Genomic DNA, 225630 nt, shown 5'->3' with positions numbered 1-225630 from the left:
ACCTCGTGGCCCTGGGCGATCAGCCGCTGGTCCAGGTGGCGCAGCAGCCGGCCGGTACGGGACGAGGAGGACGGGCTGCCGGAGACGGACAGGACGGTGGCCATGGGGTTCCTCTTTTTTCTGGGTCCGGGGGTCCGCTTTTCCGGGTCCACAGGTCCGCGTGGAACGAGCGCCCCGGGCTGAGCGGTCAGGAGTACCGGGTGGGTCCGCGCCGCGAGGCCGCCAGAACCAGGCGGTCCCGCGCCGCCCACGGGCGACCGGGGCGTGCGAGTTGTGTGCGGATGCAGGTGTGCGTGTGCGTGTACGTATGCCTGTGCCTGTGGGCGTCTCGGGGTGGCGGGAAGCTGGGGTTCGGGGAGCGGCCGGGAGGTGTGCTGGAGACGTACGACTCGTGGCATGGCGCGGCGAGTTCAGGGGGCCGTCGGTCCGGATCCGATGCAGGCGTGAATGTCAGGGGTGCGCGGGGCATGCGGATCTCCTGTTGCGGAATTCTTTCGGAGCGCCGAGTCCGACGGGCGCGAGTACGCGGGAATTCAGGCGGTGCCGGACGGAATGGCGCAACACCGTGCCACGGACCGTGGCGGAGCCGGGTGCGGTGCGCGGGAAGTGCGGCGGATCGGGACGGGGATCAGGCCGCGGGGCAACAGGAGGCGCTGGAGACGCGCGCGAGGTCGACGTGGCGTCGCCGCGTGAGGTCCAGTCGCATCGTCATGCCCTCGATCGTGACAGCCACCCGTGAGGGCAGTCAAGAAGCACCCGACCGGTCTCGTATCGCGGACCTCGGAATTTCACGAGGACACGAAGATGTGACAGGGAAACCCTTGAAACGGAAACGGAACCTGAAACGGAAGCAGAACCGCAATGCGCCCGCCTGCCCCGGAATCTCCGGCCGGGCGAACAGAGCAGCCCGAATGCGGCGTTCGGACCACGATGAGCCCCGTGGGCCGAGAACCGACGCCGCGCACGGGGGTGCGTCCCGCACGCGCTGGACCGGACTGGCAGGTGATGCACCCTCATGTGCACCAACGCCGGGCCGGCCGGGACGAGGGCGCCCCTGGGGCGGACGGGTCGGTCATGCACCGTGGCCGGATCGCTCGGCCGACCGGCGCCGCCGCCCGGTCAGTCCTCTTCGCCCGTCGGCACCACGACGAGGAAGGCGTCCGACTTCAGGTCCATCACCACGGTCGCGGGCTCTCCCCGGGCCCGCCGCCGTGCCGCGCACTCCTCCGCCGGCCACGAACCGCGCGGGGATCCGGCCGGAAAGCGCTCCAACACCTTCGCACTCATAGCGGCAGCCACCTCTCGTTCCAGGACGCTCGACGCCCTTGTCCTGCGTCTGCCCCGGTCGGCCGCGACCATGTCCGCTCACCCCCGGACGACGGACCGCCGTATGGGCGAGCGGCATGTTTGCGCGCACACCGGCGTCGCTCGCTCATGAGCGGCGGCCGGGCTGCCGCCCGCGGGCACCGTACGGCATCCCCCCGTACGTCACGTACGGCATCACCCCGTACGGCATGACCCGGAACGGCATGACCGGTACGGCATGAGCCCCTACGGCGCAGGGTCGGTGCAGCGCCCGGCAGGTACGTCTTCGGCCCCCGCATGGCAGGGCGTCGCATGGCACCGGCATGGCGCCGGGGTATCGCTCACGGAAATCGGCGGCAAGACGGCGACCGGACCGACACCCGTGCCCTCGGACAGTCCCGGCAAGTCCCTCCGCGCCGGCTCGCCGCGCCGACCGCAGACCCGATCCTTCGCCACGGAGCGGGCGACGACGCCGAGTTGGCGGCAAGACGCAACCGGACGACGGCGGAAGTTCCGGGCCCGTACGCGGCCGACCGCGGCCGGTCTCCACAAGATCGATTCGTGGCGGACCGGCCGCCCGAGCCACTTCCACTACACATAAGGGTCAAATAAGGGGAGAATGCGTATGAGCGGCTCTTTACCGACCGCACATCAGAACAGACGCAGTCAAGTCTGCAAGTCAAGAAGGAGACGAATCATGGCCGATGTCTCGCACACCAGAGGTGATGTCTCGCACACCAGAGGTGACATGACGAGCCACCCAGATGTCTCCGAAATGCGGGAACGCTACGCCCGCATGCTCGGCGGTCGCGATGTGGCACTGATGGACGGACCACTGTTCCTGCTCGGTCTGTACTGCGCGGCGTCCCCTTGGATAGTCCACTACACGACCGGCCAGCCCGCCCTCGCGGTGCACAACCTGATCATCGGGATCGCGATCGGGCTGCTGGCTCTGGGGTTCACCAGGGCACCTGAGCGCATGTACGGCCTGAGCTGGGCCATGAGCGCCCTGGGAGTCTGGATGATCATCGCGCCGTGGATCGTCGGCAGTCACCCGAACGCGGGCGTCATAGCGAACAATGTCGTCATCGGCGGGCTGGCCGTGGCCCTCGGGCTGCTCTGCGCCGGAGCGTCGGCGAAGGCGGCGAAGACGAGCACGCCCAAGCTCCAGGACAGGCCACGCACGCTGTAGCGGCGCTGTGAAGCGCCTTCGGGAGGCGGGTGCCGTCCGGGAGCAGCCGGACGGCCCCGTCGTATCCGCTCGCGCCCCGAAACCAGCCACGGCCGCGGCGACGGCCTGCCGGTGCGAACAGTTGCAGGTCAACCGGCCGGATCGGCCGGTACGCGCGGCGCCGCCGTTCAGGCCCTGGTGGGTGTCGTGTCGGTGGCAGGCGCCGCGAGGTATTCCTCACTGATCTCCTTGCCCCCGAAGGGCCACACCCGCTCCAGTCGCGCCCACACCAGGAAGGCCACGCAGCCCAGGACAACCCAGGCAAGAGACCACTCGATGGGGTGGCGGCCCGGCGAGTTCCGGTCGGCATATCCGTAGATCACGCACCAGCCGACCAGCGCCACGATGCTGGGCAGCGGGTAGAGCCACATGCGGTACGGGCGGCGCAGGGCCGGCTGACGGCGGCGCAGCACTGTCAGGGCGACGATCTGGGCCAGCGCCTGGACGATGACCATGACGGTCGTCAGGAGTTGGATGAGAGTGGCGAGGTCGGTGTGGCGGCCGATCAGGAAGCCGATTCCGGTGATCACACCCATCGTCGCCAGACCCAGCGTCGGGAAGCGGTGCCGGGGGTGCAGCCGCGCGTACGGGCGGAAGAAGACCCGGTCGCGGGCCGCGTCGTAGGGTACGCGCGAGCCGCCGAGGAGACCGGCGAACACCGAGGCGAACGCAGTGATGAGGATCAGCACGGTCACCGTGTCGGCGGCGCCCTTGCCCCAGGTCTCCTCCAGTACCGCCGAGGCCACCGAGGTGGCGGCGATGTCGTGCGGGTCGGTCATCCGGTGCCAGTCGACGACCCCGAGGGTGCCGATCTGGAGCAGCAGGTAGATCGCCATGATGCCGAGGATGGAGAACAGGACCGAGCGCGGCAGCGTACGGCCGGGCTCCTTGAGTTCGGCGCCCATGTAGGCGGTGGTGTTGTAACCGAGGTAGTCGTAGATGCCGATGGTCAGTCCGGCCGCGAAGCCGGCCCAGAAGTGACTTCCCGTCAGATCGAAGGCGTGCGCGGGGTAGGTGAAGGCGAGGTGCGGGCTGAAGTCCGTGGCCGCCGCGACGATCACCAGCAGCACCGAGGCGATCATCACCGTCCACATCACGGCGGTGATCCGGGCGATGTGCTCGATTCCGCGCCACAGCAGGACGACGACCAGGGCGATGACCCCGAGCCCGATCAGGTCGCCCGACGTCTGCCCCAGATCGGGGGCGAGATAGCCCAGGTACTGGACGAAGCCGACCACACCGGTGGACATGATCAGCGGAATGAAGATCATCGCGGTCCACACGAACAGGAACGGCATCAGTCGGCCGGTGCGGTACTGGAACGCCTGGCGCAGATAGACGTAGCTCCCGCCGGAGCCGGGCAGCGCCGCGCCCAGCTCCGCCCACACGAGTCCGTCGCACAGGGCCAGCACCGCGCCCGCGACGAATCCGATCACCGCCTGGGGGCCGCCGAACGCGCCGACCATCAACGGGATCGTCACGAACGGGCCGATGCCGCACATCTGGCTCATGTTGATGGCGGTGGCCTGGAACAGTCCGACGCGGCGGACGAAACCGCCCTCGGGTGAGGGAGGACTACCGGACATGGGGACTCCTGACGCAGACACGGGGAGGTGCACGCAGACACAGGGAGGTACATGCGGAGACAAGGAGATGCACGCGGAGAGGGGTTGGTTGCGCCCGACGGGCCGGATGGCCGATAAAGTTAAGGAGCCTTACTAGATGCGTCAAGTACGTGTCAGTAATGCATGAGAATGGTCGGATGGCCGGCAGCGACGTGACGGAGCAGCAGGACCAGCCCTGGAACCGGCAGCGGCTGCGCAGCACCAACGAACGGCTGCTGCTGGACCGGCTGCGCGCCCTCGGCGCGGCCTCACGTGCCCAACTGGCCCGTCAGACCGGGCTGTCCAAGCCGACGGTCTCCAGCGCGCTGGCCGCCCTGGCGGCGGCGGGACTCGTCCACGAGGTCGGCACGCACGCGCCCGAACGGGGCCGCACCGCCGTCCTGTACGCCGCCGACCCGGCCGCGGGCCACGTCCTCGGCGTGGACGTCGGACGCGGCTGGCTGCGGGTGGCGGTGGCCGACCTGGACGGCACGGTGGTGGCCCGGACCGACGTTCGCAACCGGGCCCGCGGCTCGGCGGCCATGGCCGACCTCGTCGTCGCCACCGCCCGCCAGGTCGTGGCCGGCTCCGGGGTCGATCCGGCCGAGGTGGTGCACGCGGTGGTGGGTACGCCCGGCGTGTACGACGTGAAACAGCGGCGGGTGCGGTACGCCATGCATCTGCCCGGGTGGGGGCGCGCGGGACTCTTCGACCGGATGCGCGAGGAGTTGGGCGTCCCCCTGGAGGTGCACAACGACGCGAATCTGGCGGCGCTGGGCGAGTACACGTACGGGGTCGGCGCGGGCAGCCGGCTGTTCGCGTACATCCTCGTCGGCACGGGGCTCGGCATGGGAGTGGTGAGCGGCGGGCGGCTGTTCACGGGGGCGCACGGGCTGGCCGGCGAGATCGGCTTCCTGCCCTGGCCGGGGCAGCGGCAGCCGGAGCGGTTGGAGGACGCGGTCTCGGGCGTGGCCGTGGTCGAGGCGGCCCGGCGGTTCGGGATGAGCGGCCGGCTCACCGCGAAGTCCGTCTTCGACGCGGCGCGGCAGCATAACCCCGCCGCGGTCCAGGCGGTCCGCCTCGAAGGCGAGCGGATCGCGCATACCGTGGCGGCGGCTGCCGCGGTACTGGACCCGGATCTGGTGGTGGTGGGCGGCGGGGTGGGGCACAGCGTCGGCCTGCTGCTGCGGCCGGTGCGAGAGCATCTGCGCACGCTCACCCCGCTGCGCCCACGGATCGCGGCGAGCCGACTCGGCGAGGACGCGGTCCTGCTGGGCGCGGTGGCCACCGCGCTGGACACGGCGCGGGAGCTGGTGTTCGACCGCAGGTCGACCGGGTGACCCCAAGTCCTCTGCCCCGTAGGCCCGTTGACCCGGCAGGTCCGGAGATCCGCACGGCCGGTCAAGGTCGATACGCCCACCCCGCCGGTCATCGGCACAGCCCGGCGGGGTCACTGGGCGCGGGCCCGCACCCTGACGGACACGACCGCGTCGACGCGTCAACGGTCACAACCGCACCTTGCGGACACGACCCACGCCCCGCGGACACGACCCCACGATGATTGACACGGCCTTCCCCGCGCTCTAGCTTGGCCCAGGTTAGTAAAGTTTCCTAACTTTACGAGGCTGGAGACGCTGTGGTCCCTCGGTTTCCTCGCCCCGCCGCCAGACGCCGCCCCGTCGCTTCCCTCCTCGCCCTCGGCCTGCTCTGCACGCTGGCCACCGGCGCCTGGGCGGCCGGGCCCCGGGATCCGGCCCAGGCGGTGGGAGGCCCGGTGGCGGTGACCCGGGTCCCGGCGACGGCCGGCGCGGCCACCCCGCTGTCCGGCTACGCGATCCAGTCCACCGCGAAGGTGAGCGATCCTCCCCGGACCGTGTCCTCCCCCGGCTATCCGGTGACCGGCTGGCACCCCGCGGGCCCCCGCTCGACGGTGCTCGCCGCGCTGCTCGCCGGCGGCAGGTACCCCGACCCGTTCTTCTCCACCAACCAGCAGAAAATCCCCGAGGCGGACTTCCGGGTCCCGTGGTGGTACCGCGCCGACTTCACCGTCACCGACCCCTCCCGGCGCACCTACCTCGACTTCAGCGGTGTGATGTCGGCGGCGGACGTCTATGTGAACGGCCGGCGGGTGGCCGGCGCGGCGGACGTCAGCGGCGCCTACACCCACCACGAACTGGACCTCACGCCGCTGGTGCGCACCGGCACCAACACGGTCGCCTTCCGCGTCCTGCCCAACGACCCGAAGAAGCACCTCACCATGGGCTGGCTGGACTGGCTCCAGCCGCCGCCCGACGCGAACATGGGCATCGTGCGCGACGTACTGGTCCGCCGCAGCGGCCCGGCCGCGCTGCGCGGCGCGCACGTGCTGACCCGGCTGGACGTGCCCTCGCTGGCCACCGCCGACCTCACCGTCGAGACGCAGGTCCGCAACGACTCCGACGCGCCCGTCACGGCCGAGGTCACCGGCAGCGTCGCCGGGACCGCCCTGCGCAGGGCGGTGCCACTCGCCGCGCACGAGACGAAGACGGTCGCCTTCACCCCCGTCGACGTCCCCGGTCTGCGCCTGGCCTCGCCCCGGGTGTGGTGGCCCGCCGGAATGGGCGGGCAGCCCCTGTACGACCTCGATCTGACCGCGTCCGTCGCCGGCTCCGCCTCGGACACCGCGCACACGGCCTTCGGCGTCCGCGACGTCCGGGCCCCCCTGAACACCGACGGCGCCCGCCAGTACCAGGTCAACGGGCGCAGGCTGCTGATCAAGGGCGGCGGCTGGTCACCCGACGAATTCCTGCGCTGGGACCGGACGTACGCCGAGGACCGGCTCAAGTACGCCCTCGACCTGGGGCTGAACACGATCCGTCTGGAAGGCCACATCGAACCCGACGAGTTCTTCGACCTGGCCGACCGCCACGGCGTCCTCACGCTGCCGGGCTGGGAGTGCTGCGACAAATGGGAGGGCCAGACCAACAGCGGCGAGTCCGGGGAACGGTGGAACGCCGCCGACCACGCGGTCGCCAAGGCGTCGATGGCCGCCGAGGCCGCCCGGCTGCGCGACCACCCGAGCGTGCTCTCCTTCCTGATCGGCAGCGACGCCGCCCCCGACGCCACGATCGAACGGAACTACCTGGACGCCCTGCGCACCGCCGACTGGCCCGTTCCCGTGGTGCCCGCCGCCTCCGACAAGTCCTCCCCGCAACTCGGCCGTTCGGGCATGAAGATGACCGGGCCCTACGACTGGGTGCCGCCCGGCTACTGGTACGCCAAGCGCGAGGGCGGGGCCACCGGCTTCAACTCCGAGACCAGCGCGGGCCCGGACATCCCGACGCGCGACACCCTGCGCCGGATGCTGACGCCGGCCGAGGCTGACTCCCTCTGGAAGGATCCGGACGCCCGGCAGTACCACCGCTCCCCGTCGGCGACATTCGGCACCCTCCGGATCCACAACGCCGCCCTCGCGGGCCGCTACGGCGCCCCGACCGGCCTCGCCGACTACGTGCGCAAGGCGCAGCTCCTGCAGTACGAGAACGTGCGCGCCCAGTTCGAGGCGTACGCCCGCAATGCCACCGACGCCGCGAAACCCTCGACCGGACTGGTCTACTGGATGTTCAACAGCGGCTGGACCTCTCTGCACTGGCAGCTGACGGACCGTTGTCTCGACCAGGGCGGGGCCTACTTCGGAGCGAAGAAGGCGGGCGAGCCGCTGCACATCCAGTACTCGTACGACGACCGCACGGTCGCCGTCGTCAACAACCGGCACTCCACGAGCGGCCCGCTCACCGCGCGGGCCACGCTGTTCGGCACCGACGGCACGGCGAAGTACGACCGGACCGTGTCGGGGGTGACCTCTCCCGGAGACGGCGCGCACGCCACGGTGCTCACCCTCCCCCGGTCGGTGCGCGGTCTGCCGACGACGTATCTGGTGCGGCTCCTGCTCACGGACGCGGCGGGCCACGAGGTGAGCCGGAACGTCTACTGGCTCTCCACCCGGCCGGACACCCTCGACTGGGCCCGCACCGACTGGTACCACACACCGACCACGGGTTACGCCGATCTGACGGGCCTCGCCGGCATGGCCCCGGTACCGGTGTCCACGCGGGCGTCCACGGTGTCGTCGGGCGGCACCTCGACCACGACGGTGACGCTGCGCAACGAGGGCCGCGGCCGGACACCGTCGCTGCTGACGGACGTCCACCTCGTCGACGCCGCGGGCACGCCCGTGCTGCCGGTGCGCTGGTCCGACAACCAGGTCACCCTGTGGCCGGGCGAGACGGCGACGCTGACCGCCGTCTACCGCACGGCCGACCTGCACGGCGCGGCACCGCGGGTGCGCGTCTCCGGCTGGAACACGCCCGAGCGGACGGTGGCGGCACGCTGACCGGGCCGGCCGAGGAGCGGGCCGTCCGGTCCGCCCCTCGGCAGGGTCAGCTGACGTTCGCCGACGACGAACGACGTCTGGACCTCGGAGCCTCGGTGTTCAGGCCGGAGTGCGTCGCCGGTGGCCGCGCGAGCAGCAAGTCTGCGCGCATTGACCAGAGTTGACAGTCCTACCCGTGTCGATCGCTGGAAAGGTACCTGGCGTGTCCGGGTGGTGAACAGAGAGCCCCGGCACCGACCGAAGCGGACTGCCTCCGGTTTCAGTGGGCACAGTGCACGACAACGGGGGAATTCGACGAAGAGGGGCGGACATGGAGATCTCAGGTGTCATCAGTGCCATCGTCATCGGCGTCGTCATCGGTGTGCTGGGACGGCTGGTCGTGCCCGGCCGGCAGCACATCGGCGTCCTGTTGACGATCCTCGTCGGCATCGTGGCCGCGTTGCTGGGCTCGGCGATCGCCGCCGTATTCGGAGTCGCCGACACCGACGGACCGGACTGGATCGAGTGGTTCATCCAGATCGGCCTGGCGGCGGTGGGCGTGGCGGCCCTGGACCGGGCTCGGCGGCCGCAGCGCTGAACCCGGCCGTGACGGCGTCCGTGCCCGCCGCGGTCCGCCGGGCCGCGGCAGCCACGGCACCCGCGGCCGGTCCTACGCCTCGTAGAGGTACGGCGTCGTCGTGGTCAGGACGTGGAAGCCCAGGCGTTCGAGGACGGGACGGCTCATCGGTGAGGCGTCCACCTGGAGATAGCGGACGCCGTGGGCCGCGGCGGCCCGGGCGCGGTGGGCGATCAGGGTGCCGTAGAGGCCGCGGCCACGCCAGTCGGCGAGGGTCCCGCCGCCCCACAGCCCGGCGAATCGCGTGCCCGGCACCAGTTCCAGCCGGGCCGCGCTCACGGGTTCGTCGCCGGCGAGCGCGACGACCGCGAGGAGTGAGCCGGGATCGGCGGCGAGCTGGGTGAGCAGCCGGTGCCGCAACCGGCTCCCGTCCGTGCCGAACACCTTCTCGTGCACTTCGACCATGCGATCGATCCCCGCCGCGTCGTCCGCATGCTGGACGCGGACGCCCTCCGGCGGCTCGGCGTCCGCGGTCAGTGCGACCACCTCCGTGGTCTCCGCGACCATCAACGCCTCCTCGGGTTCGGGCATGAACCCGGCGGCGGCGAGGCGCGGTCCGAGATCGGCGGGGCGGTCGTGGCCGTGCAGCTTCCACTCGAACGCACGGCCGAGGCGGGTGTAGTACGCGATCTGCGCCGCGATGACCGCGTCCGCGTTCGTCTCGTCCAGAGCGGACCACAGGACGCCGTTCCAGCCGTGGGCTTCGGCGACCTGCCGGACCACGGTGGCGGTGCGTTCGATCCGGGCCCCGGGACCGTCGGACTGTGCCCCGGCGCGGATGTCCTGGTCATAGTGGGCGAGTACGGCTGTGTGATCCATGGGGCCACTCCAGCATCAGGTGTCGGGCACGGCAACGGAATTACGGACCGGTACACCGGACGCCGGCGTCCGGGCGGACTGCAGCGGGACGGATCGATACGGGGCGGAACGGTACGGGGCCCATCACCAAGGGGCGGTGCGGGGCGAGACGCGGCACCACGAGGCGTCGCGCGGCGCAGCCCCGCGCGGCCACCGCACCGTGAGAGGGGCGTGGCGAGGGGCGCATCACGAGGGGACGCGCCACGCCGTGCCGCCCGTCGCATGGCGTGGCCCCGGGCCCGCCCGCGTACGGTGCGCCCGAAACCGTACGACGAGAAAGCCCGAGAAAGGGTGTACGCCATGGTGAAGGACGACGAGCTGCCGTATCTGCGCAGGTGTGTGGAGTTGGCGGCCGAGGCGTTGGAGGCGGGCGACGAGCCGTTCGGGTCGGTCCTCGTCGCCGCGGACGGGACCGTGCTCGCCGAGGACCACAACCGGGTGGCCTCCGGGGACCGCACCCGGCATCCGGAGTTCGAGCTCGCCCGCTGGGCCGCGGCCCGGCTGACCCCGCAGGAACGGGCCGCCGCCACCGTGTACACGTCCGGGGAGCACTGTCCGATGTGCGCGGCGGCGCACGCCTGGGTCGGGCTCGGCCGGATCGTCTATGCGGCGTCCACGGAGCAACTGGTGGGCTGGCTTGAGGAGTTGGGCGTGCCTGCGGCACCGGTACGGCCGCTGCCGATCAGCGCGGTGGCACCCGAGGTGCGCGTCGAGGGTCCGGCGCCGGAGCTGACCGGGGAGGTCCGCGCGCTGCACCGAAGGTTTCACGGGGCCGCGGACTGACCTGCGCGCCGGACACGGGTGCACGGGCCGGGATGCAGGCCGGCCGATTGGCCGGCGCTGCACGTACAGGGCCCGCTCGGCGGGTACGCCGACGAGAGCGGTCCGAACGACCAGCGGGTCCGGTGCCGTGCACGGCACCGGACCCGCTGGTCGTTCGGACCGCCCCGGAGGGCGGTCGGCGTGGATGCGCTCCCGGGGCCGTGGCGGTTGTCCGGCCGGTCGGTGTCCGGCGGGGGGACCGGCCACGGCCCCGGGAGTGTGTCAGCGCTCCGCGCCCGGCCGGAACCGGCGGTACAGGGCAGCGCCGGAGATCAGCAGCGCCGCGCTCGCCGCGACCGCGGGTGCGGTCAGGTCCGTACCCGTGTGGGCGAGGACGGCGTCGGCCTGCGGCGCGGCCGGGTGGCTCACCGCCGGGGCGGGGGGCTCGGCCCGCGGCGGGGTCGGTGGAGCGGCCGGGGGCTTGACCGGCGGGGTGGCCGGCGGCGTGGCCGGGGGTGTGACCGGCGGCGGGGTGGGCTTCACCGGGTGGTCACCGGGGGTGTTCTCGGCCTGGTTGCCGAAGACCGGATTGCCGATGCCCACCACGTTCACGCTGTTGCCGCTGACGTTGACCGGGAGGTCGACCGGCACCTGGATGCCGTTGCCGGAGAGCACACCGGGTGAGTCCTTCGCCCCGCCGTGGGCGGTCGCTCCGCCCGAGGGGGCCGCTCCATCGCTCCCGGCGCCGCTGCCGCCCTTGTTGGCGCAGGTGTTGCCCGCGGCCGGGTTGAGGAGCCCTACCACGTTCACCGTGTTCCCGCACACGTTCACCGGGACGTGCACCGGGAGCTGGATCGTGTTGCCGGAGATCAGCCCCGGCGATCCGGCCGCGGAACCGTTCGCGGCGGAGTCGGCGTGCGCCGGCATCGTCACAGCCATCGCCCCAGAGGCGGCGGCGACGGCGATCACACCGTTTCGGGTAACCCGTTTCATAGGCTCCCTGCCTTCCAGACATCGTCACGGGCGCTCGCCCGTATCGAAATAAACGCAGACGAACCATCCAAGTTATGGCTTATCGCCCTTTCACCCCATTGAGCTACACAGTTATCGAACCAGTCGTGAATCCCTCGAATACCGCACCAATACGTCCGGAGGCGTGCCTTCTGCGGTCCGCTTATGGTGAGCGGAAGCGCTGCCCCGGTCCGCAGCGGGGACCCCCTGGAGGCATCGATGCCGGCAAAGCTCCCCACGCGGCCCGCCGTCCGGCGCTGCGCCAGTGCCGGAGTCCTCACGCTGGCCCTGTTCGGCGCCGGACTGCCCGTGGGGGCCGCCACCCCGGCCCAGCCCGATCTGTCGCGCTTCTACCAGCAGAAGATCACCTGGTCGGCCTGCCAGAGTTCCGGGGCCGCCAAGGACATGCAGTGCGGCAAGGTGACGGTCCCGTTGGACTACGCGCGACCCGAGGCCGGCACGCTCGACGTGGCACTGGCCCGGTACCGGGCGACCGGCGCGTCCCGGGGCTCCGTGCTGCTGAACTTCGGCGGTCCGGGCGGCGCGGGCATCAGTTCCCTCGCCACCTCCGGCAAGGCGTACCTCGGGCTGACCAACGGCTACGACGTGGTCACCTTCGATCCGCGCGGGGTCGGCCGGTCCTCGCCCGTCAGTTGCGGGGAGGGCGCCACCGACACGTCGGCCGTGACGGGCGACGGCACCGGCCGCGGCGATCCACGGGCGCTGCTGGAGCTGCTGCGGAAGGCGGCGGCCGAGTGCACCCGCCACTCCGGCCCCGTCCTGCCCCACATAGGCACCCTCAACGCCTCCCGGGACCTGGACGTCATGCGCCAGGCCCTCGGCGACGAGAAGCTCAACTACCTCGGCTTCTCCTACGGCACCCGGCTCGGCGCGGTCTACGCCGCCCAGTTCCCGGGCAAGGTGGGCCGGATGGCGCTGGACGGCGTGGACACCCTCACCGAGCCCCTGTCCGAACAGGGGCTGGCGAGCGCACAGGGCCAGCAGACCGCACTGGAGGACTTCCTGCGCTGGTGCGTACAGGACCGCGGCTGCCCCTTCGGCCAGGACCGGCGCACGGCCGGGGACAAGGTGCTGAACCTGGTCCGCGGACTCGACGCGCATCCGACGCCCACCGGCTTCGGCGGCCGGCTCTCCGGACACGACCTGGTGAGCGCCATCGGCCAGGGCCTCTACAGCAAGGAGCTGTGGCCGTCGCTGGAACGCGCCGTGGTCTCCCTGGTGAACGACGGGGACACCCGTGGTGTGGCGGGTCTCGCGACGGGCGGGCTGACGCCAGCCCGCGGGTCCGGCGGCGGGCTCGTCGACGAGGCGGACATCCCGGTGGACAACCTGTCGGCGGCGCTGATGGCGATCAACTGCGCGGACGACCCGGACCGCCCCGGCGCCGAACAGATCACCAAGGACATCGGGCGGCTGCGCGCCGCGTACGAGAAGGCGTCGCCGGTCTTCGGCCGGTACCGGCTGGCCGACCTGCTGATGTGCTACGGGCGGCCCGAGGGGACGGACTTTGTCCGTGACCGGGTGAAGGACGTCGACACGGCGCAGCTGCTTTTGGTGGGCACCCGCGGCGACCCCGCCACGCCGTACCGCTGGACCCTGGAGACCGCCCGCAGGCTCGGCACCTCGGCGGTGGTGCTCGACAACAAGGGCTCGGGCCACACCGGCTACTCGTCGTCCAAGTGCGTCCACCGCAAGATCGACGACTTCCTGCTGTACGGTTCGCTGCCCGCCGACGGGAGTTCCTGCCCGGTGGACCCGGCGGCCTGGTGACGCAGCACGCGGTGCCGACCGGCGGTGCGGGCGGCGGCAGGAACCGGTGAAGCCCTCGTTCCGGTGCGCGTCCTCGGAGTGCGGTGCCACGGGCGGGTGACGGGTCCGGCCGGCCGCAACCTCCGGGCCGTCCCGGCCGTCACATCAAACAGAGCGGACGCGTCCCGCCGTTGCCGTACCGACCGACCGTCCAGGGGGAATCCATGATGCGTATCCGAACCGCCGCAGCCGTCCCGGCCGTCGCCCTCGCCGCCGCGGCCCTGCTGCTCACCGCGCCGCCGGGCGCGGTCGCCGCGCGGGACGCCGTCTGCCCGGAGCGGGCGCTGAGCGTGCGGGCGGCCGTGGCGCCCGCCGATGCGTCCGTGCTGCGGATCGGGGTGACCAACCGCTCCGGCCGCGCCTGTGTCGTCGACCGCGTGCCCACGGTCACCTTCGGCGACCTGGACGGCGCGGCGCAGCCGGTGCCCGACGGCGCCGCGGGTACCTACCGCATCGGTGCGGGCAGGACCGCGTACGCCGCCGTGCGCACCGTCGCCGGCCCGGCGGACCCGCAGGCCCGCCTGGTGGACACCGTCACCGTGGCCGCGGACCCCGCGCACCGGGGACGCGGGTTCACCGCGGCGGAGCTGGGCGCGGGCGCGGCCGTACGGGTGTGGGAGCCGGTGACGACCTGGTGGCAGCCGTCGGCGGCGGCCGCGGACCGGGCGATCGGGCTCAGCTGAGGATCAGCTCGGGCTCGTACATGTCCATCCAGAGAGCCAGGTCCAGGGTGCGTTCCAGGCTGCGCCGGGCGGCCTGGGAACTCGCGGGCAGCTCCCGGTGGGCGGCCTCGTCGACCCGCTCCCGGTCCATGACGGCGAACACCGGGTGGTCGGGCCGGGCCACCAGGTCCTTGGCCTGCTCCTGGAGGGCGAGGCCGTACTGGGGATCCTGGGTGGACGGGTACGGGCTCTTGACCCGGTCGTACACCGACCGCGGGATGACGTCGGCGGTCGCCTCGCGCAGCAGACTCTTCTCCCTGCCGTCGAAGGACTTCAGGGACCAGGGCGCGTTGTAGACGTACTCGACGAGCCGGTGGTCGCAGAAGGGCACCCGGACCTCCAGGCCGACGGCCATGCTCATCCGGTCCTTCCGGTCGAGCAGGGCGCGGACGAAGCGGGTCAGGTGGAGGTAGCAGATGCGGCGCATCCGGTACTCGAAGTCGCTCTCGCCGTCGAGGCGGACGATGCCGTCGACGGCGGTGCTGTAGGCGTCGCGGATGTACGCGTCCAGTTCCAGGCTCTTGGCCAGGTCCGGACGCAGCACGTCAGTGCCCGTGCCGATGTGCCGGCTGGCCATGTGGAGCCACGGGAAGGTGTCGGCGCGACGCGCCTCCTCGTCGAAGAACTGCTGGTAGCCGCCGAAGACCTCGTCGGCGGACTCGCCGGACAGGGCGACCGTGGACTGCTCGCGCACGGCTTGGAACAGCAGGTAGAGCGAGGAGTCCATGTCGCCGAAGCCGATGGGCAGGTCGCGGGCGCGCAGTACCTTCGCCCGGACGGCGGGGTCGGCGAGGGCCTCGGAGCCGAGCACGATGTCGTGGTGGTCGGTGCCGGCGAGCCGGGCCACGTCGTGCACGAACGGGGTGTCGGGGGTGGCACGCAGCCCGTCGGGCACGAAGTGATCGGTCTGGCCGACGAAGTCGACGGCGAAGCTGCGCACCTTCTCGCCCTGTACGGCGAGTTGCCGGGCGGCGAGCGCGGTCATGGCGGAGGAGTCGAGCCCGCCCGACAGCAGGGTGCAGCGCGGCACGTCGGCGACCAGTTGGCGGCGCACGATGTCGTCGAGGAGGGTGCGGACGCTGGCCACGGTGACGGCCTGGTCGTCGGGGTGCGGCCGGGTCTCCAGCTGCCAGTAGACGCGGGTGCGCAGACCGGAGCGGTCGACGGTGACGACGGTGCCGGGCGTCACCTCGTGCATGCCCTCCCACACGGCCTGTCCGGGCGTCATGACCAAGGCGAACACTTCACGCAGACCGTCCAGACCGACCCGCGGCCGGGCCATCGGATTGGCGAGGATCGCCTTGGGTTCGGAGCCGAACAGGACGCCGTCGGGCGTCGGGTAGTAGTAGAAGGGCTTGATGCCCAACCGGTCGCGGATCATCACCAGCTTGTTGTCGCGGCCGTCCCAGACGGCGAAGGCGAACATGCCGTTGAGCCGTTCGGCGAGCGCGTCACCCCATTCGAGATAGGCGCGCAGGACGACCTCGGTGTCCGAGTCGGTGGTGAAGCGGTGGCCGCGGGCGGTCAGTTGCTGCCGGAGTTCGGTGTAGTTGTAGGTCTCGCCCGAGTAGACCAGCCCGACCGTTCCCTCCGGGGTGCTGACCGTCATGGGCTGTCGGCCGCCCATCAGGTCGATGATGGCGAGCCTGCGGTGGCCCAGGGCAGCGGGGCCGTCGATCCAGGTGCCGCGGTCGTCCGGACCGCGGCAGGCCATCGTCTCGGTCATCGCATCCAATGCCGCGGCCTCGGAGTGCAGGTCGCGGTTGTAGGAAACCCAGCCGGTGATGCCGCACATACCTTCCTCCTGCTTCCAGTCCGGCCTCGGAACCTCGCTCACCTGCGTTTTCGTGGGTGGGGTCCGACCCAAAGCCGAACAAGTTGTAATTAGCACCTATATATATCGAGGATGCGCCCGCCACGGCGCTCGGGCAACGCGGACACATCGCGCCGGGCCCCCATCCCTCCATGCCTTCGGACGCACTACGTCCACCCAGGCCCTCGATTCCGGGCATCGGCCGACAGAATCCACCAAGAACCGACCATTGGTAAAAATCTCCCCAAATCGACCGACCCGCTCATCACGTGCCGCATCTTTTATGGTTTTGATCAAGCGAACCCGGCACAGGCCGCACACGCGGCTCGACCGCCGCCACCCGGCGGGACCGCTCCCGCGGTCCCGCCGGCACACCCCGATCACCGTCCGGCACGGAAGCCGACCACATCGCCCGCCGAACGGCCCGTACGACACCGTCCGCGTCGGCGACGGAGACCACAATGCGGGCATATCGGACACGACCGGGCCACAGGTCGACCACGACGACCGGTCCGTGCTCACGGACGGCGACCAGGTCCCGGCCTGCGCGATGACGCCACTCCCCCACACAGAACCGGTCGGGCAGCCACCGGCCGAACCGCGGCAGGCCGCGCAGTGCGCGCCACCAGTCGGGCTCGACCACCGCGCCCCGCACCGCCGCCGCCGGGATCCGCACGGCACGCGGGCGCCGGAGCAGCAACCGCTCCGGTCCGCTCGGACGCAGCACCAGATCCCGCCCCTCGACGACCAGCCGGGCCATCCGCACACACCTCCTGCCGCCGTACGCCCCCGCCGCCGTCCACCGATCGTGACGGCACGGCGAGAGTCGTGGCACTTGCACCTATTTACCCCAAATGCCCTACATATGAATCCGCCATATCGTGCTCTTATGGAGCACGCACTCAGTCCCCCGACCCTCGCCGAACTGCGACGCCCTCGCCCCTATCCCGCCGTGTCCGTACTGACGCCGACCCACCGCCGCGAGCCCGGCAACGCCCAGGACCCGGTCCGGCTGCGCAATGTGCTCGCCGAGGCCAGGAAACAACTGGAGTCCGACCCCGCCGTCACCCGGGACCGGCGCGCGGACGTCGTCGGCCAGCTGGACCGGGCCCTCACCGAGGTGGATCTCGCACACGCCGAGAACGGCCTGGTGATCTTCGCCGCGCCGGGCGAGCATCAGGTGTGGTCGCTGGCCCGCACCGTGCCCGAGCGGGTGGTGCTCTCGGACACCTTCCTGACCCGCAACCTCGTCTCCGCGCACGCCGCGGAGCGGCCGTTCTGGATACTCTCGGTCTCCGCCGACCGCGTCACCCTGTGGTCCGGCGCGGTCGACCGCGTCGCCGAGAGCCATGCCGAGGGCTTCCCGCTGTCCCGGAACCGGGAGAATTTCGACGCCGAGCGCCAGGAGCGGATCGGGGACATCCCGAGCATCTTCCGTGACGAGGGCACCCGGCAGTTCCTGCGCGAGGCCGACACGGCGATGACCACGGTCCTGCGCGAGCACCCCAGGCCGCTGTACGTCACCGGTGAGCAGGCCGCGCTCTCCCTGCTGGACGAGGTCGGCGCCGTCGCGAAGGAAGCCGTGCACATCCCGCACGGCGGCCTGGCGAACGGTACCCCCGAAGCGGTGTGGCAGGCCGTCCGGCCGGTGATCGACGCGGAGGCCGCGAGGGCCGCCGACCGCGTGGCCGGGGAACTGGACACGGCCCGGGGCCGCAAGGAGTTCGCCGCGGGTGTCGACGAGGTCTGGCGGAGCGCCCGCGAGGGCCGGGTCCGGCTGCTCGCCGTCGAGGAGAACTACCGGGTGACCGTCCGCGACGACGGTGACCACCTGGTTCCCGCCGACACCGGGGACCTCGACGCCCGCGAGGACATCGTGGACGAGATCGTCGAGCAGTGCCTGGAGACGGGCGCCGATGTGCGCTTCGTGCCGGACGGCACCCTGGAGCACGCGAGCGGCATCGCCGGCGCACTGCGGTACTGACGGCTTCTTCCGCCCCCGGCGTACGCTACGGCGTGATCACCGGCCGGGAGGAAGGGCACAGATGGCTGACGTGCTGGGCGTCGCGGTACTGGGCGCCGGACACATGGGAGCCGATCACATCCGCCGCCTCGCTCACGTGGTGAGCGGCGCCCGGGTGGCCGCCGTCGCCGATCCCGACACCGAGCGGGTCAGGGAGGCGGTGGCGGGCCTCGACGGCGTATCGGTGCACACGGAGGCAGTGGCCGCGCTGGACGCGCCCGGCGTGGACGCCGTCCTGATCGCCTCGCCGGGACCCGCGCACGAGGAGGCCCTCCTCGCCGCCTTCGACCGCGGGCTGCCGGTCCTGTGCGAGAAACCCATGGTGCCCGACTCCACGGGGGCGCTCAGGGTGCTGGAGGCGGAACGGCGGCTGGGCCGCCGACTGGCACAGATCGGGTTCATGCGGCGCTACGACGCCGAGTACCAGCGCCTGAAGTCCCTGCTGGACGGCGGAGGTCTGGGACGCCCGCTGATGCTGCACTGCACCCACCGCAACGTCTCCTCGCCGCCCGGCTTCACCAGCGCCATGCTGATCGACAGCTCCGTCTCACACGAGATCGACGCGGCCCGCTGGCTGCTCGGCCAGGAACTGACCGCCGTGACCGTGCTGCGCCCCACACCCTCGGACGGCGCACCGGCAGGTCTGGCCGACCCGCAGTTCGTGGTGTTCGAGACCGAGCACGGCGTCCTCGTGGACGTGGAGATCTTCGTCAACTGCGGCTTCGGCTACCAGGTGCGCTGCGAGGCCGTGTGCGAGGCGGGCAGCGCCCGGATCGGCGACGAGCACACCATGGTGGTCACCGCACGGGGCAGCACCCGCGAGGAGGTGGCGCAGGACTACGTCGTCCGCTTCGCCGACGCCTACGACCGGGAGCTGCGCGCCTGGGTCGACGCCACCCGCCAGGGACGGGTCACCGGTCCGAGCGTGTGGGACGGCTACGCCTCCTCGGTCGTCGCCGAGGCCGGGGTCCGGGCGCTGGAGACGGGCCGCCGTACGACCGTCGAACTCCCGTCGCGCCCCGGCCTGTACGCCGGCGACTGACACTGCTTGGGTCGACGGCCGCTGTGCCACGCACCCGTCGCCGACGCGGGGACGGGTCGCCGCCCCTGGTCAGACGCTGCCGAACAGCGTGCCGAGCCCGCGTTCGACCACGGTCCCGATGTCCTCCTCTCCGTCCGCCACCACGGCGTAGCTGCGCGCGAGGAAGCGGCGCAGCTCCGCAGTCGCGAATCCGATGAGGGCCACCCCGTACGGCGAGTGGAACTCCAGGACCGTGCGGCCGCGACCGCACGGCCGGACGTGCACGTCACCGTCTCCGGCGGGCGCCGCCAGTCCCTCGTCCAGCAGGGAGCGGGCGAAGGTCCAGGTCACCTCTTCGCCGTCGAGGGCCGCCTCCGGCGGGAAGTCGACGAACACGGCGAGCGGATCCTGCACGGAATAGCGAAGAGTGGCGGGCACGGGGACTTCCGGGTCCTCGGCCGTGATCAGACGGGCTCGGGCGGGCTGCCGGATACAGATGTCCATGTTCTTACGAGCGCGAGAGACCCGGGTGTATGACACCTTGCGCGGCACCCAGTGATGTGATGTATGTCACCACGCAAGTCAGCATGACCGCCGCAAAACCTCAGCGCGCCGAACACGTGAACGGTGCACCTCGACGACAGGCCCGCCGATCGGTCAAACCGCGTACTCCGACTACGACTTGTCCCACCCGGCCGAGTACGCTGATGGCACCGGGCACGCTCGCAGTTGAGACTCTGGCATATGTCAGAAGCACCACCGTATCGTGTATTGCCAAATCCCTTACAGGGCGTCGCGGGCTGTGCAACAGTCGTAACCGGTCCCCCTTCCTCCTTGGCCGTACCGTCGCATCGGAGTGCGTCATGCCGTCCCACCTCTCTGCGGATCGCCCCGCCGCCCAGCCGCCAGGGCGCGGCTCGGTCGAGGCGCTGATATCGCAGACGCGGCGGCTCAAGGGCGAGGTGGACGCCGTACGCAGGGACACGCACGGCGACGCCGCGGACCCGCACGAGCGCTGGCAGCGCGCGCTGTACGACCTGGCGCTGCATCAGCTCAACGACCTCGACGAGCACTTGGCACAGCTGCGGGACGATCCGCCGCCGGTTCCGTCCGCCCCCGTGCAGCCGGTGCTCCGGCAGGCCGGGCGGCCCGCATCCGTCCCCGACGGCCTCGGCCGCGGGCCCGCCGGTTCCCTGCTCAGCCGGGTCGGCAGCGCGGAGTGGAACCTCCTCACGGACGAGGCCAGTTGGTCCGAGGATCTGTACCGGATCCTCGGCCGCTCCCCGTCCGCGCCCGCGCTCACCCTGGACGAACTACCGTCCCTGGTCCTCGACGAGGACCGCGCGAAGCTCACGGCGATGGTCACGGACTGTCTCGTCGACGCCAAGCCGATCGACGGCGAGTTCCGGGTCGTACTGCCCGACGGGTCCGTGCGCACCGTGCACATGATGGGCGAGCCGGTGCCCGACGCCGACGGCAGTACGGCCGCGATGTGGGCCGTACTGCGGGACGTCAGTGAACTACGGCGCAACCAGCAGACGGTGCGCGAGACCCGCGACTCCTTGCGGCGCCAGCGCCGACGGGCACGGTCCGGGAGCCGGCCCCCGGCCGAAGGGCAGGAGGCCGTGCTGCCCCCGTCGCACGGGACGCCCGGACTCCCGCACCGGGGACCGCGGTCCCTGGACGTGGCGGCCCGCCGGCTGACCGCCGCGGCGAGCCCGCAGGCCCGCGGCGACTGGTACGACACGTTCGAACTGCCGGACGGCGACACCCTGCTCGGCGTGGGCGACCTCACCGGGCACGGCATCACCGTCGCCCCGGACAAGACGATGCTGATGGGTGCCCTGCGCGGAATGGCGCTGGCGGGCAGCCCGCCGGCCAGACTGATGGACCTGCTGAACCAGTTACTGGACAGCACCGCACCACCCGCTCCGGCCAGCGCCGTCTGCTGCCGCTACCGGTCCGCCGACCGGACCCTCGCATGGGCCCAGGCAGGACACCCCGCCCCCTTGCTCTACCGCAACGGGACGGGGTGCATGCTGGCCGCTCCCGAGGGCGTCCCGCTCGGCACGACCCCGTCCGCAGCCTACGGACAGGCCGAAGCGACTCTCGAACCCGGCGACTTGCTCCTGCTGCGCACCGACGGCCTGGTACCCGGGCACAGTGGAACGGACGCCGTGGACCGCCTCCTCGGGATGGCCCCGCGCTTCGCCGCGGCGGGTACCGCGGAGGACTGCGTGCGGGTGGTCGTGGAGGAGTTCGGCGCGGACGAGCGCGAGGACGACGCCTGCGTGCTCATCGCCAAGTTGGCTGCCTAGGAAATCCCGGGAGCGCTGCCCCGGGTGATGTCCGGCCAAGGCCCGGGAGGGCACCTTGCCGGAATGCGCACACGGACGCCTCAGGCCGGTGCGCTCCTGCTTCCCCTGCTCCTGGGTTTGGGCAGGGCCAGCTCGATCTCCTCCCGCAGTTCGTTGATCTTCGGATAGCCGGCGAATTCGGCGGTGAGCCGGTACATCTGGCGCAACCGGTCCCAGGTGCGGTGGGAGGAGTTCGATCCCATCGACATCAGGGCCAGCCGGGCGTACCGGTCCGCCTGTTCGGGGTCGTCGGCGATGAAGCACGCGGACGCCATGGACAGGAAGTCGAAGATCTTCGACCGCTGGCGGCCGTCGATCCGCAGGGCCAGGGCCTTCTCCGCGAAGTGCTGGGCGTGCACGGCCGTCCCCGGCTCGAACTCGGCCAGGGTCCGGTAGGCCAGGGCCTGCATGCCGTACAGGTCCTCCTCCTTGAACATCTGCATCCAACTCGGCGGCGGCACGTCGCCCCGGTCCGAGACGAAGAGGTCCTCCGCCTGGCCGAGGGTCCGGCGCATCGCCTGCCCCTTGCCCATCGACGCCTGTGCCCAGGCCTCGATGGTGTGGAGCATGGCCCGGGTGCGCGGCAGCACCTCGGCGCCCGAGCCGGACTGGGCGAGCTTCATCAGATCGAGTGCGTCGTCGGGCCGGCCCAGGTGCACCATCTGGCGAGCCGCTCGGGAGAGCGCCTCCCCGGCGCGGGGCCGGTCGCCGCCCTCCCGGGCCGCGTGGGCGGCGATGACGAAGTACTTCTGGGCCGTGGGTTCCAGGCCGATGTCGTGCGACATCCAGCCCGCGAGGACGGCGAGATTGGCAGCGACGCCCCACAGGCGCCGCTGCAGATGGTCGGGGTGACGGTAGGCGAGCATGCCGCCCACCTCGTTGAGCTGGCCCACGACCGCCTTGCGTTGCAACCCGCCACCGCGGGCCGCGTCCCACACCCGGAACACCTCGACCGAACGTTCCAGTTCCTCGATCTCCTGCGAACCGATGGGGGCGGCCTCGTAACGGTCGAACCCAGCGGGGTCGGCGTGCAGGGGGTCTTGGAGGGCAGGGGCGTCGGCCCTGAGTGTGGGGTCGGTGTGCAGCCAGTCGTGCATGGCGCTGCTGAGTGCGGATCCCGCGGTGAGCGCTGCACCCGCGCCCACCAAGCCGCGTCGGTTGAGCATGAGGTCCATTCCCGTGAATTCGGTGAGGACCGCGGCAGTCCGTTCGGGCGCCCACGGCATACCGTCGGGATGTTCCGCTCTCCCGCCGGCCTGCCGCTTCCCCGTACGCCCGTGCCGCACCAGACCGAGGTCCTCGATGGTCACGACACGACCGAGACGCTCGGTGAACAGGGCCGCCAGCACCCGCGGCACCGGATCGCGCGGGATCTCTCCCATGTCGATCCACCGCCGCACCCGGGAGGTGTCGGTCGCCAGCTGGGGGTGGCCCATGGCCGCCGCCTGCCGGTTGACCAGCCTCGCGAGTTCGCCCTTGGACCAGCCGGCCAGGCCGAACAGATCCGCGAGCCGGGTGTTGGACAGTCCGCTCACGTCAAGCCCCCAGGTTCTCGGCTGAGTTGACAGTAGCCCGGCGCAGGTTGCCGAGCGACTATTCGCCAGGGTTCGCCAGGGTGCGCCAGATGGTGTGCCACTGCACATCGGGTGTCAGGTAGGAAAGCGCCACCCCGACCCGGCTACCGCGACATCAGACGGGCGCATTCCCCAGGATGCATCCGGGCAACCGGGCCGGGTGGGCGCGCGCACCAGGCAGACACCGCAGGAACACGAAGGGATCTGTATCGCCCATGTACGCAGCATCGTCCTCCGTGTCCGCTCCGCCCCGGCCGCTGCGTCCCCGCCCCGCGGGCGGCGGGCCCTATCTCGCTCCCGCACATCCGGGGACCGGCGTGCCGGGCGCGGGGCGGCCACCGCGCACCGCGGGGCCGGGCACTCAACCGCTCAGCGGGAGACTCGACTTGTCCGGTCCCCAAGGTGCGCAACTGCGCACGGCCATCGCGTCGGTGCAGCGGATCTGCCCGGAGTTCACTCCGGTGCAGCTGCTACGGCGCAGCGGGCGGTCCGTGCTCCTGGTCGGCACGACGGGACGCAGCACGGCCGTCGCCAAGTGTCTCCTGGACCAGTCGCCCGCATGGGCGGAGCGCATCCGCCACGAAATAGCGGCATACCGCTCGTTCGTCCGGCACCGGCCGCCCGTCCGGGTGCCGAGGCTGATCGCGGCGGATCCGGACAACTGCACCCTGGTGATCGAGCGCATGCAGGGCCGGGTGGCGGCACTGCAGCGGCATCCGGCCGAGGCCCCGCCCCGCCCGGACATCCGTGCGGCTCTCGGCGCGATCTGCCGGCTCAACGCCTGGCGGCCACCGGCGGGCACGTTCGACGCGCCCCTCGACTACGCGGCCCGCATCGCCCGGTACCACGAGCTGGGGCTGCTCACCGACCGGGACCTGGGCGACCTGCAGAAGCTGCTGCACGGCATCGCGCACGCGACGGGCCGCCAGGCCATGGGCCAGTTCTGCCACGGCGACGCCCTGCTCTCCAACGTCCTGCTCTCTCCGGCGGGCCCGGTGCTGGTGGACTGGGAGCACGCGGGCTGGTACCTGCCGGGGTACGACCTGGCGGTGCTGTGGTCGGTCCTCGGGGACGCGCCGGTGGCGCGTCGGCAGATCAGCCAGCTCGCCCAGTCGGCGGGCCCGGCCTCGCGGGACGCCTTCCTGGTGAACCTGATGCTCGTCCTGACCCGGGAGATCCGTACCTACGAGACGGCCGTGCAGCGTTCGATGAACGACGCGCCCCCGGCGGCCCCGGGCCCGGCTTCGGCGGGTGGCGTACCGTCCGGCGAGGAGCAGCGGCTGCTGCTGCGGCGGCTGCACGACGACTGCCAGCTGGCCCGCCGGGCCGTGCGCGCGGCGGTCGGCACACGCTGACGGGACGTCGGCCCGAGGTGCGCCCCAGGCGGTGCACCTCGGGCCGAGCCGCGCGCCGGACCCGCACCACGCGCCCGTTCCTCACTCCACGCCGCCCGGCGCGGCCGACCCGATGCACGCCCCCGGCGTGCCCCCGCCGATCCCCCGAATTCCCGGTGCACAACGGGGTCATTGGTGTACGCCACTGACGCCCCGCAGGCCCGCGCGGCACTGCCACGAAACTCCCTCGCCCCCGTCTGACGTGGGAAATCGCTTTTTCCTGGGCATGATTGACGGATCGTCGACGAACCGGTACCACTGAGCATCGCTCAGCCCCGCACGCCCCACCGCGCTCGATCGCCCCAGGAGGCCGCATTGCGAGGATCCGCCCCCGACCCCACGTCCGCTCCGCGCGGAAGACGTACCCGCAGGACCGCCGGAGGCATCGCCGCCGCGGCGCTGCTGCTGCCGCTGCTGGGTGCCGCACCGTCCCCGGGCGCCGACCGCTCCGCCACCGGCGGCCTCCAGGACGCCTTCGTCTCCGCGGCCGCCGAGTACCACGTGCCGCAGAGCGTGCTGCTGGCCGTCTCCTACCTCCAGTCCCGCTGGGACACCCACGCAGGCGCGCCGAGCGTGTCCGGCGGCTACGGCCCGATGCACCTCACCGACGCGCACACCGCGCTCGCCGCCGCACCGCACCACAGCGAGGACACCGAGGACGCCCGCGGTGACAGCGCCCGCCCCGCCCTGCACCCGAAGGTGCGCGTGCCGGACGCCGCCGCGCTCCCCGACCGGCTCGAAACGCTGCCGCGGGCCGCCGAACTGACCGGGATCCCGGCGGCCGAGCTGCGCACCGACCCGGCCGCCAACGTGACCGGAGGTGCCGCGCTGCTCGTCGCCGCCCAGAAGGAACTGGGCCGACCCCTCGGCTCCGATCCGGCCGAGTGGTACGGCGCGGTGGCCCGGTTCTCCGGCGCGGAGGACACCGCGACCGCCGCAGCGTACGCGAACGACGTGTACGACGTGCTGCGCACCGGCGCGCGGCGCACCACGGACCGGGGGCAGGCGGTCGCGCTGGCCGCGCAGCCGGGCCTGTCCGCGGACACCGGGCAACTGAAGCGGGCCGGCCTCGATCCGGCCGGCCAAGGCGGCACGGAGTGCCCCGCGTCGGTGTCCTGCACCTGGCTGCCGGCGCCGTACGAGGAGTTCGGGGACAACGACTACGGCAACCACGACCTGGGGGACCGGCCGGCCTCGCAGCGAATCGACTACATCGTCATCCATGACACCGAGGGCACCTGGGACGGCGTCCTCAACCTGATCCAGGATCCGACCTACGTGTCGTGGAACTACACCATCCGCTCCACGGACGGCCTGATCGCCCAGCACGTCAAGGCGAAGGACGTGGCGTGGCACGCGGGCAACTGGTACGTCAACGCCAAGTCGGTCGGCATCGAGCACGAGGGCTTCCTCGCCTCGCCCGACGCCTGGTACACGGAGGCGATGTACCGGTCGTCGGCCCGGCTGGTGAAGTACCTCGCCGCCGAGTACGACATTCCGCTGGACCGGCAGCACATCCTCGGCCACGACAACGTGCCGGGTCCGACCACCTCCTCCGTGCCCGGCATGCACACCGACCCGGGTCCGTACTGGGACTGGCGGCACTATTTCGAGCTGCTGGGCCACCCGTTCAAGCGCACGGCGGGCAGGAGCGGCGGGCTGGTCACGATCCTGCCGGACTACGCGAAGAACCAGCCGGTCTACACGGGCTGCACCACCGCGGGCGAGCCGTGCCCGGCGCACGGGTCCAGCGAGGTGCGGCTGTACTCCGACCATGACGAGAACTCCGCGCTGATCAAGGACATCGGCCTCGGCACCGCCCCCACCACGGATGTGAACGACCTGTCCTCGCGGGTCTCGACCGGGCAGCAGTACGCGGTGGCCGACCGCTGGGGCGACTGGACGGCGATCTGGTATCTGGGGCAGCGGGCCTGGTTCCGCAACCCGGCCGGGCGGCCGACGGCCGTGAACGCCTCCGGACTCGTGATCACGCCCAAGGCGGGGCGTGCGAGCGTTCCGGTGTACGGCCGGGCCTACCCGGAGAAGGAGGCGTACCCGACGGGAGTGCCCGCGCAGGCGGTGTCGCCGCTGTCGTACACGATCCCGGCCGGCCAGGAATACGTCGTCGGTGACGAACTGCCCGGTGAGTACCTCTACGCCGTCACCTTCACCACGGACTCGCACCGGGTCGTGGTGGGCGAGGACCTGTACTACCAGATCCAGTACGGCCACCGGGTGGCGTATGTGCGCGCCGCCGACGTGGACGTGCGGTCGTCGGCCGGCTGACGGCCGCCGTCAGCCCTGCTGGAAAAGCTCCGCCGGGAGCGGCTTCAGCAGGGCGTACAGGTCATCGGTGATGGGCCGGTCCCAAGCCGCGATGGTGACCAGGATGCCGTCGCTGCGGTCGAACTGGACGCATGAGATCCGGGTCTCGCTGAGCTTCAGCCGACGCACGATCAGCAGGTTGTCGCCCTGGAGCACCGGCATGTCCTCGGTGCCGGTGACCGTGACCTCCTCGTCGTTGTCCAGTGCGAGCAGCAACTGGGCCACCTCGAAGGGGATCTCTCCCTCGGCGACGTCACGGGCCGGGGAGCCCTCCGGGAGGTTGCCGATGATCATGGCGGGGCCTCGGCCGCCGAACAGGTCGTAACGCAGGAAGACGCCCTGGCAGCTGCCGTCGGGAGCGGGCAGCAGGCCCGCGCCCAGATTGCCGGGCCAGTCGCCCGGGTCCATGGCCAGGACGTCGAAGTCGGGCCCGGCGGGCGTGGCGCTGCGGCGACGGAGGAACGACATGCGGCCCATGGTACGTGCCCGTACCCGGTCGATGGCGCCCGGGCGGCGTCCCATCAGGGGAGCCGCGCCGCCCCACGGGAGGCCGCGGGCGACCGGCGGCGCCGCCTTGTGCGGGGATCCGGTGGGCGGGGCCGGCGGGCAGCTCCGGTGGGCGGGGTTCCGGTGGGCCGGGCGAGGGAGCCGGGTCAGTTCTGCGGTGGTGCGGACTTCTGCGGCGGTGCGGGTGGTACGACGGCGATCGGGCTCGCCGCGTGCAGCAGGACGGCCTGGGTGACGGAGCCCATCATCGGGGCGGGCGCGAGCAGGCGCCGCCGGTGCCGGCCGACGACGGAAAGAGCGGCCCCGCCCGAGGCCGCGACCAGGTTGCCGGCCGCGTCGCCGGGCAGTGCCCGGGCGACGGCGCGGACATCCGGGTGCCGGCTGCGGTGCGGTGCGAGGAGGTCCTCGGTGAGGGTCCGGGTCTCGTGCTCGACGGCGGCCTGGTCGATGTCGGCCGGTACGAGGCCGCCGGCTGCCGGCAGCGGCAGCGCGGGCCACCGGTAGGCGGCGATCACCTGGAGCAGGGCACCGCGCAGACCGGCCTCGGTGAAGGCGAAAGCGAGCGTGGCGTCGTCGGGGTCGTCCACGTCCACGCCGACGACCACGCGGGGACCCGGCTCGGCCGGTGTCCCGCCCCGCTCCCCCGCCGCCGCGGCGGCCCCCGGGTCCCGGCCGGGCCGGGGCACGACGACGACCGGGCACTTCGCGGCGCGGGCGGCGGCCATGCCGTTGGAGCCGAGCAGCAGGCTGGCGAAGCCGCCCCGCCCCCGGGAGCCGAGCACCAGCAGTTGTGCCTCGGCGCCCAGACCGGGCAGCACCGCGGCGGGCGCACCCGACAACGCGACGTACTCGACGGCCTGCCCGGCCGCCGGTCCGCGCAGCCGGGTGCGCACCGCGTCGAGGATGCCGTCGTCGTCCGGTTCGGGCGGTCCGGCGATCAGCACCTCGGGCTGGCCCCACGGCGCGTACTGCCGCACATGGACCACGCGCAGCGGTGCCGCGCGCCGCCGGGCGGCGTCGAGGGCCCAGTCCAGGGCGCGCAGGCTGTCGTCCGAACCGTCGACCGCGGCGATCACCGGCAGCGTGCTCATCGTCCTGACCTCCGGGATGCGGCTGTGCCTTTCCGGGGTCAGCCTCGCTCAGGCGCCGGTCCCGGCGGGGCCCGGTCGGGCGCGTGTCCGGAAATCGGTGCGGAAGTCCCCCGGATCGGCCCGGCGGCGCACCCGGCGCCGCGCGGGTCAGGTCAGGTCGAACTCGCCTTCCCGCGCGCCGGAGACGAAGGCTCCCCACTCGGCCGGAGTGAAGATCAGGGAAGGGCTCTCCGCGCGGCCGCTGTTGCGCATCGCGATGAACCCCTCGACGAAGGCGATCTGGACATCGCCAAGCCCTCGGCTGCTGGACTGCCACTCGGCGTTGCTGAGGTCCAGTTCCGGCTTGTCCCAGCCCCTGAGCGGGTGCTGCTGGATGGTGCTCTCGGCCACGTCCGTGCTCCTCCCGGTTCGTCGTCCGCGGCCAGCCTAGCGATCGGTTCAGGCGGCCAACAGGCCACGTGTGGGGGACCTTTCAGAAGTCGGGCGGCTGCGCTCCCACCAGCCACATGGAGAAGAACTGCGACCCGCCGCCATAGGCGTGCCCGAGTACCTTCCTGGCCCGTTCCACTTGGTGTTCCCCGGCCTGTCCGCGCACCTGGAGGGCGGCCTCGGCGAAGCGGATCATGCCGGAGGCGCCGATCGGGTTGGTGGACAGCACGCCGCCCGACATGTTGACGGGCAGGTCGCCGTCGAGTGCGGTCACCCCGGACTCGGTGAGCTTCCAGCCCTCGCCCTCCGCGGCGAAGCCGAGGTTCTCCAGCCACATGGGCTCGTACCAGGAGAACGGCACGTACATCTCGACGGCGTCGATGTCCCGGCGCGGGTCGGTGATGCCGGCCTGCCGGTAGACGTCGGCGGCGCAGTCCTTGCCGGCCTGCGGGGAGACGAAGTCCTTCCCGGCGAACAGGGTGGGTTCGCTGCGCATGGCACCGCCGAGCATCCAGGCGGGCGGGCGGGGGGCGCGGGCGGCGCCGGCCCGGTCGGTGAGGACCATCGCGCAGGCCCCGTCGGAGGAGGGACAGGTCTCCGAGTAGCGGATGGGGTCCCACAGCATCGGGGACGCCTGGACCCGCTCCAGGGTGATGTCGTGCTCGTGCAGGTGGGCGTACGGGTTCTTGAGGGCGTTGCGCCGGTCCTTGTAGGCGACCAGGGAGCCGACGGTGTCGGGGGCACCGCTGCGCCGCATGTACGCGCGCACGTGGGGCGCGAAGAAGCCGCCCGCGCCCGCCAGCAGCGGCTGCTGGAAGGGGATCGGCAGGGACAGGCCCCACATGGCGTTGGACTCGGACTGCTTCTCGAAGGCGAGGGTGAGCACGGTGGCGTGCACCCGGGAGGCGACGAGACCGGCCGCGACCAGGGCGGTGGAGCCGCCGACGGAACCGGCGGTGTGCACCCGCAGCAGCGGCTTGCCCACCGCGCCGAGCGCGTCGGCCAGGTACAGCTCCGGCATCATCACGCCCTCGAAGAAGTCGGGCGCCTTGCCGATGACCACGGCGTCGATGTCGGACCAGGTCAGCTCGGCGTCGTCGAGGGCGCGGCGGGCCGCCTCGCGGACCAGGCCCGCGATCGACACGTCCCGGCGGGCCGCCACGTGTTTGGTCTGGCCGATCCCTATGACGGCCACGGGCTCCTTGCTCATCGGGGATCCCCTTCGAGTACGGCGACCAGGTTCTGTTGCAGGCAGGGGCCGGACGTGGCGTGGGCGAGCGCCCGGTCGGACTCGCCGCGTGCGATGCGGGCGGCGGCCTCGCCGATGCGGATGAGTCCGGCCGCCATGACCGGGTTGGCGGCGAGGGCCCCGCCGGACGGGTTGACGCACACCTCGTCGCCGAGCCGCAGCGCCTTGCGCAGGACGACCTCCTGGGCGCTGAACGGCGCGTGCAACTCGGCGGTGTCGACGGGACGTTCGAAGGCACCGGCGCGTTCGGCGGCGAGCCGGGCAGAGGGCGAGTCGGTCAGCTCGCGCAGGCCGAGGGCGTGGGCCTCGACACGGTGGTCGATGCCCCGGATCCAGGCGGGCCGCGGGCACAGCTCACGGGCCCGGTCGCCCGCGGCGAGGATCACGGCGGCGCCGCCGTCGCCGACGGGCGGGCAGTCGCCGGTGCGCAGCGGCCGTACCACGTACTCCCCCTGGGGGACGGAGCCCCGCAGCTGGGCGTGGGGGTTGGCGGCGGCGGACGCCCGGTTGCGGGCGGCGAGCGCGGCCAGCGCGGGCTCGTCCGTCTCCCCCGCGTCGATGAGCGCCTGCGCCTGGAGGGCGGCGAGGGCGACGGCGTCCGGCCACAGCGGGGCGACGTAGTACGGGTCGAGCTGGCGGGTGAGGACGTCCCGGACGGAGCCGGGCGAGGACTTGCCGTAGGAGTAGACGAGGGCGGTGTCGGCGTCACCGGTGAGCAGTTTGGTCCAGGCCTCGTACAGCGCCCAGGCGCCGTCCATCTCGACGTGCGACTCGGAGATCGGCGGCCAGGCGCCGACGCCGTCCAGGGCGAGGGTGAAGGAGAAGGCGCGGCCGGCCAGGTAGTCGCTGGAGCCGGAGCAGGTGAAGCCGATGTCGGAGGTCTTCAGGCCGGTCCTCTCCAGCACCTCGTGCAGGACCGGCAGGAGCATCTCCGCCTCGGAGTGTTCCTCGTCGGCACGCCGGTGGGCGGTCTGCGCGAAGGCGACGACGGCGATCTCCCGGGGGGCCGGCGCGTCTGCACGGGTCACAGCAGCTCCTTGTACGTGTCGTAGTCGGCGTCGGGTTCGCCGGTCGGCCGGTAGTGGTCGGGGTGGCGGGCACCCTCGGTCCACACCGGTTCGACGCGCAGGCCCATCCGCACCTGGTCGTAGGGGATGCCGCCGATGCGGCCGTGCAGCGCGAGGCCGGCGCCGTCGAGGGCGATGTGCGCGTAGACGTAGGGCACCTCGATGTCGAGATTCTTGGCCTTGATGTTGACGATGCAGTAGGTGGTCACCGTGCCGCGGGGGCCCACCTCGACCTGCTCGGCGGTGGCGACTCCGCAGGTGGGGCAGGCGCCACGGGGCGGGACGTACACCTTGCGGCAGGACGGGCAGCGTTCACCGACGGTGCGGCGTTCGGCGAGCGCCTCGATGTAGGCGCTCTGGGCGCGGCCGGGTGTGTAGGTGTAGTCGAGGCGGGCGGGGGCAACGATGCCGGTGACGGGGTCCGCGAACGTGCCGCTGTGGCCGGCGGGTTCGGCGGCGGTGCCGTCGTACGGTTCGAAGCAGGCGATGTCGGTGATGGCACCGGTGGGCTCCTCGGCCCAGCGGATCCGCACGCGCAGGCCGGTGTGCACGGAGTCGGGCCCGGGGGCGTCCAGGGCGTGCAGCAGGGGGGTGTCGGCGCCGTCGAGCCTGACCAGGACCCAGGCGAAGGGGGTGGTGAGGGGCTGGCCGGGCCGGGGCTCGTGGTTCCAGGCCCAGGTGGTGACCGTGCCGGTGGGGGCGACCTCGACGAGGTCGCGGATCTCCTCGGCGGTCACCGGGTCGTACTCGACGGGCGGTACCAGGGTGCGGCCGTCGTCCGTGCGCACACCGAGCACGACGCGTTCGCGCAGGCCGGTGAGGAAGGCGCTCTGGACGGGGCCGAGCGAGCGGGTGAAGGGGAACTCCAGGACGAGGGGGGCCTTGAGGACTTCGGGCATCGACGGCTGTCTCCTTCGCGGTTCGGGCGGCCCGGCACGGGGTCAGGCACGCTTGTAGACGGGGGGCCGCTTCTCCGCGAAGGCGCGGGCGCCCTCCTTGGCGTCGGCGGTGTCGAAGACCGGCCAGCCGCGTTCGAGTTCCGCGGCGAGGCCGTCGGTCTCGGTCATCTCGGCCGTCTCGTACACGGACGCCTTGACGGCCTCGACGGCGAGCGGGCCGCAGGCGTTGATCCGCTCGGCGATCTCCAGGGCGCGGGCGAGCGCGGCGCCGCCGGCGACGACGTGGCCGATCAGTCCGATGCCGGCGGCTTCGCGGGCGCTGTACGGCCGGCCGGTGAGCAGCATTTCCAGGGCGTGGGTGCGGGGGATCTGGCGTTGCAGCCGGACGGTGGAACCGCCGATCGGGAACAGGCCGCGCCTGACCTCGAAGAGGCCGAAGGTCGCGGACTCGCCGGCCACCCGGATGTCGGTGCCCTGCAAGATCTCCGTGCCGCCGGCGACGCAGTGCCCTTCGACGGCGGCGATCACCGGTTTGCGCGGCCGGTGGTGGCGCAGCATGGCTTTCCAGTGCAGGTCGGGGTCGGCCTTGAGCCGGTCCCGGTACTGCTCGCCCACCATGCCGCCACCGGCCAGGGCCTTGAGGTCCATCCCGGCGCAGAAGGCGCTTCCGGCGCCGGTGAGCACGATCGAGCGGACGGTGTCGTCGGCGTCGGCCTGCAGCCAGCCGTCGTACAGGCCGACGAGCATCGGCAGCGAGAGCGCGTTCTTGGCCTCGGGCCTGTTGAGTGTGAGTACCAGTGTGGCGCCTTCGTGCCGCACGGTGAGGTGTTCGGTGCCGGCCATGACCCATCTCCCCTCTGCCGGAACGAGAACAGGTTGCAGTAGGCGCGTGGGCACTTCAAGGGTTTTCTGACAGTCAGTCAGATTTCTTCGCGGGAAGCCTTCACAGTTGCGGCACCCTTTGCTCTGATGACCGGCGAACCGTCGGATACCAGGTACACCCGGGTCAGGAGGAACGGTGGAGTACAACCTTGCCGACCTGTTCGAGTCGGTCGTCGACGTGGTCCCGGACCGCGAAGCCCTCGTGTACATCGACCACCCGGGTACCGGCGCGGAGCGCCGCCTGACGTATGCGGAGCTGGACGCGGCGGCGAACCGCATCGGGCACCATCTCGCCGACAGCGGGATACGCCCGGGCGAGCATCTGGGGCTCCACCTCTACAACGGCGTCGAGTACCTGCAGACGGTGCTCGGCTGCCTGAAGGCACGCGTCGTCCCGGTCAACGTCAACTACCGCTACGTGGAGGACGAGCTGGCCTATCTCTACCAGGACGCGGATCTGGTGGCGCTGGTCTTCGACGCGGAGTTCACGGACCGGGTCGCGGCGGCGCTGCCGCGCTCGGGCGGGCTGCGGCATCTGGTGCGGGTGGGTGCCGCGGCGCCGGGCGCGGCCGAGGTGCCCGCCGTGGCGTTCACCGACGCCGAGGCCGCCGGGTCGCCGGAGCGGGGCTTCGCGGCACGCTCGGCCGACGACCAGTTCATCATCTACACCGGTGGCACCACCGGGATGCCCAAGGGCGTGATGTGGCGGCAGGAGGATCTGTTCTTCTCGGGCATGGGGGGCGGGGCGCCGACCGGTGAGCCGGTGCGCACACCGGAGGAACTGTCCGAGCGGGTCGCGGCCGGCGGCGCCGGGATCACTTTCTTCCCCACTCCCCCGCTGATGCACGGCACGTCCACGCTGACGGCGTTCATCGGGTTCAACTTCGGGCAGCGCGTGGTGCTGCACCGCAAGTTCACGCCCGAGGACGTGCTGCGGACGGTGGAGAAGGAGAAGGTCTCCAGCATGTCCCTGGTCGGCGACGCGATGCTGCGGCCGCTGATCGACGCGTTGCGGGGCCCGATGAAGGGCACGGACTGCTCGTCGGTGTTCAGCGTCTCGTCGTCGGGGGCGATCATGTCGGAGACGGTGCGCCGGGAGTTCGGCGAACTCGTCCCGAACGCCATGCTGCTGAACAACTTCGGGTCCTCCGAGTCCGGGTTCAACGGCACGGCGACGGCCGACTCCGGCCCCGAGCGCGGATTCCGCATCCGGGTCAACTCCCGCACCCTGGTGGTCGATCCGGCCACCCGTGAACCGGTCGCGGCCGGTGAGGTGGGGCGGGTGGCGCAGTGCGGGCACGTACCGCTCGGCTACTACAACGACCCGGCGAAGACCGCCGAGACCTTCTTCGAGAAGCACGGCCGCCGCTGGGTGCTGCTGGGCGACATGGCCACCGTGGACGAGGACGGCGTCGTGACCGTGCTCGGCCGCGGCTCGCAGTGCATCAACACCGGCGGGGAGAAGGTCTACCCGGAAGAGGTCGAACAGGCGCTCAAGTCGCATCCGGACGTGTACGACGCGCTCGTGGCCGGGGTGCCGGACGCCACCTGGGGCAATCATGTGGCGGCGGTGGTGCAGTTGCGCGAGGGCGCCGGCCCGTTGTCCCTGGCGGACGTCCAGCAGCACTGCCGCACCCAGCTGGCCGGCTACAAGATCCCGCGCCAGCTCGTGCTCACGGAGACGATCCAGCGCTCGCCAAGCGGCAAGGCGGACTACCGGTGGGCGCGGGAGGTGGCGGCCGCCGCGGACCGGTAGGACGCCCGCCCGGCGCACACGGGTGGTCCGCCGGACGGCGCCTGCGCCTACCCCGGAGGGGGCAAGGCGTCCGCCGGGCTCAGCTCCAGGAAGGCGGCGATCCGGCGCACGAAGCGCTCCGCGTCGTCCAGCCAGGGATGGTGCCCGGCGCCGCCGACTCTCCGGTCCCGCGCAGGTCGAACAGGGGCAGTCGGCGCCGGGCGGCCAGTCCGCCCAGGTCACCGAGGCAGGCCGAGGCCCGCATGGGGCCTCCGGGCAGCACGACGAGAGGCTCCCCCTCGCCGCGGACGTGGTACGCGAGACGGGTTCCGCCGGGCGCGGTGAACGCGGGCATGCCGCCGGTCATCCGGCTGAGCCGGGCCGGCCCACAACGGGATTCCGGATCGGCCGGACGGGCGAGAATGTGCAGGCTGCCCCCTTGCCCGGGCTGCCCCGGCCTGAATTACTGATCCCGGACACGGCGACCGAATGATCGGTCGTCCAAGTCGAGGCGAGCCGATGTGCCCGGTGAGGGAGAGGTACCCCATGACGGAGGCCAGTGAGCTGTTCGACGCGGGGGAACGTCTCGGCCCCACGGCACTGCGGCGGCTTCAGCTGGAGCGGCTGCGGACCACCCTGCGCCGCGCCTACGACCACGTGCCGTTCTACCGCGAGTCCTTCGACAAGGCAGGCGTCCACCCGCAGGACTGCCGGTCCCTGGAGGACCTGGCCCGCTTCCCCTTCACCGCCAAGGCGGACCTGCGCGAGCACTACCCGTTCGGGATGTTCGCCGTGCCGCGCGACCGGATCCGCCGGATCCACGCGTCGAGCGGCACGACGGGGCGCCCCACCGTGGTCGGCTACACGGAGAACGACCTCTCGCTGTGGGCCGACATGGTGGCCCGTTCCATCCGGGCGGCGGGCGGGCGGCCCGGGGACACCGTCCACGTGGCCTACGGCTACGGCCTGTTCACCGGCGGCCTCGGCGCCCACTACGGCGCCGAGCGCCTGGGGTGCACGGTGATCCCCGCGTCCGGCGGCATGACCGCCCGCCAGGTCCGGCTCATCACGGACCTGGAGCCCCGGATCATCATGGTCACGCCCTCGTACATGCTCACCCTGCTCGACGAGTTCGAGCGGCAGGGCGTGGATCCACGCGGCACGTCGCTGCGGGTGGGCCTGTTCGGTGCGGAGCCGTGGACGGAGGAGATGCGGCGGGAGATCGAGGAGCGGTTCGGGATCGACGCCGTCGACATCTACGGTCTGTCCGAGGTGATCGGTCCGGGCGTCGCGCAGGAGTGCGTGGAGACCAAGGACGGCCTGCACATCTGGGAGGACCACTTCTATCCGGAGGTCGTCGACCCGGTCACCGGTGAGCTGCTGCCCGAGGGCGCGGAGGGCGAACTGGTCTTCACCTCGCTCACCAAGGAGGCCATGCCGGTCGTCCGGTACCGGACCCGCGACCTGACCCGGCTGCTGCCGGGCACGGCCCGGGTGTTCCGGCGGATGCAGAAGATCACCGGCCGCAGCGACGACCTGGTGATCGTGCGGGGCGTCAACCTGTTCCCGACGCAGGTCGAGGAGATCGTGCTGCGCACCCCCGGCCTCGCCCCGCACTTCCAGCTCCGCCTCACCCGCCAGGGCCGCCTGGACGCCCTCACCGTACGGGTCGAGGCACGCCCCGGCGCGACCCCCGGGACCCGCCAGGAGGCGGCCCGGCTCGTCGCCGCGGCCGTCAAGGACGGCATCGGCGTCTCGGCCGACGTGGAGATCGTCGAACCGGAGTCGCTGGAGCGGTCGGTGGGCAAGATCCGCCGGATCGTTGACCTGCGACCGCGCTGAGCGCTCCGCGGACGGTGCGGCACCGTCGGCCGTCCACGGCGCCGTCGCCCGTCCCGCTCAGTCCCCGCCGCCGAAACGGGCCCGGAGTTCCCGCTTGAGGATCTTGCCGCTGGCGTTGCGCGGGAGTTCCGTCACGAACAGCACGCGCTTGGGTGCCTTGAACGGGGTGAGCCGCTCGCGTGCGTGGGCGATCAGTTCGGCCTCGGTGACCTCGCCGCGCGGCACGACGACCGCCGTGACGGCCTCGACCCAGCGTTCGTCGGGCAGCCCGACTACGGCGGCCTCGGCCACCCCCTCGTGCGTGTACAGGGCGTCCTCGACCTGCCGCGAGGCGATCAGCACTCCGCCGGAGTTGATGACGTCCTTCACCCGGTCGACGATCGTGAGGTATCCGTCGGCGTCCCGCACCGCGAGATCGCCGGAGCGGAACCAGCCGTCACGGAACGCCTGCGCGGTCTCCTCGGCCTTGTCCCAGTAGCCCTCGCACAGCTGCGGTGAGCGGTAGACGACCTCGCCCGGTGTGCCGTCGGGCACGTCCGCGCCGTTCTCGTCGACCACGCGCGCGTCCACGAACAGCACACTGCGGCCGCAGGAGTCGAGCCGGCCCGCGTGCTCGTCGGGGCCGAGCACGGTGGCCAGGGGGCCGATCTCGCTCTGTCCGAAGCAGTTGTAGAAGGCCAGTTCGGGCAGGCGCTCCTGAAGCCGTTCCAGGACCGGCACGGGCATGATCGACGCCCCGTAGTACGCCTTGCGCAGCCCGCCGAGGTCGCGGGTGGTGAAGTCGGGCCGGTTCGACAGCGCGATCCACACGGTGGGCGGTGCGAACAGACTGTCCACACGCCCGGCCTCGATCAGGTCGAAGAGGGTGTCGCCGTCGGGCGCGTCGAGGACGGCGTTGGTGGCGCCGACGGCGAGGTAGGGCAGCAGGAACACGTGCAGTTGCGCCGAGTGGTACAGCGGCAGCGCGTGCGCGGGCCGGTCACCGGCCCGCAGGTCGAGGGCGGTGATCGCGCTCAAGTACGCGTGGACCAGCGCCCGGTGGGTCATCATCGCGCCCTTCGGCAGCGCGGTGGTGCCGGAGGTGTACAGCAGTTGCACCAGGTCCTCGGCGCGCGGTTCGGGACCGTCGTACGGCGCTGCCGTCGCGAGCGAGGCGAGGAGCGAGTCGTCGGTGTCGCGCAGCGGCAGCACGGGGACGCCGGCCGGCAGCCGTCCGGCGAGGGCCGGGTCGGCGAGCACCAGCGCGCTGCCCGACTGGGTGACGATGTAGGCGAGGTCGTCGCCGGTCAGGTGGTGGTTGACCGGCACATGGACCAGGCCCGCCCGGGCGCAGGCGAGGAAGGCGATCACATAGGCGTCGGAGTTGTGGCCGTAGGCGCCGACCCGGTCGCCGGGGGCCAGGCCGCGGGCGCGCAGCAGGCCGGCGGCGCGGGAGACGGCGTCGTCGAGTTCCGCGTAGGTCCACCGTCGTTCGCCGTACTCGACCGAGATCCGTGCGGGTGTGCGCCGGGCGCTGCGCCGCAGCACACCGTCGACCGTGCTGCCGTGTCCCTGCCTCATGGCACCCGATCCTGCGGGCGGTGCGCGAGCGGGTCAAGGACGCGGCGGCACGGCGGGAAGCCCGCGTCGCGCGGCGGGGTTGCCGGTGGGGCCGCCGGCCCCCGCCGTCGCGCGGGCCGGCGGCATGGTCATACGGGCCGGTTCCGGCCCTCCCAGTAGGGGTCCCGCAGCCGTCGCTTGTACAGCTTGCCGTTGGGGTCGCGGGGCAGTTCGGCGACGAAGTCGACGGACCTGGGGCACTTGTAGCCGGCGAGGTGCCGCGCGCAGTGGTCGAGCAGGGCGGCGGCGAGGCCGGGTCCCGGCTCGTGCCCCGGGGCCGGTTCCACCACGGCCTTGACCTCCTCGCCCCAGTCGTCGTGCGGGATGCCGAAGGCGGCGGCGTCGGCGACGGCGGGGTGGGCGAGCAGGGCGGACTCGATCTCGGCCGGATAAATGTTCACGCCGCCCGAGATGATCATGTCGATCTTGCGGTCGCGCAGGAAGAGGTAGCCGTCCTCGTCCAGGTAGCCGAGGTCGCCCACGGTGAAGAAGTCACCGATCCGGTTCTTCCGGGTCTTCGCCTCGTCCTTGTGGTAGGAGAATCCACCGGTGTTCATCTTCAGGTAGACGGTGCCGAGTTCGCCGGGCGCGAGCCGGTTGCCCTCGTCGTCGAAGATCGCGAGTTCGCTGATCGGCCAGGCCCTGCCGACCGTGCCGGGCTTCTTCAGCCAGTCCTCGGCGGTCGCGAAGGCACCGCCGCCCTCGCTGGCCGCGTAGTACTCCTCGACGCTGTGGCCCCACCAGTCGATCATGGCCCGTTTCACGTGGTCGGGGCAGGGCGCGGCGCCGTGGATGGCGTGCCGCATGGACGACACGTCGTACGCCTGCCGGACCCGCTCCGGCAGCGCCAGCAGGCGGTGGAACTGGGTCGGGACCATATGGGTGTGGGTGCACCTGTGGGTGTCCATGAGGCGGAGCATCTCCTCGGGCGTCCACTTGTCCATCAGCACCAGCAGATGCCCGATGTGCAGCGACGCGCCCGCGAACTGGAGCACGGCCGTGTGGTAGAGCGGCGAGCAGACCAGGTGGACGTTGTCGTCGAACGGCTTGATGCCGAAGATGCCGAGGAACCCGCCGAGGTACGCCTCCTCGGGGGGTTTTCCGGGCAGTGGGCGCCGGATGCCGCGGGGCCGGCCGGTGGTGCCCGAGGTGTAGTTCATCACCCAGCCGAGGGTGCGGTCGGCGGGCGCCGACGCGTCCTGTCCGGCGAGGAGTTCGGCGTACGGCCTGAAGCCCTCGACGGTGCCGACCGCGTACCGGTGTGTCGCCGGGAGGCCGGCCTCGTCGGCGGCCTGGCGGGCGGACTGCGCGAACCGTTCGTGCGCGACGAGCACCTTGGCGCCGGAGTCGGCGACGATCCAGGCGATCTCGGGTCCGACGAGGTGGTGGTTGACCGGCACGAGGTAGAACCCGGCCTGGCTGGCGGCCAGGTACGCGGTGAAGAACTCGACGCCGTTGGGCAGCACGACGGCGAAGGCGTCGCCGCGCTCCAGGCCCGCCGCGCGCAGGCCGCGGACCAGTTGGTTGACGGCGGCGTGCAGCCGGCCGGCGGTCCACGCCTCGCCGTCGGGGGCGATCAGGACGGTGCGGTCGGGGTCCTGGGTGGCCTGGGCCCAGAAACCGGTGGGAGGTGTGCTCACGACTGGCCGCTCCTTCCGGCGATGCGGTTGATGCGGTCGACGGCCCGCTCGAAGCCTCGGGTGAGGTCGTCGAAGACGGCCCGGACGTCTCGTTGGGCGGTCATCCGGCCGACGATCTGTCCGACGGGGGTGCCGAGCAGCGGCTCGACCTCGTACTTCTGGATCCGGGAGACCGCCTCGGCGACCAGCAGGCCCTGAAGCGGCATGGGCAGGGTGCCGGGTCCGTCCGGGTCGTCCCAGGCGTCGGTCCACTCGGTGCGCAGCTGGCGTGCGGGCTTGCCCGTGAGGGAGCGGGAACGGACGGTGTCGGCGGACCCGGCGGCGAGGAGTTTGCGGGTGAGGGCGGGGGAATGCAGGTCCGCCTCCGTGGTGGTCAGCCAGATGGAACCCAGCCACACGCCCTGGGCGCCCAGGCTCAGCGCGGCTGCCACCTGCTGTCCGCTGCCGATGCCGCCCGCCGCCAGCACGGGCAGCGGGGCGACGGCGTCGACCACCTCGGGTGTCAGCACCATGGAGGCGATCTCCCCGGTGTGGCCGCCCGCCTCGTAGCCCTGCGCCACGACGATGTCGATGCCCGCGTCCCGGTGCTTGCGGGCGTGCCGGGCGCTGCCCGCGAGGGCGGCGACGAGCACGTTTTGGTCGTGGGCGCGGGCCACGACGTCGGCGGGCGGGGAGCCGAGGGCGTTGGCCAGGAGCCGGATCGGGTAGTCGAAGGCGACGTCGAGCTGGGTGCGGGCCACGTGTTCCATCCAGCCGGTGATGCGCCAGCCGGACGCCTCGCCGTCGGCGAGTCCGGGCACGCCGTACTTGGCGAGGGTGTCCGTGACGAACTGGCGGTGTCCCTCGGGGATCATCGCCTCGACGTCGGTCTCGCTGACGCCCTCCACCTTCTTGGCGGGCATGACCACGTCGAGGCCGTAGGGCCGGCCGTCGACATGGGCCTCGATCCAGTCGAGGTCGCGTTTCAGGTCGTCGGGGTCGGTGTAGCGGACCGCGCCGAGCACCCCGAAGCCGCCGGCCCGGCTGATGGCCGCGGCGACGGCGGGAAACGGCGTGAAGCCGAAGACGGCGTGCTCGACTCCCAGTTGCTTGCTCAGCTCCGTCTGCATGGGCGCAGGATGCCGCAGTCCCCGGGACGACGGAAGAGGTTTTCTGATACAGCGTCAGATTCTTCGGAAGGCCGTACCCGGGCCGCGCCCACCGTCGGCGCACCCTGCCTGCGACGGCACCGCCGCGGCCCGGGCGCCGTGCCCCGGCCGGAAGGCGGCGGCACGGCGGACACCACCCGGCACCGCGGAATTTTCAGTCCCGCTCCAGCACCGCCATCGCCGCGTTGTGGCCGGGCACCCCGCTCACCCCGCCCCCGCGCACCGCGCCCGCACCGCACAGCAGGACATTGGCGTGCCGGGTCTCCACGCCCCAGCGTCCGGTGTCCTCCTGGGCGTAGGGCCAGGCCAGCGCGCGGTGGAAGATGTTGCCGCCGGGCAGCCGCAGGTCGCGCTCCAGGTCGAGCGGGGTCTTCGCCTCGATGCACGGGCGGCCGTGCGCGTCGGTCGCCAGGCAGTCGGCGAGGGGCACGGCCAGGTGGGCGTCGAGCTGGGCGAGCGTCGACTTCAGCAGGTCACGGCGTACGGCGTCGTTGTCCTCGGCGAAGATCCGGGCAGGTGTGTGCAGCCCGAACAGGGTGAGGGTCTGGTATCCCCGGGCGACCAGGTCGGGTCCGAGGATCGAGGGATCGGTCAGGGAGTGGCAGTAGATCTCCGAGGGCGGTGCGGCGGGGAGCCGGCCGGCCGCGGCCTCTCCATAAGCGGCGGCCAGTTGCCCGTACCCCTCGGCGATGTGGAACGTGCCGGCGAACGCCTCCCGCGGATCCACAGTGGTGTCGCGCAGCGCGGGCAGCCGCTTGAGCAGCATGTTGACCTTCAGCTGGGCGCCCTCTGCGGGCTCGGGCCGCGGATCGCCGGTGAGGGCGGCGAGTTCCTGCGGCGAGGCGTTGACGAGCACGTGCCGGGCGGCAACGACGCCCTCGCCGTCGGCCGTCCGGTAGACGACTTCGGCGTGCTGTCCGTCGGTGTCGATACGGATGGCCTCGTGTCCGGTCGCGAGGGTGGCGCCGGCCGTGCGCGCGGCGGCGGCCAGCGCGTCGGTGAGGGCGCCCATGCCACCGACGGGCACGTCCCAGGCGCCGGTGCCGCCCCCGATCACGTGGTAGAGGAAACAGCGGTTCTGCGGCAGGGCGGGGTCGTGGGCGTCGGCGAAGGTGCCGATGAGCGCGTCGGTGAGGACGACGCCCCGCACCAGGTCGTCGCTGAACTCCCGCTCGATCGCGACCCCGATGGGCTCCTCGAACAGGGCCCGCCAGGCGTCCTCGTCGTCGATGCGGCGGCGCAGTTCGTCGCGGGTGGGCAGCGGTTCGACAAGGGTGGGGAAGACCCGCTGGGCAACCCGGCCGGTCATGCCGTAGAAGCGCTGCCAGGCCGCGTACTCGCGCTCGCCGCCGGTCAGCCGCGCGAAGGCGTCCCGGGTGCGCCGCTCGCCGCCGCCGACCAGCAGTCCGGTGGGGCGCCCGGCGCGCTGTGCCGGGGTGTAGGAGGAGATGGTGCGGCCACGGACCCGGAAGGTCAGGCCCAGGTCCCGCACAATCTTCCGGGGCAGCAGGCTGACCAGGTAGGAGTAGCGGGAGAGGCGGGCGTCGACCCCCGCGAACGGGCGGGTCGAGACGGCCGCGCCGCCGGTGTGCTCCAGCCGCTCCAGGACCAGCACGGACCGTCCGGCCCGGGCCAGGTAGGCGGCGGCGACCAGTCCGTTGTGGCCGCCCCCGACGATGACGGCGTCGTAGGTCCGGGATCCCTCGTGTGCAGGCATGGTTCTTCGTAACACGCGGTGATCTACGTCGGCCAGAGGCATGCCGGACCACGGCCCGAGCCCCGACCGACCGCCGACCGGCCATCCTCCGACCAGCGGCCGGCCACCAGCTCGGCGTGCGGCCTCGGCGTGCGGCCTCGGCGTCCGTACGCTCGGCCTCCGCGGGCTCAGCGTCCGCCGGACATCTCCTGCCGCCGGCGCAGCACCGCCACCCTCCGGTACAGCTCGTCCGCCTCGGCACTCCGGCCGAGCTGTGCCAGGCAGTGGGCCTCGTCGCTGCGGCCGGCGAGGGTGTCGGGGTGGTCCGGGCCGAGCACCCGGGCGCGGTCGGCGGCGACGGCGCGGTGCACCTCGCCGGCCTCGGCCCAGCGGCCGAGCCGTCCGAGGCCGAGGCCGACGTTGTGCCGTCCGACGAGCGCGCCGGCGGCCTCCGGCGGCGGGCAGACCATGCCGGGCCGGGCCGGGCCGGTGACCGGCCGCGGGATCCACACACGGGAGAGCCCCGCCGCGGGGTCCGCGGGCGTGATGCGCAGAGCGCCGCCGCCCGCCTTGGGCCCGGCGGTCATGCCCCGGGCCCAGGACGGCAGCCCGGGCACGCGGGACGCCGGTCCGGGCGGCCACGGCCAGCGCGTCACCACCGTCGCGGCACCGGCGGGCGCCGTACGGCCGGTCGTCAGTCGCAGGCCCACCTCGCGTGCGTCGTACGGCCGTTGCTCGGGCCGCTTGGCCAGCAGGTCGAGCACGATCCGTTCGAAGTACTCGGGCAGTTCGGCGCGGTGGCTGCGCAGCGGGACCGGCGGGGTGTCGCGGTGGCCGACGAGGATCGCCCAGGCGTCGCCGAGGTCGAACGGCGGCACGCCGGTGGCGATCTCGTACAGCACGCAGCCCAGCGAGTACAGATCGCTGCGCAGGTCGACCTCCGTGCCGCTGATCTGCTCCGGGGACATGTAGTGCGGGGTGCCCATCGCGATACCCGTGCCGGTCAGCCGGGCGGTGAAGCCGATGTCGTGGCCGAGGCGGGCTAGGCCGAAGTCGCAGATCTTCACGGTCGTGTCGGTGAGCCGCATGATGTTCGCGGGCTTCAGGTCCCGGTGCACGATGCCCTGCCGGTGGGTGTAGGCGAGGGCGGCGGCGATCTGGTCGGCGATGTCGACGATGTCGTCGACCGGCAGCGGGTGCTGCTTGTTGTCCTCCAGCAACTGGCTGAGGTTGCGACCCTCCAGCAGTTCCATCACCAGGTAGAGGATGCCGTCGGACTCGCCGAAGTCGTGGACGACGGTCACCCCGCGGTGGGAGAGCGCGGCGGCCACCCGTGCCTCACGGCGGAACCGTTCCCGCACGACGCGGGTGAATGCGTGGTCGTACTGCGGGCCGAGGGGCTTGAGGCACTTCACGGCGACCTGCCGCCCGAGCGACTCGTCACGGGCCCGCCACACCTCGCCCATCCCGCCCCGCCCGATCAGGTCGAGCAGCCGGTACCGGCCCTGGACCAGTCTGGTGTCCGCCATCGCGCGCCGTCGCCCCCGTCCGTCGCCGCTCGCCCTCCTCGGGGACCGCGCCACGGTACGGCCGAGCCGCCCCGATGCATGACACTCCCCCCGCAAGTCCAGTATGGCGGCCTATCGTCTGACTTTGTATGGCTGCGGACGAACACCCGGCCACCTGCTGCCGGGGCGGCCAGGATGTGCTCGCGCGCATCGCCTCTGCTCCGGCAGGCCGGGACGGGCGGCGCGCACCGTGACATACGATCAGCTCCCTCCAGGCTGGAAGGCGGTCCGCCGATGCCCGTCCCGAACCTGCTCGCGGTGTTCGCCCACCCCGACGACGAATCCCTGTCGGCGGGCGGTGTGCTCGCCCGTCACGCGGCCGCGGGCGCGCGGACCGCAGTCGTCACCGCGACCTGGGCCGAAGGCACCCAGCGGGCCACGGAGTTGGCCGAGGCGCTGCGGATCCTCCGCGCCGGCGGACCGCGGCTGCTCGGCTACGCCGACGCGCGCGTACCCCACTCGGCCCCGGACCGCCCGCGGTTGTGCGACGCACCGCTCGACGAGGCGGTGGGGCGCCTGGTGGCGCACATCCGGGAATTCCGCCCGGACGTCCTGGTCACCCACGACGGCTACGGCGGGCTGACGGGTCACCCGGATCACCTGCACACCCACCGGGTGACCGTGCTCGCTGCCCAGGCCGCCGGGCTGGAGCCGCTCTACCCGGACGCCGGCGCCCCGTGGCAGCCGCGCGCCCTGTATCTGGCCACGCACCCGCATTCGGCCGTGCCCGCGCTGAAGGACGTGATCGGTGCGCGCAAGGCGGCGTACAGCGTTCCCGACGAGCAGGTCACCGCTACCGTCGATGTCCGCCCGTGGCTGGAGCAGAAGATCGCCGCGGTGCTGGCGCATCGCTCGGAGGTGACGCGGGGAGCCCTGCCGGGGATCGTCTCCGGCCTTCCGCGGACCGCGTGGGAGCGGCTGTTCGCCACCGAGTGGTTCATCCGTCACCCTCTTGTGGCGGAGGCCGCGCCCCGGACGGAACTGACCGCCTGACGACACCGGCCCGCTGTCCTGCTGCCCCGTGGTCCCTGTCCACGTGCTGCGGTCAGGGCCTCGTGACGTTCTCCTGGGCCAGGCGGCGGCGCACCGCCGCGTGGATCTCCGAGGGGCCGCGTGCCCATTCGAGCGTACGGCCGACCGCCGTGGCCGCCGGGCGGTCCCAGCAGGCGCGCACGGCTGCCGGACGGCCGATGCCCAGTTCGGACCGCGCCCAGTCCGGCAGGAGGCCGACCGCGGCGTTCATCAACTGGTGCACGACCAGCCGCTCCCGTGCGGTGCGGCCGAACCCGCGGAGGAATCGCACGGAGTCCCACGCGGCCTCGGTCGCCCGGAGCCGGGGGCGTATGCGGGCCAGGTAGCGCTCGGCCTGCCGGGTGTCACGGGGCACCTGCTCCGCGCCGAGCAGCTCGGCGACCGGGGCGACCTGACGGTAGTACGCGTCGCACTCGGCGGGGGTGAGCCGGTACCGGCGCGGCGCGTACGTCTGATAGCCCGCCAGGAAGCTGCGTACCTCCGCGGTGTGCACCCAGGTCAGCAGTTCGGGGTCGTCGGCGCGGTAGGGCCGGCCGTCCGGTGCGGTGCCCCGGACCCGGGTGTGGATGCGCCGCACCCGGGCGATCGCCTCGTGCGCGGCCCGCGTGGAGCCGAAGGTCGTCGTGGTGACGAACCCCGCGGTGCCGGCGAGCCGGCCGACCGGGTCGGACCGGAAGTCCGAGTGCTGGTCGACCCCGGCCATGGCCAGCGGGTGCAGTGACTGGAGCATCAGCGCCGCGAAGCCGCCGGTGAGCATGCCGGTCAGATGCCCGTGCACCCGCCAGGCGGGATCGCCGGGGGTGACGCCCAGCAGCCCGGGATCACCGGCCGGACCCTCGTACAGGTCCAGTTCGAGGTGCCCGCCGTGCACGGTCGCCTTGAGTTCGTCCGCGACCCGGGTCCGCAGCCCCACGTGTGCCTCCGCGATCCGATGCAGCCGATGTTCCGGCTCCATTGTCTCCGGCCTGCGGGAAACGGACCCCGGGGTGTCCCGGGGCACCCCGGGGTCCGTGACGGTGCGGTCATCGCGTCGGTACCGGCGCACCCCGCCCGGTCACCGGCATCCGCCGGGTCGGCCCCGCGGCGTCCTCGGCGGCCCTTTGCGTCCGCGCGGATCAGCCCTCCTTCCAGACGACCACGGTCAGCACGGCGCTGCTGACGGTGACCGGGGCCTTGGCCTGGTTGAGCAGCCGCACGCGCATCCCGTGCCCCTTGCCGAGCCGTTTCGTCAACGGGATCACGGCGAAGGTCCCGTCGGCGGTGCCGATGATCTCGTGGATGGGGTGGTCGGCCTGGTGCGTGTCGCCGTTGTACTCGGACATCCGGGCCTGGACGACCGCGCCGGCCGGCAGCCCGGCGAGGTGCAGGCTGATGCTGCCGGTGAAGCGGGCCGGACCGCGCGCCCAGACGCTGCCGCCGGTGACGTGGTCACCGGTCTCGTCGGTCCACTCGTCGGTGAACTCGATCGAGTCCCACCCGCCGGGGCGGAGCGTGTAGGGCTTGGCGAGCCCGAGGTTCACGTACTGGGGCATGTCGTCCTCCTCGGAGGTGTCGCCCGCGGCCCAGGCGCGCAGACCCGCCTCGGACAGATAGGCGATGGATCGGTCAAGGGGCTGGCTGGTGAACTGCCAAACGAGCGGGGGCCGTCCGTGTGGCTCGGGCCGGGCCGCGGCCTCCGCCTTGCTGTAGGGGGCGGCGCCCCAGGGGTAGGCCGGGTACCACAGGGGAATGCCGGTGGGCACGTGGCCGGCGGCGAGGTCGTCGCCGCTGGTGTAGATCCCGACGCGCTGCCCGGGGAACGCCTTCCGTACGGCGGCGATCCAGCTGGCGACCCAGGTCCTGATCTGGGCCGCGCTGCGGCCGCTGTAGTTGCGGCCGTCCGAGTAGCGTTCGAGGTCCAGCCAGTGCGTGAACCCCTTCTTCGCGTGGGGCCTGACCGCGCCGATGTAGTTCGCGGCCTCCTGTGCGACGTCCTGGTTGGGCCAGGCGAAGTGGTAGGCGCCGGGCACCAACCCGGCCTTGACGATCCCAGTGATGTGGTTCTCGAATTTCGGGTCCCGGGTGTGCTGGCCTTCGCTGGCTTTGGCGAAAGCGAACACGACGCCGTCGTTCTTGTGGGCGGCCCAGTCCTGGGTGCCCTGATGGGCGGACACGTCCATGCCACGGCAGGTGGCCATCCGCACCTCCTTCTGTGTCTGGCGCAGCGCGGATACTACGCGGGCCCGGACAACGCCCAGGCCACAACTGACGTGCCCGCGGCGCTGCTTGAGGTGCACGTGCAGTTGATCGAAGTTGTCGTCACGGTGGTTGCGGCGGCCTGTCGAGGGGCGGACGGCCAGGTGCACCACCGGGCCGCGGGTCGGAACACGACGGCGGAGGCGTTCGCAGTTCCGCCGGTGTTCGCCACGGCGACCGGGCCGGCCGCCGGGAGAGTGATACCCATAAGGGCGGTGGCGCGCTCCCGTGTTGATTCGGCCGACGGTGAAGTCGGCGGCGACGTCGGACCGGACGGTGCGTCGTCGCCGTCCGCGCTGTGGTGCCCCGAGGGCGGGCGGCGCGGTCGAGGGCCGTCGAGAGCGGTGGCATGGTCAGGCCACAGTCGACGGCTGCCCCGGCGACGGCTCCGTCCCGGCCGCCGGGTGTCCGGACGGGGTCGACGACTCCTTCGTGGCCGCCGGGTGTCCGGGCGGCGTCGCGTCACCGGCGCACAGGGCACGGGCGAGTGCGGCGGCGCGGCGTACGGCGTCGGACAGTGCCTGGTCGGTGCTGGCGGCGGGCTCCGGGGCGGGCCCCAGACGGCGCAGGAAGGCGGTGGGGTCGTCGGGGTGGCGGAAGCCGGCGTGCGCGGTGAGGGCGTCGGGGGCGGCGGTGTAGAACCGGTCGGCGGGCAGCGCGTCCAGCGGCAGGTCGGACGGCCGGGGCTCCGGTTCCACGGCGGCCGGGCGGCCGGTCCGGGCCGCCCGCAGGTCCGCGAGCAGAGCGGTCCGGTCGCGGCCGCGCAGGGCGAGCAGGACGAAGGGGTCGCGGTCGAGGCGGGCGGCCAGCAGGTAGTGGACGGCGATGGCGTGGACGCACGGGCTCGGGTCGCCGCCGCAACTGCACTCCGAGGCGATCTCCGCGGGTCGGGGGGCGAGGGAGGAGCCGGTGGCGCGCAGGCAGTCGTCGAGGTCAGCGGGCAGCCGCCCGTCGAGCAGGGCGGCGGCGTGGCGCACCTGTCCGGCCAGCGTGCCGAGGACCGTGTGCCACTCGTCCTCGGTGAAGGTCCGCAGCCGCAGCGCGACTTGGTGGCGCCGCCGGCCCTGGTCGACGTGGGCCGTCGCCGCCCCCGGGCCGGTCACCAGCTCCGTGACGGCACCCTTGCGGGCGAGGGAACGGCCGCGGACCAGCCGCGGGTTGGGGTAGGTGGCGCCCAGCGACTCCAGCGCGCGCACCCAGCTCCGGCCCCAGGCGGTGGTGCCGAATTTCAGGTCCGTCATTCGCACTCCCCCTGGTCGGTGAGATCGACGAGGGAGCGCAGCGCCTCGTCGCTCAGCTCGGTCAGCCAGGTCTCCCCGGTGCCGACGACGGACTCGGCGAGGGAACGCTTGCGCTCCAGCAGATCCGCCACGCGTTCCTCCAGGGTGCCTGCGGTCACCAGCTTGTATACGTTGACGGGTCTGGTCTGGCCGATCCGGTGGGCCCGGTCGGTGGCCTGGTCCTCCACCGCCGGGTTCCACCACCGGTCGTAGTGGAACACCTGGGTGGCGCGGGTGAGGTTGAGGCCGAAGCCGCCCGCGCGGAGACTGACGAGCAGCAGCGGAGGGGCGTCCTCGTCCGTCTGGAAGGCCGCGACCATCCGGTCCCGGGCGTCGGTGGACGTGCCGCCGTGCAGGAACGGCACGTCGGGCAGGCCGAGTTCGGCGCCGAGGTGCGCGGCGAGCAGGTCCCCGGTCACCCGGTACTGGGTGAACACCAGGGCCCGTTCCCCGGAGGGCAGCACCTCGGCCAGCATCTCGGTCAGCCGGTCCAGCTTGCCGGAACGGCCGGCCGGCGCACCGCCGCGGCCTGTGTACTGGGCGGGGTGGTTGCAGATCTGTTTGAGCGCGGTGAGCAGCGCGAGAATCCGTCCGCGCCGGGCGACACCTTCCCCGAATCCGTGCCGCAGTGCGGCGGCGACGGCCTGCCGGTACAGCGTGGCCTGTTCGGCGGTGAGCGCGCACGCCACCACGGACTCCACCTTGGGCGGCAGGTCGGCGGCCACCTCGGCCTTGACCCGGCGCAGCAGGAAGGGTGCCACGGTACGGCGCAGCCGCTGGGCCGCGTCCGGGTCCCGGGACCGCTCCACGGGCACCACGAAGCGTTCCTTGAAACGCGTGTAGGGGCCGAGCAGACCGGGGTTGGCGAACCGCATGATGGACCAGAGGTCGGTGAGGCGGTTCTCCACGGGCGTTCCGGTGAGCGCCACGCGGGCCGCGGCCGGCAGTCTGCGGGCCGCCCGCGCCGCCTGGGCGTCGGGGTTCTTGATCTGCTGGGCCTCGTCCAGGACGACGACGTCCCAGTCGACCGCGGCCAGCAGGCCGGCGTCGCGGCGCAGCACGGTGTACGTGGTGACCACGACCGCGCCGGGTGCGAACTGGTCAGCCCGGGTGGCCCGGTGCTGTCCGTGGTGGCGCAGGACGGGCAGCGCGGGGGCGAACCGGGCGAGTTCGCGTTCCCAGTTGCCGGCCACAGAGGTGGGGCAGACGACGAGGTGGGGGCGGTCGCCGAAGCGGCCCGCGAGCAGGCAGATGGTCTGCAGGGTCTTGCCCAGTCCCATGTCGTCGGCGAGCAGGGCGCCGAGCCCGGCCTCGGCGCGGGACTGCAGCCACGCCACGCCCCGGCGCTGGTAGTCGCGCAGCAGCGCGTCGACGCCGACGATCCGGGGTTCGCGCGTGGACTCGGCCGATCGCAGCCTGCGCAGCCGTTCCTCGGCCACGCCTTCCGCGACGACGTGCACCTCGCCCAGTTCCGCGGTGTCCAGACGGCCGGCCAGGGCGGCGGCCAGCGCCTCGGACCCGGTGGGGCCGCCGTCCCGGTCGAGAAGCGCGCGCAGCCTGGCCGCCCGTTCGGGGTCGACGTGGACCCAGCGGTCCCGGAAGCGCACCAGGGGCTGCCGGGCGGCGGCGAGGCCGTCGAACTCCGCACGGGTCAGCGGCTCGTCGCCGAGGGCGGCCTGCCAGTGGAATCCGGCGCTCGCCGCTCCGCCGGCGGAACCGCTCGTCTCCCCCTCCTCGAACCGGGCCCGCAGCCGCAGGGCGTGCCGTTGCGTCAGGCCGTCCGGAAGCAGCACCTCCATGCCCGCGCCGGTCAGCACGTCCACCCCGTGGGCCAGGAAGTCCGCGGCGGTCCGCGGATCCAGGCGGGCCGCGGTGGGGTGCCGCTCGGAGAGGCAGGCGTCGAGCGGCGGGAACAGCCGTGCGGCCTCGGCGAGACCGCGGACCAGCAGGTCCTGGGGCCCGGTGACGGTGTGCCCGCCGAGGACGAACGGCCCGCCGTCGTGCTCCCACACCTGCCGGGCGTCGACGGCCGCGCGATGACCGGCGGACCCGTCCTGGCCGGCGGCTCCGTCGAGTCCGCCTGGTCCAGCGGGCCCCGCGTGTCCCCCGGATCCCGTGGCGCACAGGCCGAAGTGCAGCGTCCATGTTCCGTCCGAGCCGTTCGAGTTGTCCGAGCCGTCCGGACCGTCTGTGCCGGCTGCGCCGACCGGGGTGTCGAGCCGGAAGCTGAGCCGGGCGTGCGGGGTGGGCAGCAGGGCGGGTGCCGACCAGTCCGCAAGGGCGGCGAAGGAGCTCGGCCCGGGCCCGTCCAGCCTGGGGTCGTCGCAGGTGAGCGCGGAGAGCCAGCGGGACGGCCAGCCGTTCCCCGCCGTCGGCTCTGGTCCGGGGAACGGCTCCGGCGGCCGCGCCTGTCGTACGACCGTGTCCGCCACCGCATCGCAGAAGGCGTCGAGCAGGTCGGCCGGGGACCACACCGTGGGCCCGTCGGCAGGACGCAGGGCATGCGCGGCGGGCGGCAGAGCGCGGGCGAGGGCTGCCAGCCGCTCGTCGTCCCCGGCGGCCAGGCGCCAGTGGGCGATCACGTCCGGCACATCGGCCGGACCGCCCGACCCACCACCCCGCCCCCGCGGACCGTCCACCGCAGCACCCCGACCGTTCGGGCCGCCCGACGCCCCCGTCGCGACCCCTGGGCCACCCGTCGCGCCGGATCCACCTGGCGATTCCGGTCCACCCGGGGGTTCAGATCCACCCCCCGTTCCCGATCCGCCCGGCTCCCCCGCATGGCCGTCCGTCCTGCGCAGCACCGGTACCAAGCGGCCCGCGGCGACGTGTTCGAGCGCCAGCTTCGCGGCCAGGCTCCACACCAGCAGGGAGGCGCCGGGACGGCGCCAGCCGGGCCAGTCGTCGGCCTCCGGCAGGGCGGCCAGCGCGGCGAGCGCCTCGCCGAGCGGCAGCAGCCGAGCCGGCACGCGCGCGGGGACGAGCCGGTCGCCGTCCGGGAGCGCGGTCGGCAGTGTGTACGGCTCGCCCGGCCCGGTGCCGAGGAGCCGGACGGCGGCGGCCCCCGGATCCTGCGTGCCCCACAGCACCAGGGCGCCCCGGAAGGGCGCGGTCCGGCAGGGGCGGAACGTGGCCTGCAGCCGGTCGGGCAGGAGCCGGGCGGCCGACGGGGCGGATTCGGTGGCGGTACGGGTCACTCGGGTCCGGTGCCTTCCCGGTCGGTCATCGTGATCAGGTTGCGCGCGGCCTCGCTGTCGTGCGGCGCCTCGCGCTCGTGCCCCAGCGCCTTGATCACCTTGTCCATGGCGGTGGTGACCGTCTGGACCTCCTCGGCGGTGAGGTGCTGGGAGAAGTGGCGGCGCACGCCGTCCAGGAAGACCGGGGCGTGCTCGGGGAAGATGCGCCGTCCGGAGTCGGTCAGGACGGCATACGTGGCACGGAGGTTGCCGGGGTCGCCCTGCCGCTCCACCAGGCCCTGCCGGGCCAACTGGGTGACCAGTTGGCTGATGCCGCTCTTGGAGACCAGCACCTGGCGGGCCAGGTCCTGCATCCGCAGCCGTCCGCCGGGCGCCGCTCCGAGCCTGGACAGCACCTCCCAGGCCGTCAGCGGGAGCCCCAGGCTCTGCTTCAGATCACGTTCCAGCGCCCGCACGACCAGGATCTGCGCCTTCCAGACCGACATCCAGGCGTCGAAGGCCTCGTCGACCAGCTCCGCCGCGCCCTCCGGCGCGCTCCCGGCCTCGGGCTCGCGCGCGCTTTTCGCTTTCTCTTTCACGCAGACCACCCTAACAGGCGAGTTCAGTACTGAACCATACACCGATGAACTCTGCTAGCGTGCAGACCATGAGTTCAGCACTGAACTGTTCCGTGGGGAATCAACCGGATCGGGCGGAGCGGGGGGAGCCGCGATGAGCGTGACCGCACAGGGCGAGGCCGGTGTGGAGGAGCGCGACGCCGCCGCCCGGCGCCGCTGGCTGGGACTCGCGGTCATGGTGGCCGGAGCCGCCATGGACCTGATCGACGTGAGCATCGTGACCGTGGCCATCCCCTCCGTACAGGCGGACATCGGGGCGGGCGGCACGGCGGCCGAGTGGATCGTGGCCGGCTACTCACTGGCCTTCGGCGTGCTGCTGGTCACCGGGGGCCGGCTGGGTGACGTCCACGGCTACCGCCGGATGTATCTGGCGGGCATCGCCGGTTTCGTCCTGGCCTCGCTCCTGTGCGGCCTCGCCCACGCGCCCTGGCTGCTGGTGGCGGCGCGGTTCGCGCAGGGCGGCTGCGCGGCCGTCATGACCCCGCAGATCCTCTCCATGATCCGGGTGCACTTCCCGCCCGCGGAACGGGCCAAGGCCAACGGCGTCTTCGCCGCCGCCGTGGGCCTGTCCATGGCCGCCGGTCCGCTGCTCGGCGGGCTGCTGCTGGAGGCCGACCTCGGCGGTCTCGGCTGGCGGGCCGTGTTCCTGATCAACCTGCCGATCGGTCTCGCCGTCCTGGCGGCCGCCTCCACGCTGCTGCCCCGCTACCGGGCGAAGCGGGCGGCCCGGCTCGACCCGGCCGGGGTGGCCCTGCTCACCGCCGCGCTGCTGGCGCTGCTCTACCCACTGGTCGAGGGGCGCGAACTGGGCTGGCCCTGGTGGTCCTTCGCGCTGATGGCCGCGGCACTGCCGCTGCTGGCGGCCTTCGCCCGGCACGAGGCGCGGCGCGCGGCCGGCGGCGCCGCCACCCGTTGATGAACTTGACGGCGACCTTGTAGCTGGCGTTGCACTCCCGCATCCACACGTCCTCGGCGATGCCGAGGAAGTCGAAGAAGGCGGTCTGCAGATTGGGGATGGTCGCCTCACCCACCCCCAGGGTCGGAATGTCGGGAGCGGCGAGAACGGTGATGTCCACCGTGCCGTTGAGCGCCTTTCCGAGGTAGGACGCGGCCATCCAGCCGGCGGTGCCACCGCCGAGGATCACGATTTTCCTGATCGCATCGTCCATCGCACGTCCTCGCGTTCGGGGCGGTCGTGTCCCGAAGGAGGCTAGGACCCGGCCGGATCACCGTGCACGCGTTCCGGCGCCCCGCCGTCCGCAGTCCGCCCGGATGCGCGGTGTGCTGTCCTGCCCGGCGCACGACACCGGCCGCCCGGCGCCGCGCATCCCCCGCGGTCCGGTGCCCCATGAGGGATGTGCGCCGCATCCGCCGCAGCCCGGCGGTTCACCGTGGCGCCGGGGGACGTGGGCCTTGCGGCAGTACCCGTTCGGGGTGGTGCAGCTACGGAGAGAGCGGGTGACAACGCCCGGGGTCGCTGCCCGCGACCGCGCCCCCGACATCGTTGTCGAAGGCGCGGCCTGCCCGGGACGCGGGCCTACGGGACGTAGCCGGCCCCGAGGAGGTACCGGACGCCGGGGAGTGCGGTCGGCCTACGGTGCGTAGACGGCGTCACTGCCGTACAGCTCCCTCGTGAACGCGGAGACGTCGGCGCTGCGATCGGCGCCGTCGAGGTTGTACGTCAGATAGACGCCATACCCCTCACCGACCGTGCGGCGGGCGAGGTCGGCGGCAGTGCTCTGCGAGGTCCTGCCGATCTCGACGGCCGCCGGCGACAGCTTCGACTTGGGCAGTGCGATGCCGGGGACCTGCCAGCTGCCGTAGTACGGGTTCCAGGCGTAGTCGAACTTGGACGAGACGTCGACGCCGCCGTAGGACAGGCGCGACGCGGCCGGGCCGATGTTGTAGAGGCTGATGATCTTGTCCGGCATGTTGGCGCGCAGCGCCGACACCAGGTACACGAACGAGCTGGCGTTGGGCTGACCGGTGCCGTTGTTGCCGTACTCGGCGTACTCGTCGTCGAAGTCGATGCCGTCGAGGCCGTACCTGGCCACGGAGTCCGACAGTTGTTTCGCGAACGTCGAAGCCGCCTGCTGGGAGGGGAAGTTGGCGAAGCCCGCGCCCTGGTGGTTGCCGAGCACCGAGAGGACGACCTTGATGCCCTGCTGCTGCAACGGACGTATCTGGGTGGCGGCGTTGTCGAGGACGTGTTGCACGTTCTCGTTGAAGTACAGGGTCGCCGCCTTCGCGCCCGTGTCGTAGTTGATGTTCGCCGCGAAGATCACGGCGACGTCGAAGACGTTGCCGCCGCCGTTGGCGAGGGTGTACTTGCCGACGTTCAGCATGCTGTTGTTGTTCACCTCGACGTACGCCACCGAGGTCGGTCCCTGTTTCGTGGGAGCGGGGGCCGCTGCCGCGCCGGTCGTGGCGGTCGCGCCGAAGGCGAGGGCCATAGCGGCCGAGAGCGCGAGCACGGCCGTCCGTACTCTGCTCCGCACCGGAGTGAACATCGTTGATCAGCCTCCCATCGCATGGAGCGGCGCCCGCCCTGTGCGCAAGCGCCGAGTGAACCCCCCGATCTTTCCGCTCCCGTGACCGAATCCCCAGAACCATGCGAGAACTCTTCACCACTCCCACGCACGTCGCGCCGTAACCCGGAGTCCGGGCAAGGGAGTTAATGCAACGCTCAGCCGCCGGACCGTCCCGGGCCTGCGACCGGCGGACACCGTTGGAGAGCAGCTTCGACGCGGCCACCGCCGGCGCGGACGAACCAGGCATGCACTCTGGTCACACAGGTTCAGCGCCGCACGCGCGGCATCCCCAGTCCGATCCACGAGATGATCTCGCGCTGGATCTCGTTGTTGCCGCCGCCGAAGGTGAAGATCACCGCCGAGCGGTAGCCGCGTTCCAGTTCGCCGTGCAGGACCGCGCCCGCCGAGCCTTCCCTGAGCGGGCCCGCCGCGCCGACGATCTCCATGAGCCAGGCGTAGGCGTCCCGGCGGGCCTCGGAACCGTACACCTTCACCGCGGAGGCGTCCTGCGGGGTGAGGCTGCCGTCCTGGACGGCGTTCACCATCCGCCAGTTCAGGAGCTTCATCGCGTCCAGCCTGGTGTGGGTCCGGGCCAGCCGGTTACGCACCCAGGGCAGGTCGACGACCCGGCGGCCGTCGGTGAGCCTGGTCTCCGCCGCCCAGCGCTGGACGTCGTGCAGCGCGCGGATCGCCATCGTGCCGTGGGCGGCGAGGGTGACGCGTTCGTGGTTGAGCTGGTTGGTGATCAGCCGCCAGCCCTGGTTCTCGGCGCCGACCCGGCGGGAGACGGGGACGCGGACGTCCTCGTAGTAACTGGCCGTGGTGTCGTGCGAGGCGAGGGTGTTGATCACGGTGCAGGTGTAGCCGGGGTCGGCGGTCGGCACCAGGAGCATGGTGATGCCCTTGTGCGGCGGGGCCTCGGGATCCGTACGCACGGCCAGCCACACCCAGTCCGCCGTGTCGCCGTTGGTGGTCCAGATCTTCTGCCCGTTGACCACGTACTCGTCCCCGTCACGCACGGCGCGGGTCTTCAGGGACGCAAGGTCCGTCCCGGCGTCCGGCTCGCTGTACCCGATGGCGAAGTCGATCTCGCCGGACAGGATCCGGGGCAGGAAGTAGCCCTTCTGCTCGTCGGTGCCGAACCGCATCAGGGTCGGGCCGACCGTGTTCAGCGCCATGAGCGGCAGCGGTACGCCGACCTGCGCGGCCTCGTCGAAGAAGATGAACTGCTCCATCGCCGTAAGCCCGCGCCCGCCGTACTCCTCGGGCCAGCCCACACCGAGCCAGCCGTCCGTGCCGAGCCGCCGGATCGTCTCACGGTAGAACCGCTTCTGCGCCGTGGGGTCCGCGTAGCGCGCGTACGCGTTGTCCGGCACCAGCTCGGCGAAGTAGGCGCGCAGTTCGGTGCGCAGCCGCTGCTGCTCGGGCGTGTGGTCGAGATGCACGGCGCCTCCAGGCTCCCGATGGCCGGTCCTGACGGCGCACACCGTAGAACGTGTTACAGAAATTGTGAATGGCACGCCTCGAAGGAAGTCTCAGTCCAGCAGCGCGACGAAGTCGGCGCAGGCCCGGGCGCACACCCGGCACGCCTCCGCCGTCGACTGCGCGCCCGGCCGCCCGCCGAACGCCAACGCACTGTCGGCGCAGACGGCGCGGCACCACTCCAGCTGGACCCGGACTCCGGACTCGTCCTGGCAGTCCTGCTCGGACAGCATGCGACAGGTGGTGTCGCACACCTCCGCGCACAGAATGCCCTGCCGCCGAGCCCGCTCCGGCCCGTCACTCCCGTCCGGATCCAGCAGGCTCACCCGCAGCGCACACGCCCGCGCGCACTCGGTGCACGCCTGTGCACAGGCGAAGCGGTCCTCAAGGAAGCGATACAGCTCCTGCTCGGAAGTCCTCTGTGTCACACGCCCCGGGTTGCCCCGGCGAGGCGGGTGAAACCCGGGCGGCGGGATCGCTTCCCGCCGGCTGTTCATTTCACCCACCGCCGACTGTTCACGAGGAGCACTGAGCGTCCAGAATGAGATGTGTCCGATTCACCCCGTTTATGGAGGGGTAGGTCAGCGCTATGAGCACACATTCGATACAGATGGCCGCGCCGAGCGGCCTGTGGAGTCTCGCGCTGTTCGCGGTGGCCGTCGCCGTCCTGGCGGTGCTCGCCGGCAGCTTCTGGCTGGGCTCCCGGGTCAAGTTCCGCGAACCGCCCCGGCCGCGCCCCGACGAACAGCCGCAGCTGCCCCCGGGCGGTGCGGTGCGCGAGATCCGGGAGAACCGCGAGTCCGAAGAGGTGCCGAAAACGCTCGACGGCCGCCGTCCGCTCACCCCGTACGAGCTGAGCAACCAGCAGACCCGGTCGAGCACGACCCAGGAACGGCCACGCTGGAGCAAGGGCTCCAGCGGCTCGTTCGGCGGGGGCGGCCTGGGCGCCCACTGACCGGCACCCGCCCATCCCCCGGCGGCAGCCACAAGGCATCCGTACGGTCCTCGCTCCGCCCCTGCCCTGGGAGGTCGCCACGCCCAGCAGACCCCGGGGCCGGGGAGGCGAACACGGCTACGAACCCGCCCGCCCGGCGTCGAGGCGCCCGACATGGGCCACATTGCCCCGGTCCTCGGCGTCGTCACTGGGCCCGGTCGCGAACCAGGCGTCCAGGATCTCCTTGAGGACTGGCTCGGAGGTCAGGCGCAGACCGAGGGCCAGGACGTTGGCGTCGTTCCAGCGTCGGGCGCCTGCGGCGGTGTAGGCGTCCGTGCACAGCGCCGCACGGACGCCGGGAACCTTGTTCGCCGCGATCGAAGCGCCGGTACCGGTCCAGCAGCACACGACGGCCTGGTCCGCCGCCCCGGCGGCCACGTCCCGGGCCGCCGCCTCCGCACAGACCGCCCACTGAGGGTCCGCTCCGGGCTCCAGCGCCCCGTGCGCGCGCACCTCGTGCCCGCGTTCGCGCAGTTCCGCGACGAGGAGACGGGCGACGGGTGCGTCCGTGTCCGAGGAGACAGAGATCAGCATGCCGCGGAGCCTAATCGACCGTCGGGCCCGCGCCCACTGCTCGGGGTCGACCGGGGCCGGTCCGGAGCAAGGCCCGGACCGGCCGCGCCGTCAGGTAGCGGCGGGGGCGGGGGTGGCGAAGTAGTGGCCCTTGTCGAGGTCGTCGAGGAGGCCGGGGTGGACGGGCCGCCAGTCGATCAGTTCGCGGGTCAGGGCGTTCGAGGCCGGTATGTCGGACCCGAGGAAACCGGCCAGCCAGCCGAAGTGCCCGGCCGCCTCCTCGGGGGCCACGGACGTCACCGGCAGATCGAGGTGACGGCCGATGACCTCGGCGATGTCGCGGATCGCGACGCCTTCGTCGGCGACGCCGTGCAGCACCGAACCCGCGGGGGCCCGCTCGACCGCGAGCTGGAACATCCGTGCCGCGTCGAGGCGGTGGACGGCCGGCCAGCGGTTCGCGCCGTCGCCGATGTAGCCGGAGACACCCTTGGCGCGGGCGACGGCGACCAGGGACGCCATGAACCCGGCGTCCCCGTCGCCATGGCAGGTCGGAGAGAGCCGGACCACGCAGGAGCGCACGCCGCGCGCGGCGAGTGCGAGCACCGCCATGGAGGTGGCCATGCGGGCGGAAGCCGGTGAGCCGTCGGCGGCCGGCATGTCCTGCTCGGTCGCCACGCGCCCCGGACCGAGGCCGGCCACGCCGGAGGCGAGGACGAAAGGACGGCCGGTACCGGCGAGTGCTTCGCCGAGGGCGTCGACGGCACGGCGGTCGGCTTCGGCGGCACCCTGGAAGTTCCCGCTGAAGGCGATGTCGTGCTTGAAGGCGAGGTGGACCACGCCGTCCGACGCGGCCGCGGCACCGGCCAGCACGTCGTGGTCGTCGACGGTGCCCCGGACCGTCTCCGCTCCGGCGGCGGTGAGGGCGGCGGCGGAGGCGTCGGAGCGGGCGAGCCCGACGACCTGGTGCCCCGCGGCGATGAGTTCGGGAACGAGTGCGGAGCCGATCCAGCCGGACGCTCCGGTCACGAAGATGCGCATGAACAAACACCCCAGACCTTGAAGTCAGTGACTGTCATCGACCGTAGCATGCGATGTCAGGCACTGCCATCACGTAGGATCTGCGCATGGGCAGATGGGAGCCGGATGCGCGCGGACGCCTGGCCGAGGCGGCGTTGGAGCTCTACAGCGAGCGGGGCTACGAGCAGACCACGGTGGCGGAGATCGCCGGCCGGGCCGGTCTGACCGAGCGGACCTTCTTCCGGCACTACGCCGACAAGCGCGAGGTGCTGTTCGGCGGCTCGGACCTGCTCCAGGACCTGTTCGTGAACGGGGTCGCCGGGACTCCCCTGTCCGCCGCGCCGGTCGACGCGCTGACGGCGGGGCTCACGGCGGCCTGCGCGGTCTTCACCGACCGGCGCGATCTCGCGCGGCGGCGACAGGCCGTCATCGCGGCCAACCGGGAACTGCGGGAACGCGAGCTGACCAAGCTCGCCACCCTGTCGGCCGCGGCCGCCGACGCCCTGCGCGGGCGCGGTGTCGGGGAGCCCGCCGCGAGCCTGACCGCCGAAATGGGGGTCGCCGTCTTCAAGGTCGGCTTCGCACGCTGGATCGCGGCGGACGACGAACGCGAGCTGGGCGACTGGCTGAGGGAGTCGCTGGACGGGATGCGGGACCTGACGGCCGGCGGCCGGGCCGAGCCGTAATCGTGACCGATCGGTGAGACCGTCCGCCCGTACGAGCCGACGAGCGGATGGGCAGGCGAGCGGGTGGCCGGACAGGCCGAGGGGGCGAGAACCGGTTTCGGCGGCCCGGACGGCCGGTGCGGGCCGGCCGGCAGCGCACACGCAGCACCGCGGGTCCGCGCCCGGACAGGGCACGGACCCGGGGCCCGTCCGTGATCAGGTTCAGGTGAATGCGTGATCAGGTGTGGTCCGTGATCAGGTGTAGCTGAGTTCCGCTCAAGGACCGATTCGAGCACCGTTGATACCGGGTGAGTATGAATTGGGCCAAGGCCCGACGGCGCCCGGTCCTTCCGGCGGTGACGGGCGGTTCAGGAGTGCGGGGCACGGAGCGCCAGTACGGCGATGTCGTCGTGGCCGTCGCTGGGGTGCTGGTCGGCCAGGGCTTCGACGAATTCCTGCAAGGGCAGAGCGGCGTGCCTGGTGGCGAGGGCGGCGAGGCGCTCCAGCCCCGTCTCGATCGGGTGCCGAAGGTGCTCGACGAGGCCGTCGGTGAAGAGGATCACCGTGGATCCCCCGGGCAGGAGGCAGGTGTGGTCGGTGCGCGGCACGGAGGTGTCGATGCCGAGCGGCAGGTCGGGGTCGGCGATCAGGTACCGGGTGCGGCCGTCGGGGGTGAGCAGCAGGGGCGGGAGGTGACCCGCGGTGCTCCAGCTCAGCCGCCAGTTGCCCGGCGGGGCGGGGTCGATGCGGGCGAGGCACGCCGTGGTGAACGGCTGCTCGGTGAGCACCTGGAGCGCCCCGTCGAGGTGGGCGAGGACGGCGGCGGGCAGGGTGCGCTGGCCGTAGAGGAGAACGCGCAGCATGTTGCGGATCTGGGCCATGGCGGCCGCGGCTTGCAGGTCGTGTCCGGCGACGTCGCCGATGACGGCCGCGCAGGCATCGTCGGGAACCAGGAGGGCGTCGTACCAGTCGCCGCCGATGTGGCCCGGTGTGACGGCGGCACGATAGGCCGCGGCGGCTTCGAAGGGGCGCAGTTCCGGCAGGCTCGGCAGCAGGAGCCGCTGGAACAGCTCGGCGTCGAGCCGGGTCTGCCGGTAGAGGCGGGCGTCGTCGATGGCCAGGCCCGCGGCGCCGGCGAGCGAGGCGATGAGCGCCTCGTCATGGGTGTTGAAGGGCTTCCCGTCGCGTCGGTCGGCGACGTAGAGGTCTCCGTAGATCTTGCCGCGTGTGCTGATCGCGGCTCCGAGCAGGGACCGCATCGGCGGGTGGCCGGGCGGGAATCCGACCGCGTCCGGATGGGCGGCGATGTCATTGACGCGCAGCGGTTCGGGGACGGCGATGAGGCGTCCGAGCAGGCCACGGCCGCGCGGGAATTCGACGCCGGCCAGGTCGGCCCGCTCCTGATCCGACAGACCCGCCGAGATGAACCGTACGAGGGTCTCGCCCTTCGCGTCGAGGACGCCGAGGGCGGCGTAGCGGGCACCGACCAGTTCCATCGCGGTGTCGACGATCAGCTTCAACAGCACCGACAGGTCCACGTTCCGGCCGAGGACAGCCTCGTACAGCTCGTGCAACCGGTCCTGTGCCCGGGCCAGCGACCGGAGCTGTTCGGCGATCACCTCCAGCTCCACGCCCAGCCGCTGCCGTGGCGAGTCGTCCGGCGTCCCTGAGGTGTCCGGTTCTTCTGCCATCACCGGCGGCCGTCCGTCCGCTGCCCGCTCCCGGTGACGCTCATGTGAAAACCGCTCACACGATCTGTTCCCGTACGCCTGTTGCACCCCATGGACTCCCTGCCCCGACCGTGCCCGACAGTCCGCACAGCGTGACCCGCCGAACGGCACGACACCGGGCATTGCACCGATAGCGGTATGTCACACATGATCGGAGCGCCTGTGCCGCCGCCCGGCCGGTGGCACGATCCGGTGGTCATCCTTCTCCGGCGAGGCGCCGCTGTTCGAGATAGATGCCGGTGAAGACCGCGACCTTGGCGCGCAAAACCCAGGGGTCGAAGGGTTTGCCGATGTAGTCGACCGCGCCGGCGGCATAGCCCCGGGCGGAGTGTTCGGGATCGGTTCCCATCGCGGTGAGGAAGATGATGGGGACGTCATGGGTGCGGGGGCGCCGTTTGATGTGGGCGGCGGTCTCGTAGCCGTCCATGTCGGGCATCTGGACGTCCATGATGATCACGGCGAAGTCGTCGTGGTCGAGCAGGGCCTTGAGGGCTTCGCGACCGGAGGAGACGGAGACCAGTTCCTGGTCGAGCGTGGCCAGGACGGCGGTCATGGCCAGCAGGTTGTCCGCCTGGTCGTCGACGATGAGGACCTTGGGCATGACCTGGGAGACGGCCGGTGACACGGCCGCGGCGGGCTGCGGGATCTGCTCGACCGCGTCGAGTTGGCGTTCCAGCAGCGTGCAGCGTTGTTCGGCCTCGTCGCGCTGGTTCTGCGCCTCCCGCAGCAGGGCCGCCAGGCGGGTGACCTCGTCCTGCAGCTGATCGCGTTCGTGGAGCAGGTCGGTGACGTCGGGGCCGGCGGCGGCCAGCCGGTCGGCGCGTTCGCGTTCCGCGGCCCAGTCCGCTTCCAACTGGTTCAGGCGCACCTCCAGGTCGGCGATGCGGTGTTTGCGGTCCAGCAGCGCGTCGCTCAGCGCGTCGCCGCGTGCGGTCGAACGGCGTGAGACGCGGTCCGCTTCGGCGAGTTGCTGCTCCAGCACCTCGACCGCGTGGCGGGGCGAGACACTGGTCGCGACGGCCGCCCGGTGCAGGCGGCGCACCAGCTCGATGGCGTCCGGGGTGGCGGCCATGCCCCGGTGTTCGGCGGCGTCCGTGAACAGGTCCATCACCACTTCCCAGGGCGGGACGCGGCTGCCGCCGAGGTAGCGCGAGAACGTACCGGGGTCGCGCAGCCGACGGGCCGCGTAGCGGCGGACCGAGACGTCCAGGCTCTCGAACAACTCGCGCAGTGCCATGGCCAGGGCACGCGACTCCGGTGTCAGGTCCGAGGGCAGCGGACGCAGGTCACCCACGGCCCTTCCCGCCCTTCGCGCGCACCTCGCGCGGGGCAGGACCGGGCCGGCCTGGGTCCGGTGCGATCACCTGGTTGAACACCGGCAGGGACCCGCCCGCCGCGGCGAGCCCGGCGAGCAGGCCGCCCGCCACCCCGTCGCCGGCCAGCGCCGACAGCAGTCCCGCGGCCACACCGGCCAGCGCCGCCAGTAAGAGCACCAACGCGGCCCGCACCGACACGAGCGAACGATCCATCGAACCTGCCTCTCCTCACCCCGGCCGCACACCGGCCGGGACGGCACGGCCCCCGGACGGGCCCACCGCGCGATGAGCAACACAATGACGGCAGGTGAATCCGTTGCGCCGGGCAACCGGCAAACCGGCAACATCCGCGGTCCGTTGCCGCCGCCGCGTGCCGTCCGCAACGCACCCGGTCCGAGGTCAGGGCCGACGCACGGCAGGTGTTGCGGCAACACCCGGACACTCACGTCCACCCGCATCACCCGCATCACTCGCATCACTCGCACACCCGCATCGCCCGCATCGCCGCATCGCCGCATCGCCGCATCGCCCGCATGCAGGGTGTCGGAGTCCGGCCGGACCGGCGGAGGCGGGTTCGCCCGCGCCGTCGGACCGGTCGTCGCCCACGCTGTGCGCGCCCGGATCCGGCCGCCGCTGGTGGATGAGGGCATCCGATGGGTGAGGGCGTCGCTTCGGGGCACTCGGGAATGAGCAGCCAACGGCAGGAGGCACATCATGATTGCCCTCGGCGTCATCCTGCTCATCATCGGTTTCCTCACAGGCATCGCGATCCTGTGGACCATCGGCATCATCCTGGCCGTGATCGGCGTCGTCCTGTGGCTCCTGGGAACCATGGGCCACGCGGTCGCCGGGCGACGTCACTACTGGTGAGCGGCACGACCATACGTGCGCGCCACATCAGTGCGTGCACATCACCGCCCTGCGTGCACGTCACAACCGTGCGTGCACATCACCGCCCTGCATGAGCGTCACCGCCCTGCATGAGCGTCGCGCATCTGCGTGAAGGTCACCGCGTTCTCGTCCGTCTGCGACCCCGGCATCCGGGACCGGCCCGGCCCCGGGGCGAGGACGGCACCCGCACCCCAGCCGGCTCGTCCGCTCACCCGTTCCCCACGGGGGTGCCGGACGGCTTGGCCGGACGCCCGGGGACCGCCGTACGCAGGCGGGAGATCAGCGGTGGGAGGAACAGCGAGCTCACCGTCGCCCCGGCCGCCCCGGTCAGTGCGATGGTCCAGGCCACGGGGCCGAGTGGCGTGCAGCCGAAGAAGCGGCTGAGCACCGGGGTCTGGACGACCACCGCGAGTGCGGCCAGGGAGCCCAGCGAGGAGATGACGATCGACCTGCTGCGCCCGCCGACCAGGAGGGTCTGGCCGAGCTGTGCGCCGACCAGGGCGACCAGGGCGACGGTGCGGGCGCGGGTGGCCCGGCCGCTGAGGCGGGCGGCGAGCCAGCCGGCCGTGGCACCCAGGGCCGTGGCCGCGGCGCGGCACATCATCTCCTCGGTCAGGGCCGTGCCGAGCGAGACCTCCGGCCCCTCCTGGATCAGGCGTTCCGCGGCGTCGGGGTGCGGCGGGCGCAGGGCCACGGCCATCGCGGGCGCAAGGTCCGTGAAGAGGTTGACCAGGAGAAGCTGGCGGGCCGTCAGCGGCGAGGTCCCGGTGGCCGCGGCGCCGAGGAGGGTGAAGGCGATCTCGCCGAGGTTGCCGCCGACGAGGATCGCCAGGGCCTGTCGCACGGAGGCCCACATCGCACGGCCCTCCACCAGCGCGGCGAGCACCGTCTCCAGCCGGTCGTCGGTGACGACGAGGTCGGCGGCCGCGCGGGCGGCCGGTGTGGCCCGCGCACCGAACGCGATCCCGATGTCGGCGAGCCTGATGGCGGGTGCGTCGTTGGCGCCGTCGCCGGTCATCGCGACCGTACGGCCGAGGCGTTGGAACGCCTGCACCACGCGGACCTTGTGCACGGGGGTGCCACGGGCGACGACGGCCACGTCGGGCAGCACCTTGTCGAGGACCTGGTCGTCCATGTCGTCGAGTTCGGCCCCCGTCACCACCCGCCGGCCGTCCAGGACGCCCAGTTCGCCGGCCATCGACTCGGCCGTGCCCGGGTGGTCTCCGGTGATCATCACGATGTGCACCCCGGCTTCCGCGAGCCGGTGCACCGCGTCCCGGGCAGTGCCCCGCACCCGGTCGGCGAACGCGAGGAAGCCGAGGAAGTCGAGGCCGTCGACCGCGTCGTCGGTGAGCTTGCCGCCAGGTGCGTCCGTCAGTTCGGCCACCGCGAGGATCCGGTGGCCCTCGGCGGCCAGCTTCTCGCCCGCCGCCAGGGCGGCGTTGCGGTCCTTCGGCTTCAGGGGCCGGCCGTGGCGGGTGGCGCAGCGCGCCACGATCTCCTCCGGCGCCCCCTTCACCGACAGGACCCGGCGCCCGCCTTGGCGGCCGCGGGTCGCGTGGAAACCACGGCTGGGCTCGAACGGCAGGGTCGAGGTGTGCCGCCAGCCCGGCGCGGCCGTGGTCCGGCCGACCCCGGCTTCCGCCGCGCCCTCGGTGACCGCGCCGTCCGTGGCGTGTTCCAACTGCCCGCCGTTGTGCGGACGCGGGGTCGCCCGCAGCGCCGCGGCGAGGACGGCACGTTGTTCGCCGCGGAGCGATTCGAGGGCCCGGCTGTCGCCGTCGGCGGCCACGGCGACGAGGGAGATCCGCCCGTGGGTCAGGGTCCCCGTCTTGTCGAAGCACAGGACGTCGGTGCGGCCGGCCGCCTCGATGACGCGGGGGCGCCGGACCAGGGCGCCGCGAGCGGAAAGCCTTCTGGCGGAGGCGAGTTGGGCGGCCGAGACCAGGAACGGCAGCCCTTCGGGCACGCTGGCGACGGCGAGGCCCACCCCTGCCCCGACGGTGTCCCGGAAGGGGCGTCCGCGCAGCATGCCCGCCGCCACCACGGCGGCGGCCGAACCGAGGGCCACCGGCAGCGTGGTCCGCGTGATCCGGGCCAGCCGGCGCTCGACCCCCGGGACGGGCGCCGCGTCCCGGCCGTCGAGGGCGGCGCGGCCCGCCTCGGTGGCCGTGCCGGTCGCGACGACGACCGCGCGCCCGCGGCCGGCCGCCACGGTGGTGCCCTCGTAGACCATGGACGTACGGTCCCCAAGGTCCGAGGCCAGAACCGGTGCCACTGCCTTGGCCACCGGCAGCGACTCGCCGGTCAGCGCGGATTCGTCGACCTCCAGTTGATCGGCCTCCAGCAGGCGGCCGTCGGCCGGGACCACGTCGCCGGGGTTCAGCTCCACCACGTCGCCGACGACCATCTCCTGGGCGGGGATCTCGGCCTCCGCCCCGTCCCGCACCACACTGGCCATGACGGCCGACTCCCGGCGCAGCCGGGCGACCGCCCGGTCGGTGCGGTAGCGCTGGAAGCCGCCGAAGAGGCCGGACAGAGCGGAGACCACCACGATGACGGCGGCGTCGAGGACGGCGCCCACCGACGCCGACATGGCCGCACCGGCACCGAGAACGGGCGTGAGCGGGTTCGCCAGCTCGGACAGGCAGGCCCGGCCGAGCGACATGCCCGGCGCCCGCTCACCGGTGGTGGCGCGGGCCCGTGCCTCTTCGGCGGTCAGGCCCCTGTCGCCGCTGCCGGTCCGGGCGAGCACGGTGGACGGGTCCATCGCATGCCAGGGGTGCCGCGACACGGTCAGCGGCGGCGGGCGCCGCAGCAGTCGGACCGCCGACCAGACTCCGGCCGCGATGCCCAGCCCGGCCGCCGTGTTGAACGCCGTCACGCCGCCGCTCTCCGGGCGCCGTGACCGTCCCGCCAGCACGGCCGTCGCGCCGACGGTGGCCGCCGCCTCGGCGAGCCGCACGCCCCGGCGCGCGGTCTCCCGTGCGGTGCGGCAGGCCTCCACGATCACCACGGCCGAGGCGGGGTCGCCGTCCAGGTACAGGTCCGCGCCCCAGGGCGGTGTCCCCCGGCGGTCGGTCAGGCCCACGCCGACATCGGCGGCCAGGAGCGCGCGCCGGTCGTGCGAGAGCAGCAGCACTCCGTCGCCGTCGCGTTGCAGGGCCCGTACGGCGTCGAGCAGCCCGTCGCCTCCGTCACTGACGGCGTCCGCCTCCCGTACGGACGCGTCGGCCGTGTACGCCCCCGCGGTCACGACCCTGAGTCCGGCGGCGTGGGCGGCCGGGACGAAGGAGGCCGCGGCGTCGTGCATCTCGGGCAGCACGCTGACCACCGCGGCCAGGCGTTGTCCCTGCGCCAGCCCCAGCACGAGCCGTGCGCCCTCCTGTCGCAGGCGCTCCCGGGCGTGTTTCCCGGTGCGACCGCGCAGGGCCAGGTCCTCGACCGGACCCAGCGTCCATGCGCCGTCCCGCCGGACGCGGTCCGGGGCCAGGCCGTCGAACATCCGGTGGGCCTGTGCGGCGAGTTCGCCCGCGGGCGCGTCGTCGTCGAGGGCGATCAGGTCGGCCGGCAGCTGTGCGCCGGTGGCCAGCGCTTCCGTGTCGAGCAGCAGGGTGCCGATCCGGTCCAGCCTGCGCAGCGCGGCGGGGTCGGCCACGACGATTCCCCGGCGGGCCAGGCCCCGGCCGAGGGTGCAGGCGAAACCCTCGCGCGCCAGGGGCGGTGCCTTCGGGATCGCCGCCAGCGCCGCGCCGACGGCCCGTCTGGGACGCCGGGTGACGAGCAGCGAACCGGTGAACGACGCCGCCGCGACGGCGAGTGCCCGGTCGGCGTAGCGCTCGATCGGACCGGGTTTCAGCGGCACCGCACGGGCCGGCACCGTCACCCGCCGGGCGCCGGCTGCGGCGCTGTCCGCGAGGCGTGGCTCGGCGGTGGCCCAGGCGGCGGCCTCCGCGTCGGCCTCCATCGCGCGCAGGGCGTGCCGGACGATGTCCACGACGGCACCGACCGCGCCGCCGGAGCCCGCCTGGCCAAGCGCCGTGAGCGATGCCAGGAGCATCCCGGCGTTCTCGGCGCCGACCGTCTGCTCCACGAGTCGCCGCAGCCGGGGGTGGGCGTCCACCAGCGGAGCGAGCGCCGCGACGACCACGGGGACGGGGGTGCGGCGGGTCAGACCGGCCAGCGTCGCCAGCGGCGCGGCGGCCGCGTGCAGCGCCATGGCCGCGGTGGCACGGCGTGCGGGTGCGTCCGACACCGGATGCCCGGGCAGCGGACCCTCGGCGCCGTGGGCGTCCTCGGCCGCTTCGACCGCCTCGACGAGGGCGTCGGTGATCGTTTCGGTGTCGGCCGATTCCCCGGTCCCCACGACGGCGTGGCCGAGCACGGTGTTCACCACGGCCCAGTCCACCGAGGGCAGGGCGCGCAGCTCCCGCTCGACGTCCTCGGCCAGCTTCTCGGCCACGGGCTCGGGCAGGTCCCCGGGGCGCAGGCCGCGGACGGCGATGTGCGCGCGCCGGCCGAAGAACCGTACGCGGTCTGCGGCCTCGTTCCCCAGCGCACCGGTCGCGGACGACAGCACAGCCCGCAGCAGTCCACGTCCCGGCAGTGTCACGGCGCCTCACCAGTTCCCTGTGGCCAGTTCATTGCGGCCAGTTCGCTGCGGCCGGTCCCCTTCGGACCGGCTCCCGCAGCCCGGGCACCCTCCTGCGCGTGCCCGGGCGAGCGGGTGTCCCGTCTTTCCATCGCACCGCTGTGAACGCGCACACGCCACTGGAAACGCGCGAGAATCGAAGTGGCACATCATGCCGACTCCGAGGAAAGGAGCAGGACGATGGCCAGGACAACAGGAGGTTCCCGGCGTCCGGAAACCCGATCGCACAACGGCGCGGGTTTGCATGTGCACATGCATACGCTGCATCCCGCGGTGCCGATTCCGTACCTCACGAAGGAGGACATGACGAGCACCGCCCGCGTGGCGACGGCGCATCTGCCCAGCAGGCCCCCGGCCAGGGAACTCGCGTTCTACGGAGGTCTCGGCGCGCTGACGGTGGCAGGGGCCCTGGAATGGCCCGTCGCACTGGCCGTCGGCGGAGCCACCTGGCTGCTGCGCAGCGTACGGAAGGAGAAGAAGGAGGCAGACACCACGGCACAGACGTGACGAGACGTGCACCTACGGTCGGGGCGGGTTCTTCACGCGCCGGCCGTCCGGGCTGCGCTCCGCAGGGAACGTGAGCAGGCGGCCCACAGCTCCCACACGATGCGCAGGATGATCGCCTCGGCGAGCGCGACGGCGACCTTCGTTGCCACGGCTATGAGGATCTGGCCCATGTCGGTCGGTTTCCTTTCCCATGGATACGGGTCTCTGAAACCAGACAATGCATTCATTTCCTCCGCCATGGATGCCCCTGAGGTGCATTTTCTGTGACGCTCGGGCGAACACCGGCCGACCTGCGAACGATGCCGCCGGGGGAACGTGACCGGCTTCACGGCACAGACACCCCGACTACCCCGGATGGGAGCACATATCGCGCGAAAGGGGCATCGCTGGAATCGGGCGATATGGACATGACGGAGCCGGAGATCGACAGCGGCGCCCGCCGGCCCTGCTGCACGGCGACGGCACCGTCGAGTTCCTGGACCGGGCCGCCGACCCGCCGCCGGCGTGGACACCGCCGGCGTCGAGCACGCGCGCGCCGAGCAGTGTGCTCACCGTCCGGGCGTCCCAGGAGTCGCCGGCCGTCGCCGGCCACGCCGATGCGGAAGCTCCGGAGCAGACAATCCGCCCCCGTGCGGCGATCCCCCGCGTGCCCGCGCCGAGACGGTCGCGATAATCGAACACCCGGTCGAGCGCCGCGGCGGCACCGGAGCGTTGGCCGCTCCGCACGCCGAGGCGCAGGGCGCGCGGAGCACAGTCGCGGCCCGTCCGTACGCCGGGACCCGCCCCCCCTCGTTCACCCGAGCGGTCGCCGCACGTGACCTTCGCTGCCACAAGGCCGATACTGCCGATAGCGCACTTCAGCGTCGCCGCACCCCGCCCACCCGATGAAGCTGAACCTCCGTCAGAACGTCGGCATCCAGTCGGCGCCGTACCGCCCAAGACCGTTTTCCACCGCCCCGTACCGCCACCGTCGACGACTGCTCACATATATTCTGACCAGCTAAGACGCAGGTATGGAAGCATGCCTGCCGAGCTACGTAGGAGACGCCCATGAGGATGCTCATCAACGTCCCGGAGACCGTGGTGGCGGACGCGCTGCGCGGGATGGCGGCGGCCCATCCCGAGCTGACCGTGGATGTGGAGAACCGGGTGATCGTACGGCGGGACGCCCCGGTGGCGGGACAGGTCGCCCTCGTCTCCGGCGGCGGCTCCGGGCACGAGCCGCTGCACGGCGGCTTCGTGGGGCCCGGAATGCTGGCGGCCGCCTGCCCGGGCGAGGTGTTCACCTCACCGGTGCCCGACCAGATGGCACGCGCCGCGGCGGCCGTGGACAGCGGCGCCGGCGTGCTGTTCATCGTGAAGAACTACACGGGCGACGTACTCAACTTCGACATGGCGGCCGAACTCGCCGAGGACGAGGGCATCCAGATCGCGAAGGTACTGGTCAACGACGACGTGGCGGTCAGCGACAGCCTCTACACGGCGGGGCGGCGCGGCACCGGCGCGACCCTGTTCGTGGAGAAGATCGCGGGCGCCGCGGCCGCCGAGGGGCAGCCGCTGGAGCGGGTCGAGTCCATCGCCCGGCAGGTCAATGAGAACTCCCGCAGCTTCGGCGTCGCGCTCAGCGCGGTCACCACGCCCGCCAAGGGCAGCCCCACCTTCGATCTGCCGCCCGGCGAGCTGGAGTTGGGCATCGGCATCCACGGCGAGCCGGGACGTGAGCGGCGGCCGATGATGACGTCCGGTGAGATCGCCGACGTCGCGGTGAACGCGATCCTGGACGACATGACCCCGCGCGGTCCGGTGCTGGTCCTGGTCAACGGCATGGGCGCGACCCCGCTGCTGGAGCTGTACGGCTTCAATGCGGAGGTGCAGCGGGTGCTCGGCGAACGGGGCGTGGTCGTGGCCCGCACCCTGGTCGGCGACTACGTCACCTCCCTGGACATGGCGGGCGCCTCGGTCACCCTGTGCCAGGTCGACGAGGACCTGCTGCGCCTGTGGGACGCGCCGGTGCGGACGCCGGCCCTGCGCTGGGGGATGTGACCCGGCAAAGGCAGCGACCAACGTACCTACCACGCAAGGAGATCTTGTGCTCGACGCCGATTTCTTCCGCCGCTGGATGACTGTGACCGCCGCGTCCATCGACCGCGAGACGGAACGGCTCACCGCTCTCGACTCGGCCATCGGGGACGCCGACCACGGCGCCAATATGCAGCGCGGTTTCCATGCGGTGACGGCCGCGCTGGAGAAGGAGGCGCCCGACACGCCCGGGGCCGTACTGGCGCTGGCGGGACGCCGGCTCGTCTCGACGGTGGGCGGCGCGTCCGGTCCGCTGTACGGGACCCTGCTGCGCCGTACGGGCAAGGCGCTCGGTGACGCCGCCGAGGTCGAGCCGGCGCAGTTCGCCGAGGCGCTGCGGGCCGGCGTCGAGGGGGTGATGGCGCTCGGCGGAGCAGCGCCGGGTGACAAGACCATGATCGACGCCCTGCTGCCGGCCGTGGACGCGCTCGGCGGCGGTTTCGCCGCGGCGCGGGCCGCCGCCGAGGAGGGCGCCGTGGCGACCACGCCGCTGCAGGCACGCAAGGGCCGGGCGAGCTATCTGGGCGAACGCAGCATCGGCCACCAGGACCCGGGGGCCACCTCGTCGGCCCTGCTCGTCGCCGCGCTGGAGGAGGCCGCAGATGACTGAGGGGCAGCGGGTCGGCATCGTGCTGGTGTCGCACAGCGCCGAGGTGGCCGCCTCGGTCGCCGAGCTGGCGAAGGGCCTGGCGGGCGGCGCGGAGGGAGTGTCCGTCGCGCCGGCGGGCGGCACGGAGGGCGGCGGTCTGGGCACCAGCGCCGAACTGATCGCCGCCGCCGCTGCCGCCGTGGACCGGGGCGCCGGGGTCGCGGTCCTCACCGATCTGGGCAGCGCGGTGCTGACCGTGAAGGCGCTGCTCGCGGAGGGCGACGAACTGCCGGACAACACGCGTCTGGTGGACGCGCCGTTCGTGGAGGGCGCGGTGGCGGCGGTCGTCACCGCGGCGGCGGGCGCCGACCTGGCGGCGGTGGAGGCGGCCGCGGTCGAGGCGTATTCGTACCGGAAGGTCTGAGGATCCCCGGAACCGGGGACCTCGGGTCCGGGGCCGTCGCGGTCGTCGTGGACAGGGCGCCCGCATCCGGCCTCCGACAGGGGCCGGGGGCCTGGGCCGCGTCGGCCCAGGCCACCCCGACCACCCGCGCACGGCGCGGGATCAGCGACGACAGCGTTCCGCGCCACAGGCGCGAACTCCCCTGCATTGCAGGAGAGTTCGGCCGTGAGGAACGTCAGCATACGTAACTTCCGCGGGCGGTCACCAACGCGGCCCTCTTGCTGTGATCGCACCGGTCGGGCCATATTGGTCCGGACCATTGCCGTTGCCGTCCCCGGGGAGGCACAGCCGTGCGACGCGTTCCCGTACCCCACGTGCTGACCCTGGCGGCCCTGGCGCTGGTCTCGGCCTGCGGCTGGGGCTCCTCCTCCGACAGCGGGGGTGAGCGGCCGCCCGGTGCGCCGACGGGCGTCACCGCGGAGGCCGGAAGCGCCACGAGCGTGCACGTCATGTGGAACGCGGTGCCGAACGAACCGGGCATCGGCTCCTACGAGATCTACCGCGGCTCCACGAAGGTCGCCGAAGTACGGGGTTCCGAACGCATGGTGGACGTCACCAGGCTCAGGCCGTCCACCATGTACGCCTTCACCGTCCGGGCCCGGGACGCCGAGGGGCGGCTCAGCGCGGACAGCCGGCAGGTGCGGGCGAAGACACCGGCCGCGGTCGCGGCGGACGGCTCGGCGCCCTCCCGTCCGGCCGGGCCGGCGGGCCGGGCCGTCGGCAGCCGGGCGGTCCAGCTGTCCTGGAAGGCGGCGAAGGACGACCGGGCCGTGGTGTCGTACGACATCTACCAGGGAACGGCGAAGATCCACAGCGTCGGCGGCAACCAGACCGCGACGGTGGTCGGCGGCCTGCGTCCGGGCACCCGGTACTCGTTCACCGTCCGGGCCCGGGACGCGGCGGACAATCTCTCGCCCGCCAGCAGCGCCGTCCGCCTCACCACGCCGGGCACCGACGACGGCAGCGCCACCGCCCCCACCGGCTTCCGCGTGGCGAGCCGTCTCGCCGACGGCGCGTACTACCTCGACCTGTCCTGGGACCCGCCGGCCGACGACGGCGTGGTCACGGAGTACCAGATCCAGCTCGACCGGGGGCAGCCGACCTCGCTGGTGTGGGGCGGCACTCCGCCGAAGGGCCGGGCGACGTACAGCTTCTACATCGGCCGGGCGGCCGGGGCCGATCACCGGGTGCGGATCCGGGCCAGGCTGTCGGACGGCATCTGGGGCGGGTATTCGGCGGAGCGGGCCGTGACGACGGGCGCGGGGTCCGGCGCCACTCCGTAGGCCGCGGGGAAGCCACCACGCACGGCATTGCCCGGAACGGAGGACACCGCCACTCGTACGGGGGCGGTCCGGATGCGGCAGGGCCCGGCTGAGCATGGGATGCGGGTGAGGCAGCACGGACGTTTCCCGACCCCAGGCGGCGCATGGGACGTTCCGCCACCCGTGCCGCCGGAGGGCAGCCCAATGCGCACTACTCGACTTCTCATCCGCTCCGGGCCGATCCTGGCGGTCGCCGCGGCACTGCCGATATCGTCCGCCGGGCCGTCCCTGGCGGCCTCGGGCATCTCGGCCAGCGCCAACGGATCCACCGTCTCGGTCACCACCAGCGCGTGCACCCAGATCAACGGCAACTGGGGCAGCGCCTCCCTTCTCACCGGCGACCAGCGGAACTTCGCCGAGGGACGCCAGACGCCGCTCTCGGGCACGACCGCCGGTCAGTCCGCCGCCTGGTCGAACGTCGCCGCGGGGACGTACACAGCCGTCGTGGTGTGCTCGAACGGCACGTCCGCCGGCTCCCAGTCGGTCGTGGTCTCCGCCCCGAAGGTTCCGCAGACCGCGAAGGACCCCGCGGCTCCGGCGGTGCCTGCGGTCCCGGCGGTCCCGCCCCCGGCCGTCCCGCAGCGGGGGGTCCTGGGCGGTCTGGGCGGCACCGTGCGCGACTACGGGCCGCTCACCCTCGGCGCCGGCGCGGCCCTGGTGGGTGGCGGGGTCATCGCCACGGCCTGGTACCTCCGCCGCCGCGCCCGTCCCCACGGGTTCTGAGCCGGGCGCCGCAGGCACCCGCGCTGCGTACGGAACGTCAGCGGTTCTCCAGCCGCAGGTGCAGGTCCCGCTCCTGGTCACCGGAGGCCGTGCAGGTCTCCTGCACGCGGAACAGGGAGTCCAGGGTGGTGCGGAACCGGTCCACGGCCCAGTAGCCGCCCTGGACGTCCGCGACGACGCACGACCCGCGCAGGGCGGGCGGGGCGGGCACCGTGTGGGCGTCCGCGACGTCGTAGGTGCCCAGCCAGACCATGGGACGCGTCTCATGGAGTTGCTGCGGCACCTCGTCCGCGCCCCGGTCGGACGTGAAGCAGGCCCGCAGGGCGTCGAAGACGATCCGGGCGTCCTCCTTGGAGCACCCGCTGATCTCCACCGAGACGGATTCCGGGTGCGACCGCTCCATGTTCTTCATGATCGCTCCTCTCGTGGCCGGCTGCGGTGGCACGGGGTGCCCCGTGGCAACCCCGTCCCACCTCAGCAAAGCACCGCCCGCCGCCGAGCACTACCGGGCACGGACGTCGCCGGTGACCGACGGGTCAGCCACGCGTGAACCGGTACGTCTTGCTGTCGGTGAGCACGCAGAATCCGGGCGAGACGACGATCACGCGCAGGGTGCCGCTGCGCCGGTCGTAGTCGATGCCTTCGGCCTCGAAGGTGCCGGAGCAACTGCTGCGCAACGGGAGTTGGCGCAGCGCCGTGACGTGGCCGGACACGTCCGTGGTGCCGTTCGGCTGGGCGGACAGGTCGATCTGCAGCAGCGGCTTGGTGATGCCGAAGAGGCTGCCTTCCGGGTCGTCGGAGGAGCACAGCAGGGTCGTGGGGCCGGAGAAGTCGCAGCCCTGGACGTCGCGCACGGCGTGGTCCAGGTTGACGGTGGCGGCCTGCGGGAGGTTCGCGGAGGGCGATGTGCTCGGGTTGACGCCCGGGGTCGGGAAGACCAGGAGCCGGTTCATCGTGCCGTACTCGCCCGACAGCATCCACTGCCCGTCCGGCGAGATGGCGGCCCAGGAGTTGTTCAGCGCCTCCCCGGCGCTGAGGGTGTGCACGTACTCGGACCAGGCACCGCCCGGCGCCTGGACCCGGAACATCTTGGCGTTGCCGGAGTCCGCCTGGTAGGGCTCGATGTAGTGGCCGTCGTAGGAGGCGTCGGGGTCGCCCACGTGGTTCCAGCCGCGGGCGGAGAGGTCGACGGGGATGGTGCCGACGCCGGTGTAGCGGTTGGGGCTGCCGGCGGGGACCTCGACCGAGGCCAGGCCCTGGCTCTCGGTGAGCGGGTCGGCGCGGTCGGAGCCGACCTCGGTCCAGGTGTCGGCGGCGGAGGCGGGCGGGGCGGCGGACACGGACACGACGACGGCGGTGGCGAGGGTGACGAGTCCGGTCAGGACTGCGTGACAACGTTGCCGGGCGGACGCGGGCATGGAGGCCGACTCCTCGGTGGTGGGGGGCGGGTTGCGAGTTCCGGCGGTCAGTCTGTCCCGCATCCGCTGAGCATGTACAGACCAATAGGCGAACTTCGGGGTGAACTCACGGCTCCTGGGCGCGCAGCGGGCCACCGTCGAGCCACGGCCCGAGGACCGCGGCCCGAGGCCGGCGAGCGGGACGGGACCGGCGACCCGGCAGCCATCGAGATGTTGCAGATGCGAACACACGCCCGACCGGACCGGCCCACGACGAACAGATGCCCGGGGAACTGCCGGCTGCCGCGCGTTCCCCGGCCGGAGTGCACCGGTGGATGTCCGGTGGATGGCTGTTTCGCCGGACGTCCGGCCCGATGTTGAGGGATGGTGGAGGTAACGGACGGCGGCGTCGGAGAGTCAGGTGTGGGCGCCGCGCCAGACATGGGGAGCCGGCACGACGAGGGGGTGACGTGCCGCAGGGACGGTCGGAGGCGGTGCGTGCGATGAGTACAGCCGAGGCCCCCGTGGCCGAGGGCGACGGCCCGGTGCGGCCGAGCGGCCTGCTCGACGTGCTCAGGGTGGCCTCGGTCGTACTGGACACCAAGGGCCGCATCGTGCTGTGGAGCCCCCAGGCGGAGGAGCTGTTCGGCTACTCGGCGCAGGAGGCCCTGGGTGAGTACGCGGCCCGCCTGATGGTGCACGACGAGCACATCGACATGGTCGGGAAACTGTTCGCCGATGTGATGGCGACCGGCCGGAGCTGGGCCGGGGCGTTCCCCATCCGGGTCAAGGACGGCAGCACGCGGCTGGTGGAGTTCCGCAACATGCGGCTGTTGGACGACCGGGGCGACGTGTTCGCGCTGGGACTCGCGGCCGACCTGTCGACGGTGCGCCGTCTGGAACAGGACGTCGCCCTGTCGGAGCGGATGGTCACCCAGTCGCCGATCGGGCTGGCCGTGCTGGACACCGCAGGACGGTTCGTCTCGGTGAATCCGACGCTGGAGCGGATGAACGGCCGCTCCGCCGAGGAGCATGCCGGGCGCACCCTCCGCGAGGTACTGCCGCTGCTGGACGCCGACAGCCTGGAAGCGGCGACCCGCCGGGTGCTGGAAACCGGCGTGCCCGTGGTCGACCGCGCCACCGTCGGCCGGACACCGGCGGACCCGGACGAGGACCATGCCTGGTCGGTGTCGCTGTACCGGCTGGAGGACGCCATGGGCCGGGTGCTCGGCGTAGCGACGTCGGTCGTGGACATCACCGAGCAGTACCGGGCCGCGGTCGAGGCCGAGGCCGCGCGACGACGGCTGGCCATCGTCGCGGACGCGTCCGCCCGTATCGGCACCACCCTGGACCTGGATCGCACCGCCCACGAACTGGCCGACGTCGCCGTGCCGGAGCTGGCCGACGTGGCCGTCGTGGATCTGCTCGACGCGGTGGTGGACGGCCGTCGCAGCACGTTCGAGCCGGCCGAGCCCGTCATGATGCGTCCGCTCGCGGTCCGGGCGGAGCAGCCGGCGGACGCGGACGCGGTCCGGGCCGCCGACCTGCCCGGCCACCGGGTCAGCTACGACCCCGACCGCCTGATCACCACGTGCGTACGCACCGCGAGCCCGGTCGTCGTGCCGCGGGTCGCGGACGCGGACCTGGACCGCATCGCCCGTTCCCCCGAGGCGGCCGAATTCCTGCGGCAGGCGGGCGTGCACTCCTATCTGGCGGTGCCGCTGATCGCGCGCGGCGAGGTGCTCGGCGCCCTCGACCTCAAACGCACCAGCAATCCGCTGCCCTTCGACGAGGACGACGTACTGCTGGCCAGGGAGCTGGCCGGCCGCGCAGCCGTGCAGATCGACAACGCCCGCTGGTACCAGAACGCCCGTGACACCGCCCTCACCCTGCAGCGCAGTCTGCTGCCCGGCCGGCCACCCGTGACGACCGGTCTTGAGGTCGCCTCCCGCTATCAGCCGGCGGGCGCCACCACCGAGGTCGGCGGTGACTGGTTCGACGTCATCCCGCTGGAGGGCGGCAAGACGGCGCTCGTCGTGGGCGACGTCATGGGCAGCGGCATCGACGCGGCGGCCACCATGGGCCGGCTGCGCACCGCCACCACCACCCTCGCCTCGCTCGACCTCGATCCGGCGGTGCTCCTCCAGCACCTCGACAAGATCGCCTCCGGTCTCGACCACTCCATCGCGACCTGCGTCTACGCCGTCCACGATCCCCGGCTGGGCCAGTGCCGGATCGCCAATGCCGGGCATCTGCCCCCGGCCCGGGTCCGCGCCGGACTTGCTCCGGAGCTGCTGACGCTGCCCACGGGGGTGCCGCTGGGTGTGGGCGGCGTCGCCTTCTCCACCACCACCGTCGACTTCGCCCCCGGCGACCGGCTGGTCTTCTATACGGACGGGCTGGTGGAGACCCGCAGACACTCGCTGGACGAGCGCCTGGACGACCTGCTCGTCCTCCTCGACGGCCCGGACCGCCCGTTGGAGGACGTCTGCGACCTGCTGCTGCGGACACTCCACCACCCCGACAACCACGACGACGTGGCGCTGCTCATCGCACGGGCCCGGGACGCCGGGGCCGAGTGATCCTTGGTCGAGGACCGGGCGTCGCGTAGCTGACGCCGCATGCCGGGGCGCCGCTCAGCAGGCGTCGCGCAAACACATTGCCCCCGGCGCCGCTCGGCGGTCACGTGACGGCGTGCGGCTGGGGAAGGTGTCCGGCTCGGCAGGGCGTGCGGCCCGGGGCGGCGTGCGGCCGGCGGTGCCGGTGAGACCCCGCCGGCCGTACGGTCCCCGTTCCGCGGCGCCTACTCCCTGACCCCGATCACCACATGTGCGTACAACTCGTCACAGACCGCCAGGACCGCGGTCAGCCCGGCCCGGGCCAGGGCCTCGACGGCCGGGCGTGCCTGCTGCTCGCTCGTCTCCATCAGCAGGCAGCCGCCCGGAGCGAGCCAGTCGGGTGCGGCGGCGACGACACGGCGCAGCACGTCCAGGCCGTCCGCGCCGCCGTCGAGGGCGAGCAGCGGCTCGTGGTCACGGGCCTCCGCGGGGAGCAGACCGACCTCACCGCTGGGGACGTACGGCACGTTCGCCGCGAGGATGTCGACGCGGCCCCGGAGTGTCGGGGGCAGCGCCTCGAACAGGTCGCCCACGTGGGCGTGCCCACCGTGGGCGGCTATGTTGCGGCGGGCGGAGCGCACGGCGGCCGGGTCCACGTCGGCCGCGTGCAGTTCGACCCGGCCCAGCGCCGCGGCCAGGGCGGCGCCGACGGCGCCGGAGCCGCAGCACAGGTCCACGACGACCCGGGCGCCCGGACGGCGGGCGAGGGCCTGGTCGACCAGGAACTCGGTGCGGCGGCGGGGTACGAAGACGCCGGGTTCGACGGTGATCCGCAGTCCGTGGAACCCGGCCCAGCCGAGGACCTGTTCGAGGGGCAGTCCGGCGGTACGCCGGGCCACCATCGCGGTGGCTTCGTCCGGTGTGCGGGCGGTGGCGAGGATCAGTTCCGCCTCGTCCTCGGCGAAGACGCAACCGGCGGCGCGCAGCGCGGTGACCACGGCGGAAGGGGTGAGCAGGGGCATGGCAGCCGAGAGCCTTTCGGAGACCTGGGGCCGAAGGGCGCTCCCCGCGGCACCGGCTACCGGCGATACACGCCGCGGTGTGGGGTGAGCACCCGACCTGACAGAGCGGTAATGGGTCTCACCTCCTCGACGCGCACGGCTGGGACGTTCCACGGCCGGACGGCCACCCTACCCCAACGTCCCGGCACCGACGGCGGCTTCGGGTCTCCCGCACGACTTAGGCCAGGACTTCGGCCGTCCTGGAGCCCCGGGCTCCGCCCGGACCCGGCCTCCTCGCGGCCTCGGCCGTGTCACCCATCACCTTCTCCCCTCTCTCCTCCCGCTCCCCTCGCTCCTCCCCCGTCGAAGGGCCCGGTCGCCCGGTCGCCCGGTCCACACCCCGCTCCGGGCTCTCACGGGTCGGCGCCCGAACCGCGGGAGCACCGGGTTGTATCGTGCGGCCAGGGAGGGCCGCAGGCGCGAAGGAGGCAGTGCCGTGACGGCAGCGGAGACGGCGATCGAGACCATCCAGTACGAGATGACGGTCTTCGCCCGCCGGGCCCGGACCCTGGCCGGCCGCATGCACCCCGAACTGTCCCTGGTGGCGTTCACCCTGCTCGGCCGCCTGGAGGAGAGCGGCGGCTGCCGGGCCACGGACCTGGCGGCGCACTACGCCCTGGACAAGTCCACGGTCAGCCGCCAGGTGGCCGCCCTGGAGCGGGCCGGGCTCATCGCGCGGCGCGCGGACCCGGCAGACCACCGGGTCCAGGTGCTGCACCTGACCGGGAACGGCCAGGAGATGCTCGCCCAGGTGACCCGCAGCCGCCGTGGCGCCGTCCGGGAGCGGCTCGCGGACTGGCCCGAGGAGGACCTGACCCGATTCGCCGAATTCCTGAAGCGCTACAACTCGGCGGGGCCGGGTCCCGTCGCGGCCGACTGACCGGGTCCCGTCAGACCGGTACGGCGGCCCGCCCGTCCGCGAGGCGCTGCGGTGCCCGGACCGCGAGGAACTGTGTCTTGCGCCGGAGCCGGAAGCCGAGCGACTGGTAGAGCCGGATGGCGTCGGCGTTGTCCTCGCTCGTGTGCAGGAACGGTGTCTCGCCCCGGGCCCGGATGCCGTGCGCCACGGCGAGGATCAGCCGGGTCGCCAGCCCCTGGCCGCGGACGGCCGGGTCGGTGCAGACCGCGCTGATCTCGGTCCAGCCCGGCGGGTGCAGCCGCTCCCCCGCCATGGCGACCAGGGCTCCGTCGCGCCGGATGCCCAGGTACGTGCCGAGTTCGACGGTGCGCGGCAGGAACGGGCCCGGCCTGGTGCGTCCGACCAGGTCGAGCATCTCGGGGACGTCGGCGGGACCGAGACGGACCGCCTCCGGGTCCGGGGCTGCGGCGAGGCCGTCGTCGACGAACTGCACGCCCCCGACCCGGAAGACGACCTCCCACCCCGGCGGCACCTCTCGCTGGAAGCCGGCCAGTGGGACATCGGTGCCCGGACCGGCGAGCGCCGCGAGGTCGGCCCAGTCGCCGGGGTCCGGCTCGGTGGGCATTCCGATCCACGGGGTCACGTCGACGGGATAGCGCAGCACCCGGCCGCGGCGTTCGGCGAAGTGGGCGTGCGGGCCGGTCAGCGCGGTCAGGGCGGGGTTGTCGAGGACGTGCTCGGTCCGGGCCGGGATGCCGGTCCCGTGGTTCGATCCGCTCACCGGGCGACCTCGATCACGATCTTGCCCCGGGTGTGGCCGTCCTCGACGGCCCGCAGTGCCGCTCCGGCCTGCTCCAGCGGGAAGGTCCGGGTGACGTGGGGGTCGAGCGCACCGGTCACCACGAGCTGTGCCAGCGCGTCGAGCACGGCCGCGGTGCGGGCCCGGACCACCCGGGCGGCGCCCAGCCGGGCGACGGCCTCGGGCAACGCGCCCGCGGCGGTGATCACCTTGGCGGGGTCGGCGGGCAGCGTGGCCGCCTCGGTCAGCACGTCGCCGCCGACCAGGTCGTAGACGGCGTCGATCCCGTCGGGTGCGGCGGCCCCGACCCGGTCGGCCAGGCCCGGCCCGGAGGGCACGTGCACCGCGCCCAACAACTCGACGAAGTCCTTCTTGCCCGCGCTCGCCACGCCCACCACGCGCAGCCCGCGGGACCGGGCGATCTGCAGGACCGCCGCGCCGACACCGCCGCCAGCGCCGGTGACCAGCAGGGTCGCGCCGACGGGCAGGCCGAGTTGGTGGAGGCCGTCGTAGGCGGTGGCCGCCGCGACCGGCAGGGTCGCCGCGTCGGCGAAGGACAGCGCGGCGGGCTTGTGCGCGGTCGCCGCTTCGGACAGCAAGGCGTACTGGGCGTACCCGCCGCCGACGGTGTTGCCGAAGACCTCGTCCCCGACGGAGATTCCGGTCACGCCGTCCCCGATCTCCACGACGACACCGGAGACCTCGCTGCCGAAGACGGACGGGAACGCCGGCTCGCCGGAGCCGGGGCGCCGCAGACCGTCCCGCAGCTTCCAGTCGACGGGATTCACCCCCGCGACCCGGACCGCGACCAGGACCTGGCCGGCTCCGGGACCGGGCCGGTCGACGTCGGCCAGCGCCTCCGTCTCCGGCCCCCCGTACCGGGTGAACACGTATGCCTTGGGCATCTGCTTCCTCGCTCTCCTTGCGCTGTCGCCGGCGCCCCGGGGCCAACACCCAGCGGCAAGGCGGAGGACCCGGCGGCTATTCCCGGTCCGGCGTCGCGTTCACACGGTCGCAATGCTCGGGGCCGCCGGGCCGGCCCGGGACGCCGCGGACCACGACGTGCGGGTGAACGTGAACCACGACGTCCGGGGGAACGATGAAGTGTCATCCCGGGCGCCACCGCGCCGCCGCGGGCCCTCGGGCCGGGCCCACTGCTCGGACCATTCCCCGGTCGGGTCACAGGAGGCGGCACGGGGGCGCGTCCCCGGTTGCGGAGCGCCGTCGCGAGCTCCCGTGCCACGGTCGCGTCCGTCACCGGTGCGCTCGTGCTGACGGTGCCGCATCGGGCTGGGTATGACAGCGGTACGGACGCTCGGCCGCGGCGCGCGGTGGGCGACGGCAGGACGCCGTCCGGCTCTCCGGCTCCGGCGGTGGCGGGGAGGTCGACATGCGGATCCTGGTGCGTGGCCGCCTGCGGCGCGGCAATCCGCTGCGGCGCCGCTCGGACGTCGTGGCGGCCTGGACGGCGCTGGGCGTCGCCGTCCTGCTGTTCGCGGGCACGCCGCTGGCCGGGGTGGGGGCGGGTCTGTGGGCCCACCGCCAGGCCGCCGCCCTCGCCGCCGCGCAGCGGGCGGAGCGACATCAGGTGCGCGCGAGGGTGATCGGGACCCCGTCCCGGACGCTGCCCGCGGCGGACGGTACGGAGCATCCGCGCCGGGCCGCGGTGCGCTGGACGGAGGCCGCAACCGGCGAGCACACGGCCGAGGCGCGCGTCCCGGCGGGCACCCTCGCCGGTGACGTGGTGGACGTCTGGGCCGACGCCCGGGGGCACGGTGTCGGCGCACCTCCCGGCGACGCGGCCGTGTGGCAGCACACCGTGACCGTCGGCGGCTGCGCGGCGGGCGGCGCGGCCCTGCTCGTCGTCCTCGGCCACGGTGCGGCACGCCGGATCGCGATGCGCCGCCGACTGCGGGAGTGGGAGCGGGAGTGGGCCCGCACCGGCCCGGACTGGACCTCCGGGGCGGCCTGAACGGTCCCGTCCGGGGCCGGGCCTGTCCCGTCCCGGACGGGACCAGGCGCCGCACGGCGGGCCACCGCGACCCATGGACGGAGATCTTGTTCGACCCATGGGTACGGAGCGTTTCCAGCCGGATGCAGGCCAGGCCGACCCGCTCGCCCCGCCGTCCGCCGCTCATGCCTTGACCCAGCCACCGGGGCAAGCGCTTCCTGCCTCCTGACCAGCGTCGCCCGCCCCGCAGTCCCGACGCCGCGGAAAGGGCTGCGCCTCTGGCGAACGCTCCGAGCCGCCACGTACGGTGTGATCCGCACTCTCTCTTCACAAAGGCGACTGCTGATGGCTTTGTTCGACCTTCCGCTCGACGAACTCCGCGACTACCGCAGCGCGTCCACGGAGCCCGAGGACTTCGACGCCTTCTGGTCCAAGACGCTCCGGGAAGCACGGGAGTACGACCTCGACGCGCGCTTCGAGCCGGTGGACACGGGCCTGTCCACGGTCCGGGTCCACGACGTGACGTTCGCCGGCTTCGGCGGACACCCGGTCAAGGGCTGGCTGATCCTGCCCGCCGACGCCGAGGAACCGCTGCCGCTGGTGGTGCAGTTCGTCGGTTACGGCGGTGGACGCGGACTGCCCTACGAGCATCTGCTGTGGGCGTCGACGGGCCGTGCGCACTTCGTGATGGACACCCGCGGGCAGGGCAGCGCCGGGGGCGGCGGAGGCGGCACCGCCGACCCCGTGGGCGCCGCACCCGCGTACCCCGGGTACATGACGCGGGGTCTGGACGCGCCCGAGAACTACTACTACCGGCGGGTGTTCACGGACGCGGTGCGCGCGGTCGAGGCGGCCCGGTCGCACCCGCTGACCGACGCGACCCGGACCGTGGCGACGGGCGCCAGCCAGGGCGGCGGCATCACGCTCGCCGTCGGCGCACTGGTCCCGAACCTGGTGGCCATCGCTCCTGACGTGCCGTTCCTGTGTGACTTCCCGCGGGCGACGAACCTGACGGACCGCCACCCGTACCGGGAGATCGGCCTCTATCTGAAGACGCACCGCGGACACACCGCGGACGCGCTGCGCACGCTCTCGTACTTCGACGGCGTCCATTTCGCGGCCCGCGGCCGGGCGCCCGCCCTGTTCTCGACGGCGCTGGAGGACCAGACCTGTCCGCCGTCCACGGTGTTCGCCGCGTACAACGCCTGGACGCACGACGACAAGGCGATCGAGGTGTACGACTTCAACGACCACGAGGGCGGTGGGCCGTACCAGGACGAGACGAAGGTGCGCTGGCTGCGCTCGCGCCTCTGAGGACCCCTCGCGCCGTCCGGTGTGCGGGGCCGGTCCCGGCGGGAGAGCGGCGGGATCCCAAGGACGGCGCACGTCCGCGGGGTGCGGTTGGGTTTCGGTCGTTCCGGCGGACCGGACTTCCCTGAAGGTTTGGGCCGATGCTAGATCTTGTCACGCAATGAGCCCGAGCGGCTACGTCTTGTGACCAACAGGAGGCGCGGCATGGCCCGCACCACCCCCCACGACCACACCCGGGCCGACGGCCCCGCCCCGCCCTTGTACTGGCGGGTCGCGGCCGAGCTGCTCGGCGAGCTGCGCGCCGGGACCGTTCCGCCGGGCGAACGGCTGCCGGGCGAACGGCGGCTGGCCGAGCACTTCGGGGTCAGCCGGGAGACTGTCCGGCAGGCCCTTGAGGTACTGCGGCGGGACGGGCTGGTCAGCACCGACCGGCGGGGCAGCCACGCCGGTCTGCAGGGCCGTCCCGTGCAGGCCGGCGCGTTCCTCGCCTTCCCGCTGGGCGTACGGGCCGCCGATCCGCACGGGGTCGAACGGGCCACCGTGGCCTGGGAGGCTCCCTCGCCGGAGCACGCCGCCGCCCTGGGGCTCGCCCCGCACCGGCCGACCCTGGTGCACCGCTACGAGTCCGCGGCGCCGGACGGCCGCACCCTGCGCAGCGCGGTGACCTCGTTCTCCACGGTGGCCCTGGCCGAGGTGGCGGAGCTGGGCCGCTATCGGGCCCGGGCCGGCGCCGCCGCGACCGCGCAGCTGAGGCGCGCGTACGACTGGATGCGCAAGGCGGGTCTGGCCCTGCACCACCGGGACGCCATCACCCAGGTGGCGGACGATTCCTCGGTGCGGGTGACACGGCGCGTGCACGACCAGTACGCCCGCCCGCTGGAGATCACCGATCTAGTGGTGGACGCCCACCAGGACACCCTCGTCTACGAATTCACGGTGCCCGCGGCGGACACGGCCGACGGCGTACGGGACGACCGTGAGCGGGACGGGCGTGCGCGGGGTGTCGGCATACCCGGGGGCGGCTTGCGCGGGGACACGGCACCGGCTGTGGGCTGAGCCGGCCGGTCAGGGCAGCCGCCGCGCCACGACCAGGCGGGCGCGGGGGCTGCCGTCGGCCCGCTGGCCGAACTCGGGCAGGACGTGCAGCTCCGCACCGAAGCCGGCCCGCCCCAGCCCGTCGAGCACCACGCCGAGCCGGAAGGCCCGGTAGTACATGACGAACGGTGGGCGCCACACGGCGTTGCGCACCCGCATCACCGCGTCGAAGCCGAGCAGCATCCAGAAACCGGGGTCCGCGGGACGGGGCGGGGCGAGCACCGGGAACGCGAACCGGCCACCCGGCCGCAGGACGGCTCGGACCTGGCGGAACAGCCCGGGCAGTTCGCGCGGCAGGAAGTGCCCGAACGCCCCGAAGCTCACCACGAGATCGAAGGCGGGCGCGAACGGCAGGGCGCGCGCGTCGCTGCGCACCAGGTGGACCCGTGGTCCATCGGAGTCGCCGTGCCGGGCGGCCTCGGCGAGCATGCCGGCGCTGAAGTCGACACCCGTGACGCTCCGCCGGCACACCCGCGCCAGCACCGCCATCCCCGCGCCCGTGCCGCAGCACAGGTCCAGCCCGTCGTCGACCGGGCCGAGCCTGCCGAGCGCCCCGGCGACGGATTCCAGGATGTCGTCGGGGGTGCGGAAGGGCGTGTGGTCGAACTTCGGCGCGAGCAGGTCGTAGCCGTGCTCGACGGACGACAGCGCCTGGACGGCGAGTTCGCGCAGGCTGGGTCCCTCGGGGCTGAACATCTGTTCAGCGTAGGCGCAGGCGTCGGCGGTGGTCGGCCGCTCAGGCGCGGATCCGCGGGCCGGCCGTCCGGCCCGTGTCACACCGCTCGCACACCTCTTCGGTGCACGAGGGGAAACGGGGGCCGGGCGGGTGGCCGCGGACACGGGTAGCGGAAGCCAGCCGGGCCGGCTCCCGCCGTGCGGCCGGAATCCGCCCCTCAGGCGGAAACGGCCGATTGCTCCGGGATGGCCGCGGGGCCGAGGGGGTCCTTCGACGGACGCCCGCCCATGTAGCCGTAGACGGCGCCGACCAGCAGAGCGCCGCCGACGAGGTTGCCCAGCCCGACCAGCCCGAGGTCCTGGGCGAAGGCGCTCGCGGTCGCACCCGGCACGTGCTCGAACATGCCGAGCGCGAAGTAGGTCATGTTGGCCACCACGTGCTCGAAGCCGGACGACACGAACGCCAGGATGGCCCAGAAGATCAGCATCAGCTTGGCGCCGTCGGACTTGCTGCGGGCGGCCATCCACACGGCCAGGCAGACGAGGAAGTTGCACAGCACGCCGCGGAAGAAGAGGGCCGCGCCGGACTCCGCCGTCTTCGTCTTGATCAGGCTGGTCAGCAGCGCGAGCGCCGGGGCGGGGTGGCCGGGGGTGGCGCCGGCTTCGATGACGCCGCTGCCGTACACCAGCCAGGCGAACAGGACCGAGCCGACGAAGTTGCCGACGAACGAGCCGACGATCAGGGCTATCGCGTTGCCGACCGTGCAGCGCCGGGCGATCGCGCCCTGGACCGCGGTCATCATGTTGCTGGTCGTCAGTTCGGCGCCGGCGAAGACCACCAGGGTCAGGGCCACGGCGAACACCAGGCCCTCGACGAGCTTGGTGAGCGGCGACGAGGCGACGAGCAGTGGTCCGCCGACGCTGAGCAGTAGGACTGCTCCCACCCCGATGAATGCGCCGCCCAGTGATGAACTCACCAGGTATCGGCCGGGCTTGCGAAGGCTGTCAACCTTGTCGGCAGCCACCTGCCCCTGCTCCATCAGAGCCTCGGTTACGGGGATGGGCATGCTTTCACCTCGTTGTGCTCGACTTGCCGGTCTTTCGTGGTCCCTCGCGGCGCCACCGTCCTCCCTGAGGGAGCTGACGACATGCGTGGTCCACACACACATCAGTGCAGACTCCCGATACTCACTCCCGCCACAGCCCCATTGCGTCAATGGACTTAAAAGCTATGACAAAAAGCCTGAAATCCGATTCACCCCATGCAGCGCATTTCCCGTCGAGAGTGAGAATTGTCACATTTCATCGGGTAGGACTCATCCGGTGGCGGCGGTGGCGAGTTTCGGGACGAAGGCCGAGGCGTCGATGGTGCCGAGTCCGGAGGCCATGTCGTAGCCCTTCACAGCCTGGTAGCCGTGCGGGCCGTTGTCGCCGATGGTGATGTCGACGACGCCCCCCAAGGGGTCGTCCGCCAATCCGTACATCGGGCCGTGGACGGCGCCGAGCCGCCGTCCCGCCTTCTGGTCGGCCAGAGCGATCACCGCGGCGAACATGGGTGCCGCCTCGCTGGTGCCGCCGACCGGTACCCAGCCCGCGCCCGCCGGCAGGAAACCCTGGTAGACCAGGGTGCCGCCGGAGGCCGAGCCGTCCATGCAGATGTCCGGTGTGCCACGCCTGCCTGCGACGCGGTCCTTGACGCCGTCCTGGTAGGCGGGTCGGGCGAAGGTCTGGGAGGGGCCGCCGCCGGTCGCACCGTACCGGTCGTGCCAGACGGTGTCCGGGCCGGTCCGCCGGCCCTGGTCGTCGAGGTGGAGCCGGGAGGCGCCCAGAGACAGGACGCTGGGGTCGGACGCGGGCCAGGACACCGACTTGACCCGCTCACCGTGCGGCCCGATGGGCGGGGCGGCTCCGGAGTCGCCCGCGCTGGCCACCAGGGACACCCCACTGGCCACGACCTGGGCGAGCAGCTCGCTGAACCGCGCCAGATTCCGGGCGGGCCGCCCGCTGTTGCCGGCCGCCGTGTACTCCTCGACGCCGAAGCTGATCGAGATCGCGTCCGGGTGATGCCTGTTCAGACTGTCGGCGATGCCGTCGAGAATGAGCTCCGCGCCCACCGTCGCGCCATCGGCGGCCTGCCTGGCCGTCTCCTCGTCCGGGGTCGCCTCCGCGCCGGAAGGGGCGCGTCCGGCGCGGTGGACCTCCGCGGGCAGTCCGACCTGCGTGACGACGATCTTCGCGTCCGGGGCGACCATGTGGACCATCTGCACGTCCAGGGTGGTCTCCATGGCGGTGACGGCCATCTGGGGGTTCTTCGCGTCGAACGGGGCGATGTGCCCGGCCGGATCGTAGCGGTCGACGGTCACCTCGGGCTTCGGCAGCTTCATCGCCTGGCTGAAGGTCTCCAGGTCCCGCCGCAGCGTGTCCGGAACCACCTGCTCGTAGACCACGACCGTGTGGCCCTCACCGGTCAGCCCGGCGGAGTTGAGCCGGTCGATGCCGTAGGCCCTGCGGACCAGGTCCGGCGTGTAGCACACGGAGCCGAGCACCCTGCCGCACTCCGCGATGCTCGGCACGTGCGGGAAGGGGTGCGCCGTGGCGGACTGGGAGGCCCGTACCGTGGCCGTCCGCCGGGGCTCCTCGGCACGGCCCGCGCCGCCCGAGCAGCCGACGGCGGTCAGCGCGAGCAGGACGGCGCAGGCGGCGGCCCTGGGAACCGGGTGCGTGGTGGTCATCGTGGATCGTGCTCCGTCCTCAGCCGAGTTTGCGACGCAGTTGCAGGCTGTACAGCAGGAAGAGGGAGGGCGCGATCAGGATCGCCGCCACGCAGGAGACCGCGAACAGCGTCCACAAGGATGCCGACGGGGCCGCCGCTTGCTGGATGGTCAGGTGAGTGCCCAGGAGGTAGGGGTACTGGGCGACTCCCCACCCCGCCACGACGGCGGCGATCGCGATGGCCGCGAGGGTGCGCACGACGGGCGCGCCGCCCTTGCGCAGGAGCAGCAGTGCGGCAAGACCGCACAGCCCGGAGACGGCCAGGAGCGCCGCGCCCGCCGTGCTCAACTGGTGGAACAGCCGCGGGGCGTCCAGGTTCAGAATGAACACGCCCGCCAGGGCCAGCAGGCCCGTGACGATGCCCGCGCCGACGGCCCGGCGGCGGAACGCCCTTTCCAGCGTGGTGCTCCCCCGGCGCTGGGCCTGTCCGGTGAGGAACACGGCGGCCAGGTAGGCGCAGACGGCGACGGCGAGCACGCCGCCCAGCACGGAGGTCGGATTGAGCCAGCTGGACATCGGGGCGCCGCGACCCGCCGAGGGGACCCGGCCGGAGGCGATCCCGCCCGCGATGGCACCGAAGAAGAAGGGGGTGACCACCGAGGAGCAGGCGAAGGCGACACCGGTGCCCAGTTCGCCCCGGCTGCGGGACAGCGCGTGCCGGAAGGCGAAGCTCGCCCCGCGCGCGACGATGCCCAGCGCGGCCAGGCCCAGCGGGATGTACAGGGTGGTGGTGATGGCGGTGAACGCCTGCGGGAAGGCCGTCCAGATCGTCACGAGGCAGAAGATGAGCCAGGTGTGGTTGGCCTCCCACACCGGGCTGATGGAGCGGTTGATCAGCTCCCGGGCAGGACGTCCCCGCTCGCGGCCGCCGGCGGTCAGGTCCCAGAAGCCGGCTCCGTAGTCGGCCCCGCCGAACAGGGCGTAGGCGATGACGCCGACGAACAGGATCACGGCGATCAGGGTGCTCATACGTCATCAGCTCCGGGTGTGCGCCCGTTCGTCGCCGGCGCCGGCTGGGGACCGTACGGGACCGCGACGGCTTCGGTGCCCTCGCGCAGCCAGCGTCGGTGCATGGCGCGCAGGACCAGCAGGGCGCCGGCGCCGACGCAGAGGTAGATGACGAGGACCGTGGCGAACAGCGGCCAGAGATTGCCCTGCGTGGCGACCGCGTCCCTCGTCAGCAGGAGCCCGACCACGGTCCACGGCTGGCGGCCGACCTCGGTCACCACCCAGCCGCTCCACAGGGACAGCAGCGCGACCACGCCGGAGACCGCGGCACCGCGCAGGAACCAGCGGTTCGTCGGTACCTCGCGCCGCCGCCACCACAGCCAGCCGAACCACAGCGCCAGCAGGAGCAGCAGCGTGGCGGTCCCCACCATCACGTCGAAGGCGAGGTGGACGATGCTGACGACCGCGTCGTCGGGGCGTACCGCAGGGGGGATCGCGTCGAGACCCTTGATCGGGGTGGACGGGCGGAAACCGGCGAGGATCGACGCCACGTCGGGCAGCGGGATGCCGTAACGGACCTTGCCGTCGATGAAGACGCCGCCCAGGACCTCGGAGACGTGGTCATCGGTTCGGGGGACCATTTCGATCGCCGCGAACTTGGCCGGTTCCCGGTCGAAGACCTGCCGGGCGATCGTGTCCCCGACCAGGAACTGCAGTGGCATCGCGATCGCCCCGACCGTGAACGGCACGAGGAACCCCAACCGGTGGTAACGGTCCCGGCGCCCTTTCAGCAGGCCCCACGCATAGACTCCCGCGACCATGAATCCCGCGACGATGTACGACGCGAGGAGCATGTGCACCATTTCCCACCAGAAGGCGCCGTTGAAGAAAACCTTGCCCGGGAACACGTCCGTGACCCGCCCGTCCTTCACGACGATTCCCGCAGGTTGGTTCATCCAGCTGTTCGCCGCGATGACGGAGGCCGTTCCGCCGACGCTCGCCAGGGTGACCACGACGCCGGTGAAGAAGTGCGGCCATGCGGGCAGTGTCTTCCAACCGTAGATGTAAATGGCCATGAAAATGGCTTCGAGGAAGAAGAAAAGCCCTTCATAGGCGAACGGAAATCCGAACGCCGCCCCGTACGGGCCCATCAACCCGGGCCAGAGCAGCCCCAGTTCGAAGGTCAGCACGGTGCCGGACACCGCCCCGACGGCGAACAGGACGGCGGCCACCTTGGCCCACCTCTGCGCCAGGAGGAACGCCTGGTGATCGTCATGGCGCAGCGCACGGTAGTGACAGATCAGCATCATGAAGGTGAATGCGACCCCGAAGGGCACCAGAATGATGTGGAATCCCAGGGTGAACGCCATCTGCTCACGCGCGGGGAGGAGTTGCGGCGGGTCGGCTGCTCCCAGCAGGGCGGACAACAGCATGAATTCTCTTTCCGGTTCGGGCAGCGGCGGGCCGTCCGCGGAATGATGTCGCGCGCCCCGCCGTGGGAGATCAGGTCCGATGGACGCTGTCAGGCTTCATCGTGGCTGGTCGTCCGAAATTGCGTGAGGACAGATCCCGCGCATGGTAGTCAGCGCAAGGGAAATACCCATGCCGCGACGGGCGGCGGCGCCGCAGTTTCCCCCCTTGGTGCCAACTCCTGAGTGCCAAGTAGCGGAAACGGCGGGTTCCGATCGAGGTCCGAACGGGGTCCCAGCAGGGTGCGGTCGAGGTCCGAGCGGGGTCTGCATGTGCGGACGCAGGAACGCGCCGTCGCCTCCGCCGGGAAACGGTTCAGACGCCCAGCCGCACCGGCAGAGTCCGGACGCTGTTGCCGACGAAACCGGCATGCCGCGGAAGGTCGTCCTGCGCCACGGCGAGGCCGAGCCCGGGAAAGCGGCCGAACAGCCGCTCGTACACGGCGGGATCGCGCCCGGCGGCGGAGCAGCCGGCCAGCACCGGGGTGCCCCGCGGGATGACGGTGCCGTCCGGCGTCAGGTCCCGTACGGGGTAGCGGAACGGAAAACAGCTCACGGGCGCGTCCCGGCGCAGCGTCTCGTCCACCACGTCGTCCCAGCTCGCCCCGCCCGCTCGCCCGCCCGGACGAGGTCGAGCTGGTCCCGGTGCAGCACGAGCGCCCGTACGGCGTTGGTCACGCACCCCGAGGTGGCCAAGGACGCCCGGCACTTCACCGCGCTGAACGAGGGGCGGATCCCCGAGGGGTGGCCGCTGGCGACCTTCGCGACCGTGCAGGGCATGACGACCGCCGACGGCGACGACCACCGTCGGCTGCGCGCCCTGGTGAGCAGCGCCTTCACGCCCCGGCGCGTCGCCGCACTGCGGCCCCGTGTCGAGGAGTTGACCGCGGCCCTGCCGACGACCTGGCGCAGGCCGCCGCGGCGGACGTCGGCGTCGTCGATCTGCGGGCGCATTTTGCGCTGCCGCTCCCGCTGGGCGTCATCAGCGAATTGCTGGGCGTGGACGCGCGCTACCGGGACCGGCTGCACCACCTGTGCAATTCTGCCCACCCGCGAAGGCACGCGCACCGGGGCGAGCGGGAGGGGGAACAGAAGAGGCCACCGACGCGTTTGCATTGCCAGAAGCGGTATTCCATGGCCGACCTTGACCGACATGACCCGCCGGACGCCGTTGTGCGCGGCGCGTGTCGTCCTCCTCCGTTCTCGCGTCACCGTGCCCCCGCCGGTCGACGGTCCTGACGTGGGCCGTCGCCGTGGTTCCGCAAGTCCGCCACGAGTGGTAGAGTGCAGGGAGCACTTGTGTACGCTCCATCGAGGGCGCCGGTGCTTCTTTCTCTCAAGTCACCGTCACCACCACCGTTCTCCGGTCGGTACGCCGGTTTCCTGGAACACCTTGTCGGCAGTGGCCGAGGTCCTGTCCGTACCCAGGTGTCATCCGCCGCCGCGGCGCTTTCGTGCGCCCGTTCCTCGCGGCTCCTCCCCCTTCCTTCATCCGCCTGACACCAGGCCCGGCGTCCGCGAAAGGACCGCACTTCATGACCACCACACTCGAACCCCCGGCGCAAGCACAGGCTCCGGACGACCGGCACGTCGTCGGTGTCCTCGACGTCGACGCCCACGGGAAGGGGCAGCTGCGGGCGGAGAACTGCCTGCCCGCGCCGTCCGACCCCCAGGTCCCGCCCGCGCTCATCCGCCGGTACGGTCTGCGCAAGGGCGACCTCGTCGAAGGCGCCCGCGGACCGCAGCGCACGCTGACCGGAATCGAGCGCGTCAACGGCCGAACACCCTCAGACCTGCGCGCTCGCCCCCACTTCCGCGACCTCACCCCCCTGCACCCGCACCGGCGGCTGAAGCTGGAGCACCCGGCGTCCGGGGCGGCCGGCCGGATCGTCGACCTGTTCACCCCCGTCGGCAAGGGTCAGCGCGGGCTCCTCGTCGCCCCGCCGAAGACCGGCAAGACCGTCCTGCTCCAGCAACTCGCGGCCGCCGTCGCGGGCAACCACCCGCAGTGCCGTCTCATGGTGGTGCTGCTCGACGAGCGCCCCGAGGAAGTCACCGAGATGCGGCGCTCCGTGCGCGGCGAGGTGTACGCCTCGACCTTCGACCGGACGCCCAAGCAGCACATCGCACTGGCCGAACTCGTGATCGAACGGGCCAAGCGGCAGGTCGAGGACGGCGCGGACGTCGTCATCCTGCTCGACTCGCTGACCCGGCTCTGCCGGGCGCACAACAACGCGGCGAGCAGCAGTGGCCGCACCCTCAGCGGCGGCGTCGACGCGGCGGCGCTGCTCGGACCGAAGCGGTTCTTCGGCGCCGCCCGCCAGGCCGAGGAGGGCGGGTCGCTCACGATCCTCGCCACCGCGCTGGTGGAGACCGGCTCCCGGGCCGACGACTTCTTCTTCGAGGAGCTGAAGAGTACGGGCAACATGGAGCTGCGCCTCGACCGGCAGCTCGCCGCGCGCCGCATCTTCCCCGCCGTCGACCTCACCACCTCCGGCACCCGCCGCGAGGAACTGCTTTTGCCCCCGGCCGAGTTGACGACCGTACGGGGCCTGCGCCGGGCCCTGCACCACAAGGACGGCGGGCCGGCGCATGTGGAGACCCTGCTGCAGCGAATGCGGGAGACCCCTGACAACGCGACGTTTCTGCGCCGCGTCCAGCCGACGCTGCCGCCCGGCTGAAGCACCGGCGGCCACACCTCCGGCTGCCCCATTCGCCAGTGGCCGCACCATCGGATGGCACACCGTCACATGCCAAACCGTCGAATGACGCATTCATCAGTAGCCACCTCGTCTGTCGCCACGCCATGCGCGTCACACCGCAGCAGGTTCCGCCATGCGCGGCGCGGCACACCGCGGGCGCGGCACACAGCCGGTACGGTGCACAGCCAGGCAGGACGCAGCCGGTACGGTGCGCACCCGGGCAGGACGCGACCGGACGGCATGCTCCACCAGGTTCGACTCGCTTCCGGGAGCGGTGCCCTGCCAGGGGCACCGCGGCACAGGGGACGCACCCGGTCCGGCGCGAGGACCGTCCGCGGCGGATGGCGTCCCCGGGTGCCGGAGGCGGCAGGCTCGGGGTGACTCGTGTGGGGCATCCGGGTTGCTCCCGAACGCCGTGCGGCCCGGGCAGCACGGAGCACGACATCTCCGTTCCTACGTTGCTCATATGAAAATCGGATCTCCCTCTCGGGTGGCCGTGTCGGCCTGTGCCCTGTGTGTGGCGGGCGTGCTGGCTCTCACGCCCCCCGCGGCCACCGCCCACCCGCGGACCGTCGCACCTTCGCCGGGTCCGGCGCGGGCCGCGGTGCCGCAGCCCGCGGTCCTCTTCGACTCCGGCACCCAGGTCAGGCCACGCTCCGGGGCGCCCGAAGTGCCCGACGTCACGGCGCTGTCCTGGCTGGTCGCCGACGCCGACAGCGGCGAGGTGCTGGCCGCGCACGACGCACATCGCAAGCTGCCGCCCGCCAGCACCCTGAAGACGCTGTTCGCCCTCACCGTGCTCCCGGTCGTGCCCGGCGGCACCCGGCACACGGTGAGCGGGCAGGAACTGGCGGACATCGGACCCGGCAGCAGCCTCGTCGGGGTCAAGGAGGGCCTGACCTACGAGGTGGCCGACCTGTGGCGGGGGGTCTTCCTCAGCTCGGGCAACGACGCCGTGCACGTCCTCGCCTCGCTCGGCGGCGGCTGGGACACCACGGTCGCCCGGATGCAGTCCAAGGCCCGCACCCTGGGCGCCCGCGACACGCAGGTCATCTCACCCGACGGCTACGACGCGCCCGGCCAGGTGTCCTCGGCGTTCGACCTCGCCGTCTTCGGCCGGGCCGGACTGCGCAACCCCGACTTCGCCCACTACTGCTCCACCGCCGACGCCGCCTTCCCCGGCGACGGCGGATCGTACGGGATCGAGAACACCAACCGGTTGCTGACCGGCGAGGACGGCGTGGCGCGCTACCCGGGCCTGATCGGCATCAAGAACGGCTACACCAGCGACGCCGGCAACACGCTCGTGGCCGCCGCCCGCCAGGGCGGCCACACTCTCGTCGTGACGGTGCTCAACCCCCAGGAGGACGACGGGCTGACCGTCTACGAGGAGGCGCGCGCGCTGCTCGACTGGGGTTTCGCCGCCGGCGGGAACGTCGATCCGGTCGGCTCGCTGGACGCGCTGGTGGACAAGCCCCGGCCGACCACGGCCCCGTCCCGGACCCCGTCCGCCGCGCCGGTCGCCGCGTCCGTGCCCGACGGCGATTCCGGCTGGTCGGAGTTCGGCGTCATCGCGGGCGTGGCCGGTCTGAGCGCCGGGGCCGTGGCACTGGCCCTGCGGGCCAAGAAGAACGGGCGGGCGGCCCGGGACTGACCGGCCGGCAGACCGATGAGCAGGCCGAGTGTGATCCACGTGTAGGCGTTGCTGCCGAGGAACCCGTCCACGCCGGACGCGTCGTTGAACCACAGCCACACCATGCTGGTGCACAGCACCGCGTACAGGGCACCCGCGATCCGCGGGTGCCCGGCGCGGAGCAGCACCGCGAAGGACGGCAGCACCCAGACCAGATGGTGCACCCAGGTGATCGGGCTGATCAGACAGGCCAACAGGCCGGTCAGGGCGAAGGCGCCCGTCCAGTCCCGGGCCGCGACCGCCCGGCGCGCACGCCATGCCCACACGCACAGCACCAGCAGCACCGCCGTCGCCCACAGCGGACGGCCGGTCACGCCCAGCCGGGCCAGCACGCCCTGGAGCGACTGGTTCGACACATAGTCGAGGTGCCCCACCCGGTTCGTGTCCCACAGCGCCACGGTCCAGTAGAAACGCGAGGCCCGCGGGTCCACCCAGGCGGCGAGGGCGGTGGCGCCCAGGGCGACGGCCGTCGCGCAGGCCGCGGCCCGCCAGCGGCGGGCGAGCAGCAGCAGGCCGATGAAGACGACGGGCGTCAGCTTGACGGCGGCGGCCAGGCCCGTCCCCACACCCGCCCAGCGGCTCCGGCCCGTCGCCAGCAGTTCGGCGTCGACCAGGACCAGCGCCAGCAGCAGCAGGTTGACCTGGCCGAAGCTGAAGGTGTCGCGCAGCGGCTCGAACAGCGCGATCACGCAGGCGGCGAGCGACCAGCCGTACCAGCCGTGGCGGCGCCACCGCGACCCGGCCAGCAGGCGCAGCACCAGGGCCAGCGCGGCCAGGTTGAGCAGCAGGGACACCACCATGGCCAGGTGCTGCCCGATCAGGGCCATCGGCAGCATGACGACCGCGGCGAACGGCGGATAGGTGAAGCCGTACGGCGTGCCCGGGACCCGGTAGTCGTAGAGCCGGCCGCCGTGGTGCACCCAGGTGTCGACGGCGCCGTAGTACACCCGCAGGTCGAAGAAGCCACGCATCAGCGGGACGGTGGCCGTGAACGCGGTCACGGCGGCGACGAGGACCAGAACGAGGAGCAGCCGGCCCCGTTCCGTGCGCGGTGCCCTCATGCGGCCCGGCCCAGCGCCGGTGCCTGCGCGGCCTGGTGGGCCTGCCACAGCACGACCACGGCGAGCACACCGCCGGAGACGGCGAGCACCAGTTGCCCGGTGTCGGCGGGGTCACCACTGGGCAGCACGGCCAGGGCGAGGGCGGCCGTGACGGCGGCCACCCGGCGCCGTACCGACGTGCTGGGCGCGGCGGCCGCCATCAGGAACAGGCCCCACAGGGCGTACCAGGGGCGGATCGCCGGGCCGAAGGCGGCCACGACCGCGAGGCTCAGGCCGAGCGCGTACACGGGTTTGGGACGCTGCCGCACCCATATGAACAGGACGGCGACGGCGGTGGCGGTGAGACCGAGCACGTGCCATGCGGGGACGGCGAGGGGGGCCAGGCCGCTGCCGAGGTGTGCGAGCAGCGCGCCGGTGACCCGGCCCAGCAGGCTGGTGAGCGCCCAGTTGTGCGAGGAGACCGGGGTGTCCAGGGCGCCTATCCAGCCGTATCCGGTGCCTGCCGCGGCCGTCGCGGCGACCGTGGTGGCGCCGGCCGCGGCCGCCGTCGTCAGCAGGGCGCGCAGCGGGCCGCGGCCCGCGCGCATCTGGAGCACCACCACGGCGAGAAGGCCGAGCGCGGCGGGTGCCTTGACCAGGGCGGCGAGGGTGACCAGTACGGCTCCCAGGGCGGGCCACCGGCCGAGCGCCGCGACCAGGCCGGCGCCGAGCAGTCCGAGCATGATCGCGTCGTTGTGCGCGCCCGCGACCAGGTGCAGCAGGACCAGCGGGTTGAGCGCGCCGAGCCAGAGTGCGGCGGCCGGGTCGGCACCGCTGTGCCGGGCCAGCCGGGGCAGCGCGGCCGCCATCAGGGCGACGCCGAGCAGGGCGACGAGCCGCATCCCGACGAGCCCGGCGGGGAGTTCGCCGCGGGTGAGGCCCGACAGGGCCGCGGCGACACCCAGGAAGGCCGGTCCGTAGGGGGCAGCGGTGTGCTGCCACACCGGGGCGACCTCGTCGGCGAGCGGACCGCCGAGCTGTGCGGGTCCGTGCGTGTACACGTCCATGTGGGCGTCGACCATGGCTCCCTGGGCCAGGTAGCTGTACACGTCCCGGCTGAACAGCGGCGGTGCGAGCAGCAGCGGGCTCGCCCAGACGGCGAGGACCAGCAGCAGGGCGCGCGGGGTGGGGGGCTCGGGGCCGCGCACGACGCGGCCGAGCAGCGCCCAGGCCGCGATCAGCAGTACGACGCCGAAGTACACCCCGACCAGGCCGAGGGCTGCCCGGGCCGACGAGGGCGCCAGGAGTTCTTGGACCGGCAAGGCCCCGGCGCTCTCACCGCCCAGCGCGAGAAAGGCGGTACCGGCCAGACCGAGCATCTGACAGCGGCGGAGATCGACGGGGAAAGCCATGGCCAACACTCGGCAAGCGTGTCAACGCCGGGTGGCCGGGAGGCGACGCGCCACTCACCGGCGAGAGACCTGCTCGTGACCGGCGTGTAACCAGCCCCCGGCGCACGCCGGTCCGCGCCCGAACAACCCGGTGAGCGGGGGTGCCGTGGCCCCGGCCACGGCACCCCGTGTGTCAGGCGCAGGCGGTCGGTGGATCGGGACGAAGTGCGTGGACCGGGCGTATGCAGCCGACCGGCTCTCCCCCGCCGAGCAGTGTCTCGCCCGCGAACTCGGTGAGCAGCGCGGGGTCGACCCCGGCGCGGGCCAGCGCGGCCGCGGCGACCGGGATCCGGGCCCGGGACGCGCCGTCGGCGATCTTGACGGCGATCGCACGTCCGTCGGGCAGCGCGGCGACCTCGACCCCCTCGAACCCGTCCTTGGCGAGCAGCCCGGGCACGGCCCGCATCAGCGCGGCCACGTCCCGGCCGGCCCCGGACACCAACTCGGGGTGCTCGCGCAGCGCGTCGGCGACGCGTGCCTCCGGCGTGCCGGGTGCGGCGGTGACGATCCGGGCGGCGGCGCGGGCCAGGCCGTGCAGGGAGACGGCGAAGAGGGGGGCGCCACAGCCGTCCACCGTGACCCGGGCGACGCGCTGCCCGGTGAGGTCCTCGACGGTCTCGGCGATCGCCCGCTGGAGCGGGTGGGCCGGATCGAGGTAGTCCGCCAGGGACCAGCCGTTGAGCCGGGCGGTGGAGAGCATCGCCGCGTGCTTGCCGGAACAGTTCTGGGCGAGCCGCGAGGGTTCCCGGCCCGCGCGGACCCAGGCGTCCCGTACGGCGGGGTCGAACGGCATGTCGGGCACGTTGCGCAGGTCCTCCTCGCCCAGCCCGGCCAGGTCGAGGATCCGCCGGACCGCGGCGAGATGGCGCTCCTCGCCGGAGTGGCTGGCCGCGGCGAGCGACAGCAGGTCGCCGTCGAGCGGGAGTCCGGCCCGCGCCATGGCCACGGCCTGGACGGGTTTGAGGGCCGAGCGCGGGTAGAACGCGGCCTCGGTGTCGCCGAGCCGGAACACGGCCTCGCCGTCGGCGCCGAGTACGACGACTGAACCGTAGTGGACGCCTTCGATCACCCCGCCGCGTACGAGGTGGGCGACGGGGGCGTGGAGGGGGGCACGGACGACGGGCGCGTCCGCGGGAGAGTTGCTGTCCATCACTGCCTTCTCATGGGTGAGTCGGATGCGACCGGCATGGGGTTCGCGTGCCGGTCCCGGTGGGTGTGCGCCGGGCGGTCGCGGCCGGCGCACCGGCCCGTCCGCCGGCGCTGCGACGGTCGGCGACGGGCACGGCACGGTGGTGCGTGCGGCGCCGCCGTCGGCGTACGTGAGGACCGGGACGGGAGCGCGGAACCCCGGCGTCACCCATCCGGTCCGGGGAGGCGGGGCGTCGGCCGTCCGGGCGGTGCGCCGCACCCTTCGGGGATCCGCTCGCTCATGCCTCGGGGCCGACTTCCGCGGAAGTGTCCGCGCGGCCGGCGCACACGATGTCGGCGAGCGTGGTCTCGACCCGGTCGAGGTGGTGGGACATGGCCGCCGCCGCGTCGCGCTCGGAGCCGGCGATCAGCGCCTCGACGATCGCCCGGTGCTCGCGGTCGGACTGCTCGCGCCGCCCGCCGAGTTCGTTGAGGAAGGCCGACTGGCGGGCCAGCGCGTCCCGGATCTCCTCGATGACCCGGCGGAAGACGGGGTTCTGTGCGGCCTCGGCCACGGCGAGATGAAAGAGGGTGTCCATGGCGACCCAGACGAACGTGTCGGTCTCCTGCTCCATGCGGCCGAGGAGGCGCGTCAGCCGGTCCAGGTTCTCCGGCGTGCGGCGCAGCGCCGCGTACCCGGCGGCCGGCACCTCGACGTGGCGGCGGACCTCCAGCAGGTCGCCGGCCGCGTAGTCGCCGAAGGTGGGGTCCCCGACGGTGTTCGCGACGACGAAGGTGCCCTTGCCGGTCCGGGAGACCGTCAGGCCCATCGTCTGCAGCGCCCGCAGGGCCTCACGGAGCACGGGCCGGGAGACTTCGAGCGTGCGGCACAGCTCGGCCTCGGAGGGGAGCTTGTCGCCCGTCGCGTACGTGCCGCGCTCGATGGCACCGCGGAGGTGGCCGAGGACCGCTTCCATCGCACTGACGCGCCGCGGGCCCTGACCACCTGTCTGGCTGTCTGACAGGTTCACGGAGCGATGTTCCGGGTGAGCGGTCGACGGTGTCAAGACCGGCCGGGAAGCACAGCAACGGGCGTGAAGCCTGGCGTACCGGCTTCACGCCCCTGTCGAGCGCCGCGGGGTGTCAGCTGTTCAGCGCTCCCGCGCCCAGCAGCCCGAACAGCACCACACCGATGACGATCCGGTAGATCACGAAGGCGTTGAAGGAGTGCCGGGCGACGAACTTCAGCAGCCAGGCGATGGAGGCGTAGGCGACGACGAAGGAGACGAGCGTGCCGACCACGAGGGGGGCGGCGCCCACGCCCGCGCCCAGGGCGTCCTTCAGTTCGTAGAGGCCGGCGCCGGTCAGGGCCGGGATGCCGAGGAAGAAGGACAGGCGGGTGGCGGCGACCCGGTCCAGGTCGAGGATGAGCGCGGTGGACATGGTGGCGCCGGAGCGGGAGAAGCCGGGAAAGAGCAGGGCGAGGATCTGCGAGCAGCCGACCAGCATCGCGTCCTTGAAGGAGGTGTCGTCCTCGCCGCGCTTGTGCCGCCCCATCTGGTCGGCGGCCCACATGACGGCGCTGCCGACGATCAGCGAGCCGGCGACCACCCACAGCGAACCGAGCGGGCCGTCGATCAGCGGCTTGGCTGCCAGGCCCACGATGACGATGGGGATCGTCGAGTAGATCACCCACCAGGCGAATTTGTAGTCGTGGTGCACCCGCTCCTCGTGGTTGCGCAGGCCGCGGCCCCAGGCGGAGACGATCCGCACGATGTCCTTGAAGAAGTACACGAGCACGGCGGCGATGGCGCCGACCTGGATGACGGCGGAGAACCCGACGACCGACTGGTCGTCGACCGGAATCTTCATGAGCCCCTCGGCGATCTTGAGGTGGCCGGTGGAGGACACGGGGAGGAACTCGGTCACCCCCTCGATGACTCCGAGGACGGCGGCCTGACCGACAGAGATGGCGCTCATGGGATCCAGTTCTGAGGAGTTGGTCGACAGTGCTGTAGACAGTCTTACTACGGCCGGGCAGCCCGCAACTACCGGCACCCGGACGGCGGCCGCGACCACCGTCGGCCCCGGGCCGGGGAGCCCGGTGCGCACCCGCGAGGACACCCTGGAAAAGAACGGGTCACACCCTGACCACACCGTACGGTCGGTCCGGGCGGACGGGCGCCGCACCGGCCCCGCAGACACGGCACCCGTTCACGGGTTCACAACAACTTCTTACCCTCTGCACCCGTATTGTCCTGTTTCGCACCGCCCTTGGGGGCTGACACGACGGCGTGCCGCTCCGCATCGGCCTCGACCGGCCCGGCGTGTCCGCCCCGGCTACCAGCCCTCCTCGAACAGCCGGGACACCTCGGCGATGCGGGCCTCGTCCCGCCGGTAATAGGTGCGGCACCGGATCCGCTTGGTGCGCAGCAGGCCGGTCCGGGCCAGGAGACGAAGATGGTTCTCGGCGACCCGGCGGGGCATGCCGAACCTGGCGGCGACGGCCCGCGCGGGGACTCCGTCCACGACCGGATCCGCACGGCGCCCACGCGGAGAGGGGGCAGCGGGGTCCTTCAGCCAAGCGAGGATCTCCAGGCGCATCCTGCCCTCGGGAGTCCTCAGCACCTCATCACCTCCACCGGGGCCGCCCTCGTGCCCCGGCCTCCCACTGTCCCGCAGCCGGCCCGGCCACGTCCGGAACTCGTCGGCCCTTGTCCGGGACCCAACGGCCGTGCGGCCGAAGGCCGTTCGGTGGCGTCGTCCCGGGCCGGCCCTGCGTGCGCGTCCGGCCCGGCCGAGAGCCGTTGCGCCCCGCGCACCCGGCGGCCGGCGAGGGGACATGCGCTGCCCGCCCGCGGCGACGAGGGCAGACGCGGGCCGCCGGGGCACGACCGCCTCCGGGAGTACGGCCACCGGGCGCGGCGCCACGAGCGCATTCCGGCCGCCGACGCGCCTACGCCTCGGCGGCCGGAATGCGCTCGCGCAGGAAGGCGTAGAGGACGACGGCGACGGCCATCACCCCGGCGGCCGTGAACACACCCGGCGCCCAGCTGCCCGTGGCGTCGTAGAGCACGCCGCCGACCACCGGGCTGGCCACCGCGCCGACCTCGGCGACCAGGTTGAACACACCGAAGACCTCGCCGCGCCGGGCCGCCCCGGCCAGGTCGCCGAGGATGCTGTGCACGATCGGCTGGAGCGCGTTGAAGAACAACCCGGAGACGAACAGGATCAGTCCGAGCAGCAGCATGGACGGCCGCCCCGCCGCAATGCTGAACCCGAACGCCACGGCCAGCACCGTGTGCACGCTCGCGCAGATGATGGCGAGCGGCTTGCGCCCCTTGCCCTGCCTGGCCCGCCGGTCTGCGATCCAGCCGCCCACCGGGAAGCCGATGATGCCGGCGCCGGCGTTGAACGCGGCGGTCAACGCGGATGCGGTGAGCGTGCTGTGCGCCGACTGGGCGACGATCCGCAGCGACCAGAAGGAGAAGAACCACAGGTTCCACATCACCGCGACGAACGACAGGTAGATCAGCCACACATTGCCGTTGAGCACCTCGCGGGCCAGGCCGCGGCGGGCGATGCCGCGCACCACGTACGCGATCACGGCCGCGGCGAGGACGCCGGAGCCGATGGCCGTGAGCCAGTCGGGCCAGCCGAAGCCGTCGGCGAGCAGGAACAGCCCGGTGATCGCGGCCGCGGCGGGCAGCGCGTAGCCGAGCAGGTGGAGCGTCGGCCGCAGCAGGTGCAGCGGGCGGTCACCGCGGGCGCGGAAGAACAGCCAGGTGGCACCGGCGACCACGAGGGAGGTGAGACCGAAGACGAACAGCGGTACCCGCCAGGCACTCAGGCCCAAGGCCAGCGCCCCGGTGCCCCAGTCGAGCAGGTGCGGGGTGGCCAGCACGGCGGCGGTCAGACCGATCGACAGGCCGGACAGCACGACACCCAGGCCCAGGGTGCGGCGCTTCTCGGGCGTGGCCGCGATCACCAGCACGCGGTCGTTGGAGTAGAAGACACCTTCTCCGAGCCCGGTCAGGACCCGGGCGACGACGAAGGCGATCAGGCCGCCCACCAGCCCGGACACGAGCGTGAGCAGACCCGCCCACAGCAGGGAGAGGACGAGCATCTCGCGTCGGCCGAAACGGTCGCCCAGGCGTCCGCCGGCGTACTGGGTGAGCACATAGCCGGTGAAGAACATCGAGCCGATCAAGCCACCGAGGGTGGCCGGATGCGAGGCACCGCCGATCAGTCCGGCCTTGTTCTCGATCATCCAGGCCACGACCGGGCCGGTGACCGACCGGTCCGCGTAACTCACCAGCCAGCCGAACAGCAGGAAGATCCACAGGTGCTGGTACTTGCCGGTGAACAGCGGCCGTTCAGCCGCCTCCGCGTACGCGGGCCCGGCGGGCATGGTGCTGCGCATGGCGTCCCCCTTGACGCTGCGTGGTGGGCAATGCCTTTAGAAAGCGCTTGCCAATCTGGCTCCGCACGGGGCGAAGATCAAGCCTTGACATCCCATTCACTGAAAGTTACGAGGAGCGGGCGGGGACGTGACGCGGCCCCGCTTCCGCGGATCGACCGCCGCGCGCGGTCCCGAACCGGGTCATCGTCGCGAGGCCGCACGGTCTCGCGGGGCCGCGTACGCCAGGCCGTCACCGCGTACGCGAGCAGGCTCAGCAACGGCAAGGAGGCGGCCGTCGGCGGCGAGAGGCCTGCCGCGGACGGCTGTGCCGTCATCTGCGTACGTCGACTGCGTACGCCGGCCACGCATGTCGACTGCGTACATCGGCGGTGTACGGCGGCTCTGTTCTCGCCTGTTTCCCCAGGTGCACCACGGCGTTAGTTGCATACTCAACAATTGACCCGATCGGTGTTACCGTGCGGTTATGGCAGTCAAGGCGGCTGAGGGCCGGCTGGAGGATCGCTGGCGGGACATCCTGTCGGTGCACGCGCGCACGCTGTGCGAGATCGACCGGGTCCTGCACCCGCACGGCCTGGGTGCGAGCGACTTCGAGGTGCTCGACATCCTGGCCGCGGAGTCCCCGCGGGAGGGCGACCAGTGCCGGGTGCAGAACCTGGCCGGCCGCGTCCATCTCAGCCAGAGCGCGCTGTCCCGGCTGATCGCCCGGCTGGAGAAGGACGGTCTGGTGGAGCGCTCCGTGTGTGCTGAGGACCGGCGCGGCGTATGGGTCACGCTCACCTACAAGGGCCGCACCCTGCACGCCGAGGCACTGCCGCTGCAACGGGCGGTGCTGGAGCGGACGCTGTCCGCCCCGGCGGACTAGAGGTCCCGTCGCCGGTTTCCCGTCGCTCGCGTGCGGGGCGGACACACCGCAACTGCGGCGTCAGGAGCGTGTCTTCCCCGCCCCGGAGGGCGTGCCGGTTCGCGCCTCTCCCGGTTCGACGGGCCGTGCCGTGCCTAGATGAATGAGTCCAAGGGTTCGCCTGCGGACATGGCGCGAGGGCGCCCACTGTCAATGTGTGACGAAAGACCTGGACACCCTCGCAACGGCACTCTATGTCCGGATCGACGACCAGTTGAAGGCTTCGCCGTGGCTGGCCCCCTGGCGCCCGAAGACCGGGATCGCGCCCACTCGCAGTGACGCGGAACTGCTCACGCTCGCGGTGATGTCAGCGCTGCTCGGCTACACCTCCGAGCGGTGCTGGCTGCGCCGAGTCGACCAGGACTTCCGCGGCCTGTTCCCCTACGGGTCTCCCTCTCACTCGCCCGGCCCTTCGCTGGGGTCTTCCCGCGGAAGCGGGTGGAGCACCGCCGCCCGGAGAACAGTTCCGGCCGGCCTCGCCGCGCCACCGGGGCCGGTGCCCACCGCGGAACGCGGACAACGGCCGCGCTTTGCGGAGTGCCGAAGTCGTCGCGTGCGCCTACGGTTTGCTCACGGCGTTCGGAGATCGCCGAGGGGATGGGCGGGGTCGGCGCCGCTCATCCTCGACCGGGCCCGCCCGGGAATCGCGCCTGCGCGGCCCGGTCGCCCCCACCTCGACCACGCCACGCCACGCCACGAGGCGACGGACCGTACGGGATGCCCGGTCGGCGCCGGCCGTACGGTCCCCAGCGCGCCCCGTGTCGGCTGTTTCCGCTGCGGAAACCATCGAGCGGGGGGAGTGCGGGTGCATCGAGGGTGGTGCGGATGCGGTTCGCGGGGGCGTATGCCTCGCCCGCCGTCGGAGTTCATCCCTCGGGGACACCGGTCGCGGGTAGCTGTTGGCACGGAGTGACGGCACGCACGTGGGCCGTCCGGTGCGACAGGAGAGAAGGCATCATGTCGGTCGAGACCGAACCGCCGCCCGAAGCGGCCGCCGGAGCACGGGAGCAGCAGAGCCTCGGCACGTCCGCGGCCCGCAACCTCGCGACGACGAAGAAGTCCGAGCCCCAGATGCAGGGGATCAGCTCGCGCTGGCTGACCCGCATGCTGCCGTGGGTGGACGTCCCGGGTGGCACGTACCGCGTCAACCGCCGGCTGTCGTACGTGCTCGGCGACGGACGGGTGACGTTCATCAAGACCGGTGCGCAGGTCAGGGTGGTCCCGGCCGAGCTGGGCGAACTGCCGCTGCTGCGCGGCTTCGCCGACGGCAGCTCGCTGGAGGCGCTGGCCGCGCGGTTCGAGCAGCGCGAGTACGCGGCCGGGCAGGTGATCGTGACGGCGGGACGCCCCGCCGACCATGTGTACCTGGTCGCGCACGGCAAGGTGGAGCAGGTCGGGCAGGGCCCCTACGGCGAGGAGGCGGTCGTCGCCCTGCTCGCGGACGGCGACACCTTCGGCGGCCAGGTGCTCGCCGGGCCGGACGGCGCCTGGGAGTTCACCGCCCGCGCGGCCACGGCCACCACCGTGCTGGCCCTGCCGCACGCCAGTTACCTGGAGGTGGCCGAGCGGCACGAGGCCCTGCGCGCACACGTCGAGCAGGCCCGGCTGGACGGCCGTCCCCCGGTGAACGCGAGCGGTGAGGCCGAGATCACACTGCGGTCGGGGCACACCGGCGAGCCCGACATCCCGGGCACGTTCGTGGACTACGAGGTGGCGCCCCGCGAGTACGAGCTGAGCGTCGCCCAGACCGTCCTGCGGGTGCACTCCCGGGTGACCGACCTGTACAACGGCCCGATGAACCAGACCGAGGAGCAACTGCGCCTGGTCCTGCACGAGTTGCGGGAGCGGCAGGAACACGAACTGGTCAACAACCGCGACTTCGGGCTGCTCCACAACGCCGACCACGACCAGCGGATCTCCACCCATTCGGGGCCGCCGACCCCGGACGACCTGGACGAACTGCTGAGCATGCGGCGTGACACCCGTTTCCTGTTCGCACATCCCCGGGCCATCTCTGCGTTCGGCCGTGAATGCAGCAAGCGGGGTCTGTACTTCGGCAGCATCGAACTGAACGGCCATCATCTGCCGGCCTGGCGCGGCGTGCCGCTGCTGCCGTGCGGCAAGATCCCGGTCACCGGCAGCCGTACGTCGTCGATCCTCGCGCTGCGCACCGGCGAGGACGACCAGGGCGTGATCGGCCTGTACCAGACGGGGATCCCGGACGAGATCGAACCGGGCCTCAATGCCCGTTTCATGGGCATCAACGAGCAGGCGGTGATCTCCTACCTGGTCAGCACGTACTTCTCGGCGGCGGTGCTGGTGCCCGACGCGCTCGGCATCCTGGAGAACGTGGAGGTCTCCCGCCGCGACTGAGTGCTCCGCCGGGCGGACCGCGTCACGCCGCCGGGTTCCCTTCGGTGCTCCCCCGGGTTCTCGGCCGGCTTCACGGCCGGGTCCGGACGGGGTCACCGACCCGCGGCGGCGCGGCCGGTCGCCGTCCGCGCCGCCGCCGCGCCGAACCGCTGCCAGACCTCGCCACCGGCAACAGCGGCAGCACGAGGAACGCCGGGTCGGGCCGCACCACCGGGACCATCCGAACCGCCGGGACCACCGTGCGCCCCCGCACGGTCGCGCCCCGCGCCGCCGTGCATGACGACGGCGCCCCGGCCGATGACCCGCGCACAAGCCGGGGCGCCCGAACCAGCCGCATGCGCACCCCGGTTGGCCGACCACCGATTTGACACCCGCTCCGCACCCCCACCACTCTACGCTCATGAAATCCATTTCCAATAGGAACGGCTAGTCATGCGCGTCGCATTCGTCGGCAAGGGCGGCAGCGGCAAGACGACCCTGTCGGCTCTCTTCTCCCGGCATCTGGCGCGCGCCGGCGTGCCGGTCGTCGCCATCGACGGCGACATCAACCAGCACCTGGCCCATGCCCTGGGCCTCGACGAGGAGGAACGCCTGGCGGCGCCGCCGCTGAGCTCGCGCACCGGCGAGATCAAGGACTACCTGCGGGGCACGAACCCGCGGATCCCCTCGCGCGACGCCATGGTCAAGACGACCCCGCCGGGCCGCGGCTCACGGCTGCTGCGGCTGCTCGGGGACGACGAGATCCACTCCCGTCATGTCCAGGTGGTGGGCGGGGTACCGCTGATGGCCACCGGCGCGTTCGACGAGAGCGACCTCGGAGTGGCCTGCTACCACTCCAAGTTGGGCGCCGTCGAGCTGTATCTCAACCATCTGGTGGACGAGCCCGGCGAGTACGCCGTGGTCGACATGACGGCGGGCGCGGATGCCTTCGCCTCGGGCCTGTTCACCCGGTTCGACCTGACGTTCGTCGTGGTCGAGCCCACCCGCAAGAGCCTGTCCGTGCTCCGTCAGTACCGGGACCACGCGGCCGAGTTCGGCATTCCGGTCGCCGTGGTCGGCAACAAGGTCACGGGCGCGGACGACCTTGACTTCCTGCGCCAACACGTCGGCGAGGACCTGCACGCCCACTGCGAGCTGTCGTCCTTCGTCCGCGCCCAGGAACAGGGGCGCGGCCCGGGCACGCTGGAGCCGCACAACATCCGTGCCCTGGACCGGATGCGCGCGGCCGTCGACGCCCGGCCCAAGGACTGGACCGTCTTCCAGCAACACGCCGTCGACTTCCATCTGCGCAACGCCAGCGCCTGGGCCGACAACGCCACCGGGCTTCCGCTGGCCGACCAGGTCGACCCGGCGTTCCGGCACGGCCCGGCGGCGCTGGCTGCCTGCGCCTGACAGTGCGGATTGATCGTGGCATCGCCCGGAGGGCTGACTCTTCGCCTGACTGACGCTTCGGCTGTCCTTTGTGGGAATCGTCGTCCTGCCGGCTCGCCGCGCGCGCAGCTCCTCAACCAGTCGCCCGAGCTGCGCGACTGCTGAGCCGGCCGCGGGCCACTCCACGTCCGGCCCGCCCCGCGAGCGGCGGGCGACGTGGGCCGGACCGTGATCCGGCCCACGCCCGCCGCTCGCGCAGCCGCCAGACCTCAGGTCTCAGGTCCCAGGCGTCAGCTGTCACTCATGAAGCAGTTCCGCGAAGCGCTGGGCGCCGACGTTGCCGCCCGAGACGATGACGCCGATCCGGCGCGGCACCGGGTTGATCCGGTGTGCCAGCAGCGCGGCCAGGGCGCTCGCGCCGCTCGGTTCGACAACGGTCTTCATCCGCTCGAAGGCGAACCGCATCGCCTCCCGGATCTGGTCGTCGCTCACCAGGACGATGCCGTCCAGCAGGCGCCGGTTGACGGAGAAGGTGAGTTCCCCGGGGATCTCCGCGGCCTGGCCGTCGGCGATGGTGCGGGGCACCGGGACGGCGACACGCCGGCCGGCCTCCAGGGACCGCTTGGTGTCGTCGCCGGCCTCCGGTTCTACCCCGACGACGCGGGTCCGGGGGAACAGCCCGGTGGCCGCGACCGCGCTGCCCGCGATCAGGCCGCCGCCCCCGACCGGCACCACCAGGGCATCGAGCTCGCCCACCTCCTCGATGAGTTCCAGGGCCGCGGTGCCCTGTCCGGCGATGACGTGCGGATGCTCGTACGGCGGCACGAGTGCCAGCCCTCGGTCGACTGCCAGCGCCTCACCGATGGCCACCCGGTCGCCGGTGTAGCGGTCGTACGTGACGATCTCGGCGCCGTAGTCGGCGGTCGCCTCGATCTTCGAGCGGGGTGTGTCCTCGGGCATCACGATCAGCGCGGTGGTGCCCAGCTCCCGGGCCGCCAGCGCGACGGCCTGCGCGTGGTTGCCGGAGGAGTAGGCGGCGACGCCCTTGGCGAGCTGCTCCGGGGGCAGCCGGGAGACGGCGTTGTAGGCGCCGCGGAACTTGAAGGCGCCGATGCGCTGGTAGTTCTCGCACTTCACATGGACCTCGGCGCCGACCAGCCGGTCCAGGGTGCGCGAGCGCAGTACGGGCGTGCGGTGTGCCACGCCCGTGATCCGCGCGGCGGCGTCCCGGACGTCCTGGAGGGTGACGGGCGGGTGATCGGGCATGTGCTTACTCCGTTCCGGACGGTGCGGCGAAGGGCGGGGAAGGAGGTCGGAGACGGTTCGGTGTCGTCCAGCGTTCCGCGGTGTTCTTCGGTCTTTCTCGGCGTTCCTCGTCATTCCTCGTCGTCGGCTGAAGAAACACCGAGGGACCGTCCCGGAGGCAGACGAGCACGGACGAGCGCAGACGGACGCAGACGCGGGGCGGCGGAGGGCAGACGGGCCCGGCGCCGCGGTCCGGCGGCCGTCCGCCCCACGCACCGACAGGGGCAGGGCCGGGCGGAATGGGCCGTTCGGCTCTGGACCCGCCCTCGCGGACGCGCGCAGCCTGAGGGAAAGGGGGGATCGCCACGGGAGGTGAACACGGTGGAGGCCAAGCAGTGGACCGTGCAGATCTACATCACCGAGGAGGGCGACGACACGCATGCGCGTGCCGTGCTGACCACCCGCGACACGTCCCGGCTCACCGGCCGGGGCATCGCCCGGCGCAATCCAATCGACCGGCCGATCCCGGAGGTCGGCGACGAACTGGCCGCGAGCCGGGCCCTGGAGGATCTGGCCATCCGGCTGCACGACGTGGCCGCCGACGACATCGTCCAGCTGGCGGGTCCCGTCCACCGGTGACGGCGCCTGCCCGGACGGGTCACTGCGGGAGCACGAGCAGGAACGTCTCCCCCGGCCGCACGCCGACCGACCGGCCGGGCAGCCGGAGGTCGACCGGCGGACGGTCGGACGGCGGGACGGCGACCTCCAGCTTCCCGCACTCCAGCCGCAGCTGGATGCCCCAGTGCCCCTGGTAGCGGAGCGAGAACCCGTACGACGACAGCTGCGGCAGCGGCACCGGATCGAGCCACAGGGCTCCCCGCCGGGTTTCGAGGCCGGTCAGTCCGCGCTGGACGAGGTCCAGGGTGCCGGCCATGGCGCCGAGGTGGATGCCCTCGCCCGTGGTGCCGCCCTGGAGGTCGGCGATGTCGCCGCGAAGGGCTTCCTGGCAGAACATCCAGGCCTCCGCGCGCCGGGCGCGGGCCAGGATCCAGCCGTGGACGAGGCCGCTGAGGGTGGAGCCGTGGCTGGTGCGGCGCAGGTAGTACTCGACGGTGCGCCGCCAGGTCCCGTCGTCCAGCCGGTAGCCCAACCGCTCGAAGAGGGACCGCAGTTCGGCCGGTGAGAAGAGGTAGCCGAGCATGAGCGCGTCGGCCTGCTTGGACGCCTTGTAGCGGTTGACGGTGTCGCCCTCGGCCTCCAGGATCCGGTCCAGGCGCCGAATGTCGTCGTAGCGTTTGCGGTAGCCGTCCCAGTCGAGTTCGGCGAGGTCGGCGTAGCCCTCGAACTGGCTGATCACACCGTCGTGGAAGGGCACGTGGAGGGTGCGGGACACCTCCTCCCAGCGTTCGGGCTCGTCGTCGGCCAGGCCGATCCGGTCGGCGAGTTCCTGACGCCGTGGCTCGGGCAGGACGCGCAGCAGGTCGAGGGCGCGGGCCAGCACCCAGGCAGCCGTCACATTGGTGTAGGCGTTGTCGTCCAGGCCCGGTCGCAGTGCGTCGGGGTAGGCGTCGTGGTACTCGTCGGGGCCGACCACGCCGAGGATGCGGTGCCGGCCCCGGTGGGTGTCGTGGACGGCCGAGTCCGCCCAGAAGCGGGCGATCTGCACCAGGATCTCGGCGCCCTCGGTGTGCAGGAACTCCGTGTCACCGGTCGCCTCGCAGTACTGCCACACGTTGTACGCCACAGCCGAGCCGACGTGCCGCTGGAGGCGGGAGTGGTCCGGCAGCCAGTGCCCGGAGCGCGGGTTGAGGTGCAGCTGCTGGGTCTCCTCGCGGCCGTCGCTGCCGCTCTGCCAGGGATACAGGGCGCCCCGTCGGCCGATCGCGCGGGCCGCCGCGCGGGCCTGGCCCAGGCGCCGGTGGCGGTAGCGGAGCAGGGCCCGGGAGACCTCCGGGAAGTGCAGGTTCAGGTAGGGCAGGACGAACAGTTCGTCCCAGAAGACATGGCCGCGGTACGCCTCGCCGTGCAGCCCGCGGGCGGGCACGCCCACGTCCAGGTCGGCGGTGTGCGGGGAGAGGGTCTGGAGCACGTGGAAGAGGTGCAGGCGCAGGATGTGGCCCGCCCGGCCCGGGACGTCCAGGCCGGTGCGCGTCCACAGTTGGTCCCAGGCCGTGCGGTGCGCGGCCAGCCGCTCGTCGAACCCGGCCACGGCCCCGAGCCGGTCGGTGGCTGCGCGCAGCGGGTCGCTGATCGCCGGGTCGTGGGAGGTGTGCAGAGCGACGGTCTTGTCGACGCGTACGGTGCGGCCGGGGGTGAGGCTCAGCCGCAGCCGCTGCACGACCTGCGGCGGTTCGTGGGCCACCGTCACCGGGACGTCGGCGGTCAGGCGGGCGGCCAGACCGATCCGGATGTCCGAGGTGCGGGTGCGGCAGCGCAGCCACACCGTGTCGGGGGCGGCGGCGCCGGTGACCACATGGGTGAGGTGGCGGCCGTCCAGCTCGCGGTAGCGGGCCACGCCGGTGTTGGCGACCCCGCCGTCGAGCGCGGCTTCGACGTCGAGTTCGCCGGCGAAGCCCTCGGCCGTGAACTCGGTGCGCAGCGCGGCCAGATGCGGGTCGGCCATGTCGACGAGGCGCTGCTGCCGGACGAACAGCACCTGTCCCTCGCCGAGCCCGTAGCGGGTGTGCCGCTCCAGCAGGCCCGAGTCGAGGTGCACGACCTGCCGGTGGTCGAGCACCGTCGCGGTGTCGGGGGTGAGCCAGTCCTGTCCGGCGGGGCGGAAGCGCAGTGGCAGCCAGTTCGGCAGGTTGACCATGTCCTCGTTCTCGACCCGCTCTCCCGCCACCTCCGAGGTGAGCCGGTCGTAGCAGCCCGCCGCGTAGGTGCCGGGGTAGTGCACGTCGTCGGCGTCGCATTCGGGGAGCGCCCCGCGGGTGGCGAAGTAGCCGTTGCCCAGGGTGCACAGCGATTCCCTGAGGCGTTCGTCCGCGGGTGCATAACCGTCGTACTCCCAGGTCCAGCCCGTCACTGCGGCACCCCTTCGCCTTCGTCGAGTCCGTCGAGTCCGTCGGGCGCGTCCGGTTTCCCCTCCCTTTCCGCCTGGTCCACCGCCAGGGACTGCCACCCCCTGCCGAGACCTTCTCACCCCACTGTCCACTGTCCGAGAATCGGACCCGGTCCGCCACCGGCGCAGGAAGCGGAGCGGGACCACGGGCGATCGCGGGCCGCGCCGGGGATGCCGCCGTGGCCCGCGCCGACGACCGGGTCACGGCCGCGCGTCACCCGGGTCGCGGTACGACGGCCACCGGGCAGGCCGCGTGGTGCAGCAGCGCGCGGGCCACCCGGCCGGGCCGGGGTCCGAGGAGCCCGGCTCCCTCCCCCGCTCCGACGATCACGAGGTCGGCCGCGGCCGAGCGGTGCACGAGGATCCTGGAGGCCGCGCCCTTCACGGTGGCACGCCGCACCCGGACCCCGGGGTGGTCGGCGGTGGCGTCCCCCAGCAGCGTGTCCAGGGTCGCGGCGGCCTGCCGCTCGTGGGCGCGGGCCGGATCCTCGGCCGGTGCGGGGAACTCGGCGCTCTCGTACACGGCGCAGCGCCAGGCTCGAACGACGTCCAGGGTGCACCTGCGCACCTCCGCCTCACGGAACGCGAACCGCACGGCCTCCGCGCCGGTGTCCGCCTCACCCGCGCCGAGCAGGATCCGCGCATGGGTGCCGGCCAGGCCCGCGGCGTCCCCGCGGACGACGATCACGGGGCTGTGCGCGCGGGCGGCCACGGCCTGGCCGACCCCGCCGGGCAGCAGTGCCGCGGGCCCGCCGCGGGCCCTCGTCCCCGTCACCACCGCGAAGGCGTGGCCGGTCTCGCGCAGCAGCGCGTCCGTCGCCTCCTCGGGGACGATGTCCGTGCGGATCTCCACTCCCGGCGCGCGGCGGGCCGCCCGTTCGGCCGCGACGGCCACGACGTGCTCCGCCGCGCTACGTTCCGCCGCGCGTACCCGGTCGCCCACCGGCGGGGCAGCCTGGTGACGCGCCCACAGGGAGGCATGCACCAGAAGCAGCGGGAGACCGTGGCGGGCGGCCTCGGCCGCCGCCCAGTCGACCGCCAGCAGGCTCGGCTCCGACTCGTCGACGCCCACGACCAGGGGCCGGGTCATCGTCGCCCCCTTCTCCCGGCGGGCCGCCGCGCGCCGGGCCATGGGACAGCCCGGTTCACCGTCGCGACGGCCGGCGGGCCGTCCGCGAGGCGCGCGTCGTCTGCTCCCGGGTACCCCGGCCCGGGCCGCCCGGAACCGCGCCGCAGGCGAGGGCCGTCCGCCCCGCACCGGGGCCGAACGACCCGGTGTCCGGTCCGGGCGGCCCGTGGTGACCGGCCGCGCACGCGCCCACTCTGGAAGAGGGAGCCCGGCGTCGTGCGGCGCCGCCGGGCCGCCCCCGCGGACGGAAGGAGCGGGTGCGATGACCTCCGCCACCACCCTCAACTCGGCCCTGGCTGCCGAGCATCGTGAACGACTGATGCGGATCGCCCGCGAGGTCTCCTTCGAGGCCGGCACCCGGCTGTTCGAGGAGGGGCGGCGTGCCGACCGGCTGTGGATCGTACGCACCGGGACGATCACCCTCGACCTGCACGTGCCCGGCCGGCGCGCGGCCCTGGTGGAGTCGCTGGGCCCGGGCGAACTGATCGGCTGGTCCTGGCACTTCGCGCCGTACGTGTGGCACATGGGTGCCGAGGCGGCCAGTCCGGTGCGGGCCTACGAGTTCGACGCGGAGATCGTGCGGAGGATGTGCGCCGAGGACGCCGAATTCGGGCGGGCCGTCGCCGTCTGGGTGGGCCGGGTGGTCGCCCAGCGGCTGCACGCGGCCCGCATCCGGCTCCTCGACCTCTACGCGCCCTACGGCAGCGGCGTCTGGCTCTGACCGCTCCGTCCCCGTCATGGCCGGGGCTCGGAACTCCAGGGCGAGCCGTGCCCCGGCCCGTTCGCGCCGGGGTCCGGCTCGGGTACGGGCCGCACCTGGATCCCCAGGGGCCTGCCGAAGTCTGTGTCGGCCGCTGCCGTCATCTCTCCTCCTCGTCCGGCCCGGCGGCGGAGGGGTCGACTCGCCCGACCGGCCGGACGGCGAGGTCGCCCGGCCCGGACGACGGGACCTGCCCGCCGAGGGCGGTGGAGGAGATTCTTCCGGTATGCCGGGTCCGTCGGCCACCGCGAGCGGGCCGACCGTCGGCGGTGGGGCACCCGCCCACCGATCGCCCCAGCGGGCGATCCCCGCCGACCGGTCACGCGCACCGGTCGATCACTCGGCAGGTGCAGGCGGCGCGCGCCGGGAAAGACACCCGGCACGGCGTACCACTAGCCGGGAAGCGGAACCTGCCAGACCAGCGTGGCCCCGCCGCCGTCCGTCCCGGTCACCTCCAGCCACCCGCCCAGCTGTTCGGCCCGCTCGGCGAGGTTGCCCAGCCCGCTGCGCCGGCCGTCGGGCGGGATGCCCACGCCGTTGTCGGCCACCTTGAGCCGCACGTCCCGGCCATCCGTGGTCAGCACCACCTCGGTCCGGTCGGCGTGGGCGTGCCGGGCGACGTTGGTGAGGGCCTCGGAGAGCACGGCCACGACGTGCTCGGCGATCTCCCGCGGCACATCGGTGTCGACCAGGCCCTCGATGCGCACGCTGGGCGCGAAGCCCAGCACCGGCGCGGCCTCTCCGGCCACCCGGACGACCTGGGCGCGCAGCCCGCCGCCACGGGGCACGTCCTCGCGGGCCCGCAGGCCGAAGATGGTGGACCTGATGATCTTGATGGTCTCGTCGAGGTCGTCCACGGCCCGCAGCACCCGCTCGGACGCCTCCTTGTGCTCGATGAACCGGCCCGCGCTCTGCAAGGTCATCCCGGTCGCGAACAGCCGCTGGATCGCCAGGTCGTGCAGGTCGCGGGCGATCCGGTCCCGGTCCTTGAGCACCGCGATCTCCTGGGCGTCCTGGCGGCGCTCGGCCAGTTCCATGGCGAGCGCGGCCTGCGCGGCGAAGCCCTGCAGCGTCTCGGTCTCCTGCGCCGAGAACAGCGACTGCCCGCACTCGCGGACCAGCAGGACGACACCGCGCACGCCGCCGCCCGTGCCGATGGGGATGGCCACGGCGGGGCCCAGCCCTTCGTACCGCGGGGGCTCCTGGGAGATGCGTTCGTCGTGCGCGACGTCCGCGCTGGTGACCGGGGCGGCAGCGGAGAAGGCCAGCCCGATCAGGGTCTCGCCCATGGGCAGGACAAGACCGCGGTGCGCCTCCGAGTCCGTTCCGACGGCGATCTCCACGGTGAGCGACCCGGTGTCCGCCATCGGCATGGCGACCACGCCCAGGGCCGATCCCGTGATCTCCCTGGCTCGGTCGGCGATCAGGCCCAGCGTCTGGGTCCGCTCGCTGCCCGCCATCAGGCTGTGGGTGATCTCGGCGTTGGCCTCCAGCCACCGCTCGCGCAGCCGGGACTCCTCGTACAGCCGGGCGTTGTCGATCGCGACGCCCGCCGCCACGGCGAGGGTGGACAGTACCGACTCGTCCTCCTCGTCGAACTCCGCCCCGCCGCGTTTCTCGGTCAGGTACAGGTTGCCGAAGACCTGCCCGCGGACCCGGATCGGGACGCCCAGGAAGGTGTTCATCGGCGGGTGGTTCTGCGGGAAGCCGTACGAGGCGGGGTGCTGGGAGAGCTTCGTGAGCCGCAGGGGTTCGGGATGCCGGATCAGTTCGCCGAGGATGCCGTGCCCCTCCGGGTAGTGGCCGATCTCGGCGATCTGCTCCCCGCTGACCCCGACCGTGTGGAAGGCGGACAACCGCTTGCCGTCCGGTCCGATCACGCCGAGGGCGCCGTACTCGGCGTCGACCAGGGCCACCGCGGCCTCCACGATGGAGTGCAGGGCCTGTTCGAGGTCCAGTTCCCGGCCGACCGAGAGCACCGCCTCCAGCAGGCTGTGCACGCGGTCGCGGGTGCCGCGGGCCGCGTTGAGGCGGACCTGCAGCTCCGCGAGCAGCTCGTCCAGTTTCAGCTGCGGCAACCGGAGGCGGGCCTCCCGGAACTCCTCGGAGCTTCCCACCGGCGTTCCTCCAGCTCCCCTCGGCTCGTGGGCACCGTCCAGCCCGTCATGTGCCACGGTAATGCTCCACCACTCGGGCCGGTACGGCATCCCGCCCGCATCCCGGTCCGGCGAACGCCCAGCCACGGGGCACCGCCCGGGGGCGGTCACCGGCCGCCCAGGGCCGGTCGGCCCTGGATACGCGGCCGGGTATCGGCGACAGTGGAGTCAGGAGCGGCACCGGTCCCCCGCGGTGTCGCTCCGTCGTGCGACCGGGCCCGGCGCCGCAGGGAGGCGGTGCGGGAGTGTGCCGCGAGCGGTCACCGGCCCGCACATGCCGGCCGGCCCCGTCCAGGGCGCCTGACGCGCGAGGACGTCGTCGCCGGCCGCGCGGCGCTCTCGTCCATTCGTGCGAAATTCGCATCCTGGGCCGGAAGACCCTAGCGGGCGAAGCCGCGGCACGGTTCGAATGGCCTGTCCGAACTGTCCGCAGCCGCCGCTTCCGGATCCGCGAGGCGTGCGCACACCGTCCATGGAAAGCCGCGATGACCACCGAAGACCACCGACCGCGCGGGTGCGTCGACCTCGACCGCGCCGAGGCCCTGCGTCTGCTGGGCAGTGTGTCGCTGGGCAGGGTCGTCTTCACCCGGCACGCCCTGCCCACCGTCCGCCCGGTCAACCACGTCCTGGACGGCTGCGACATCGTCATCCGGACCCACAAGGGCGCGGAACTGACCTCGTACGCCCGACGGGCCGACGGCGCGGGCGTGGTCGTCGCCTACGAGGCCGATGCCATCGATCCGGACACCCACCTGGGCTGGAGCGTGGTGGTCACCGGTTACGCCCGGCTGGTCACCGACCCGGACGAGCTGGCCCGCTACCAGCGGCTGCCGCACCCCGGGGTGGGGTACGCCTTGGACCACGCGGTCCGTATCCACCCCGGTCTGGTCACCGGAGTCCGCCTCACGGCGAACGGGAGTCCGCCGCCGTCCGCGGCCCCGGTCGCGGGTGACGGGTCTCAGGGGGCCAGGTCCAGTCCGTAGAGCGTACGGCCGCCGACCAGTTCCCGTCCGGTGACCAGCTCCGGCGCGATGCGTACGAAGACCTCGTGCGGTGTGGGCACCCAGGAGCGCGGGCCGGTACGGACCAGCCGTTCGTGTTCGGCCGAGTCGGTGACCACGGTGGCCGCACCGGTGACCACGACACTCCAGCCGGACTGGGTGTCCGCGTCGACCTGGTCGGCCTCGAAGGCGACCACCGACCCGTGGATCGCCCGCACCAGCTCCGACGACGCCGAGGTGCGCAGCAGCACCGTGCCGTCGCCGTCCAGGGAGAAGTTCACGGGAAGCACCGCCGGCAGCGCGTGGTGCGTGTGGACGATGCGGCCGACGGGCACCTTCGCCAGCAGGTGCAGGCACTCCTGCCGGTTCAGCTCGCGGAATCCGTCATTGGCGTACATCCGACGTCCCGTCCTCTCGCCTCGGTACGGCCGTGTCACCGGGTACGGCCGGTCCGGCTCAGACCCTGATCCGGCGGCCGGTGAGGGTGTACGGGTCGATGCACACCCACATGGTGCGTTTGCCGCCCGCCCAGGGCGTGCTGTACGCCCGGGCCGCGAGCCGGCGTTCCTCGTCCGGGTCCGCGACCGTCCGGGCGTGCCCGCGCACCAGCACGCTCCAGCCCTGGCTGAACGCGTCGTCGATGTGGTCGACCTCGAAGGCGACCTGGCAGCCCGCCGCCAGCGACGGCGTGGCCCCGTGCGCGGTCCGGAAGACGATCGCGTCGTCGATGACGCTGTAGTTCACGGGCACGATCACCGGTCCGGAGGCCGTGGGCACGCCGAGCCGGCCCACGCCGTGCGACGAGAGCAGGGAACGGCAGTCCTCCGGGCTCAGCTCCGTGAACTCGGGAGCGCGCGCCGCGCGTCCGGGGCCCGGCGGCAGGGTGACCGTGCCGCCCGTGAGGTCGTTCACCGTGGTCTTGAGGACCTCGGCCAGCCGGGTCAGCGGGCCGGTGCCCGGCGCGGCGCCGGGATGCTCCTCCAGATAGCGGAGATAGCTGGACGCCATGCCGGCGCGCTCGGCCGTCTCCCGCCGCGACAGGCCGAGCTGGGTACGCCGGGTGGCCAGTCTGCGGCCCAGGTCGCCCAGGGGCGTGCCCTCCACCACGTTCGTCCTGGAGTGTTCCGCCATGGCCGTCACGTCCTCTCGTCAGGTCGGCGGGCCGCCCGAGTCGTCAGGTTCGTCAGGCCGCCCGAACGGCCACTTCGTGCTGTTCCACACCGAGCACGACCTTGAGCGCGCCGGTCTCGGCGGCCCGGGCGAAGACGTCGTACGCCTCCGCCATGTGCGACAGCGGGAAGGTGTGGGTGACCAGTTGCCCGGTCGGCAGCCGGCCCGCGGCCGCCATGCGCAGCAGGGTGGGGGTCGAGTAGGTGTCCACCAGGCCGGTGGTGATCGTCAGGTTCCGGCTCCACAGGTCTTCGAGGTGCAGGGTCGCGGGTCCGCCGTGCACGCCGACGTTGGCCACGTGCCCGCCCGGGCGCACCATCCGGGTGCACAGCTCGAAGCTCTCGGCCACGCCGACCGCCTCGACGGCCACGTCCGCGCCGAGCCCGTCGGTCAGGTCGTCGACGAGTTGCCGGGGGGCCTCACGGGCGTCCGCCACGGCATCGGCGCCGATCCGCCTGGCCGCTTCCAGCCGGTCCGGGGCCAGGTCCACGGCGATGATCCGCTCGGGCGCGAACAGGCGTGCCGAGGCGATGGCCGCGAGGCCGACGGGCCCGGCACCGACGACAACCACGGTGTCGCCGGGACGCACCCGGCCGTTGAGCACGCCCACCTCGTAGGAGGTCGGGAAGATGTCGGCGAGCAGCACGGCTTCGCTGCTCGGCAGCGTGCCGGGCAGCGGATACACGGACAGGTCCGCGTAAGGGACGCGCACGTACTCGGCCTGGGTGCCGTCGATCAGGTGGCCGAGGATCCAGCCTCCGCCGCCCCGGCACTGGCCGTAGACGCTCCGCCGGCAGTAGCGGCAGCGGCCGCAGGCACTGATGCAGGAGAGCAGCACCCGCTCGCCCGGCCGGACGCTCCAGACGTCGCCGCCGGTCTCCACGATCTCGCCGACGGCCTCGTGCCCCAATACCGTGCCGGGCCGCACCTCCGGCACATCGCCCTTGAGGATGTGCAGATCGGTCCCGCAGATGGTGACGGCGTCGACCCGCACGATCGCGTCGGTGGGCTCCTTGAGGGCGGGGTCCGGGACATCCTCCCAGGCGGACTGTCCGATGCCGTGGAAGACGAAGCCTTTCATGTCGCTCCTCACGCTCGTGGGGACAGCGGCGCGTCCGGATCCGGCGGCAGGCCGGCGGCCGGTGACCCCACGCACCGCGCCCGGGGCCCGGATCGCCGTACAGCTCCAGCTTGTCCGGCGGCCGGGGGCCACGCTTGGGCCGGTCGGCCCCGGTGCCCGGCCGACGGGACCCGGCCGTCCGCGGGACCGCACAAGGGCCGAAAGACCCTGCGGGCCGCGCAACGGGTACCGACCGGCCCTTCCATGTGACCGGTTCCACAGGCTTGTCTCAGGGCATGACGGACAACCGGACCGGTTCCGGCCCGCTGCACACGGCCCGCGTCCGCGGCGGGGCGACCGTGGTCACGCTCCATGGCGAGATCGACCTTCTGACCGCCACGCCGCTGTCGTCCCGGCTGGACGTCCTGACCGCCGGTCCCCGGCCCGACCTGGTACTCGATCTGCGTACCGTCGATTTCATCGACTGCGCCGGGCTGGGGGTGCTGTGCCGTGTCCGCAACCGGGTGCAGGCCCGGGACGGCCGGCTGCGGCTGGTCACCGACAGCATCGGGTTCCGGCGGCTGCTGCGGGCCACGGGTCTGACGGACGTCTTCGAGGTGCACTCACGGCTTCCGGAGTGTCTCGGCGGCGGGACGCCCCCGGGCCCGCGCGCCGCGTCGGCGGGCTGAGCACGGCGGACGGCGGGGCCCGGCACCTCACGGTCACCGCGGCTGCGGTGGAGGGACCCGGTCCGGAGGGGCTGCAATGGAGGAAGGCCCCCGCGGAGGCCGGACCACCCGGGCCGAGGAGGAGGGCATCGGCCGAGGGCCGGCCGGTGGCCTCGGCGGCGGGCAGAACGGTGATCCGTGGCACGCGCGAGGAGGTGCCGCATGCCCTTCGAGGACCGCACGGACGCCGGACGCCGCCTGGCCCGGCGGCTGGAGCGGCTGCGCGGCACGGACGTGATCGTGCTCGGGCTGCCGCGCGGCGGGGTCCCGGTGGCCTACGAGGTGGCGCGGGCGCTGGACGCTCCCCTGGACGTCCTGGTGGTGCGCAAGCTCGGAGTGCCATGGCAGCCGGAGTTGGCGTTCGGGGCGATCGGCGAGCGGGACGTGCGGGTGCTCAACGCCGACGTCGTCGCGGACACCGGCCTCGAAACGGACGAGCTGGCGGCCGTCGAGGAGGCGGAGCGGGCCGAACTCGAACGCCGGGTGCGCCGCTACCGGGCCGGCCGTGCCCCCGAGCCACCGGCCGGGCGGACCGCGGTGATCGTGGACGACGGGGTGGCGACCGGCGCCACCGCGGAGGCCGCCTGCCGGGTCGTGCGGCAGGCGGGCGCGGCCCGGATCGTGCTCGCCGTCCCGGTCGGACCGCAGGGGATGCTCAGCCGGCTGCGGAACGTGGCCGACCAGGTCGTGTGTCTGGAGACGCCGCGCCATCTCGGCGCGGTAGGCGCCTGGTACCACGACTTCACGCAGACCACCGACGACGAGGTCGCCGCGCTGCTCGGGCGGGCCGCGGAACACGCTCCCGCGGCCCGCCCGCGCCCGGCCAACCGGGAGGTCGAGGTACCGGCCGGGCCGGTGCGGCTGCTCGCCCGGTTCGTCCTGCCGGACCGGGCCCCGGCCGTGGTGGCGTTCGCGCACGGCAGCGGCAGCGGCCGGCACAGCCCGCGCAACCGGCATGTCGCAGCCGTCCTCAACCGCGCAGGTCTGGGCACACTGCTGCTCGACCTGCTCACCGAGGACGAGGAGCACGACCGGCACAACGTGTTCGACGTCATCCTGCTGGCGGGCCGGCTGCGGGCCGCGTCCGTCTGGCTGCGCCGGGAGACCGCGCTGCCCGTGGGGTACTTCGGCGCGAGCACCGGTGCGGGTGCGGCGCTGGAGGCCGCGGCGTACGACCCGGAGATCGGCGCCGTCGTCTCCCGCGGCGGCCGCCCCGACCTCGCCTCCCCGGCCGCGCTGGCCCGGGTGCGGGCGCCGACGCTGTTGATCGTCGGCGGGCAGGACCATCGGGTGCTGAGCCTCAACCGGCTGGCCGCGGACTGGCTGCGGTGTGAGCACCGGCTGGCCGTCGTGCCCGGCGCGGGCCATCTGTTCGCCGAACCGGGCACCCTGGCCACGGCCGCCGTCCTGGCCCGCGACTGGTTCACCGCGCACCTGAGCGGCCCGGCCGCGGGCGGTCCTGGAGCCGGTGGTCCGGAAGCGGGCGGTCCGGGCCCAGGTGGTCCGCCACCGCCGCCGTCCTGATCCGCCGGGGCCGGCCGAGACGCGACGAAACCCGCCGGGACCGGCCCCTGCAGGAGCCGACCGGCCCTGTCCGCCTGCCGTGCGGCGCCGGACAATGGAGCTACCGCGGAAACGTCCGCGGTGTGCACGAGAGTGCCGGGCCGCTGTCCGCCGGACGGGGTGCCGGCTGCGGGAGCCGGAGGGCGAGGCGAGAGATTCATGAAAGAGACGCTGTCCCTCGGCCGGATCGCCGGCGTACGCGTCGGGCTGAACTGGAGCGTGCTGGTCATCGTCGTACTGGTGACGCTCGCGCTCGCCCGGGGCCGCTTCCCCGCGGCCCATCCCGGCTACTCCCCCGCCGTCTACTGGGCACTCGCCCTGCTGACCGCGGTGATCTTCCTCGCCTCGCTGCTGGTGCACGAACTCGCCCACGCGATGGTCGCGCGACGCAACGGCGTGCAGGTGGAGGGGATCACGCTGTGGATGCTGGGCGGCGCGGCCCGGCTGCACGGCGAGGCACCGAGCCCGGCCGCGGAGGTGCGCATCGCGGGCGTGGGGCCGCTGACCAGTGCGCTGGCCGGTGGTGTGTTCGCCGGGCTGGCGGCGTGGCTGGGGACGCTGCACGCGCCGGGGCTGATCGTCGAGGCGGTGGCGTGGCTGGCCGCGATCAACATCGTGCTGGCCCTCTTCAACGCGCTGCCCGCCGCACCCCTGGACGGCGGCCGGCTGCTGCGTGCGCTCCTGTGGCACCGCACCGGTGACCGGCTGCGGGCCACCCGGGGTGCCTCGGCCGCGGGCCGGGCGCTCGGTTGGTTCCTGGTGGCGGCCGGTTTCGCCGCCGTCCTGTTCGCCGGGAACCTCTCGGGGCTGTGGTCGGCCCTGATCGGCTGGTTCCTGATCGCGGCGGCGACCGCGGAGGTCCGCCAGGCCGAGATGCAGGGCGCGCTGGAGGGCGTGCCGGTCGGGCGGGTCATGACCCGGGACCCGATCACGGTGCCCTCCTGGACGACCATCGCGGGCTTCCTCGCCGAGGGGCCGTTCGGCCCGTACCGGCACTCCGCCTTTCCCGTCGTGGCACCGGACGGCTCGCTGGCCGGGCTGTTCACCATGGGCATGGCCGAGCGGACTCCGGCCCGGGCCCGGACGCGGACGACGGTCGGCGACGTGATGCGCCGGCTGCCGGACGTCGTGACGGCCGGCCCCGACGAGCCGGTGGTGGACCTGCTGCCCCGGTTGCAGGAGGGCGGCCTGCGCCGGGCCCTGGTGCTCGACGGCGACCGGCTCGTCGGCATCGTCACCCTCGCCGACATCACCCGCGCGCTGACGTGGCCGACCGCGGCATCACAGCAGCCGCGGCAACCGCACTGAGCGGCGCCCCGTCACGCGCGTCCGCACCGATCGGCCTGCCCGGCCGGTGTCGCGGTCAGGCGGTCCAGCTCCACTCCGCGACCTCGGGCAGATCGGCGCCGTGCGCGCGGATCCAGGCGTGGTGACGGGCGCGGGCGTCCGCCATCGTCTGACGCACGCCCGCGGCGCGCACGGCGAGCCCGGGAACTCGGTCGATGACGTCCATCACCAGCCGGAAACGGTCGAGGTCGTTGCGGACGACCATGTCGAACGGGGTGGTCGTGGTACCGGACTCCTTGTAGCCCCGCACATGCAGGTGTGCGTGACCGTCCCGGCGGTAGGCGAGCCGGTGGACCAGCCACGGATAGCCGTGGTAGGCGAAGATGACCGGCTTGTCCGTGGTGAACAGGCCATCGTACTCGAAGTCGGTCATGCCGTGCGGGTGTGCGTCATGGGGCAGCAGCCGGGTCATGTCGACGACGTTGACGACCCGCACGGCGAGCTGCGGCAGGTGCCGGCGCAGCAACTGCGCCGCGGCCAGCACCTCCTGGGTGGGCACGTCGCCCGCGCAGGCCAGCACCACGTCGGGATCGCCGCCGTCCTCGGTGCCCGCCCACTCCCAGATGCCGGCGCCGCGCGCGCAGTGCACCCGGGCCTGGTCCATGGACAGCCAGTCGAAGCAGGGCTGCTTGCCGGCCACGATGACGTTGACGTAGTCGCGGCTGCGCAGGACGTGGTCCGCGACGGACAGCAGCGTGTTGGAGTCCGGCGGCAGATAGACGCGCACCACCTCGGGGCTCTTGTTGAGGACGTGGTCGACGAAGCCGGGGTCCTGGTGGGAGAAGCCGTTGTGGTCCTGCCGCCACACGTGTGAGGTCAGCAGGTAGTTGAGGGAGGCGATCGGCGCCCGCCACGCCAGTTCGCGGGAGGTCTTCAGCCACTTGATGTGCTGGTTGACCATCGAGTCGACGATGTGCACGAACGCCTCGTAGCAGGAGAACAGCCCGTGCCGGCCGGTGAGCAGGTAACCCTCCAGCCAGCCCTGGCACAGGTGCTCGGAGAGGACCTCCATCACCCGGCCGTGCCGGTCCAGGTGCTCGTCCACCGGCAGGGTCTTCTCCTGCCAGGCCTTCCCACTGGCCTCGAAGACGGCCTGGAGCCGGTTGGAAGCCGTCTCGTCCGGGCCGACCAGCCGGAAGTCGCGGCGGTCCTGGGTGTCCGCCATGACCTGTTCGAGGAGGGTGCCGAGGATCCGGGTCGGTTCGTGCAGGCTGGTGCCCGGCTTGTCCACCGGGACGGCGAAGTCGTCCAGGGAGCGGATCGGCAACTCCCGGACGAGGAGGCCACCGTTGGCGTACGGGGTGGCGCCGAGCCGCGCCGCTCCGGCCGGGACGCAGGCGAGGACGTCGGCGACCGGCCGGCCGTCCCGGTCGAACAGCTCGTCCGGACGGTACGAGCGCAGCCACTTCTCCAGTTGCCGCAGGTGCTCGGGGTTCTCACGGACGCCGGGCAGCGGGACCTGGTGGGCACGCCAGGTGCCCTCGACCGGCACGCCGTCGACCTCGGCGGGGCCGGTCCAGCCCTTCGGAGTGCGCAGCACGATCACCGGCCAGTGCACGCGCTGCGTACTGCCCTCCTCGCGGGCGGCGCGCTGCGCCTGCGCGATGCCGTCCAGGGCCTGGTCGAAGGCGGCGGCCAGGTCGCGGTGCACCTGCGCCGGGTCGTCGCCGGACACCTGGATCGGCTCGTGTCCGTACCCGCGCAGCAGCGCGTCCAGTTCGGGCTCGGGCAGCCGGGCGAGCACCGTAGGGTTGGCGATCTTGTAGCCGTTGAGGTGGAGGATCGGCAGGACGGCGCCGTCGTGCACCGGGTCGAGGAACTTGTCGGAGTGCCAGGAGGCGGCCAGCGGACCGGTCTCCGCCTCGCCGTCGCCGATCACGCAGGCGACCAGCAGATCGGGGTGGTCGAAGGCGGCTCCGTAGGCGTGGGCCAGTGAGTAGCCCAGTTCGCCGCCCTCATGGATGGAGCCGGGCGTCTCCGGCGCCACATGGCTCGGCACGCCGCCGGGGAAGGAGAACTGCCGGAACAGCCGTGCCATCCCGGCCGCGTCCCGTGACACGTCCGGGTAGGTCTCGCCGTAGCTGCCCTCCAGCCAGGAGTTCGCGAGGACGGCCGGCCCGCCGTGCCCGGGACCCCATACGCACAGCGCGTCCAGTCCGCGCGCCGCGATCACCCGGTTGAGGTGGGTGTACACGAGGTTGAGGCCGGGCGTGGTGCCCCAATGCCCGAGCAGCCGCGGCTTGATGTGTTCCGGGCGCAGCGGCTCGGTCAGCAGCGGGTTCGCCAGCAGGTAGATCTGCCCGGCCGCGAGGTAGTTGGCGGCCCGCCAGTGCGCGTCCAGGGTGCGCAGCTCCTCGTCGGAAAGTACGGTGGCGTCCTGGTGTTCGGCAGGCGGCATGAGTGCTCCGGAAGTCATCGACGCAGGTCATCGGGCGGTACGTAGGTCATCGGGCGGTGGAGGCGGCATGGTCGACAAGCAGGTGGAAACGCTGCCGCGCAAGGTGTACGAGAAGGAACTGCTGCGCCTGCAGACGGAGTTGGTCAAGCTCCAGGAATGGGTGCGGATGGAGGGCGCCCGCCTTGTCGTCATCTTCGAGGGACGGGACGCGGCGGGCAAGGGGAGCACCATCAAGCGGGTCACGGAGCACCTGAATCCGCGGGTGGCACGGATCGCGGCGCTGCCCAAGCCGACCGAGCGCGAACGGACCCAGTGGTACTTCCAGCGGTACGTCGAGCATCTGCCGGCCGCCGGGGAGATCGTGCTGTTCGACCGGTCCTGGTACAACCGGGCCGGGGTCGAGCGGGTGATGGGCTTCTGCACCAAGGAGGAGTACCAGTTGTTCCTGCGGCAGTGCCCGATCTTCGAGCGGATGCTGGTGGAGGACCGGATCCTGCTGCGCAAGTACTGGTTCTCGGTGAGCGACGCGGTGCAGGAGGAGCGGTTCCGGCGCCGGCTGGACGATCCGGTGCGGCGGTGGAAGCTGTCGCCGATGGATCTGGAGTCGGTCGCCCGCTGGGAGGCGTACTCCCGGGCGAAGGACGAGATGCTGGTGCACACGGACATCTCCGAGGCGCCCTGGTACGTCGTCGAGAGCGACGACAAGCGCCGGGCGCGGCTGAACATGATCGCCCATCTGCTGGACTCGGTGCCGTACCACGACGTGCCGCCGCCGGTACTGGAGCTGCCGCACCGGCCGCCGTCGACCGGCTACCAGCGTCCGCCGCGCGATCTGCAGACCTACGTCCCCGACCACGCGGCAAACCTCTGAACCACTCGCGCCGGGCGCGCGCGACCGGCGACCGGCGGCCGGGCCCCTCGGCGAGGTGCCTGAGTGCCGGTCCGTACAGCCGGACGAGTGGGACGGGTGCGTGGACCGGTCGGCCCTGGTGTCCGCGGGACGGGCGGGAAATGATCGTTGTCATGGACGGCCGGCGGACCGATCGCCGCCCTGGAACGAGGGGCGCATGACCGAGACACGCACATTCACGGAGCAGGACCCCATCCGGGTGTTCCTGCTGGACGATCACGAGGTCGTACGGCGCGGGCTGATCGATCTGCTCGACTCCGAACCCGACATCACCGTGGTCGGCGACGCGGACACCGCGGAGCACGCGATCGTCCGGGGTCCGGCGCTGCGTCCGGACGTCGCGGTGCTCGACGTGCGCCTGCCGGACGGCGACGGCATCACGGTCTGCCGGGAACTGCGCGACCGGATGCCGGGCGTGGTCTGTCTGATGCTGACGTCGTTCGACGACGAGGACGCGCTGCTCGACGCCATCATGGCCGGTGCCGCGGGCTATGTCCTCAAGCAGATCAAGGGCTCCGACCTGGTCTCGGCGGTGCGGACGGTCGCCTCCGGGCAGTCGATGCTGGACCCGGCGACGACGGCCCGGCTGATGCGCTCCCTGCGTGCCGATCCCGCGCAGACCCCCGCCGTGCCGTCCGAGCTGGCGAACCTGTCGCCCCGCGAGCGGGACATCCTCGCCCTGATCGGGGACGGGCTGACCAACAGGGAGATCGGCCGGAGGCTCTACCTGTCGGAGAAGACCGTCAAGAACCACATCTCGCGGCTGCTGGCCAAGCTGGGCGTGCAGCGCCGGGTGCAGGCGGCGGTCCTCGCCTCCCAGCTGGAGCAGTCGGAGCAGGGCGAGAGCGGCCGGGGGTGACGGCCGAGCGGGGCCGGGAGTGGTGACGGCCACGGCCTGGAGGGAAAAGGACCGGAGCCCGGACGGGACGGAGCTTTCCTGTACGGGTACGAAGCGGGTCCGGGCAAGGGCCGCCGGGCCGGGCCGCAGCACGGCCAGGTGCCGGGGTGGTCGGGCCGGCCCGGGGCGCAGGCGCCGTGCCGGATCTCGACGTGCCTGGCCTCCGGCTTCTCGCTGCCCAGGCCCGCTGCAGTGCACCGCGTGCCCCGTCGGCCCGCTGAGGCCGAACAGCCTATGCGCAGGGGCCCCATAGTCCCTTTCATCCGGTGACGCCACCGCGACACTGGTGTCAGGGAGAGTCCCTGCCCCGGACGGATCGCGAGGATCCGGGCCCACACGGATCGCGAGGAGACCGGTCATGAGGGTCCGCGACGTGATGAGTGCCCCGGCCGTCACCGTGCCTCCGCACGCCTTGCTCGCCGACGTGATCCGGCGGATGGCAGACCACGCCGTGGGCTCCGTGGTCGTCGTCGAGGACGACGTGCCGTGCGGCATCGTCACCGATCGCGACCTGGCGATGCGCGTGCTCGGCGTCGGCCTGAGCCTGGAGGCTCGGGTGTCGGAGGTGATGTCACCGCGGCCGGTCACGGTCGCCGCGGCCGACGAGTTGCACGTCGCCTACCGGGCGATGCGCCTCGCCGGCGTGCGCCGGCTGCCGGTGCTGGACGGACGGCGGGTGGTGGGCATGGTCACCGCAGACGATCTGCTCCTCGACGTCTTCCAGCGGCTGGCGGACCTCCTGGGCCCGGTCGCCCGCAGCATCCTCGAAGAGACACCGGGTCCGCCCGGGCAGCGGAGGTGACTGCGGGCCGCCTCCTGCCCGGCGCGCACGGTCAGGGCGTGGCCGCGCGCACGATCACGACGGGACAGCTCGCGTGCTGGGCGACGTGCTGGCTGACGGACCCGAGCAGGGCGCGGGCGAAGCCACCCCGCCCATGGCTGCCGACGACCAGGATCTCGGCGCTCTCGGCCGCCCGCAGCAGCACCTCGGCGGGATGGCCGCGCACCAACAGCGCTCGGACCGAACCCGGCTCGGGGCCCAGTGCCTCCCGCAGTTCCTCGGTGAGCCGTTGCCGGGCGTTCTCCTCGTCGAAGTCGGTGTCGACGGCGGGCGCCGACCAGGCCTCGGTTCCCGGCAGTTCCCAGGCGGCCACCGCGTCCACACCACCGCCGACGAGGCCGGCGTACCGTGCGGCCCAGCGCACGGCCGCGCGCGCGGACGGCGAACCGTCGACGCCGACCACGATCCGCGGCCCCGAGACACCCGTCTCCATCCGTCCCACCTCTCCTGCGGTCCGCTCCCCGGCCGCGCCGGTCCGCCGTGCTCCCTTCCACGCTGCGGGACGCGCGGCACCCCATCACGGAGGCGCGCCCCGGGGGACGGCATCCGGGTGGTCCGGGTGCGAGGTGAGCGCCGGCACGGGGTAGTGCAGGACCGAGGTGAGGCGGGCATGGAGTGGTGCAGGCACGAGGCGACGCGGGCACGCCGTGACGGGGTGACATGACGGCCCCAATCACGCGGTACCGCGGTCACACACGGTCGGGTCACGCAGTACTGCGATCACAGGATGGTCAGGTCACGCAGTTGCGAGCACAGGACGGTCCGGTCACGCAGTACTGCGATCACGCGGTGATCCGGTCCCGCGGTGATCCGGTCGACTCGCGCGGGCCACAGGACGCCGCCAGTCGGCACGGAGCCGGCCCCCCTCATCGACGACGTCCGTGCCCAGTTCGGCGCAGGCGCGGATCAGGCGCCCGGCGATCCAGTGGTACTCCGCCCGGTCGGCGAGCCGGGTGTGGCAGTGGTCCAGGGCGAGCGGGACCGCCTCGGTCCGTACCGGGCCGTGTGCGTCGAGCGTGACCAGCCAGAGCAGCCCGAAGTCGTTGCGGAGCGCCGGGTGGACGGCGTAGTCGTCGATGAAGTCGCCCAGGTCGAACAGGACGTGCCGGGTGAAACCGTGGAAGACGTGGGCCGAGTGCCCGATCACGAGATCGGCCCCCGCATCGATGAGGGCGGGCGCGGCCCGCAGGACGTGCGGGACCGGGCGTGCGGTCATGTTCGGTCCCCAGTGCGCGCTGACCAGGACCAGATCCGTTTCCCTGGCCAGTTCGCGGATCGTGTCGGTGAGCCATCGGGGCACGTCCTGGTGCCAGAGGTCGGCGTACGCCACGCCGGGCCGGTCGCGGTCCGCGGCGAACTCGGCGGGGTGGTCGGTGACGGCGACGATGCCGAGGCCGATGCCACCGGCCTCCAGACGGAGCGGAGCACGGGCCTCGGTGACGGTCGGCCCGGCCCCGACGCTGCGGATGCCCGCCCGGGCCAGCCTGGTCCGGGTGTCGAGGAGCGCTTCGGGGCCGTAGTCGAGGGCGTGGTTGTTCGCGAGGACCGCCACGTCGACGCCGAGCCCGGCCAGGACGTCGGTGGCCCGGGGCGGGGCGCGGAAGAAGAAGGTCTTCCCGGGCAGTCCGACCGGGGCGCCCCGGTCGGAGACACAGCATTCGAGGTTCAGCAGGAACAGGTCGGCGTCTCGGACGACATGGCGTACCACGGGAGTGAACAAGGGTCGGGGCATGCTGTGGGCGAGGACTTCGGCGACGTCCCGGCCCAGCATGGTGTCGCCCGCCAGGGCGACGGTGACGGCCATGGACCCGCACCTCCCCTCGTCCGCCCACGCCCGCTCGGCGACAGCCAAGGCGTGAGCGTGCCGGGGCGGCGTCGGTCGGCCCGGGATGGGGCGGGCGCAGGGCCCGCGCGGCCGTCCGGAAAATGCCGGGGCACGGACCATGCCGTCTCCCGTTCCCGCGCGCGGGTGCGCCCGCCCCGCCCGCGAGCCACGCCACACTGCCCCGCGCCGCCACCCCAGCACGGCGGGAGCCGGGTGGCGCGTGGGTCGGGGCCTGAGGAAACGGCCTCGATCCCGCGGAACTCCCGGGCCTCAGTCCACCGTGCCACGGGACCGCCCCCGCCGCAGGGGCCGATCGGCCCCGCGGCGGGGGCCGATCGCCCCACGGCCGCCCCTGAGAACTCCGGCAGGCGGCGTCGCACGGCGTGCGGCAGGGCGCTCGGCCGGGTCGAGGCGGATGCGCAGCGGGCCGGTCAGCGATCGGTGGCACCGGGCGGGGCGGTGCTCGGTCCGTCCCCTGGCCCGGCGCCGTGGCCGGACAGGACCAGTTCCTTGGCACGGCGGAACTCGTCGTCCGAGATGTCACCGCGGGTGCGCAGGTCGGACAGCTTGACGAGTTCGTCGGCGCTGCTCGGCCGAGCCGGGCCCGCGGTCCGGCGGACATAGCTGTCGAACGCCTCCTGCTGGGACCGTACGTGCGCCAGCTCGCGGCGTCCCATGCCGTCGCCGCGAGCGACGAGATACGTGAAGACGCCGAGGAAGGGCAGCACGATGACGAAGAACGTCCAGCCCGTCTTGGCCCAGCCGCTGAGGGAGTCGTCACGGAAGATGTCCATGACGACCCGGAACAGCACGACGAACCACAGGATCCACAGGAAGAACCAGAGCAGCGTCCAGAACGCGCTCAGCAGCGGATAGTCGTACGCGAGGTACGTCTGCGCGGTCATTGCCGTCCTCCGTCCCGGGCAGCCGCCCACCTTGTACTGCGTCAGTCGTTGTCGCCGTCTCGCCGTCTGGCCTGTTCGGCCGTTGCGCGGCCTCGTAGGTCGACGCTCTCAGCGTGCACGCGGCGGGGGTGAGGTGGCCTCACCCGGGACGGGTGAGCGTGTGACCCGGCTCCTCCCGTGGCTGCCACAGGCCCCGTCCGCGACAGCCGCGGCGTCCGCGCCACCGGGGTCACTCCGCCTGCTCCCAGGAAAGAGAACGGCAAGAAACTTCGGCCGCCGACTCGCCGCCCACCTGCGGCCTTACATAGAAATAAACCTTTTTTGGGGCAATTCATACACTTACCAGGATTTCTTACTGCACATAACCGACAAACTTGGGTACATGAGACTGAGACAGTCGACAGGCAGGACCGACCCTTTTTCACCGACCGACCGACCGGACATCAGGTGCACCCGGCCCTTCCGGGTCCCGTCCGGGCGAGCCCGCTCCCCCGCGGTGACCGTGACGGCACGGTGAGGGACACGGGGAGGCGTGCGTAACCCCGCTCGCACAGGGAACGCACGAACGCACACCTCCCGCACCGGCCTCGACCAGCGCCGGGCCCTGACACGGGCTCCGGGGTGACCGAGGTCGTACCGCGGGTGGCGCCGGTGGCGGCCCGGCCGGGCCGTGCACCCGCGGCGTCCGGCCAGGCCAGGCCGGGCCCACACTCACTCCACCGTTCGCGCCCGTGCGCGAACCCTTCCGTTCACGGAGCACCGTGGGAGACATGTTCGCCTCGCAGCAGCTTTTCGCCCGGCCGTGGCAGCCCTGGCGGCCGAGCCGCTTGCTGCTGCTCGTTCCCCTGGTGCTCATCGTCCTGATCACGGTGGCCGACATCGTGTCGCCGGTGGACATCGTGCTCGGCCCCCTGCTGGTCATCGCACCTGCGATCACCGCATGGTTCGAGGGCCCGGTGCTGACGGGGGCCATCGGGGGTATCGCGGTGGCGGCCCAGGCCGTCATCGGCTGGCGTTCCGGCGTCCTGTGGACCCGGAACACCATCGTCCAGGTCGTCGCCCTGATCGCGCTCTCCCTCCTGATCGTGGTGTTCTGCGCCGTCCGCGAGCGACGCACCCGCGAACTGGCCCAGGTGCGATCCGTCGCCGAGGCAGCCCAGCGGGTACTGCTGTGGCCGCTGCCGAAGCGGCTCGGCACCCTGCAACTCGCCTCCGTCTACATGGCCGCAGAGGAGGAGGCCGAGATCGGGGGCGACCTGTACGCCGCGGCCCGCGGCACGGACGGCACCCGCGTGGTCATCGGCGATGTGCGGGGCAAAGGGCTGTCGGCCGTCGGGGAGGCGGCGCTCCTGCTCGGCGCGTTCCGTGAGGCCGCGCACCGCAACTCGGCCCTGCCGGAGCTGGCCGCTTCGCTGGAACAGAGCGTCACACGCTACCTGGCCGACTTCGAGCCCACGGAGGAGAGGGGTGAGCGGTTCGCCACCGCCCTGCTGCTGGACATCCCGGACGACGATCCGGTCGCCCGGTTGACCAGCTGCGGCCACCTGGCGCCGCTGCTGCTACCGGACGGCCATCCGGCGACCGTCCCCGACCTGGTCCCCGCGCCCCCGCTCGGGGTCGCTCTGACCGACCCGGGAGACGCGACGGTGGCGGTGCTGCCGTTCGCCGTCGGGGACACGCTGTTGCTGTACACCGACGGTGTCATCGAGGCCCGCGACGGCAGCGGGGCCTTCTACCCCCTCGCGGAACGCGTCACCCAGTGGTCCGGGCACTCTCCGCAGTCCCTCCTCCACCACATCCAGCGCGATCTGCTCGCATACTCCGGCGGACGGCTCGGCGACGACGCCGCCCTCATCGCCATCCGCCGTGCCCCCGCCGCGGACACCTCGGCGCGGCCGGCCCACTGGATCCCGCACGCCCGCTGAACCACCGCCGTCCGGCCCGGACGCGCGAGCCCCTCGGTGTGCCGTCGGGGCGCCGCCCGGCTCGTCGGGGCGGGCGGCGCCGGTCATGCTGGTTTGTACGGCCCTGCCCGCCTCGCACGTCCGACCGACTTCCCGAGGGAGACCTCCGATGACGACATGGACGAACGACGAACTGACCAGGATCAGCACGGCCGACGAACTCCAGATGGCACCGGCCCGCGGGGACGGCACCCTGCGCGCGCCGGTTCCGATCTGGGTCGTCAGGGACGGCGACGATCTCTACATCCGCTCCTACCGCGGCGACGACGGTGTGTGGTGGCGCACCGCCCACACGAGCCACGAGGGCCACATCCGCTCCGGCGGAGTCGACAAGGACGTGACCCTCGTCGAGGAGGCCGACTCCACCGTCAACGACCGCATCGACACGGCGTACCGCACGAAGTACGGCCGCTACGGCGGCGCCTACGTCGACCCGATGGTGGCCGCCCGGAGCACCACGCTGAAACTCGTCCCGCGGTGACCGCACCGGCAGACTCGTCCTGACGCCGGGGCGCGCGGTCCGTCCGGCCCCGGCGCCCGGGCCCGGGGACCTCCGTCCGGCCGGTACAGGAGCTGTGGGGCCGGGAAGGACCGCAGGCCCCGCAGACCGCCGCGGTTCCGGGCCGCTCCCCCTGCTGCCGCCCCGGAACGGCAGTTGGAGTTCGATCATGCCGTGGTCGTGGACCCGGCACCTGCCGCGGTCCGGTCGGCGCCCGGGCCGGCACGCTCCGGGTCACCGCACCCCGCCGAGGCGCCCGGTCCGTAGCGGGTGACGCTCGCGCGGGCGACCGCGTGGTCGAGGGTCGTCGAAGGCCGGACGTCCCCGCCGCGGAGCACGCCGTCCGCCGCTCCTTCCCGGTCCCTTGGGGTGCTGACGGGCGTCGTCTGTGGCAGCGCACCCGAAGGTAAAAGAAATATCAGTGACCCGGGATCCGCATCAGTCGTCTCACCTGCGGCGACGCGCGCCAGGGGCGTCGCCTGCGACGCCCGTCGCGCCCGGATCGAGATGCCGTGGCGGACCGCCCGGTTCACTCTGATGGAGGCGTGGCATGGCCCCATCGGCCCATGCCCGGCCCAGGGGGGCATCCGTCGACCCACGGGAGTCACCATGACCTTCACCTACCGCAGCCGCACCCTCCGGACGATGGCCGCCGGCGCCCTGACGGTGGCACTGGTCTCCGCCGGCTCGACCGCGGCCCGGGCCGCCGCAACCAGCCCGGGCAACGACCTGGCCGGGGCCACAGCCGTCCAGCGCACCTCGCTCACGGCCGATGCCTATCCGACCAGTGTGAAGCCGGGCGAGGAGGTCCGGATCACGGGCCGTACCACCGGTCTGAAGGTCGGCGCCGAAGTGACGCTGCAGCAGGACAAGAACGGTAAGTGGACCACGGTCCCCGGCGGCGGCACGGTCAAGACGGGCGACACGTACTCCGTCAGCACCCGTCCCACCGCGAAGGGCACCCAGTACTACCGGGTCGCCTCCGGCGACACGCGTTCCCCGAGCATCACGGTGACCGTCAAGTAGCCCCCGCCGACGCGGTTTTCGACCGCGCCGGGTACGCACCCGTACGCCGGCCGCCGTCACCCCCGCGTGACGGCGGCCGGTCCACGGGAAGGACCGCCCGTCCGCAACACCCTGCTGAGCGCCGGCAATCCCACGGTGAACCCATGACCAGTTGTCACAAGAGGAAAATCCGGTTCATCACTCCGCAAATCGCTCACTAGATCGGTGTAATCGGCGCGGATGCCGGGCCGCGAAGAGATCTAACGTCCGGAATGTACGCGGGTCGCACTCGGACCAGAAAGGCCACCACGCACCCATGCCCATTCCGGATACCGGCCTCTTGCCGGAAGCAGACCCAGTCCCCCTCATCGTCTCCCCCTGCGCCGCCCCCCAGTCCGCCGACACCCTGCTGCTGCCGGTCGAGGAACTGCCCGCGGCGGAATCGTCGCCGGACACGGTGTCCCGTCGTGTGCGCGACGAGCTGATGCTCGACGGGAACGCCCGGCTCAACCTCGCCACCTTCGTCACGACGTGGATGGAGCCCGAGGCGCGGCAACTCATGGCCGAGACCGCGGAGAAGAACCTCGCGGACCGTGCTGAGTACCCGCAGATCACCGCCATGGAGGAGCGCTGTGTCCAGATGCTCGCCCGGCTCTGGCACGCGCCGCACCCGGAGCAGGTGCGCGGCTGCTCCACCACCGGCTCCAGCGAGGCGGCCATGCTCGGCGGTCTCGCGCTCAAGCGCCGCTGGCAGACCCGCCGCCGCACCCAGGGCAAGGACACCAGCCGTCCGAACCTCGTGATGGGCGCGAACGTCCAGGTCTGCTGGAAGAAGTTCGCCAACTACTTCGAGGTGGAGCCCCGTTACGTGCCGATGGAGCCGGGCCGCTACCACCTCACGCCCGACACCCTGACCGCGTACTGCGACGACAACACCATCGGCGTGGTGACCGTCCTGGGCTCCACGTTCGACGGGTCCTACGAGCCCGTCGCGGACATCTGCCTGGCCCTCGACGGCTATCAGGCGGCGACCGGCACCGACATCCCCGTACATGTCGACGGGGCGTCCGGGGCGCTGGTGGCGCCGTTCCTCGACCCCGGCCTGATGTGGGACTTCCAGCTCGAACGCGTCGCCTCCGTCAACGCCTCCGGGCACAAGTACGGCCATGTCTTCCCCGGCCTCGGCTGGGCCCTGTGGCGGGACGCCGAAGCCCTCCCCGACGACCTCGTCTTCGAGGTCGACTACCTCGGCGGCAAGTCCCCGACGTTCACCCTCAACTTCTCCCGGCCGGGCGCCCATGTCGTCGCCCAGTACTACAACTTCCTGCGGTACGGCTTCGAGGGGCTGCGCAACCTGGCGCGGCAGAGCCGCGCGACGGCCCGCTCGCTGGCCGCGCAGATCCGCGAACTGCCGCCGTACGAACTGGTCACGGACGGCTCCGACCTTCCTGCCTTCGCCTTCCGGCTCACCCCCGGCACCACGGACTTCACGGTCTTCGACGTGTCCGAGGCGATGCGCGCACGCGGCTGGCACCTGCCCGCCTACACCTTCCCCGCGCCCTGCCAGGACGTCTCCGTCCTGCGCCTGGTGGTGCGCACCGGCTTCACCGCCGAACTGGCCCATCTGTTCGTCTCCGACCTGTCCCAGGTCACCGCACGCCTGAGGGTGCCCGATCCGCGTGGGCGCACGCCGGTGCTCAGCTCGTCAGCCTGAGCCCGTGTTCCGCGGCCCGTCCGGGACCTGACGGACGAAAAGGGCGAGCCGCCGTGGCTCGCCCCGGCGCGGCCGGGGCCCGCGAGGAGGCCGGGCGCCTCCCCATGGTGGGCGCCCGCACTCCCGTACCGAGAACTATGGTGTCCCATCACATACGCCTCTGACCTGCACGTTCCTACGGTGTGGCGACACACAGCCGTCCCCGTCGAACGCCAGGAAGTGGTACCGATGTCCTCCCCCTCGACCGCTCCGCCCGCACCGACCGACCTCAGACGCGTCGTCGCCGCCAGCCTCGTCGGCACCACCATCGAGTGGTACGACTTCTTTCTGTACGGCTCCGCCGCCGCGCTCGTCTTCAACAAACTGTTCTTTCCGGATTCCGATCCCGTCGTCGGCACCCTGCTCTCCTTCCTCACGTACGCGGTCGGGTTCGCGGCGCGGCCCCTGGGCGCCCTGGTGTTCGGGCACTACGGGGACCGGCTGGGCCGCAAGAGGCTGTTGGTGCTCAGCCTGCTGCTGATGGGCGCGGCGACCTTTGCCATCGGTCTGCTGCCCACGCACGCGAGCGTGGGCTCCGCGGCGCCCGTGCTGCTGACCGTGCTGCGGCTGGTCCAGGGGTTCGCCCTCGGCGGCGAATGGGGCGGGGCCGTGCTGCTGGTGTCCGAGCACGGGGACGCCCGCCGCCGCGGGTTCTGGTCCTCCTGGCCGCAGACCGGAGCGCCGGCCGGGCAGTTGCTGGCGACAGGGGTGCTGTCCCTGCTCACCGCCCTGCTGTCGGACGCGGCGTTCGCCGGCTGGGGCTGGCGGATCCCGTTCCTGCTCTCGGGCGTGCTGGTCGTCGTCGGTCTGTGGATTCGGCTGTCCGTCGATGAATCACCCGTGTTCCAGGAGGCGTTGGCCCGGGCCGCGGCCCGCAGGACGACCGAGGCGGCCGATCCCGGGAAACTGCCGCTCGTCGCCGTACTGCGACGCCACTGGCGCGACATCCTGGTGGCGATGGGCGCACGCATGGCGGAGAACATCAGCTACTACGTGATCACCGCGTTCGTCCTCGTCTACCCCACCACCTCGGCCGGCGTCTCCAAGCAGACGGCACTGAACGCCGTGCTCATCGGCTCCGCCGTGCACTTCGCGGTCATTCCGGCCTGGGGCGCGCTGTCGGACCGGATCGGGCGCCGGCCCGTCTATCTGCTGGGCGCGGCCGGGACAGGGCTGTGGGTGTTCCCGTTCTTCTCCCTGGCGGACACGGCCTCGTTCGGCAATCTGGTCCTGGCCGTGACCGTGGGCCTGGTACTGCACGGGGCGATGTACGCGCCGCAGGCCGCGTTCTTCTCCGAGATGTTCGCGACCCGGATGCGCTATTCCGGTGCCTCGATCGGCGCCCAGTTCGCCTCGGTCGCGGCCGGTGCGCCGGCACCGCTGATCGCCACCGCGCTGCTCTCCGCATACGACGACTCCACGCCGATCGCGTTGTACGTGATCGCGGCGGCCGTACTGACCCTGGTCGCGGTCGCGCTGGCCGAGGAGACCCGGCACCGGGACCTCGCCGAGATCGGCTCCGAGACAGCGGCGGACCGGGAGAAGGCCACGGGCCGGGCGGCGGACAGCCGCCCGGTGTGAGCCCGCGGCTCTCACAACGGCCCCGTACCGCCGTCGGTGCACGGCGACGACGTCCGTGCCGAGCAGCGAGCGGCGGAGGGCGACGCCGACCGGGAGTCCGGCGGCGGTTGCGGGGCGCGGGACGCAGTGCGGGTGGTGGCGGTGGCGGGACATGGCCACAGGATCCCGCACCGACCGCCGGTCCCGTTCGGCCTGTGGACAACTTCCCGGCCCACGGCCACCCGGCCGGTCAGTGCGCGGTCCAACCCCCGTCGAGCACCAGCGAGATACCGGTGACGAAGGTGGCGTGCGGGCCGCAGAGATAGGCGACGGCCTCGGCGACCTCGTCGGGTTCGATGAGCCGCTTGACGGCGCTGTCCTGCAGGAGCACCTCGGACAGCACGCGTTCCTCGGAGATGCCGTGGGCCCGTGCCTGGTCGGCGAGTTGTTTCTCGACCAGGGGGGTGCGCACGTACCCGGGGTTCACACAGTTCGAGGTGACCCCGTGGGGTGCGCCCTCCAGGGCGGCCGTCTTGGACAGGCCCTCCAGACCGTGTTTGGCGGCCACGTAGGCCGACTTGTAGGCGGAGGCGCGCAGACCGTGGACGGAGGAGATGTTGACGATACGGCCCCAGCCCTGACCGTACATGTGCGGCAGAGCGCCCCGGATGAGCCGGAACGGCGCCTCCAGCATCACGGTCAGCACGGTGTGGAAGACGTCGGGCGGGAACTCCTCGATCGGACGTACCAGCTGGAGCCCGGCGTTGTTGACCAGGATGTCGGTGCCGGCGGCGATGTGCTCGGCGGCTTCCAGGTCGGTGAGGTCCAGGACCTGCGGCTGGACCGATCCCGCCAGCTCACCGGCCGCTGCCGCGAGTGCGGCCAGCCCGGCCTCGTCCCGGTCGACGGCTGTCACCTCGGCCCCGGCCGCCGCAAGCCGCAGCGCGCAGGCGCCGCCGATGCCGCCCGCCGCACCGGTGACGAGAGCGGTGCGGCCGGCGAGGTCGGCAGCGGCGGAGGGGCCGGGCACGGTGTCGTACGAGGTCATGCCCCGACCCTAGGCAGCCCCCCGACCGGGCCACATATGGCCCCGCCCCATACTTCAGTCAGAACTCGTGGGGACGAACCATGTGGGCTCATCGGACAGGGCCTGCTTGATCCGGAAGAGTTGCCGCTCGTTCATGGTGGGCATCGCGTCCACCTCGAACCAGCCGACCTCAAGGGACTCGTCGTCGTTGACCCGTGCCTCGCCGCCGACGGCCCGGCAGCGGAGGGTGATGTCCATGAACTGGCAGATGTCGCCGTTGCCGAAGGTGACCGGCTCACCGGACTTCACCATGACGACCCGCTCCGGGACGCACCGGACGGCCGTCTCCTCGTAGACCTCCCGCACCGCGCAGGCGGCCGGCTGCTCGCCGGGGTCCGGGATGCCCGAGGGAACGGCCCACTTGTGGTTGTCCGCGCGCCGGCCGAGCAGGATCCTGCCGCGGTCGTCCAGGACGACGGCGCTGACACCGGGCAGCCACAGCAACTGATGGCCTGCCGAAGCCCGGATGGTCCGGATGAAGTCAGGAGTACCCATGCACCCGACCCTAATCGAGCCGGTCGCGTTCCTCCCGCGCGAGCGACCGGCCGCGGCGGCGGGGCGCTACGCCGTACGGGTGCGCCGGCCGCGCACACCTGCTCCGATCGCCCAGCCGAGGCCGCCCGCGGCGACCAGCACCAGGGCCATCTCGGGCAGGATGCCCAGCCGGGTGGCGGGTGTCTCGGAGGAGCGCAGCGGAATCTTCTGGACCAGGTAGCCGGGGACGAACATGCCGGTCTTCTGGGTGATCCTGCCGTCCGGCATGATGATCGCGCTGACGCCGCTGGTCACCGGCACGGTCACGGTCCGGCTGTGCTCGACGGCGCGGATCCGGGACATGGCGAGTTGCTGGTAGGTCATCTCGCTGCGGTCGAAGGTCGCGTTGTTGCTCGGTACGGAGATCATCTGCGCGCCGTGGGTCACGGTGTCCCGCACGGCCCAGTCGAAGGCGGCCTCGTAGCAGGTCGCGAGGCCGACCTCGGTGCCGTCGATGTCGAAGACACCCGGTTCGGCGCCCCGGCTGAAGTCCTGGCGGACCATGGAGGTCCAGTTGTCGTTGATCGCCCCGAGGAGCGAGCGCAGCGGGAGGTACTCGCCGAACGGCTGGATCTGCCGTTTGTCGTACGTTTGCGTGGGGCCCTTGACCGGGTCCCACAGGATCTGCTCGTTGAGCAGCCTGCCGTCCCTTTCGATGACCCCGCCGATGGAGGCGGGCACGCCGATCGCCTTGACGGCCTTGGCGATGACGGTGGCCGCATCGGGGTAGGCGAAGGGATCGACGTCGGCGGAGTTCTCCGGCCACAGCACGAAGTCGGGCCGCGCGGCCTTGCCCGCCTTGACGTCGGCGGCCAGTTTCTCGGTCTCCCGCGCGTGGTAGTCGAGCACGGCACGCCGCTGCGCGTTGAACTCCAGTCCGGAGCGCGGCACGTTGCCCTGGATGACGGCGACGGTCACCGTGCCGTCCTCGGCCTGGTCGCTCACCAGCGTCCGCGCGGCCAGCGCTCCCACCACCGGAACCGCCACGCTCAGCAGGGCCGCCGCGGCCGCTCCCGTGCGGACGGCACGGGTACGCCGTCCGTCGGCGACGAGGTGTGCGGCCTCGTACAGGCCGAACCCGCACAGGACGACGGCGAAGCCGAGCACCGGCGTGCCGCCGACCGCGGCGAGCGGCAGGAAGATGCCGTCCGCCTGACCGAACGCGATCTTGCCCCAGGGAAAGCCGTGGAAGGGTACGCGCGCGCGTACCGCCTCGCCCGCCACCCACACGGCTGCCGCCCACACCGGCCCGCCGGGCAGTTTCGAGACCGCGGCGATCCCGACCGCGACCAGCGCGATGAAGACCGCCTCCACGGCGACCAGGGCGAGCCAGGGCCCGTCGCCGACCTCCACCCCGGTCCATACGAGCAGCGGCAGCAGGAAGCCGAGACCGAAGAGGTAACCGAGGCCGAGGGCCGCCTTCCAGCCGCGTCCGCGCAGCACCCAGGCAAAGCCCGCGAAGGCGGGCAGGGCAAGCCACCACCACAGCGTGCGCGGGGGAAAGCTGGCGTAGAGCAGCACTCCGCAGAGCGCCGAGACGGCGGCCGGGACCAGACGCAGCAACCGGGCGCCGCGCACACGCGCCTGCCCAGGTCGGAGCCGGTCCGGCCGGTCCACGGAAGTTGTGGTGACGGTCACCCCGGGAGTGTACGGCGGGTGACTTTGAAGTCGACAGCGCAGTCCGCGGGACCGTCGCACTCCGGCGGCCCGCGCACGGCCCGGTCGCCGGTCGCCCACGTACGCATGATCTTGTTCGACATCTCGTTCGATACGCCGCACGATGCGACCCCCCGGCCCTGCTGCCGCACCACCGAGGTGCGTACGCACGGCCGCACGGCCTTGTTGTGGCATGTCCCGTGCGTACGGCGGCCGGCAGCCGTTACGGTGTGCCGGAGCCCGTGTGGTACGGCCGGTCGCGGTCCGCCGCTCGGGGTCGGCCACTGGTCGGGGGACCGGGTACGGGGGGCTACGGGGTGGGGACGACAGGGCTGGCATCCGCGCCCGGATCCGGGGCGGACGCGGACAGTGACAGACGAAACGTTTCTGATGTGCTGGGTGTCGCGGTGCTGGGGGCCTGCGCGGCGTGGTCCCTGATCGCCGCCGCGGCGCACGACGGCCGCCCCGAGGGTGTCCTGCTCGCGGTGCTCACTCGCGGCCGGCCGGACTCAGCACCGCGGCCGGGGCATCCTGGGCCTGGGTCTGGTGGCGGCGCTGGTCACCGGGGCGACCTGGGCTGTCGCGGGGAACGTCCTGCCGGCCGGCCCCGCCGCGCTGACGGAGTCCCTGCTGACCCCGGACCGCGTACGGCTGTGGCAGGACGCCCTGTGCCTCGCCCGCCGGAACCCGTTGCTCGGCACCGGACCGGGCCGTTTCGGCGAACACGGTGCCGCCCTGTCGCCGACGGCGCCGCCCGGCGCCAGGCCGCATTCCGCGCCGCTCCAGCAGGCGGCCGAGCAGGGATTCGTCGGCGTCGTCCTGCTGGCGGCGGTGTTCTGCTGGGTGCTGTACGCACTGTGGTGCACGTCCCGGGCCGCGCCTCTCACCCTGACCGCGGGTGCGGCCCTGACCGCGCTGGCAGTGGTCGCGGCGGTCGGCAACCCGCTGAGCTTCACCACGGTGTCGGCGGGCGCGGGGCTGCTGGCCGGACTGGCCACCGCCCATCCGCTGGCCGGGGACGCCGCCACGGAGCCCGGGGACGGCGGCGGATCCGCGGGTTCCCCGGGCGGAGGCGATGTCAGTGAGCGGTGCCCGGTGTGATCGTGCGCAGCCTGGCCTTGATCACCCGGACCGCGGACTCCGCGTTGTCCACGGTGATCGTGAACGTGTGGCCGTCCCACAGCCGGAGCACCACGCCCTCACCACGGCGCACCACGACCGCGGTGCCCTTCTCGGGCCGCCAGCGATATCCCCAGCCGCCCCAGTGGCGCGGAGTGACGTGCGGTGCGAACTCGGCTCCGGCGACATGACTGAGCGGGATGCGGCGGCGCGGCAGCCCGATGTGGCCGCAGCGCACTTCGAGGGAGTTCCCGTCCAGCCGCAGGTCGACGTGGACGAACGCGAGGGTGCCGAAGAGAACCAGCAGCCCGGCCGCGATACAGCCGACTACGGACATGACAAGCGGAACGATGCCGGAGGTCCAGGCGGATTCCAGCGCGAGTTCGATGCCGAGGGCCATGCAGGCCGCGCCGACGAGCGCGAGCAGCCACTGGACCCGGTTCGTTGCCCGGCCGGTCCATACCTCGGTGTGGAAGGCGTCGGCGGAGACCTCGTCGTGCGAGTGGTCCTGCATGACTACGAGGTTACTAAGGTTTCGCTGCGCGGGTAATGTGTTGCGCAGAGTGACTGCGCCGGGTGGCGGGAAGCGGATCCCGGATCGGACCCGTGCCGTCCGCCGGTCGCGGCGGTCAGCGGGCGGCGCTCGCGGCCACCAGGAGACGGCCCTCGGCGTAATGCAGCGCGGCTGCGGGCAGTCCGCCCGTGCGGCCGCTCAGCAGCACCGTCACGGTGCCCTCGGCCGCAGCCTCGGGCGCGGGCGGTTCGGCGATGCGGCGCAGCGTCTGGGCGGCCACCGCGCCGGCGCTGCCGTGCAGGACCAGCGGCGGGGCGGCGGGACGTTGCAGGGCCGTGCGGATGCGCTCCGTGACCAGTTCGTAGTGGGTACAGCCCAGGACGACGGTCGTCACGTCGTGCGGGGTCAGTTCGGCGGCCGCGGCGACGGCGGCGCCGATGGCCGACTCGTCCGCGTGCTCGACGGCCTCGGCGAGTCCCCAGCACGGCACCTCGGCGACCGGTACGCCGTCGGCGAACTCCTCGATGAGTCCGCGCTGGTAGGGGCTGCCGGTGGTGGCGGGCGTGGCCCAGATCGCGACGGGGCCGCCGCCGGCCGCGGCCGGCTTGATCGCCGGGACGGTGCCGATCACCGGGATGCCGGGTTCCAGGCGAGCCCGCAGGGCGGGCAGCGCGTGCACGGTCGCCGTGTTGCAGCCGACGACGAGCGCCTCGGGGCGGTGCGCGGCGGCGGCCTCGGCCACGGCGAGGGCGCGCTCGGTGAGGTCCTCGGGGGTGCGCGGTCCCCAGGGCATGCCGTCGGGGTCGAGGGAGAGGACGAGATCCGCGTCGGGTCGCAGACGCCGCATCGCGGCGGTGGCCGCCAGGAGGCCGATTCCGGAGTCCATGAGCGCGATCTTCACCCGGCCACCATAGAGGATGGCTCCCAGCGGTCCGGCCGGGTGGTGCAGACTGCGCGGGTGAGTGCCCTCGTGTGGATCGCCGTCCTGTCGTTCGTCGCCTGGTTGTGGCTGTTGCTGTGCCAGGGCTTCTTCTGGCGGACGGACGTCCGCCTGCCGTCGCGGCGGGAAGCGGACGTGTGGCCGTCGGTGTGCGTGGTCGTACCGGCCCGCGACGAGGCCGCCGTGCTGCCGTCGAGTCTGCCCTCGCTGCTGGCGCAGGAGTACCCGGGACCGGCGGAGGTCTTCCTGATCGACGACGGCAGTTCGGACGGCACCGGGGAACTGGCCCGCGAGCTGGCCGGGCGCCACGGCGGGCTGCCGCTGACCGTGGCCTCGCCCGGCGAGCCGCCGGCGGGCTGGACGGGGAAGCTGTGGGCGGTGCGCCACGGCATCGGTCTGGCACGCGCGCGTGACCCCGAATACCTGCTCCTGACGGACGCGGACATCGCGCACGCGCCGGACAGCCTGCGGGAGCTGGTGGCGGCCGCGCGCACCGGAGGCTTCGACGTCGTCTCGCAGATGGCCCGGCTGCGGGTGGAGAGCCTGTGGGAGCGCCTGGTGGTGCCCGCCTTCGTGTACTTCTTCGCCCAGCTGTATCCGTTCCGCCGGATCGGGAAGCGCGGCGCGCGGACGGCGGCGGCCGCGGGCGGCTGCGTGCTGCTGCGCACGGAGGCGGCGGAGCGGGCGCGGATCCCCGACGCCATCCGGCACGCGGTCATCGACGACGTGGCGCTCGCGCGGGCCGTGAAGGGCGGCGGCGGGCACATCTGGCTGGGGCTGGCCGAGCGGGTGGACAGCGTGCGCCCGTATCCGCGGCTGGACGACCTGTGGCGGATGGTCTCGCGCAGCGCGTACGCGCAACTGCGGCACAACCCGCTGCTGCTCGTCGGCACGGTCGCCGGGCTGGCGCTCGTGTACCTCGTACCACCGGTCGCGCTCGTGGTGGGCGCAGCGGCCGGGAGCACGGCGGCCGCCTTGGCCGGCGGGGCGGCGTGGCTCGTGATGACGGGGACGTACCTCCCGATGCTCCGCCACTACCGCCAGCCGCCGTGGCTCGCCCCGCTGCTGCCCTTCACCGCCTTCCTGTACCTCCTGATGACCGTCGATTCGGCCATTCAGCATTACCGGGGGCGCGGCGCGGCCTGGAAGGGCCGTACGTACGCCCGTCCGGACGCCGTCGGCGACGAAGGCTGAGGGGCCGTCACTTCCGGCCCGGTGTCCAGTTCATGTCCCACCCGTAGGCCCGGTCGACCGTCCGCTGCGGGCTCACTCCGCGCGGCGGCACCAGGTACTGGGCCTCACGCCGGACGACGAGGTCGCCGCCGGTGTTGGTGATGAGGGCGAGCGCGCACACCGGCGACGGCACGATGCACTCGTCGAGCGAGAACTCGACGGGTGCACCGTGCTGGGGGCGCAGGGTGACCGTGGCGTGCAGGTCGGCGAAGGAATTGGCGCCTTCGTAGATGGTGACGAAGACGAGGATGCGCCGGAAGTCCCGGGTGTGGTCGAGGTTGACGGTGAGGTTCTCGCCGCTCGCCGTGCCGCCGGTGCGGTCGTCGCCGTCCAGGTGGATGTACGGGGGCCGGTCGAGCGATCCGAAGGCGTTGCCGAGGGCCTGGACGACTCCTTTGCGGCCGTCGGTGAGTTCGTACAGGGCGCACAGGTCGAGGTCGAGATCGGTGTGCGCGGCGCCCCACCGGCCGCCCCATCCGCGCGTCTGCTGCTTGCGCATCTGCCAGGTGAGGTTGACCCGCAGCGCGCCGGAGGTGCCGCCCTGCTTGGCCAGCGAGACGGAGGGGGCCGCCTTGGTGAGCGTGACTTTGCTGAGCCGCACGGGGGCGGCGGACGACGGCACGGCCGGCGGGGCGACCGGCGCCGGGGCGGTCGCCGGAGGCTGTGCGGCCACGGCAGGCGGCAGGGTGGGTGCCTGCGGCGGCATCGGGGGTGCGGCCGCCGGGGCGGGGTGCGGTGCCGCGTGCTGCGGCTCGTCCACGGTGATCCCGAAGTCGGTGGCCAGGCCCTCCAGGCCGCTGCTGTAGCCCTGCCCGACGGCGCGGAACTTCCAGCCTCCCTGGCGGCGGTAGAACTCGCCGAGCACGAAGGCCGTCTCGACCGTGGCACCCGTGCTGTCGAAGCGGGCGACCATGTCGCCCCGGGCGGCGTCGGTCACCGCGATGTAGAGGTCCGGGACCCGGCCGAACGTCCCGCCGTCCGCCGAGGCGGCGAGGACCACCCGCTCCACAGCGGCCTCCACGCGCGCGAGGTCCACGAAAAGGGTGTCGGTCACCTTCCCCGCGGTGTTGCGTTTCCCCTCGTGGCGCACCGCACCGGAGGAGTGCGCGGGCTGGTTGTAGAAGACGAAGTCACCGTCGGAGCGCACCTTTCCCGCCACGAGCAGGAGCGCCGAGGCGTCCACGTCCGGAACCCCGGGCTCCGAACGCCAGCCCAATTCGACGCGCAGCGCCGTCGTGGGCACCGGCGCATTCGACCCTTTCGGCATTGTCATGTCCGCCCCCTCACGTCTCACCGGGCCGCACCCCGGCCGTCCATTGCATCCCTACCCGGCCAACCTATTCCTGAGGGCGGGGAACTCCCACCGGCCGGGCGGAAAGATCGCCGTCCAACACCCGGTAACCCGCCAGGAACTCGGCCTTTACACGATCTAAACGTCGGGCACCGCCCCTTTTTGCCAAGTTCGCTCGGATTAGCGATGCCACGTCACCGCCGACACGGAAAACAACCCTCTTATCGGTCTCCCCAACCAGCACATCGTGGGCTTAACTTATGTGCCATGACCTCCCCCCGCTCCACTTATGGCGGCGGCTACTACTCCGCCTCCTTCCCGGACACTCCGATCTACGACTCACTCGTGGCCGAGCGGGGCACCCCGCAGATCGCCCCGATCCGGGTCCCCGCGGCCTACGACGCGCCGCTCAGCAACCTGCCCGCACTGCCGTCGGCCCTGCCCGCGCTCCCGGCGGGCCCCTCCCAGAGCGCCCCGCTCTACGGCTACCCGCAGGCGCAGCAGCCCGCTCCGTTGCAGCAGGCTCCCACGTCCTACATCCCGCAGCAGGCCACCGCGCCGCGCGGCTACCCCGGTCAGCAGCCGCCGCAGCCGCCGCGGCCGATGACCCACGGCAACGGCTACGAGGCGATGCGGCCCGCGGCTCCGCGGCCCGCTCCGGCCCCGTACCAGGACCCGTACAACAACCAGCAGCCCTACCGCGGCTACTGACGGGGCTCCCGGCCTTCCGCGACGCCTGGCACGATGGCGGCATGGGGAACGCCACGCTGCAATCGATCCACGTCCATCCGGTCAAGGCGTTCCGGAGCATCGCGCTCCGGGAGGCCGCCGTGGAGCCCTGGGGGCTGGCCGGGGACCGGCGCTGGGCAGTGGTCGGCGACGGGGGAAAGGTCGTCACGCAGCGTGAGCAGCCGCGCCTGGCACTGGCCGCCGCCGAGCCCATGGCCGACGGCGGCCTTCGGCTGTCCGCGGCCGGGAGGACGCCGCTGATGGTGCCGGTCCCTCGGCCGGCGGGCACGGTGACGATCTCCGTCTTCGGCACCAAGGTGGAGGCCGTCCCTGCCACGGAGGCCGCGCACGCCTGGTGCACCGCGCATCTCGGGACGGACGTCCGTCTGGTCCACCTGGACGACCCGGCCACGCGCCGCCCGGTCGATCCTGATTTCGCGCTGCCCGGCGAGACGGTGAGCCTCGCCGACGGTTTTCCGCTGCTGGTGACCACGCTCGCTTCCCTCGACGCCCTCAACTCCCTGCTGGCCGAGGGCGATCACGCCCATGAGGGTCCGCTGCCCATGAACCGCTTCCGGCCGAACGTCGTCGTGGCGGGCACGGTCCCCTGGGCCGAGGACGGCTGGTCGCGCATCGCCATCGGCGAGGTGGACTTCCGCGTCGCCAAGCCGTGCGGACGGTGCGTCGTGACCACGACCGACCAGAGCACCGCCGCGCGCGGCGCGGAGCCCCTGCGCACGCTGGCCCGTCACCGCCGCATCAGCGGCTCGCTGGTCTTCGGCCAGAACCTGGTCCCCCGGTCCGCCGGCACGATCCGCGTCGGGGATCCGGTGCGGATCCTCGGCTAGTTCGCGATCCTCCACTTCTCGCTCCACTACTTCTCGCTCCACCACTGCGCGATCCTCCGCTGCGTGACCCGCGACTGACGGCGGATCCCTCGACCGTACGCGGACGGGCCGGGCCGCACGGTTGGCTCGATCCCGGCGGCACGGGGAACCAGACCCCGCGGTCCGGTCGTTGGGAAGTCGTGAGAAATTCGAGAAGTTGTTGACCGGACCTGGTCGAAGGTGCAGGGGTGACGTGGCTCTCTCTTCGGCCGGGATCTCAGGCGCACGACTCCACCAGGGGTTGGCACGGAGCGGGAAGGGGGGCAGAGGACCGTGTGGGCATTCAGCGGTCTCTGGCGGTGGCGGCGGAATCCGCTGCGCCGTGCGACCGATCTGGCCGAGGCATGGGTGGCCCTGGGCACGCTGCTGCTGATCGCTGTCGCCGCGCCCGTCGTCGGCTCGCTCGTCGGAACCGGGGCGCAGAACGCCCTCCAGCGATCCGTACGGGCCCAGCAGCACTCCCGCCACTCGATCACGGCCACCGTGCTGCGCAAGCTGGACGACGCCGTGTCCGAACCCGACCCGGAGAGCGGCAGCGGCAACAGTCCGCGCAGCCGGGTGCTGGCCGAGTGGACCGCCCCGGACGGCACCCGGCAGCGGGGCCCGGTCACGGCGGACCTCATGTCCCCTCGGCGGGGCGACCGCTTCGTCCTGTGGACGGACGCCCGCGGCCACCTGGTCCCCCGCCCGCTGGACTCCGCGACGGCGGCCACGCACGCGGTACTGGCCGGGCTCGGTGCGGCACTGCTGACGGCAGGACTGATCGACGCCTGCAGACGGATGATCGTCTGGCGCATGGTCCGCCGCCGGTACGCCCGTTGGGACCAGGCATGGGACCGGGCCGGCCCGGACTGGGGCAAGGCAGGCACCGGCAGCTGACGGCCTGTCGCCTCTGGTCAATCCACCGCCCGCGCGCACGCTACGGTGGACCGGCCGAGACACTCGGCTTTGACCCGCGCGCGACGAGCCGCAGGGGCGCGGCACCGGCTGTGCACCCCGAGGCGAACGAGCCACGTACGACGAGGTGGGGGCACGGCAACGCCATGGCACAGGGCACGGTCCAGGTGACGCACACCGGCACATCGCGGTGGCGGCGCCGCACGGGTGAGTACACATCGCTCGCCGCTGCCCTGGAGGCCGCCGCCGAGGGCGACGTCCTCACCGTCGCTCCCGGCACCTACCGGGAGAACCTCGTCATACAGCGGGCGGTGACGCTGCGCGGCCCCGAGGGCTCGCCCGGCTCGGTGCGCATCGCCCCGATGGACGGGGTACCGCTGACGGTGCGCGCCTCGGCCGTGGTGCAGGACCTGCTCGTCGAGGGCCAGGACGCCGCCGCGCCCGCGCTGCTCGTCGAGGAGGGCTCACCCGAACTGCGGGACGTACGGGTCGTCACCCGCTCCGCCGCGGGCGTGGAGGTGCGCGGCTCGGCCCGCCCGACCGTGCGGCGCTGCACCGTGGACAATCCGGCGGGCATCGGCATCGCCGTACTCGACGGCGGGGCAGGGGTGTTCGAGGACTGCGAGGTGGTGGCGGCCGGGCAGTCGGGCATCACGGTGCGCGGCGGCGCGCACCCCCGGCTGGAGCGCTGCCGGGTGCACCACGCCTCGGGTGTGGGTCTGATGGTGACGGGCGAGAATTCCGCGTTGGAGGCGGTGGGCTGCGAGGTCTACGAGGTGCGGGGCGCCGGCGCCCAGATCACCGCGCGGGCCACGGCGCACCTCACCGACTGCGATGTGCACCGCACGGCCGCGGACGGCGTCACGCTCGACACGGACGCCGTCCTCACCCTCGCCGACTGCCGTATCCACGACATCCCGGAGAACGCGGTCGACCTGCGCTCCCGCTCGGTGCTCACCCTGACCCGGACGACCGTGCGGCAGTTCGGGCGCAACGGCCTGTCGGTGTGGGACCCGGGCACCCGGGTGGACGCCAACCAGTGCGAGATCTTCGACAGCACGGGCGACTACCCCGCGGTGTGGGTGAGCGACGGCGCGACCGCGGTGCTCGACTCCTGCCGGGTGCACGACGTGCCGGACGCCCTGTTCGTCCTGGACCGGGGCTCCCGCGCGGACGTGGTGGACAGCGACCTGTCCCAGGTGCGCAACACCGCCGTGTCGGTCAGTGACGGGGCGACCGCGCAGCTCGACGACTGCCGTATCCGGGAGGCAGCGACCGGCGCCTGGTTCCGTGACCACGGCAGCGGCGGCACGCTCAACAACTGCACCCTGGACGGCACCCAGACCGGTGTGATCGTCACCAAGGGCGCGGACCCCACCATCGAGCGCTGCACGGTGGACTCCCCCGCCGAGGCGGGGTTCTACGTGTCCGCCGGGGGCCGGGGCAGCTTCCTGGGCTGCCGGGTGACGGGCAGCGGCGGCTACGGCTTCCATGTGATAGACGGCTGCCGTGCAACACTGCGGAAGTGCCGCACGGAACGCTGCGCGCGCGGGGGCTACGAGTTCGCGGACGGCGGTCCCGACCAGGGCTCCGGCACGGGACCTGTCGTGGAGGACTGCACCAGCGACGAGAGCGGCGGCGGGCTCAGGCCACCGGCGGCACCGGAGACCGCCGTACAGACGACCAGCCCCTCCGCCGGGCTGCTGGGCGCCATCCCCGGGCAGCGCAGCGGCGAGCAGGAACCGATCGTCGCCGCCGCGGAAGGTCCGCAGCCCGCCCGGAGTTCCCAGGACGTCCTCGGTGAACTCGACGGGCTGGTCGGCCTGGAGAGCGTCAAACGCGAGGTCCGCGCGCTCACGGACATGATCGAGGTGGGCCGGCGCCGCCGCGAGGCGGGCCTGAAGGCGGCCTCGGTCAAGCGCCATCTGGTGTTCACGGGTTCTCCGGGCACCGGCAAGACCACCGTGGCCCGGCTCTACGGCGAGATCCTCGCCTCCCTCGGCGTGCTGGAGAAGGGGCATCTCGTCGAGGTGTCCCGGGTCGATCTGGTCGGCGAGCACATCGGGTCCACCGCGATCCGCACCCAGGAGGCGTTCCAGCGGGCACGCGGCGGGGTGCTGTTCATCGACGAGGCGTACGCGCTCTCACCGGAGGACGCGGGCCGGGACTTCGGCAAGGAGGCCATCGACACCCTCGTCAAGCTGATGGAGGACCACCGGGACGCGGTGGTGGTGATCGTCGCGGGCTACACGACGGAGATGGAGCGGTTCCTCGCCGTCAACCCCGGTGTGGCCTCCCGTTTCTCACGGACCATCACCTTCGGTGACTACGGTCCGGAGGAACTGCTGCGGATCGTGGAGCAGCAGACCGACGAGCACGAGTACCGGCTGGCGCAGGGCACGTCGGAGGCGCTGCTGAAGTACTTCACGGCCATCCCGAAGGGCGCCGCGTTCGGCAACGGCCGCACCGCCCGGCAGACCTTCGAGGCGATGGTGGAACGGCACGCGAGCCGGGTCGCCCAGCTCCCGGATCCGACCACCGACGACCTGACCCTGCTGTACCCGCAGGACCTGCCGGAACTGCCTTGACCCGACCGTTCCGCCGGACGGCCGTGCTGCGACCGATCCGCCGGAACGACCTGACGTGACGCGATGCGTCCGCGACAGCCGTCGTGGCCTGCCGCACGGGTTCCTCGCGCCCTCTGCCCCCTCCCCCGGTTCGCCGCTCCGCTTGCTCCGGCCGGCCGCAGCGGACTTCACCGGTCCGCTCGGGCCGCCGGTCCGGGGCGTTGGCCCGGTACGTCGGGGCGCAGCCGGGCCAGCAGTCGCTCCCGTTCCTCGGCGAACACGGGGTCGGCCTGATAGTCGGAGTGGCCCAGGATGGGCGCGGGGAGCGGATGCTGGGGCGTGCGGCCGTAGGCGAGCGGGTCCTTCAGCGGCTCGCGGTCCACGTCCGGGCCGCAGTCCCCCGGCAGCCGCACCGGGCCGCCGATGGGGTCGGTGAGCCGGTAGAGATTGCGCCAGCAGGCCACCTCACGGTGCAGCGAGCCGAGTTCGGCGGGACCGAAGTAGGCGGGGAACCAGCGGCCGTACAGGCGCTCCAGCGGAGAACCGTAGGTGAGCAGCGCGACCCGTCCGCGCACGGACGGCGTCAACTGCCAGGCCGCGGCGGCCGCGAGGACGCTGCCCTGGGAGTGCCCTGAGATCACCAGGCGCCCACCGGTGCTGCGTGTCCAGGTCGCCATCCGCCAGGTCAGGTCGGGCACCGCGCGCTCGGCATAGCAGGGCGGCGCGAACGGATGGGCGGCGCGCGGCCAGAAGGTGCCGACGTCCCAGAGGATGCCGACGGTGCGCCGCGCGGACGCGTCCTTGTAAGCGCGCCTTCCCAAGGCGACGAACAGGACGAAGCCGAGTCCGACCAGCCAGGAGCCCAGGGCCTGCGCCGCCTCGGCCGCGCCCTGCACGACGGCGTACGCGTGCCGGGCCGCCTCCACCGGGGTCTGTCCGGTGTCCATGGCACCGACCAGGGCACCGGCGCCGAGCAGCAGCGTGGTTGCGCAGACGAGGGCGATGAGGAGAGGGGCCCGGTCGGTGAGCGTGGCCATCGCACGGGTGCGCGCGATACTGCGGGTGCGCGCCGCGTCGGCGGGCTCCTTCGGGTAGTCGGTGTCCACCGCGGCGCACTCGGCACGGCTGAGCCGCCAGGTGCGCCAGGCCAGCCAGCCGACCAACCCGAGCAGGGCCACCAGGAGCGGCGGGATGACGGACGCCTGCCAGGTCAGCAGCACCGGCGGGCCTTCGATGGAGGAGCCGGTGCCGTCCATCCAGTCGGCCACGCGCTGTGCGACGCCCCCCGAGAGCACACCGCCCAGCCCGCAGGCGAGCAGCGCGACCGCGGGTCCGCCGAAGCCACGCATGGCGACCCGCCGTCGGGCCTCGGCGTCCGTCGCCGCGGCCGCAGCGGGAGCCCGGGGCACCGAGCGGTACAGCACCTGGGCGACCACGCCGATGACGATCACCAGCAGGCCCTGGGCGAGGACGACCACGCCGAAGGCGGTGTCGCCCGACAGCCGCCCCGCCGACTGCCAGCCCGGCCGGGACCAGCCCGCGTACAGCAGCGCGAGGACCAGCAGGACCAGGGCGCCCAGCGGCAGCCGCCGTACCAGGTGCTCGTCGAGTTCCTGGTCGAGGCGGCTCTCGCTGCGGCCCCGGCGGCACACCACCCAGAGCACCGTGGCCGTGGTGGCGCACAGCGCGGCGAGCAGCAGCCAGCCGAGGACGTCGAGGAATCCGGAACCGCCCGTCCCGCGGTCGAAGCGCGCGGCCGGGGCGACGACCGCGGCCGTCACCGTCAGCAGGCCCGCGGCGGTGTGCCCGGCGCGCAGCCGGGCCACCAGCCGGCGCCCGTACCAGAAGCCGGGGCGGCCCAGCGCGGTGGGGCCGGTCTGTTCGTCCTGTTCCGGGCGGTGGGTCAGCGGCGGCTGGGACTCGTACGCGCTCCAGGTGCGCCGGGACAGGTACCAGAGCAGCCAGGTGAGGGCGGCCGGTACCGCGGCGGCCAGGGCGAGCCGACGGCCGGGTGAACTCCACCAGCCGTCGCCGGAGACCGAGGGCGAGAGGAAACCCAGCCAGGTGTGGCGCTCGGCGCAGGCGCTGACGCCGGCGCACTGCCAGGCCACCAGGTCCAAAGCGACCTCGCAGGCCGCCGCCACCAGCAGCACCGTGAGGGTGAGTCCCACGAGCCGCACCAGCAGCCCGTACAGCCGCACCGTCCGCCGGTGTCCGGCGGCGCTGGGCCGCATCCAGTGCGCGAGGTTGACGACCATGAAGGGCAGCAGCAGGAGCCACAGGGCGCGGGCACTGTTGCCCGAGGTCAGATTGGACCAGACGTACGCCTCGGCGACCGGTCTGTCGCGGTACTCCTCGGGCCGGGCTTCCGCGTCGGCGTCGACGGCACGCCGGAAGACCGCGGCCCTGTCGTCGCCGGTGATCCGTACCGTGCACGGATCGTCGAGCATCTCCTGAGGTGTGGCGCCCCCTACTCCGTGGACCAGGAGTTCCAGGTCGATCGGGGCACCTTCGGGCCGCGTCGTGGGGCTGTCAGCCCCGTCGGCCGCGGTCTCCTGCTGCGCACGCTCCACTGTCCTCGCACTTCCCCCGCGACGGGCCGGCGGATGGTCTCCGCGCGGCCTTCAGATTCTCCGCTCCAGGTGTTTGTACACCTCTCGTCACGGAATCTCCTCGATCCGTGTGACACCCGGCGATACAGATCGTGCCCGAAGGGCAAGTGCACGTCGATGCGGGGGACGCAACCGCAAGCTTCCCGTGACAAGATGGGACGTCCGCGCACCAGCAGCACGGCGGAACAGCCTGGTCGGAGCGGGTGCGGCGGGCGACTCGGCGACCGAGGCGAAAGGACCGGAGCGTACGTGAGTGAGAATCAGAACCTCCTCGCGGAGCAGCGCCGCGCCCTGATCCTGGACGAGGTCCGCCGGCGTGGCGGCGTCCGGGTGAACGAACTGACGCGCAAGCTCGGCGTGTCGGACATGACCGTGCGACGCGACCTGGACGCGCTGGCCCGCCAGGGAGTCCTGGAGAAGGTGCACGGCGGGGCGGTTCCGGTCATCGAGGCGAGCACGCACGAGCCGGGTTTCGAAGCCAAGTCGGGTCTGGAGCTGAGTGCCAAGGAGGACATCGCGCTGGCCGCCGCCGACCTGGTCAGCCCGGGCACCGCGATCGCCCTGTCCGGTGGCACGACGACCTACGCACTCGCGCACCATCTCCTCGAAGTGCCGGATCTGACGGTGGTGACCAACTCCGTGCGGGTCGCGGACGTCTTCCACGCCGCGCAGCGGACCTCGGGGCAGCGGCAGGGCGCGCCCGTGGTCGTGCTGACCGGCGGGGTGCGCACCCCGTCCGACTCGCTGGTGGGGCCGGTGGCCGACCAGGCGATCGGCACGCTCCATTTCGACCTGCTCTTCCTCGGGGTGCACGGGATATCGGTCGAGGCCGGGCTGTCGACGCCGAACCTCGCGGAGGCCGAGACCAACCGGCGGCTGGTGCAGTCGGCGCGGCGTGTGGTGGTGGTCGCCGACCACACCAAGTGGGGGACGGTGGGCCTGAGTTCCTTCGCCACCCTGGATCAGGTCGACACGCTGATCACCGACGCGGGCCTGCCGGACGCGGCACGCGCGGAGATCTCCGAGCATCTGCGGCGACTGGTGGTGGCGGGGGCGCCGACCGGGGATACTGCCGACTGACGATCCGTCAGCCGGGGTCGGCGGGACGATGCCTCGTCTCCCCCGGGGGATTTCACGAGGGGGTTGGCAGCCATGGCTCACGGTCTGCGTCCGGTGGGAATCGACTTCGTCGAGAACGCCCCCGTACGCCTGGTGTTCACGCACGAGATCAGCGCCGCGCCCGACGCCGTCTTCCGGGCGCTCGCCGAGGACGTACCCGGCTGGCCCCAGTGGTTCTCAGCGGTGGCGTCCGCCCGGCCGACCGACGGCGGACGGGAGGTCCGGCTCAGAGGCGGAACCCGGTTCGAGGAGTCGGTGATCGAGGCCGAGCCGTCCGAGTCGTACGCCTACCGCATCGATGTGACGAACACGCCGGGCGCGCGCGCCTGGATCGAGGAGTGGCGGCTCGCCCCGGCCGGCACCGGCACGCGGGTACGGATGACGTTCGCGCTCGACGGGACGGGACTCTTCCGCGCCGTCGCCCGTCTCGCGCGCCCCGGCGTCGGCCGCGCGTTCCATGACGCGATGACCGCGCTGGACCGCCGCCTCGCCGACCGGGACCCGGCAGGTCCCGCGTCCGGGTGAGAACCGCCTCGGCCGCCTCCGGGTGCAAAGGACCCAGAACTCGCGTACTTCGTGTCGCGGGGCTGCGCGGCGCGGGTCAGACCGGCCACGCTCCCGTGGCGAGCAGTGCGTCGATCGCGGCCGAGTACGGTTCGATGTCCAGGCCCTGCTCCTCAAGCCAGGAGTCCGAGTAGTACTTGTCGAGGTAGCGGTCACCCGGATCGCACAGCAGGGTGACCACGCTGCCGGAGCGCCCCTCGGCGACCAGTTCGGAGACGATCTTGAGGGCGCTCCACAGGCCGGTGCCGGTGGAGCCGCCCGCCTTGCGGCCGATGACCCGCTCCAGGGACCGTACGGCGGCGACGGCGGCCGCGTCCGGCACCTTCATCATCCGGTCGATGGCGCCGGGTACGAAGCTCGGCTCCATGCGCGGCCGGCCGATGCCCTCGATGCGCGAGCCGCAGTCGCAGGTGACTTCCGGATCGCCGGTGGTCCAGCCCTCGAAGAAGCACGAGTTGTCGGGGTCGGCGACACAGATACGGGTGTCGTACTGCATGTAGTGCACATAGCGCGCGATCGTCGCCGAGGTGCCGCCGGTGCCTGCGGTGGCGACGATCCACGTGGGCTCCGGGAAGCGTTCCAACTCCAGCTGACGGAAGATCGATTCGGCGATGTTGTTGTTGCCACGCCAGTCCGTGGCACGCTCGGCGTAGGTGAACTGGTCCATGTAATGGCCGCCGGTCTGCATCGCGAGGCGGGCCGATTCCTCGTACATCTTCCGCGGTTCGTCCACGAAGTGACATCGCCCGCCGTGGAATTCGATGAGGCGGCACTTCTCGGCACTGGTCGTGCGGGGCATGACCGCGATGAAGGGCACGCCGATCAGTTTGGCGAAGTACGCCTCGGACACGGCCGTCGAACCGCTGGACGCCTCGATCACCGGCCGCCCGGGCCGGATCCAGCCGTTGCACAGGCCGTAGAGAAAGAGCGAGCGCGCGAGCCGGTGCTTGAGGCTGCCGGTCGGGTGGGTCGACTCGTCCTTGAGGTAGAGGTCTATGCCCCAGTCCTCAGGCAGCGGGAAGCGCAGCAGATGGGTGTCGGCAGAGCGGTTGGCGTCGGCCTGGACCTTGCGGACGGCGTCCTTCAGCCACGCTCGGTAGGCGACATCGGTGCGGTCGACGTCCTGGGTGGCGCCGGTCCGGGTCTGTGGGGTGGTGCTCACGAGGTGACTCCTTACCCTTCGCGCCGCGGGCGCCAGCAACGGTCGCCACTCCGATCATAGGCAGCTTCCACACTGCCTCTCATCTGCATAAACACACCTTTGAGCGGCCCAAAGACGGCGCTTGGGCGCGGCCGGCGGGGCGCGTGGGGGCGCATTCCGGAAAAGCTCCGGGCGCGTCCCCGTACGGCACCATGGGTACTGGTGTTCAGAGCCAGGGGCGGGCAGACTGCACCGGGTGCGGGGCGGCATCATGTGCGAAGGAGCACACTGGATCACGGAACGAGCCGGACGGCACCGGGCCCCCGCCCCGGCGGGCACCGGTCCGGCGGGCGAGCGCGAGGGGGCGGGGCAGCATGGCGGAGCCGGAGTTCACGGCCACGGGCGTTCGGATAGAGAAGCGGCTGCGTTCACTGACCAGGGCCGGGCAGGTCCGGATCAGCGACGGCAGGGTCGAGTTGCTGACCAGCTACGGCAGCGAGATAGACAGCGCGCCGGTCCAGGCGGTGCGTGCCTCCAAGCCCTGGTTCGCCCCGGACGGCCGGGCCCTGGCGGACCTCAACGGCCAGCGGTACCTGCTGACCTTGGGCGATCACGACCCGGCCCCCGGCCGTACCGGTCCGCCCGCGGCACGTCGGTTCATCGAGGCGGTGCGCCGGGCAGCGGGGCGCGAGGGCTGAGCGACGGCGAGTTGCGCACGCGTGTGTCCTGAGTCACTCTGGTCTCACGTCACTCTGGGTTTACCGGCGATAACGCTGCGAACCAGCCCGCCGGCCACGACAGCAGGCGGCCGCCCATGCAGGCGCCTCGCTGGATCCGTACTCCGTGTTCTTCCGGACCTCACGTCGGGGAGTCGCAGCCGTGATCAGTCACCCAAGCAGGCACTGCACGGTGGAGCTCCAAGCCCTGCCGTCGCGGATCTGTCAGGTCCGCAGAATCGTATCTGCGCATTTGCGCTACTGGCATCTTGACCCGTTGATCGACCGGGCCGCGCTCGGTGTGACGGAGTTGTTGACCAACGTCCACCAACACGCCCGGCCCGACAAGTCGTGCACCGTGGAGATCGAGTTGCTGCTCGACCGGCTGACGGTGTCGGTGCGCGACCGCGATCCGCGCCTCCCCGTGGCCGCGGACATCAAGGACGTCGCCCCCCTGGACACCCGCGGACGCGGGCTCGCCATGGTGGCGGCCCTGAGCGAGAGTTGGGGCGCACGCCCGGACGGCGACGAGGGAAAGGTCGTGTGGTTCACGTTGCCCGCGCTGGTGGAGGCGAAGCCGCAGCGCGGCCGCGCGCCCCAGCGTACGGCCGCGGAGCAGCCCACCCCTCGGTTCACGGAGGTCGAACCCGTCGCCTGCGTGCCCGCCGTGGCACACGCTCCCGCCCGGTCGGCCGTTGTCGGCTGACCGGGCGGTGACCCTCCCTTCCCCGGGGGTATGAGGGCGGTCACCCGGAGGTCCTGGCGGGCCACCCGCCGGTCCAGACGCGGTCCCGTGCGGGGCCCGACGGGCGAACCGCCTGTGCGGCCACCGTGATCCGTACGGACGGAAGCGGGCAGGGCCGTGGGCGGGGCACCGTCTTCATCGCCGGTTTCTTCATCGCCGGTGTCCTCATCCCGGGCGTGCTCGTTCCCGGTGTCCTCGTTCCCGGTGTCTTCATCCTCGGCCGCAGACTCGGGGTGGGGGCGAAGCCCGGGAGGCCGGGCGGCCGTCGGCGCTTCGCACCGCCGACAGCCACGCGCGGCTCCCGACTGGCTCCGCCCCGGAGGAATCGGCCCCGTCGTTCGGGCCGTCCGGTGGCCGGAACGTCCGTGGAGAGACCTCCGTCCGGCGTGCCCAGCGGTCGGTGAACTGGCCTGACTGGCCTTATCGGTCATTGTGTTGGTGACAGACCTCCCGGTGGCGTGGCGGTGCCGTGGGCCCCGTCCGGATGTTGACAGCGTCCGGTTGGGGGTCGGTGGCACGCCGGGGCGGGGCGCGCTCGCGGCCCTGCGGGTCATGAGTCGGGCGCATGCCCGGTCCGGGCGTTGGCAGCCCCGCTGGCGACGGGCCGATGCCGTACGCCCGCCCGGCGCCCATGGCCCGGCGGCGGAGGTCCGTACGCCGGACCTGGCGGTCACGCCGCGCCGATCCTGTCCGCGTGGCCGAACCGCTCGTCCAGCACGGAGAGCCGGCGCCAGTACTCGTCCTCGTCGATCTCGCCGGTGGCGAACCGCCTGCCGAGGATCGCGATCGGTGAGTCGCCCACGGGACGCCCGGCGGGCTCCGGCCACCAGGGCGACCCACGCCCACGCCGGACCGTGCGGCGCAGGACGGTGCCGACGCCGATCACGACGGCCGCCCAGAACAGGGGGAAGAACAAGATCCACGGGCCGGGACCGCCGTCCCAGTTCGCCAGGTTCTGCATCGCAGGTCATCTCCTCCGAAGAAGCACGTGTCGGGTGATGCTCCGAGACTGGCTCCTGGGCGGGGTCCGGGTCGTCGTACGGCCAGCGGCAGTGCGCATACCCCCCGGGGAGTACGCGAACGCCGGGCGGATCCTCACCATTGAGCTGCCCGAAGGAGTGGCTGACGCCCCGACGAGTGACCGGGCCCCCGACGGCAGGACGGCATCCGAACGGGTGGTTGCCGTCCTGCGGTGACGTACGAAGCAGTTCACGGCCGCGGAGTTCAGCGGGAGGTTCGCCACGGCGGTTCCCTGCTCGGGCCGGGACGGGAGGTACCGTTCCTGGCCTGCCGCGAACGGTGGCAGTGGTGGCAGTGGTCGCCCAGCGTCAGGGGTCGTGGCATCCACGGGCGTGTGGCGTCAGGGCATCAGGGGCAACGCCGTCAGCGGGTCGTCGAGGACCGGTTGCCAGGCCAGCTCCGCCGCGCCGACGAGGCTGTTGTGGTCGAGAGTGCAGGGGAGGATCGGGACACCCCCGCTCTGACCCCACAGGCTCCGGCCGGCGACCACCGCGTGCAACCGGTCCGGATCGGCTTCCAGCAGGGTGCGGTGGAGGCCGCCGAGGATGATCCGGTCGGGATTGAGGATGTTCACCAGGCCCGCGAGGCCCAACCCCAGACGGCCGATCAGGATTTCGGTCGCCCTGCGGACGGTCGGGTCGGCGTAGCCGTTGCGGACGAGGTCGTCGGCCTGCTGGAGCAAAGACACCTCGGGGCCGGGGGTGCGGCCCGCCTCGACGAGCAGGGCCAGCGGATCCGCCTCGACGTCGAGGCAGCCACGGCTGCCGCAGTGGCAGGGGCGGCCCTCCGGGTTCACCGTGAGGTGGCCGACCTCCAGCGCCAGACCCGAACTGCCCGTGTGCAGGCGTCCGTCGAGGACCAGCGCACCGCCCACCCCCCGGTGCCCCGTGGCCACGCACAGCAGGTCACGGGCGTCACGGCCGGCGCCGTGCCGGTGCTCGGCGAGCGCGGCCAGATTGACGTCGTTGCCCGCGAACGCCGGGCCGGTGATCCCCGCGGCCCGCACGCACTCCGCGAAGATCCGCCGGACCGGCGCGCCCACCGGCCAGGCGAGGTGGAGGGGATTGAGGGCGAGACCGTCCGGTTCGGCCACCGCCGACGGCACGGCCAGTCCGGCGCCGACACAGCGACGGCCCGTCGCACGGAGCAGTTCGGCGCCGGCCTCGACCACTGAGCCGAGCACCTTCGCCGGGTCGGCGTCGATGGTCTCGCAGCCGGGTGCGGTGGCCACGATACGGCCGCCGAGACCGACCAGGGCCGCCCGGAAGCCGTCCGCGTGCACCTGCGCGGCGAGCGCCACGGGTCCGTCCTCGGCGACCGCCAGCCGGTGCGAGGGGCGGCCCTGGGAACCGGCCGCCGCGGCCGGGCGGGCGTCGACCCGGATCAGGCCCAGCGCCTCCAGTTCGGCGGCCACCGCTCCGGCGGTCGCCCGGGTCACGCCCAGTTCGGCGGTGAGCACGGCCCGGGTCGGGGCCCGTCCCGTGTGCACGAGCTCCAACGCGGGTCCGAGCGCCCCGCGCCCCCGGTCCAACCGCGTCCTTGAGGTGGTCCCATCCCCCGCCGCCCGGGGGTCCGCCTTGCCGGTCATGGGGCCGAGTCTCCCATGATCCCCACCCGTTGCGACCGGCACTGCGATCGGACGGCACGGCGATCGGACGGTCCGCCGGGAGGGCGGTGCCGCGGCGCCGGCGGTCTGCCGCAACGCCGCGCCCGGTCGTTCCCCGGGTTCTCGGTCCGGACCGCTCAGCAACCGCTCACCCGCAGCGTGATGTTCAGCCGCCCGGTGAGCCCCAGCCGGGGCGGTGCCGTACCCGGGTGTATCCGGGGCACCCCGTGGTGGGCGAGCCGGGAGGCGCCGCCGAAGACGAGCAGGTCCCCGCTGCGCAGTTCGACGTCCGTGTACGGCCTGCCGCGGGTCTCGGTGTTGCCGAAGCGAAAGACGCAGGTGTCGCCGAGGCTCAGCGACACCACCGGTGCGTCGGACTTCTCGTCCGCGTCGCGGTGCATGCCCATGTGGGCGTCGCCGCCGTAGAAGTTGATCAGTGCGATGTCGTACGGCTCCGGTGCGACCGCTGCCGGGCCTAGTGCGTCGACCACCGCGCGGCGGCCCAGTTCGCCCAGCCGGGCGGGGAAGGGCTTCACCGGTGCGCCGTCGCCGTCGACGACGGTGCGCGTGTAGGCGTACGGGTACCAGTGCCAGCCCAGGCAGACCTGGCGCGCGCTCATGGTGCCGCCGCCGGGCGTGTGGACGGTACGCAGTCCGGCGGGCGGACGGGCCCACTCGCGGCAGGCCGTCAGCAGTTCGCGCTGGGTGTCGGCGTCCAGCCAGTCCGGCACGTGCACGGCCCCCGGCGCAATCTCGGCCCGTGCTCTGGGAAACAGCTCCGCCGTCATGGATCCCATCCTGCCCGACCGGCCCTGAGCTGCGGCTCCGCTAGCCTGGACCCACGATGGACCACCGTATGACTACCCCGTGGGGCACGTTCGAGCTGTCCCGTTTCCCCGATGATCCGCGTGACCGGCTGCGTGCCTGGGACGCCTCCGACACTTATCTGCTGCGGCATCTGGCCGAGCGAGGGGTCGCGCTGTCCGGCCGGATCGTGGTCGTCGGGGACCGGTGGGGCGCGCTCAGCACGGCACTGGCCGAGCACCGGCCGGTGCAGATCACCGACTCTTTCCTCAGCCAGGAGGCGTCCCGGGCGAATCTCGCGCGGTCCGGTGTGCAGCCCGGTGCCGTGCGCCTGCTCACCACGCAGGATCCGCCGCCCGAGCGGGTCGACGTGCTGCTGGTCCGCGTACCGAAAAGCCTTGCGCTGCTGGAGGACCAGTTGTTCCGGCTGGCGCCCGCCGTGCACTCGGGCACGGTCGTCGTCGGTACCGGCATGGTCAAGGAGATCCACACCTCGACGCTCCAGCTCTTCGAGCGGATCCTCGGCCCGACCCGGACTTCGCTGGCCGAGCAGAAGGCACGGCTGATCCTGTGCACGCCGGACCCGTCCCTGACCCGCCCCGCGAGCCCATGGCCGTACAGCTATGCGCTCCCCGACGGCATCGGTCCGGCCTCCGGACACACCGTCGTCAACCACGCGGGTGTGTTCTGCGCCGATCGGCTGGACATCGGCACCAGGTTCTTCCTGCAGCACCTGCCCGACAGCCTGGGCAGCCGCAGGATCGTCGACCTGGGTTGCGGCAACGGCGTCGTCGGGACGGCGGTGGCCCTGGCCAATCCGGAGACCGAGGTACTGTTCGTGGACGAGTCGTTCCAGGCGGTGGCCTCGGCGGAGGCGACCTACAAGGCCAACGGGGTACCGGGGCACGCCGAATTCCGGGTCGGGGACGGGCTCGCCGGGGTGGCGGCGGGCAGCGTGGACGTCGTCCTCACCAATCCGCCGTTCCACTCCCATCAGGCGCTCACGGACGCGACCGCGTGGCGGATGTTCACCGGGGCGCGGCGCACGCTGCGGCCGGGTGGTGAGCTGTGGGTGATCGGCAACCGGCACCTGGGCTACCACGTGAAGCTGCGCCGCCTGTTCGGCAACAGCCGGCTGATCGCCGGTGATCCGAAGTTCGTGGTGCTCAAGGCCGTCAAGAAGTAGGCGATGAACGGTCCACTCGCCGCGGGGCGCGGTGTGAGGTGCGGTGCGGGGTGCGGTGCGGGCAGTCATCGGGGACTCGGCCGGCCGAGGGCTCGGACGATCCGCGCCACCTCGCAGGCCATGGCTTCCCGGCCGACGCCGAGGTAGGTGCGGGAGTCCACGGCTGCGGGGTGGGCATCGAGGAAGTCACGTATCGCGCCGGTCATCGCCACGTTGAGGGCGGTACCGACGTTGACCTTGGCGATGCCCCCGGCGACGGCCGCGCGCAGCTCGTCGTCCGGCAGCCCGGAGGAACCGTGCAGGACGAGGGGGACGGGCACGGCGGCGGCGAGCCGTCCCAGCAGGCCGTGGTCGAGGGTGGCCGTACGGGTGGTCATGGCGTGGACGCTGCCTATGGCGACGGCCAGGGCGTCGACCCCGGTCTCGGCGACGAAGGCACGCGCCTCGTCGGGATCGGTGCGGACTCCGGGCGCGTGCGCGTCCAGCGGTGCCCTGCTGCCCGGCACCGTCTTGCCGCCGACCTCGCCCAGTTCGGCCTCGATCCACAGCCCCCGGGCGTGTGCCCAGCCGACGGCGTCCCTGGTCGCGGCGACGTTCTCGGCGTACGGCAGGCGTGCCGCGTCGTACATCACGGACCCGAACCCGGCGTCGAGGGTCTGGCGCAGCAGGTCGTCGCTCTGCACATGGTCGAGGTGCAGAGCGACGGGTACGGCGGCCCGCTCGGCGGCGGCGACCGCCGCGACGGCCAGCGGGAGCAGCCGCCCGTGGCGGAACTTGACCGCGTTCTGGCTGACTTGCAGGATCACCGGCTCACCGACGGCCTCGGCTCCGGCGACGACTGCCTCGATGTGCTCCAGGGTGATGACGTTGAAGGCGGCGACGGCTGAGGCTGTTCCGGCGGCGTGGGCGACCAGGTCGCCGGTGGCTGCGAGCGACACGGGTACTCCTTCCGGCGCGCGGGTCAAGGGGCGAGGATCACTGAGCGGGTGAGGTGGCGCGGCCGGTCGGGATCGAGGCCCTTACGGGCGGCGACGGCCACCGCGAGTCTTTGGGCGCGGACCAGTTCGGCCAGCGGGTCGAGCGTGCCTTCGATCCACCGGCCACCCGTCCCCCGTACCTGTTCGGCGAGTCCTTCGGGTGCCTCGCCGAACATCCAGGCCGCCGTGGTGCTGGTGGTGATGCTGATGGGGCCGTGCCGGTACTCCATCGCCGGGTATGCCTCGGTCCAGGACAGTGCGGCCTCGCGCATCTTGAGCCCGGCCTCGCTCGCGAGGCCGACGGTCCAGCCCCGGCCGAGGAAGGTGAACTGCGTGCATTCGACGAGCCCGTCGGGCAACGGGGCGGACACCGCCGTACGCGCGTCGGCGACCACGGCGTCGGTGTGCAGGCCCAGGTGTGCGCGCAGCAGAGTGAGCGCGGTGGTGGCGAACCGGGTCTGCACGACGGAGCGCTCGTCCGCGAAGTGCAGCACCACGACCTCGTCAGCGGCCGTGCGCACCGGTGTGTCCGGGTCCGCGGTGACGGCGGTGGTGCGGGTGCTGCCGCGCAACCGGCCGAGCAGTTCCAGCACTTCGGTGGTGGTGCCGGAGCGGGTGAGGGCGACGACCCGGTCGTACCCGCGCCCGTGCGGGAACTCCGACGCGGGAAAGGCGTCCGTCTCGCCCTGGCCCGCGCCCTCCCGTAGGGCAGCGGCGGCCTGTGCCATGAAGTACGAGGTGCCGCACCCGACGATCGCGACCCGCTCCCCCGCACGCGGCAACGCCCCGCCGTGCCGCGGCGCCTCCTCCGCCGCCCGGGACCAGCACTCGGGCTGGCTGTTCAGCTCGTCCTCGACATGAGTCATGCCGTACCCCTCCCGTCGATTGCTCGTTCCTGCAAGATATCGCGGACTTTCAAGCACAATCAATCATTCGGACGAGTGAAGCGTGCGCTAAGGTCACGGAAGTACAGAGGACTGGGCGGAGGGACGGAGGCTGCGGATGTCGCGCGACGCCCGATGGAAGTCGCTGCTGGAACTGCTCGTCGAGCGCGGCCGGCTGGACGTGGAGGAGGCGGCGGCCGAACTGGAGGTCTCGGCCGCCACCATCCGGCGTGACTTCGACCAGCTCGCCGAGCAGCAGATGCTGGTGCGCACGCGGGGCGGCGCGGTGGTGCACGGCGTCTCGTACGAGCTGCCGCTGCGCTACAAGACCGCCCGCCGCGCATCCGAGAAGCAGCGCATCGCCAAGGCGGTGGCCAGGCTCGTGGCGCCGGGCGAGGCGGTGGGTCTGACCGGCGGCACGACCACGACGGAGGTGGCCCGCGCCCTGGCCGAACGCGCCGACCTCGCCGCCGGCTCACCTGCGCTGACGGTGGTCACCAACGCACTCAACATCGCCAACGAGCTGGCCGTGCGGCCGCAGTTCAAGATCGTGGTGACCGGTGGGGTCGCGCGGCCGCAGTCGTACGAACTGATCGGACCGCTCGCGGACGGGGTGCTCGGCCAGATCACCATGGACGTGGCGGTGCTCGGGGTGGTCGGCTTCGACGTCGAGCACGGCGCCGCGGCGCACGACGAGGCGGAGGCGGCCGTCAACCGGCTGCTGTGCGAACGAGCCGAACGAGTGGTCGTCGCCGCCGACTCCAGCAAACTGGGGCAGCGGGCGTTCGCCCGGATCTGCGCGGCCGAGGACGTGGACACGCTGGTCACGGACGCGGCGGTGGCACCACAGACGGCACTTCGGTTCGAGGAGGCGGGAATCCGGGTCCTGGCGGTGTGAAGTGCGGTGCGCGACCACCGGGTTCCGGGTCGGCGGAGCCGGGAAGGTGATGCCGGAAGGCCGGAACCGAGGCACGGTCCCGGGCATGACGACGCCGCCACCGGCCTCCGAGCAGAGCAGACGACGCCGGGAAAGCGACGCCGGGAAGGCGGAATCGAGCCGACGGTTCCGGCAAGGCGACGCCGGACAGGCGAACGGCGATGCGGGGCCAGGGGGCAGGGGGCTGTGCACGGCGCGGTTCAGCGGTACGGGGACGCAGTTCCGCGGTATGGCGACGCAGTTCGGCGGTGCGGGGCCCGGCGCCGGGTGAGCAGGGACCCGCAGCACGGAGCCGGGCGAGCGGCAAAGGCCCGGTGTGGTCCGGTGGTTGGGCAGTCGGGCCGCGATGCGGGTGCGCTGAAGAATCGGCGCCCTGCCGGGTGGCTGCCGGGCGAGGCGCCAGGGAGTGTCCGCCGCGTCAGATGCCGCCGGGATCGGCCCGCAAGAACCCCGCACTTCGCTGGTCGTTGCAGCCGAGCGAAGGCCGGCCGACGGGGTCCGGCCACGCCGACTGCGCCTGGAGCGCGACGCTCACCAGCGTCAGCAACAGATCGACGTCGCTCGCGGCGTCGAGATGTATGGTCACCCACTTCGAGCCGGGCACGATGCGGATCGCCCCGGTGTTCCTGAGGTCGCCGGCGAACCGCCGGATGGCACGGTCGGTCAGCAGCAGATCGATGTCCCGGTCCGAGTGGAAGTGGACGATCTCACCCTGCGCCGAACGGAGTGCCTGTCCCTGGCCGCAGCTTGGCATGGACCTTTTCAGATCTGGCCAGGTCGCCAGTTGCGCGAGTGCGCGCGAGGCCAACGTCATGAGGACATCATGGACTGCTCACCGCCCCGCAACCACCACGTGCGAAAGCATTAACCATCCTGTAGCCAAGACGCCGAACGCCCGCCCGATCAGCGATCATGTCTACGGCTGGCGGACCCGGGCAAGACCTGGCGCGCACGCCCGGACATGGACCCGCAGGAGACCCGCGTCATGCGCGCATCGATCGTGGCCCGGGCCTGCTTCGTCGAGGAGCTGGTGGCCGAACGCGTCGCCCGAGTCGGGCAGTTCGCCCTCCTCGGCACCGACTCGACTCGTTCGCGCAGCGCAGACCGGATGTCGCGGCGGAGCTGCCCGGAGGACCTGGTCGCCCCGGCCCGCGAGGCGGGCTTCAGCCAGGCCCGGCACATTCCCGCGACGGAGCCGGCCGCACGCTACTTCACCGACCGACCCAACCAATTCGGGCAGGCATGGACGGAAGCCGGCAAACGGGCCACGGACGGGCACCCGCCACATCCCTTGCCCGCGCTCCCCAATCCCTTGCCCCACCTCGGCCCCGCCCCTAGCCTGATTTTGTGCCGCGAATAAACAAAACCCTCACCCGCACTGCCCCCCAAGGCGACACGATGACCCGTCTGCGCATCGCGATCACCACGTTCTTCGCGCTCGACGGCTTCGTCTTCGCGGGCTGGGTCGTCCGTATCCCCGCCATCAAGCACCAGACCAACGCCTCCGCCAGTTCGCTGGGGCTCGCCCTGCTCGGCGTCTCGGCGGGCGCCGTGGTCACCATGACCCTCACCGGACGCCTGTGCCGCCGCTACGGCGCCCATCCGGTGACCATCGTCTGTGCCGTCCTGCTCTCCCTGAGCGTCGCGCTGCCCCCGCTCACCCACTCGGCGCTCGCGCTGGGCGCCGTCCTGCTGGTGTTCGGCGCGGCCTACGGCGGGATCAACGTCGCCTTCAACAGCGCGGCCGTCGACCTGGTCGCCGCGCTGCGGCGGCCCATCATGCCGAGTTTCCACGCGGCCTTCAGCTTGGGCGGCATGATCGGAGCCGGGCTCGGCGGACTGGTCGCCGGCGCCCTCTCCCCCACGCAGCACCTGCTCGGACTGACCGTCGTGGGGCTGCTGGTCACCGCCATCGCCGGGCCTATGCTGCTAAGGCACGAGCCGCCGCGACCGGTCGAGCGCCCAGACGGCACCGCCGATGGCACGACGCGGCGGCGCGACGGCCGCACCCGCGGGCTGGTGGTCGTCTTCGGCCTGATCGCGCTGTGCACGGCGTACGGCGAGGGCGCCATGGCCGACTGGGGTGCCCTCCACCTCGAACAGGATCTGGACACCTCGCCCGGCCTCGCAGCGGTGGGATATTCGTGCTTCGCGCTCGCCATGACGGTCGGGCGGCTGACGGGTACGGCCCTGCTCGAACGTCTCGGACACACCCGTACGGTGGTCACGGGCGGCACCGTCGCGACGGCCGGCATGCTGCTCGGCTCGCTCGCCCCCTCCGTGTGGGCGGCCCTGCTCGGCTTCGCCGTCACCGGGCTCGGCCTCGCCAACCTCTTCCCGGTCGCCGTGGAACGGGCCGGGATGCTCGCCGGCCCCAGCGGGGTCGCGACCGCTTCCACGCTGGGCTACGGCGGCATGCTCCTCGGACCGCCCGCAATCGGCTTCATGGCCGACTGGTTCTCCCTGTCCACCGCACTCACCAGCGTCGCGGCGCTGGCCGCCGTGGCCGTGCTGATCGGCGTGACGACGCGGCGCGCTGCGGCAGGCCGACCGCCCGCCCCGCCCGCACGGCCCGCACGGTGAACGTCATACGTACGCATGCGGGACCCTGCGGGAGCACCTCTCCTGGGCATACGTAGCGGCGCCCGCCATACCCCGGAGGGACTGGGCGGACAGGCGTTCGACCGGTCGTTGGCGGGTGTGATTCGGCCCGTGGCGGCGCCACCCGGCGCACGGGTGACGCGTTGGGCGTGCCGTGGCAGTCACAGCAGAGACGATTCTCTGGCCGTGACCGCCGCCTTCGTCCGTCGGTTTGCGTGAAGTACGGCATGGGGTGTTTCGAACGTGTGGACATGTGTCGGCGACTCCTGTGTACCGCCTGTGTCCCGTGCGGGGGTGGAACATGACCTGGTCGGCAGGGCACGGGAGACGAAGAGACTGCGCGAGTTGCTGACCGCGCACCGGATGGTGAGCGTGACCGGTCACGCCGGGGTGGGAAAGAGCCGTCTGGCCCACGCCGTCGCGGTCGTGACGGCCGACGGGCCGTGGCGGCGGATCGTCCACGTGCGCCGCGCCGGCACAGGCCCGTGCTCGCCGGGGGCGCTGGCCGCCTCCGTGGTACGGGCGCTCAGCGGGCCGGGCGCCGCCTCCGGGCCGAGCGGCCGGGATGCGGTCGGGGCGGTGCGCGCGCTGCGGGACGGGCGGATCCTGCTGTTCCTCGACGACGTCGACCCCGTCCGCACCGAGTGCACGGGCCTGGTGCAGCGGCTGCTGATGGCCGTTCCGGACGTACGGATCCTGGTGACCTCGCGCCGCCCGCTGGGCCTCGGACACGAACGGGTGCTGCGGCTCGGCGGGCTGCGGCTCGGGGAACCGGGCGGTGACCGCTCGGCCCCGGCGGTGAAACTGTTCCTGGCGCGGGCCCGCGCCAGGGTCCCCGGGTTCGCCCCGCAAAGCTCCGAGCTGTGGGCCGTGCGGGAGGTGTGCCGGCTGCTGGAGGGCAATCCCCTCGCCATCGAGCTGGCCGCGGGGCAGCTCGCCGACCGCCCGGTGACCCGTCTTCCGTCGCTGCTCGCTCACCAGCAGGACCGGCTGGCCCGCGCCCACTACCTGCTGTGCACGCCCGAACTGCGCACGGTGTGGGCGCGGGCCGGTGTCTTCGCCGGCTCCTTCACCGAGTCGACCGCGGTGTTCCTGTGCACCGGCGGCGGCGTGGCGGAGCACCGGGTACCGGGTGCGCTCGACCGGTTGGCGGCGCTGGGGATCCTGGAGCGGGTGGGCGATCCGGGCGGGCGGGGCCGGCCGCGCTACCGGATGGCGCGCTCCGCCCGGGAGTTCGGTGCCGAGCGGCTGCGCGAGATGGGCGAGTTCGCAGTGACCGCCGAGCGGCGCGTGGCCCACGGCCGCCGGGTGGCCGCGGTCGCGGAGCACTTGTGGAGCGCAGGTGGCCAGCGGCAGGCCGTGCGCCTGGTGCTCGACGAGCACGAGGAGCTGACGGACACGGTGCGCTACGCCCTCGCCCGGCCCGAACACGCCGACGCGGCCCTGGAGATGGTGACCGGCCTGTGGTTCTGGTGGGTGGTGTACGACCGGGCCGAAGAGGGCCTGGGCTATCTGCTGCGGCTGCTGCCGCACTGCGAGCCGGACAGCCCCGCGGTGGCGCGCGCGCAGTGGCTGGCCGCCTGGCTGGCCGCACCCCACGATCCGCGCACCGCCCGCATCCTGCTGGGCCGGGCCTGGCCCGCCGCTGTGCTGACCGGGGACGACGCCCTCGTCGGCCGCATCGCGCACGTCCAGGGCGTACTGGCGCTGGGACAGGGCGAGGCCCGCGCGGCCGCCGAACACTTCCGGCACGCCGCGGACACGATCCCGGACCATGCTCCGGCGGGCCCGTCCGCGGCCGTGAGCCGGGCTGTTCTCGCGATGGTGCAGGCCGGGTTCGCCCCGGGCGCGGCCCTGCGCAGCGCCCGCCGCGCGCTGGCCCACCCCGGCATCCGTGACGACGCCTGGGCGACCCTGCTGGCCCGCTACGCCCGTGCCGCCGTCGATCACCGGTGCGGGCGGCCCGGCCGGGCCTGGCGGCGGGCCCGGCGGGCGCTGGCGGCGGTGGAGGCCCGGCTGCCCGCGCCGCTCGGTCGTGCCGCACTGGCCCTGCTGATCACCGACGTCGAGGCCGGTCTCCCCGCCGGGCGGCGTCACCCCGCACCGCCCAATCCCCGTACGGAGGTACAACTGCCGGATCCCGCGGCGAGCCCGTCCCGACGCTGACGACCGCAGCTCCGACGGCCGCAGCTCCCCACCGCGACCCCACCGCGACCGCGCCGCGCCCCGGGGCGCACCGGGGCGCACCGACGACCACCGGCACCCACCACAACCCGCCCGCACCCGCACTCGCTCCCGCACGACACCGCAACGCCGAGGACCGGACGCGGGCCGTCCGCGCGCCCGAGGTGCCATGGCGCGGGCGGGTCCGGGAGCGCGCGGGTGGGGTTCGGGAGCGCACCGGTTCCGCCGGTGGGGAGAGCACCGGTCCCACCGGTCAGGCGCGACGGACCGCACGGCCCAGTGCGGAGCCGACCCCGTACCTCCGGGGCTGGCAGCGGAGGCAGCCGCGTACGTGCTCGACATATGCCTGAGAGGTGCTCCGGGTGGCGGTCGCAGCGGATTCCGGCATCTCGGGCATGCACTGTCTCTCCGGGAAACGTTCGGCTGGGCTGCGGTGCGGGGCGGCGGCTGGGCACCGGCCCCGCGGCACGTCCGCAACGCTCCGTGCGGGTGTCGATGCGTGGCTGCCCCACCGACCGGGGCAGCCACGCATCCTCCCGCGCGGCCGCCGGCAGCCGTCGGCGGAACGTCCGCCCGGTCCGGCTGATCAGGCGGCGGTCATCAGACTGCTGGCCGGGCCCGGCCGGTGCGGCTGACTTGGCCGAAGGTCCGTATGCCGACCTTGGTGTTTCCGCATACGTAGGCGTCGCTAGGGCCGCAGGGCCTCGGCGATCCGGGTGCGTGAGGTGACGCCGAGCTTGGCGAGGATGCGCTCGACGTGGGTGTCCGCGGTGCGCTTGGAGATCACCAGCCGCTCGGCGACCTCGCGGTTGGACAGCCCCTGCGCCACCAGTCGGGCGACCTCCCGCTCGCGTGCCGTCAGTTCGCCGGTGGCGGTCCGCGGCGCGGGCCCGGAAGCGGTCCGCTGGTGCGGCACCGGGACGTCCGCGTCGGTGCGGACCGCCTGAAGGATCTCGGTGCCCGACATCCGGGCGCCCAGCGCGCGCCGGTGGTCGAAGTCCTGGTCGCCGAGCGCCTCCCGCACCGCTTGCCACACCCTGTCGCGTTCCTGCAGGAGTTTCGGCAGCATGGCCACCGGGTCCCCGGCCAGCCGGCGCGCGCCGTCGGCGTAACCCAGCAGCCAGGCTGCGCGCACCTGGCGTCCGCTGTGGGCGGCGTGCCAGGCCAGGCCCAGGCAGCACAGGGCCGCGACCAGTACCTCGCCGATCTCGGCGACCGCCTCCAGCGCCTGGTGCAGCGGTGCCGTGCGCAGCGCCTCGCGCACGTCCGCGATCCCGGAGCGGACTTCCCGGTACAGGCCGACCTGAGCGTCGGAGATCAGCTCGTCCCAGAACCGCCCGACGAGGTCCTCGTAGTGCGTGAAGTGCGGTTCGCGGACCGTGAGGGCGTCGCCCGCGGCGTCCAGTTGCTCGGCCCCGTAGGCGCGCAGGGTGTCGAGCAGCCCGTACCTGGTGCCGTCCTGGTGGGTGCGCTGCACCACGGACTTATCGACGAGGGAGAAGAGCGTCGCCACGACCCGCTCGCGGGGGAGCAGGTCATCGGCGCAGATCTGTTCCGCGGCGGTCAGGTCGAAGGGGCCGGCGAACACCGACAGCCGCCGCCACAGCAGCCGTTCGTCGGCGGTGCACAGCTCATGCGACCAGCCGATCGCCGTGCGCAGGGTCTGGTGCCGGTCCAGTGCGCCGCGCCGGTTGCCGGTGAGCACGTCGAAGCGGCCGTCGAGCCGGGCGACGAGTTCTTCGAGCGACGCCACCCGCAGCCGTACCGCGGCCAGTTCGAGGGCGAGCGGAATGCCGTCGAGCCGCTCGACGAGTTCCCGTACGCGGGGGCGGCCGGACTCGTCGCCCGGCCAGCCCGGTGCCGCCAGGGCGGCCCGCTGCGCGAACAGTTCCATGGCGTCGTCCCGGCCGAGGGGCGCGAGGGGGACGACGAACTCGGCGGCGACGTCCAGCGGTTGCCGGCTGGTCGCCAGGAGACTCACCTCCGCCGCGCCGCGCAGCAGTACGTCGCAGAGCCCGGCGCACGCCTCCAGGAGGTGTTCGCAGGTGTCCAGGACGATCAGCAGCCGCCGTCCGCGGACCTGCGCCACGAGTGCGTCCAGCCCTTCCATGCCCGCCTGTTCGGGCACCTCCAGGACGGCTGCCAGGAGGCCCGGCAGCAGCTCCGGATCGGACAGCCCGGACAGTTCGGCCCACCACACCCCGTCGGGGAACCGGTCGGCGACGGTGCGCGCGGCGCGCTGTGCCGTCCGGCTCTTGCCGACGCCGCCCGGCCCCACGAGCGTCACCAGACGCCCCTGGTCGAGTGCGCGCCGCACCCGGCGACCTCCTCGACCCGCCCGACGAAACTGCTCTGTTCGGCGGGCAGTTGCCCGCCCCGTTGCTTACCGAAGCCGAAGCCCATCCCGTCCCCTGCGGCGCTGTTCCGGGCGCCCGCCGGGCCGCCCGCCACAAGGTATCCGGACAACAGCGCAGCGTGAGCACTCTCCAGTGGTCGTTCACCGGCCCCGCACCGAACGGCCTGACGGCGGCGGCCGCCCGAAAACGGGTCCAGCGAGTGAACACTTTCCCACGTAACAGGCTGTCACCCCCGGGCACCGGGCACGGGACGCACGCCGTCATCCCGGATGCCCGGGCACGTGAGCGCGGTACGCGAGGCCCGGTGTCGGTCCGGTACGGCACACTCGCTGCATGGAGACTGCGGAGTTCGTCCGGATCCTGGACCGTGAGGGCCGGCTGCTGGCCGCGGCCGCCGCCGCGGCGGGCACCGACGCCGAGGTGCCGACCTGCCCCAAATGGCGGGTGCGGGATCTGCTGCGGCACACCGGTGCCGTGCACCGGTGGGCGGCCGGGTTCGTCGCGGACGCGCACACCGGTCCGCGCCGCTTCGGGGATCCGCCCGACCTCGACGGCGGGGCGCTGGTGGACTGGTACCGGGACGGCCACCGCCGGCTCGTCGACACGCTGACCGCGGCACCGGCCGACGTCGTGTGCTGGACCTTCCTTCCCGCGCCGGGCCCGTCGCCGCTGGCCTTCTGGGCGCGTCGGCAAGCTCATGAGACGACCGTGCACCGGTACGACGCCGAGTCGGCGCGCGGCGGTCAGGCGTCGCCGATCGCCCCGGAGTTCGCGGTCGACGGCATCGACGAGTTGCTGCGCGGCTTCCACGCCCGCGCCGGCAGCCGGGTCCGTACCGACGAGCCGCGCGTGCTGCGGGTGCGGGCGGTGGGCCCGGACCCGGCTGGGAGCGCGGTGTGGACGGTACGGCTGTCGGACCTTCCGCCGGTGACGTCACAGGACGAGGCGGGGCGGCCGGATGCCGAACTGTCCGGTCCGGCCGACCGGCTGTATCTGGCGCTGTGGAACCGGGCTCCGGTCCCGAGTGTCACCGGGGACGAGGCGCTGGCCGCGCTGTGGCGGGAGAGGTCCGCGGTGTGACGGAGGCCGTCAGACGGTCAGCATCCGGGTGAGCACCGCGCGCTGTACCGGCAGCACCTGGCCGTACAGCGCGCGGCCCTTCGCCGTGAGCGCCACGCGCACGCCCCGCCGGTCCTCCTCGCACAGGCCGCGCTCGACAAGTCCGTCCCGCTCCAGGCGGGCGATCAGCCGGGACAGTGCGCTCTGGCTGAGGTGGATGCGGTCGGAGATCTCCTGGACCCGGAGGGAACATCCGCTGTCCGCTCCGGTGTTCTGGGACAGCAGGTCCAGCACCTCGAAGTCGCTGGCGCACAGGCCGTGCCCGTGCAGCGCCCGGTCGAGTTCGCACTGGGTGCGGGCGTGCAGTGCCAGGATGTCCCGCCATTGGTCCACGAGCGCTTGCTCGGCCCTCTTCGCCGCCATGAACGCACGGTAGCAGAGCGGCGACTTCTTTTCGTTCTCATTAAATGCACTCGCATTCAATGCATATGCATGTACCCTCGCCGCCATGACCTCATCGCTCACCGTCGCGTCCGAGGGACGCTGGACCCCCCGGCTGTGGGGCACGCTGCTCGTGCTCTGCGCCGCCATGTTCCTCGACGCGCTCGACGTGTCGATGGTCGGCGTCGCCCTGCCGTCCATCGGCTCCGATCTCCACCTGTCCACGCCGACGCTGCAGTGGATCGTCAGCGGCTACATCCTGGGATACGGCGGCCTGCTGCTCCTCGGCGGACGCACCGCCGATCTGCTCGGCCGGCGCCAGGTGTTCCTGGTGGCCCTGGGCGTCTTCGCGCTCGCCTCGCTGCTCGGCGGGCTGGTCGACTCCGGACCGCTCCTGATCGCCAGCCGTTTCATCAAGGGCCTCAGCGCGGCGTTCACGGCGCCCGCCGGCCTGTCGATCATCACCACCACGTTCCCGGAGGGCCCGCTGCGCAACCGCGCCCTGGCCATCTACACCACGTGCGCGGCCACCGGGTTCTCCATGGGCCTGGTGCTGTCCGGGCTGCTCACCGAGGCCAGTTGGCGGCTGACGATGCTGCTGCCCGCGCCCATCGCCCTGATCGCGCTCGTCGCCGGCCTCAGGCTGCTGCCGCGCAGCGCCCGCGAGCGGGACCACAACGGCTACGACGTCCCCGGCGCCGTCCTCGGTACCGCGTCGATGCTGCTGCTCGTCTTCACCGTCGTCGAGGCACCGCAGACCGGCTGGACCTCCGCCCGCACGCTGCTGTCCTTCCTCGGGGTCGCCGTGCTGCTCACCGCGTTCGTCCTGGTGGAACGGCGTTCCCCGGGCCCGCTGATCCGGCTCGGCGTGCTGCGCTCGGGCAGCCAGGTCCGCGCCCAGCTCGGCGCGGTGGCCTTCTTCGGCTCGTACGTCGGCTTCCAGTTCCTCACCACGCTGTACATGCAGTCCCTGCTGGGCTGGTCGGCCCTGCACACCGCGCTGGCCTTCCTGCCCGCGGGCGCGCTGGTGGCGGTGTCCTCGGCGAAGGTCGGCGCGATCGTCGACCGGTTCGGCACCCAGCGGCTGATAGCGGCGGGCTTCACGTTCATGGTCGTCGGGTACGCGCTGTTCCTGCGCGTGAACCTCGACCCCGTGTACGCCGCCGTCATCCTGCCGTCGATGCTGCTGATCGGCGCCGCCTGCGCACTGGTCTTCCCGTCGCTGAACATCCAGGCCACCAACGGGGTCGACGACCACGAGCAGGGCATGGTCTCCGGGCTGCTGAACACGTCGGTCCAGGTCGGCGGCGCGATCTTCCTGGCCGTCGTGACCGCGGTGGTCACCGCGGGCGCCCCCGAGCACGCCACTGCGCAGGCCGTCCTCGACAGCTACCGGCCCGGCCTGATCGTGATCACGGGCATCGCCGCCGCCGGGCTGCTCCTCAGTCTGACGGGCCTGCGCACCCGGCGTCCGCAGCAGTCCGTCGTCGTCACCAAGTCCACCCGCCGGGAGGCGGATCGCGTCACCGTGGGCGACTAGCCACGTCTCGAAGTCAGTGGCGCGGCCCCGGCGGGACTTTCGAGGCACGCCCAGGGAGGCTCCTCCCCCGCCTGCGCCCGGCGGTGTTGTCTTGCTCCGCCGGCCGCATGCCTGGGACACTCCTTCGGTGGCGGCTTACGGAGGGCGGCGCGGTCAGGCCGAGCGGGACGCGATGACGGTCGAGATCGGATACGCGCTCTGCAGTGCGGTGTTCGCGGCGGCGGTCGTCTTCGGGGCCGTCGCCGGGCCCGCGTTGGCCTTCACACTGCCGGACACAGTGGAGTACGTCTCGCTCCGCGCGGGCCTCGTCCTCGCCGCCGTGATCTTCGTGGCCCGGGTCGTCAGCGTACTGGTCCGCTTCCAGCAGGCGTCTCAGCCCAGCCACCCCGGCCGCACCAGGCCCGACTCGTAGGCCAGCACGACCAGTTGGGCGCGGTCCCGGGCGCCCAGTTTCACCATCGTGCGGCTGACGTGGGTCTTCGCGGTGAGCGGGCTGACCACCAGACGACGGGCGATCTCCTCGTTCGACAGACCGATGCCGACCAGGGCCATCACCTCCCGTTCCCGCTCGGTGAGCCGGGCCAGTTCATCGGCCGCCGCGGGCTCCTTGGACCGGGCGGCGAACTCGGCGATGAGGCGGCGGGTCACGCTCGGTGACAGCAGTGCGTCGCCCTCGACCACCGCCCGTACGGCGCGTACCAGTTCCTCCGGCTCGGTGTGCTTGACCAGGAAGCCGGAGGCACCCGAACGGATCGCCTCGAAGACGTACTCGTCGAGTTCGAAGGTGGTGAGCATGACCACCTTGACGTCCCTGAGCTCCGGCTCCCCGGTGATCCGCCGGGTGGCGGCCAGCCCGTCGAGCAGCGGCATGCGGATGTCCATCAGGACGACGTCGGGGCGCAGTTCGCGCACCTTGGCCAGCGCCTCGGCCCCGTCGGCGGCCTCCCCGGCCACCTCGACGTCCGGCTGTGCGCCGAGCAGCGCCCGGAAACCGGCCCGCACCAGCGACTGGTCGTCGGCGAGCAGTACACGGATCACCGGTCGTCCTCCTCGGCCTTGGTCCGCAAGGGCAGTACGGCGAGCACCTGAAAGCCGCCGTCGGGGCGCGGGCCCGCCTCGATCGTGCCACCGAGGGCGGCGGCCCGCTCGCGCATCCCGGCCAGCCCGTTGCCGCTGCCGCAGGCGTCGGCACCGGTCGCCGGGCCGTCGTCGTCGACGCGCAGCCGCAGCGTTGCCGCGTCCCCGTCGAGCCGTACCCGCGCCTGCCGCGAACCCGAGTGCCGCACGACGTTGGTGAGCGCCTCCTGGACGATGCGGAAGGCGGCCAGGCCGGCGCCCGGTGCGAGCTTCGGCGCCGTGCCCTCGACCGCGACGGTGAGACCCGCGCCCGCCGCCTGCTCGACGAGTTCGGGCAGCCGGTCGAGACCGGGCGCGGGCGCACGCGGCGCGGCGCCCGGAGCACGGAGCGTGTCCAGCACCTGCCGCACTTCGCCGAGCGCTTCCTTGCTGGCGGCCTTGATGGTGGTGAGGGCCGCGCGGGCCTGCTCAGGGTCGCGGTCCAGGAGCGCGAGGCCCATGGCCGCCTGGACGTTGATGACGGAGATGCTGTGGGCGAGGACGTCGTGCAGTTCACGGGCGATCCGCAGCCGTTCCTCGTCGGCGCGCCGCCGGGCCGCCTGCGCACGGTCGGCTCGTTCCCGCACCCACTGCTCGCGCCGCACCCGGGCCAGCTCGGACAGCGCTCCGATGGCCAGCACCCAGGTGGCGATCACGATCTCCTGGCCGATGGTCCCGCCGGCGTCCCCCGCCGGCGGGAGCCAGCGGTAGAGCCAGAGCGCGATCAGGATGTGCCCGGCCCAGAGCAGTCCGACGGCCGTCCAGGCGGCCCTGCGGTGCCCGTCGGCCACGGCGGTGCAGCAGCTCACGGCGACGGTAAGGAAGACCGGTCCGTACGGGTAGCCGGCACCCAGGTAGACCAGGGTCGCCGCGGCGGTGCCGAACACCACGGACGCGGGGGTGCGGTGCCGCCACAGCAACAGTACGGAGGCGGCCAGGAGCAGCCCGCGCGCGTAGCCGTCCAACGGCACCCGGTGGGGTTGACCGTGGGCGGCGAAGTTCGAGCCGACCAGCACCACGAGGGTGAACAGCACGGTGGAACGCCAGGGCAGCCGGGCGGCCCGCGGCTCGACGTCGTCGGGCCGGTCCCACCACGGCGGCCCGTACCGCCACCACCGCACCGGGCCGTGCCCACGCACGCGCTGCTCCTCCATGACGGCCACGCTAGACGCCGCCGACGCGGGCGGGCATCCGCCGAGTGAGGTGATCAGGCGTACTCCCGGGGAAGTACGGCCGGGTCTTTGAGCCGTCGTATTCGGTGGGCGGCCGCCCGGCGGCGCACCTCGCACGCGTACGGAAGCCGGTACCGGCCCGCCGCAGCAGATCGCCTCCCCGCCAGCCCGCCGAACCGAAACGCGTCCGCAGCCGATCGCCTTCGCGGCGGCCCGCCGAGCGGCACCGTGGCAGCCCGCCGAACCCGAGCGGGCCCCGGCGGGAGTCGCGGACGAGGCCGACGAGGACAAGGTTCTTCCGCTGCCCCGCGCCCGGCTCAAGCGCCGGAAGGCCGGGGTGGGCGCCTTCGTCGGCGGAGCCGGGCCGGCCCCGCCGATGCCCGGCTGCGCCGTGACGCGCCCGATCACCCGGTCTTCCGGATCGCCGTCACGAAGTGACCGCGTCCTCCTCCGCCCCGTCGTCCGCCGTGACGTCCGGCACCGGGTCGGGCCGCCGGTCCAGCGCGGTCAGGGCGCGCTGGGCCATCGGGTGGTTACGGACCAGGCCGCCTAGGGTCGTGGACCCGCGGGTGATGTCCCGGAAGGCGTTCCAGGCGGGACGGAAGCCGGTGAGCGCCGCGTGGAACAGACCGGGACGGCGCTCGTACACGGCGAGCATCCGGCGGCCGACGCTCATCTCCACCCCGAGCCCCGCCTTGATCGCGAACGCGTAGTTCAGGGCCTGGCGGCGGGTGTCCACCGCGTCGTGCGCCTCGGCGATGCGCACCGCCCACTCCCCCGCGAGCCGGCCGGACCGCAGCGCGAACGAGATGCCCTCGCGGGTCCACGGCTCCAGCAGCCCGGCGGCGTCGCCGCAGACCAGGACCCGGCCGCGGGACAGCGGGGAGTCCTCGGCACGGCACCGGGTCAAGTGCCCGGAGGAGACGGCCGGTTCGAAGCCGGCCAGGCCGAGCCGGGCGATGAAGTCCTCCAAGTACCGCTTGGTGGCCGCGCCTTCGCCGCGCGCCGAAATCACACCGACGGTGAGGGTGTCGCCCTTGGGGAACACCCAGCCGTAGCTGCCGGGCATCGGCCCCCAGTCGATGAGGACCCGCCCCTTCCAGTCCTCGGCGACCGGTTCCGGCACCGGGATCTCCGCCTCCAGACCGAGGTCGACCTGCGCCATCTTCACGCCGACGTGCGCCCCTATGCGGCTGGCGCTGCCGTCGGCGCCCACCACCGCGCGGGCCAGCACGGTCTCGCCGCCCTGCAGCACGACGGCGACCGTGCGCCGGTCCGGTACCGCGGAGCCGTGCTGCTCCACCCGAGACACCGTGACGCCCGTGCGCAGCTCGGCACCCGCCTTCTGTGCGTGCTCGACCAGTTGCAGGTCGAACTCCGGGCGGTTGATCAGCCCGAACAGCATCTGCTTGGAGCGGCGGGTACGGGTGAAGCGCCCGTTGTTCGAGAAGGTGACCGCGTGCACCCGGTCCTTGAAGGGCAGTTCGAAGCCGGGCGGGAGCGCGTCGCGCGAGGGCCCGATGATGCCGCCGCCGCAGGTCTTGTAGCGGGGCAGGCCGGCTTTCTCCAGCAACAGCACGCGCCGCCCCGCGACCGCGGCCGCGTAGGCGGCGGAGGCCCCCGCGGGTCCCGCGCCCACCACGACGACGTCCCACACTTGCTGTACGTCCTCCGCCGAAGAGTTCTCGCCGCTCACGATGGTCTACTGCTCCGATCAAGCCGCTGCCGCTACCGCTCCCCAGACTCGCGACCACGCCCGAGCAAGGGGGGGACCCTATGTCCCCCCGCATCCTACGGCGGACGTCGCCGCAGGCCACTGTGGGAGGATCGGTGTTCTCACCACTACAACGTCGCACCCACGAGGAGCGTGCCCATGTCGTCGAATCCGGTCGCCGAGACCGTCGCCTCGCTGCTGCCGAGGGCCAAGGCGGAACTCACCGAACTGGTGGCGTTCAAGTCGGTGGCGGATTTCGATCAGTTCCCGAAGGGCGAGAGCGAGCAGGCGGCGGCCTGGGTGGCCGACGCGCTGCGCGCCGAGGGCTTCCAGGACGTGGCCCTGCTCGACACTCCTGACGGCACCCAGTCGGTGTACGGCTGCCTGCCAGGACCAGAAGGCGCGAAAACGGTTCTGCTGTACGCCCACTACGATGTGCAGCCGCCGCTCGACGAGAGCGCCTGGACCACGCCGCCGTTCGAACTGACCGAGCGCGACGGCCGCTGGTACGGGCGGGGCGCGGCCGACTGCAAGGGCGGCGTGATCATGCACCTGCTGGCCCTGCGCGCGCTGCGGGCGAACGGCGGTGTCCCGGTGACCGTCAAGGTCATCGCCGAGGGCTCCGAGGAGCAGGGCACCGGCGGTCTGGAGCGGTACGCCGAGCAGCACCCCGAGCTGCTGGCGGCCGACGCCATCGTCATCGGCGACACCGGCAACTTCCGCGTCGGCCTGCCGACCGCCACCGCCTCGCTGCGCGGCATGGTGCTGGTCCGGGTACAGGTCGACACGCTGGCGGGCAATCTGCACTCCGGCCAGTTCGGCGGTGCGGCCCCGGACGCCCTGGCCGCGCTGATCCGCGTCCTCGACTCGGTGCGTGCGGCGGACGGCTCCACCACGATCGACGGGCTCGCCTCCGAGGGCCGCTGGGACGGGCTCGACTACCCGGACGAGCAGTTCCGCGCGGACGCCAAGGTGCTGGCGGGCGTCGGGCTGATCGGCGAGGGCACCGTCGCCGACCGGCTGTGGGCCCGCCCGGCCGTCACGGTGCTCGGCATCGACTGCCCGCCGGTGGTGGGGGCCACCCCGTCCGTGCAGGCGAGCGCGCGGGCCCTGGTCAGTCTGCGGGTGCCGCCGGGCGTCGACGCGGGCGAGGCGGGCAAGCTGCTCCAGGCGCATCTGGAGGCGCACACGCCGTGGGGCGCCCGGGTGCACACGGAGCGGATCGGGCAGGGCCAGCCGTTCCGCGCCGACACCGAAAGCCCCGCGTACCGGGCGATGGCCGACGCCATGGCGGTGGCCTACCCGGGCGAGACGATGCAGTACGCCGGTCAGGGCGGCTCCATCCCGCTGTGCAACACCCTCGCGCAGCTCTACCCGGAGGCGGAGATCCTGCTCATCGGGCTGAGCGAGCCGGAGGCGCAGATCCACGCCGTGGACGAGAGTGTCTCGCCCGAGGAACTGGAGCGGCTGGCGGTGGCGGAGGCGCTGTTCCTGGGCAACTACGCCGCGGGCTGAACCGTTCTCGTTCTGCCCACGGCAGCGGGTCCCCGTCCGCGGACGGGGACCCTGCCTACGGTCGGCGCAACGGACGTCGTCGGGCTGCTGCCCCGTCGTCACCTGCCGCGTCCCCCGGTCAGCCAGGTCCGCCCATAGGCCGACGGCGACGCGGTGGCGCTGATCGACGCCGGGGCGGTCGGCTCCGGCCGGGCGACGCGGACGCGCTCACCGCGCTCGGCCGGGCCCCGAGGCCGCGCCGCCGTACCGCGAACTCGCGCTCGGCGTCCGGGACTCCGATGCCCACGACCCGGCTGCCGGCCCTCGGGGCCGGTCACCGGATGCCGGCCATCACCAGGCGCGGCGAGGTCCGGAAACGGACGGATCCCGTTCGGTCAGCCCTGCGGAACGCCTGCCTCCAGGTACAGCGCGGCACCGCGCTCACGCGCCCGCAGCGCCCACCGCAAACGCTCGTACCGTACGGGCGGCAGCAGTTCGGCGGCCTCCTCCTCGGTGACGAAGCGCCAGGCGCGCAGTTCGGGCCCGGGCAGCAGCAGCGAGCCGGCTTCGGCGGGCGCCAGCCGGCCGCCGTCGAACAGCAGGCGCAGTCCGCCGTAGCCGGGCGGTGCGGGCGATTCCCAGTCCACGACGAGCAGCCGCGGCACCTCGGCCAGCCGTAGCCCGGTCTCCTCGGCGACCTCGCGCATTCCGGCGCGGGCGGGTGCCTCGCCGGGCTCGACGACACCGCCGGGGAACTCCCAACCCGGTTTGTACGTCGGGTCGACGAGCAGGACGCGGTCCTGGTCGTCGAACAGCAGCACCCCGGCCGCGAGGGTCTCCGTGGTGGGTTCCGGCGTCTGCACGATGTCGCAGGGGGCGGCCAAGCCACTGGCCACGGCATCGGCTATGCGGACCGCCGCCTCGTAGGGGGTCAGCGCTCCGGTGTCGACGGGATGGGCGTCGGCGGTGAGCCAGGAGGCGAGCGCGGCGCGGTACGGCTCAAGGTGGTCGTACGCCCACTGGCGCACCCGCAACTCGCCGTCGGGCGGGGCCTCCCGCCCGGCTATGCGCGACCGCAGGATCGTTTCGGCCGGGGCGAGCAGCAGATGCCGTACGGCTATCCGGCGGGCGGCGAGGCCGCCGAAGATCTCGTCCCGGTACTCCTGGCGCAGCAGGGTCATCGGGACCACCAGGGTCCCGCCGAGGTCGGCCAGCATGGCGGCCGCCGTGTCGATCACCAGCCGGCGCCAGATCGGCAGGTCCTGGAAGTCGCCGACCTCGGCGAGGCGTTTGGGCGGCAGCAGGTGCGCGAGCGCTCCGCCGATGACCTCGGGGTCGAAAAGCGTGCTGTTCGGGATCAGGTCGATCAGTTCCCGTGCGGTGGCCGTCTTCCCCGCACCGAACGCGCCATTGATCCAGACGATCATTCATACTCCAGAGCTGGAAGGCCGCTGAGCAGCGACGGAGCCGTCTTCAGGAGATCACCTGGGAGCGAACATGGGAAAAGGAGGCGTCCACAAACCCCGCACCCACTTCTTCCTTCTCCCATAGGCCCCGAAGGTACTCCACGAACCGCGCCTCGATGACGACCGTCACGTCGCTGTACATACCCTCCACACCCGGAGGCCCGGACCCCCGCCCGGCCCCGCCGCCGGAAGGACATCGGTGGCCTGGACCTTGGCCGGGCGCCGTCGCACCGCGCCCCCCGCACCCGCACAGGAGAAACACGCAAGAAATTCGTGCGACCGTCGGGGCAGGGGATGTCAAGACGGCGGCGCCTGCTCCGACCAAGAGGTCGAAGGGCCCAGCCAGGGCCCGTGAACCACGAGGAGTACGAGATGCAGTTCCTGATCAGCCTGCACATCAACCCGGCCGTGCTGGATGCCCTGAGCGAAGCCGAGAAGGAGGCGATCGGCGCAGGTCACGGCAAGTTCATCGAGTCGCTGAAGGCATCCGGTGAGCTGATCAGCACGCAGGCGCTGGTCGACCCGTCGCAGGCCGCCGTGGTCTCGGTGCGCGAGGGCCGGCCGGTGGTGACCGACGGACCCTTCCTGGAGGCGAAGGAGCATCTCGGGGGCTTCTACCTGATCGACTGCGAGAACAAGGAGCGGGCGATCGAGCTGGCGGCGCAGATCCCGGACGCCGCGATCGAGGGTCTGGGAGTCGAGGTGCGGCAGGTCATGTTCGCCGACGGACAATTGGAGGCATGACAGCACCGCGTTTCGAGGACCTGCTGCGGGAACTCACGCCGCAGGTCCTCGGCACCCTGGTACGCCGGCACGGCCAGTTCGAAGGGTGTGAGGACGCCGTACAGGAAGCGGTCCTCGCCGCCGCCGTGCAGTGGCCGGCCGAGGGGGTGCCGGACAACCCGCGTGGCTGGCTGCTGACGGTCGCGTCCCGGCGGCTCGTCGACCAGGCGCGCAGCGACCGTGCGCGCCGTGCCCGGGAGTCGGCGGCGGCCACCGAGGTGGTGCCCGAGGACGTACCGGACACCGACGACACGCTCGTCCTGCTGTTCCTGTGCTGCCATCCGGCGCTGACCGCGGCCTCCCAGACCGCTCTGACGCTGCGCGCGGTCGGCGGCCTGACCACGGCCGAGATCGCCCGCGCGTTCCTGGTGCCGGAGGCCACCATGGCGGCCAGGATCAGCCGGGCCAAGCAGCGGATCAGGGCCGCCGGCAGCTCTTTCGCGCTGCCGGACGGCGCGGAGCGCGAGGAGCGGCTGCGGGTCGTCCTGCACGTCCTCTATCTGATCTTCAACGAGGGCTACACCGCCTCGTCGGGCAGTGCGCTGCACCGTGCCGACCTCGCGCGCGAGGCGATCCGGCTGACCAGGAGGGTGCACGCGCAACTGCCCGCGGACGACGAGGTGACCGGGCTGCTCGCGCTGATGCTGCTGACCCATGCCCGCAGCAGGGCACGGACGACGACGGCCGGGGACCTCGTACCGCTGGACGAGCAGGACCGCGGGGCGTGGGACCGCGGGCTGATCGAGGAGGGCACCGAACTGGTCAAGGCGGCGCTGGCCGGTCCGACGCTGGGGCCTTACCAGTTGCAGGCCGCCATCGCCGCCACGCACGCCGACGCGGGCAAGGCCGAGGAGACCGACTGGCGCCAGGTGCACGCCCTCTACCTCATCCTGGAACGGATCGCGCCCAACCCGATGGTCACCCTCAACCGGGCCGTCGCGCTCGCCGAGACCGAAGGTCCGCCCGCCGGGCTGGCCCTGCTGTCCGCGCTCGACGCCGACCAGCGGATGGCCGGGCATCACCGGCTGCTGTCCGTACGGGCGCATCTGCTGGAGAAGACCGGCGACCTGGCCGGGGCGTACGCGCATTACCGGCGTGCCGCGAAGGCCACCGCCAGCATCGCCGAGCAGCGTTTTCTGGAATCCCGGGCCGAACGGGTCGCGCGCTGTGCGCCGGAGGTGCTGCGGTCGGATCACCCGGAGACCGGGCACGGCTGAGAGGGCGACGCGGATGCCGGTGCGCGGCACCGGCACCCGACCGGGGCGGCAGACCGGAGCCGGGGATCTACTCCTCGAAGGGGACGTGGTCGGCGGCGGCGAGGCCCTCCTGGCCGACGGCGTGGTCGACGGTGCCGAGCGTGTCCGTGACGTTCAGATCGTCGCGGACCTCATGGTCCACCCCGTGGGACGGGGTGATCGCGGCCACGACGAAGCCGGTGGCGAGGGAGGCGAGGGCGAGCATGCTGCGCTTCTTCATGCCCCTATCAACTGTGCGAGCCGCCCGGAGTCACGCGGATGACGGCCGTTCCCCCCTCCAGGTCCACCGTGCTGCGGTGCGGGGGGTGCCCCGTCCTCGTCGTCGTCGCGGAGCAGCAGCGCCGACTGCCGTTCCCGCAACTCGTGCTGCTTGCCCGGTGACAGTGCGCCGTGCAGCTGCTCGAATCCGGTGGCCGACACCTGCCCGGTCCTCGCTCCGTTGCGCCAGGGCAGCACTCCCGCGCGTCCGGCCCGCAGCAGCAGTTGGTCGACGAAGGCCATCACCGTGAGCAGGATGACGAGCCCCGGCAAGGTCATGAAGACGACGAACTCCATGTCCCGAGTATCGGGGACGGCGCTCGGCCGGGAAACCGCCTGGTCCGGGGTTGTGGCCAGGACAGCGGCAGGACCCCGGTGATCTGGACCACGTCGGGTGCTCCCGGTCCGGCACCGCGGCGGCGGGCATCCGGTCGGAGTGGGTTCCGGGGGAGATGACCGGCGACCTGGAAGGCCCGTACATCCGATGTCCTGGGCGAGCCGACGGACGACGCGCACCGGTCGGGCGAGGAGTGCACCCGTCGGCCCTCAGGAAGGTGATCCAACACAACCGAACGCGTGGCGCGACATCCCTTGCAAATAATGTGTCCATCAAGAAGTTTGGCGCGATATCAGTCGGCCGTCACCGCTCCTCTTCCACCATAGTCCGACACGTCCTACCGTGAACGGACGGCCATGACGCGAACATGACGTCATCCCATCTTTCGCGAGTCGGAGGAACGTAACGATGCGTCACCCTCGTACCCGCACCACCCGCACGGCCCGCCGAAGAATGGTCGGGGCCCTCGCCGCAGGACTGCTGTGCTCGGCCGGCCTCGTCTCCCCCGCCATCGCGGCGGCGGCCCCGGCAGCGGGGTCCGTCGCCCCCGCCGCGGCCGAGCCGTCCCGGGCCGCCGCGCCCGCCGACGGCCTGGCCCTCACCCCGCCGATGGGTTTCAACAACTGGAACTCCACCCATTGCCGCGCCGACTTCAACGAGGAGATGGTCAAGGGCATCGCCGACATCTTCGTGGCGAAGGGCCTCAAGGACGCCGGGTACCAGTACGTCAACCTCGACGACTGCTGGGCCCTGCCGAGCCGGGACGCGGCCGGCCAGCTGGTCCCCGACCCGGTCCGGTTCCCGGGCGGGATCAAGGCCGTCGCCGACTACGTCCACGGAAAAGGGCTCAAGCTCGGCATCTACACCAGTGCCGGCACCAAGACGTGCAACCCCGCCGGATTCCCGGGCGGCCTCGGCCACGAGTACAGCGACGCCCAGCAGTTCGCCGACTGGGGGGTGGACTACCTCAAGTACGACAACTGCAACAACCAGGGCGTGGACGCCAAGCTGCGTTACACCACCATGCGGGACGCCCTGCGGGCGACCGGGCGGCCCATCGTCTACAGCATCTGCGAATGGGGCCAGAACAAGCCCTGGGAGTGGGCGGGCGACCTCGGCCAGCTGTGGCGGACGACGGGCGACATCAGCGACAGCTGGGGATCGATGCTGTCGATCCTGAAGCAGAACCTGCCCCTCGCGCCGTACGCCGGACCCGGCCGCTGGAACGACCCGGACATGCTGGAGGTCGGCAACGGCGGCATGACCGACACCGAGTACCGCTCGCACTTCTCCATGTGGTCGGTCATGGCGGCGCCGCTGCTCATCGGCACCGACCTGCGCAAGGCGTCCCAGTCGACCTTCGACATCCTGGACAACAAGGAGGTCGTCGCCGTCGACCAGGACCCGCTGGGCAAGCAGGGCACGGTCGTCTCGTCGGAGGGCGGACGCTGGGTCGTCACCAAGGAGATGCAGGACGGCAGCCGCACGGTGGCCCTGTTCAACGAGTCCGGCACCGCCCAGCGCATCACGACGACCGCGCAGGCCGCGGGCCTTCCGGACGCCCCCGGCTACACCCTGCGCGACCTGTGGCAGCACCGGAGCTACAACACCGCGGGCACCGTCTCCGCGACCGTACCGGCGCACGGCACGGTCCTCCTCCGGGTCTTCGCCGACCACGACTGGGCCACGCAGCCGCCGGCCGTCGAACTCGGCCTGGAGGGCAGCCCGTACCTGGAGGCGGGCACCCCGGCCGAGCTGACGACCACGGTCACCGACCTCGGCCGCACCCCGGCCCGGCAGGTGTCCGTGGCCCTGACCGGTCCCGAGGGCTGGACCGTCACTCCCACGTCGTCCACCCGGGCAGCCTCCCTGGCGACGGGCCGGTCGCTGCGCACCGGCTGGCGGGTGACCGCCCCGGCCGGCACACCGACGGGGTCGTACGGCCTGACCCTGAAGTCCGCGTACCGCTCACCCTCGGGAACGCCCGTCGACAGCGCGCTGCCGCTGACCGTGTCCGTCGCGGTGCCGCCCCCGTCCGGCACCTCGTACCTCGGCGACCTGCCGTGGCTGGAGACCACCAACGCCTGGGGCCCGGTGGAACGCGACACCAGCAACGGCGAGAGCGCGGCCGGCGACGGCCACACCCTCACCCTGGGCGGAACGACGTACGCGAAGGGGCTCGGCGTGCACGCCGACAGCTCCGTCGCCTACTACACGGGCGGCGCCTGCGAGACGGTCACCGCGCAGGTCGGGGTCGACGACGAGAAGGGCGCGAACGGCACCGTCACCTTCGAGATCTGGGCCGACGGCACGAAGGCCGCCGCCACCGGAGTACTGACCAACGCGATGCCAGCCCAGCCGCTGACCGCGGACGTGACCGGCGCCCAGGTGGTCCGGCTCGTCGTCACCGACGGCGGCGACGGCATCGACTCGGACCACGCGGACTGGGCGGACGCACAGATCAGCTGCTGAGCCCGGCCGACGGCCGGTGAACGTTGTGACGGCACCGGGCGACCGGTGTCAGACCCCCGCCGCGGTCGCGTCCGGCCTCCGCGCCAGCGCGGCCGCGGCGGCGCCCACCAGACCCGCGTCCGTGCCCATCTGCGCGGGGGTCACCGTCAGCCGCTGGACGAAGGAGAGGGTCGCGTAGTCGCCGAGGGCCTTGCGCAGCGGGGCGAAGAGGATGTCGCCCGCCTTGCCCACACCGCCGCCGATCACCGCGATGTCGATCTCGACCAGGGTCGCGGTGGCCGCGATGGCGGCGGCCAGCGCCTGCGCGGCCCGCTCGAACGAGGCCACCGCGACCGGGTCTCCGGCGCGGGCGGCCGCCGCGACCGCGGCCGCCGAGGCGTCTCCGTCGGGGCCCGGCTGCCAGCCGCAGTCCATCGCGCGCCGGGCGATGTTGGGGCCGCTGGCGATCCGTTCGACGCAGCCGCGCGAGCCGCACGGGCACGGATCGCCGTCGAGGTCGACGCTGATGTGGCCGATGTGGCCCGCGTTGCCCGTGGGTCCGGGGTGCAGTTGGCCGCCCAGGACGAGACCGCCGCCGACGCCGGTGGAGACCACCATGCACAGCGCGTTGTCATGACCGCGAGCGGCCCCCTGCCAGTGTTCGGCGGCCGTGATCGCCACGCCGTCGCCGATCAGCTCCACGGGAAGGCCGCCGGTCGCCGCCCGGACCCGTTCGACCAGCGGGAAGCCGCGCCAGCCGGGCACGTTCACGGGGCTCACCGTGCCCGCCGAGGCGTCCACCGGGCCGGCGCTGCCGATGCCGACGGAGCCCGCGCGCGCCCACAGGGGCGACCCGGCGAGTTCGCCGAGCACCTCCGTCACGGCTCGCATGACGGTCTCACCGTCCTGCTGAGCGGGTGTCGCACGCTGGGCGCGTACCTGAATCCGTCCGTGGCCGTCCACCAGCGCGCCGGCGATTTTGGTGCCGCCGATGTCGAGCGCAGCCACGAGGTCGGTGTGCATCAGAGTCGAATCTCCCCGTCGAACATGAGAAAACGAAGTGCGAGACAGCCTGGTCTCGTCATGGGGCGCAGGCCGGTGATTGCGGTGGACAGTCTCCCCTGGATCTGACAACGTTGTCCAGGCTCTATGCTCGACGCCACATCCTCATACGAACCCATGGACCTTCGCACCGCCCCGTGGATGACAGGACAGGACGCCGCATCGTGCCAGAGACCACCCGCCGCGCCGACCGCCTCGCTGACCGCCACTCCGGGTCCCGCTACGGCAACCGTCCGACCATGAAGGACGTGGCGGCCCGGGCCGGTGTCGGACTCAAGACGGTCTCCCGGGTGGTCAACGGCGAGCCGGGGGTCACCCCCGACACCGAGCGCCGCGTGCAGGAGGCCATCGACGCGCTCGGCTTCCGGCGCAACGACAGCGCGCGGGTGCTGCGCAAGGGCCGGACCGCCAGCATCGGCCTGGTCCTGGAGGACCTGGCCGACCCGTTCTACGGTCCGCTCAGCCGCGCCGTCGAGGAAGTGGCCCGCGCCCACGGCGCCCTGCTGATCAACGGTTCCAGCGCCGAGGACCCGGATCGCGAGCAGGAACTGGCGCTGGCCCTGTGCGCGCGGCGGGTGGACGGACTGGTGATCATCCCCGCGGGAGGCGACCACCGCTATCTGGAGCCGGAGATCAGGGCGGGCGTCGCGACCGTGTTCGTGGACCGTCCGGCCGGGAAGATCGACGCCGATGTCGTCCTGTCCGACAACTTCGGCGGCGCCCGCGACGGCGTGGCCCATCTGATCGCCCACGGACACCGCCGGATCGGGTTCATCGGTGACATGCCCCGCATCCACACCGCGGCCGAGCGGTTGCGCGGCTACCGGGCGGCCATGGAGGACGCCGGGATAGAGGTCGAGGACGGCTGGATGTCCCTGGGCGCCACCGACCCGGAGCGGGTGCGCCGCGCCGCCGCCGAGATGCTGGCCGCGCACTCCCCGGTCACCGCGATCTTCACGGGCAACAACCGGGTGACGGTGACCGTGATCCGGGTCCTGGCCGAGCACACCGGGCCCGTCGCCCTGGTCGGTTTCGACGACATCGAACTCGCCGACCTGCTCCGGCCGGGCGTCACGGTCGTCGCCCAGGATGCGGCGGCCCTCGGCCGCACCGCTGCCGAACGCCTCTTCCGGCAGCTGGACGGCAGCCTCGTCACCCCGGAGCGCATCGAACTGCCGACCCGGCTGGTCACCCGTGGTTCGGGCGAGCTGCCGCCGGCGGGCTGAGCGCCGATGACGGGACGGACCCTGGAGGAACTGGGTCTCGCCGAGGCGCCGCGGGACCATCCACTGGACTATCCGGGTGCCTGGCCCGCGGACTCCGGGTTCCTGTGCGGGGACCGGATCCTGCCGGTCGACCGCCTGGTGTACCCGGACCGGGTACCGGTCCTCGCGGTCGGCTCCAACGCCTGCCCGGGCCAGTTGCGGCACAAGATGGCCGAGTCCGCGGTCACCTCCGGCGTCCCCATGGTGAAGGCCCGGGTGACGGGGCTCGGGATCGGTGTCTCCGCGCACGTGAGCCGCATGGGGTACGTTTCCGCCGCACCGTTCCGCGCGCCCGCCGCGGTGCGGGAGCTGTTCGTGACCTGGCTCGACGCACGGCAGCTCGCGGTGGTCGACGCCAGCGAGGGCGTGCCGCTGCCCACCGGGAACTACCACCGGGCCTGGCTGCCCGCGCCCGACGTGCGGATCGAACTGGCCGACGGCACGGCGCTCGCGGGGGTGTACGCGTACGTCAACCGGCACGGCGTCCTGGGCGACGGGGGCGGCGGGCCCCGGCACCATCCGGGCCAACGGCCGCTGCTCGCACGGCTGCTGCGGGCGTCCGCCGAGTTGCGGGAGCTGTTCGGCGGCACGCCCGAGGAGTTCTGCGCGCGGGCCCGGGCCGACGCCGGGCTGTGCGACCGCGGCACGGAGCTGTTCGCGAAACGGGGCTGGGCGACGGCGTCCGGCCTTGAGCGGTACACCGACGCGCGGCAGGCCGACCGGTGGACCGGCGACCGGCCGGAATAGCCCGGCATCCCCAGCCTGCCCCGGGGTGCACCCGGTCCGGCCGGAGGCGGGCCAGGTCCCCTGCCGGGGAAGCACCGGGCGCCGACGCCGCCGGGTACGGTGCCCGGTCCGGCCACTGCACCCCGTCCGGCGACGGAGCCGTTGAGCCGCGGCCGGCCCGCCGCGCCGGGTCCGCTACCCGGCCGACGACGCGGTGAGGTCGCCGCGCCGTGGCGCCGCGAAGCCCTCCAGCTCCGGGCGGGTCAGACCGGTGAGCCGGGTGACCTCCGCGAGGTCGAGGGCCCCGCAGTCCAGGCCGCGCAGCAGATAGCCGCTGAGGGCCTTGGCAGTGGCGGGCTCGTCCATGATGGCGCCGCCGGCCCGGTTGGCGTACCGGGCCAGACGGTCCGCCGCGGGTTCGAAGCCCTCGCGGTAGAAGGCGAACACGGCGGCGTAGCGGGTGGGCAGGTGGCCGGGGTGCATGTCCCAGCCCTGGTAGTAGGCGCGGGCCAGCGCGCGCCGGGTGAGGCCGTAGTGCAGTCGCCAGGCGGCGTGCACCTGTTCGGCCGGGCCGACCGGGAGCACATTGGTCGAGCCGTCCGAGAGGCGCACGCCCGTGCCCGCGGCCGCGACCTGCATGACCGCCTTGGCGTGGTCGGCGGCCGGGTGGTCGCCGGCCTGGTAGGCGGCGGAGACACCGAGGCAGGCGCTGTAGTCGAAGGTGCCGTAGTGCAGTCCGGTGGCGCGGCCCTCGGCGGCCCGGATCATCCGGGCGACCGTCGCCGTGCCGTCGTCGGCCAGAATGGACTGGCTGGTCTCGATCTGGATCTCGAAGCCGATCCGGCCGGGCTCAAGGCCGCGCGCCTCCTCGAAGGCGTCGAGCAGCCGCACCATGGCGGTGACCTGTTCGGCGTAGGTCACCTTGGGCAGCGTGAGGACCAGTCCCTCCGGCAGGCCCCCCGCCTCCATCAGGCCGGTCAGGAAGACGTCGAGCGTGCGGATGCCCCGCTCGCGCACCGCGGCTTCCAGGCACTTCATGCGCATGCCCATGTACGGTGCCGCGGTGCCCCGCGCGTACGCCTCGGCGATCAGCCGGGCCGCGCGCGCGGCCGCCTCGTCCTCCTCGGCGTCCGGACGCTGCCCGTAGCCGTCCTCGAAGTCGACCCGGAGGTCTTCGACGGGCTCGCGCTCCAGCTTGGCGCGCATCCGGTCGTACACGGGTCCGGCCAGTTCGTCGTCGAGGCCGAGGACGGCGGCGAAGGAGCCCGCGTCCGGGGCGTGTTCGTCGAGCGCCGCAAGGGCCTGCTCGCCCCAGGTGCGGATGGTGTCGGCGGCGAACAGGTCACCGGGGACGTAGACGGTGTGGACGGGCTGGCGGGTGCCGGGGTCTCCCGGGTAGCGGCGCTCCAGTTCGGCGTCGACGGGGGCGAGGGCCGCGCCGATGTCCTCGCTGACGGCGGCCGCGAGGCTCGTCGAAACCTTCTGCTGCTGGCCCATCGCCACACCCTCCGCTTTCCGTCTGACACTCCGCTACTTTTTCCGCCTAGCGGAATCAACAATCCGTAGAATGAAGTTATCCGGGCGCCTTCCGGATGGTCAACACCATGTCCGCGGGCGGCCACTCGGCCATGTCGTCATGTTCACGCCCATCCCGTGGGCAGTGTCACGCGTAGTTCGCCCACCGACTCGTCCGGCCCCAACGACCGAAGGAGCCCCTGTGCCGAACCACAGCCGAGTCACGCGCCGCCTGGGCCTCAAGGCTGCCCTGTCCGCGGCGGCCGCCCTGCCCCTCACCAGTACAGCACCGTCCGCCTCGGCCGCCCCGGAACCGGCGGAGCCGAGCCGCGGACTGGAGGTCATGTCCTTCAACCTGCGCTTCGCGAGCACCACCGAGCCGAACAGCTGGGCGGTCCGCAGGCCGGTGATGCGCGCCCTGCTGCACCGCGCGGCCCTGCATGTCATCGGCACCCAGGAGGGCCTCTTCCCGCAGCTGATGGACATCGCCTCCGACCTCGGGCCACGCTACGACTGGATCGGCACCGGCCGTCTGCACGGCAGCCGTGACGAGTTCATGGCCGTCTTCTACGACACTCATCGCCTCACCCCGACCGAGTACGACCACTTCTGGCTGTCCGATACCCCGGACGTGATCGGCTCGACCGCCTGGGGCGCGTCACTCCCCCGCATGGTCACCTGGGTGCGGTTCCGGGACCGGCACGCGGACGGCCAGGAGTTCTACCTCCTCAACACGCACCTCGACCATGCGAGCCAGTCCGCGCGCGAGCGCTCCGCCGCACTGATCGCCGAGCGCGTCCGCACCCTCGACGGCTCGCTGCCGCTGGTGGTGACCGGTGACTTCAACGTCGCCGCCCACCGAAACCCGGTCTACGGCACGCTGCTGGCCGCCGGTCTCGTCGACGCCTGGGACACCGCGGCCGAGCGCAGCCCGCTGTACGCCACCTTCCACGGCTACCAGCCGCTGACCCCGGACGGCGACCGCATCGACTGGATCCTGACCACACCGGGGGTGACCACGCGGCGGGCGGTGATCGACACCTTCTCCGCCGACGGCCGGTTCCCGAGCGACCATCTGCCGGTGCGGGCCTCCCTCGCCCTGGGCTGACCGCACCGGAACGAACCGGGGCCCCGCGACCGGCACGCGGTCGCGGGGCCCCGTACGGCCGGCCCGGCGGGCATCAGCCCTTGCGGGCCTTGACCTCCTCGGTGAGCTGCGGGACGACGTTGAAGAGGTCGCCGACGACGCCGTAGTCGACCAGGTCGAAGATCGGGGCCTCCGGGTCCTTGTTGATCGCCACGATCGTCTTCGAGGTCTGCATGCCCGCCCGGTGCTGGATCGCACCCGAGATGCCGGAGGCGATGTAGAGCTGCGGGGAGACCGACTTGCCGGTCTGGCCCACCTGGTTGGTGTGCGGGTACCAACCCGCGTCCACCGCGGCGCGCGAGGCACCCACCGCGGCGCCCAGCGAGTCGGCCAGCGCCTCGATGATCGCGAAGTTGTCCGCGCCGTTGACACCGCGCCCGCCGGAGACCACGATCGCGGCCTCCGTCAGTTCGGGGCGGCCCGTCGACTCGCGCGCCGTGCGGCCCGTCACCTTGGTGCCGGTCGCCTGCGCCGAGAAGGTCACGTCCAGGGCCTCGACCGCGCCGGCCGCGGGCGCCGCCTCCACGGCCGCGCTGTTCGGCTTGACCGTGATGACCGGGGTGCCCTTGGCGACGCGGGACCGGGTGGTGAAGGACGCGGCGAACGCCGACTGGGTGGCCACCGGACCCTCGGCGCCGGCCTCCAGATCGACGGCGTCGGTGATGACGCCCGAGCCGATGCGCAGCGCCAGCCGGGCGGCGATCTCCTTGCCCTCCGCGGAGGACGGGACCAGGACGGCGGCCGGGGACACGGCCGCGTGGGCGGCCTGCAACGCGTCGACCTTGGGTACGACGAGGTAGTCGGCGTACTCGGCGGCGTCGTGCGTGAGGACCTTCACCGCGCCGTGCTCGGCGAGCGTGACGGCGATGTCGGCGGCGCCCGCGCCGAGGGCGACGGCGACCGGCTCGCCGAGCCGGCGGGCCAGGGTCAGCAGCTCCAGGGTGGGCTTGCGGACGGCACCGTCCACGTGGTCGACGTAGACGAGGACTTCAGCCATGGGATTGCTCTCCTGCGTACGAAAGTTGAGGGGCGGTCGGCGATTGCGGGCTCAGATGAACTTCTGGCCCGCGAGGAACTCGGCGAGCTGCTTGCCGCCCTCGCCCTCGTCCTTGACGATCGTGCCCGCCGTACGGGCCGGTCGCGCGGCCGCGGAGTCGACCTTCGTCCACGCACCCGACAGGCCGACCTCCTCGGCCTCGATCTCCAGGTCGGACAGGTCCCAGGACTCGACCGGCTTCTTCTTGGCCGCCATGATCCCCTTGAAGGAGGGGTAACGGGCCTCGCCCGACTGGTCGGTGACCGACACGACCGCCGGAAGCTGAGCCTCCAGCTGCTCCGAGGCGGCGTCGCCGTCGCGGCGGCCCTTGACCGTGCCGCCCTCGACCGAGACCTCCGACAGGAGGGTGACCTGCGGAACGCCCAGGCGCTCGGCGAGCAGGGCCGGAACGATTCCGCCGGTGCCGTCGGTGGAGGCCATGCCGGAGACCACCAGGTCGTACCCGGCCTTCTCGATCGCCTTGGCCAGCACCAGGGAGGTACCGATGGCGTCGGTGCCGTGCAGGTCGTCGTCCTCGACGTGAATCGCCTTGTCCACGCCCATGGACAGCGCCTTGCGCAGCGCGTCCTTGGCGTCCTCGGGGCCCACCGTCAGGACGGTGATCTCGACGTCGTCGTCGGAGTTCTCGGAGATCTGCAGCGCCTGCTCGACCGCGTATTCGTCCAGTTCGGAGAGCAGGCCGTCCACGTCGTCCCGGTCGACGGTCAGGTCATCGGCGAAGTGCCGGTCGCCAGTGGCGTCGGGCACGTACTTCACAGTGACAACGATCCTCAAGCTCACGCCGGCTCTCCTACTGCTTCGTCTGTTCCGGTCTGCCTCTTCCAGGCAGCATAGGCGCCTGCGGCGGCCGATCCCGGTCGGGTCGGCCGCGCGCTCCGAACTGCATATTACTCGTCAGTACACTCAGTTGTTGCCCACTGAGCAAGCGCTTTGAACTGTGACCTGCGCAACGCAGCGTAACCGGAACCCGACAGCTTCGCAGGGGGGCGGGAGCGCGCTCAGTCCCTCAGCGCATTGAAGCCGCCCCCGTGGTAAAGGAGGGGGCGGCCCGCTCCGCCCGGGTCGCCGAGCACGACTTCGGCGAGCACGATGTGGTGGTCGCCCGCGGGGACCCGCTCGACGACCCGGCACACCAGCCAGGCGAGCACTCCGCCGAGCACCGGCACACCTTCCGGCCCTTCGCGCCAGGCGGTGGGCGCACCGAACCGGTCGGCGCCACTGCGGGCGAAGGTCGCGGCCAGCTCGTGCTGATGCTCGCCGAGTATGTGGACGCCGACGTGGCGGGCCTCGGACACTGCGGGCCAACTGGAGGCGCCGATGCCGATGCCGAAGGAGAGCAGCGGAGGCTCGGCCGAGACAGAGGTGAGGGAGGTGGCGGTGAAGCCCACCGGCCCCAGCGCGCCGCGGGCGGTGATCACCGCGACCCCCGCGGCGTGCCGCCGGAAGGCGGAGCGCAACAGGTCGGTGGAGGCGGGCCGGGAGGCGCCGAGGCCGGGCGTGGCCGTCATGGAGGTGTCCTTCTCGGGGAGGTGACGAGCGGGGCCGTTGCTGCTCAACGGCCGGGACAGCGCGCGCTCGCGGTACGGGTCAGGTCGACGTGCGCCCGCCCGAAGAGAAGGAGCTCCTTGACCATGAGGTCAGATTGACGATAGGTGGCATGCGCAGTCAAGTACGCCCGGGCATCCGGCAGCTGTTTCGGCGTCACGAGCGGCAGCGTCACACCGCCTCCCCCAGCGCCGCGATGACATCGACCTTGCGCGGCTGCCCAGCGGCTCGCCGCACCACCCGGCCGGCCGCGTCGAGGACCAGCACGGTGGGGGTCCTGAGGATGCCGAGTTCCCGTACGAGGTCCAGCCGGGCCTCGGCGTCGATCTCCACGTGGGCGACCCCGGGGACCAGGCCGGCCACCTCGCCGAGGACTCGCCGCGTCGCCCGGCAGGGCGCGCAGAAGGCGCTGGAGAACTGTACGAGCGTGGCCCGCGCCCCGAGTTCGGTGCCCAGCTCGGCCGCCCCCAGTCGCTCGCTCTCGTCCCGTCCGTGCACCCGTGTCCTCCCGCTCCGCCGCCTGCCCGGCACTCCATAGCCGCTCACCGCCTATCCGCTCCCTCTTCAGCTGGAGCATTCACGAGACCGCAATGATTCCCGGCTCCCGCGCCTGTTTTCGCTGCGGAGCGCTCGGCCCCTGGGCACGGGCACGGGCACGGGCACGGGCACGGGCACGGGCAACGATGCGAGGGGGGCGCGCTTGGGGGCGGCCGTGGCAGCGCGAGCGGCGGCGGCTGTTTCCGGCTGTGGTTCTGGTCGCCGGGCGCGCCTGGCCATCGGCGTCGCGCTCGCCGCCGCCTTCCTGGACCTGGCGTTCGGCCACTGTCCGGGGGCGAGTTGTCCCTGCTGCCGCGGCGGGCCGGTGTCGGCGCCGGGCGGAGGCGGCGGTGACGGGCCGGCGCGACCGCTGGGCCGACGTGACGAGTATCTCGCCGCGTCGGGGTGCCAAGGCTGGCTCCCCGTCCGTTCTTCGGGCACGATCTGCGATGCGCCGTAAACCTACGGCTGCGTAACTTGTCCGCCGGGAGTGCCTTCCCAGGCTGAGCAGGAAGGGTCCGTCCCGCCCATGGAGCTGGTCTACCGTCCCGTCATCGGTTTCGCCAAGACGATGTTCAAGGTCTGGGACCTCAAGATCGACTGCAAGGGTTCGGAGAACATCCCGGGCTCGGGCGGTGCCGTCCTGGTGAGCAATCACATCAGTTACCTGGACTTCATCTTCAACGGCCTGGCGGCACTGCCGCAGAAGCGGCTCGTGCGCTTCATGGCGAAGGAGTCCGTCTTCCGCCACCGGATCTCCGGGCCGCTGATGCGCGGGATGAAGCACATCCCGGTGGACCGCGGACGGGGCGAGGCGGCGTACGAGCACGCGCTGGACTCGCTGCGGTCCGGCGAGGTCGTCGGGGTGTTCCCGGAGGCCACCATCTCGCAGTCCTTCACGCTCAAGAGCTTCAAGTCGGGCGCCGCGCGGCTCGCCCAGGAGGCCGGGGTCCCGCTGGTCCCGATGGCCGTATGGGGGACGCAGCGGCTGTGGACCAAGGGGCACCCGCGCAACTTCAAGCGCAGCCACCTCCCGGTCACCGTCCGGGTGGGTGAGACCATCGAAGCCCCCCGCGACCAGTACGCGGGCGCGATCACCCGCCGGCTGCGCGAGCGCGTACAGGACCTCCTGGACTCCGCCCAGCGCGCCTACCCGGGAGCCCCCAAGGGCGCCCACGACCACTGGTGGCTGCCGGCCCATCTGGGCGGCACGGCCCCGACGCAGGAGGAGTTGCGCGCCGCCGAGGCACGCTGACGCCCCCGATCGCACCGCAGCGGGGCGCCGGATCGGGCCCCACGGCGCGGCCCGGCCGCGCGCCGTATCGGCCGGCGGGCCGCGCCGGTCATCCGCGCGCCGGGGTCTCGGCGGGCTCGGGGGCACCGACGGAGATGTGGGCGCCGGGGCTGAACTTCGCCAGCATTTCGGCGAGTTCGGTCGCGGCCCGATGGACGTCGGCGACCGGCATCGGGGCTAGGCCCTCCAGCAGGAAGACGCCGGAGGCCGTCGCCTCGGCGAGGTGGGTGCGCGGGCCCTGGCGCCAGTTCCAGCGGCGGCCGGTCACGCCCGCGTCGTCGCGCCACACCACCTCGCCGAGGCCCGCCTGCCCAGCGCCTCCGCCGAGTTGCGGGTGCGGGACGGTTTGGCGCCGAACGCGGTGCAGACCTCTCGCCAGGCCGCCATGTGCGGGTCCTCGTGCGGAGCGCGCCCGGCCAGGCGGGCGGCGAGCCGGCGGGCCGCGTCGTCGCGCAGTGCCGGACTCACCTCGGTACTGGGTCCACCCGTGAGGCCCTGCGCCTCGATCACGACATGGATGAAGCCCGGCGCGAGGGCGCGCACCTCGTCGGACACGGTGAGGGTGAGGGGCTCTGTCTCGCCTCAGAGTGCGGTGGGGAGCGTCGTCCACAGACCCGGCCGGTCCGGGGCCGTCTTCAGGGCGCGCAGCACGGTCGGATGAGGTTCAGCATACAAGACCGGATAGTCCACTTCATTGGACTCAGGGTCAGGCATCCAGGCCAGCCGCTCGCCGTCGAGGGAGAACTGCGCGTCGACGCCGGGCTTGTTGCCGCGCGGATCCTGCCGGTGCCATGCCCCGTTGAAGCGGACGGCGACCAGTCCGTGCACCACGTCGAGCTTCTGGTAGCACAGCGCCGTGGGGATGTCCTCGGCCCGCAGCAACGCGGCCAGCGCGTGGGCCTTCGCGTAGCAGATGCCGGTCCGCAGCGCGAGGACGTCGGAGGCACGCCAGGTGACCCGTGGATCCCCGGAGTCCTGCGAGTGCGGAACGGCGTCCCGGACGAACTCGAAGGCGGCTCGCGCATAGGCATACGAGTCCGGAACGTTCTCAGCCAGCCGGGCCGCCGTCTCGCGCACCACCGGGTGGTCATGATCGATGGCCTCGTCGGCGGCTAAATACGCGGACAGGTCGGGCGTGTTCTGGATCAGCTCCATGCCCGCAGAGCTTAGGAATGCGATCACCCAAGAGTCAATGACTTTTCAGATGACCGCATATCTATGCAGGATGTGACGCCGCCTCCGAGTCCCGGAGTCATGGCCCGGACCCGCGGGCCCCTGCCTACCGGTGCGTGTGCGCCATCTCCTCCTTGACCGCCGCCACGAACGCGTCCACGTCCTCCTCGGTGGTGTCGAAGGCGCACATCCAGCGCACCACGCCCGCCGCCTCGTCCCAGAAGTAGAAGCGGAACCGCTTCTGCAGCCGCTCGGCCACATCGAGCGGAAGCCGGGCGAAGACGCCGTTGGCCTGCACCGGGTAGCAGATCTCCACGCCGTGCACCGCGCGCACGCCCTCGGCGAGCCGCTGGGCCATCTCGTTGGCGTGCCGCGCGTTGCGCAGCCACAGGTCCTTGGCGAGCAGCGCCTCCAACTGCACCGAGACGAACCGCATCTTGGAGGCCAGCTGCATGGACATCTTGCGGATGTGCTTCATGCGGCGCACAGCGTCCTGGTTGATGACGACGACCGCCTCACCGAACAGCGCGCCGTTCTTCGTCCCGCCCAGGGAGAGGATGTCGGCGCCGACGGCGTTGGTGAAGGACCGCATGGGCATGTCCAGGGAGGCCGCGGCGTTGCCCAGCCGGGAGCCGTCCACGTGCACCACCATGCCGTGCGCATGGGCGTGCTCGCAGATCGCACGGATCTCGTCGGGCGTGTAGACCGTGCCCAGTTCCGTGCTCTGGCTGATCGAGACCACCTGCGGCATCGCCCGGTGCTCGTCCTCCCAGCCGTACGCCTGCCGGTCGATCAGCTCCGGCGTGAGCTTGCCGTCCGGCGTGGGCACGGTGAGCAGCTTGAGACCGGCCATCCGCTCGGGGGCGCCGCCCTCGTCGGTGTTGATGTGCGCGCTCTCGGCGCAGATCACCGAGCCCCAGCGGTCGGTGACCGACTGGAGCGCGACCACGTTCGCGCCGGTGCCGTTGAAGACCGGGAACGCCTCCGCCGTGGCCCCGAAGTGGCTGCGGACTATCCGCTGGAGGTGCTCGGTGTAGACGTCCTCGCCGTAGGCGACCTGGTGGCCCCCATTGGCCAGGGCCAGGGCGGCGAGCACCTCGGGGTGGGCTCCGGCGTAGTTGTCGCTGGCGAAACCCCGGGCCTGCGGGTCGTGGTGGCGGCGGGCGTCGGTCCTGGGAGGGTTCATGGCTTCTCGGTCAGCCACAGGTGGTGTCCGTTCACTTCTGCGGCGGGCTTGTTCCAGACCTCGGCGATGGCCTCGGCCAGGTCCCCGACGTCCGTGAAGCCCGCGAACTTCGCGTTGGGGCGGTCGGCGCGCATCGCGTCGTGCACCAGTGCCTTCACCACCAGGATCGCAGCCGCCGAGGTCGGCCCCTCGGCGCCCCCGGCCTTGCGGAAGTAGTCGGCCATGGCCAGCGTCCACGCCTCGGCGGCGGCCTTGGCGGCGGCGTAGGCCGCGTTGCCCGCGGTGGGCCTGCTCGCACCGGCGGCACTGATCAGCACGTACCGGCCGCGCTCGCTGCGCTGCAGGGCCTCGTGGAAGGCGAGGGTGGTGTGCTGCACGGTGCGGATGAGCAGCAGTTCGAGGAAGTCCCAGTCGTCGAGGCTGGTCTTGGTGAAGGTCTCGCTGCCGCGCCAGCCGCCGACCAGGTGGACCAGTCCGTCGACCCGGCCGAAGTCCTTCTCGATGTGGGTGGCCCACTCGCGGGTGGACTGCAGGTCGAGCAGGTCCACCGTGTCGCCGGTGACGGTGGCGCCACCGGAGGCGTAGCGGGCCGCATCCACGGCCTCGGACAGCCGTTGCGGGTCGTTGTCGGCGCCGACCACCGTCGCCCCCGCCTCGGCGAGCCTGCGCAGCGTCGCCCGGCCGGCGGGTCCGCCCGCGCCCGCCACCGCGATGACCGCACCGCTCAGTGTCCCGTTCCCGTTCCCCATCGTCGCCTCCTGAGCCTGCCGAGCGTCTACGGTACGGCCGCTCACGCGGCGACCTGCTCGGCGCTGTCCGCCGTGATGCCCCGAGTGGAAGCGATCACCTTCTTGAGTTTCTTGGACAGTGCCTCATAGAACATGCTCAGCGGAAACTCGTCCGGAAGCACGTCGTCCACGAGCTTGCGCGGCGGCTGGCTCAGGTCGAGGGCGTCGGGGCCCTTGGCCCACTTGGAGCCCGGGTGCGGGGCGAGGTAGGCGGCGACGAGTTCGTAGCCGGCGAACCAGTGGACCAGCTTGGGGCGGTCGATGCCGTCGCGGTACAGCTTCTCGATCTCGGCGCACAGCTGGTTGGTGACCTGCGGAGCACGTTCCCAGTCGATGGAGAGGCTGTTGTCGGTCCAGCGGACGACGTCGTGCCGGTGCAGGTAGGCGAAGAGGAGCTGGCCGCCGAGCCCGTCGTAGTTGCGTACGCGCTCGCCGGTGACCGGGAAGCGGAACATGCGGTCGAACAGGACCGCGTACTGCACGTCCCGGGCCTGCGGCACGCCGTCGGCCGCGAGCTTCACGGCCTCCCTGAAGGCGGTGAGGTCGCAGCGCAGTTCTTCGAGGCCGTACATCCAGAACGGCTGCCGCTGCTTGATCATGAACGGGTCGAACGGCAGGTCGCCGTGGCTGTGGGTGCGGTCGTGCACCATGTCCCACAGCACGAAGGCCTCCTCGCAGCGCTTCTGGTCGCCCACCAGCGCGGCGACGTCCTCGGGCAGCTCAAGGCCCAGGACGTCGACGGCCGCAGCGGTCACCCGGCGGAAGCGGGCGGCCTCGCGGTCGCAGAAGATGCCACCCCAGGAGAATCGTTCCGGCGCTTCCCGTACGGCGATGGTCTCGGGGAAGAGCACGGCGGAGTTGGTGTCGTAGCCCGCCGTGAAGTCCTCGAAGGTGATGCCGCAGAACAGCGGGTTGTCGTAGCGGGTGCGCTCCAGTTCGGCCAGCCAGTCGGGCCAGACCATGCGCAGCACGACCGCCTCCAGGTTGCGGTCCGGGTTGCCGTTCTGCGTGTACATCGGGAAGACGACCAGGTGCTGGAGGCCGTCCGCGCGCTGCGCCGCGGGCTGGAAGGCGAGCAGCGAGTCGAGGAAGTCGGGGACGCGGAAGCCGTCGTCGGCCCAGCGGCGCAGGTCCTGGGCAAGCGCCGCATGGTAGGCCGCGTCGTGCGGCAGCAGCGGGGCCAGCTGCCCGACGGCGTCGATCATCCGGTCGACGGCCTGTTCGGCATCGGCCCGGTCCGGGGCGTCCTGCCCGCCGAAGTCGATCGCCCCGTCCTTGGACTGCCATGGCCGGATCTCTTCCACGGCATCCTTGAGCACGGGCCACGCCGGGTGCTCGATCACCCTGACCGCCGGAGGAACCTTCCCCTCCACACCCACTTGCACAAGAATTTCCGTCATCTTCCATCCTTCACGGGACAACCTCGCGTAAGGACACCGTATGCATCCAGCCTTTCCTCTAGCAAGGGGGCCCTCGGGAAATTATCCTGCCGAACCGCACAGTCACCGCTGTTTTTCCTGCCGTAAACCAGGACGACGCCTACTTCCTTTTTACAGAGGGCGGATACTCGGCCCACGGAGCGTGTCGAACAGGGTGCAGATCCAGCCGGTCAACCTCGCGGAGGACTCGCCCACGCCGGAGTGACCACCACCCGGCGGTACGGCGCCAAACCGCCCCGCCCGTCACCCCAATCCCCCGTGTACGCGCGGGTTCATTGGCGCAGGCGGCGGTTAGGCTGCGATTCCGCCGCGTGGACGATGGGGTCCGTCCGGTCCGCGCGTGTGCCGAGCCGCCGTCGACGGAAAGCGAGTCGAACCTTGAACCTCCTTACCATCGGTCACCGCGGAGTCATGGGTGTCGAGCCCGAGAACACCCTCCGTTCCTTCGTCGCCGCCCAGCAGGCCGGCCTCGATGCCATCGAACTCGATCTGCACCTGAGCAAGGACGGTGCCCTCGTCGTCATGCACGACGCGGAGGTGGACCGCACGACCGACGGCACCGGCCCGATCGCCGAGAAGACCCTCGCCGAGCTGCGCGCGCTCGACGCGGGCCGCGGCGAGCGGGTTCCGGTCTTCGAGGAGGTGCTGGACGCCGTGAAGGCGCCGCTGCAGGCCGAGATCAAGGATGTGACGGCGGCCCGCGCGCTGGCCGAGGTGATGGTGCGGCGGGACCTGCTCTCCCGGGTGGAGGTGTCCTCGTTCCACGACGAGGCGATCACCGAGATCGCCCGGCTGGTGCCGGGCGTGCGCACCGCGCTCGTGGCCGGCCGCTACGGCACGGACGTCGTGGAACGCGCCGTCACGGCCGGTGCCACGACCCTCTGCCTGGACATCCGGCGGCTCACCCTGGAGGTCGTCGAGCACGCCCGCAGGGCGGACCTGAGGATCATCGGCTGGGTGGTGAACACCCAGGAGCACCTGCGGCTGGTGCGGGCCCTGGAACTGGACGGCGCGACGACCGACTATCCGCAGATCAAGCGGACCGGCCGGTTCACCGCGTGACGGTCAGCCGAGTTCCTTGACCAGCAGCTCGAACTGAAGGTCGTCGCGCTGCGGGATGCCGAAGCGCTCGTCGCCGTACGGGAACGGCGTCATCCGTCCCGTACGGCGGTAGCCGCGCCGCTCGTACCAGGCGATGAGGTCCGCCCGCACGGAGATCACCGTCATGTGCATCTCGGTGGCGGCCCAGGTCTCGCGGACGCGCCGCTCCGCCTCCGCGATGACCAGCTTGCCGAGGCCCGCGCCCTGGAGCGTGGGGCTGACCGCGAACATGCCGAAGTAGGCGTGGCCGCCGCGGCGCTCCAGCTGGCAGCAGGCGACCACCTCGTCCTGCCGCCACACCGTCAGCATCCTGCTGTCGGGCGACTTGATCACTTCCAGCACGCCCTCCGGATCGACCCGCTGCCCCTGAAGGATGTCCGCCTCGGTGGTCCAGCCGGCCCGGCTGGCGTCCCCGCGGTACGCCGATTCGACCAGTGCGACCAGCGTGGCCACGTCGGCGTGGGTGGCGTCGCGGAAGAGGAGTCCGGTGGTGGCGGTGTCCATGGGCAAGGGTCTCCGATCTGGGGGCGCGGCTCGGCACGGACGAGGGTAACGCTGCCGTTAGGGTGCTGGCGCATGGTGCACGTACTCAGCAGCCGGACACTTCTGCGGCCCACCGACCCCGAGCGCTCCCGGGTCTTCTACGGCGAACAGCTCGGTCTCGCCGTCCACCGCGAGTTCGGTACCGGGCCCGAGCGCGGGACCGTCTACTTCCTCGGCGGTGGCTTCCTGGAGGTCTCCGGCCGGTCCCGGGCCGTCCCGTCCGCGGCCCCGCAGCTGTGGCTCCAGGTCGAGGACGTGGAGGCGGCGCATGCGGAGCTGCGCGCGAAGGGCGTCGAGATCGTGCGTGCGCCGGTGCGGGAGCCGTGGGGGCTGATCGAGATGTGGATCACCGATCCGGACGGCATCAAAATCGTCCTGGTCGAGGTCCCGGCCGATCATCCGCTGCGGTTCCGGCCGGGGATCTAGGCACCGGCCGCTGCTGATCGCCGGTACGGCCCAGCCCTGCGTTCTCTGCCGGCGCCCTCGTCCGTGCCGGTGCACCGCGCTGTCGATGCCGGTGGCACCGTCCGTACCGATGGGCACCAGTCGTATCGGCAGCACCAGCCACCCCGGTGGCACCGGCCGCCCCTGCGACCTGGAGACCGCCCCAGGAAAAGGCGCACCTCACCGGGTGTGCTCCGCCGAGTGCTCCCCGTGTACACCCTTGCGCTTGCGTGCGCGCCTCGTGTCCCGGGCATCGCAACCAGCGACGGCGCCTGGGGCGCCGGACGGGGAAACGGGACGGGGAAACGGGGAGGCGCGCGTGCACGGACCTGCTTCACCCGGCTGGCTGCTGGTCGCGCTGTGCGCGGTCACCGGCGCCTACTGCCTGGTGCGGATGCGCAGCGCCGTGGCGGAGCAGCGGCGCTCCGCGGGCGGCGAGGCCCTCATGGGCTTCGGCATGGCGGCCATGGCCGTGCCCGCCACGGTGTACACCCCTCCGTCCTGGGCGTGGCCGGTGTACGCGGCCGTGTTCGGCGCGGCCGGGCTGCACGCCCTGTGGACGGCGCGCAGCAGACCACACCATCTGCACCACCTGGTGGGCAGCGCGGCGATGGTCTACATGGCGGCCGCGATGGCCCTGTCCCCCGGCGCCCCGCACCACGGGCACGGCGGCGCCGGAATCCCCCTGGTGACCGGGGTGCTGCTCCTCTACTTCACCGGGTACGTGCTGTTGGCGGGCGTCCGTCTGGTCCCGCTCGCCACGGCGGCAGGCGGCGGCTCCGGCTGGGGCGACCGGCCGGAGCTGGCGCGGGTCTGCCGGTTGTCCATGGGCATCGGGATGGTCGCGATGCTCGTCGGCTTCTGACCCGGGTCCTGGTGGCCCGTGGGTGGCGGACGTTGCCTGCGTCACTTTGCGGCGACCGACCGTACCCCCGGGGGACGCACCCCCCATAGGGTGCTCACCATGATGGTCCCCGCGGCACTGATGCTGCTCGGCGCGCTGACCGCCGTCGTCGCCCCGAGGCTGCTCGCGCGGGCCGACTGGCCGGACCGGGAGCCCGTGGTCGCCCTGTGGATGTGGCAGTGCGTCGTCGCGGGGGTGCTGCTCTGCTGTGTGCTGTCGATGACGCTCAGTGCGGCGGCCGCCTGGCAGGCGGTGCACGGGCACGTCTTCGCCTCGGCGCCGCGCGCGGTCGTCGACGCGTACCCGTTCGGCACGGCCGGTCCCTGGGCGGCGGCGACCGCCCTGGCCCTGGCCGGTGCGGGCCTGTGGAGCGCCGCGATGCTGGTCCGCGAGGTGGCACGGGCCCGGACGCGACGGCGCCTGCGGCGGGCCGAACTTTTGGTACGTGCCCCGCTGTTGCCCGGTGAGGAGCCGTTGGCCGGCCGGCTCGTGGTACTGGAGGGTGAGCGGCCCGACGCCTGGTGGCTGCCCGGCCCGGCATCGCAGCTCGTCGTCACCACGGCCGCGTTGCGCCGTCTGAAGGGGCAGCAGCTGGATGCCCTGCTGGCCCACGAACAGGGTCATGCGCAGGCCCGGCACCACTGGCTGCTGCACTGCTCGGCCGCGCTGGCGGGCGGGTTCCCGCAGGTGCCGGTGTTCGCCGCGTTCCGCGACGAGATGCACCGACTGGTCGAACTGGCCGCCGACGACATGGCCTCCCGCCGCTTCGGCCGGCTCACCACCGCGCTGGCCCTCGTCGAACTCAACGAGGACCGCGGCGTGTTCGGGCCCGGTCCCGCCCCGCTGGCCCATGTCCCGCAGCGCGTGCACCGGTTGCTGGCGCCGGCGGACCGGCTGACCGCGATGCGCCGTCTGCGGCTGACGGCCGCGGCGGCGCTGGTGCCCGCGGTTCCGGTGCTGGTGGCCCTGCTGCCGGGGCTGCGGGCGCTCAGCTGACCCCGTGTCGCCCGCCCGCTGCGCGCATCCGCGATGATCGGCCCATGCGCCGTGCATCCGACGACTCCTCGTGCCACCCGCCGGGCGACCGCGGTGCCGCCCGTGCCGCCCTGGCCCTCGCGGTGGCCTCCGCCCTGCTCCTCACCCTGGTCGCCGTCGAGTGGCGCCCCCTGGTCTCGCTGGACGGTGCCGTGGCCCGCACCACGCACCGCTGGGCGGTCGCCGAGCGCGGCCTCACCCGCACCGCGCGGATCCTCACGGACTGGGTCTTCGACCCGCTGACGATGCGCCTGGTGTGCGCGACGGCGGCCGGCCTGCTGGTGTGGCGCCGCCGGGCCTGGTGGACGGCGCTGTGGCTGGCCGTGGCCGGTGCGCTCGGCACGGCGGTGCAGCAGTCTCTGAAGGCCGCCGTCGGCCGTCGGCGCCCGGTCTGGCCTGACCCCGTCGACTCCGCGCACTACGCGGCCTTCCCGTCCGGGCACGCCATGACCGCGACCGTGGTCTGCGGTCTCCTGCTGTGGCTGTGCCACCACCTGGGCGTGGGCCGCACCTGGTGGCGCGCTGCCCTCACGGTGGCCGTGGTCTGTGTGCTCGGCTCCGGGCTCACCCGGGTGTGGCTCGGTGTCCACTGGCCCTCGGACGTGCTGGGCGGCTGGCTGCTCGGGGCGCTGGCGGTGGCGCTCGCGGTGCTCGGATACGGCAGGGGCCTGGGGCGGGGCGGCCTGCGGCGCGTCCCGCACCGGTAAAGTCCGCCGCATGGCTGCCGTGCTGTTCGACTTCTCCGGGACCCTGTTCCGCATCGAGTCCACCGAGTCCTGGCTGCGGGCCGTCCTCGACGAGGCCGCCCTGACGCTGCCCGAGCCGGAGCTGACCGGGACGGCGCGGGCGCTGGAGGCGGCGGGGGCACTGCCGGGCGGCGCGTCCCCGCAGCGGGTGCCCGCGGACCTCACCGGGGTGTGGGCCGTACGGGACGAGAGCGCGGAACTGCACCGGGCTGCGTACACGGGTCTGTCCCGCCGTGTGCCGCTGCCCGACCCGGACCTGTACGACGCGCTGTACGAGCGGCACATGTCCCCCGCCGCCTGGTCCCCGTACCCGGACACCGCCGAGGTGCTGCGCGGCCTGCGCGAGCGCGGTGTCCCGGTCGGCGTGGTCAGCAACATCGGCTGGGATCTGCGCCCGGTGTTCCGCGCGCACGGCCTCGACGCGTACGTGGACGCGTACGTCCTGTCGTACGAGCACGGCGTGCAAAAGCCCGATCCACGGTTGTTCTCCGTGGCCTGCGACGCGCTCGGTGTCGGGCCGCAGCAGGTGCTGATGGTGGGCGACAGCCGGTCCGCGGACGGCGGTGCGGCGGCGCTGGGCTGCCGGGTGCACTTCGTGGACCACCTGCCGGCGGCCGAGCGGCCGGACGGGCTGCGGCCGGTGCTCGACCTGGTGGGGCCGCCGGGCCGGCCGGTTCAGCCTCGGTAGTCCTCGACCTGCGACCTGGGGCGCACCCGCGCGTCGTCGGGGTTCTCGCCGAACTCGGACTTGGCGCGGCGCCGGACTCAGCAGGTCCCAGCACTGGTCGAGTGCGCGCTCCAGTTCACCGAGAGCCGCTGCCGTTCATCGGCGCCGTCGGTGTCGCCCGACGCGAGCGCTTCCCGCAGCTTGTGCTCGTCCTTCACCATCTCGGTGATCCTGGCCAGGATCCGCTGGTCCGGTCCCCTCTCCGCACGCCTCCTCGGCTCGCCTCCCGTGCTCACCGCAGGGACGGGTGGGCCGCTGTGCGACAGGGGTGCGGGTGGGGCGTGCCGGCCGCCCGCCGAGGCGATCCCCCGTGTCGCCCCGGACGGACGGCAGCCTTCAACAGGCCCGCGCAACGGCCGGGCCTGATGTCTTGAGTATAGTTGGCTGGCAGCCAGTCAACAAAGGAGTTTTCAGCATGTCCCCGCGCAGCGCCTCGGTCAACGAAGAGTTGCGACGGCGTTCCCGGGAACGGCTTCTGCAGGCCGCGGTCGAACTGGTCGACGAGCACGGTTTTGAAGGCACGACCCTGGGCGCCATCGCGGACCGGGCGGGCTCGGCCCGCGGACTGGTGTCGTACTACTTCCCCGGCAAGCGCCAGCTCGTGCAGTCGGCCGTGCACCGGCTGATGCACCGCACGCTGGAGGAGGCGCTGGAGTCCGAGCCGCACACCGAGGACGGCCGGGAACGGCTGGCGCGGGCCATCGACGCGATCCTGGGGCTGGCTCGCGACCGGCCCCTGCTGATGCGCCAGCACATGGCGGGCCTGCTGCAGGCCGAGGGCTTCGTGCAGTGCCCCGAGCAGCGGCGCCTGGGCGAACTGTTGAGCGACACCGTCGACCGGTACGGCTCCGAGGACGTCACCGCCGACTACCCCATGCTGCGCGCGTTGCTCATGGGCGCGGTGTACGCGGCGCTGGTGCCGGGAGTGCCGATGCAGGTCCCGGTGCTGCGGGCGGAGTTGTTCGACCGCTACCGGCTCGACTGGGCGATGGGTGTCCCGCCGGACACCGCAGGGGTGTCCGGCGGGAGGTGCACATCGGATCTGTCACGGTTCTTCGCCACCGACACGGAATCGGTGGACCGGTCCGACGACTCCGGCCGGCCCGGTCCGCCGGATCAGGCTCAGCGGTCGAAGTAGTCCGGCTGGGTCTGGACGTTGAGTTCGTCCAGGCGGATCCGTGTCGCCGCGTCCGTGCGCCGGTCGCGGAGCTTCAGCACGTCGAAGCCCTTGGCGATGTCGTTCGAGTAGATGTAGCCGTTGTAGTAGTACGCCGACCACGAGCCGCCGACCGTGAGGGTGTCGGTGGTCAGCGGGCCGCGCTCGAAGTAGGCGATCTCCTTCGGCTTCGCGGAGTCGGTGAAGTCCCAGACGGAGACACCGCCCTGGTACCAGGCCTGGACCATGATGTCCCTGCCCTTCACCGGGACCAGCGAGCCGTTGTGGGCGACGCAGTTCTCGGTGTCCGCCTGGTGGCGCGGGATCTTGTAGTAGCCGCGGAAGACCAGCTTGCGGTTCTCGCCCTTGCCGACGATGTCGTAGATGCCGTCCGCGCCGCGGTTCGGTCCGATCGCGGCATTGCAGGTGGCCGCGCCGCCGCCGCCGAGTTCGTCGGTGAACACCACCTTGTCGGCCGTCTGGTTGAAGGTCGCCGAGTGCCAGAACGCGAAGTTCACGTTGTCCTGGACCCGGTCGATGACCTTCGGGTGCTCCGGGTCCTTGACCGAGAACAGGATGCCGTCGCCCATGCAGGCGCCGGCCGCCAGGTCCAGCGAGGGCAGCACCGTGATGTCGTGGCAGCCGGTGGTCTTGGACACGCCCGGGTTGGTGGGCGCACCCGGGTTGCCGCCGCCGTCGGGGCCGTCACCGGGGAAGAGGACCGGGAAGCCGACGACCGCCGCCTGCTCGGGGTGGCTGCGCGGCACCTTGATCACGGAGATGCCGTCGTGCGGCGGCTGGCAGTCCGGGTAGGCGGCGCTCGGCGAGTACGAGGAGACGTAGATGTAGACGTTCTTGCGTTCGGGCACCAGCGAGTGGGTGTGGGAGCCACAGGCGGTCTCGACGGCGGCGACGTACTTCGGGTTCCTCTTGTCGCTGATGTCGAAGACCTTCATGCCCTCCCACGAGGACTTCTCGGTCGCGGGCTGGGTGGTGCTGTTGCAACTGCTGTCGCTGCGCGAGGAGTCGGTGGACAGGAAGAGCAGGTCGCCGGAGACCGAGACGTCGTTCTGCGAGCCCGGGCACAGCACCTGGGCGACCGTCTTCGGCGACTTCGGGTTGCTGATGTCGAAGACCCGGAAGCCGTCGTAGTTGCCGGCGAAGGCGTACTTGCCCTGGAAGGCGAGGTCCGAGTTCGTCCCCGGAAGCGCGTCCTTGGGGACGTTGGTCAGATGGTCGATGTTGGCGGAGTGGACGACCTCGTCCTGGGCGGGTATCTCCCCGGCGGAGATGGCGTCCCGCACATCGGCCCGGACGCTCGCGGACACCTCGTCACGGGGGGCCGTGCCGTCCCCCGAGTCGGGGGTCGCGACGGCCGGCTGGGCCGTCAGCAGCGCCGCGAGCAGTCCCGCGGCCGTCGCGGCAATGCCCAGACGTCTGCGCCGCGTTCGAGGATCTTTCAACAGGATCACTGCTTCCTCCCTTGTTCCGTTCACGTCGGAACGGGTCACGGACCCTCGAAGTATCGTCTTCCTCATGCACATATCAACAGTGGGCAACGAAGTCGTCATGAAGGTTTTTGATCAGTCACGCGCGGAAGCGTGCTAACACGTTCATCGGCACCCGCCGGGTGCCGGTCGGCCATCGCCCATCCCCGCCTGCCACAGGAGGTCGCCGTGCACCACCGCCGAGCGTTCCGCGCGTCCCTCGTCACGGCCTCACTCGCCGCGGTCGCCGTGCTCGGACTGACCGGCTGCGACTCCGGGCCGGACCCGAAGCCGCCCAAGGCCGGCGGCCCTTCGGTGATCGTGCCCGGCGAGCCGGGCGGGGAGAACCACACGCTGTCCGCCGCGGACGCCGCCGAGCAGCGCGCCGAGGACGACTCGCCCAACTCGGCGGACGTCGGCTACGCGCGGATGATGGTCCAGCACCACTCCCAGGCCCTGGAAATGACCGAACTCGTCCCGGACCGCGCGCAGTCATCGCAGGTCAAGAGGCTTTCCGAGCGGATCGCCGCGGCCCAGGGCCCGGAGATCACCGCCATGCGGGACTGGCTGACGTCGTACGGCAAGGACGCGCAGCCCGCGGAGCACGACCACGCCGCGATGCCCGGGATGGCGACGGAGGCGCAGCTGAAGGAGTTGCGCACGGCTCGGGGCAAGGCGTTCGACGAATTGTTCCTGAAGCTGATGACCACCCATCACGAGGGCGCGATCACCATGGCCACCGATGTGAAGGCGCAGGGCAACAACATCCGGATCGAGGAGATGGCGGACGACGTGGTCGCCCAGCAGACGAGTGAGATCGCACGGATGCAGGACATGCGGTGACACTCCGCCACAGCGGGGCGGGAACACGGCATCAGGGACCGGGCCGGTCACGGCGGGGCGGTGACACGGCATCAGGAACCGAGGCGGGCCGCCGTGGGCTGCACCGCAGATGAGCGGACCGCGCGCCGCACGCGCCCGGCGGCAGCGCCGTACGTGACGGGCCCGGGGCACCCACCGCGGCGGCGGGGCGCCTGAGGCCGGTCAGCGCCGGGCGTGGCGCGGCGTCAGGAGGCCCGTCTCCCGGGCCTGTCCGATCAGCGCGAGCGCCTGACGGCGGCCGTAGCCGGTCGCGGACATCACCGCGAGAACCGGGTCCCTGCCCTCCTCCTGGGCGGACCGGTACACGCCCGCGGCCCGCCGGCACCCCTCGGTGCCGCGTGGCCAGGCCGGACGGGCCCGCCGCGCCCCGGCCGAGGTCCCGCCGCCGGCCCGGGAATCCGCGCCGAGCCCGCACGCCGCCAACAGCGGCTCCTCGATCCAGTCGGCCAGCACCGTCAGGTCGTCCGGGGACAGCGCGGGCCGGGCCCGGACGTCCTCGAAGAAGACGCACGCCTCGCAGACCACGGCGAGCACGTCGATCCGGGCGCCGTCGGCGAACGCCAGCCGGACGGTGAACCACGACGCGGCGCCCTCGTCCTCCCGCACTTCCCAGGCCGGCCCCACGGACACCGTGCCGTCCGCCGCGCAACGACCGGAAAGATTAAGAAAGGATGCTTCTAGCACACACGCAACGTAACCCCATGATCACATCCCGTTGGCAACAGACACGCGCGCCTGTCACCCTGCCGCACCCTGTCAGCCGACCCCCGACAGTGCGATGCTGGAGCCACCAGCGCCCCTGCGCCCCCAGGGTTAGGAGTCCGCCGTGCTGCGTGTCGCCGTCGTCGGTTCCGGACCGAGCGGGTGCTACACCGCCCAGAACCTGGTCCAGCGGGACACCCGGGTGCTCGTGGACGTCCTCGACCGCCTGCCGTGCCCGTACGGCCTGGTCCGCTACGGAGTGGCCCCCGACCACGAGAAGATCAAGTCCTTGCAGGGCAATCTGCGGACGGTCCTGGAGGACGACCGGGTGCGGTTCCTGGGCGGCATCCGGGTCGGCGGGCCGGGCGGGCCGGGCGTGGCACGGCTGCGCGAGCTGTACCACGCGGTCGTCTACTGCGTGGGGGCCGCCACCGACCGGCACCTCGGCATCCCGGGCGAGGACCTGCCCGGCAGTTGGTCGGCGACCGAGTTCGTGTCCTGGTACAGCGCCCATCCGGACGCCGCCGACGCCGGTTTCGTGCGGGACGTCCGGTCCGCCGTGGTCATCGGCGTGGGCAATGTCGCGGTGGACGTCACACGGATGCTCTCCCGCGGCAGGGCGGAGCTGAGCCCGACCGACATGCCGCAGGACGCGCTGGCCGCGCTGGCGGCGAGCCGGGTGTCCGAGGTCGTCATGGTGGGCCGGCGCGGCCCCTCGCAGGCCCGCTTCACCACGAAGGAACTACGCGAACTGGGCGCGCTGCCCGGCACCGGCATCGATCTGGACCCCGCCGAACTGGCCATGGATCCGGCGTACTCCGATCCGTCCGGGCTGCCCGGCCCGCAGCGCCGCAACCTGGAGGTGCTGCGCGGCTGGGCGGCACGGGAGTCCGGGGAGACGGAGCGCCGGATCGCACTGCGCTTCTTCCTGCGGCCGGTGGAACTGCTGGCCGGCGGCGGGCGGGTGGCCGCGGTGCGTTTCGAGCGGACGGCGCCGGACGGCCACGGCGGGGTGACGGGCACCGGCCGGTTCGAGACCGTCGAGGCGCAGTTGGTGCTGCGGTCGGTCGGCTATCGCGGGGTGCCGCTGGCGGGGTTGCCGTTCGACGCGCAGAGCGGAACGGTGCCGAACGAGCGGGGCCGCGTGCTCCGTGCGGGCGTCCCGTCCGAGGGTGAGTACGTGGCCGGATGGATCAAGCGCGGCCCGACGGGGGTCATCGGCACCAACCGCCCGTGCGCCAAGGAGACGGTCGAGTCGCTGCTCGCGGACGCGCCGGCACTGCTGCGCCGGGAGGTGCCGCGGGATCCCGTGGCGGTGCTGCGGGCGGAGGGGTCCGAGCCGGTGGAGTGGCCGGGCTGGCGGGCGATCGAGCGGGCCGAGGCGGAGCTGGGCACGCGGCTGGGGCGGCATGTGGTGAAGCTCGCCGACTGGGACTCGCTGCTCGCGGCGGCACGCACGGCGGCACCGTAGCGGGGCCGGCCGCCGCCGGGCGGACAGGACAGACGGATCCGGACGGTGACGGACAGCGGCACCAGCATGGGCCGCCCGACCACGATCGTGTGGAACCCGCCGTTCGACCGCCTTCCCGGGGTGGGCGGTTCAGCTGTCGTCGGCGAGCCGCGCGGTCTGCTGGGCGGCGGCGACGAGAAGGCAGTCGAGCAGCCCGGGGAAAAGATCGTCCAGGTCGTCCCTGCGCAGGCCGTTCATCTTGGCCGTGCCCCGGTAGACCTGCCGGATCACCCCGGTCTCGCGCAGCACCCGGAAGTGGTGCGTGGAGGTCGACTTGGTGACCGGCACGTCGAAGTGCGAGCAGGGCAGCTCACCTCCGTCGGCGGCGAGCTCCTGCACGATCTGGAGCCGCAGCGGGTCGGAGAACGCGTGCAGCACGCCCGCGAGGCGGATCTCGCCACGCTCCGGGTGCGGCAGGTCACGACTGGTCACGGAGGCAGTTGTCACGGCGGCTCACCTTCGTCCTGGAGCCGCCATTGTACGAAATCCGTCGTAGTTTGACACCTGCCATACTACGACGTTTATCGTACGAGTCGACCACCGGTCCCGTGACGTCGATTGGAGCCCGCCGTGAGCGCCCTCTTCGAACCCTTCACCCTGCGCGAAGCGACCATCCCCAACCGGATCTGGATGGCGCCCATGTGCCAGTACTCGGCGGAGCCGGACGGCGCCGCGGCGGGCACGCCGAACGACTGGCACTTCGCCCACTACGCGGCGCGGGCGACCGGCGGCACGGGCCTGATCATCACCGAGGCCACCTCGATCTCGCCCGAGGGCCGGATCTCCCCGTACGACCTGGGAATCTGGAACGAGACCCAGGTGGCGGCGTTCCGCCGGATCACGGACTTCCTCGCCACCCAGGGCGCGGTGGCCGGGATCCAGCTCGCGCACGCCGGCCGGAAGGCCTCGACGGAGCGGCCCTGGAAGGGCGGTGCGCCCGTCGGGCCCGAGGCCCACGGCTGGCAGCCGCTGGGGCCGAGCCCGGTCCCCTTCGACGCCGGTCATCCGGTGCCGGACGAGCTGACGGTCGATCAGGTGGGTGAGATCGTGGACCAGTTCGTGGCGGCGGCCCGCCGCGCGCTGGCCGCCGGATTCGAGGTCGCCGAGATCCACGGCGCCCACGGCTACCTGATCAACCAGTTCCTCTCCCCGCACTCGAACCACCGCACCGACGCCTACGGCGGCTCGTACGAGAACCGGACCCGTTTCGCCCTCGAAGTCGTCGACGCCGTGCGCGCGGTGTGGCCGGACGGGAAGCCGCTGTTCTTCCGCATCTCCGCGACCGACTGGCTGGAGGACGACGGCTGGACCGCGGACGACACGGTCCGCTTCGCCGCCGAACTCCAGGCCCACGGCGTGGACCTCGTCGACGTGTCCACCGGCGGCAACGCCCCCCGCGTCAGCATCCCCACCGGCCCCGGCTACCAGGTCCCCTTCGCCACACGGGTCCGTCGGGAGGCAGGCGTGCCGGCCGCCGCGGTCGGCCTGATCACCGAGCCGCAGCAGGCCGAGAAGATCCTTTCGGACGGCGAGGCGGACGCGGTCCTGCTCGGCCGCGAGCTGCTGCGCGACCCGTCGTTCGCCCGGCACGCGGCGCGCGAGCTGGGCGGCGACGTGCACGTGCCCGACCAGTACCACCGGTCCGTCTGACGGAGACGGGCAGCGACCCGACGGCCGGGCGCCACGTCACGGCCCGACGGCCCGGCCCGCCACCCGGCCGACCGGCCAGCCGTCCCGTGCGGCACTCAGACCGCGGCCGCGCCGTGTGGCCCTCCCGCCTCGGCCGCCGGCCCGTGGTGCACCGTGCCGGTCAGTTCTCGCTGGTAGTCCGCGTACGCGGCGCGCAGGGCGGGGCCCGGCCAGTCGGCGGGCAGGAGCGCGTCCGGCAGCACCGGGTCGGTGAGCAGGTGGCGCACCACCGCGGCGAAACCGGTGAAGCGGTCGGCGGGACGGTCCGCACCGGCCACCTCGGCGAGCAGGGCCCGGCCGGTGGCGACCCAGGTGCTCAGCGGCCACAGCTGGGCGGCGAGTTCGCGCGGGGGCCGGTCGGGACGGGCGGTGTAGCACTGGGCCAGTTGGTCCAGGTCTTCCGGCAGCGGGCGGCCCAGGTTGGCGGGCCGCAGCCACACGCCCTCACGGAGTTCGGCCAGCCGCAGGGCGGCGAGCCGGGCCCGCAGCTCGGCGCGTTCGGCGGGACCGCGGCCCGTCGCCGTGATCACCACCATCTCCCAGTCGCCGCGCCACGCGCGCGTGCGGGGGCGCAGCGCGTCGTCCTGACGGCGCTGACGGGCCAGCAGCCGGTCGCTGAGCCCGTACACGGCGTCCGTGCGGCGCAGGTCACCGGCGGTCACCATCCGGCTGAGCGCGGCCCGCAGGGTGGAGCCACCGACTCCGAAGGGCTCCACCAGCCGTACGAGGTCCTTGACCGGCAGCCGCGGCGGATGGACGCCGAGCAGCAGGCTCAGCACCACCGACCGGGCGGACAGCGGCCGCAGACGGACCTCGTCGGACGGCTCCGACACGTTCATCCGCATGGACACCTACTGTACGGGCGCTCTGTACGGGCCCTTTCGTATTGCACTATTGCTGCAGCCGCACGAAAAGCGCAACATGAGGTCATGGTATCGACACCCGCCTCCGCCCAGCCGCGGTCCGCCACCCACGACGTCACCAACCAGCCCCCGCCCCTGGCCCCGTACGACGCCGCCGAGGACCCGGCCCTGCTGGAGGGCCTGCGCCGGGAGGGCGCGGGCTGGGCCGAGGAGGACGTCCGACGGCTCGGCCGGCGGGCCGGCAGCGCCGAGGCCCAGGAGTGGGGGGAGCTGGCCAACCGGTACGAGCCGCGGCTGCGCACCCACGACCGGTACGGCAACCGGGTCGACGAGGTCGAGTTCCACCCCGCCTGGCACCACCTGATGCGGGTCGCGGTCGGCGCGGGTCTGGCGGGCGCCCCCTGGGGCGACGAGCGGCCCGGCGCCCATGTCGCCCGCACCGCGGGCGGGCTGGTGTGGGGGCACACCGAGGCCGGGCACGGCTGTCCCACCTCGATGACGTACGCGGCCGTCCCCGCGCTGCGCGCCCAGCCGGACCTCGCCGAGGTCTACGAACCGCTGCTGACCGGCCGGGAGTACGACCCGGTGCTGCGCGTCCCCAGCCAGAAGCCCGCCCTGCTGGCCGGGATGGGCATGACCGAGAAGCAGGGCGGCTCCGACGTCCGGACCAACGCCACCGCGGCCGCCCCCACCGCCGAGCCCGGCGTGTACACGCTGCACGGCCACAAGTGGTTCACGTCCGCCCCGATGTGCGACGTCTTCCTGGTGCTCGCCCAGGCGCCGGGCGGCCTGTCCTGCTTCCTGGTGCCACGCGTGCTGCCGGACGGCAGCCGCAACACGTTCCGGATCCAGCGGTTGAAGGACAAGCTGGGCAACCGCTCCAACGCCTCCTCGGAACCGGAGTTCGAGGAGACCGTCGCCTGGCGGGTCGGTCCGGAGGGGCGCGGTGTCAAGACGATCATCGAGATGGTCAACTGCACCCGCCTGGACTGCGTGATGTCATCGGCCACCCTGATGCGCAAGACCCTCGTCGAGGCGGGGCACCATGTGCGCCACCGCAGCGCGTTCGGCGCACGGCTGCTCGACCAGCCGCTGATGCGCAACGTCCTCGCCGATCTCGCGCTGGAGTCGGAGGCCGCGACGACCCTCACGCTGCGGCTGGCCGGTGCGGCGGACCGCGCGGTGCGCGGGGACGCCGGGGAGCAGGCGTTCCGCCGGATCGCGACCGCCGTCGGCAAGTACTGGGTCACCAAGCGCGGTCCGGCCTTCACGGCAGAGGCCCTGGAGTGCCTGGGCGGCAACGGCTACGTCGAGGAATCGGGCATGCCACGCCACTACCGGGAGGCTCCCCTGCTGTCCATCTGGGAGGGCTCGGGGAACGTCAACGCGCTCGACGTGCTGCGGGCACTCGGCCGGGAGCCCGGCACGGCGGACGCCCTGTTCGCCGAACTCGCCCTGGCCCGCGGGGCGGACGCCCGGCTGGACACGGCCGTGGGCCGGCTCAAGGACCGGCTCACCGGGACCGACCAGGCGGGCGCGCGCCGGCTGGTCGAGTCGATGGCCCTGGCGCTCCAGGCATCCCTGCTGGTCCGGCACGCCCCGGCCGCGGTCGCCGACGCGTTCTGCGCGTCCCGGCTGGGCGGGGACTGGGGCCACTCGTTCGGCACGCTGCCCGACGGAACCGGCCTGGACGCGATCCTGGAGCGCGCGCTGCCGGACGCGGACTGAGCGGCGTGGGGACGCGGGCGCGCGGTGACGCCGTTCCCCGCGCGGCCCAGGGCCATGACCGTCCCCGGCCGACACGCTCGCCGCGGCCGCCGCCCACGCGGGTGGGCGGCCCGGCCCCGTCCCACGGATGGGCACCCCGTCCGATGGCCGCCGCCCGCCCCCTTCTCGTGGGCGCCCGGCCCTCTCTCGTGGTCACTCGGCCGGAACCATTCGCGCCACGCAGCGTCCGACGGGCCGACAACACCGTGCTGACCTGCGGTGTCGGCGGATCGGAGGTGACTGTCAGTGGCGGGGTGCAGACTGGCCGGTGTTCGAGGACCAGCTGTACGACGACGAGATGCGACGGCATCCCGGAGGTGATCGGCATGACCGAGGTACTGCTCGCCGTGGGCACCCGCAAGGGCCTGTTCATCGGGCGGCGACGAGAGGGCGCCTGGGAGTTCGACGAGAGCCCCTGCTTCAACGCACAGGCGATCTACTCGGTCGCCATCGACACCCGGGGCGGCACTCCTCGCCTCCTGGCGGGCGGCGACAGTGCCCACTGGGGCCCCTCCGTGTTCCACTCCGACGACCTGGGCCGCAGCTGGACCGAACCGGCCCGGCCCGCCGTCAAGTTCCCCAAGGACACCGGTGCCTCACTGGAGCGGGTGTGGCAATTGCACCCGGCCGCCGCCGAACCGGACGTGATCTACGCGGGCACGGAACCGGCCGCGCTGTACCGCTCCGAGGACCGCGGCGAGAGCTTCGACCTGGTCCGGCCCCTGTGGGAGCACCCCACCCGCGGCCGGTGGGTGCCGGGCGGTGGCGGAGAAGGACTGCACACCGTCCTCACCGACCAGCGCGACCCGAAGGCGGTCACCGTCGCCGTCTCCACGGCCGGGGTGTTCCGCACCACGGACGGCGGCGCGAGCTGGGCACCGTCCAACTCCGGTGTGTCCGCGGTGTTCCTGCCGGACCCGAACCCCGAGTTCGGCCAGTGCGTGCACAAGATCGCCCAGGACGCGGGCAGCCCGGACCGGCTGTACCTCCAGAACCACTGGGGGGTGTACCGCAGCGACGACGCCGGCGCGCACTGGACGGACATCGGCGAGGGACTGCCGTCCACCTTCGGCTTCGCGACGGCGGCCCATCCGCACCGCTCCGGCACGGCCTACGTCTTCCCGATCAACGCCGACGCCGACCGGGTGCCCGCCGACCGCCGCTGCCGGGTCTTCCGCACGGCGGACGCGGGCCGGAGCTGGGAGCCGCTGACGGCCGGCCTGCCGTCGGAGGACCACTACGGCACGGTGCTGCGGGACGCCCTCTGCACCGATGACGGCGACCCGGCGGGCGTGTACTTCGGCAACCGCAACGGCGAGGTGTTCGCATCGGGCGACGACGGCGACAGCTGGCAGCAGTTGGCCTCGCATCTGCCGGACGTGCTGTGCGTACGGGCCGCGGTCGTCGGCTGAGGCCGGGGCGGAGCCGAGGAAGGAGAAAGGCACCGGCGCGGCCGCTCCTCAGGCCGCCGTCCTGATCAGGAACTCCTGGTCCGTCGCCCCGCTGCACGGTTCCATCGTGAAGTCGGCCCCGGTCTCGGTGGAATCGTCGCGCAGGCCCACACAGCGCCCGGTGCCCTCCTGGCGGAGGCGGTAGCGGGCGTCGGCCGGTCCGACCCGCTCGATACGGAAGTGCTGATAGCTGCGCGTGGCGTCGCAGCTTCTCGCCGGCCAGGGTTCCAGCAGATCCTTGCCCGGCCCCGCACGCCGCGGGGTCAGGCAGCCCGGGCCGTTCACCGGGTGCTGCCACTCGATGAAATACGGCGTCCGCGACGCGGCGGTGCCGACCGGTCTGAGGTAGGTGTGGGGCGGCCTGGCCTCCGCGCAGGGGAGTTGCGCCGCGACGGCGTGCACATATTCACCCTGGCTGTCCCGGCCCTCGCTGAGACACAGCTGGGGTGTGCGGGCCGGGCGGATCTCCACATAGCCCCGCGGGGAGTCCTCGGCCACCGCCTTCACGCCGGGGGGCGCGTCCGGTGAGGACGACGGGGGCACGGCCGCCGAGTTCGTCCAGACGACGACGGCGACCAGGCCCGTCGTCACCGCCGCGGCCAGTACCCACAGCCGGGGCGGCCGACACAGCCCGCCGAGCCGCAGGGCGGTGAGGGCCGGTACCGGCAGCCGGGTCGGCCGCCGCGCCCCCGCGGTGTCCGAGGGGTACGGGACAGGGGCGGGCCCGGAGGGCCGGGCGCCGGTGCCTTCCTCGGCCCGTCGGGCAGCCGCCAGCCAGGAGTGGACATCGGTTTCCGGTGCACCGCAGGCGCGGACGAACGCCACCAGTGTCTCGGGGCTCGGCCGGTGCTTTCCGCGGAGCATGTCGCTGACCGTGCTGCGGGCCAGGAACCCGCCTCGCGCACGGGCCCGTTCCTCCAGCTCACGCAGGCTCAGGCCGGACCACTGCTTCAGCTCCCGCTGCGTTGTGGTCGCGGTCGTGCACGGTGCCACACTCACCACACACCCACTCGCGGACGTGCAGGGGCTTGGGACCGTCCCGGAATCCGCAGGCCGAGCAGACCTGGGAGGAGGGGAAAGCGCGGTCCACCCTGGCGAAGGTGCGCCCGTGCAGAGCCGCCTTGTACTCCAGCATGCCGACGAACGCGGACCATCCCGCGTCATGCACGGACTTGGCCAGCCGGGTACGCCCGAGGCCGGACACCGCAAGGTCTTCCACATACACCGCTTGACTGTCGCGGATGATCTGTGTCGAAGCCTTGTGATGGAAGTCCCGGCGCCGGTCCGCGACCCTGGCGTGCCGGCGCGCGACCTTGATACGGGCCCTGGCCCGGTTCTTCGACCCCTTGGCCTTACGGGACAGCTCCCGCTGAAGACGCCCGAGCTTCTTCTCCGCCCGGCGCAGGAAGCGGGGGCTGTCGATCTTCCGGCCGTCGGACAGGACGGCGAAGGCGGACAGACCGAGGTCGATACCGGACTCCGTCTCCACCACCGGGAGAATGTCCCGCCCGGTGTCCACAACGAAGCTGAGAAAATACCGGCCACAGCTGTCCTTGGCGACGGTCAGGGACGTGGGTGCGGCCGGAAGCCGACGCGACCACTTGACCTTGAGACTGCCGACCTGCCGCCTGCCCGTGAGGCTGTCGAAGAAGTTCTTGTACGCGGCATCCAGGTCCCGCAGGGACTGCTGCAGGACGACCGCCGACACGTCGGCGAGCCAGGCACGTTCCCCGGTGCGCTTGGCCTGGGTGATACCAAGCCGGGACAACTCCGCCGACTTCACATACGGCAGCCCCGCCGCATGCGCTTCCCTCCGATCACGCAGGCAGTCGTTCCACACCACCCATGCGCACCCGAACGCACTCGCCAGCGCACCGCGCTGGGCGGCATCCGGGTAGGCCCGGTAGTTGTAGCGGAGCTGCACAACCACGACCTTAACTGCGACAGGCCTCATAGACGGACAGAACGACTACAGGCGGGGCAGACACATTATTTTCGGCGATGCATGTGCACTTGGCCTTCGTGACGAAGTACCAGCGCGGCGTGTTCAACGACGAGATGCTGACACGCTGCGAAGAAATCATGCGCAAGGCCTGCGAGGACCTCGAAGCGGAGCCGAAGGAGTTCAACGGCGAACCCGATCACATCCACCTGCTGGTGCTTCCCCAAGCTCTCGACTCCGTTCGAACAGGACAGACCCCTATCCCGCCCAAGGCCGCCGTCTCAAAAATGGTCAACAGCCTCAAAGGCGTCTCCGCCCGCCGGATACGGCTGGGCACCTCCCGGCCAAAGGCCGGGGGACAGTTCACCAGCGGCCGGATCAACCCCGCCATCACGCACGGACACCTGTGGTCGCCCCCGTACTTCTCCGCATCATGCGGCGGAACACCGTTGACGATCGTGCACCAGTACATCGAGCAGCAAAAACGTCCGCTCTGACGTGCACGTCAGAGCAGCCTTGAGACGCATTCACCCCCGACGTGAACGCCCGGGCCTTCTGCAAGACTCCCGGTAACCGGACATCCCCCGTCACAGCGCCCCTTGGAATCCGCCGCCCTGACGGGTCGTTCCGATGCGATCCGTGGTCGCAGGCGACGGACTTCGGTGAGCGCGTGACCGTCACAGTGGCGTCGACCGGTGTCCCCGGCAGCTTCTGGTCCACCCCGCGCAATTGCCGTCGGCGATCTGGAACCGCCCGCGGCCCAGACCGGAGAACGCCGGGCACGGTCGGCTCCCGAGGCCCTCACGCCGCCCGGACCGGCGCTCGCGGCGCATCGTTCACCGGACCTCGGCGGCGGTGCCGGCGTGATGGCTTCGGCTCCCGGCCGAGACGCGGGAGGTACCGGCCGAAGCCATCACACGCACCGTGTCCTACGGCAGGCGCCAGTCCACCGGCTGCGCGCCCTGCCCGCTCAGCAGGTCGTTCGCCCGGCTGAAGGGGCGGGAGCCGAAGAAACCGCGGTCCGCCGACATGGGCGACGGATGCGCGGACTCGATCGCCGGAAGGTTCCCGAGCAGTGGGCGCAGATTGCGGGCGTCCCGGCCCCACAGGATGGACACCAGCGGCGTGCCGCGCCCGGCCAGCGCCCGGATCGCCTGCTCGGTGACCTCTTCCCAGCCCTTGCCGCGGTGCGCGCCGGGGCTGCGCGGGGCCGTGGTGAGCGCCCTGTTGAGCAGCAGCACGCCCTGCGCGGCCCACGGCGTCAGATCGCCGTTGGAGGGCCTGGGCAGCCCCAAGTCCGTATGCAGCTCGCGGAAGATGTTCTCCAGGCTGCCCGGCAACGAACGCACCTCGGGCGACACGGCGAAGCTCAGTCCGATGGCCATCCCCGGCGTGGGATAGGGGTCCTGACCGACGATCAGTACACGGACGTCGTCGAAAGGCTGCTGGAAAGCCCTCAGTACGTTCGCCCCGGCCGGAAGATAGGTCCGGCCTGCGGCTATTTCAGCCCGAAGGAAATCCCCCATGGCCGCGATGCGTCCGGCCACGGGTTCCAGAGCCTTCGCCCAGCCCGCTTCGACAAGTTCATGCAAGGGTCGTGGTGCCACCCGCGTCACTCTACTGGCACACTCCGGCACCCCTTGCACGCAGAGACGGCCGCACACGGAGACGACGCCCCGGGCGCGCACGGCCGCTTCGCGCCGCTAGTCTTCCTCCCCGTCGGCGTCATCGGCATCATCGGCGTCGGCGAACCGGCTGGTGCGGATCGCCCGACCGGCCACCGGGAAGGAGCGCAACGTGCCACGTCCAGTGCTCCAGCCGTTCCGCCGCCGTCAGGCCGAGTCGGCCCGTCGCCCCCACTGTCCGGATCTCGGCACCCTCGCAGCCGCGTCCGGCCCGGACTTCCCTCTCACGCCCGGGGCGTGCCCGCCGCCACCTGGCCGCCTCCGGTGAGGCCCACCGAAGCCGGGGCCGGATTCCTGGCCGTCGACTCGGGGGGGTCCGGCCTCCGCGTCACGGTCGGCGTACCCGGGCGGCAGCCGTCACCCCCGAGGGAATCACGGGAGCCGGTCCGGACCGGGGCGCGGGGCATCGATCCCGCGCATCTGCTGGCACAGCTGCTGCCCATGGCCCGCGCGTCGGTCGCCGAGACCGGGGTGAGTGAACTGACGACCGCGGTCGTCGGCGCCGCCGGATTCGCCACCCTCGGCGACGCGCTGCGCACCGAACTGCCGGACGCGCTCGGACGGGAACTCGGTGTGCGGTCCGTCGCGCTCACCGCCGACGCGGTGACCGCCTATGCGGGCGCCCTCGGGTCCCGCCCCGGCGCCGTGGTCGCGGGCGGTACGGGGCTGATCGCGGTCGGCACCGAGCTGAGGAGTTGGCGACGGGCGGACGGCTGGGGCCATCTGCTCGGCGACTGCGGCGGCGGCGCCTGGATCGGCCGGGCCGGACTGGAGGCGGCGCTGCGCGCCCACGACGGACGGGACGGCGGCTCCGCGCACCTGCGCACCTGTGCGGAGGAGCAGTTCGGCCCGCTGCCGCAACTGCCCGGTCTGCTCTACCCGCGCTCCGACCGGCCCGCCGTCCTCGCCTCGTTCGCCCCCCGGGTGGCCGCCTGCGCGCCGCGGGACCCGGTCGCGGCCGGGATCCTGCGCGCGGCGGCCCGGCACATCGCCGAGTCCGCCGCCGCAGTGTGTCCCGCCTCCGGCGGGCCCCGGGTCGCGCTCACCGGCGGCCTGTTCCGGATGGGCGACCCGCTGCTCGTCCCTTTGGCGAAGGAGTTGACGAAGCGGCTGCCGTACGCTCCGCGCGTCCCGGCCGAGGGCGATCCGCTGCACGGCGCGGTACGGATCGCCACGGACCTCGCGGCCGGACGCCTCACCCTGCCGGGTGATGAAAAGATGTTGTACGTGGTGAACCGCTGAACGCGCCGCACCGGATCGCCGTTCGTCCTGCTGGGCATCACCGGAAGCAGGTATCGCCCACTTCTGATGTGTACGTAACTCATCAGACAAAAGCGGACGTATACCGTTCACCTGCACCCTCCCCGAACAGAGGAGCCCAAGAAGCCAGTAACATGCGGCGCCATGAGCTCCCCCACTGGGCCCGAGTCCGGCCTACCCGTACGAATGCCGCGACCCCGCCAGCCCGGACGGCACCGCCGCCCCGAACCACTGGTGGCCCCCGAGGACGCGCCCGCGCTCGTCCTCGCGGTGCCCGGTGCGGTCGGCACTGCCACGCGCGGCCTCGCGGAGGAGGTCGTGAGCATCGCCCGCTCCGAGCTGCCCGGTCTGGACGCCCGGATCGGGTACGTGGACGGGGACGGCGCGGAGTTCCCCACCCTGCAGGCGGTGCTGACGCGGGCCGCCGACGAGCGCACCGCCCGCTACGAGCAGGCTCTCGCCTCCGGTTCCGAGGCCAAGGAGCCGGACGGCCCGGTGGCCGTCGTCGTGCCACTGCTGGCCGGTCCGGACAACGCGCTGCTGCGGCGGGTCCGCCAGGCCGTGATGGAGAGCCGGGTCGCCGCCGACCTGACCGGCGTCCTCGGCCCGCACCCGCTGCTGGCCGAGGCACTGCACGTGCGGCTGTCGGAGGCGGGCCTGGCCCGCGCCGACCGGGCCCGCCTGTTCACCGTGACGACCGCCGCGGACGGCATCGTCCTGGCCTCCGTGGGCGGCGACGAGGCCGTGCAGGCCGCGGGCATCACCGGCATGCTGCTCGCCGCACGCCTGGCCGTGCCGGTGATGGCGGCAGCCCTGGACGCGGACGGCTCGATCGCCTCGGTCGCCGAGCAGTTGCGTTCCTCGGGCTCGCAGCATCTGGCGCTGGCCCCGTATCTGATCGGCCCCGAGATCGACCCGGACCTGCTGGCGGCGGCCGCCGCCGAGGCGGACTGCGCCACCGCGGAGCCGCTCGGCGCCTACCCGGCGATCGGTAAGCTCGCGCTGGCCAAGTACACCACGGCGCTGGGCATCGCCCCGCAGCAGCCGCAGGGCGCCCAGGCCCGCTGACGCACCACGCGCCGGCGCCACGGCAGACGCACGCCCACGGGCCCGATCCGCCAGGAGAGCGGGCCCGCGGCATGTCCGGACCCACGCCCCGGCCGGGGACCACGACTGCTGGTCCCCACAACTGCCAGGGACCGCGATTACCGGGGCGCCCCCATCTCCCCGGACCACGACTGCCGGG

At 72.6% G+C, this 225630-nt stretch carries 196 protein-coding genes and 10 pseudogenes (1 of these 206 running past the window's edge); 92 read left to right on the top strand and 114 right to left on the bottom strand.

The window, feature by feature from the left end; all coding sequences use genetic code 11:
• The 3 genes from ssuE to ACFYPJ_RS15205 all read right to left on the bottom strand — a co-directional run.
• Positions 1-104 carry the start of an NADPH-dependent FMN reductase gene (gene ssuE / locus ACFYPJ_RS15215; protein WP_389016007.1) on the bottom strand. Its footprint begins 451 nt before the window's first position, so the window shows 104 of its 555 coding nt (coding positions 1-104); its start codon is at positions 102-104; its stop codon lies beyond the left edge, outside the window.
• Positions 105-628: 524 nt separating this feature from the next.
• The gene (locus tag ACFYPJ_RS15210) at positions 629-706 is read right to left on the bottom strand and encodes a putative leader peptide (protein ID WP_353962852.1); all 78 of its coding nucleotides are present in this window, start codon (positions 704-706) and stop codon (positions 629-631) included.
• 413 nt (positions 707-1119) lie between these two features.
• Positions 1120-1287 carry a hypothetical protein gene (locus tag ACFYPJ_RS15205; protein ID WP_389016004.1) on the bottom strand — a complete coding sequence of 56 codons (168 nt, stop codon included), beginning with the start codon at positions 1285-1287 and terminating at the stop codon, positions 1120-1122.
• A 715-nt stretch (positions 1288-2002) separates the two neighbouring features.
• Here ACFYPJ_RS15205 and ACFYPJ_RS15200 point away from each other — a divergent pair.
• Entirely contained in the window at positions 2003-2497 is a 495-nt protein-coding gene (locus ACFYPJ_RS15200; RefSeq protein ID WP_389016002.1) for an SPW repeat protein, read from the top strand.
• A 167-nt stretch (positions 2498-2664) separates the two neighbouring features.
• Here the strand turns inward: ACFYPJ_RS15200 and ACFYPJ_RS15195 are convergent, their stop codons facing one another.
• A complete protein-coding gene (locus ACFYPJ_RS15195; protein ID WP_389016000.1) occupies positions 2665-4122 on the bottom strand; it encodes an APC family permease in 1458 nt (485 codons plus the stop codon).
• 176 nt (positions 4123-4298) lie between these two features.
• On the opposite strand from ACFYPJ_RS15195, the gene ACFYPJ_RS15190 reads away from it, so the two are divergent.
• From ACFYPJ_RS15190 to ACFYPJ_RS15180, 3 genes are all read left to right on the top strand, one after another.
• Positions 4299-5480, top strand: a complete 1182-nt coding sequence (locus ACFYPJ_RS15190; protein ID WP_389015998.1) for an ROK family protein — start codon at positions 4299-4301, stop codon at positions 5478-5480.
• Between the two features lie 296 nt (positions 5481-5776).
• The gene (locus ACFYPJ_RS15185) at positions 5777-8512 is read left to right on the top strand and encodes a sugar-binding domain-containing protein (RefSeq protein WP_389015995.1); all 2736 of its coding nucleotides are present in this window, start codon (positions 5777-5779) and stop codon (positions 8510-8512) included.
• A gap of 310 nt (positions 8513-8822) precedes the next feature.
• Positions 8823-9089, top strand: a complete 267-nt coding sequence (locus ACFYPJ_RS15180) for a GlsB/YeaQ/YmgE family stress response membrane protein (RefSeq protein ID WP_389015992.1) — start codon at positions 8823-8825, stop codon at positions 9087-9089.
• Between the two features lie 72 nt (positions 9090-9161).
• Here the strand turns inward: ACFYPJ_RS15180 and ACFYPJ_RS15175 are convergent, their stop codons facing one another.
• Positions 9162-9947 carry a GNAT family N-acetyltransferase gene (locus ACFYPJ_RS15175; protein ID WP_389015990.1) on the bottom strand — a complete coding sequence of 262 codons (786 nt, stop codon included), beginning with the start codon at positions 9945-9947 and terminating at the stop codon, positions 9162-9164.
• 339 nt (positions 9948-10286) lie between these two features.
• On the opposite strand from ACFYPJ_RS15175, the gene ACFYPJ_RS15170 reads away from it, so the two are divergent.
• Positions 10287-10769 carry a nucleoside deaminase gene (locus tag ACFYPJ_RS15170; protein WP_389015988.1) on the top strand — a complete coding sequence of 161 codons (483 nt, stop codon included), beginning with the start codon at positions 10287-10289 and terminating at the stop codon, positions 10767-10769.
• Positions 10770-11030: 261 nt separating this feature from the next.
• On the opposite strand, the gene ACFYPJ_RS15165 is transcribed toward ACFYPJ_RS15170, so the two are convergent.
• Positions 11031-11741: a chaplin gene (locus ACFYPJ_RS15165; RefSeq protein ID WP_389015987.1), complete on the bottom strand. Its 711-nt coding sequence runs from the start codon at positions 11739-11741 to the stop codon at positions 11031-11033.
• A 237-nt stretch (positions 11742-11978) separates the two neighbouring features.
• Between ACFYPJ_RS15165 and ACFYPJ_RS15160 the strand changes: the two genes are divergently transcribed.
• Together ACFYPJ_RS15160 and ACFYPJ_RS15155 are read left to right on the top strand one after the other, a co-directional pair.
• On the top strand, positions 11979-13550 hold the full coding sequence (locus ACFYPJ_RS15160) for an alpha/beta hydrolase (RefSeq protein WP_389015985.1): 1572 nt from the start codon (positions 11979-11981) through the stop codon (positions 13548-13550).
• 206 nt (positions 13551-13756) lie between these two features.
• A complete protein-coding gene (locus ACFYPJ_RS15155) occupies positions 13757-14272 on the top strand; it encodes a DUF4232 domain-containing protein (RefSeq protein ID WP_389016031.1) in 516 nt (171 codons plus the stop codon).
• On the opposite strand, the gene asnB is transcribed toward ACFYPJ_RS15155, so the two are convergent.
• Positions 14265-16106 (bottom strand): asparagine synthase (glutamine-hydrolyzing), encoded by a 1842-nt coding sequence (asnB, locus tag ACFYPJ_RS15150; protein ID WP_389015983.1) that lies wholly within the window; start codon positions 16104-16106, stop codon positions 14265-14267. The genes ACFYPJ_RS15155 and asnB overlap by 8 nt on opposite strands.
• A gap of 283 nt (positions 16107-16389) precedes the next feature.
• Positions 16390-16884, bottom strand: a complete 495-nt coding sequence (locus ACFYPJ_RS15145; RefSeq protein ID WP_389015981.1) for a hypothetical protein — start codon at positions 16882-16884, stop codon at positions 16390-16392.
• 129 nt (positions 16885-17013) lie between these two features.
• On the opposite strand from ACFYPJ_RS15145, the gene ACFYPJ_RS15140 reads away from it, so the two are divergent.
• Together ACFYPJ_RS15140 and ACFYPJ_RS15135 are read left to right on the top strand one after the other, a co-directional pair.
• The gene (locus tag ACFYPJ_RS15140; RefSeq protein WP_389015979.1) at positions 17014-18108 is read left to right on the top strand and encodes a chemotaxis protein; all 1095 of its coding nucleotides are present in this window, start codon (positions 17014-17016) and stop codon (positions 18106-18108) included.
• Between the two features lie 61 nt (positions 18109-18169).
• A complete protein-coding gene (locus tag ACFYPJ_RS15135; RefSeq protein WP_389015977.1) occupies positions 18170-19189 on the top strand; it encodes a Gfo/Idh/MocA family protein in 1020 nt (339 codons plus the stop codon).
• A gap of 69 nt (positions 19190-19258) precedes the next feature.
• On the opposite strand, the gene ACFYPJ_RS15130 is transcribed toward ACFYPJ_RS15135, so the two are convergent.
• The gene (locus ACFYPJ_RS15130) at positions 19259-19672 is read right to left on the bottom strand and encodes an SsgA family sporulation/cell division regulator (protein WP_389015975.1); all 414 of its coding nucleotides are present in this window, start codon (positions 19670-19672) and stop codon (positions 19259-19261) included.
• Positions 19673-20031: 359 nt separating this feature from the next.
• On the opposite strand from ACFYPJ_RS15130, the gene ACFYPJ_RS15125 reads away from it, so the two are divergent.
• A complete protein-coding gene (locus ACFYPJ_RS15125; protein WP_389015973.1) occupies positions 20032-21486 on the top strand; it encodes a PP2C family protein-serine/threonine phosphatase in 1455 nt (484 codons plus the stop codon).
• A gap of 80 nt (positions 21487-21566) precedes the next feature.
• Here the strand turns inward: ACFYPJ_RS15125 and ACFYPJ_RS15120 are convergent, their stop codons facing one another.
• Positions 21567-23060, bottom strand: a complete 1494-nt coding sequence (locus ACFYPJ_RS15120) for a hypothetical protein (protein ID WP_389015971.1) — start codon at positions 23058-23060, stop codon at positions 21567-21569.
• A gap of 254 nt (positions 23061-23314) precedes the next feature.
• On the opposite strand from ACFYPJ_RS15120, the gene ACFYPJ_RS15115 reads away from it, so the two are divergent.
• Both ACFYPJ_RS15115 and ACFYPJ_RS15110 read left to right on the top strand, forming a co-directional pair.
• Positions 23315-24454: an aminoglycoside phosphotransferase family protein gene (locus ACFYPJ_RS15115; protein ID WP_389015969.1), complete on the top strand. Its 1140-nt coding sequence runs from the start codon at positions 23315-23317 to the stop codon at positions 24452-24454.
• Between the two features lie 354 nt (positions 24455-24808).
• Positions 24809-26779 carry an N-acetylmuramoyl-L-alanine amidase gene (locus tag ACFYPJ_RS15110; RefSeq protein WP_389015966.1) on the top strand — a complete coding sequence of 657 codons (1971 nt, stop codon included), beginning with the start codon at positions 24809-24811 and terminating at the stop codon, positions 26777-26779.
• A 9-nt stretch (positions 26780-26788) separates the two neighbouring features.
• Here ACFYPJ_RS15110 and ACFYPJ_RS15105 read toward each other — a convergent pair whose 3' ends face one another.
• The 7 genes from ACFYPJ_RS15105 to ACFYPJ_RS15075 all read right to left on the bottom strand — a co-directional run bounded on the left by ACFYPJ_RS15105 (position 26789) and on the right by ACFYPJ_RS15075 (position 32903).
• Positions 26789-27286: a hypothetical protein gene (locus ACFYPJ_RS15105; RefSeq protein ID WP_389015963.1), complete on the bottom strand. Its 498-nt coding sequence runs from the start codon at positions 27284-27286 to the stop codon at positions 26789-26791.
• A gap of 185 nt (positions 27287-27471) precedes the next feature.
• Complete coding sequence (locus ACFYPJ_RS15100; RefSeq protein ID WP_389015960.1) at positions 27472-28416, bottom strand: universal stress protein; 945 nt, start codon at positions 28414-28416, stop codon at positions 27472-27474.
• Positions 28417-28563: 147 nt separating this feature from the next.
• Positions 28564-28806 (bottom strand): DUF397 domain-containing protein, encoded by a 243-nt coding sequence (locus ACFYPJ_RS15095; RefSeq protein WP_389015957.1) that lies wholly within the window; start codon positions 28804-28806, stop codon positions 28564-28566.
• A gap of 82 nt (positions 28807-28888) precedes the next feature.
• Positions 28889-30055, bottom strand: a complete 1167-nt coding sequence (locus ACFYPJ_RS15090) for a thiolase domain-containing protein (protein WP_389015955.1) — start codon at positions 30053-30055, stop codon at positions 28889-28891.
• Positions 30052-31122 (bottom strand): thiolase domain-containing protein, encoded by a 1071-nt coding sequence (locus ACFYPJ_RS15085; RefSeq protein WP_389015952.1) that lies wholly within the window; start codon positions 31120-31122, stop codon positions 30052-30054. The genes ACFYPJ_RS15090 and ACFYPJ_RS15085 overlap by 4 nt, the downstream gene beginning before the upstream one ends.
• Complete coding sequence (locus tag ACFYPJ_RS15080) at positions 31119-32060, bottom strand: Zn-ribbon domain-containing OB-fold protein (RefSeq protein WP_389015950.1); 942 nt, start codon at positions 32058-32060, stop codon at positions 31119-31121. The genes ACFYPJ_RS15085 and ACFYPJ_RS15080 overlap by 4 nt, the downstream gene beginning before the upstream one ends.
• Positions 32061-32102: 42 nt before the next feature.
• A complete protein-coding gene (locus ACFYPJ_RS15075) occupies positions 32103-32903 on the bottom strand; it encodes a crotonase/enoyl-CoA hydratase family protein (RefSeq protein WP_389015947.1) in 801 nt (266 codons plus the stop codon).
• 175 nt (positions 32904-33078) lie between these two features.
• Between ACFYPJ_RS15075 and ACFYPJ_RS15070 the strand changes: the two genes are divergently transcribed.
• Positions 33079-34698 carry an acyl-CoA synthetase gene (locus ACFYPJ_RS15070; protein WP_389015945.1) on the top strand — a complete coding sequence of 540 codons (1620 nt, stop codon included), beginning with the start codon at positions 33079-33081 and terminating at the stop codon, positions 34696-34698.
• 145 nt (positions 34699-34843) lie between these two features.
• Here ACFYPJ_RS15070 and ACFYPJ_RS15065 read toward each other — a convergent pair.
• Positions 34844-35032 (bottom strand): annotated as a pseudogene (locus ACFYPJ_RS15065) (alpha/beta fold hydrolase); the annotation flags it as partial.
• A 191-nt stretch (positions 35033-35223) separates the two neighbouring features.
• Here ACFYPJ_RS15065 and paaK point away from each other — a divergent pair.
• Complete coding sequence (gene paaK / locus ACFYPJ_RS15060) at positions 35224-36519, top strand: phenylacetate--CoA ligase PaaK (protein ID WP_389015942.1); 1296 nt, start codon at positions 35224-35226, stop codon at positions 36517-36519.
• Positions 36520-36576: 57 nt separating this feature from the next.
• On the opposite strand, the gene ACFYPJ_RS15055 is transcribed toward paaK, so the two are convergent.
• The 5 genes and pseudogenes from ACFYPJ_RS15055 to ACFYPJ_RS15035 all read right to left on the bottom strand — a co-directional run.
• The gene (locus tag ACFYPJ_RS15055; RefSeq protein ID WP_389015938.1) at positions 36577-38079 is read right to left on the bottom strand and encodes an acyl-CoA synthetase; all 1503 of its coding nucleotides are present in this window, start codon (positions 38077-38079) and stop codon (positions 36577-36579) included.
• Positions 38080-38207: 128 nt separating this feature from the next.
• Positions 38208-39758, bottom strand: a complete 1551-nt coding sequence (locus ACFYPJ_RS15050; protein ID WP_389015935.1) for an acyl-CoA synthetase — start codon at positions 39756-39758, stop codon at positions 38208-38210.
• Complete coding sequence (locus ACFYPJ_RS15045) at positions 39755-40867, bottom strand: nitronate monooxygenase (protein WP_389015932.1); 1113 nt, start codon at positions 40865-40867, stop codon at positions 39755-39757. The genes ACFYPJ_RS15050 and ACFYPJ_RS15045 overlap by 4 nt, the downstream gene beginning before the upstream one ends.
• Positions 40868-41060: 193 nt before the next feature.
• A complete protein-coding gene (locus tag ACFYPJ_RS15040; RefSeq protein ID WP_389015930.1) occupies positions 41061-42623 on the bottom strand; it encodes a phytoene desaturase family protein in 1563 nt (520 codons plus the stop codon).
• 191 nt (positions 42624-42814) lie between these two features.
• Positions 42815-44131: pseudogene (locus tag ACFYPJ_RS15035) on the bottom strand (protein kinase); the annotation flags it as partial.
• A gap of 273 nt (positions 44132-44404) precedes the next feature.
• Between ACFYPJ_RS15035 and ACFYPJ_RS15030 the strand changes: the two are divergent.
• Positions 44405-45163, top strand: coding sequence for a PIG-L deacetylase family protein (locus ACFYPJ_RS15030; protein WP_389015927.1), 759 nt, complete (start codon positions 44405-44407; stop codon positions 45161-45163).
• A gap of 52 nt (positions 45164-45215) precedes the next feature.
• Here ACFYPJ_RS15030 and ACFYPJ_RS15025 read toward each other — a convergent pair whose 3' ends face one another.
• The 5 genes from ACFYPJ_RS15025 to ACFYPJ_RS15005 all read right to left on the bottom strand — a co-directional run bounded on the left by ACFYPJ_RS15025 (position 45216) and on the right by ACFYPJ_RS15005 (position 52492).
• Positions 45216-46115 carry an oxygenase MpaB family protein gene (locus tag ACFYPJ_RS15025; RefSeq protein WP_389015925.1) on the bottom strand — a complete coding sequence of 300 codons (900 nt, stop codon included), beginning with the start codon at positions 46113-46115 and terminating at the stop codon, positions 45216-45218.
• Between the two features lie 202 nt (positions 46116-46317).
• Positions 46318-47379 (bottom strand): glycoside hydrolase family 25 protein, encoded by a 1062-nt coding sequence (locus ACFYPJ_RS15020; RefSeq protein ID WP_389015922.1) that lies wholly within the window; start codon positions 47377-47379, stop codon positions 46318-46320.
• Positions 47380-47790: 411 nt separating this feature from the next.
• On the bottom strand, positions 47791-48678 hold the full coding sequence (locus tag ACFYPJ_RS15015) for a hypothetical protein (protein WP_389015919.1): 888 nt from the start codon (positions 48676-48678) through the stop codon (positions 47791-47793).
• Positions 48675-51914 (bottom strand): DEAD/DEAH box helicase, encoded by a 3240-nt coding sequence (locus ACFYPJ_RS15010; RefSeq protein WP_389015917.1) that lies wholly within the window; start codon positions 51912-51914, stop codon positions 48675-48677. The genes ACFYPJ_RS15015 and ACFYPJ_RS15010 overlap by 4 nt, the downstream gene beginning before the upstream one ends.
• Entirely contained in the window at positions 51911-52492 is a 582-nt protein-coding gene (locus ACFYPJ_RS15005; protein WP_389015914.1) for a MarR family winged helix-turn-helix transcriptional regulator, read from the bottom strand. Before ACFYPJ_RS15005 ends, ACFYPJ_RS15010 begins: the two co-directional genes overlap by 4 nt.
• Positions 52493-52625: 133 nt before the next feature.
• Here ACFYPJ_RS15005 and ACFYPJ_RS15000 point away from each other — a divergent pair, with 133 nt between their 5' ends.
• A complete protein-coding gene (locus ACFYPJ_RS15000; RefSeq protein WP_389015911.1) occupies positions 52626-53447 on the top strand; it encodes an MFS transporter in 822 nt (273 codons plus the stop codon).
• A gap of 37 nt (positions 53448-53484) precedes the next feature.
• Here ACFYPJ_RS15000 and ACFYPJ_RS14995 read toward each other — a convergent pair.
• The 4 genes and pseudogenes from ACFYPJ_RS14995 to ACFYPJ_RS14980 form a co-directional block, all read right to left on the bottom strand.
• A pseudogene (locus ACFYPJ_RS14995) lies at positions 53485-53646 on the bottom strand (tryptophan 7-halogenase); the annotation flags it as partial.
• A gap of 477 nt (positions 53647-54123) precedes the next feature.
• Positions 54124-55041: an endo-beta-N-acetylglucosaminidase H gene (locus ACFYPJ_RS14990; RefSeq protein WP_389015908.1), complete on the bottom strand. Its 918-nt coding sequence runs from the start codon at positions 55039-55041 to the stop codon at positions 54124-54126.
• A gap of 287 nt (positions 55042-55328) precedes the next feature.
• Positions 55329-56507: an acyl-CoA dehydrogenase family protein gene (locus ACFYPJ_RS14985; protein WP_389015906.1), complete on the bottom strand. Its 1179-nt coding sequence runs from the start codon at positions 56505-56507 to the stop codon at positions 55329-55331.
• Between the two features lie 90 nt (positions 56508-56597).
• Positions 56598-56972 carry a ferredoxin gene (locus tag ACFYPJ_RS14980; RefSeq protein WP_389015903.1) on the bottom strand — a complete coding sequence of 125 codons (375 nt, stop codon included), beginning with the start codon at positions 56970-56972 and terminating at the stop codon, positions 56598-56600.
• A 161-nt stretch (positions 56973-57133) separates the two neighbouring features.
• Between ACFYPJ_RS14980 and ACFYPJ_RS14975 the strand changes: the two genes are divergently transcribed.
• Positions 57134-57499: a DUF6479 family protein gene (locus ACFYPJ_RS14975; protein WP_389015900.1), complete on the top strand. Its 366-nt coding sequence runs from the start codon at positions 57134-57136 to the stop codon at positions 57497-57499.
• Between the two features lie 117 nt (positions 57500-57616).
• Here ACFYPJ_RS14975 and ACFYPJ_RS14970 read toward each other — a convergent pair whose 3' ends face one another.
• Positions 57617-58072, bottom strand: a complete 456-nt coding sequence (locus ACFYPJ_RS14970) for an RpiB/LacA/LacB family sugar-phosphate isomerase (protein ID WP_389015897.1) — start codon at positions 58070-58072, stop codon at positions 57617-57619.
• Between the two features lie 90 nt (positions 58073-58162).
• Positions 58163-59089 carry an SDR family oxidoreductase gene (locus tag ACFYPJ_RS14965; RefSeq protein WP_389015894.1) on the bottom strand — a complete coding sequence of 309 codons (927 nt, stop codon included), beginning with the start codon at positions 59087-59089 and terminating at the stop codon, positions 58163-58165.
• Between the two features lie 86 nt (positions 59090-59175).
• On the opposite strand from ACFYPJ_RS14965, the gene ACFYPJ_RS14960 reads away from it, so the two are divergent.
• Positions 59176-59754 carry a TetR/AcrR family transcriptional regulator gene (locus ACFYPJ_RS14960; protein ID WP_389015891.1) on the top strand — a complete coding sequence of 193 codons (579 nt, stop codon included), beginning with the start codon at positions 59176-59178 and terminating at the stop codon, positions 59752-59754.
• Between the two features lie 347 nt (positions 59755-60101).
• On the opposite strand, the gene ACFYPJ_RS14955 is transcribed toward ACFYPJ_RS14960, so the two are convergent.
• The 3 genes from ACFYPJ_RS14955 to ACFYPJ_RS14945 all read right to left on the bottom strand — a co-directional run bounded on the left by ACFYPJ_RS14955 (position 60102) and on the right by ACFYPJ_RS14945 (position 62992).
• Entirely contained in the window at positions 60102-61424 is a 1323-nt protein-coding gene (locus ACFYPJ_RS14955; protein ID WP_389015890.1) for a PP2C family protein-serine/threonine phosphatase, read from the bottom strand.
• 235 nt (positions 61425-61659) lie between these two features.
• The gene (locus tag ACFYPJ_RS14950; protein WP_389015888.1) at positions 61660-62757 is read right to left on the bottom strand and encodes a response regulator; all 1098 of its coding nucleotides are present in this window, start codon (positions 62755-62757) and stop codon (positions 61660-61662) included.
• Positions 62750-62992, bottom strand: coding sequence for a hypothetical protein (locus ACFYPJ_RS14945; protein ID WP_389015885.1), 243 nt, complete (start codon positions 62990-62992; stop codon positions 62750-62752). The genes ACFYPJ_RS14950 and ACFYPJ_RS14945 overlap by 8 nt, the downstream gene beginning before the upstream one ends.
• Positions 62993-63493: 501 nt before the next feature.
• Here ACFYPJ_RS14945 and ACFYPJ_RS14940 point away from each other — a divergent pair.
• The gene (locus tag ACFYPJ_RS14940) at positions 63494-63649 is read left to right on the top strand and encodes a DUF6131 family protein (protein ID WP_389015882.1); all 156 of its coding nucleotides are present in this window, start codon (positions 63494-63496) and stop codon (positions 63647-63649) included.
• Positions 63650-63878: 229 nt separating this feature from the next.
• Here ACFYPJ_RS14940 and ACFYPJ_RS14935 read toward each other — a convergent pair whose 3' ends face one another.
• Positions 63879-68282, bottom strand: a complete 4404-nt coding sequence (locus tag ACFYPJ_RS14935; protein WP_389015879.1) for an HAD-IC family P-type ATPase — start codon at positions 68280-68282, stop codon at positions 63879-63881.
• Positions 68283-68624: 342 nt separating this feature from the next.
• On the opposite strand from ACFYPJ_RS14935, the gene ACFYPJ_RS14930 reads away from it, so the two are divergent.
• Positions 68625-68828 carry a hypothetical protein gene (locus tag ACFYPJ_RS14930; protein WP_389015876.1) on the top strand — a complete coding sequence of 68 codons (204 nt, stop codon included), beginning with the start codon at positions 68625-68627 and terminating at the stop codon, positions 68826-68828.
• A gap of 32 nt (positions 68829-68860) precedes the next feature.
• Here the strand turns inward: ACFYPJ_RS14930 and ACFYPJ_RS14925 are convergent, their stop codons facing one another.
• Positions 68861-68998 (bottom strand): hypothetical protein, encoded by a 138-nt coding sequence (locus ACFYPJ_RS14925; RefSeq protein WP_389015873.1) that lies wholly within the window; start codon positions 68996-68998, stop codon positions 68861-68863.
• A gap of 880 nt (positions 68999-69878) precedes the next feature.
• Here ACFYPJ_RS14925 and dhaK point away from each other — a divergent pair.
• The 5 genes from dhaK (at position 69879) to ACFYPJ_RS14900 (ending at position 74004) form a co-directional block, all read left to right on the top strand.
• Positions 69879-70871, top strand: a complete 993-nt coding sequence (gene dhaK / locus ACFYPJ_RS14920) for a dihydroxyacetone kinase subunit DhaK (RefSeq protein ID WP_389015870.1) — start codon at positions 69879-69881, stop codon at positions 70869-70871.
• Positions 70872-70917: 46 nt separating this feature from the next.
• The gene (gene dhaL / locus ACFYPJ_RS14915) at positions 70918-71517 is read left to right on the top strand and encodes a dihydroxyacetone kinase subunit DhaL (protein WP_389015867.1); all 600 of its coding nucleotides are present in this window, start codon (positions 70918-70920) and stop codon (positions 71515-71517) included.
• On the top strand, positions 71510-71920 hold the full coding sequence (locus ACFYPJ_RS14910; RefSeq protein ID WP_389015864.1) for a PTS-dependent dihydroxyacetone kinase phosphotransferase subunit DhaM: 411 nt from the start codon (positions 71510-71512) through the stop codon (positions 71918-71920). The genes dhaL and ACFYPJ_RS14910 overlap by 8 nt, the downstream gene beginning before the upstream one ends.
• Positions 71921-72249: 329 nt before the next feature.
• The gene (locus ACFYPJ_RS14905) at positions 72250-73242 is read left to right on the top strand and encodes a fibronectin type III domain-containing protein (protein WP_389015861.1); all 993 of its coding nucleotides are present in this window, start codon (positions 72250-72252) and stop codon (positions 73240-73242) included.
• Between the two features lie 183 nt (positions 73243-73425).
• Complete coding sequence (locus ACFYPJ_RS14900) at positions 73426-74004, top strand: hypothetical protein (protein WP_389015859.1); 579 nt, start codon at positions 73426-73428, stop codon at positions 74002-74004.
• 37 nt (positions 74005-74041) lie between these two features.
• Here the strand turns inward: ACFYPJ_RS14900 and ACFYPJ_RS14895 are convergent, their stop codons facing one another.
• The gene (locus ACFYPJ_RS14895; protein WP_389015856.1) at positions 74042-74416 is read right to left on the bottom strand and encodes a hypothetical protein; all 375 of its coding nucleotides are present in this window, start codon (positions 74414-74416) and stop codon (positions 74042-74044) included.
• Between the two features lie 124 nt (positions 74417-74540).
• Positions 74541-75422 (bottom strand): hypothetical protein, encoded by an 882-nt coding sequence (locus ACFYPJ_RS14890; protein ID WP_389016029.1) that lies wholly within the window; start codon positions 75420-75422, stop codon positions 74541-74543.
• Positions 75423-75904: 482 nt separating this feature from the next.
• On the opposite strand from ACFYPJ_RS14890, the gene ACFYPJ_RS14885 reads away from it, so the two are divergent.
• On the top strand, positions 75905-77983 hold the full coding sequence (locus ACFYPJ_RS14885; protein WP_389015853.1) for a SpoIIE family protein phosphatase: 2079 nt from the start codon (positions 75905-75907) through the stop codon (positions 77981-77983).
• 221 nt (positions 77984-78204) lie between these two features.
• Here ACFYPJ_RS14885 and ACFYPJ_RS14880 read toward each other — a convergent pair whose 3' ends face one another.
• Entirely contained in the window at positions 78205-78981 is a 777-nt protein-coding gene (locus tag ACFYPJ_RS14880; protein ID WP_389015850.1) for a putative protein N(5)-glutamine methyltransferase, read from the bottom strand.
• 475 nt (positions 78982-79456) lie between these two features.
• On the opposite strand from ACFYPJ_RS14880, the gene ACFYPJ_RS14875 reads away from it, so the two are divergent.
• Positions 79457-79900 carry a MarR family winged helix-turn-helix transcriptional regulator gene (locus tag ACFYPJ_RS14875; protein WP_389015847.1) on the top strand — a complete coding sequence of 148 codons (444 nt, stop codon included), beginning with the start codon at positions 79457-79459 and terminating at the stop codon, positions 79898-79900.
• Positions 79901-79910: 10 nt separating this feature from the next.
• Here the strand turns inward: ACFYPJ_RS14875 and ACFYPJ_RS14870 are convergent, their stop codons facing one another.
• Both ACFYPJ_RS14870 and ACFYPJ_RS14865 read right to left on the bottom strand, forming a co-directional pair.
• Positions 79911-80660: a GNAT family N-acetyltransferase gene (locus ACFYPJ_RS14870; RefSeq protein WP_389015845.1), complete on the bottom strand. Its 750-nt coding sequence runs from the start codon at positions 80658-80660 to the stop codon at positions 79911-79913.
• Entirely contained in the window at positions 80657-81583 is a 927-nt protein-coding gene (locus ACFYPJ_RS14865) for an NADP-dependent oxidoreductase (RefSeq protein WP_389015842.1), read from the bottom strand. The genes ACFYPJ_RS14870 and ACFYPJ_RS14865 overlap by 4 nt, the downstream gene beginning before the upstream one ends.
• Positions 81584-82068: 485 nt before the next feature.
• On the opposite strand from ACFYPJ_RS14865, the gene ACFYPJ_RS14860 reads away from it, so the two are divergent.
• The 3 genes from ACFYPJ_RS14860 to ACFYPJ_RS14850 all read left to right on the top strand — a co-directional run bounded on the left by ACFYPJ_RS14860 (position 82069) and on the right by ACFYPJ_RS14850 (position 84996).
• Positions 82069-82650 (top strand): hypothetical protein, encoded by a 582-nt coding sequence (locus ACFYPJ_RS14860; RefSeq protein WP_389015839.1) that lies wholly within the window; start codon positions 82069-82071, stop codon positions 82648-82650.
• 324 nt (positions 82651-82974) lie between these two features.
• Positions 82975-83943 carry an acetylxylan esterase gene (locus ACFYPJ_RS14855; RefSeq protein ID WP_389015836.1) on the top strand — a complete coding sequence of 323 codons (969 nt, stop codon included), beginning with the start codon at positions 82975-82977 and terminating at the stop codon, positions 83941-83943.
• Positions 83944-84144: 201 nt separating this feature from the next.
• Positions 84145-84996 (top strand): GntR family transcriptional regulator, encoded by an 852-nt coding sequence (locus ACFYPJ_RS14850; protein WP_389015833.1) that lies wholly within the window; start codon positions 84145-84147, stop codon positions 84994-84996.
• Positions 84997-85005: 9 nt separating this feature from the next.
• Here ACFYPJ_RS14850 and ACFYPJ_RS14845 read toward each other — a convergent pair whose 3' ends face one another.
• The 6 genes from ACFYPJ_RS14845 to ACFYPJ_RS14820 all read right to left on the bottom strand — a co-directional run bounded on the left by ACFYPJ_RS14845 (position 85006) and on the right by ACFYPJ_RS14820 (position 91488).
• On the bottom strand, positions 85006-85731 hold the full coding sequence (locus ACFYPJ_RS14845; RefSeq protein ID WP_389015830.1) for a class I SAM-dependent methyltransferase: 726 nt from the start codon (positions 85729-85731) through the stop codon (positions 85006-85008).
• Between the two features lie 197 nt (positions 85732-85928).
• Positions 85929-86777, bottom strand: a complete 849-nt coding sequence (locus ACFYPJ_RS14840; protein WP_389015827.1) for a formate/nitrite transporter family protein — start codon at positions 86775-86777, stop codon at positions 85929-85931.
• Positions 86778-87026: 249 nt separating this feature from the next.
• The gene (locus ACFYPJ_RS14835) at positions 87027-88442 is read right to left on the bottom strand and encodes a S8 family serine peptidase (protein WP_389015824.1); all 1416 of its coding nucleotides are present in this window, start codon (positions 88440-88442) and stop codon (positions 87027-87029) included.
• A gap of 19 nt (positions 88443-88461) precedes the next feature.
• Complete coding sequence (locus tag ACFYPJ_RS14830; protein ID WP_389015821.1) at positions 88462-89451, bottom strand: cytochrome d ubiquinol oxidase subunit II; 990 nt, start codon at positions 89449-89451, stop codon at positions 88462-88464.
• The gene (locus tag ACFYPJ_RS14825; protein WP_389015818.1) at positions 89448-90863 is read right to left on the bottom strand and encodes a cytochrome ubiquinol oxidase subunit I; all 1416 of its coding nucleotides are present in this window, start codon (positions 90861-90863) and stop codon (positions 89448-89450) included. The genes ACFYPJ_RS14830 and ACFYPJ_RS14825 overlap by 4 nt, the downstream gene beginning before the upstream one ends.
• Before the next feature lie 352 nt (positions 90864-91215).
• On the bottom strand, positions 91216-91488 hold the full coding sequence (locus tag ACFYPJ_RS14820) for a hypothetical protein (RefSeq protein ID WP_389015815.1): 273 nt from the start codon (positions 91486-91488) through the stop codon (positions 91216-91218).
• An 84-nt stretch (positions 91489-91572) separates the two neighbouring features.
• On the opposite strand from ACFYPJ_RS14820, the pseudogene ACFYPJ_RS14815 reads away from it, so the two are divergent.
• The 3 genes and pseudogenes from ACFYPJ_RS14815 to ACFYPJ_RS14805 form a co-directional block, all read left to right on the top strand.
• Positions 91573-91934, top strand: a pseudogene (locus tag ACFYPJ_RS14815) (cytochrome P450); the annotation flags it as partial.
• 500 nt (positions 91935-92434) lie between these two features.
• Entirely contained in the window at positions 92435-93580 is a 1146-nt protein-coding gene (rho, locus tag ACFYPJ_RS14810) for a transcription termination factor Rho (RefSeq protein ID WP_389015811.1), read from the top strand.
• 154 nt (positions 93581-93734) lie between these two features.
• Positions 93735-94901 (top strand): annotated as a pseudogene (locus ACFYPJ_RS14805) (D-alanyl-D-alanine carboxypeptidase family protein); the annotation flags it as partial.
• An 83-nt stretch (positions 94902-94984) separates the two neighbouring features.
• On the opposite strand, the gene ACFYPJ_RS14800 reads toward ACFYPJ_RS14805, so the two are convergent.
• From ACFYPJ_RS14800 to ACFYPJ_RS14770, 7 genes are all read right to left on the bottom strand, one after another.
• Positions 94985-96355: a glycosyltransferase 87 family protein gene (locus ACFYPJ_RS14800; RefSeq protein WP_389015809.1), complete on the bottom strand. Its 1371-nt coding sequence runs from the start codon at positions 96353-96355 to the stop codon at positions 94985-94987.
• Positions 96352-97746, bottom strand: coding sequence for a polyprenol phosphomannose-dependent alpha 1,6 mannosyltransferase MptB (mptB, locus tag ACFYPJ_RS14795; RefSeq protein WP_389015806.1), 1395 nt, complete (start codon positions 97744-97746; stop codon positions 96352-96354). The genes ACFYPJ_RS14800 and mptB overlap by 4 nt, the downstream gene beginning before the upstream one ends.
• Before the next feature lie 172 nt (positions 97747-97918).
• Complete coding sequence (locus ACFYPJ_RS14790) at positions 97919-98935, bottom strand: asparaginase (protein ID WP_389015803.1); 1017 nt, start codon at positions 98933-98935, stop codon at positions 97919-97921.
• 277 nt (positions 98936-99212) lie between these two features.
• Positions 99213-99890: a FadR/GntR family transcriptional regulator gene (locus ACFYPJ_RS14785; RefSeq protein ID WP_389016026.1), complete on the bottom strand. Its 678-nt coding sequence runs from the start codon at positions 99888-99890 to the stop codon at positions 99213-99215.
• A 166-nt stretch (positions 99891-100056) separates the two neighbouring features.
• The gene (locus ACFYPJ_RS14780; RefSeq protein ID WP_389015800.1) at positions 100057-100893 is read right to left on the bottom strand and encodes an undecaprenyl-diphosphate phosphatase; all 837 of its coding nucleotides are present in this window, start codon (positions 100891-100893) and stop codon (positions 100057-100059) included.
• A gap of 360 nt (positions 100894-101253) precedes the next feature.
• Positions 101254-101541, bottom strand: a complete 288-nt coding sequence (locus ACFYPJ_RS14775; protein ID WP_389015797.1) for an ArsR family transcriptional regulator — start codon at positions 101539-101541, stop codon at positions 101254-101256.
• Between the two features lie 328 nt (positions 101542-101869).
• Positions 101870-103336, bottom strand: a complete 1467-nt coding sequence (locus ACFYPJ_RS14770; RefSeq protein WP_389015795.1) for an MFS transporter — start codon at positions 103334-103336, stop codon at positions 101870-101872.
• Positions 103337-103799: 463 nt separating this feature from the next.
• Between ACFYPJ_RS14770 and ACFYPJ_RS14765 the strand changes: the two genes are divergently transcribed.
• From ACFYPJ_RS14765 to ACFYPJ_RS14750, 4 genes and pseudogenes are all read left to right on the top strand, one after another.
• Positions 103800-104198 (top strand): MarR family winged helix-turn-helix transcriptional regulator, encoded by a 399-nt coding sequence (locus ACFYPJ_RS14765; RefSeq protein ID WP_389015792.1) that lies wholly within the window; start codon positions 103800-103802, stop codon positions 104196-104198.
• A 196-nt stretch (positions 104199-104394) separates the two neighbouring features.
• Positions 104395-104622, top strand: a pseudogene (locus tag ACFYPJ_RS14760) (IS982 family transposase); the annotation flags it as partial.
• Between the two features lie 572 nt (positions 104623-105194).
• Positions 105195-106610 carry a family 2B encapsulin nanocompartment shell protein gene (locus ACFYPJ_RS14755; RefSeq protein WP_389015789.1) on the top strand — a complete coding sequence of 472 codons (1416 nt, stop codon included), beginning with the start codon at positions 105195-105197 and terminating at the stop codon, positions 106608-106610.
• Between the two features lie 432 nt (positions 106611-107042).
• Positions 107043-108002 carry an adenylyl-sulfate kinase gene (locus ACFYPJ_RS14750; RefSeq protein ID WP_389015786.1) on the top strand — a complete coding sequence of 320 codons (960 nt, stop codon included), beginning with the start codon at positions 107043-107045 and terminating at the stop codon, positions 108000-108002.
• A gap of 276 nt (positions 108003-108278) precedes the next feature.
• On the opposite strand, the gene ACFYPJ_RS14745 is transcribed toward ACFYPJ_RS14750, so the two are convergent.
• Positions 108279-109247, bottom strand: coding sequence for a threo-3-hydroxy-L-aspartate ammonia-lyase (locus ACFYPJ_RS14745; protein WP_389015784.1), 969 nt, complete (start codon positions 109245-109247; stop codon positions 108279-108281).
• A gap of 351 nt (positions 109248-109598) precedes the next feature.
• On the opposite strand from ACFYPJ_RS14745, the gene ACFYPJ_RS14740 reads away from it, so the two are divergent.
• Complete coding sequence (locus ACFYPJ_RS14740) at positions 109599-109865, top strand: DUF1876 domain-containing protein (RefSeq protein ID WP_389015781.1); 267 nt, start codon at positions 109599-109601, stop codon at positions 109863-109865.
• A 19-nt stretch (positions 109866-109884) separates the two neighbouring features.
• Here ACFYPJ_RS14740 and ACFYPJ_RS14735 read toward each other — a convergent pair whose 3' ends face one another.
• Together ACFYPJ_RS14735 and ACFYPJ_RS14730 are read right to left on the bottom strand one after the other, a co-directional pair.
• Positions 109885-112254 (bottom strand): glycoside hydrolase family 65 protein, encoded by a 2370-nt coding sequence (locus ACFYPJ_RS14735; RefSeq protein ID WP_389015779.1) that lies wholly within the window; start codon positions 112252-112254, stop codon positions 109885-109887.
• Between the two features lie 250 nt (positions 112255-112504).
• On the bottom strand, positions 112505-113380 hold the full coding sequence (locus tag ACFYPJ_RS14730; RefSeq protein WP_389015776.1) for a universal stress protein: 876 nt from the start codon (positions 113378-113380) through the stop codon (positions 112505-112507).
• Between the two features lie 301 nt (positions 113381-113681).
• Here ACFYPJ_RS14730 and ACFYPJ_RS14725 point away from each other — a divergent pair, with 301 nt between their 5' ends.
• Positions 113682-114140, top strand: a complete 459-nt coding sequence (locus ACFYPJ_RS14725; RefSeq protein ID WP_389015773.1) for a Crp/Fnr family transcriptional regulator — start codon at positions 113682-113684, stop codon at positions 114138-114140.
• A gap of 431 nt (positions 114141-114571) precedes the next feature.
• On the opposite strand, the gene ACFYPJ_RS14720 is transcribed toward ACFYPJ_RS14725, so the two are convergent.
• The gene (locus ACFYPJ_RS14720; RefSeq protein WP_389015770.1) at positions 114572-116296 is read right to left on the bottom strand and encodes a GAF domain-containing protein; all 1725 of its coding nucleotides are present in this window, start codon (positions 116294-116296) and stop codon (positions 114572-114574) included.
• Positions 116297-116820: 524 nt separating this feature from the next.
• Here ACFYPJ_RS14720 and ACFYPJ_RS14715 point away from each other — a divergent pair.
• Entirely contained in the window at positions 116821-117318 is a 498-nt protein-coding gene (locus tag ACFYPJ_RS14715) for a pyridoxamine 5'-phosphate oxidase family protein (RefSeq protein WP_389015767.1), read from the top strand.
• Here the strand turns inward: ACFYPJ_RS14715 and ACFYPJ_RS14710 are convergent.
• The 3 genes from ACFYPJ_RS14710 to ACFYPJ_RS14700 are packed head-to-tail and all read right to left on the bottom strand — an operon-like array spanning position 117294 to position 119587.
• The gene (locus ACFYPJ_RS14710) at positions 117294-117734 is read right to left on the bottom strand and encodes a pyridoxamine 5'-phosphate oxidase family protein (RefSeq protein ID WP_389015764.1); all 441 of its coding nucleotides are present in this window, start codon (positions 117732-117734) and stop codon (positions 117294-117296) included. The two genes, ACFYPJ_RS14715 and ACFYPJ_RS14710, sit on opposite strands and share 25 nt — an antisense overlap.
• 58 nt (positions 117735-117792) lie before the next feature.
• Entirely contained in the window at positions 117793-118467 is a 675-nt protein-coding gene (locus tag ACFYPJ_RS14705) for a helix-turn-helix domain-containing protein (RefSeq protein WP_389015761.1), read from the bottom strand.
• A gap of 52 nt (positions 118468-118519) precedes the next feature.
• Positions 118520-119587, bottom strand: coding sequence for an alcohol dehydrogenase catalytic domain-containing protein (locus ACFYPJ_RS14700; RefSeq protein WP_389015758.1), 1068 nt, complete (start codon positions 119585-119587; stop codon positions 118520-118522).
• A gap of 275 nt (positions 119588-119862) precedes the next feature.
• Between ACFYPJ_RS14700 and ACFYPJ_RS14695 the strand changes: the two genes are divergently transcribed.
• The 3 genes from ACFYPJ_RS14695 to ACFYPJ_RS14685 all read left to right on the top strand — a co-directional run bounded on the left by ACFYPJ_RS14695 (position 119863) and on the right by ACFYPJ_RS14685 (position 123165).
• A complete protein-coding gene (locus ACFYPJ_RS14695) occupies positions 119863-120255 on the top strand; it encodes an STAS domain-containing protein (protein ID WP_389015755.1) in 393 nt (130 codons plus the stop codon).
• A gap of 201 nt (positions 120256-120456) precedes the next feature.
• Positions 120457-121818 carry a phosphoribosyltransferase family protein gene (locus tag ACFYPJ_RS14690; protein ID WP_389015752.1) on the top strand — a complete coding sequence of 454 codons (1362 nt, stop codon included), beginning with the start codon at positions 120457-120459 and terminating at the stop codon, positions 121816-121818.
• Between the two features lie 198 nt (positions 121819-122016).
• Positions 122017-123165: a site-2 protease family protein gene (locus tag ACFYPJ_RS14685; protein WP_389015749.1), complete on the top strand. Its 1149-nt coding sequence runs from the start codon at positions 122017-122019 to the stop codon at positions 123163-123165.
• 55 nt (positions 123166-123220) lie between these two features.
• Here the strand turns inward: ACFYPJ_RS14685 and ACFYPJ_RS14680 are convergent, their stop codons facing one another.
• Positions 123221-125602, bottom strand: coding sequence for a phosphoketolase (locus ACFYPJ_RS14680; protein ID WP_389016023.1), 2382 nt, complete (start codon positions 125600-125602; stop codon positions 123221-123223).
• Positions 125603-125669: 67 nt separating this feature from the next.
• On the opposite strand from ACFYPJ_RS14680, the gene ppk2 reads away from it, so the two are divergent.
• From ppk2 to ACFYPJ_RS14665, 3 genes are all read left to right on the top strand, one after another.
• A complete protein-coding gene (gene ppk2, locus ACFYPJ_RS14675; RefSeq protein WP_389015746.1) occupies positions 125670-126473 on the top strand; it encodes a polyphosphate kinase 2 in 804 nt (267 codons plus the stop codon).
• A gap of 196 nt (positions 126474-126669) precedes the next feature.
• Positions 126670-127371: a response regulator gene (locus tag ACFYPJ_RS14670; protein WP_389015743.1), complete on the top strand. Its 702-nt coding sequence runs from the start codon at positions 126670-126672 to the stop codon at positions 127369-127371.
• Positions 127372-127768: 397 nt separating this feature from the next.
• Positions 127769-128212 (top strand): cyclic nucleotide-binding/CBS domain-containing protein, encoded by a 444-nt coding sequence (locus ACFYPJ_RS14665; RefSeq protein WP_389015740.1) that lies wholly within the window; start codon positions 127769-127771, stop codon positions 128210-128212.
• 31 nt (positions 128213-128243) lie between these two features.
• On the opposite strand, the gene ACFYPJ_RS14660 is transcribed toward ACFYPJ_RS14665, so the two are convergent.
• The 3 genes from ACFYPJ_RS14660 to ACFYPJ_RS14650 all read right to left on the bottom strand — a co-directional run bounded on the left by ACFYPJ_RS14660 (position 128244) and on the right by ACFYPJ_RS14650 (position 130981).
• Complete coding sequence (locus ACFYPJ_RS14660) at positions 128244-128684, bottom strand: universal stress protein (protein ID WP_389015738.1); 441 nt, start codon at positions 128682-128684, stop codon at positions 128244-128246.
• 333 nt (positions 128685-129017) lie between these two features.
• On the bottom strand, positions 129018-130055 hold the full coding sequence (locus ACFYPJ_RS14655) for a CapA family protein (RefSeq protein ID WP_389015735.1): 1038 nt from the start codon (positions 130053-130055) through the stop codon (positions 129018-129020).
• Positions 130056-130507: 452 nt separating this feature from the next.
• Entirely contained in the window at positions 130508-130981 is a 474-nt protein-coding gene (locus tag ACFYPJ_RS14650) for an SHOCT domain-containing protein (RefSeq protein ID WP_389015732.1), read from the bottom strand.
• 770 nt (positions 130982-131751) lie between these two features.
• On the opposite strand from ACFYPJ_RS14650, the gene ACFYPJ_RS14645 reads away from it, so the two are divergent.
• On the top strand, positions 131752-132906 hold the full coding sequence (locus tag ACFYPJ_RS14645) for a PP2C family protein-serine/threonine phosphatase (RefSeq protein WP_389015729.1): 1155 nt from the start codon (positions 131752-131754) through the stop codon (positions 132904-132906).
• Between the two features lie 148 nt (positions 132907-133054).
• Positions 133055-133426 carry a DUF2255 family protein gene (locus tag ACFYPJ_RS14640; RefSeq protein ID WP_389015727.1) on the top strand — a complete coding sequence of 124 codons (372 nt, stop codon included), beginning with the start codon at positions 133055-133057 and terminating at the stop codon, positions 133424-133426.
• Positions 133427-133611: 185 nt separating this feature from the next.
• Here ACFYPJ_RS14640 and ACFYPJ_RS14635 read toward each other — a convergent pair whose 3' ends face one another.
• The gene (locus ACFYPJ_RS14635) at positions 133612-133782 is read right to left on the bottom strand and encodes a hypothetical protein (protein WP_389015724.1); all 171 of its coding nucleotides are present in this window, start codon (positions 133780-133782) and stop codon (positions 133612-133614) included.
• 271 nt (positions 133783-134053) lie between these two features.
• On the opposite strand from ACFYPJ_RS14635, the gene ACFYPJ_RS14630 reads away from it, so the two are divergent.
• From ACFYPJ_RS14630 to ACFYPJ_RS14620, 3 genes are all read left to right on the top strand, one after another.
• Positions 134054-134470 carry a hypothetical protein gene (locus ACFYPJ_RS14630; RefSeq protein WP_389015721.1) on the top strand — a complete coding sequence of 139 codons (417 nt, stop codon included), beginning with the start codon at positions 134054-134056 and terminating at the stop codon, positions 134468-134470.
• Between the two features lie 295 nt (positions 134471-134765).
• On the top strand, positions 134766-136163 hold the full coding sequence (locus tag ACFYPJ_RS14625) for a glutamate decarboxylase (protein WP_389015719.1): 1398 nt from the start codon (positions 134766-134768) through the stop codon (positions 136161-136163).
• A gap of 228 nt (positions 136164-136391) precedes the next feature.
• On the top strand, positions 136392-137783 hold the full coding sequence (locus tag ACFYPJ_RS14620; RefSeq protein ID WP_389015716.1) for an MFS transporter: 1392 nt from the start codon (positions 136392-136394) through the stop codon (positions 137781-137783).
• Positions 137784-138012: 229 nt separating this feature from the next.
• Here ACFYPJ_RS14620 and ACFYPJ_RS14615 read toward each other — a convergent pair whose 3' ends face one another.
• From ACFYPJ_RS14615 to lnt, 3 genes are all read right to left on the bottom strand, one after another.
• Positions 138013-138810 (bottom strand): 3-hydroxybutyrate dehydrogenase, encoded by a 798-nt coding sequence (locus ACFYPJ_RS14615; RefSeq protein WP_389015713.1) that lies wholly within the window; start codon positions 138808-138810, stop codon positions 138013-138015.
• A gap of 54 nt (positions 138811-138864) precedes the next feature.
• On the bottom strand, positions 138865-139344 hold the full coding sequence (locus ACFYPJ_RS14610; RefSeq protein WP_389015711.1) for an NUDIX domain-containing protein: 480 nt from the start codon (positions 139342-139344) through the stop codon (positions 138865-138867).
• Between the two features lie 66 nt (positions 139345-139410).
• A complete protein-coding gene (lnt, locus tag ACFYPJ_RS14605; protein WP_389015708.1) occupies positions 139411-141021 on the bottom strand; it encodes an apolipoprotein N-acyltransferase in 1611 nt (536 codons plus the stop codon).
• A gap of 564 nt (positions 141022-141585) precedes the next feature.
• Between lnt and ACFYPJ_RS14600 the strand changes: the two genes are divergently transcribed.
• Entirely contained in the window at positions 141586-142140 is a 555-nt protein-coding gene (locus ACFYPJ_RS14600; protein WP_389015705.1) for an O-antigen ligase family protein, read from the top strand.
• Here ACFYPJ_RS14600 and ACFYPJ_RS14595 read toward each other — a convergent pair.
• On the bottom strand, positions 142118-142672 hold the full coding sequence (locus tag ACFYPJ_RS14595; RefSeq protein WP_389015702.1) for a hypothetical protein: 555 nt from the start codon (positions 142670-142672) through the stop codon (positions 142118-142120). The two genes, ACFYPJ_RS14600 and ACFYPJ_RS14595, sit on opposite strands and share 23 nt — an antisense overlap.
• 115 nt (positions 142673-142787) lie before the next feature.
• Complete coding sequence (locus tag ACFYPJ_RS14590) at positions 142788-143573, bottom strand: glutamate racemase (protein ID WP_389015700.1); 786 nt, start codon at positions 143571-143573, stop codon at positions 142788-142790.
• 39 nt (positions 143574-143612) lie between these two features.
• On the opposite strand from ACFYPJ_RS14590, the gene ACFYPJ_RS14585 reads away from it, so the two are divergent.
• Positions 143613-144806 (top strand): glycosyltransferase, encoded by a 1194-nt coding sequence (locus tag ACFYPJ_RS14585; protein WP_389015697.1) that lies wholly within the window; start codon positions 143613-143615, stop codon positions 144804-144806.
• A gap of 7 nt (positions 144807-144813) precedes the next feature.
• On the opposite strand, the gene ACFYPJ_RS14580 is transcribed toward ACFYPJ_RS14585, so the two are convergent.
• Complete coding sequence (locus ACFYPJ_RS14580; RefSeq protein ID WP_389016021.1) at positions 144814-146112, bottom strand: TerD family protein; 1299 nt, start codon at positions 146110-146112, stop codon at positions 144814-144816.
• Positions 146113-146403: 291 nt separating this feature from the next.
• On the opposite strand from ACFYPJ_RS14580, the gene ACFYPJ_RS14575 reads away from it, so the two are divergent.
• The 4 genes from ACFYPJ_RS14575 to ACFYPJ_RS14560 all read left to right on the top strand — a co-directional run bounded on the left by ACFYPJ_RS14575 (position 146404) and on the right by ACFYPJ_RS14560 (position 151237).
• A complete protein-coding gene (locus ACFYPJ_RS14575) occupies positions 146404-146847 on the top strand; it encodes a DUF6643 family protein (RefSeq protein WP_389015694.1) in 444 nt (147 codons plus the stop codon).
• 41 nt (positions 146848-146888) lie between these two features.
• Positions 146889-147713 (top strand): MOSC domain-containing protein, encoded by an 825-nt coding sequence (locus ACFYPJ_RS14570; RefSeq protein ID WP_389015692.1) that lies wholly within the window; start codon positions 146889-146891, stop codon positions 147711-147713.
• Between the two features lie 312 nt (positions 147714-148025).
• Positions 148026-148631: a hypothetical protein gene (locus ACFYPJ_RS14565; RefSeq protein ID WP_389015689.1), complete on the top strand. Its 606-nt coding sequence runs from the start codon at positions 148026-148028 to the stop codon at positions 148629-148631.
• Positions 148632-148795: 164 nt separating this feature from the next.
• Positions 148796-151237 (top strand): right-handed parallel beta-helix repeat-containing protein, encoded by a 2442-nt coding sequence (locus ACFYPJ_RS14560; protein ID WP_389015686.1) that lies wholly within the window; start codon positions 148796-148798, stop codon positions 151235-151237.
• A gap of 167 nt (positions 151238-151404) precedes the next feature.
• Here the strand turns inward: ACFYPJ_RS14560 and ACFYPJ_RS14555 are convergent, their stop codons facing one another.
• Positions 151405-153789, bottom strand: a complete 2385-nt coding sequence (locus tag ACFYPJ_RS14555; protein ID WP_389015683.1) for a hypothetical protein — start codon at positions 153787-153789, stop codon at positions 151405-151407.
• Between the two features lie 288 nt (positions 153790-154077).
• Here ACFYPJ_RS14555 and ACFYPJ_RS14550 point away from each other — a divergent pair, with 288 nt between their 5' ends.
• Complete coding sequence (locus ACFYPJ_RS14550; RefSeq protein ID WP_389015680.1) at positions 154078-154908, top strand: DeoR/GlpR family DNA-binding transcription regulator; 831 nt, start codon at positions 154078-154080, stop codon at positions 154906-154908.
• Between the two features lie 72 nt (positions 154909-154980).
• Positions 154981-155472 (top strand): SRPBCC family protein, encoded by a 492-nt coding sequence (locus ACFYPJ_RS14545; RefSeq protein ID WP_389015677.1) that lies wholly within the window; start codon positions 154981-154983, stop codon positions 155470-155472.
• Positions 155473-155548: 76 nt separating this feature from the next.
• Here the strand turns inward: ACFYPJ_RS14545 and ACFYPJ_RS14540 are convergent, their stop codons facing one another.
• A complete protein-coding gene (locus tag ACFYPJ_RS14540) occupies positions 155549-156673 on the bottom strand; it encodes a PLP-dependent cysteine synthase family protein (RefSeq protein ID WP_389015674.1) in 1125 nt (374 codons plus the stop codon).
• 353 nt (positions 156674-157026) lie between these two features.
• Here ACFYPJ_RS14540 and ACFYPJ_RS14535 point away from each other — a divergent pair, with 353 nt between their 5' ends.
• On the top strand, positions 157027-157350 hold the full coding sequence (locus ACFYPJ_RS14535) for a hypothetical protein (protein ID WP_389015672.1): 324 nt from the start codon (positions 157027-157029) through the stop codon (positions 157348-157350).
• Positions 157351-157561: 211 nt separating this feature from the next.
• On the top strand, positions 157562-158074 hold the full coding sequence (locus tag ACFYPJ_RS14530; protein WP_389015669.1) for an ATP-binding protein: 513 nt from the start codon (positions 157562-157564) through the stop codon (positions 158072-158074).
• Positions 158075-158783: 709 nt separating this feature from the next.
• Here the strand turns inward: ACFYPJ_RS14530 and ACFYPJ_RS14525 are convergent.
• From ACFYPJ_RS14525 to ACFYPJ_RS14515, 3 genes are all read right to left on the bottom strand, one after another.
• Complete coding sequence (locus ACFYPJ_RS14525) at positions 158784-159074, bottom strand: SHOCT domain-containing protein (RefSeq protein ID WP_389015666.1); 291 nt, start codon at positions 159072-159074, stop codon at positions 158784-158786.
• A 399-nt stretch (positions 159075-159473) separates the two neighbouring features.
• Positions 159474-160721: an ROK family protein gene (locus tag ACFYPJ_RS14520; RefSeq protein ID WP_389015663.1), complete on the bottom strand. Its 1248-nt coding sequence runs from the start codon at positions 160719-160721 to the stop codon at positions 159474-159476.
• Positions 160722-160876: 155 nt separating this feature from the next.
• Positions 160877-161527, bottom strand: coding sequence for an alpha-ketoglutarate-dependent dioxygenase AlkB family protein (locus tag ACFYPJ_RS14515; RefSeq protein ID WP_389015660.1), 651 nt, complete (start codon positions 161525-161527; stop codon positions 160877-160879).
• 68 nt (positions 161528-161595) lie between these two features.
• Here ACFYPJ_RS14515 and ACFYPJ_RS14510 point away from each other — a divergent pair, with 68 nt between their 5' ends.
• The gene (locus ACFYPJ_RS14510) at positions 161596-162729 is read left to right on the top strand and encodes a methyltransferase (RefSeq protein WP_389015657.1); all 1134 of its coding nucleotides are present in this window, start codon (positions 161596-161598) and stop codon (positions 162727-162729) included.
• Between the two features lie 65 nt (positions 162730-162794).
• On the opposite strand, the gene ACFYPJ_RS14505 is transcribed toward ACFYPJ_RS14510, so the two are convergent.
• Both ACFYPJ_RS14505 and ACFYPJ_RS14500 read right to left on the bottom strand, forming a co-directional pair.
• Positions 162795-163667 carry a ketose-bisphosphate aldolase gene (locus tag ACFYPJ_RS14505; RefSeq protein WP_389015654.1) on the bottom strand — a complete coding sequence of 291 codons (873 nt, stop codon included), beginning with the start codon at positions 163665-163667 and terminating at the stop codon, positions 162795-162797.
• A 23-nt stretch (positions 163668-163690) separates the two neighbouring features.
• Positions 163691-164572, bottom strand: coding sequence for an SIS domain-containing protein (locus ACFYPJ_RS14500; RefSeq protein WP_389015651.1), 882 nt, complete (start codon positions 164570-164572; stop codon positions 163691-163693).
• A 136-nt stretch (positions 164573-164708) separates the two neighbouring features.
• On the opposite strand from ACFYPJ_RS14500, the gene ACFYPJ_RS14495 reads away from it, so the two are divergent.
• Positions 164709-165488 carry a DeoR/GlpR family DNA-binding transcription regulator gene (locus ACFYPJ_RS14495; protein WP_389015649.1) on the top strand — a complete coding sequence of 260 codons (780 nt, stop codon included), beginning with the start codon at positions 164709-164711 and terminating at the stop codon, positions 165486-165488.
• 457 nt (positions 165489-165945) lie between these two features.
• On the opposite strand, the gene ACFYPJ_RS14490 is transcribed toward ACFYPJ_RS14495, so the two are convergent.
• Positions 165946-166341 carry a luciferase family protein gene (locus ACFYPJ_RS14490; protein WP_389015645.1) on the bottom strand — a complete coding sequence of 132 codons (396 nt, stop codon included), beginning with the start codon at positions 166339-166341 and terminating at the stop codon, positions 165946-165948.
• A 171-nt stretch (positions 166342-166512) separates the two neighbouring features.
• On the opposite strand from ACFYPJ_RS14490, the gene ACFYPJ_RS14485 reads away from it, so the two are divergent.
• The 3 genes from ACFYPJ_RS14485 (at position 166513) to ACFYPJ_RS14475 (ending at position 170294) form a co-directional block, all read left to right on the top strand.
• Positions 166513-166887 carry a hypothetical protein gene (locus tag ACFYPJ_RS14485; protein WP_389015642.1) on the top strand — a complete coding sequence of 125 codons (375 nt, stop codon included), beginning with the start codon at positions 166513-166515 and terminating at the stop codon, positions 166885-166887.
• A gap of 38 nt (positions 166888-166925) precedes the next feature.
• Positions 166926-168110 (top strand): MFS transporter, encoded by a 1185-nt coding sequence (locus tag ACFYPJ_RS14480; RefSeq protein WP_389015639.1) that lies wholly within the window; start codon positions 166926-166928, stop codon positions 168108-168110.
• 312 nt (positions 168111-168422) lie between these two features.
• Positions 168423-170294: an ATP-binding protein gene (locus tag ACFYPJ_RS14475; RefSeq protein WP_389015636.1), complete on the top strand. Its 1872-nt coding sequence runs from the start codon at positions 168423-168425 to the stop codon at positions 170292-170294.
• A 706-nt stretch (positions 170295-171000) separates the two neighbouring features.
• Here ACFYPJ_RS14475 and ACFYPJ_RS14470 read toward each other — a convergent pair.
• Both ACFYPJ_RS14470 and ACFYPJ_RS14465 read right to left on the bottom strand, forming a co-directional pair.
• Complete coding sequence (locus ACFYPJ_RS14470) at positions 171001-172629, bottom strand: LuxR C-terminal-related transcriptional regulator (RefSeq protein WP_389015633.1); 1629 nt, start codon at positions 172627-172629, stop codon at positions 171001-171003.
• The gene (locus tag ACFYPJ_RS14465; protein ID WP_389015631.1) at positions 172596-172778 is read right to left on the bottom strand and encodes a hypothetical protein; all 183 of its coding nucleotides are present in this window, start codon (positions 172776-172778) and stop codon (positions 172596-172598) included. Before ACFYPJ_RS14465 ends, ACFYPJ_RS14470 begins: the two co-directional genes overlap by 34 nt.
• A 224-nt stretch (positions 172779-173002) precedes the next feature.
• Here ACFYPJ_RS14465 and ACFYPJ_RS14460 point away from each other — a divergent pair, with 224 nt between their 5' ends.
• Positions 173003-173749 (top strand): maleylpyruvate isomerase family mycothiol-dependent enzyme, encoded by a 747-nt coding sequence (locus tag ACFYPJ_RS14460; RefSeq protein WP_389015628.1) that lies wholly within the window; start codon positions 173003-173005, stop codon positions 173747-173749.
• A gap of 9 nt (positions 173750-173758) precedes the next feature.
• Here ACFYPJ_RS14460 and ACFYPJ_RS14455 read toward each other — a convergent pair whose 3' ends face one another.
• Complete coding sequence (locus ACFYPJ_RS14455) at positions 173759-174151, bottom strand: MarR family winged helix-turn-helix transcriptional regulator (protein WP_389015625.1); 393 nt, start codon at positions 174149-174151, stop codon at positions 173759-173761.
• An 85-nt stretch (positions 174152-174236) separates the two neighbouring features.
• On the opposite strand from ACFYPJ_RS14455, the gene ACFYPJ_RS14450 reads away from it, so the two are divergent.
• Together ACFYPJ_RS14450 and ACFYPJ_RS14445 are read left to right on the top strand one after the other, a co-directional pair.
• Positions 174237-175709: an MFS transporter gene (locus ACFYPJ_RS14450; protein ID WP_389015622.1), complete on the top strand. Its 1473-nt coding sequence runs from the start codon at positions 174237-174239 to the stop codon at positions 175707-175709.
• A gap of 127 nt (positions 175710-175836) precedes the next feature.
• Positions 175837-176121 (top strand): DUF6332 family protein, encoded by a 285-nt coding sequence (locus ACFYPJ_RS14445; RefSeq protein WP_389015619.1) that lies wholly within the window; start codon positions 175837-175839, stop codon positions 176119-176121.
• Here ACFYPJ_RS14445 and ACFYPJ_RS14440 read toward each other — a convergent pair.
• From ACFYPJ_RS14440 to ACFYPJ_RS14430, 3 genes are all read right to left on the bottom strand, one after another.
• Positions 176082-176747 (bottom strand): response regulator, encoded by a 666-nt coding sequence (locus ACFYPJ_RS14440; protein ID WP_389015616.1) that lies wholly within the window; start codon positions 176745-176747, stop codon positions 176082-176084. The two genes, ACFYPJ_RS14445 and ACFYPJ_RS14440, sit on opposite strands and share 40 nt — an antisense overlap.
• Complete coding sequence (locus ACFYPJ_RS14435; protein WP_389015613.1) at positions 176744-177979, bottom strand: sensor histidine kinase; 1236 nt, start codon at positions 177977-177979, stop codon at positions 176744-176746. Before ACFYPJ_RS14435 ends, ACFYPJ_RS14440 begins: the two co-directional genes overlap by 4 nt.
• 445 nt (positions 177980-178424) lie before the next feature.
• Complete coding sequence (locus ACFYPJ_RS14430) at positions 178425-179693, bottom strand: geranylgeranyl reductase family protein (protein ID WP_389015610.1); 1269 nt, start codon at positions 179691-179693, stop codon at positions 178425-178427.
• 177 nt (positions 179694-179870) lie between these two features.
• Between ACFYPJ_RS14430 and ACFYPJ_RS14425 the strand changes: the two genes are divergently transcribed.
• Complete coding sequence (locus ACFYPJ_RS14425) at positions 179871-181226, top strand: dipeptidase (protein ID WP_389015608.1); 1356 nt, start codon at positions 179871-179873, stop codon at positions 181224-181226.
• A 374-nt stretch (positions 181227-181600) separates the two neighbouring features.
• Here ACFYPJ_RS14425 and ACFYPJ_RS14420 read toward each other — a convergent pair whose 3' ends face one another.
• Both ACFYPJ_RS14420 and ACFYPJ_RS14415 read right to left on the bottom strand, forming a co-directional pair.
• On the bottom strand, positions 181601-182632 hold the full coding sequence (locus ACFYPJ_RS14420) for an NUDIX domain-containing protein (protein ID WP_389015605.1): 1032 nt from the start codon (positions 182630-182632) through the stop codon (positions 181601-181603).
• Positions 182633-182678: 46 nt separating this feature from the next.
• Positions 182679-182813 carry a hypothetical protein gene (locus ACFYPJ_RS14415; RefSeq protein WP_389015602.1) on the bottom strand — a complete coding sequence of 45 codons (135 nt, stop codon included), beginning with the start codon at positions 182811-182813 and terminating at the stop codon, positions 182679-182681.
• Positions 182814-183022: 209 nt separating this feature from the next.
• Between ACFYPJ_RS14415 and ACFYPJ_RS14410 the strand changes: the two genes are divergently transcribed.
• A complete protein-coding gene (locus ACFYPJ_RS14410) occupies positions 183023-183415 on the top strand; it encodes a YciI family protein (protein WP_389015599.1) in 393 nt (130 codons plus the stop codon).
• Complete coding sequence (locus ACFYPJ_RS14405) at positions 183412-184671, top strand: RNA polymerase sigma factor (RefSeq protein WP_389015596.1); 1260 nt, start codon at positions 183412-183414, stop codon at positions 184669-184671. Before ACFYPJ_RS14410 ends, ACFYPJ_RS14405 begins: the two co-directional genes overlap by 4 nt.
• Before the next feature lie 67 nt (positions 184672-184738).
• On the opposite strand, the gene ACFYPJ_RS14400 is transcribed toward ACFYPJ_RS14405, so the two are convergent.
• Together ACFYPJ_RS14400 and ACFYPJ_RS14395 are read right to left on the bottom strand one after the other, a co-directional pair.
• Entirely contained in the window at positions 184739-184930 is a 192-nt protein-coding gene (locus ACFYPJ_RS14400) for a hypothetical protein (protein WP_389015594.1), read from the bottom strand.
• A gap of 7 nt (positions 184931-184937) precedes the next feature.
• Positions 184938-185265: pseudogene (locus tag ACFYPJ_RS14395) on the bottom strand (DUF6191 domain-containing protein).
• 448 nt (positions 185266-185713) lie between these two features.
• On the opposite strand from ACFYPJ_RS14395, the gene ACFYPJ_RS14390 reads away from it, so the two are divergent.
• Complete coding sequence (locus ACFYPJ_RS14390) at positions 185714-187777, top strand: NPCBM/NEW2 domain-containing protein (protein WP_389015591.1); 2064 nt, start codon at positions 185714-185716, stop codon at positions 187775-187777.
• Positions 187778-187825: 48 nt separating this feature from the next.
• On the opposite strand, the gene ACFYPJ_RS14385 is transcribed toward ACFYPJ_RS14390, so the two are convergent.
• A complete protein-coding gene (locus ACFYPJ_RS14385; protein ID WP_389015589.1) occupies positions 187826-188779 on the bottom strand; it encodes an ROK family protein in 954 nt (317 codons plus the stop codon).
• Positions 188780-188982: 203 nt separating this feature from the next.
• Here ACFYPJ_RS14385 and ACFYPJ_RS14380 point away from each other — a divergent pair, with 203 nt between their 5' ends.
• Entirely contained in the window at positions 188983-190044 is a 1062-nt protein-coding gene (locus ACFYPJ_RS14380; RefSeq protein WP_389015586.1) for a LacI family DNA-binding transcriptional regulator, read from the top strand.
• 6 nt (positions 190045-190050) lie between these two features.
• Positions 190051-190830, top strand: a complete 780-nt coding sequence (locus ACFYPJ_RS14375) for a hypothetical protein (protein WP_389015583.1) — start codon at positions 190051-190053, stop codon at positions 190828-190830.
• Between the two features lie 174 nt (positions 190831-191004).
• Here the strand turns inward: ACFYPJ_RS14375 and ACFYPJ_RS14370 are convergent, their stop codons facing one another.
• Positions 191005-192306 (bottom strand): DUF6986 family protein, encoded by a 1302-nt coding sequence (locus ACFYPJ_RS14370; protein WP_389015581.1) that lies wholly within the window; start codon positions 192304-192306, stop codon positions 191005-191007.
• Between the two features lie 220 nt (positions 192307-192526).
• Here ACFYPJ_RS14370 and ACFYPJ_RS14365 point away from each other — a divergent pair, with 220 nt between their 5' ends.
• Positions 192527-193432, top strand: coding sequence for an endonuclease/exonuclease/phosphatase family protein (locus tag ACFYPJ_RS14365; RefSeq protein WP_389015578.1), 906 nt, complete (start codon positions 192527-192529; stop codon positions 193430-193432).
• A 73-nt stretch (positions 193433-193505) separates the two neighbouring features.
• On the opposite strand, the gene ACFYPJ_RS14360 is transcribed toward ACFYPJ_RS14365, so the two are convergent.
• The 5 genes from ACFYPJ_RS14360 to ACFYPJ_RS14340 all read right to left on the bottom strand — a co-directional run bounded on the left by ACFYPJ_RS14360 (position 193506) and on the right by ACFYPJ_RS14340 (position 196571).
• Positions 193506-194468, bottom strand: coding sequence for an electron transfer flavoprotein subunit alpha/FixB family protein (locus ACFYPJ_RS14360; protein WP_389015575.1), 963 nt, complete (start codon positions 194466-194468; stop codon positions 193506-193508).
• A 51-nt stretch (positions 194469-194519) separates the two neighbouring features.
• The gene (locus ACFYPJ_RS14355) at positions 194520-195308 is read right to left on the bottom strand and encodes an electron transfer flavoprotein subunit beta/FixA family protein (protein WP_389015572.1); all 789 of its coding nucleotides are present in this window, start codon (positions 195306-195308) and stop codon (positions 194520-194522) included.
• 218 nt (positions 195309-195526) lie between these two features.
• Positions 195527-196036: a flavin reductase family protein gene (locus ACFYPJ_RS14350; RefSeq protein WP_389015570.1), complete on the bottom strand. Its 510-nt coding sequence runs from the start codon at positions 196034-196036 to the stop codon at positions 195527-195529.
• 44 nt (positions 196037-196080) lie between these two features.
• A complete protein-coding gene (locus ACFYPJ_RS14345; RefSeq protein WP_389015567.1) occupies positions 196081-196248 on the bottom strand; it encodes a hypothetical protein in 168 nt (55 codons plus the stop codon).
• The gene (locus ACFYPJ_RS14340; protein ID WP_389015564.1) at positions 196245-196571 is read right to left on the bottom strand and encodes a TlpA family protein disulfide reductase; all 327 of its coding nucleotides are present in this window, start codon (positions 196569-196571) and stop codon (positions 196245-196247) included. Before ACFYPJ_RS14340 ends, ACFYPJ_RS14345 begins: the two co-directional genes overlap by 4 nt.
• Before the next feature lie 568 nt (positions 196572-197139).
• On the opposite strand from ACFYPJ_RS14340, the gene ACFYPJ_RS14335 reads away from it, so the two are divergent.
• Complete coding sequence (locus ACFYPJ_RS14335) at positions 197140-197865, top strand: lysophospholipid acyltransferase family protein (protein WP_389015561.1); 726 nt, start codon at positions 197140-197142, stop codon at positions 197863-197865.
• 88 nt (positions 197866-197953) lie between these two features.
• Here the strand turns inward: ACFYPJ_RS14335 and ACFYPJ_RS14330 are convergent.
• The 5 genes and pseudogenes from ACFYPJ_RS14330 to ACFYPJ_RS14310 all read right to left on the bottom strand — a co-directional run bounded on the left by ACFYPJ_RS14330 (position 197954) and on the right by ACFYPJ_RS14310 (position 202451).
• Positions 197954-198459: pseudogene (locus ACFYPJ_RS14330) on the bottom strand (hypothetical protein).
• Between the two features lie 27 nt (positions 198460-198486).
• On the bottom strand, positions 198487-199059 hold the full coding sequence (locus ACFYPJ_RS14325; RefSeq protein ID WP_389015559.1) for a transglutaminase domain-containing protein: 573 nt from the start codon (positions 199057-199059) through the stop codon (positions 198487-198489).
• Positions 199060-199183: 124 nt separating this feature from the next.
• Positions 199184-200263, bottom strand: coding sequence for a threonine aldolase family protein (locus ACFYPJ_RS14320; protein ID WP_389015556.1), 1080 nt, complete (start codon positions 200261-200263; stop codon positions 199184-199186).
• Positions 200260-201012: an SDR family NAD(P)-dependent oxidoreductase gene (locus ACFYPJ_RS14315; RefSeq protein WP_389015553.1), complete on the bottom strand. Its 753-nt coding sequence runs from the start codon at positions 201010-201012 to the stop codon at positions 200260-200262. Before ACFYPJ_RS14315 ends, ACFYPJ_RS14320 begins: the two co-directional genes overlap by 4 nt.
• Positions 201013-201053: 41 nt before the next feature.
• Positions 201054-202451: a DUF6421 family protein gene (locus ACFYPJ_RS14310; protein ID WP_389015550.1), complete on the bottom strand. Its 1398-nt coding sequence runs from the start codon at positions 202449-202451 to the stop codon at positions 201054-201056.
• A 417-nt stretch (positions 202452-202868) separates the two neighbouring features.
• Here ACFYPJ_RS14310 and ACFYPJ_RS14305 point away from each other — a divergent pair, with 417 nt between their 5' ends.
• Positions 202869-203552, top strand: coding sequence for a glycerophosphodiester phosphodiesterase (locus tag ACFYPJ_RS14305; protein ID WP_389015547.1), 684 nt, complete (start codon positions 202869-202871; stop codon positions 203550-203552).
• 3 nt (positions 203553-203555) lie between these two features.
• Here the strand turns inward: ACFYPJ_RS14305 and ACFYPJ_RS14300 are convergent, their stop codons facing one another.
• A complete protein-coding gene (locus tag ACFYPJ_RS14300) occupies positions 203556-204095 on the bottom strand; it encodes a GNAT family N-acetyltransferase (RefSeq protein WP_389015544.1) in 540 nt (179 codons plus the stop codon).
• 72 nt (positions 204096-204167) lie between these two features.
• On the opposite strand from ACFYPJ_RS14300, the gene ACFYPJ_RS14295 reads away from it, so the two are divergent.
• The 5 genes from ACFYPJ_RS14295 (at position 204168) to ACFYPJ_RS14275 (ending at position 207951) form a co-directional block, all read left to right on the top strand.
• Complete coding sequence (locus tag ACFYPJ_RS14295) at positions 204168-204560, top strand: VOC family protein (RefSeq protein WP_389015541.1); 393 nt, start codon at positions 204168-204170, stop codon at positions 204558-204560.
• A gap of 337 nt (positions 204561-204897) precedes the next feature.
• Positions 204898-205443 (top strand): DUF5134 domain-containing protein, encoded by a 546-nt coding sequence (locus tag ACFYPJ_RS14290; RefSeq protein ID WP_389015538.1) that lies wholly within the window; start codon positions 204898-204900, stop codon positions 205441-205443.
• Between the two features lie 99 nt (positions 205444-205542).
• Complete coding sequence (locus ACFYPJ_RS14285) at positions 205543-206478, top strand: M56 family metallopeptidase (RefSeq protein ID WP_389015535.1); 936 nt, start codon at positions 205543-205545, stop codon at positions 206476-206478.
• A 44-nt stretch (positions 206479-206522) separates the two neighbouring features.
• Positions 206523-207224 carry a phosphatase PAP2 family protein gene (locus tag ACFYPJ_RS14280; protein WP_389015533.1) on the top strand — a complete coding sequence of 234 codons (702 nt, stop codon included), beginning with the start codon at positions 206523-206525 and terminating at the stop codon, positions 207222-207224.
• 10 nt (positions 207225-207234) lie between these two features.
• Positions 207235-207951, top strand: coding sequence for an HAD family hydrolase (locus ACFYPJ_RS14275; protein ID WP_389015530.1), 717 nt, complete (start codon positions 207235-207237; stop codon positions 207949-207951).
• On the opposite strand, the pseudogene ACFYPJ_RS14270 reads toward ACFYPJ_RS14275, so the two are convergent.
• Positions 207939-208226 (bottom strand): annotated as a pseudogene (locus ACFYPJ_RS14270) (DUF2630 family protein). The gene ACFYPJ_RS14275 and the pseudogene ACFYPJ_RS14270 overlap by 13 nt on opposite strands.
• Positions 208227-208405: 179 nt before the next feature.
• On the opposite strand from ACFYPJ_RS14270, the gene ACFYPJ_RS14265 reads away from it, so the two are divergent.
• Positions 208406-209128, top strand: a complete 723-nt coding sequence (locus ACFYPJ_RS14265; protein ID WP_389015527.1) for a TetR/AcrR family transcriptional regulator — start codon at positions 208406-208408, stop codon at positions 209126-209128.
• On the opposite strand, the gene ACFYPJ_RS14260 is transcribed toward ACFYPJ_RS14265, so the two are convergent.
• A complete protein-coding gene (locus ACFYPJ_RS14260) occupies positions 209113-210618 on the bottom strand; it encodes an LVIVD repeat-containing protein (protein ID WP_389015524.1) in 1506 nt (501 codons plus the stop codon). The two genes, ACFYPJ_RS14265 and ACFYPJ_RS14260, sit on opposite strands and share 16 nt — an antisense overlap.
• A gap of 204 nt (positions 210619-210822) precedes the next feature.
• Here ACFYPJ_RS14260 and ACFYPJ_RS14255 point away from each other — a divergent pair, with 204 nt between their 5' ends.
• Complete coding sequence (locus ACFYPJ_RS14255) at positions 210823-211476, top strand: DUF305 domain-containing protein (RefSeq protein WP_389015521.1); 654 nt, start codon at positions 210823-210825, stop codon at positions 211474-211476.
• Between the two features lie 201 nt (positions 211477-211677).
• Here the strand turns inward: ACFYPJ_RS14255 and ACFYPJ_RS14250 are convergent, their stop codons facing one another.
• On the bottom strand, positions 211678-212145 hold the full coding sequence (locus ACFYPJ_RS14250; protein ID WP_389015518.1) for a DUF6214 family protein: 468 nt from the start codon (positions 212143-212145) through the stop codon (positions 211678-211680).
• A 196-nt stretch (positions 212146-212341) separates the two neighbouring features.
• Between ACFYPJ_RS14250 and ACFYPJ_RS14245 the strand changes: the two genes are divergently transcribed.
• Positions 212342-213688 carry an FAD-dependent oxidoreductase gene (locus ACFYPJ_RS14245; RefSeq protein ID WP_389015515.1) on the top strand — a complete coding sequence of 449 codons (1347 nt, stop codon included), beginning with the start codon at positions 212342-212344 and terminating at the stop codon, positions 213686-213688.
• 129 nt (positions 213689-213817) lie between these two features.
• Here ACFYPJ_RS14245 and ACFYPJ_RS14240 read toward each other — a convergent pair whose 3' ends face one another.
• A complete protein-coding gene (locus tag ACFYPJ_RS14240; protein ID WP_389015512.1) occupies positions 213818-214174 on the bottom strand; it encodes an ArsR/SmtB family transcription factor in 357 nt (118 codons plus the stop codon).
• Between the two features lie 123 nt (positions 214175-214297).
• On the opposite strand from ACFYPJ_RS14240, the gene ACFYPJ_RS14235 reads away from it, so the two are divergent.
• Positions 214298-215377, top strand: coding sequence for an NADH:flavin oxidoreductase/NADH oxidase (locus ACFYPJ_RS14235; RefSeq protein WP_389015510.1), 1080 nt, complete (start codon positions 214298-214300; stop codon positions 215375-215377).
• 95 nt (positions 215378-215472) lie between these two features.
• On the opposite strand, the gene ACFYPJ_RS14230 is transcribed toward ACFYPJ_RS14235, so the two are convergent.
• Positions 215473-216261: a PaaX family transcriptional regulator C-terminal domain-containing protein gene (locus ACFYPJ_RS14230; RefSeq protein ID WP_389015507.1), complete on the bottom strand. Its 789-nt coding sequence runs from the start codon at positions 216259-216261 to the stop codon at positions 215473-215475.
• A gap of 84 nt (positions 216262-216345) precedes the next feature.
• Here ACFYPJ_RS14230 and ACFYPJ_RS14225 point away from each other — a divergent pair, with 84 nt between their 5' ends.
• Both ACFYPJ_RS14225 and ACFYPJ_RS14220 read left to right on the top strand, forming a co-directional pair.
• Positions 216346-218007 carry an acyl-CoA dehydrogenase family protein gene (locus tag ACFYPJ_RS14225; protein ID WP_389015504.1) on the top strand — a complete coding sequence of 554 codons (1662 nt, stop codon included), beginning with the start codon at positions 216346-216348 and terminating at the stop codon, positions 218005-218007.
• 365 nt (positions 218008-218372) lie between these two features.
• Positions 218373-219458: a WD40/YVTN/BNR-like repeat-containing protein gene (locus ACFYPJ_RS14220; protein ID WP_389015501.1), complete on the top strand. Its 1086-nt coding sequence runs from the start codon at positions 218373-218375 to the stop codon at positions 219456-219458.
• Positions 219459-219506: 48 nt separating this feature from the next.
• On the opposite strand, the gene ACFYPJ_RS14215 is transcribed toward ACFYPJ_RS14220, so the two are convergent.
• Positions 219507-220490 (bottom strand): helix-turn-helix domain-containing protein, encoded by a 984-nt coding sequence (locus tag ACFYPJ_RS14215; RefSeq protein ID WP_389016018.1) that lies wholly within the window; start codon positions 220488-220490, stop codon positions 219507-219509.
• Positions 220420-221421 (bottom strand): RNA-guided endonuclease InsQ/TnpB family protein, encoded by a 1002-nt coding sequence (locus tag ACFYPJ_RS14210; RefSeq protein ID WP_389016015.1) that lies wholly within the window; start codon positions 221419-221421, stop codon positions 220420-220422. The genes ACFYPJ_RS14215 and ACFYPJ_RS14210 overlap by 71 nt, the downstream gene beginning before the upstream one ends.
• A gap of 28 nt (positions 221422-221449) precedes the next feature.
• Here ACFYPJ_RS14210 and tnpA point away from each other — a divergent pair.
• Positions 221450-221936 (top strand): annotated as a pseudogene (gene tnpA / locus ACFYPJ_RS14205) (IS200/IS605 family transposase).
• Between the two features lie 432 nt (positions 221937-222368).
• On the opposite strand, the gene ACFYPJ_RS14200 reads toward tnpA, so the two are convergent.
• Complete coding sequence (locus ACFYPJ_RS14200) at positions 222369-223046, bottom strand: uracil-DNA glycosylase (protein WP_389015499.1); 678 nt, start codon at positions 223044-223046, stop codon at positions 222369-222371.
• A 342-nt stretch (positions 223047-223388) separates the two neighbouring features.
• Here ACFYPJ_RS14200 and ACFYPJ_RS14195 point away from each other — a divergent pair, with 342 nt between their 5' ends.
• Both ACFYPJ_RS14195 and ACFYPJ_RS14190 read left to right on the top strand, forming a co-directional pair.
• A complete protein-coding gene (locus ACFYPJ_RS14195) occupies positions 223389-224366 on the top strand; it encodes an N-acetylglucosamine kinase (RefSeq protein ID WP_389015496.1) in 978 nt (325 codons plus the stop codon).
• A 162-nt stretch (positions 224367-224528) separates the two neighbouring features.
• Positions 224529-225452 (top strand): sirohydrochlorin chelatase, encoded by a 924-nt coding sequence (locus ACFYPJ_RS14190; protein WP_389015493.1) that lies wholly within the window; start codon positions 224529-224531, stop codon positions 225450-225452.
• Positions 225453-225630 lie beyond the last annotated feature (178 nt).

It is taken from the genome of Streptomyces sp. NPDC006012 (genome assembly GCF_042871185.1).
Taxonomy (GTDB): Bacteria; Actinomycetota; Actinomycetes; order Streptomycetales; family Streptomycetaceae; genus Streptomyces.
The sequence above is the reverse complement of the archived record's forward strand: the minus strand, read 5'-3'. Positions and strand labels throughout refer to the sequence as shown.

What these genes read in the sequence shown, in the direction of transcription:
- ACFYPJ_RS15210 (WP_353962852.1), bottom strand. Translation starts at nt 706, where the DNA reads ATGCGACTGGACCTCACGCGGCGACGCCACGTCGACCTCGCGCGCGTC.
- ACFYPJ_RS15205 (WP_389016004.1), bottom strand. Translation starts at nt 1,287, where the DNA reads ATGAGTGCGAAGGTGTTGGAGCGCTTTCCGGCCGGATCCCCGCGCGGT.
- ACFYPJ_RS15200 (WP_389016002.1), top strand. Translation starts at nt 2,003, where the DNA reads ATGGCCGATGTCTCGCACACCAGAGGTGATGTCTCGCACACCAGAGGT.
- ACFYPJ_RS15195 (WP_389016000.1), bottom strand. Translation starts at nt 4,122, where the DNA reads ATGTCCGGTAGTCCTCCCTCACCCGAGGGCGGTTTCGTCCGCCGCGTC.
- ACFYPJ_RS15190 (WP_389015998.1), top strand. Translation starts at nt 4,299, where the DNA reads ATGGCCGGCAGCGACGTGACGGAGCAGCAGGACCAGCCCTGGAACCGG.
- ACFYPJ_RS15180 (WP_389015992.1), top strand. Translation starts at nt 8,823, where the DNA reads ATGGAGATCTCAGGTGTCATCAGTGCCATCGTCATCGGCGTCGTCATC.
- ACFYPJ_RS15175 (WP_389015990.1), bottom strand. Translation starts at nt 9,947, where the DNA reads ATGGATCACACAGCCGTACTCGCCCACTATGACCAGGACATCCGCGCC.
- ACFYPJ_RS15170 (WP_389015988.1), top strand. Translation starts at nt 10,287, where the DNA reads ATGGTGAAGGACGACGAGCTGCCGTATCTGCGCAGGTGTGTGGAGTTG.
- ACFYPJ_RS15165 (WP_389015987.1), bottom strand. Translation starts at nt 11,741, where the DNA reads ATGAAACGGGTTACCCGAAACGGTGTGATCGCCGTCGCCGCCGCCTCT.
- ACFYPJ_RS15160 (WP_389015985.1), top strand. Translation starts at nt 11,979, where the DNA reads ATGCCGGCAAAGCTCCCCACGCGGCCCGCCGTCCGGCGCTGCGCCAGT.
- ACFYPJ_RS15155 (WP_389016031.1), top strand. Translation starts at nt 13,757, where the DNA reads ATGCGTATCCGAACCGCCGCAGCCGTCCCGGCCGTCGCCCTCGCCGCC.
- asnB (WP_389015983.1), bottom strand. Translation starts at nt 16,106, where the DNA reads ATGTGCGGCATCACCGGCTGGGTTTCCTACAACCGCGACCTGCACTCC.
- ACFYPJ_RS15145 (WP_389015981.1), bottom strand. Translation starts at nt 16,884, where the DNA reads ATGGCCCGGCTGGTCGTCGAGGGGCGGGATCTGGTGCTGCGTCCGAGC.
- ACFYPJ_RS15140 (WP_389015979.1), top strand. Translation starts at nt 17,014, where the DNA reads ATGGAGCACGCACTCAGTCCCCCGACCCTCGCCGAACTGCGACGCCCT.
- ACFYPJ_RS15135 (WP_389015977.1), top strand. Translation starts at nt 18,170, where the DNA reads ATGGCTGACGTGCTGGGCGTCGCGGTACTGGGCGCCGGACACATGGGA.
- ACFYPJ_RS15130 (WP_389015975.1), bottom strand. Translation starts at nt 19,672, where the DNA reads ATGGACATCTGTATCCGGCAGCCCGCCCGAGCCCGTCTGATCACGGCC.
- ACFYPJ_RS15125 (WP_389015973.1), top strand. Translation starts at nt 20,032, where the DNA reads ATGCCGTCCCACCTCTCTGCGGATCGCCCCGCCGCCCAGCCGCCAGGG.
- ACFYPJ_RS15115 (WP_389015969.1), top strand. Translation starts at nt 23,315, where the DNA reads ATGTACGCAGCATCGTCCTCCGTGTCCGCTCCGCCCCGGCCGCTGCGT.
- ACFYPJ_RS15105 (WP_389015963.1), bottom strand. Translation starts at nt 27,286, where the DNA reads ATGTCGTTCCTCCGTCGCCGCAGCGCCACGCCCGCCGGGCCCGACTTC.
- ACFYPJ_RS15100 (WP_389015960.1), bottom strand. Translation starts at nt 28,416, where the DNA reads ATGAGCACGCTGCCGGTGATCGCCGCGGTCGACGGTTCGGACGACAGC.
- ACFYPJ_RS15090 (WP_389015955.1), bottom strand. Translation starts at nt 30,055, where the DNA reads ATGAGCAAGGAGCCCGTGGCCGTCATAGGGATCGGCCAGACCAAACAC.
- ACFYPJ_RS15080 (WP_389015950.1), bottom strand. Translation starts at nt 32,060, where the DNA reads ATGCCCGAAGTCCTCAAGGCCCCCCTCGTCCTGGAGTTCCCCTTCACC.
- ACFYPJ_RS15075 (WP_389015947.1), bottom strand. Translation starts at nt 32,903, where the DNA reads ATGGCCGGCACCGAACACCTCACCGTGCGGCACGAAGGCGCCACACTG.
- paaK (WP_389015942.1), top strand. Translation starts at nt 35,224, where the DNA reads ATGACGGAGGCCAGTGAGCTGTTCGACGCGGGGGAACGTCTCGGCCCC.
- ACFYPJ_RS15055 (WP_389015938.1), bottom strand. Translation starts at nt 38,079, where the DNA reads ATGAGGCAGGGACACGGCAGCACGGTCGACGGTGTGCTGCGGCGCAGC.
- ACFYPJ_RS15045 (WP_389015932.1), bottom strand. Translation starts at nt 40,867, where the DNA reads ATGCAGACGGAGCTGAGCAAGCAACTGGGAGTCGAGCACGCCGTCTTC.
- ACFYPJ_RS15040 (WP_389015930.1), bottom strand. Translation starts at nt 42,623, where the DNA reads ATGCCTGCACACGAGGGATCCCGGACCTACGACGCCGTCATCGTCGGG.
- ACFYPJ_RS15030 (WP_389015927.1), top strand. Translation starts at nt 44,405, where the DNA reads ATGCCCGTCCCGAACCTGCTCGCGGTGTTCGCCCACCCCGACGACGAA.
- ACFYPJ_RS15020 (WP_389015922.1), bottom strand. Translation starts at nt 47,379, where the DNA reads ATGGCCACCTGCCGTGGCATGGACGTGTCCGCCCATCAGGGCACCCAG.
- ACFYPJ_RS15015 (WP_389015919.1), bottom strand. Translation starts at nt 48,678, where the DNA reads ATGACGGACCTGAAATTCGGCACCACCGCCTGGGGCCGGAGCTGGGTG.
- ACFYPJ_RS15000 (WP_389015911.1), top strand. Translation starts at nt 52,626, where the DNA reads ATGAGCGTGACCGCACAGGGCGAGGCCGGTGTGGAGGAGCGCGACGCC.
- ACFYPJ_RS14990 (WP_389015908.1), bottom strand. Translation starts at nt 55,041, where the DNA reads ATGTTCACTCCGGTGCGGAGCAGAGTACGGACGGCCGTGCTCGCGCTC.
- ACFYPJ_RS14975 (WP_389015900.1), top strand. Translation starts at nt 57,134, where the DNA reads ATGAGCACACATTCGATACAGATGGCCGCGCCGAGCGGCCTGTGGAGT.
- ACFYPJ_RS14970 (WP_389015897.1), bottom strand. Translation starts at nt 58,072, where the DNA reads ATGCTGATCTCTGTCTCCTCGGACACGGACGCACCCGTCGCCCGTCTC.
- ACFYPJ_RS14965 (WP_389015894.1), bottom strand. Translation starts at nt 59,089, where the DNA reads ATGCGCATCTTCGTGACCGGAGCGTCCGGCTGGATCGGCTCCGCACTC.
- ACFYPJ_RS14960 (WP_389015891.1), top strand. Translation starts at nt 59,176, where the DNA reads ATGGGCAGATGGGAGCCGGATGCGCGCGGACGCCTGGCCGAGGCGGCG.
- ACFYPJ_RS14955 (WP_389015890.1), bottom strand. Translation starts at nt 61,424, where the DNA reads ATGGCAGAAGAACCGGACACCTCAGGGACGCCGGACGACTCGCCACGG.
- ACFYPJ_RS14945 (WP_389015885.1), bottom strand. Translation starts at nt 62,992, where the DNA reads ATGGATCGTTCGCTCGTGTCGGTGCGGGCCGCGTTGGTGCTCTTACTG.
- ACFYPJ_RS14940 (WP_389015882.1), top strand. Translation starts at nt 63,494, where the DNA reads ATGATTGCCCTCGGCGTCATCCTGCTCATCATCGGTTTCCTCACAGGC.
- ACFYPJ_RS14930 (WP_389015876.1), top strand. Translation starts at nt 68,625, where the DNA reads ATGACGAGCACCGCCCGCGTGGCGACGGCGCATCTGCCCAGCAGGCCC.
- ACFYPJ_RS14925 (WP_389015873.1), bottom strand. Translation starts at nt 68,998, where the DNA reads ATGGGCCAGATCCTCATAGCCGTGGCAACGAAGGTCGCCGTCGCGCTC.
- dhaK (WP_389015870.1), top strand. Translation starts at nt 69,879, where the DNA reads ATGAGGATGCTCATCAACGTCCCGGAGACCGTGGTGGCGGACGCGCTG.
- ACFYPJ_RS14910 (WP_389015864.1), top strand. Translation starts at nt 71,510, where the DNA reads ATGACTGAGGGGCAGCGGGTCGGCATCGTGCTGGTGTCGCACAGCGCC.
- ACFYPJ_RS14900 (WP_389015859.1), top strand. Translation starts at nt 73,426, where the DNA reads ATGCGCACTACTCGACTTCTCATCCGCTCCGGGCCGATCCTGGCGGTC.
- ACFYPJ_RS14895 (WP_389015856.1), bottom strand. Translation starts at nt 74,416, where the DNA reads ATGAAGAACATGGAGCGGTCGCACCCGGAATCCGTCTCGGTGGAGATC.
- ACFYPJ_RS14890 (WP_389016029.1), bottom strand. Translation starts at nt 75,422, where the DNA reads ATGCCCGCGTCCGCCCGGCAACGTTGTCACGCAGTCCTGACCGGACTC.
- ACFYPJ_RS14885 (WP_389015853.1), top strand. Translation starts at nt 75,905, where the DNA reads ATGAGTACAGCCGAGGCCCCCGTGGCCGAGGGCGACGGCCCGGTGCGG.
- ACFYPJ_RS14880 (WP_389015850.1), bottom strand. Translation starts at nt 78,981, where the DNA reads ATGCCCCTGCTCACCCCTTCCGCCGTGGTCACCGCGCTGCGCGCCGCC.
- ACFYPJ_RS14865 (WP_389015842.1), bottom strand. Translation starts at nt 81,583, where the DNA reads ATGCCCAAGGCATACGTGTTCACCCGGTACGGGGGGCCGGAGACGGAG.
- ACFYPJ_RS14860 (WP_389015839.1), top strand. Translation starts at nt 82,069, where the DNA reads ATGCGGATCCTGGTGCGTGGCCGCCTGCGGCGCGGCAATCCGCTGCGG.
- ACFYPJ_RS14855 (WP_389015836.1), top strand. Translation starts at nt 82,975, where the DNA reads ATGGCTTTGTTCGACCTTCCGCTCGACGAACTCCGCGACTACCGCAGC.
- ACFYPJ_RS14850 (WP_389015833.1), top strand. Translation starts at nt 84,145, where the DNA reads ATGGCCCGCACCACCCCCCACGACCACACCCGGGCCGACGGCCCCGCC.
- ACFYPJ_RS14845 (WP_389015830.1), bottom strand. Translation starts at nt 85,731, where the DNA reads ATGTTCAGCCCCGAGGGACCCAGCCTGCGCGAACTCGCCGTCCAGGCG.
- ACFYPJ_RS14840 (WP_389015827.1), bottom strand. Translation starts at nt 86,777, where the DNA reads ATGCCCATCCCCGTAACCGAGGCTCTGATGGAGCAGGGGCAGGTGGCT.
- ACFYPJ_RS14835 (WP_389015824.1), bottom strand. Translation starts at nt 88,442, where the DNA reads ATGACCACCACGCACCCGGTTCCCAGGGCCGCCGCCTGCGCCGTCCTG.
- ACFYPJ_RS14830 (WP_389015821.1), bottom strand. Translation starts at nt 89,451, where the DNA reads ATGAGCACCCTGATCGCCGTGATCCTGTTCGTCGGCGTCATCGCCTAC.
- ACFYPJ_RS14825 (WP_389015818.1), bottom strand. Translation starts at nt 90,863, where the DNA reads ATGCTGTTGTCCGCCCTGCTGGGAGCAGCCGACCCGCCGCAACTCCTC.
- rho (WP_389015811.1), top strand. Translation starts at nt 92,435, where the DNA reads ATGACCACCACACTCGAACCCCCGGCGCAAGCACAGGCTCCGGACGAC.
- ACFYPJ_RS14800 (WP_389015809.1), bottom strand. Translation starts at nt 96,355, where the DNA reads ATGAGGGCACCGCGCACGGAACGGGGCCGGCTGCTCCTCGTTCTGGTC.
- mptB (WP_389015806.1), bottom strand. Translation starts at nt 97,746, where the DNA reads ATGGCTTTCCCCGTCGATCTCCGCCGCTGTCAGATGCTCGGTCTGGCC.
- ACFYPJ_RS14790 (WP_389015803.1), bottom strand. Translation starts at nt 98,935, where the DNA reads ATGGACAGCAACTCTCCCGCGGACGCGCCCGTCGTCCGTGCCCCCCTC.
- ACFYPJ_RS14785 (WP_389016026.1), bottom strand. Translation starts at nt 99,890, where the DNA reads ATGGAAGCGGTCCTCGGCCACCTCCGCGGTGCCATCGAGCGCGGCACG.
- ACFYPJ_RS14780 (WP_389015800.1), bottom strand. Translation starts at nt 100,893, where the DNA reads ATGAGCGCCATCTCTGTCGGTCAGGCCGCCGTCCTCGGAGTCATCGAG.
- ACFYPJ_RS14770 (WP_389015795.1), bottom strand. Translation starts at nt 103,336, where the DNA reads ATGCGCAGCACCATGCCCGCCGGGCCCGCGTACGCGGAGGCGGCTGAA.
- ACFYPJ_RS14765 (WP_389015792.1), top strand. Translation starts at nt 103,800, where the DNA reads ATGGCAGTCAAGGCGGCTGAGGGCCGGCTGGAGGATCGCTGGCGGGAC.
- ACFYPJ_RS14755 (WP_389015789.1), top strand. Translation starts at nt 105,195, where the DNA reads ATGTCGGTCGAGACCGAACCGCCGCCCGAAGCGGCCGCCGGAGCACGG.
- ACFYPJ_RS14750 (WP_389015786.1), top strand. Translation starts at nt 107,043, where the DNA reads ATGCGCGTCGCATTCGTCGGCAAGGGCGGCAGCGGCAAGACGACCCTG.
- ACFYPJ_RS14745 (WP_389015784.1), bottom strand. Translation starts at nt 109,247, where the DNA reads ATGCCCGATCACCCGCCCGTCACCCTCCAGGACGTCCGGGACGCCGCC.
- ACFYPJ_RS14730 (WP_389015776.1), bottom strand. Translation starts at nt 113,380, where the DNA reads ATGACCCGGCCCCTGGTCGTGGGCGTCGACGAGTCGGAGCCGAGCCTG.
- ACFYPJ_RS14725 (WP_389015773.1), top strand. Translation starts at nt 113,682, where the DNA reads ATGACCTCCGCCACCACCCTCAACTCGGCCCTGGCTGCCGAGCATCGT.
- ACFYPJ_RS14715 (WP_389015767.1), top strand. Translation starts at nt 116,821, where the DNA reads ATGACCACCGAAGACCACCGACCGCGCGGGTGCGTCGACCTCGACCGC.
- ACFYPJ_RS14710 (WP_389015764.1), bottom strand. Translation starts at nt 117,734, where the DNA reads ATGTACGCCAATGACGGATTCCGCGAGCTGAACCGGCAGGAGTGCCTG.
- ACFYPJ_RS14705 (WP_389015761.1), bottom strand. Translation starts at nt 118,467, where the DNA reads ATGGCGGAACACTCCAGGACGAACGTGGTGGAGGGCACGCCCCTGGGC.
- ACFYPJ_RS14700 (WP_389015758.1), bottom strand. Translation starts at nt 119,587, where the DNA reads ATGAAAGGCTTCGTCTTCCACGGCATCGGACAGTCCGCCTGGGAGGAT.
- ACFYPJ_RS14695 (WP_389015755.1), top strand. Translation starts at nt 119,863, where the DNA reads ATGACGGACAACCGGACCGGTTCCGGCCCGCTGCACACGGCCCGCGTC.
- ACFYPJ_RS14690 (WP_389015752.1), top strand. Translation starts at nt 120,457, where the DNA reads ATGCCCTTCGAGGACCGCACGGACGCCGGACGCCGCCTGGCCCGGCGG.
- ACFYPJ_RS14685 (WP_389015749.1), top strand. Translation starts at nt 122,017, where the DNA reads ATGAAAGAGACGCTGTCCCTCGGCCGGATCGCCGGCGTACGCGTCGGG.
- ACFYPJ_RS14680 (WP_389016023.1), bottom strand. Translation starts at nt 125,602, where the DNA reads ATGCCGCCTGCCGAACACCAGGACGCCACCGTACTTTCCGACGAGGAG.
- ppk2 (WP_389015746.1), top strand. Translation starts at nt 125,670, where the DNA reads ATGGTCGACAAGCAGGTGGAAACGCTGCCGCGCAAGGTGTACGAGAAG.
- ACFYPJ_RS14670 (WP_389015743.1), top strand. Translation starts at nt 126,670, where the DNA reads ATGACCGAGACACGCACATTCACGGAGCAGGACCCCATCCGGGTGTTC.
- ACFYPJ_RS14665 (WP_389015740.1), top strand. Translation starts at nt 127,769, where the DNA reads ATGAGGGTCCGCGACGTGATGAGTGCCCCGGCCGTCACCGTGCCTCCG.
- ACFYPJ_RS14660 (WP_389015738.1), bottom strand. Translation starts at nt 128,684, where the DNA reads ATGGAGACGGGTGTCTCGGGGCCGCGGATCGTGGTCGGCGTCGACGGT.
- ACFYPJ_RS14655 (WP_389015735.1), bottom strand. Translation starts at nt 130,055, where the DNA reads ATGGCCGTCACCGTCGCCCTGGCGGGCGACACCATGCTGGGCCGGGAC.
- ACFYPJ_RS14650 (WP_389015732.1), bottom strand. Translation starts at nt 130,981, where the DNA reads ATGACCGCGCAGACGTACCTCGCGTACGACTATCCGCTGCTGAGCGCG.
- ACFYPJ_RS14645 (WP_389015729.1), top strand. Translation starts at nt 131,752, where the DNA reads ATGTTCGCCTCGCAGCAGCTTTTCGCCCGGCCGTGGCAGCCCTGGCGG.
- ACFYPJ_RS14640 (WP_389015727.1), top strand. Translation starts at nt 133,055, where the DNA reads ATGACGACATGGACGAACGACGAACTGACCAGGATCAGCACGGCCGAC.
- ACFYPJ_RS14630 (WP_389015721.1), top strand. Translation starts at nt 134,054, where the DNA reads ATGACCTTCACCTACCGCAGCCGCACCCTCCGGACGATGGCCGCCGGC.
- ACFYPJ_RS14625 (WP_389015719.1), top strand. Translation starts at nt 134,766, where the DNA reads ATGCCCATTCCGGATACCGGCCTCTTGCCGGAAGCAGACCCAGTCCCC.
- ACFYPJ_RS14620 (WP_389015716.1), top strand. Translation starts at nt 136,392, where the DNA reads ATGTCCTCCCCCTCGACCGCTCCGCCCGCACCGACCGACCTCAGACGC.
- ACFYPJ_RS14615 (WP_389015713.1), bottom strand. Translation starts at nt 138,810, where the DNA reads ATGACCTCGTACGACACCGTGCCCGGCCCCTCCGCCGCTGCCGACCTC.
- ACFYPJ_RS14610 (WP_389015711.1), bottom strand. Translation starts at nt 139,344, where the DNA reads ATGGGTACTCCTGACTTCATCCGGACCATCCGGGCTTCGGCAGGCCAT.
- ACFYPJ_RS14595 (WP_389015702.1), bottom strand. Translation starts at nt 142,672, where the DNA reads ATGCAGGACCACTCGCACGACGAGGTCTCCGCCGACGCCTTCCACACC.
- ACFYPJ_RS14580 (WP_389016021.1), bottom strand. Translation starts at nt 146,112, where the DNA reads ATGCCGAAAGGGTCGAATGCGCCGGTGCCCACGACGGCGCTGCGCGTC.
- ACFYPJ_RS14575 (WP_389015694.1), top strand. Translation starts at nt 146,404, where the DNA reads ATGACCTCCCCCCGCTCCACTTATGGCGGCGGCTACTACTCCGCCTCC.
- ACFYPJ_RS14570 (WP_389015692.1), top strand. Translation starts at nt 146,889, where the DNA reads ATGGGGAACGCCACGCTGCAATCGATCCACGTCCATCCGGTCAAGGCG.
- ACFYPJ_RS14560 (WP_389015686.1), top strand. Translation starts at nt 148,796, where the DNA reads ATGGCACAGGGCACGGTCCAGGTGACGCACACCGGCACATCGCGGTGG.
- ACFYPJ_RS14545 (WP_389015677.1), top strand. Translation starts at nt 154,981, where the DNA reads ATGGCTCACGGTCTGCGTCCGGTGGGAATCGACTTCGTCGAGAACGCC.
- ACFYPJ_RS14535 (WP_389015672.1), top strand. Translation starts at nt 157,027, where the DNA reads ATGGCGGAGCCGGAGTTCACGGCCACGGGCGTTCGGATAGAGAAGCGG.
- ACFYPJ_RS14525 (WP_389015666.1), bottom strand. Translation starts at nt 159,074, where the DNA reads ATGCAGAACCTGGCGAACTGGGACGGCGGTCCCGGCCCGTGGATCTTG.
- ACFYPJ_RS14520 (WP_389015663.1), bottom strand. Translation starts at nt 160,721, where the DNA reads ATGACCGGCAAGGCGGACCCCCGGGCGGCGGGGGATGGGACCACCTCA.
- ACFYPJ_RS14515 (WP_389015660.1), bottom strand. Translation starts at nt 161,527, where the DNA reads ATGACGGCGGAGCTGTTTCCCAGAGCACGGGCCGAGATTGCGCCGGGG.
- ACFYPJ_RS14510 (WP_389015657.1), top strand. Translation starts at nt 161,596, where the DNA reads ATGACTACCCCGTGGGGCACGTTCGAGCTGTCCCGTTTCCCCGATGAT.
- ACFYPJ_RS14500 (WP_389015651.1), bottom strand. Translation starts at nt 164,572, where the DNA reads ATGACTCATGTCGAGGACGAGCTGAACAGCCAGCCCGAGTGCTGGTCC.
- ACFYPJ_RS14495 (WP_389015649.1), top strand. Translation starts at nt 164,709, where the DNA reads ATGTCGCGCGACGCCCGATGGAAGTCGCTGCTGGAACTGCTCGTCGAG.
- ACFYPJ_RS14490 (WP_389015645.1), bottom strand. Translation starts at nt 166,341, where the DNA reads ATGACGTTGGCCTCGCGCGCACTCGCGCAACTGGCGACCTGGCCAGAT.
- ACFYPJ_RS14485 (WP_389015642.1), top strand. Translation starts at nt 166,513, where the DNA reads ATGCGCGCATCGATCGTGGCCCGGGCCTGCTTCGTCGAGGAGCTGGTG.
- ACFYPJ_RS14480 (WP_389015639.1), top strand. Translation starts at nt 166,926, where the DNA reads ATGACCCGTCTGCGCATCGCGATCACCACGTTCTTCGCGCTCGACGGC.
- ACFYPJ_RS14460 (WP_389015628.1), top strand. Translation starts at nt 173,003, where the DNA reads ATGGAGACTGCGGAGTTCGTCCGGATCCTGGACCGTGAGGGCCGGCTG.
- ACFYPJ_RS14455 (WP_389015625.1), bottom strand. Translation starts at nt 174,151, where the DNA reads ATGGCGGCGAAGAGGGCCGAGCAAGCGCTCGTGGACCAATGGCGGGAC.
- ACFYPJ_RS14450 (WP_389015622.1), top strand. Translation starts at nt 174,237, where the DNA reads ATGACCTCATCGCTCACCGTCGCGTCCGAGGGACGCTGGACCCCCCGG.
- ACFYPJ_RS14435 (WP_389015613.1), bottom strand. Translation starts at nt 177,979, where the DNA reads ATGGAGGAGCAGCGCGTGCGTGGGCACGGCCCGGTGCGGTGGTGGCGG.
- ACFYPJ_RS14425 (WP_389015608.1), top strand. Translation starts at nt 179,871, where the DNA reads ATGTCGTCGAATCCGGTCGCCGAGACCGTCGCCTCGCTGCTGCCGAGG.
- ACFYPJ_RS14420 (WP_389015605.1), bottom strand. Translation starts at nt 182,632, where the DNA reads ATGATCGTCTGGATCAATGGCGCGTTCGGTGCGGGGAAGACGGCCACC.
- ACFYPJ_RS14415 (WP_389015602.1), bottom strand. Translation starts at nt 182,813, where the DNA reads ATGTACAGCGACGTGACGGTCGTCATCGAGGCGCGGTTCGTGGAGTAC.
- ACFYPJ_RS14405 (WP_389015596.1), top strand. Translation starts at nt 183,412, where the DNA reads ATGACAGCACCGCGTTTCGAGGACCTGCTGCGGGAACTCACGCCGCAG.
- ACFYPJ_RS14400 (WP_389015594.1), bottom strand. Translation starts at nt 184,930, where the DNA reads ATGAAGAAGCGCAGCATGCTCGCCCTCGCCTCCCTCGCCACCGGCTTC.
- ACFYPJ_RS14390 (WP_389015591.1), top strand. Translation starts at nt 185,714, where the DNA reads ATGCGTCACCCTCGTACCCGCACCACCCGCACGGCCCGCCGAAGAATG.
- ACFYPJ_RS14385 (WP_389015589.1), bottom strand. Translation starts at nt 188,779, where the DNA reads ATGCACACCGACCTCGTGGCTGCGCTCGACATCGGCGGCACCAAAATC.
- ACFYPJ_RS14375 (WP_389015583.1), top strand. Translation starts at nt 190,051, where the DNA reads ATGACGGGACGGACCCTGGAGGAACTGGGTCTCGCCGAGGCGCCGCGG.
- ACFYPJ_RS14370 (WP_389015581.1), bottom strand. Translation starts at nt 192,306, where the DNA reads ATGGGCCAGCAGCAGAAGGTTTCGACGAGCCTCGCGGCCGCCGTCAGC.
- ACFYPJ_RS14360 (WP_389015575.1), bottom strand. Translation starts at nt 194,468, where the DNA reads ATGGCTGAAGTCCTCGTCTACGTCGACCACGTGGACGGTGCCGTCCGC.
- ACFYPJ_RS14350 (WP_389015570.1), bottom strand. Translation starts at nt 196,036, where the DNA reads ATGACGGCCACGCCCGGCCTCGGCGCCTCCCGGCCCGCCTCCACCGAC.
- ACFYPJ_RS14335 (WP_389015561.1), top strand. Translation starts at nt 197,140, where the DNA reads ATGGAGCTGGTCTACCGTCCCGTCATCGGTTTCGCCAAGACGATGTTC.
- ACFYPJ_RS14325 (WP_389015559.1), bottom strand. Translation starts at nt 199,059, where the DNA reads ATGGAGCTGATCCAGAACACGCCCGACCTGTCCGCGTATTTAGCCGCC.
- ACFYPJ_RS14320 (WP_389015556.1), bottom strand. Translation starts at nt 200,263, where the DNA reads ATGAACCCTCCCAGGACCGACGCCCGCCGCCACCACGACCCGCAGGCC.
- ACFYPJ_RS14315 (WP_389015553.1), bottom strand. Translation starts at nt 201,012, where the DNA reads ATGGGGAACGGGAACGGGACACTGAGCGGTGCGGTCATCGCGGTGGCG.
- ACFYPJ_RS14310 (WP_389015550.1), bottom strand. Translation starts at nt 202,451, where the DNA reads ATGACGGAAATTCTTGTGCAAGTGGGTGTGGAGGGGAAGGTTCCTCCG.
- ACFYPJ_RS14300 (WP_389015544.1), bottom strand. Translation starts at nt 204,095, where the DNA reads ATGGACACCGCCACCACCGGACTCCTCTTCCGCGACGCCACCCACGCC.
- ACFYPJ_RS14295 (WP_389015541.1), top strand. Translation starts at nt 204,168, where the DNA reads ATGGTGCACGTACTCAGCAGCCGGACACTTCTGCGGCCCACCGACCCC.
- ACFYPJ_RS14285 (WP_389015535.1), top strand. Translation starts at nt 205,543, where the DNA reads ATGATGGTCCCCGCGGCACTGATGCTGCTCGGCGCGCTGACCGCCGTC.
- ACFYPJ_RS14280 (WP_389015533.1), top strand. Translation starts at nt 206,523, where the DNA reads ATGCGCCGTGCATCCGACGACTCCTCGTGCCACCCGCCGGGCGACCGC.
- ACFYPJ_RS14275 (WP_389015530.1), top strand. Translation starts at nt 207,235, where the DNA reads ATGGCTGCCGTGCTGTTCGACTTCTCCGGGACCCTGTTCCGCATCGAG.
- ACFYPJ_RS14265 (WP_389015527.1), top strand. Translation starts at nt 208,406, where the DNA reads ATGTCCCCGCGCAGCGCCTCGGTCAACGAAGAGTTGCGACGGCGTTCC.
- ACFYPJ_RS14230 (WP_389015507.1), bottom strand. Translation starts at nt 216,261, where the DNA reads ATGCGGATGAACGTGTCGGAGCCGTCCGACGAGGTCCGTCTGCGGCCG.
- ACFYPJ_RS14225 (WP_389015504.1), top strand. Translation starts at nt 216,346, where the DNA reads ATGGTATCGACACCCGCCTCCGCCCAGCCGCGGTCCGCCACCCACGAC.
- ACFYPJ_RS14220 (WP_389015501.1), top strand. Translation starts at nt 218,373, where the DNA reads ATGACCGAGGTACTGCTCGCCGTGGGCACCCGCAAGGGCCTGTTCATC.
- ACFYPJ_RS14190 (WP_389015493.1), top strand. Translation starts at nt 224,529, where the DNA reads ATGAGCTCCCCCACTGGGCCCGAGTCCGGCCTACCCGTACGAATGCCG.